Origin of the sequence: Maribacter aquivivus (genome assembly GCF_900142175.1) — a bacterium.
Taxonomy (GTDB): domain Bacteria; phylum Bacteroidota; class Bacteroidia; order Flavobacteriales; family Flavobacteriaceae; genus Maribacter; species Maribacter aquivivus.
Window position 1 is genome coordinate 1,038,084 of sequence record NZ_FQZX01000001.1, and the last position, 230,686, is coordinate 1,268,769.

At 34.4% G+C, this 230,686-nt stretch carries 185 protein-coding genes and 1 tRNA gene (1 of these 186 running past the window's edge); 85 read left to right on the top strand and 101 right to left on the bottom strand.

Going from position 1 to position 230,686, the window contains the following annotated elements; genetic code table 11:
• Positions 1–195: 195 nt before the first annotated feature.
• The 11 genes from BUC31_RS04495 to BUC31_RS04545 form a co-directional block, all read right to left on the bottom strand.
• Positions 196–858 (bottom strand): CPBP family intramembrane glutamic endopeptidase, encoded by a 663-nt coding sequence (locus BUC31_RS04495; protein ID WP_073241641.1) that lies wholly within the window; start codon positions 856–858, stop codon positions 196–198.
• A gap of 111 nt (positions 859–969) precedes the next feature.
• Positions 970–1,809: a LytR/AlgR family response regulator transcription factor gene (locus BUC31_RS04500; RefSeq protein WP_073241643.1), complete on the bottom strand. Its 840-nt coding sequence runs from the start codon at positions 1,807–1,809 to the stop codon at positions 970–972.
• A 60-nt stretch (positions 1,810–1,869) separates the two neighbouring features.
• Positions 1,870–2,595, bottom strand: a complete 726-nt coding sequence (locus tag BUC31_RS04505) for a DUF805 domain-containing protein (protein WP_073241645.1) — start codon at positions 2,593–2,595, stop codon at positions 1,870–1,872.
• A 28-nt stretch (positions 2,596–2,623) separates the two neighbouring features.
• Positions 2,624–3,229 (bottom strand): DMP19 family protein, encoded by a 606-nt coding sequence (locus BUC31_RS04510; protein WP_244534003.1) that lies wholly within the window; start codon positions 3,227–3,229, stop codon positions 2,624–2,626.
• Positions 3,230–3,567: 338 nt separating this feature from the next.
• Complete coding sequence (locus BUC31_RS04515; RefSeq protein WP_073241650.1) at positions 3,568–4,047, bottom strand: hypothetical protein; 480 nt, start codon at positions 4,045–4,047, stop codon at positions 3,568–3,570.
• Positions 4,048–4,237: 190 nt separating this feature from the next.
• Entirely contained in the window at positions 4,238–4,912 is a 675-nt protein-coding gene (locus BUC31_RS04520) for a hypothetical protein (protein ID WP_073241652.1), read from the bottom strand.
• A 387-nt stretch (positions 4,913–5,299) separates the two neighbouring features.
• Positions 5,300–5,908: a hypothetical protein gene (locus BUC31_RS04525; protein ID WP_073241660.1), complete on the bottom strand. Its 609-nt coding sequence runs from the start codon at positions 5,906–5,908 to the stop codon at positions 5,300–5,302.
• 303 nt (positions 5,909–6,211) lie between these two features.
• A complete protein-coding gene (locus BUC31_RS04530) occupies positions 6,212–7,822 on the bottom strand; it encodes an oleate hydratase (RefSeq protein WP_073241662.1) in 1,611 nt (536 codons plus the stop codon).
• 669 nt (positions 7,823–8,491) lie between these two features.
• Positions 8,492–9,325 (bottom strand): EcsC family protein, encoded by an 834-nt coding sequence (locus tag BUC31_RS04535; protein ID WP_073241664.1) that lies wholly within the window; start codon positions 9,323–9,325, stop codon positions 8,492–8,494.
• 22 nt (positions 9,326–9,347) lie between these two features.
• A complete protein-coding gene (locus tag BUC31_RS20265; RefSeq protein WP_170861925.1) occupies positions 9,348–9,515 on the bottom strand; it encodes a hypothetical protein in 168 nt (55 codons plus the stop codon).
• Positions 9,516–9,655: 140 nt separating this feature from the next.
• Positions 9,656–10,126 (bottom strand): SMI1/KNR4 family protein, encoded by a 471-nt coding sequence (locus BUC31_RS04545; RefSeq protein WP_073241667.1) that lies wholly within the window; start codon positions 10,124–10,126, stop codon positions 9,656–9,658.
• Positions 10,127–10,378: 252 nt separating this feature from the next.
• On the opposite strand from BUC31_RS04545, the gene BUC31_RS04550 reads away from it, so the two are divergent.
• A complete protein-coding gene (locus BUC31_RS04550; RefSeq protein WP_073241669.1) occupies positions 10,379–11,434 on the top strand; it encodes an IS110 family RNA-guided transposase in 1,056 nt (351 codons plus the stop codon).
• A 343-nt stretch (positions 11,435–11,777) separates the two neighbouring features.
• On the opposite strand, the gene BUC31_RS04555 is transcribed toward BUC31_RS04550, so the two are convergent.
• From BUC31_RS04555 to BUC31_RS20270, 9 genes are all read right to left on the bottom strand, one after another.
• Positions 11,778–12,365 carry a hypothetical protein gene (locus BUC31_RS04555; RefSeq protein WP_244534004.1) on the bottom strand — a complete coding sequence of 196 codons (588 nt, stop codon included), beginning with the start codon at positions 12,363–12,365 and terminating at the stop codon, positions 11,778–11,780.
• 605 nt (positions 12,366–12,970) lie between these two features.
• Positions 12,971–13,558 (bottom strand): hypothetical protein, encoded by a 588-nt coding sequence (locus BUC31_RS04560; protein ID WP_073241671.1) that lies wholly within the window; start codon positions 13,556–13,558, stop codon positions 12,971–12,973.
• Between the two features lie 155 nt (positions 13,559–13,713).
• A complete protein-coding gene (locus BUC31_RS04565) occupies positions 13,714–15,993 on the bottom strand; it encodes an AAA family ATPase (protein ID WP_073241672.1) in 2,280 nt (759 codons plus the stop codon).
• 83 nt (positions 15,994–16,076) lie between these two features.
• Positions 16,077–18,056 (bottom strand): AAA family ATPase, encoded by a 1,980-nt coding sequence (locus tag BUC31_RS04570; protein ID WP_073241674.1) that lies wholly within the window; start codon positions 18,054–18,056, stop codon positions 16,077–16,079.
• Between the two features lie 384 nt (positions 18,057–18,440).
• Complete coding sequence (locus BUC31_RS04575) at positions 18,441–18,917, bottom strand: methylated-DNA--[protein]-cysteine S-methyltransferase (RefSeq protein ID WP_073241676.1); 477 nt, start codon at positions 18,915–18,917, stop codon at positions 18,441–18,443.
• 16 nt (positions 18,918–18,933) lie between these two features.
• On the bottom strand, positions 18,934–20,058 hold the full coding sequence (locus BUC31_RS04580; RefSeq protein WP_073241677.1) for a CNNM domain-containing protein: 1,125 nt from the start codon (positions 20,056–20,058) through the stop codon (positions 18,934–18,936).
• Between the two features lie 43 nt (positions 20,059–20,101).
• Positions 20,102–21,439 carry a serine hydrolase domain-containing protein gene (locus BUC31_RS04585; RefSeq protein ID WP_073241679.1) on the bottom strand — a complete coding sequence of 446 codons (1,338 nt, stop codon included), beginning with the start codon at positions 21,437–21,439 and terminating at the stop codon, positions 20,102–20,104.
• Positions 21,440–21,460: 21 nt separating this feature from the next.
• On the bottom strand, positions 21,461–22,450 hold the full coding sequence (hemB, locus tag BUC31_RS04590) for a porphobilinogen synthase (RefSeq protein WP_073241681.1): 990 nt from the start codon (positions 22,448–22,450) through the stop codon (positions 21,461–21,463).
• A gap of 19 nt (positions 22,451–22,469) precedes the next feature.
• Positions 22,470–22,619, bottom strand: a complete 150-nt coding sequence (locus tag BUC31_RS20270) for a hypothetical protein (protein WP_170861926.1) — start codon at positions 22,617–22,619, stop codon at positions 22,470–22,472.
• A gap of 516 nt (positions 22,620–23,135) precedes the next feature.
• On the opposite strand from BUC31_RS20270, the gene BUC31_RS04595 reads away from it, so the two are divergent.
• Both BUC31_RS04595 and BUC31_RS04600 read left to right on the top strand, forming a co-directional pair.
• Positions 23,136–24,011, top strand: coding sequence for an ABC transporter ATP-binding protein (locus tag BUC31_RS04595; protein ID WP_073241683.1), 876 nt, complete (start codon positions 23,136–23,138; stop codon positions 24,009–24,011).
• Between the two features lies 1 nt (position 24,012).
• A complete protein-coding gene (locus BUC31_RS04600) occupies positions 24,013–27,615 on the top strand; it encodes an ABC transporter permease/M1 family aminopeptidase (RefSeq protein ID WP_073241685.1) in 3,603 nt (1,200 codons plus the stop codon).
• Positions 27,616–27,733: 118 nt separating this feature from the next.
• Here BUC31_RS04600 and BUC31_RS04605 read toward each other — a convergent pair whose 3' ends face one another.
• The 8 genes from BUC31_RS04605 to hemA all read right to left on the bottom strand — a co-directional run bounded on the left by BUC31_RS04605 (position 27,734) and on the right by hemA (position 35,355).
• Positions 27,734–28,522 (bottom strand): PhzF family phenazine biosynthesis protein, encoded by a 789-nt coding sequence (locus BUC31_RS04605; RefSeq protein ID WP_073241686.1) that lies wholly within the window; start codon positions 28,520–28,522, stop codon positions 27,734–27,736.
• 111 nt (positions 28,523–28,633) lie between these two features.
• On the bottom strand, positions 28,634–29,578 hold the full coding sequence (locus BUC31_RS04610) for a DUF4421 family protein (protein WP_073241688.1): 945 nt from the start codon (positions 29,576–29,578) through the stop codon (positions 28,634–28,636).
• Entirely contained in the window at positions 29,569–30,471 is a 903-nt protein-coding gene (gene hemF, locus BUC31_RS04615) for an oxygen-dependent coproporphyrinogen oxidase (protein WP_073241690.1), read from the bottom strand. Before hemF ends, BUC31_RS04610 begins: the two co-directional genes overlap by 10 nt.
• Positions 30,461–31,003: a GNAT family N-acetyltransferase gene (locus BUC31_RS04620; RefSeq protein WP_073241692.1), complete on the bottom strand. Its 543-nt coding sequence runs from the start codon at positions 31,001–31,003 to the stop codon at positions 30,461–30,463. Before BUC31_RS04620 ends, hemF begins: the two co-directional genes overlap by 11 nt.
• A gap of 49 nt (positions 31,004–31,052) precedes the next feature.
• The gene (hemE, locus tag BUC31_RS04625) at positions 31,053–32,084 is read right to left on the bottom strand and encodes a uroporphyrinogen decarboxylase (protein WP_073241694.1); all 1,032 of its coding nucleotides are present in this window, start codon (positions 32,082–32,084) and stop codon (positions 31,053–31,055) included.
• Positions 32,085–32,121: 37 nt separating this feature from the next.
• On the bottom strand, positions 32,122–32,478 hold the full coding sequence (locus BUC31_RS04630; RefSeq protein ID WP_073241696.1) for a four helix bundle protein: 357 nt from the start codon (positions 32,476–32,478) through the stop codon (positions 32,122–32,124).
• A gap of 43 nt (positions 32,479–32,521) precedes the next feature.
• Positions 32,522–34,102: a hydroxymethylbilane synthase gene (gene hemC, locus BUC31_RS04635; RefSeq protein ID WP_073241698.1), complete on the bottom strand. Its 1,581-nt coding sequence runs from the start codon at positions 34,100–34,102 to the stop codon at positions 32,522–32,524.
• Positions 34,099–35,355 (bottom strand): glutamyl-tRNA reductase, encoded by a 1,257-nt coding sequence (gene hemA / locus BUC31_RS04640; RefSeq protein ID WP_073241700.1) that lies wholly within the window; start codon positions 35,353–35,355, stop codon positions 34,099–34,101. The genes hemC and hemA overlap by 4 nt, the downstream gene beginning before the upstream one ends.
• Positions 35,356–35,547: 192 nt before the next feature.
• On the opposite strand from hemA, the gene BUC31_RS04645 reads away from it, so the two are divergent.
• Complete coding sequence (locus tag BUC31_RS04645) at positions 35,548–36,438, top strand: AraC family transcriptional regulator (protein ID WP_073241702.1); 891 nt, start codon at positions 35,548–35,550, stop codon at positions 36,436–36,438.
• A gap of 4 nt (positions 36,439–36,442) precedes the next feature.
• Here the strand turns inward: BUC31_RS04645 and BUC31_RS04650 are convergent, their stop codons facing one another.
• Together BUC31_RS04650 and BUC31_RS04655 are read right to left on the bottom strand one after the other, a co-directional pair.
• Complete coding sequence (locus tag BUC31_RS04650; protein WP_073241704.1) at positions 36,443–37,285, bottom strand: N-acetylmuramoyl-L-alanine amidase-like domain-containing protein; 843 nt, start codon at positions 37,283–37,285, stop codon at positions 36,443–36,445.
• 9 nt (positions 37,286–37,294) lie between these two features.
• Positions 37,295–38,365: a mechanosensitive ion channel family protein gene (locus BUC31_RS04655; RefSeq protein ID WP_073241706.1), complete on the bottom strand. Its 1,071-nt coding sequence runs from the start codon at positions 38,363–38,365 to the stop codon at positions 37,295–37,297.
• Between the two features lie 177 nt (positions 38,366–38,542).
• Here BUC31_RS04655 and hemH point away from each other — a divergent pair, with 177 nt between their 5' ends.
• The 4 genes from hemH (at position 38,543) to BUC31_RS20275 (ending at position 42,019) form a co-directional block, all read left to right on the top strand.
• A complete protein-coding gene (hemH, locus tag BUC31_RS04660; protein WP_073241707.1) occupies positions 38,543–39,586 on the top strand; it encodes a ferrochelatase in 1,044 nt (347 codons plus the stop codon).
• A 30-nt stretch (positions 39,587–39,616) separates the two neighbouring features.
• The gene (locus BUC31_RS04665) at positions 39,617–40,390 is read left to right on the top strand and encodes a DUF3050 domain-containing protein (protein ID WP_073241709.1); all 774 of its coding nucleotides are present in this window, start codon (positions 39,617–39,619) and stop codon (positions 40,388–40,390) included.
• 42 nt (positions 40,391–40,432) lie between these two features.
• A complete protein-coding gene (locus BUC31_RS04670; protein WP_073241711.1) occupies positions 40,433–41,809 on the top strand; it encodes an MATE family efflux transporter in 1,377 nt (458 codons plus the stop codon).
• Between the two features lie 69 nt (positions 41,810–41,878).
• Positions 41,879–42,019 (top strand): hypothetical protein, encoded by a 141-nt coding sequence (locus tag BUC31_RS20275; protein WP_170861927.1) that lies wholly within the window; start codon positions 41,879–41,881, stop codon positions 42,017–42,019.
• On the opposite strand, the gene BUC31_RS04675 is transcribed toward BUC31_RS20275, so the two are convergent.
• Entirely contained in the window at positions 42,016–43,320 is a 1,305-nt protein-coding gene (locus BUC31_RS04675) for an alpha/beta hydrolase family protein (RefSeq protein ID WP_073241712.1), read from the bottom strand. The genes BUC31_RS20275 and BUC31_RS04675 overlap by 4 nt on opposite strands.
• A 307-nt stretch (positions 43,321–43,627) precedes the next feature.
• Here BUC31_RS04675 and BUC31_RS04680 point away from each other — a divergent pair, with 307 nt between their 5' ends.
• The 3 genes from BUC31_RS04680 (at position 43,628) to BUC31_RS04690 (ending at position 50,644) form a co-directional block, all read left to right on the top strand.
• The gene (locus BUC31_RS04680) at positions 43,628–46,738 is read left to right on the top strand and encodes a WD40/YVTN/BNR-like repeat-containing protein (RefSeq protein ID WP_139251934.1); all 3,111 of its coding nucleotides are present in this window, start codon (positions 43,628–43,630) and stop codon (positions 46,736–46,738) included.
• A gap of 166 nt (positions 46,739–46,904) precedes the next feature.
• Positions 46,905–50,030, top strand: coding sequence for a VPS10 domain-containing protein (locus tag BUC31_RS04685; protein ID WP_073241716.1), 3,126 nt, complete (start codon positions 46,905–46,907; stop codon positions 50,028–50,030).
• 62 nt (positions 50,031–50,092) lie between these two features.
• Positions 50,093–50,644, top strand: a complete 552-nt coding sequence (locus tag BUC31_RS04690) for a CopD family protein (protein ID WP_073241718.1) — start codon at positions 50,093–50,095, stop codon at positions 50,642–50,644.
• Positions 50,645–50,682: 38 nt separating this feature from the next.
• Here BUC31_RS04690 and BUC31_RS04695 read toward each other — a convergent pair whose 3' ends face one another.
• Both BUC31_RS04695 and BUC31_RS04705 read right to left on the bottom strand, forming a co-directional pair.
• Positions 50,683–53,934, bottom strand: a complete 3,252-nt coding sequence (locus BUC31_RS04695) for a ligand-binding sensor domain-containing protein (protein ID WP_073241720.1) — start codon at positions 53,932–53,934, stop codon at positions 50,683–50,685.
• Positions 53,935–54,164: 230 nt separating this feature from the next.
• On the bottom strand, positions 54,165–54,959 hold the full coding sequence (locus BUC31_RS04705; RefSeq protein ID WP_073241724.1) for a transglutaminase domain-containing protein: 795 nt from the start codon (positions 54,957–54,959) through the stop codon (positions 54,165–54,167).
• Positions 54,960–55,153: 194 nt separating this feature from the next.
• On the opposite strand from BUC31_RS04705, the gene BUC31_RS04710 reads away from it, so the two are divergent.
• From BUC31_RS04710 to BUC31_RS04725, 4 genes are read left to right on the top strand one after another with little or no spacing between them, the layout of a single operon-like run.
• Positions 55,154–56,566: a sensor histidine kinase gene (locus tag BUC31_RS04710; protein ID WP_073241726.1), complete on the top strand. Its 1,413-nt coding sequence runs from the start codon at positions 55,154–55,156 to the stop codon at positions 56,564–56,566.
• 18 nt (positions 56,567–56,584) lie between these two features.
• Positions 56,585–57,367, top strand: a complete 783-nt coding sequence (locus BUC31_RS04715; protein ID WP_073241728.1) for an enoyl-CoA hydratase/isomerase family protein — start codon at positions 56,585–56,587, stop codon at positions 57,365–57,367.
• A gap of 17 nt (positions 57,368–57,384) precedes the next feature.
• Positions 57,385–58,938 carry a hypothetical protein gene (locus tag BUC31_RS04720; RefSeq protein ID WP_073241730.1) on the top strand — a complete coding sequence of 518 codons (1,554 nt, stop codon included), beginning with the start codon at positions 57,385–57,387 and terminating at the stop codon, positions 58,936–58,938.
• 49 nt (positions 58,939–58,987) lie between these two features.
• A complete protein-coding gene (locus BUC31_RS04725) occupies positions 58,988–60,061 on the top strand; it encodes a PA0069 family radical SAM protein (protein ID WP_073241732.1) in 1,074 nt (357 codons plus the stop codon).
• Positions 60,062–60,179: 118 nt separating this feature from the next.
• Here BUC31_RS04725 and BUC31_RS04730 read toward each other — a convergent pair whose 3' ends face one another.
• Positions 60,180–60,614, bottom strand: coding sequence for an MDR/zinc-dependent alcohol dehydrogenase-like family protein (locus BUC31_RS04730; protein ID WP_073241733.1), 435 nt, complete (start codon positions 60,612–60,614; stop codon positions 60,180–60,182).
• A gap of 280 nt (positions 60,615–60,894) precedes the next feature.
• Between BUC31_RS04730 and BUC31_RS04735 the strand changes: the two genes are divergently transcribed.
• Positions 60,895–62,295 (top strand): glycosyltransferase family 2 protein, encoded by a 1,401-nt coding sequence (locus BUC31_RS04735; protein ID WP_073241735.1) that lies wholly within the window; start codon positions 60,895–60,897, stop codon positions 62,293–62,295.
• Positions 62,296–62,382: 87 nt separating this feature from the next.
• On the opposite strand, the gene BUC31_RS04740 is transcribed toward BUC31_RS04735, so the two are convergent.
• The 3 genes from BUC31_RS04740 to BUC31_RS04750 all read right to left on the bottom strand — a co-directional run bounded on the left by BUC31_RS04740 (position 62,383) and on the right by BUC31_RS04750 (position 64,289).
• Positions 62,383–63,063 carry an HD domain-containing protein gene (locus BUC31_RS04740; RefSeq protein ID WP_073241736.1) on the bottom strand — a complete coding sequence of 227 codons (681 nt, stop codon included), beginning with the start codon at positions 63,061–63,063 and terminating at the stop codon, positions 62,383–62,385.
• Positions 63,060–63,644: a lysophospholipid acyltransferase family protein gene (locus tag BUC31_RS04745; RefSeq protein WP_317614940.1), complete on the bottom strand. Its 585-nt coding sequence runs from the start codon at positions 63,642–63,644 to the stop codon at positions 63,060–63,062. The genes BUC31_RS04740 and BUC31_RS04745 overlap by 4 nt, the downstream gene beginning before the upstream one ends.
• A gap of 234 nt (positions 63,645–63,878) precedes the next feature.
• Complete coding sequence (locus tag BUC31_RS04750; RefSeq protein WP_027065332.1) at positions 63,879–64,289, bottom strand: BrxA/BrxB family bacilliredoxin; 411 nt, start codon at positions 64,287–64,289, stop codon at positions 63,879–63,881.
• A gap of 130 nt (positions 64,290–64,419) precedes the next feature.
• Between BUC31_RS04750 and BUC31_RS04755 the strand changes: the two genes are divergently transcribed.
• The 4 genes from BUC31_RS04755 (at position 64,420) to BUC31_RS04770 (ending at position 67,933) form a co-directional block, all read left to right on the top strand.
• Positions 64,420–65,160 carry a TerB family tellurite resistance protein gene (locus tag BUC31_RS04755; protein ID WP_073241739.1) on the top strand — a complete coding sequence of 247 codons (741 nt, stop codon included), beginning with the start codon at positions 64,420–64,422 and terminating at the stop codon, positions 65,158–65,160.
• Positions 65,161–65,185: 25 nt separating this feature from the next.
• Positions 65,186–65,770 carry a HupE/UreJ family protein gene (locus tag BUC31_RS04760; protein WP_073241741.1) on the top strand — a complete coding sequence of 195 codons (585 nt, stop codon included), beginning with the start codon at positions 65,186–65,188 and terminating at the stop codon, positions 65,768–65,770.
• 85 nt (positions 65,771–65,855) lie between these two features.
• A complete protein-coding gene (locus BUC31_RS04765; RefSeq protein WP_073241743.1) occupies positions 65,856–66,293 on the top strand; it encodes a deoxycytidylate deaminase in 438 nt (145 codons plus the stop codon).
• A 14-nt stretch (positions 66,294–66,307) separates the two neighbouring features.
• Positions 66,308–67,933 (top strand): S41 family peptidase, encoded by a 1,626-nt coding sequence (locus BUC31_RS04770; RefSeq protein WP_073241745.1) that lies wholly within the window; start codon positions 66,308–66,310, stop codon positions 67,931–67,933.
• Here BUC31_RS04770 and BUC31_RS04775 read toward each other — a convergent pair.
• Both BUC31_RS04775 and BUC31_RS04780 read right to left on the bottom strand, forming a co-directional pair.
• Positions 67,930–68,133 carry a hypothetical protein gene (locus tag BUC31_RS04775; RefSeq protein WP_073241746.1) on the bottom strand — a complete coding sequence of 68 codons (204 nt, stop codon included), beginning with the start codon at positions 68,131–68,133 and terminating at the stop codon, positions 67,930–67,932. The genes BUC31_RS04770 and BUC31_RS04775 overlap by 4 nt on opposite strands.
• Before the next feature lie 36 nt (positions 68,134–68,169).
• Positions 68,170–68,748, bottom strand: a complete 579-nt coding sequence (locus BUC31_RS04780) for a MarC family protein (RefSeq protein WP_073241748.1) — start codon at positions 68,746–68,748, stop codon at positions 68,170–68,172.
• A gap of 115 nt (positions 68,749–68,863) precedes the next feature.
• Here BUC31_RS04780 and BUC31_RS04785 point away from each other — a divergent pair, with 115 nt between their 5' ends.
• Positions 68,864–69,433, top strand: coding sequence for a DUF3109 family protein (locus BUC31_RS04785; RefSeq protein WP_073241750.1), 570 nt, complete (start codon positions 68,864–68,866; stop codon positions 69,431–69,433).
• Here BUC31_RS04785 and BUC31_RS04790 read toward each other — a convergent pair.
• Positions 69,426–71,363, bottom strand: coding sequence for a tetratricopeptide repeat protein (locus tag BUC31_RS04790; RefSeq protein ID WP_244534005.1), 1,938 nt, complete (start codon positions 71,361–71,363; stop codon positions 69,426–69,428). The two genes, BUC31_RS04785 and BUC31_RS04790, sit on opposite strands and share 8 nt — an antisense overlap.
• 53 nt (positions 71,364–71,416) lie before the next feature.
• The gene (locus tag BUC31_RS04795; protein ID WP_073241752.1) at positions 71,417–72,151 is read right to left on the bottom strand and encodes a LytR/AlgR family response regulator transcription factor; all 735 of its coding nucleotides are present in this window, start codon (positions 72,149–72,151) and stop codon (positions 71,417–71,419) included.
• A gap of 308 nt (positions 72,152–72,459) precedes the next feature.
• Here BUC31_RS04795 and BUC31_RS20280 point away from each other — a divergent pair, with 308 nt between their 5' ends.
• Both BUC31_RS20280 and BUC31_RS04800 read left to right on the top strand, forming a co-directional pair.
• Positions 72,460–72,600: a hypothetical protein gene (locus BUC31_RS20280; RefSeq protein ID WP_170861928.1), complete on the top strand. Its 141-nt coding sequence runs from the start codon at positions 72,460–72,462 to the stop codon at positions 72,598–72,600.
• 54 nt (positions 72,601–72,654) lie between these two features.
• On the top strand, positions 72,655–73,179 hold the full coding sequence (locus BUC31_RS04800) for a hypothetical protein (protein ID WP_139251892.1): 525 nt from the start codon (positions 72,655–72,657) through the stop codon (positions 73,177–73,179).
• A 1,008-nt stretch (positions 73,180–74,187) separates the two neighbouring features.
• Here BUC31_RS04800 and BUC31_RS04805 read toward each other — a convergent pair.
• The 3 genes from BUC31_RS04805 to BUC31_RS04815 all read right to left on the bottom strand — a co-directional run bounded on the left by BUC31_RS04805 (position 74,188) and on the right by BUC31_RS04815 (position 77,551).
• On the bottom strand, positions 74,188–75,111 hold the full coding sequence (locus BUC31_RS04805; RefSeq protein WP_073241756.1) for a hydroxypyruvate isomerase family protein: 924 nt from the start codon (positions 75,109–75,111) through the stop codon (positions 74,188–74,190).
• 80 nt (positions 75,112–75,191) lie between these two features.
• Positions 75,192–75,839 carry a gluconate 2-dehydrogenase subunit 3 family protein gene (locus BUC31_RS04810; RefSeq protein WP_073241757.1) on the bottom strand — a complete coding sequence of 216 codons (648 nt, stop codon included), beginning with the start codon at positions 75,837–75,839 and terminating at the stop codon, positions 75,192–75,194.
• Positions 75,839–77,551 (bottom strand): GMC oxidoreductase, encoded by a 1,713-nt coding sequence (locus BUC31_RS04815; RefSeq protein WP_073241759.1) that lies wholly within the window; start codon positions 77,549–77,551, stop codon positions 75,839–75,841. Before BUC31_RS04815 ends, BUC31_RS04810 begins: the two co-directional genes overlap by 1 nt.
• A gap of 172 nt (positions 77,552–77,723) precedes the next feature.
• Here BUC31_RS04815 and BUC31_RS04820 point away from each other — a divergent pair, with 172 nt between their 5' ends.
• The 4 genes from BUC31_RS04820 to BUC31_RS04835 all read left to right on the top strand — a co-directional run bounded on the left by BUC31_RS04820 (position 77,724) and on the right by BUC31_RS04835 (position 81,714).
• A complete protein-coding gene (locus tag BUC31_RS04820) occupies positions 77,724–78,716 on the top strand; it encodes a sugar phosphate isomerase/epimerase family protein (RefSeq protein ID WP_073241760.1) in 993 nt (330 codons plus the stop codon).
• Positions 78,717–78,731: 15 nt separating this feature from the next.
• Positions 78,732–79,175: a DinB family protein gene (locus BUC31_RS04825; protein WP_073241762.1), complete on the top strand. Its 444-nt coding sequence runs from the start codon at positions 78,732–78,734 to the stop codon at positions 79,173–79,175.
• A complete protein-coding gene (locus BUC31_RS04830) occupies positions 79,176–80,405 on the top strand; it encodes a nucleoside permease (protein ID WP_073241764.1) in 1,230 nt (409 codons plus the stop codon).
• Positions 80,406–80,574: 169 nt separating this feature from the next.
• The gene (locus BUC31_RS04835) at positions 80,575–81,714 is read left to right on the top strand and encodes a Gfo/Idh/MocA family protein (RefSeq protein ID WP_073241766.1); all 1,140 of its coding nucleotides are present in this window, start codon (positions 80,575–80,577) and stop codon (positions 81,712–81,714) included.
• Positions 81,715–81,783: 69 nt separating this feature from the next.
• On the opposite strand, the gene BUC31_RS04840 is transcribed toward BUC31_RS04835, so the two are convergent.
• Together BUC31_RS04840 and BUC31_RS04845 are read right to left on the bottom strand one after the other, a co-directional pair.
• On the bottom strand, positions 81,784–82,245 hold the full coding sequence (locus BUC31_RS04840) for an ASCH domain-containing protein (protein ID WP_073241767.1): 462 nt from the start codon (positions 82,243–82,245) through the stop codon (positions 81,784–81,786).
• Positions 82,246–82,309: 64 nt separating this feature from the next.
• Entirely contained in the window at positions 82,310–84,013 is a 1,704-nt protein-coding gene (locus BUC31_RS04845; RefSeq protein WP_139251893.1) for a GMC oxidoreductase, read from the bottom strand.
• A gap of 161 nt (positions 84,014–84,174) precedes the next feature.
• On the opposite strand from BUC31_RS04845, the gene BUC31_RS04850 reads away from it, so the two are divergent.
• From BUC31_RS04850 to nadD, 6 genes are all read left to right on the top strand, one after another.
• Entirely contained in the window at positions 84,175–85,227 is a 1,053-nt protein-coding gene (locus BUC31_RS04850; protein WP_073241770.1) for a sugar phosphate isomerase/epimerase family protein, read from the top strand.
• A 12-nt stretch (positions 85,228–85,239) separates the two neighbouring features.
• The gene (locus tag BUC31_RS04855) at positions 85,240–85,980 is read left to right on the top strand and encodes a 3-keto-disaccharide hydrolase (RefSeq protein ID WP_073241772.1); all 741 of its coding nucleotides are present in this window, start codon (positions 85,240–85,242) and stop codon (positions 85,978–85,980) included.
• Positions 85,981–85,992: 12 nt separating this feature from the next.
• On the top strand, positions 85,993–86,817 hold the full coding sequence (locus BUC31_RS04860; RefSeq protein WP_073243765.1) for a 3-keto-disaccharide hydrolase: 825 nt from the start codon (positions 85,993–85,995) through the stop codon (positions 86,815–86,817).
• Positions 86,818–86,949: 132 nt separating this feature from the next.
• A complete protein-coding gene (locus BUC31_RS04865; protein WP_073241774.1) occupies positions 86,950–87,807 on the top strand; it encodes a YicC/YloC family endoribonuclease in 858 nt (285 codons plus the stop codon).
• Positions 87,808–88,389, top strand: a complete 582-nt coding sequence (gmk, locus tag BUC31_RS04870) for a guanylate kinase (protein ID WP_073241776.1) — start codon at positions 87,808–87,810, stop codon at positions 88,387–88,389.
• A gap of 6 nt (positions 88,390–88,395) precedes the next feature.
• Entirely contained in the window at positions 88,396–88,980 is a 585-nt protein-coding gene (nadD, locus tag BUC31_RS04875; RefSeq protein WP_073241778.1) for a nicotinate (nicotinamide) nucleotide adenylyltransferase, read from the top strand.
• On the opposite strand, the gene BUC31_RS04880 is transcribed toward nadD, so the two are convergent.
• The 4 genes from BUC31_RS04880 to BUC31_RS04895 all read right to left on the bottom strand — a co-directional run bounded on the left by BUC31_RS04880 (position 88,977) and on the right by BUC31_RS04895 (position 93,998).
• Positions 88,977–89,720, bottom strand: coding sequence for a DUF6503 family protein (locus tag BUC31_RS04880; protein ID WP_317614941.1), 744 nt, complete (start codon positions 89,718–89,720; stop codon positions 88,977–88,979). The genes nadD and BUC31_RS04880 overlap by 4 nt on opposite strands.
• 30 nt (positions 89,721–89,750) lie before the next feature.
• Entirely contained in the window at positions 89,751–92,054 is a 2,304-nt protein-coding gene (locus BUC31_RS04885; protein ID WP_073241782.1) for an inorganic phosphate transporter, read from the bottom strand.
• 73 nt (positions 92,055–92,127) lie between these two features.
• Positions 92,128–93,330, bottom strand: coding sequence for a porin (locus tag BUC31_RS04890; RefSeq protein ID WP_073241784.1), 1,203 nt, complete (start codon positions 93,328–93,330; stop codon positions 92,128–92,130).
• A 323-nt stretch (positions 93,331–93,653) separates the two neighbouring features.
• A complete protein-coding gene (locus BUC31_RS04895; RefSeq protein WP_073241786.1) occupies positions 93,654–93,998 on the bottom strand; it encodes a carboxypeptidase-like regulatory domain-containing protein in 345 nt (114 codons plus the stop codon).
• 179 nt (positions 93,999–94,177) lie between these two features.
• Between BUC31_RS04895 and BUC31_RS04900 the strand changes: the two genes are divergently transcribed.
• Positions 94,178–95,521, top strand: a complete 1,344-nt coding sequence (locus BUC31_RS04900; RefSeq protein WP_073241788.1) for a deoxyguanosinetriphosphate triphosphohydrolase — start codon at positions 94,178–94,180, stop codon at positions 95,519–95,521.
• Here BUC31_RS04900 and BUC31_RS04905 read toward each other — a convergent pair.
• Positions 95,518–96,636, bottom strand: a complete 1,119-nt coding sequence (locus tag BUC31_RS04905; RefSeq protein WP_139251935.1) for a DUF3078 domain-containing protein — start codon at positions 96,634–96,636, stop codon at positions 95,518–95,520. The genes BUC31_RS04900 and BUC31_RS04905 overlap by 4 nt on opposite strands.
• A gap of 5 nt (positions 96,637–96,641) precedes the next feature.
• Positions 96,642–98,408: a 1-deoxy-D-xylulose-5-phosphate synthase gene (locus BUC31_RS04910; RefSeq protein ID WP_073241791.1), complete on the bottom strand. Its 1,767-nt coding sequence runs from the start codon at positions 98,406–98,408 to the stop codon at positions 96,642–96,644.
• A gap of 63 nt (positions 98,409–98,471) precedes the next feature.
• Here BUC31_RS04910 and BUC31_RS04915 point away from each other — a divergent pair, with 63 nt between their 5' ends.
• Entirely contained in the window at positions 98,472–98,915 is a 444-nt protein-coding gene (locus BUC31_RS04915) for a nucleoside deaminase (protein WP_073241793.1), read from the top strand.
• A gap of 68 nt (positions 98,916–98,983) precedes the next feature.
• Here the strand turns inward: BUC31_RS04915 and BUC31_RS04920 are convergent, their stop codons facing one another.
• The 6 genes from BUC31_RS04920 to aspS form a co-directional block, all read right to left on the bottom strand.
• Positions 98,984–99,175: a cold-shock protein gene (locus BUC31_RS04920; RefSeq protein ID WP_073241795.1), complete on the bottom strand. Its 192-nt coding sequence runs from the start codon at positions 99,173–99,175 to the stop codon at positions 98,984–98,986.
• A 70-nt stretch (positions 99,176–99,245) separates the two neighbouring features.
• Positions 99,246–99,512, bottom strand: a complete 267-nt coding sequence (locus BUC31_RS04925) for a hypothetical protein (RefSeq protein WP_073241797.1) — start codon at positions 99,510–99,512, stop codon at positions 99,246–99,248.
• Between the two features lie 11 nt (positions 99,513–99,523).
• Positions 99,524–101,308 (bottom strand): chloride channel protein, encoded by a 1,785-nt coding sequence (locus BUC31_RS04930; protein ID WP_073241799.1) that lies wholly within the window; start codon positions 101,306–101,308, stop codon positions 99,524–99,526.
• Positions 101,309–101,343: 35 nt separating this feature from the next.
• Positions 101,344–102,171 (bottom strand): tetratricopeptide repeat protein, encoded by an 828-nt coding sequence (locus BUC31_RS04935; protein WP_073241801.1) that lies wholly within the window; start codon positions 102,169–102,171, stop codon positions 101,344–101,346.
• Positions 102,143–102,691: a hypothetical protein gene (locus BUC31_RS04940; protein ID WP_073241803.1), complete on the bottom strand. Its 549-nt coding sequence runs from the start codon at positions 102,689–102,691 to the stop codon at positions 102,143–102,145. The genes BUC31_RS04935 and BUC31_RS04940 overlap by 29 nt, the downstream gene beginning before the upstream one ends.
• Positions 102,692–102,818: 127 nt before the next feature.
• Positions 102,819–104,576, bottom strand: coding sequence for an aspartate--tRNA ligase (gene aspS, locus BUC31_RS04945; protein ID WP_073241805.1), 1,758 nt, complete (start codon positions 104,574–104,576; stop codon positions 102,819–102,821).
• Positions 104,577–104,834: 258 nt separating this feature from the next.
• On the opposite strand from aspS, the gene BUC31_RS04950 reads away from it, so the two are divergent.
• Complete coding sequence (locus BUC31_RS04950; protein ID WP_073241807.1) at positions 104,835–105,182, top strand: toxin-antitoxin system YwqK family antitoxin; 348 nt, start codon at positions 104,835–104,837, stop codon at positions 105,180–105,182.
• A 79-nt stretch (positions 105,183–105,261) separates the two neighbouring features.
• On the opposite strand, the gene BUC31_RS04955 is transcribed toward BUC31_RS04950, so the two are convergent.
• The 9 genes from BUC31_RS04955 to BUC31_RS04995 form a co-directional block, all read right to left on the bottom strand.
• On the bottom strand, positions 105,262–108,765 hold the full coding sequence (locus BUC31_RS04955) for an efflux RND transporter permease subunit (RefSeq protein WP_073241809.1): 3,504 nt from the start codon (positions 108,763–108,765) through the stop codon (positions 105,262–105,264).
• Positions 108,766–108,771: 6 nt separating this feature from the next.
• The gene (locus BUC31_RS04960; RefSeq protein ID WP_073241811.1) at positions 108,772–109,938 is read right to left on the bottom strand and encodes an efflux RND transporter periplasmic adaptor subunit; all 1,167 of its coding nucleotides are present in this window, start codon (positions 109,936–109,938) and stop codon (positions 108,772–108,774) included.
• 25 nt (positions 109,939–109,963) lie between these two features.
• On the bottom strand, positions 109,964–111,304 hold the full coding sequence (locus BUC31_RS04965) for a TolC family protein (RefSeq protein ID WP_073241812.1): 1,341 nt from the start codon (positions 111,302–111,304) through the stop codon (positions 109,964–109,966).
• Entirely contained in the window at positions 111,305–111,910 is a 606-nt protein-coding gene (locus tag BUC31_RS04970; protein ID WP_073241815.1) for a TetR/AcrR family transcriptional regulator, read from the bottom strand. It lies immediately after the preceding gene.
• A 318-nt stretch (positions 111,911–112,228) separates the two neighbouring features.
• Entirely contained in the window at positions 112,229–113,926 is a 1,698-nt protein-coding gene (locus BUC31_RS04975) for a CRTAC1 family protein (RefSeq protein WP_073241817.1), read from the bottom strand.
• Positions 113,913–115,274 carry a phosphatase PAP2 family protein gene (locus BUC31_RS04980; protein ID WP_084134944.1) on the bottom strand — a complete coding sequence of 454 codons (1,362 nt, stop codon included), beginning with the start codon at positions 115,272–115,274 and terminating at the stop codon, positions 113,913–113,915. Before BUC31_RS04980 ends, BUC31_RS04975 begins: the two co-directional genes overlap by 14 nt.
• A gap of 14 nt (positions 115,275–115,288) precedes the next feature.
• Entirely contained in the window at positions 115,289–118,630 is a 3,342-nt protein-coding gene (locus BUC31_RS04985) for a VCBS repeat-containing protein (protein ID WP_073241819.1), read from the bottom strand.
• Positions 118,631–118,697: 67 nt separating this feature from the next.
• Positions 118,698–120,575, bottom strand: coding sequence for a RagB/SusD family nutrient uptake outer membrane protein (locus tag BUC31_RS04990; protein WP_073241821.1), 1,878 nt, complete (start codon positions 120,573–120,575; stop codon positions 118,698–118,700).
• Positions 120,576–120,584: 9 nt separating this feature from the next.
• On the bottom strand, positions 120,585–123,836 hold the full coding sequence (locus BUC31_RS04995) for a SusC/RagA family TonB-linked outer membrane protein (protein WP_073241823.1): 3,252 nt from the start codon (positions 123,834–123,836) through the stop codon (positions 120,585–120,587).
• A gap of 446 nt (positions 123,837–124,282) precedes the next feature.
• Between BUC31_RS04995 and BUC31_RS05000 the strand changes: the two genes are divergently transcribed.
• Together BUC31_RS05000 and BUC31_RS05005 are read left to right on the top strand one after the other, a co-directional pair.
• A complete protein-coding gene (locus BUC31_RS05000) occupies positions 124,283–125,299 on the top strand; it encodes a GntR family transcriptional regulator (protein WP_073241825.1) in 1,017 nt (338 codons plus the stop codon).
• A gap of 140 nt (positions 125,300–125,439) precedes the next feature.
• Complete coding sequence (locus tag BUC31_RS05005; RefSeq protein WP_073241827.1) at positions 125,440–126,414, top strand: polyprenyl synthetase family protein; 975 nt, start codon at positions 125,440–125,442, stop codon at positions 126,412–126,414.
• Here the strand turns inward: BUC31_RS05005 and BUC31_RS05010 are convergent.
• Positions 126,411–127,553: a lycopene cyclase family protein gene (locus tag BUC31_RS05010; RefSeq protein ID WP_073241829.1), complete on the bottom strand. Its 1,143-nt coding sequence runs from the start codon at positions 127,551–127,553 to the stop codon at positions 126,411–126,413. The two genes, BUC31_RS05005 and BUC31_RS05010, sit on opposite strands and share 4 nt — an antisense overlap.
• Positions 127,554–127,628: 75 nt before the next feature.
• Entirely contained in the window at positions 127,629–129,911 is a 2,283-nt protein-coding gene (locus BUC31_RS05015) for a TonB-dependent receptor (RefSeq protein ID WP_073241830.1), read from the bottom strand.
• A gap of 77 nt (positions 129,912–129,988) precedes the next feature.
• Here BUC31_RS05015 and BUC31_RS05020 point away from each other — a divergent pair, with 77 nt between their 5' ends.
• The 10 genes from BUC31_RS05020 (at position 129,989) to BUC31_RS05065 (ending at position 144,668) form a co-directional block, all read left to right on the top strand.
• Entirely contained in the window at positions 129,989–130,651 is a 663-nt protein-coding gene (locus BUC31_RS05020; protein WP_073241832.1) for a metal-dependent transcriptional regulator, read from the top strand.
• Between the two features lie 26 nt (positions 130,652–130,677).
• A complete protein-coding gene (locus tag BUC31_RS05025; RefSeq protein WP_073241834.1) occupies positions 130,678–131,499 on the top strand; it encodes a ZIP family metal transporter in 822 nt (273 codons plus the stop codon).
• Positions 131,500–131,586: 87 nt separating this feature from the next.
• Complete coding sequence (locus BUC31_RS05030) at positions 131,587–132,027, top strand: hypothetical protein (protein ID WP_073241836.1); 441 nt, start codon at positions 131,587–131,589, stop codon at positions 132,025–132,027.
• A gap of 68 nt (positions 132,028–132,095) precedes the next feature.
• Positions 132,096–132,518 carry a DUF2141 domain-containing protein gene (locus BUC31_RS05035; RefSeq protein ID WP_073241838.1) on the top strand — a complete coding sequence of 141 codons (423 nt, stop codon included), beginning with the start codon at positions 132,096–132,098 and terminating at the stop codon, positions 132,516–132,518.
• 365 nt (positions 132,519–132,883) lie between these two features.
• Positions 132,884–133,927, top strand: coding sequence for an endo alpha-1,4 polygalactosaminidase (locus tag BUC31_RS05040; RefSeq protein ID WP_244534006.1), 1,044 nt, complete (start codon positions 132,884–132,886; stop codon positions 133,925–133,927).
• A gap of 813 nt (positions 133,928–134,740) precedes the next feature.
• Positions 134,741–136,285, top strand: coding sequence for a GT4 family glycosyltransferase PelF (gene pelF / locus BUC31_RS05045; protein WP_073241840.1), 1,545 nt, complete (start codon positions 134,741–134,743; stop codon positions 136,283–136,285).
• A gap of 76 nt (positions 136,286–136,361) precedes the next feature.
• Complete coding sequence (locus BUC31_RS05050) at positions 136,362–137,891, top strand: hypothetical protein (protein WP_244534035.1); 1,530 nt, start codon at positions 136,362–136,364, stop codon at positions 137,889–137,891.
• Complete coding sequence (locus BUC31_RS05055) at positions 137,878–138,693, top strand: endo alpha-1,4 polygalactosaminidase (RefSeq protein WP_073241844.1); 816 nt, start codon at positions 137,878–137,880, stop codon at positions 138,691–138,693. The genes BUC31_RS05050 and BUC31_RS05055 overlap by 14 nt, the downstream gene beginning before the upstream one ends.
• 9 nt (positions 138,694–138,702) lie before the next feature.
• Positions 138,703–140,673 carry a hypothetical protein gene (locus tag BUC31_RS05060; RefSeq protein WP_139251894.1) on the top strand — a complete coding sequence of 657 codons (1,971 nt, stop codon included), beginning with the start codon at positions 138,703–138,705 and terminating at the stop codon, positions 140,671–140,673.
• Positions 140,670–144,668, top strand: coding sequence for a DUF2194 domain-containing protein (locus tag BUC31_RS05065; RefSeq protein WP_073241848.1), 3,999 nt, complete (start codon positions 140,670–140,672; stop codon positions 144,666–144,668). Before BUC31_RS05060 ends, BUC31_RS05065 begins: the two co-directional genes overlap by 4 nt.
• A 147-nt stretch (positions 144,669–144,815) precedes the next feature.
• Here BUC31_RS05065 and BUC31_RS05070 read toward each other — a convergent pair whose 3' ends face one another.
• Positions 144,816–145,214, bottom strand: a complete 399-nt coding sequence (locus tag BUC31_RS05070; protein ID WP_084134945.1) for a TonB-dependent receptor — start codon at positions 145,212–145,214, stop codon at positions 144,816–144,818.
• Between the two features lie 70 nt (positions 145,215–145,284).
• On the opposite strand from BUC31_RS05070, the gene BUC31_RS05075 reads away from it, so the two are divergent.
• On the top strand, positions 145,285–145,671 hold the full coding sequence (locus tag BUC31_RS05075; protein ID WP_073241852.1) for a DUF423 domain-containing protein: 387 nt from the start codon (positions 145,285–145,287) through the stop codon (positions 145,669–145,671).
• Between the two features lies 1 nt (position 145,672).
• Here the strand turns inward: BUC31_RS05075 and BUC31_RS05080 are convergent, their stop codons facing one another.
• The 4 genes from BUC31_RS05080 to BUC31_RS05090 all read right to left on the bottom strand — a co-directional run bounded on the left by BUC31_RS05080 (position 145,673) and on the right by BUC31_RS05090 (position 149,896).
• On the bottom strand, positions 145,673–147,211 hold the full coding sequence (locus BUC31_RS05080) for a peptidase associated/transthyretin-like domain-containing protein (protein ID WP_073241854.1): 1,539 nt from the start codon (positions 147,209–147,211) through the stop codon (positions 145,673–145,675).
• Positions 147,212–147,316: 105 nt separating this feature from the next.
• Positions 147,317–147,460, bottom strand: a complete 144-nt coding sequence (locus BUC31_RS20285) for a hypothetical protein (RefSeq protein ID WP_170861929.1) — start codon at positions 147,458–147,460, stop codon at positions 147,317–147,319.
• A gap of 7 nt (positions 147,461–147,467) precedes the next feature.
• Entirely contained in the window at positions 147,468–149,654 is a 2,187-nt protein-coding gene (gene feoB / locus BUC31_RS05085; RefSeq protein ID WP_073241856.1) for a ferrous iron transport protein B, read from the bottom strand.
• Entirely contained in the window at positions 149,651–149,896 is a 246-nt protein-coding gene (locus BUC31_RS05090; protein WP_073241858.1) for a FeoA family protein, read from the bottom strand. The genes feoB and BUC31_RS05090 overlap by 4 nt, the downstream gene beginning before the upstream one ends.
• A 358-nt stretch (positions 149,897–150,254) precedes the next feature.
• Between BUC31_RS05090 and BUC31_RS05095 the strand changes: the two genes are divergently transcribed.
• Positions 150,255–151,904 carry a hypothetical protein gene (locus BUC31_RS05095; RefSeq protein WP_139251895.1) on the top strand — a complete coding sequence of 550 codons (1,650 nt, stop codon included), beginning with the start codon at positions 150,255–150,257 and terminating at the stop codon, positions 151,902–151,904.
• Positions 151,905–151,956: 52 nt separating this feature from the next.
• Here BUC31_RS05095 and BUC31_RS05100 read toward each other — a convergent pair whose 3' ends face one another.
• Entirely contained in the window at positions 151,957–152,631 is a 675-nt protein-coding gene (locus tag BUC31_RS05100; RefSeq protein ID WP_073241862.1) for an SCO family protein, read from the bottom strand.
• A gap of 162 nt (positions 152,632–152,793) precedes the next feature.
• On the opposite strand from BUC31_RS05100, the gene rseP reads away from it, so the two are divergent.
• From rseP to BUC31_RS05115, 3 genes are all read left to right on the top strand, one after another.
• The gene (rseP, locus tag BUC31_RS05105; protein ID WP_073241864.1) at positions 152,794–154,146 is read left to right on the top strand and encodes an RIP metalloprotease RseP; all 1,353 of its coding nucleotides are present in this window, start codon (positions 152,794–152,796) and stop codon (positions 154,144–154,146) included.
• 80 nt (positions 154,147–154,226) lie between these two features.
• Positions 154,227–154,300, top strand: a tRNA-Asn gene (locus BUC31_RS05110).
• 224 nt (positions 154,301–154,524) lie between these two features.
• On the top strand, positions 154,525–155,748 hold the full coding sequence (locus tag BUC31_RS05115) for a site-specific integrase (RefSeq protein ID WP_073241866.1): 1,224 nt from the start codon (positions 154,525–154,527) through the stop codon (positions 155,746–155,748).
• 115 nt (positions 155,749–155,863) lie between these two features.
• Here BUC31_RS05115 and BUC31_RS05120 read toward each other — a convergent pair whose 3' ends face one another.
• Positions 155,864–157,429, bottom strand: a complete 1,566-nt coding sequence (locus BUC31_RS05120; RefSeq protein WP_073241868.1) for a Fic family protein — start codon at positions 157,427–157,429, stop codon at positions 155,864–155,866.
• A gap of 322 nt (positions 157,430–157,751) precedes the next feature.
• Positions 157,752–158,024, bottom strand: coding sequence for a helix-turn-helix domain-containing protein (locus tag BUC31_RS05125; protein ID WP_073241870.1), 273 nt, complete (start codon positions 158,022–158,024; stop codon positions 157,752–157,754).
• Positions 158,025–158,323: 299 nt separating this feature from the next.
• Here BUC31_RS05125 and BUC31_RS05130 point away from each other — a divergent pair, with 299 nt between their 5' ends.
• From BUC31_RS05130 to BUC31_RS05160, 7 genes are all read left to right on the top strand, one after another.
• Positions 158,324–158,695: a hypothetical protein gene (locus BUC31_RS05130; RefSeq protein ID WP_139251896.1), complete on the top strand. Its 372-nt coding sequence runs from the start codon at positions 158,324–158,326 to the stop codon at positions 158,693–158,695.
• 86 nt (positions 158,696–158,781) lie between these two features.
• Complete coding sequence (locus tag BUC31_RS05135; protein WP_073241874.1) at positions 158,782–159,672, top strand: AAA family ATPase; 891 nt, start codon at positions 158,782–158,784, stop codon at positions 159,670–159,672.
• Positions 159,653–160,630, top strand: a complete 978-nt coding sequence (locus tag BUC31_RS05140; RefSeq protein WP_073241876.1) for a DUF3871 family protein — start codon at positions 159,653–159,655, stop codon at positions 160,628–160,630. The genes BUC31_RS05135 and BUC31_RS05140 overlap by 20 nt, the downstream gene beginning before the upstream one ends.
• A gap of 17 nt (positions 160,631–160,647) precedes the next feature.
• A complete protein-coding gene (locus BUC31_RS05145) occupies positions 160,648–160,899 on the top strand; it encodes a hypothetical protein (protein ID WP_073241878.1) in 252 nt (83 codons plus the stop codon).
• Positions 160,900–161,188: 289 nt separating this feature from the next.
• The gene (locus BUC31_RS05150) at positions 161,189–162,028 is read left to right on the top strand and encodes a hypothetical protein (protein ID WP_073241880.1); all 840 of its coding nucleotides are present in this window, start codon (positions 161,189–161,191) and stop codon (positions 162,026–162,028) included.
• A 332-nt stretch (positions 162,029–162,360) separates the two neighbouring features.
• Entirely contained in the window at positions 162,361–163,371 is a 1,011-nt protein-coding gene (locus BUC31_RS05155) for a pentapeptide repeat-containing protein (protein ID WP_073241881.1), read from the top strand.
• Positions 163,372–166,233, top strand: coding sequence for a type I restriction endonuclease subunit R (locus BUC31_RS05160; RefSeq protein WP_073241883.1), 2,862 nt, complete (start codon positions 163,372–163,374; stop codon positions 166,231–166,233).
• Positions 166,234–166,642: 409 nt separating this feature from the next.
• On the opposite strand, the gene BUC31_RS05165 is transcribed toward BUC31_RS05160, so the two are convergent.
• On the bottom strand, positions 166,643–168,148 hold the full coding sequence (locus tag BUC31_RS05165; protein WP_073241885.1) for an aminotransferase class V-fold PLP-dependent enzyme: 1,506 nt from the start codon (positions 168,146–168,148) through the stop codon (positions 166,643–166,645).
• Between the two features lie 228 nt (positions 168,149–168,376).
• On the opposite strand from BUC31_RS05165, the gene BUC31_RS05170 reads away from it, so the two are divergent.
• From BUC31_RS05170 to BUC31_RS05180, 3 genes are all read left to right on the top strand, one after another.
• Entirely contained in the window at positions 168,377–168,856 is a 480-nt protein-coding gene (locus BUC31_RS05170; protein ID WP_073241886.1) for an acyl-CoA carboxylase biotin carboxyl carrier protein subunit, read from the top strand.
• A gap of 141 nt (positions 168,857–168,997) precedes the next feature.
• On the top strand, positions 168,998–170,470 hold the full coding sequence (gene accC, locus BUC31_RS05175; protein WP_073241888.1) for an acetyl-CoA carboxylase biotin carboxylase subunit: 1,473 nt from the start codon (positions 168,998–169,000) through the stop codon (positions 170,468–170,470).
• Between the two features lie 27 nt (positions 170,471–170,497).
• Positions 170,498–172,039, top strand: coding sequence for an acyl-CoA carboxylase subunit beta (locus BUC31_RS05180; protein ID WP_073241890.1), 1,542 nt, complete (start codon positions 170,498–170,500; stop codon positions 172,037–172,039).
• A gap of 55 nt (positions 172,040–172,094) precedes the next feature.
• On the opposite strand, the gene BUC31_RS05185 is transcribed toward BUC31_RS05180, so the two are convergent.
• Complete coding sequence (locus BUC31_RS05185; RefSeq protein WP_073241891.1) at positions 172,095–173,120, bottom strand: LacI family DNA-binding transcriptional regulator; 1,026 nt, start codon at positions 173,118–173,120, stop codon at positions 172,095–172,097.
• Between the two features lie 195 nt (positions 173,121–173,315).
• Between BUC31_RS05185 and BUC31_RS05190 the strand changes: the two genes are divergently transcribed.
• The 7 genes from BUC31_RS05190 (at position 173,316) to BUC31_RS05220 (ending at position 189,565) form a co-directional block, all read left to right on the top strand.
• Entirely contained in the window at positions 173,316–175,991 is a 2,676-nt protein-coding gene (locus tag BUC31_RS05190) for a TonB-dependent receptor (RefSeq protein WP_073241892.1), read from the top strand.
• Between the two features lie 178 nt (positions 175,992–176,169).
• Positions 176,170–177,483, top strand: a complete 1,314-nt coding sequence (locus BUC31_RS05195) for an amylo-alpha-1,6-glucosidase (RefSeq protein WP_073241893.1) — start codon at positions 176,170–176,172, stop codon at positions 177,481–177,483.
• 118 nt (positions 177,484–177,601) lie between these two features.
• Positions 177,602–179,206 carry a sodium:solute symporter family protein gene (locus BUC31_RS05200; RefSeq protein WP_073241894.1) on the top strand — a complete coding sequence of 535 codons (1,605 nt, stop codon included), beginning with the start codon at positions 177,602–177,604 and terminating at the stop codon, positions 179,204–179,206.
• A gap of 10 nt (positions 179,207–179,216) precedes the next feature.
• Complete coding sequence (locus BUC31_RS05205) at positions 179,217–180,341, top strand: glycerate kinase (RefSeq protein WP_073243771.1); 1,125 nt, start codon at positions 179,217–179,219, stop codon at positions 180,339–180,341.
• A gap of 254 nt (positions 180,342–180,595) precedes the next feature.
• Positions 180,596–186,685, top strand: coding sequence for a T9SS type B sorting domain-containing protein (locus BUC31_RS05210; RefSeq protein ID WP_073241896.1), 6,090 nt, complete (start codon positions 180,596–180,598; stop codon positions 186,683–186,685).
• Between the two features lie 3 nt (positions 186,686–186,688).
• On the top strand, positions 186,689–187,639 hold the full coding sequence (locus BUC31_RS05215; RefSeq protein ID WP_073241898.1) for a PorP/SprF family type IX secretion system membrane protein: 951 nt from the start codon (positions 186,689–186,691) through the stop codon (positions 187,637–187,639).
• Positions 187,640–187,651: 12 nt separating this feature from the next.
• Positions 187,652–189,565: an OmpA family protein gene (locus BUC31_RS05220; protein ID WP_073241900.1), complete on the top strand. Its 1,914-nt coding sequence runs from the start codon at positions 187,652–187,654 to the stop codon at positions 189,563–189,565.
• A gap of 3 nt (positions 189,566–189,568) precedes the next feature.
• Here the strand turns inward: BUC31_RS05220 and BUC31_RS05225 are convergent, their stop codons facing one another.
• The 5 genes from BUC31_RS05225 to BUC31_RS05245 are packed head-to-tail and all read right to left on the bottom strand — an operon-like array spanning position 189,569 to position 198,123.
• A complete protein-coding gene (locus BUC31_RS05225) occupies positions 189,569–191,347 on the bottom strand; it encodes a hypothetical protein (protein WP_073241902.1) in 1,779 nt (592 codons plus the stop codon).
• 9 nt (positions 191,348–191,356) lie between these two features.
• Positions 191,357–192,664 (bottom strand): DUF4249 domain-containing protein, encoded by a 1,308-nt coding sequence (locus BUC31_RS05230; protein WP_073241904.1) that lies wholly within the window; start codon positions 192,662–192,664, stop codon positions 191,357–191,359.
• A 9-nt stretch (positions 192,665–192,673) separates the two neighbouring features.
• On the bottom strand, positions 192,674–193,972 hold the full coding sequence (locus BUC31_RS05235; RefSeq protein WP_073241906.1) for a DUF4249 family protein: 1,299 nt from the start codon (positions 193,970–193,972) through the stop codon (positions 192,674–192,676).
• Positions 193,969–195,261, bottom strand: coding sequence for a DUF4249 domain-containing protein (locus tag BUC31_RS05240; RefSeq protein WP_073241908.1), 1,293 nt, complete (start codon positions 195,259–195,261; stop codon positions 193,969–193,971). The genes BUC31_RS05235 and BUC31_RS05240 overlap by 4 nt, the downstream gene beginning before the upstream one ends.
• Before the next feature lie 12 nt (positions 195,262–195,273).
• Positions 195,274–198,123, bottom strand: coding sequence for a TonB-dependent receptor (locus tag BUC31_RS05245; protein ID WP_084134946.1), 2,850 nt, complete (start codon positions 198,121–198,123; stop codon positions 195,274–195,276).
• Between the two features lie 361 nt (positions 198,124–198,484).
• On the opposite strand from BUC31_RS05245, the gene BUC31_RS05250 reads away from it, so the two are divergent.
• The 6 genes from BUC31_RS05250 to scpA all read left to right on the top strand — a co-directional run bounded on the left by BUC31_RS05250 (position 198,485) and on the right by scpA (position 206,170).
• Positions 198,485–200,749, top strand: coding sequence for a PAS domain S-box protein (locus BUC31_RS05250; protein WP_139251897.1), 2,265 nt, complete (start codon positions 198,485–198,487; stop codon positions 200,747–200,749).
• 11 nt (positions 200,750–200,760) lie between these two features.
• Complete coding sequence (locus BUC31_RS05255; protein ID WP_073241913.1) at positions 200,761–201,177, top strand: response regulator; 417 nt, start codon at positions 200,761–200,763, stop codon at positions 201,175–201,177.
• Between the two features lie 105 nt (positions 201,178–201,282).
• Positions 201,283–201,438 (top strand): YqaE/Pmp3 family membrane protein, encoded by a 156-nt coding sequence (locus tag BUC31_RS05260; RefSeq protein WP_073241915.1) that lies wholly within the window; start codon positions 201,283–201,285, stop codon positions 201,436–201,438.
• A 290-nt stretch (positions 201,439–201,728) separates the two neighbouring features.
• The gene (locus BUC31_RS05265; protein WP_073241917.1) at positions 201,729–202,535 is read left to right on the top strand and encodes a DUF6503 family protein; all 807 of its coding nucleotides are present in this window, start codon (positions 201,729–201,731) and stop codon (positions 202,533–202,535) included.
• A 106-nt stretch (positions 202,536–202,641) separates the two neighbouring features.
• Positions 202,642–204,015 carry a methylmalonyl-CoA mutase subunit beta gene (locus tag BUC31_RS05270; protein WP_073241919.1) on the top strand — a complete coding sequence of 458 codons (1,374 nt, stop codon included), beginning with the start codon at positions 202,642–202,644 and terminating at the stop codon, positions 204,013–204,015.
• The gene (scpA, locus tag BUC31_RS05275; protein WP_073241920.1) at positions 204,008–206,170 is read left to right on the top strand and encodes a methylmalonyl-CoA mutase; all 2,163 of its coding nucleotides are present in this window, start codon (positions 204,008–204,010) and stop codon (positions 206,168–206,170) included. The genes BUC31_RS05270 and scpA overlap by 8 nt, the downstream gene beginning before the upstream one ends.
• A gap of 73 nt (positions 206,171–206,243) precedes the next feature.
• Here scpA and BUC31_RS05280 read toward each other — a convergent pair whose 3' ends face one another.
• Entirely contained in the window at positions 206,244–207,488 is a 1,245-nt protein-coding gene (locus BUC31_RS05280; RefSeq protein ID WP_073241921.1) for an MFS transporter, read from the bottom strand.
• A gap of 238 nt (positions 207,489–207,726) precedes the next feature.
• On the opposite strand from BUC31_RS05280, the gene BUC31_RS05285 reads away from it, so the two are divergent.
• A complete protein-coding gene (locus tag BUC31_RS05285; protein WP_073241922.1) occupies positions 207,727–208,299 on the top strand; it encodes a RidA family protein in 573 nt (190 codons plus the stop codon).
• Positions 208,300–208,612: 313 nt separating this feature from the next.
• Here the strand turns inward: BUC31_RS05285 and BUC31_RS05290 are convergent, their stop codons facing one another.
• Positions 208,613–209,362, bottom strand: a complete 750-nt coding sequence (locus BUC31_RS05290; RefSeq protein WP_073241923.1) for a hypothetical protein — start codon at positions 209,360–209,362, stop codon at positions 208,613–208,615.
• 472 nt (positions 209,363–209,834) lie between these two features.
• Here BUC31_RS05290 and BUC31_RS05295 point away from each other — a divergent pair, with 472 nt between their 5' ends.
• From BUC31_RS05295 to rimK, 6 genes are all read left to right on the top strand, one after another.
• Positions 209,835–211,247 carry an arginine decarboxylase gene (locus tag BUC31_RS05295; protein WP_073241924.1) on the top strand — a complete coding sequence of 471 codons (1,413 nt, stop codon included), beginning with the start codon at positions 209,835–209,837 and terminating at the stop codon, positions 211,245–211,247.
• A gap of 93 nt (positions 211,248–211,340) precedes the next feature.
• Positions 211,341–212,279 (top strand): agmatinase, encoded by a 939-nt coding sequence (speB, locus tag BUC31_RS05300; RefSeq protein ID WP_073241925.1) that lies wholly within the window; start codon positions 211,341–211,343, stop codon positions 212,277–212,279.
• Positions 212,266–213,243 (top strand): deoxyhypusine synthase family protein, encoded by a 978-nt coding sequence (locus BUC31_RS05305; protein WP_073241926.1) that lies wholly within the window; start codon positions 212,266–212,268, stop codon positions 213,241–213,243. Before speB ends, BUC31_RS05305 begins: the two co-directional genes overlap by 14 nt.
• 2 nt (positions 213,244–213,245) lie before the next feature.
• A complete protein-coding gene (locus tag BUC31_RS05310; RefSeq protein ID WP_073241927.1) occupies positions 213,246–213,569 on the top strand; it encodes a hypothetical protein in 324 nt (107 codons plus the stop codon).
• Between the two features lie 116 nt (positions 213,570–213,685).
• Positions 213,686–215,212 (top strand): bifunctional GNAT family N-acetyltransferase/carbon-nitrogen hydrolase family protein, encoded by a 1,527-nt coding sequence (locus BUC31_RS05315; RefSeq protein WP_073241928.1) that lies wholly within the window; start codon positions 213,686–213,688, stop codon positions 215,210–215,212.
• Positions 215,213–215,250: 38 nt separating this feature from the next.
• Complete coding sequence (rimK, locus tag BUC31_RS05320; RefSeq protein WP_396627747.1) at positions 215,251–216,624, top strand: 30S ribosomal protein S6--L-glutamate ligase; 1,374 nt, start codon at positions 215,251–215,253, stop codon at positions 216,622–216,624.
• Between the two features lie 107 nt (positions 216,625–216,731).
• Here rimK and BUC31_RS05325 read toward each other — a convergent pair whose 3' ends face one another.
• Both BUC31_RS05325 and BUC31_RS05330 read right to left on the bottom strand, forming a co-directional pair.
• Positions 216,732–217,154: a hypothetical protein gene (locus BUC31_RS05325; RefSeq protein ID WP_073241930.1), complete on the bottom strand. Its 423-nt coding sequence runs from the start codon at positions 217,152–217,154 to the stop codon at positions 216,732–216,734.
• 145 nt (positions 217,155–217,299) lie between these two features.
• Entirely contained in the window at positions 217,300–218,241 is a 942-nt protein-coding gene (locus BUC31_RS05330) for an NAD-dependent epimerase/dehydratase family protein (RefSeq protein ID WP_073241931.1), read from the bottom strand.
• 63 nt (positions 218,242–218,304) lie between these two features.
• Here BUC31_RS05330 and BUC31_RS05335 point away from each other — a divergent pair, with 63 nt between their 5' ends.
• Positions 218,305–218,805 carry a hypothetical protein gene (locus BUC31_RS05335; protein ID WP_073241932.1) on the top strand — a complete coding sequence of 167 codons (501 nt, stop codon included), beginning with the start codon at positions 218,305–218,307 and terminating at the stop codon, positions 218,803–218,805.
• Between the two features lie 199 nt (positions 218,806–219,004).
• Here BUC31_RS05335 and BUC31_RS05340 read toward each other — a convergent pair whose 3' ends face one another.
• The 4 genes from BUC31_RS05340 to BUC31_RS05355 all read right to left on the bottom strand — a co-directional run bounded on the left by BUC31_RS05340 (position 219,005) and on the right by BUC31_RS05355 (position 223,426).
• Entirely contained in the window at positions 219,005–219,709 is a 705-nt protein-coding gene (locus tag BUC31_RS05340) for a tetratricopeptide repeat protein (RefSeq protein ID WP_073241933.1), read from the bottom strand.
• A gap of 135 nt (positions 219,710–219,844) precedes the next feature.
• A complete protein-coding gene (locus tag BUC31_RS05345) occupies positions 219,845–220,219 on the bottom strand; it encodes a hypothetical protein (protein ID WP_073241934.1) in 375 nt (124 codons plus the stop codon).
• A gap of 125 nt (positions 220,220–220,344) precedes the next feature.
• Complete coding sequence (locus tag BUC31_RS05350) at positions 220,345–221,151, bottom strand: SDR family oxidoreductase (protein WP_084134947.1); 807 nt, start codon at positions 221,149–221,151, stop codon at positions 220,345–220,347.
• Positions 221,144–223,426, bottom strand: a complete 2,283-nt coding sequence (locus BUC31_RS05355; protein ID WP_073241935.1) for a M28 family peptidase — start codon at positions 223,424–223,426, stop codon at positions 221,144–221,146. Before BUC31_RS05355 ends, BUC31_RS05350 begins: the two co-directional genes overlap by 8 nt.
• 120 nt (positions 223,427–223,546) lie before the next feature.
• Here BUC31_RS05355 and BUC31_RS05360 point away from each other — a divergent pair, with 120 nt between their 5' ends.
• Positions 223,547–224,011: a CBS domain-containing protein gene (locus tag BUC31_RS05360; RefSeq protein WP_036151428.1), complete on the top strand. Its 465-nt coding sequence runs from the start codon at positions 223,547–223,549 to the stop codon at positions 224,009–224,011.
• A gap of 89 nt (positions 224,012–224,100) precedes the next feature.
• Here the strand turns inward: BUC31_RS05360 and BUC31_RS05365 are convergent, their stop codons facing one another.
• From BUC31_RS05365 to BUC31_RS05405, 9 genes are all read right to left on the bottom strand, one after another.
• Positions 224,101–224,451: a hypothetical protein gene (locus BUC31_RS05365; protein ID WP_073241936.1), complete on the bottom strand. Its 351-nt coding sequence runs from the start codon at positions 224,449–224,451 to the stop codon at positions 224,101–224,103.
• The gene (locus tag BUC31_RS05370) at positions 224,452–224,943 is read right to left on the bottom strand and encodes a DUF6265 family protein (RefSeq protein WP_073241937.1); all 492 of its coding nucleotides are present in this window, start codon (positions 224,941–224,943) and stop codon (positions 224,452–224,454) included.
• Positions 224,944–224,994: 51 nt separating this feature from the next.
• Positions 224,995–225,375, bottom strand: coding sequence for an SMU1112c/YaeR family gloxylase I-like metalloprotein (gloA2, locus tag BUC31_RS05375; RefSeq protein ID WP_073241938.1), 381 nt, complete (start codon positions 225,373–225,375; stop codon positions 224,995–224,997).
• Positions 225,376–225,489: 114 nt separating this feature from the next.
• A complete protein-coding gene (locus BUC31_RS05380) occupies positions 225,490–225,996 on the bottom strand; it encodes an outer membrane beta-barrel protein (RefSeq protein WP_073241939.1) in 507 nt (168 codons plus the stop codon).
• Positions 225,997–226,229: 233 nt separating this feature from the next.
• The gene (locus BUC31_RS05385; protein WP_073241940.1) at positions 226,230–226,796 is read right to left on the bottom strand and encodes a hypothetical protein; all 567 of its coding nucleotides are present in this window, start codon (positions 226,794–226,796) and stop codon (positions 226,230–226,232) included.
• A gap of 13 nt (positions 226,797–226,809) precedes the next feature.
• Positions 226,810–227,367: a nuclear transport factor 2-like protein gene (locus BUC31_RS05390; protein ID WP_073241941.1), complete on the bottom strand. Its 558-nt coding sequence runs from the start codon at positions 227,365–227,367 to the stop codon at positions 226,810–226,812.
• A 7-nt stretch (positions 227,368–227,374) separates the two neighbouring features.
• Positions 227,375–227,593: a DUF6500 family protein gene (locus BUC31_RS05395; RefSeq protein ID WP_073241942.1), complete on the bottom strand. Its 219-nt coding sequence runs from the start codon at positions 227,591–227,593 to the stop codon at positions 227,375–227,377.
• A 3-nt stretch (positions 227,594–227,596) separates the two neighbouring features.
• Positions 227,597–228,169 (bottom strand): pentapeptide repeat-containing protein, encoded by a 573-nt coding sequence (locus tag BUC31_RS05400; protein ID WP_073241943.1) that lies wholly within the window; start codon positions 228,167–228,169, stop codon positions 227,597–227,599.
• Positions 228,170–228,177: 8 nt separating this feature from the next.
• Positions 228,178–230,686 carry the 3' portion of a WD40/YVTN/BNR-like repeat-containing protein gene (locus BUC31_RS05405; RefSeq protein WP_073241944.1) on the bottom strand. Its footprint extends 647 nt past the window's final position, so 2,509 of the gene's 3,156 nt are visible here — the last part of the coding sequence; its start codon lies beyond the right edge, outside the window; its stop codon occupies positions 228,178–228,180.

The window sequence follows — 230,686 nt, forward strand, 5'->3', positions numbered from 1 at the left end:
AGTCTCAAAAACATCAAACCGACCAACTAGTCTATTTTTTACTGCTAAAATGTGAAGTAAATTATTAAAAATACCGGCGGTAGTCACAGTTGTATCGACAAAATACAAAGTATAAGAAGTTTAATGAGTGTTTTTTGATATTTAAGTATATATAATTAGGCTAATTTATAATGTACCTATTGTTTCCAATTACCATTAAGCCAAGCCGTAGTAAATACAAATTAACGATATGGTGTCAAAAAAACCATGTACGGCAATTACAAACCATAAATCGTATTTGCGTAAGTAGAATATCAGCGCTATGAGCCCTCCAACGGTGCCTGCAACAATTTGTCCGGTTATTCCTTGATAACTATGCATGAAGCCGAAAAAACAAGCTAACAAGACAATATTAAGAACAATACTTAATTTGCTTTCTCCAAAGAATTTTATAAATTGTTTCATGAAATAACCACGAAAGATAATTTCCTCTCCAAACCCAGCAGTAGCCCACACGACTACTACAGCAATCAAGCAAGCGGGAAGATTTCCTTTTAATTCTTTAAAGCTTGAATAATCTATAGGAACTCCTGTGAGTTTTGTGATCGTAGGAACCAATAAAAAGACATAAAAAGTAAAGAGACCTAAAGCAACTAATGGCGCTAGTACAAAGATATTTTTGACTGTAAACTTTTCTCGTTGAAAGCCTAATGCTGAAAATGGTTTCCCATTGTATTCTATATAATTTGATAAGATGATTATTATAGAAATAACAATGTTTTCTATATAACTTAAATTAAGAGGTCCAAACCATATAAAGCAAATGACTGCAACGGTAATTAATGGAATTACTATTTGACGTAAGGTAACTTTGTTCATTATTGTTGGTTTTAAATTCTAAGCGAATTAATGAACAAAAACGCTGAACCCCCTTTTAAATACTTATGTTGTTACTGAATGGTAGTAAATTAATAACTGAATAGTCGGTGTTTATGATTGAAACCAATTCATAAATTCTTTTCGCTTGTACCGACTTATGTTTATTTCTTTAATAGCATCATTTTCAATAGCAGCTTTTAATTGAATACGTAGTTTACCATTTTCAATTTTTTCTATTTCTTCTACAGCATCTTTGTGAACTATAATTTGCCGGTTGGCTCTATAAAATAATTGATTATTTATTTTTTCTTCCAGCTCATTCAATATAAAATCAGTGCTTATTGTTGTGCCATCAGTTTTAACAGCAAATACAACTTTGTTTTCGCTGTAAAAGCATGCAATATTTTCATAAGCGAGCTTTGTAGTTTTTGCACCGCTTTCTATGGTTACCACAGCATCTTTTAAAGATGACTTATATAAATTGTACACGTCTTGGGCATACGACAACCCTATAAGAATAAAACTCAATAGTAAGGTAATCAGTAAACCTATTAATAAATAATAGAACTCAATCTGTCCATCTACGACTAGACTAAAAATAAAATTTACAGGAATATACATGAGTGTAATATATCCTAAGGTTGAAGCCATGAACCATGCTATAGTTGCCATTTCAACTTTTTTAGAGAAATGCTTCTTCTTGTAATATTGAAAATTAACCTCGGTTATGATGCCAATGAGAATGCATAAAACAATAGATGCCAAAAAACCTACAATGGGGAAGCTATAAGAATCACTGCCAGGGAAACTTTCACGCTCTGCTAGATGATTTATGACCAAAGAGAAAATAATCAATACAGTTACTTTCTTAAACCAACGCCATGAAGAACTACTGATAAAAGTTTGCCAGGTCATTTTCAAGGTGTTTTTGGTCGGTGGTTTGGTGCTCATTAATTAGAAGCTCTATTTTTGATAATGGATTTGTGATTTATTACAATGTCAATAACAAGATTATAGCTTTCCAGTTATTTTGAAATACATATTTCCAATTACAGAGAAGAGTACAAGTAGTAACCACCACATACTATTTTTAGTTTTCTTGTCAATGTTTTTATTTCTTCGAACTTCATAAAATGAGTATCCTAAAAATAAAATCAATATTGATCCAGTAATACCTACTAATAATTTGTTTGTAGAGATAAATACGGTAGCCATTAAACCTAGTACTATAAGAATTAATACTCCTTTGTATTTTTCGAATAGCGGTTTTTTGTCAGAATACGTTATAGGTTTAATTTCAGATAATACCTGTTCAAGTTTCTCTGAATTATTTATTTGAGAAGGAACTCCGATAACATCTGTATATGAATTTCCGACTATAGTTAATATGCCTTTAGGATTTTTAATTATAGATTTAATTTCATTTCGAGGAATAGAAATAGTCTGGGTATTGTTTTGTTCTCTTACTATTTCATATTCATTTACAATCAACTTGTAACTTTCAAATAATTCTTTTTGCCTATTAATCCCTTTAAATAATCCAAAAGCTAATGCTCCAACGACTAATGGAATTAAAAACAATAATACATTTACATCGGTTGTTTGACCGTTTGAATTAATATGACTGATAGTTAATCCAGTTCCTGCTGCTAAAATTGCAACTGGTATAGTTTTAATAATCAATGCTTTTTTTATTTCAGCAAATCCATTTTCCTTTATTTGAAATTCGGTATTCATTTTTAATATATTGCTATGTAGGTAGGTTTCATTTTACAACTTCATTTCTATGTTTGTTCGCATACTTATAATATAAAATGCTCATTGGTCCATCTGGATAACTCGAAAAATTTCTACCTAGTTCCATCATAACTTTTTCAGAAGATTCGTTTGAACTTTTAAAAAACCAACTCCCGTCTTTTGGTAGTAATTCTACAGCTTGTTTTATAATGCTTGAAGATTTAAAAGCACCTATTTCTCTTAAAGAAATAATTACTTGTTCATTATACTGCGGAAACCATTCTTGTAAAAAAGTCAATATAGTATCTGACTGACCAGCATTTTCCATATGCATACATAAAAACAAATTAAGTTGTACCTGGCTTAAATCATTGGGGTTTTTATCGTATCGATTTACGAGAATTTCATGCAATACAATTGAAAAGTCACCATCGTCATGTAAAGAAAATAAACTTTCAAAATCTTCGTTTTTTACAATTTCATCACGAATTTTTATTTCTTCAACCATTTCATCGGTCATCCATGATAGTCTAGTTGCATCTTGATTTGTTTTTTCTGTAGTATTAACCTTATTGTTCTTATCGGCACATCCAACTGTGAGGAGTAGAATTAGAAGTGTTCTATATATTCTCATAGTATGTTTAGGTTTCTTGAGACGATTTAGTTTTTTTGTATAGAAGCTTTAAACTCTGGTTTAGAGCACTAGAACTCTTATTGATTATAGGTGTTATTAGTTTTTCTAGCAACATGTTATAGTAAGCACTATTTTTTGGTTTTTGTATTTTCTCAGTTCAAATAAAGATCTTCCTTTCTTTTGGTTTAAGTGCAATGGATCAAATTAATGTTGCTAAAACAAGAGGGATTCCTATTGCGATTCCAAAAAAGCCTACATACTTTTGATTTTAGGACTTTCATAAAGCTAGTATTTTAAATTTATTGAAGATAGGACTCGTAAAAAGTGGTGGCGGTTAATTATTCAAGTTGTGATATTAATTCTTCTATATCTTTATTTATATATTCTCCAACTTTAGTCCGAAACTCACCTTTTTCGTTCACTATTATAACGCCATAACAGGTTTTGTCTTTGGAAAAGGCAAGATTTAAGAAAAAATCATTAGTGTCGGTAAAGTGGTTCTCAGAATCTATTATTTTTTTTGCTTTTAAGCCTTCAGAGTAAACATATATGTTTCTGATATTCTCTAGGTCCATTTTGGAATAAAATTCACTCCACCATTTTAAAGAATTTTTTAAATTTTTATAGTTATCATAATGACAACTGCTTTTTGGTTGCCGGAAATTGACAATTAATAGCCCTTCGGCTTTCCAATTATAATTTTCCTTTATAAAACTTAACTCAACTTCAGTAAGTTTTTTGTTTGTAGAATTCTTATGGTTTTCATTAAAACTTAAAAATCCAACTGATAGTATTAGAAGTATTATTGTTCTTTTCATATGTATTATAATGATTTAGCTAAGCTCAGAGCTGAGATAAAAAAAATTTCCATGTGCGTAAGAAGTCACAGCTTAATTCTTAATTTTTTTTGTAATGTTAAAAGTATAACCTCAAGTATTTAGTGAATTCACAAGAATACACAGACAATTGTTTCATTTAGAAGCCCTTCTTTTTTAAGTAGTGTTTTGATTATTTTATAGTGTATTTTACTAAAATACTTTTTTCTAGAACTCCGGCATTGAATTGAAACGATGCTGTAGAGCCCCCATTTGAACGAGAATATGCGAAATTTTCAATAAAACTAGTAATTACACCGAATTCAGATTTTGATTCTGAAACTTCAATAATCTCTCCTAATTTTCTTCCGCTTAATTCAGCAATTAGACTAGCCCTCTCCTTGGCTTTTATCAATAGTCGAGTGTAAATTTCTCTAATCTTATTTTCTTTGTTTTCATACTTAACTTCAGTTATGTAGAAATCTATTCCTTCTTGTATCATTCTTGCTTTAAATTCTTCTTTTAGTACTGAATCTTTAAGCTTTACCAAGAAGTTAGTTTTATCCGTCAGGTCTTTAGCGAAATTAACTTCAGGGTTATCGTTTAATCTGTAATCATAATTCCATTTTTTAAGAAGTGAAACAATCTGATCTTCTGATTGTTTAAGCTTTTCAGAAAACTCATTCTTAGAATTTGGATTTTCATAGTCATACTCAAATTTAAGTCCACTAGAGATTTGATATTGATATGATATTGGTTTTAAACTTACTGTGTCCTTTACCATTACTTCAATGAATTTCTCTTGAGCAAATGAGGTTCCATAGCCAAATATGGCAAATGTTAATACTAGAATTAAGTTATTTTTCATGGTTTATTATTATAGTGTTTAACAATCGTATAATTACACAATTACATATACACACCCAATATTTAAGAATATATGTAATAATTTATTTTAGTTGTTCACTAATATACCACTAAAGAATAAACTTACAATTAACATTATATTTGCGTAGGGGGAAAACCACAGTCATAAAAATCATATTCATTAGATATAGCTAAAAAATTAAACCAAACGGTATTTTTTTAGATAAAATGAGTTAGATTTTTATTTCATTTTTAGCTTAGTTCTTTAGTAGTAAAAGATGCGACACGTATGAGTAATCATGAACTTTTGCGTTTCTCATTTATTCCATGCGAGTAAAGTTCATTTATGTAAACAAGAAAAAAAGTTCATCTGCTCAACGATTACCCATTATTCATTTTCATTAAGTATTTCTATTGCATTTTTGTAGTAGTAATCTAATTGTTTTTCTTGAGTACTGACTTCTCTAAATAAGGAGTTTAATAAGATTGTATTTTCTTTGAGTAAAACCTTACTGTTGATTTCTCTTGAAGTAATTAAATCTATTATTTTACTTATCGTGAAATCAATAATGGCTTGTTGTTCATATACTTCATATAATATCCGAGATTTCTTTAAAGAAATTCTATTTGTGATTTTGTCAGTTTTAGCAATAGACCATACTATATCGTTTAGAGTGCCTTGAATTATGCCATTAGGTGCTACCTCCCATAGAAAATAGCTGTCATCTACAAAGAGTTTTTCCTCTAAGGAGTCGGTTTTAATAATGTTATTTAGTTTCTCATGTACTTTTTCGTGATAAGGAAGTAAGGAGCTGATAAAATTCTGGTTATCTATTATTTCTTGTTTAAGATTAGCCATCATTTTTTCCGTCTGCACCTTCTCATTGTAATTATTTTTCCATTCACTTATAATTAATGCCAACAAAACACTAAAAATAATTAATGCTGATTCCGTAATTAATTTTATAAATTTTGATTCTTTTTTTTCTCCTGTCATTTCAGAAATGATAATTAAAGCTTAGAAAATTTATGTTTTGAGCTATTGATTGCAACAATCATATATCTGCACAATTTCACATACACTCAAATATCTATAAGTATATGTAATAGTTTATTTTAGTCTAGTCACTAATATACCACTAAAGAATAAATACATAATTGGCTCGTAACTTTCTATCACGGAAAACTACAATTGCTATAATTGTATAAGACTAACTAGACATTAATAAAACTCAGAAGAGAAATCTTCAAACCAACGGTAAAAACACCGTTGATTTGAAGATAGAAAAAGTTTAGGTGGTTAACCTAAAATTGCTTTTGCATTTTTTAAGTTATCCCATATATGGTGTTGACCAAAGTACATTTCAGGAGGCTCAATAGACGGGTCTATTAATTGGTTAATAGCTAATATAGCACCACGAACACTATATTCAGTCGTAAAAACTATACCGTCTGGTATTTCAACAAATTGACCTAGAAGCGCAAAATTTTGAGAGCCTTTAGGTACAACAGGTGGTCTATCACCTTCGGTTCTAGGTAGAAACTGAGAGATGCCGTAGGGTAGCCTACAAGGTACGCAGTAAGATGTTTCAAGAAGTTCGGTTTTTTCGCTCTCGTTTAGATCTCCCCATAAATGCCCTAAAAGCTCTTCTAAAATTTCTTTTCCAGTACATTCGTACATTGGTTTTTTTACAAATTGACCAAGATTATCCTCACCTAATGCGGAAACCCAAATTACACAAGTATCCGCCGCTTGACCGGGGAAAAAAGGTTGACGATAGGTATGTACGTGCAATATCCATGGAGATTGTGTTAGAGGTAAGGGACTTTGTACTCCCATTGGTCGTTCAACTAACCATTGAAATTTTCTTTCAAAAAGGTTTCCTCTAAAAGTTACTGTAAAGTGCATCATTCTAGAAAGTGAAACGTCACGTAAATAACGGTCTGGTCTGCCTAGGTCTGCTTGTTTTGCTACTATGTTTTGCCATAATTCGTAAGCTTCGCCTGGTTTTTCTACCGGTGTTGTAGATACAGGCTCATCATGAGAACCATAAGAGTAGTTTGATACAATTGAGCCGATTGTCAAAAATGCTTTGTCTTCTGGTCTAACCTCTATTGCATCTAAGGTCTTACCTTCTGCATTTCTTAAATGTAGGCGTTCTACCCAACGTTTACCATCATTTTCTTTGAAGTCTACATCAGTAATACTTGTATTATAATGTATTTTAACCCCTTTCTTTGTTATGAGTTTAATAGCAGGTAGTACGAAAGAGTGGTAGTTTGTGTAACGTGTACGTTCTAAAGAGGTCATTTTCTCCATATCAGACATACGGTGGTAGAATAGTTTCATGTAACGTTTCATCTCTATCGCAGAGTGCCATGGCTGAAAAGCAAATAGCGCACGCCACATGTACCAGTAATTACTTTTGAAAAAATCTTCGCTGAAGTAGTCGGTGATTGTAGCGTCTGCTGGAATCTTTGATTCTGGTATCTCTATTAATCTAGCCATTTGAAGTGCTTCTGTAGTACCTAACCCAAGGTCGTGTCCAGAATCTTTCTCACCGTTTGCATGTAGTAGTCTAACCACAGTGTTCATATTGCATTCTGCAGCATTACGTTCATAGTCGTCCAAACAAGACCCAAGTTCGTCATAAGGTATTAATGACCATAATTCTTTGGTGCAGCAATATACTTTGTCTTCGTACATGCGACTTCCGCGCATAAGGTAAACAGGTTTGCCGTCGATCATTTTAACAGATGCATCCATTGACCCTCCAACTAAATCAGTCTCTGGGTTTTTTTCAAAAATGTGAATATTTTCTGGGTTAAAACCGGCTTTCTGAATTAAGTAGACAGCAACTGATAAAGAACTTAATCCTAAGCCGTTTAAATAAATATTAGAATCCTTCATAATTTAAAATTTTGTTGATTAAAGTGTTACTATATTTAAGAGAAGTGGCAGTTTAAATTTCGATTGTTTTGCGACTAATCTTGTAAGAACAAACCCGACCTTAAAGAAATCTGTAGGATTTTCTGAAAAACTCAGAATCAAGCAATTAATTAGATTCCTTGTCGTGTTATTGTACTTTATGTTAAACAAAACTAGTTCTAGTTCAAATAATAAAGTATGACTTTAGTCAGTGTAGTGTGATAAGTTTATATATGTAGAAATTTGCGTGTTTGTTTTAGCAAAACACCAGCCATATATTTTTTACAGCTTAAGTTTTATTTCTACTGAAATAGGTGATTTTAATTATTAATTAGAAAGAATAAAAGAGAGCGTTCTTTACTATTCGGTAAGTATATTTTGTTTGAAAAGAAACGTACAAACTGTGTATTATAAGTTATTAATAGCACTCAGAAGATAAATTGCCTTAAAACAAGAAACCGACCAGGTAGTCGGTCATTTACTGCTGTAATGTGTAGTAAGTCACTGAAAATAGCGACGGAAATTCCAATTGTATCGACAAAGTGCAAAGAGTGTTGAGTTAAATAGGTTTTTTAGGCGCTTAACAAACCAAGTGGTTTGTTTTTGAGTGGGAAGTTCATCTTCCAATTTATTATTATTCTTAGAGCTATTTTAGATTTTTGAATATGCCTTTCTCACAGCATCTTCACCATATTTGCGCTCCAACCTTCTTAGTGTAAAGTGTGAAGTAGCCATTTTCTGAAAATGATTGATAAAAATAAAGTTCATAGAACCGCCACCAAGTGCTCCCGCAATTGGAACTGCTTGTGCCATAAACTTCTCACTAATTAAAACACTAAATCTCGCTGCTATTTGGGAGATGAATTTATTCAAAGCACTAGAACCAAAAACAACAGAACTATTTGCAGCAGTCTTAATAGCCGCTTGTAAACTAGCCGAAGTAAGATTCTTTAAAGTTGATGACAAAGCAGCGCGTGCTACATAATAGCTTGTATCCAAACCATCATCATCTTTTGATTTGCCTCCTATCGCAAATACTTCCATACATTGCATTTGCCCTTCAAGGGAATAAATATCCTCTCCCTGGCTTCTAGCTATATCCATAATACTACGTAAAATATACTTCGTGGTAATGGTCATTTCAGAAGCGAAAATGGCTGTTCCAATGCCCGTAGTGGAACCAAAAAAACCACCAACTGTTCCTGAGCCAATTACTATAGCTTTATACGTAATACTAGAAGGTTCTTTTAACTGTTTGTTTTTTGAAATGGTAAGTAGATTAGCCTTTAATAAGCCCAATAATATTTTTTCTGTAGATTTTTGAAGGATATTTAACGCTTTTTCAGGAATAAATCTAGCTCCTGTTTCTAAAGAGTTTCCAACAATATTAACTCCTTTTATTGCCCAACCTATATTCTCCATTGAAGCTTTACACTTTTTAATGGTTTCAAGATCTTCACTAGAAATGGTATTTTTAACCAGCATATTATTTATCGTTTATTTGAACTTAGGGTATTAACAAGTCAATAGCTCTTACCTCTCCTTCAGGCACGCAAACAGGTCCATTTTCACCTGGTAATTCTATATACCCTTCTTCACAAGGTAGCGAGTCAGTTTCGCAACCTAAGAATACCACTCCAAAAATAACTATCAATAAAATTCTTTTTAATATCATCTTTTATTTGCAGTTTGATAACGCTTAAGCTAAAGCTTTTTGTTTCGCTTCTTTTTTTTTTCAAAGCTAAATCTATAAGATTTAGCGACTTTATAAATATACACAGACCTTTCGGTTTTGCCTTAAAGTTCGCATTACGCTTAGGATTTGTTGTCATCAGTTTTTATTCGGATGAATTGGTCAATCCATTCAGAAAAAGACTCAGCAACTTTAGTAACAGTATCAAAGTCATGGTCAAAAAAGTAAACAGGAACACTTTCCTTTTTTTCTTTTAGGTCCAGCGTTAAGAATCCATAAATACTACCCATACAGTCGGAACCAAATGGAATTATGCCCGTTAAGATTTTAGAAGTCCATTCACTTTTTTTGTCCAGAATTATATTTTCAATACTCCAAAAATTTTGAACATCATTTAAGTCTATTTCATTGTCTACTATAATATTAAGAATATCTGGCGTCCATGGAGTACCGTAGTCCACTAAGAATATTTTAAAATCGTTAGGTAAGTAGATGTTAAATTCACTTTCTAGTTTTGCAACGTCAGATGAAGACACTTTTTTTAAATCATCGTTGGAATCATAATTATCTAAAAAGTCTCTAAATATTTGCATTTTTCAAAATTGATGAGAACGCCTGAGCTATGAAAAGTAAGGGAGTAAACTAGCGTTTACTTTCCGCCATGCACATAGCAAAATCTTTTTGTTTTGTTTTTTCTTTTATTGTTTAAAGCAAAATCCCAAAGATTTTGCGGACATCATAAAAATACACAAACCTTTCGATTAAGCCCGAAGCCCTTATTTTTTATAGCATCGATGAAAAAGCAGCAAGTCGAGTATCTTTAAAGTTCTCTAAAACAATAAGATATGAACACTCAACAAACTGCTTGCCCGAAGTTATACATTGGTATCGATATTCACAAACGAAGTTGGAAAGTACATTGTGCAACAGATCTGTTCGCCGGTAAGTCTTTCAGTATGTCGCCCGACCCAAAGCAATTACATAGTTATGTTTCAAAACATTTCAAGGAGTATGAAGTTACCGTAGCTTATGAAGCTGGTTGTTGCGGTTACCACGCTCATCGTTGTTTTGAGAGTTACGGCTGGCGAAGTCTGGTAGTCAATCCAGCAGACATTCATAGAAAGGGCAAAGAGAAACATACCAAGACCGATAAGATAGATGCGCAGTTGATAGCGAGAGAGTTGAAGGATAACCGATTGCAGAGTATCATAGTGCCGGACAGGAAACGTGAAGAACTTCGTAGTCTGTTCAGACGCAGAAATGACCTTGTAAAGGATTTCAGAAGGATCAAGAGCTATATAAAGATGCAATTGTTGTATTTCGGAATCAGGGAACCTGAAGAGTTCGACAATGACCATTGGAGCCATAAGTACAGAAATTGGTTAGATGATATCATGTTCGAGTACCCAACGGCGAAGGCCACATTAGAGAGTAGAATGCGTTTCTTCCGTTTTGTGGACCAAGAGCTTCGCGATGTGTCCACACAACTAAGAAGGTACTGTAAAGTGAATTATAAGAAGGATTATCTATTACTGAGAAGTATACCTGGTATCGGAGGTATCGTGGCCTGTGGCATATTATGTGAACTAGGGGATTTAAGACGTTTCAACAACATTAAACATTTGGCAGGTTACGTAGGTCTGGCACCAAGTATGTATCAAAGCGGAAACAGTCAAAGGACAATGGGAATGACCCCACGTGCAAACCGCTTATTGAGAAGTTATTTTGTAGAGGCATCTTGGCAAGCGATACGTGCAGACCCCGTAATGCAGGCCTACTATCGTAAACATCAAGGCAAGAACGTAAAAAGTATCATTGTCAAAGTAGCTAGAAAGCTACTGAGTAGAACCTTGGCGGTAATTAAAACAGAAGTTCCATATACCATTGGGGTCATTGAATAATAAGTAGAAAAACTAATAAAATAAAAATCATAACAAAGCTCTAATATAGTAGTGAGAACCGTATCACAAAACAAAACCCGTGACCTGTACTATTTAGGATCACATTTTTAGCAAGTGACCGGTTTTATTATAATTTATAATCATACAGATGCCGGTGACGTTTCAAGTTTCGAACCGATCACACATAGGAGTACGAGCAAGTTATATTAAAAGAAAAAAAGGTGGTTTAAGGCAAAAAAGAAAATATTAATTAACTTTAAGAAACTGGACTAAGGCTTTTCATAGGAGGTTTTGTTGTGTGTAGTTTTATTGCATAATGTTTAGCCGTTACTGCGTGTGTTTTTTAACCTCTTCGTCTTGTCCTTTTATCCGTAAAAATTGTTTTTTCAAATATTTCATATATAATTTCAGTTGTTCCATAACCACTATAATCTAATTCTAAATTCTCATTCTCATAGAAATATTTCATATGCAATGTTGGGGACCCTTTGTGAAAATCTAAAAATAAGTACGATGTAAAATCATAAATTCCTAAATCCGCAAATTCATTTACAATACTTAAATTATGAAGTGTACATTCTCCTTTATTATTTTCATAACCTGACATCTCAAATCTTCGATGTTCTTTATTCATTTTTTCATTATTAGTATGCCTTAATTGACTAATAAGTTTTTCATTAAAAGAAAGTCTACTTCTGATAAAATTGAAAACATCTTTTTTTGATTTTTTCTTTAACATTTCAGCAGTTTCCGATTTGCTTTTAGTTGTTTCGTAAATAACGATTGCTAATTTCAACCATCGTGGTAAATCCTTATTGGGTTGAGTAGATGACTTTATACTATCAGAAGTATTTCCAGTAATGTCTGCAATATCAGAATTAGTATAACCTAATCCTTCTTTCATTTCTTTAAATCTTTGGTGCCAATTCATATTATGAAAATTAATGTAAGCAACAAAGGTAACAATATAATTACAAATAAATAATTTAAAGTAGTTATATGTTTACTTTTATATTTTTTATATATTACACACAACTATTGTATATGTGCACAATTGCACATATTCCCAAATATTGAGGGTTATATGTAATTGTTAATTTGTTAGTCACTAATATACTATTTAAGAATAAACCTACAATTTACATCTTACATTCTATTATGGAAAACCATAATCGCTATAAATTATGTGGAACTAATTTGTAATTAATAGCTCTCAAAAGAGATTTCCCTTAAAATAACAAACCAACCAACCAGTCTGTTTTGTACTGCTAAAATGAGTGGAGAGTTCTGGGAAGTAACGACAGCAATCGCAATTGTATCGACAAAATGCAAAGATTACGAAGGTAGAATGATGTTTTAGGTACTAAACAAACCAAGTGGTTTGTTTTTTGGTTGGGAAAAGTAGCTGTTTTAGAACAAATTTTACTGTTTAAACGGACTCTCATGGTTCAATAACCACTGTTTGCTGTGCTGTTTTATAACCCTTAATGCCAAGTACTAGATGACTTCATAGTTTTAAAAAGGAACAAACATGTACTAGTCTTCAGTGAGAGTTTTAAAGCCTTCCATCACATAGATTAACTTACGTTTATCTTCGTATCCCGGATATTCTTCATCCGTGAACATTGAGGGTAAAAAGCTCTTATATTCTGTATAATTTTCGCCTTGGTATAAACCGAAAGTATAGGTTTGTCCACTACTTATGGCTTTTTTCCATGAGTTCGCTTTTTCTCCTAAGGTCGCTAATTGACTTTGATCTATATTGAATTTTCCTTCACTAACACAGAGATTCAAAAATGCCCAATACTCTGAACTCTTTTTTTTCTGAACACGTATCCTCTTTATTTTAGGGGAAGCCATTGGTTGGGCGGACTCATTAATTCTGTAGCGCCTTACCTTACCGTTATTGAAGTAAACGATATAATCTGATTCTGGTTCTATATGTGGCAGTATGGAGTAGGCGAGGCGAACCACCAATGCGTCTGCATCTTTCAAGCCAAATAACTCAACATACCTGTGTACTTCTTCTGCATTAGATTTAAAGTCAATTTTTGGTATTTCAGGTGCTTGCGAAAATGCTAGAATGGGCAAAAGAATAAAAAGATAGCATTGAAGTTTTCTCATTGTAAAGTTATAAAACTTGGTTATGAACTCATTGTGTTTATTGATTTTGTCTCAAAGAATCTGTTTTTTGAATCTATGAGCCTAGAATAATATTGTCTCAGTTTAAAGAAGAATTTGTTTGTTTTTTACCTCAGTTCTTTGTTGTGTGGAGTGCTTTATTTACATATCTTCTTACAATATTCAACTTGCCCAATATATTTAGTTTCAATATGTTTTACTATTGTTTCACATATTTCAGTGTAATCTTCATCAGTAATTGGTGCTTGTTCGGTTCTCCAACCTCCGTGAGATAGGTCATTGATTAGTGTGTATGATTTAGTGTCGTCTTTAATATTTTCTTTTATATATTCGGCAATACTTTCTCCTGTGATATCAATCTTTTCAAACTTTGTTAGTGTTTCAATTATATGTCTAATTGAGTTTGCAGTCGTATGTGTAGGAATTCCATTTTTTCTGCAAATTTCATAAATATCCATTAAATGATTTATGTAAGGAACAGTTAAGTTATTGTTGAAATCTATGAGTTCTCCTTTTTTCAGAAGTAATTTTTTATCAATAATATTATTTGATGCTAAAACTCGCATAAAATCATTATTGTGTGTCAAGATTAGGAATCTTTCACGTTTCAGCTTATCTATAATTTTTGAAATATCTCTTATAACTCCGCACAAAGTATAAACGTGTGAAAAGTCCATACTTGAAATTGGGTCGTCAATTACAAAGAAAAGTTTTTGATAATCGTCCTCACTTTCAACTTTTAAGTGAGTATCTCCAATAAAGTAAGCGAATGCAACAATATTTTTTTCTCCTTCGCTTAAGATGTTTTTTGCTTGGTCTTTTTCAAGAGTATTTTTGTCGAATATTAATCTGAAATTTTCTTTATCCAAGGAATACTTTCCAGCAAAAAAGTAATTGAGAACTGTTTTTATTGTAGAAGCTACTTTTTCTTTTTTGCTTACTTTTTGTTGTTCTCTCTTTTTCTTTATTTCATCACTCAAAGATTTCCATTCAGTTCTCAATTTTATTACACTTTCAATATTGTTCTTGTGTTCGTCAATCAAATTATTATAAGCACACTTAATAATCTCTTTTCGTGTTGATTTGTTCTCTTCTCCAATCTTATCTTTTTTCTTATTGATAGCTTCAATTTCTTCATTGTTAGAAGATAAAACTCCATTAAAGATCGTTTCTGATTTTTCTAAATTCTGAAGTTGTTCATCAGTTAAATTAATTGATTTATTTATGTTTTTAATTTTTTCTTGAACGTTTTCTATTATAAGTTCAATTTGTTTTTTTAAAATCTCAATATCTAAACTATTCAATTCTACATCTTCACTTGATGGAATGTATTTGGTCTTATATTTATTAAATTCATTTATTCTTTTCGTATTCTGAATTTCAATATTTGTAAGTGTAGTTATATATTCTTCAAGAGTATTTTCGTATTCTTTAAATAGCTTTATTGTATTTGCTTCAACATCATTTAAGTAAGTTGTGTAATTATCTATTAAATTTAAAGCATCTTTTTCCAAAGTTTGTTCGCAAAAAGGACAATCTTTTTTTTCAGAATCGAGTAAACTAATACCTGTTTCAATAAAAACTTGTTTGTCTTTTATTTTGTCTTTAAATTCTTTTGCCAACTCACTTAAACTATATTCTTTAAAACAATTCTCTTTAATTATATTTAGTAAGTTTAAATCTAATTTTAGTTCTTCAATTTGTTTTATATCGTCTAAATTTTCAGGAACAGATTTAATTTTGTTGTAATCTTCAATTAGTTCATCAAATGTTTTTGAGATTGGATATTTGTCTTTTTGTATTCCGTTAAAGATATTTTGAAATTCAAGTATTTTATAATCTCCTAATCTTTTAATATTTTGAATATTACTTACGTTTTCCTCAACATATTTTTCTAACTCAATTTTTATTTGTTCATTTAATTCAGAACCTTCTTTTTCTATTTTGGATAATTTTTCTTCATCTTCTTTTAGGTCAATATTTATTTTCCCAAGTATAAAACCTTCAATTTCACTATCTTTTTCATAACTCAATGCACTTATGTTCTCTTCAACATAATCTTGATTAAATGTATGATAAGTATATTTAGTTTTAGGAATATTTGGAATAACTCCTTTCTTTAATTCAATTTTAAAATCTTCTTGCGTTATCCCTTTTTTGTCAATTATCGAAAAAGAAAAATTACTACTTGATTTTCCAATTGTAATTAATTTGTCTGTAGGACTAATTTCTTTTTCAAGTTGTAGTTCATTCGTGTTTTCAGTAAGTCTAAAAAGTCGACTAATAAATGTCTTTCCACTTCCGTTATTAGCAAAAACACCTATTTTAAGCGAGTTAGAAGAAATTAATCTCGTCAAATTCTCAATTGGTGCAATATTCTGACATTGAATATTTGTATTTATTTTCTCATTTGCCATTCTTTTCTAACGGATTTTTTTTGCATTACACACAACGTATTGTGTATGGTGCGTATACCGAAGGGTATGCACTATGCACCATGTTAGCCAACGTTTATTATTTCTTCCATTAATTTAACCGTATCCATATGTATCATTGGATAGCATTTGGCTGAAATTATAGTAAGCTCTTTTTGAAGATCACCTTCATTACGGAATTTTTGTAACGCTATAAAGGCTTCTTTAAGTTTTACTTCTAGATCATGACCTTGAAAATCGAGATACCATTCTGGAATCATTGCCTTAACTCCACTATAGTATTCAACCTCACGCTTAGCGTCTTTCTGTTCTTGAGGTACATTAAACTTTTCATAATATGTTTCAAAAAACCAGTCTATAGATTTTTGTAATAAGTCTTGATCTGAACCTAAAGTGTATTCATTAAATGAAATGTCTAAACCTATAGAACCCCTAACATTCAGTGCATTCATTTCCATGAACAATATCATTAAATATGCGGGATCATAAACATAATTTTCAATATTATAGCGAGAGTTTTCACCATGAACCAAAATGAATTCAGTAGAATTATTTTTTAAGTCCCAGTCGATAACACCGTAACATGTTGCATTGTCGGATTGCCGAATTGCATCAACAATATCTTTCACCTGCTGACAATTCCCCTTTCCATATCCGTTTGATATAAAATACAATTTAAATGGATATGATTTCTCTAGGTTTAATCTATCGAAGATTGTCTGAAAATAATACCTATCAGTTGGACTTTCTACGAATATTTGCTTATGACTTTTGTAATCGATTGAAAGTGTAGGGATGAATCCCGTTAAAAGTTTAAGCGCATTGTCCTTGTCGATTTTAAACAATTTGGAATCAGGAGTATTTTGCAATTGGTAAATTGATTCTTCAGGGCAAAGCGCTATGGTAGATGGTGAATGTGTAGTGAAAATCACATTAATTCCTAAACCATTTACAAATGTTCCATTTAAAACATCTATTAATAATTTAGACATTTCCGGATGTAAGTTGGCATCAGGTTCATCAAGAACAATCATATCAGGGAATTCAAGATTTTCTTTGTAGAACTCACTTGTAAATAGCTTGATTATTAGTCCGATAATTACTTTTTCTCCTGAAGATAAATGTTGGAATTCAATGCTTTTATCAATAGATGACTTAACCAATTCAATTTTTACGTCTGTATCTATAGAAAATTCTTGACGATTTATTCCTCTAAATTGAAACTCAATTCCATGACGTGTTAAAATTGAATTCATTTTCTCCCAAGGTGCTGGGAATTTTTCAATGAAATCATCATCAGAATCTGAATTATTTTGATCTCCATATTGTTGTTTGTCAAAAAATTGTCTGTTATTTAAATCTCTGCGTTTAGCATAAGTGTAGAATATATATTCTAATTGAGAGCTAAATAGATGAGTGTTATCAAAGAAAAACTCTGGAATTGGAGCCAAATAAAAATCAGCTTCATTTAATTCCGAGATGTCTTTATTCTTGAATTCAGAGACAAATTTGGCAACCAATGTGGTTTTGTGTCTTGATAAATACTGTGGTCGAATAAACCTACTGGCAATTTGTTGAATATTTCGTTGGGAATTAAAAAATTGAGGTTCAAACTCTTTTAACGAATCAGTTAATAGTTTTTCTAATTCGTCTCTCGGCACATCTGTAATCGCCTGAAAAATATCGTTGTTAGGTAGTCTATCAAGCCTAACGTTTTTATCCATCATCAACTTAAAAAAAAGACGAGAGTTAATCCCTTGTGCTAAAAAGTCATCTACAAATGGTTTTAATTTATTTTTCCAACTTTGATTATTAAGAATAGTTAAGTTTCTATTTTCAATTCCTTCTACTTGAATTTTATTAATTCCATCTGGAAGAGTAAATGTTAATAATGGGTCAAGTTTATTCTCAGATTTTAGTTTAATTAGTTCGAGTAATTGGCTTTTTCCACTACCATTTTTACCAGTAATGACTGTGAATTTGTTCAAGTCATCACTCTCTAAATCTTTTAATGATTTATATTCTCCTTGAAGTGTGATTTTCATTGTTTATTATTATGTTGGCTAACGTACGTATAAACGTACCAGGGTACGTTTATTTCTTGTTTTAATGGTTAGCGTACCTAGCTAATATACCACTAAAGAATAAACCTACAATTATCATCTAACTTTCCATTACGGAAAACCATAATCATCATAAATTTCATTGAATTAATTACCCAGAAGTATAACCAATAAGAGAATTACCCTATAAATATCGAACCAACCAAGTAGTCGGTTTTTTACAGTTTAAATGTGTGGAGAGTTCAGGATAGTAACGACAGCAACCGCAATTGTATCGGTAAAATGCAAGGTGTATGATGTATAAAGGGGAATTTTGAAAGGAAACAAACCAAGTAGTTTGTTTTTTAGACGGGTAAAGTAGTTGTTTTAGAACAAACTTTGCTGTTTAAACGGACTCTCATGGTTCAATAACCACTGTTTTCTATGCAATCCGCCAGCGTAGCCTGTAAGTGAACCATCGGTACCAATAACTCTGTGGCAAGGCACCACGATCCACAATGGATTCCGAGCATTTGCAGATGCGGCAGCTCTGGTTGCATTGGGGTCACCCAATAATTTTGCAAGCTCTAAATAAGACTTCGATTTTCCGTAAGGTATGTTTTGCAACTCTACCCAAACCTTCTTTTGAAATGTTGTTCCCTCGGGGTTTAATTTTAAATCGAACTGTGTTCTTGCGCCTTCAAAATATTCGTTTAATTGATAAACGGCATCTTCTAAAGATTCTGGGATAACATCGGTAAGGGGTTCATCAGAATTTAAAACGGTTATAGCGGTAAGGCCGTCAGTGTCGCCCATAATTTTGGCAACGCCTAAGGGTGTATGTATGTAAGCAACATCGTCCATGTTGGTATTTGACTATTTATTCGTCTGGTGACGTTGGCTTTTCGATCACTCCCGTCGCCTGAGCGCGTTTTTCCCAATTTTTACGAGCAAGACTCTGCAAATCGGCAACATTGTCGCTCTCGTCCATTATTTCGAGCCCTAAAAGGGTTTCAATAACATCTTCCATAGTTACAATACCACTTACAGAACCATATTCATCAACAACCAACGCAATTGCTTCACGTTTTTCAATGAATATTTCAAATAAGGTGGGTATTGGCGTACTTCTACGCGTAACTAAAATTTCGCGTTTAATATCTTTCAGTGGAATGTCTCCGTTCTGATCGATCATTTCTTCAAGCACATTATCCTTTAAAACAAAACCGGTAATATTATCCATATTATCAGTATACACAGGAATTCTTGAAAAACGCAATTTTGGATTGTCTGCAAAGAACTCGGCTATTGTTTTTTTCTCAGAAGTAACTTTCATTACCGCTCTTGGCGTCATAATATCTTTTACCAAAACTTCATCGAACTTTAAAAGGTTCTTAATGATAGTAGATTCAGATTTTTCAAAAACCCCTTCTTCATGTGCCATATCTGTCATTGCATGAAAATCTTCGCGACTTAAAACGCTACCGTGGTGTTTGCCACCGCCTACCATTTTGGTAAAAAGGCGTAGCAACCATAACAGCCCCGTATATTTTAAGCCCAAAACCATAATATTCAAAGCTTTGGTAGAGAAATTAGCTAGTTGTTTCCAATATGTTGCACCAATTGTTTTAGGGATGATTTCAGATGCCACTAAAATAAGAATGGTCATAATAGTAGAAACCACACCTACCATTAAATCTTCCGTAAAGGTTATACCTAGTATAGATTTGGTTTCGCTACCATATAATTCGGCATAAGCAACTTTGGCTTGTACACCTACTAAAATTGCACCAACCGTGTGGGCAATTGTATTTATAGTTAAAATGGCAATTAAAGGTTGGTCAACATCTTTTTTAAGTGCTTCTAGTGTTTTTGCATACGCATGACCTTCTTTCATTTTTACATTTATGAAAGTTGGGGTAATGCTCAATAACACTGCTTCTAGTATAGAACACAGAAAAGAGAAGAAAATAGAAATAAACGCGTAAAAAAGTAGTAAGCCCATAGGGTTGTTTTATGAATCTAAGATATTAATAAAAATACTAAGGTTATTGCTGTTTTGAATTATCAAATGCTTGATAAAATAGTTGTTGAATGGATGAACGTATATTAAGATTGTAAATATTGCGATTTTCTCTCGTAGGATACACTCTATTTGAAAGAAAAATATAAACTAATTTGTTTTCTGGATCTGCCCAAACAAAAGTACCGGTAAAACCGCTATGCCCAAAACTGGTAGCGCTAACTTCTGGTGCAGGGTACGCATCAGCAATTTTAAAGGTATTATTTTCTAAATAAGGCTTGTCAAAACCTAAACCTCTTCTGTTATCGTTATTGGGATATTGAACTTTTGAAAATTCTTTAATGGTATTTTCAGCGATGTATTGCTTGCCGGCATAATGGCCGTTTTGCACAAACAGTTGCATAATAATTGCCAGATCATCTGCATTGCCAAACAACCCTGCGTTACCAGAAATTCCGCCTAATAAAGATGCGTTTTCATCATGTACCCAACCTTGGGTTAGCGTATGTCTGTAAATTGTATCTACTTCTGTGGGTACTATTTTATTCTTGAAATTTTTGTGGCTCGGTAGAAAACCAAAGGTTTTCATACCAAGTGGTTTGTAAAATTCTTGTTCCATATAATCTGCATACGGAACACCAGTAATTTGAGTAATGAGCTCAGGAAAAATAAGAAATGTGAGTCCGGAATATTTATATTTTTTCTCTGCAGAAACTTCAGAACGATTTATGATTCGGTACATTTTTCGGTTGAATCTATTTTTTACATAGATACCTTCAAAAGCTTCATTGCTAAATCTGTTATTAGATGTACTGCGGATGAACCTCTTTTTAAACCGACCGTTATTTTTTAAAGTCTCCCTGAGAAAAACAATGTAAGGTTCAAGACCCGCTTGGTGGGCTAAAATCTCGCGAAGCGTAATAGCTGCTTTGCCTTTCTGTCTTCTCCAAGGTTTCCAATAGGTACTAAAAGGTACATCTAAATCTAGCTTGCCTTCATCTACCAATTTCATAATTGCAGGCAGCGGACCTAAAATTTTGGTAACAGATGCTAAATCATAAATATCATTTAATGCAACTGGTTGAATACTATCATAGGTGTGAAAGCCATATGCTTCATGAAAAATAATATTCCCGTCTTTGGCTATTAACACCTGAGCACCTGGGAATGCATTATTTTTTATACCAGTTGTTACAATACTATCTACTTTGTGATTTATATAAAGAGAATCTAACCCATAATGCGCCAATGAAGATTCTTGTAAACTAGAACCAACCGGAAGCAATAATGTTTTGGTTACAGGTTCTTGTGAAGCAAGAATGCCACTTAATAAACCAAAGAGTATAAAAAATAATTTATTCATTCAATTTAATAGAGACTGTATTTATCCTAAGAGTTTTACAACGTCTTTTGCGAAGTAACTGGCGATGATATTTGCACCTGCTCTTTTAATTGCAATTAGCTGTTCCATCATTACCGCATCATGATCTAACCATCCTTTTTCGGCAGCAGCTTTTACCATGGCATATTCGCCAGAAACTTGATAAACGGCAACTGGCACATCAACTTCATTTTTAATTTCACGAACAATATCAAGATAGCAAAGTCCTGGTTTTACCATAACAATATCTGCACCTTCTTCAATGTCCATTTGTGTTTCACGAATAGCTTCAAATCTATTGGCGAAATCCATCTGGTACGTTTTTTTATCCTTAGGTACATTTTTAATATCTACAGGAGCGGAATCTAGCGCATCTCTAAACGGACCGTAAAAAGCACTGGCATATTTAGCGCTATACGCCATAATGCCTGTATTAGTATAACCTTCATCTTCTAAAGCTTCACGAATGCTGAGTATTCTACCATCCATCATATCGCTAGGGGCAACAAAATCTGCACCAGCTTTGGCATGAGATACACTCATTTCTGCTAGAACCTCTACACTTTCATCATTAAGAATCTGTCCGTCAGCAACAATACCGTCATGACCGTAAGAAGAGTAGGGGTCTAAGGCAACATCTGTCATTACCAGCATTTCTGGACATGCATTTTTAACCGTTTTAATGGCTAATTGCATTAATCCGTTTTCATTTAAAGCTTCAGAACCCTGATTATCCTTTAGATTATCAGGTACTTTTACAAATAATAAAACGGAACGTAAGCCCATTTTCCAAAGTTCCTTTACCTCTTTTGTAAGGTTGTCAAGACTTAGGCGGTAATAGTTAGGCATTGAGGCGATTTCCTCTTTAATACCTTTACCTTCTACTACGAAAAGTGGGACTAAAAAATCACTTGGCGAAATTATAGTTTCTCTTACTAAACTACGTATAGCTTCTGAACTTCTAAGTCTTCTATTTCTAATAAGTGGGTACATAATTCTATTTTTTCAATATTTATTCAGATTCCTTACTTTTTCTGATAATACTTTTCAATCGTTCTTTTCGAAGCGCTGCTTCCTTTTTCAATTTGTTCTTCTTCCTATCCATTAGCTTGGCATGCTTTGCTTTGTTCACTGTATTTTTAGCCTTGCCTTTTTTTGCCATACCGGAATATTTAGATTCAAACGCTTTATTGCTTTTTGTCCGCAAAGTCTAGACTTTACTTCATCAAAGCATATGTATCTTGAAGTTATACAAAAATAGGTGAATTTGAATAATTGCTACAGCCGTTGTTGCTTATTTTTATGCGGTAGCGGATAAATGATTCTTGATATAAAAGTTCAATTAATTTTATTACACAAATATACCTGGCGTTTGTAACAACAGGAGTTTTAGAAGGTTTTCAAGATTGTATAAAAGAAGAGCAATGATAGGTTATAGCGGCACTTGGTTTAATTTTTTTTATAAAGTTAAGAGGATGCTATTAAAATGCTCTTTTTCCAATTTATATGACTTTATTTTTTAATTGATTTGAATTGGACTGAGAATAAGAATAATTACCGCTATTTTGTAGGTGAAATTATATGCTATAAATAAATTTCTTACCTCCTGATGTAACTTTTTGAAAATTTTAGACACGTATTAGACATCTGAATACTAACCTTGAAAACCGATTAATATATGCTTTCGATAACAAATTTGAATAAAACGTACCCAAACGGTACAAAAGCCTTAAACAATGTTAACCTAGAAATTGGTACCGGTATGTTCGGCTTACTTGGTCCTAATGGGGCAGGCAAGTCTTCTTTAATGAGAACTATTGCTACCTTACAACAGGCAGATAGTGGTCATATTGAATTTAACGATATCGATGTTTTCGCAGAACCCGATGAGATTAGAAAAGTATTGGGGTATTTACCTCAAGATTTTGGAGTCTACCCAAAAGTATCTGCAGAGATGATGCTAAATCACATCGCAAAAATTAAGGGTATTCAAAGTAAAACGGATCGTAAGGCATATGTAGCCGATTTATTGAATAAAGTAAACCTCTACAAATTCCGTAAGCGTAATCTTGGTGATTACTCCGGTGGTATGAGACAGCGCTTTGGTATAGCGCAAGCATTGATAGGTAACCCTAAACTGATTATTGTAGATGAGCCAACTGCTGGTCTTGATCCATTAGAACGTAACCGTTTTCATAATTTATTAAGTGAACTAGGCGAGGATGCCGTAGTAATATTATCAACACATATTGTAGATGATGTAATTAACTTATGTACAAATATGGCAGTATTTAATGAGGGTAGTGTAGTGGTGCAAGGTCATCCTTTAGAACTCTCTAATACATTAAATAACAAAGTATTTCGTAAAAATATTGCTAAGGAAGAAGTTGAAAAATACCAGTCAGAATATAACGTGTTATCTACTTATTTACGTAGTGGTAACCTATATATAAATGTATATGCAGAAGGCGTGCCAGGCGAAGGGTTTGAAGAAGTTGCCAATAATTTAGAGGACTTCTATTTCTATAGTATTAACCAACCTCAAACTGTTTAATATGAAAGAAATATTCTTATTTGAGCTAAAATATAGGCTTAGACGACCGGTCACTTATATCTACATATTTATCATGTTTCTAATACCTTGCTTACTTGGGGTATTCGCAGAATCTGCTACTGCAGAATTCACCAATAGCCCTAGTGCTATTGTAGGAGTCCTTGGAGGATTGAGTACTATAGCGTTGTTCTTTTATGCCGCTATAATGGGTGTGCCTGTTTATAGGGATGAGGAGCATAAAACAGCACAGACCTATTTTACTTTTCCTGTCTCTGAGAAAAGCTATATACTAGGTCGTTTTTGGGGTAGTTTTACGATTGTCACAATAATGAACATTGCAGCTATGATTGGAGCCATGTTTGGATTTGTATTAGGCGCTTTGTTAGATAGACCAGATTATGGTACCTATACCGATTTTAACTTTTGGTCTTACTTTTTCCCGTTTTTATATCTGCTAGTTTTTAATTCATTTTTTATAGGTAGTCTTTTCTTCTGTTTAATGACATTTTTTAAGAGAATGCCAATTTTATATTTAGGAGGTATTGTAATATTGATTGCTTCCATATTATCGGGGCAGTTACTATCTAGTTTAGATACCGAATGGCTTAGTGTCTATGTTGATCCTTTTGGGGAATCTGCTTATGGATATTTGACCAAATACTGGTCTGTAGACGAGTTAAATACCAACCAATTGGTTTTAACGGGTAAGTTTATGCTAAATCGTTTATTATGGTTGACTTTGGGTATATTAATATTTGTATTTACACTATTTAAATTTTCATATAAAGGATTTTTATCCTCCAAGAAAAAGAAGAATGTAAAAGAAGATAATGATCTTATAGCATCTTCAGAAACAATTAGTGTTGTTCAAGAATTTAGTGAAAAAGCGCAAAGACAAAATCTATGGTCTTTAAGTAAAATAGAATTTTTATCTATCGTTAAAGAACCTGTATTTCTTGTGTTAATTATAATAGGGGTTATAGTAGCTGGGTTTATAACCTATCAAAATAATCAATATAATGGTACGCCGTCATTACCGCTTACTAGGTTTATGGTTGCCTATGTTTCTGGTGGGATAGCTTTGTTTTCCACAATTATTCTAATTATTTATTCTGGTGAAGCAGTGCATCGTACAAGAAGTAATAAGACTTTTGAATTTTATGATGCCCTACCGGTAAGTAATACTACACTATATCTTTCAAAGATTATTTCACTTATTGGTGTTGCCGTTTTGTTGACATTAATTAACATACTGGTTGGTATAATGTATCAGACAGGTAATGGTTATTTTGATTATGAATTAGGTATGTATTTTACCTATAATTTTACATCTCTTTTTCCTTTATATGTTGCTACATTGTTATTGGCATTCTTTATTCATGTGCTAGTAAACAATAAATTTTTGGGTCATTTTATTGTAATTATAATTTATGTGGGTATACCTATTTTGGTGAGTTTAGTGTTGAAAACAAATAACCCACTTTTAGCTTTTGGAGAAACAACACCAGGTTTTATAAGTGATTTAAATGGATTTGGACATTACCTGACTGGTCAATTTTGGTTGAACTTATATTGGGTTCTTTTTACAGGTACATTGGCTGCTATTGGTAGTGTATTCTGGAGTAGAGGTTTTTATTCTTCAGCAAAAGAGCGTTTAAAATTAGCTAAAAGTAGATTTAAGGGTAAAACGATCGCTTATACCTTGTTTTTCTTATTTGCTTTTATTTCTGTAGGTGCTTATAGCTTTTACAATATAAAAGTTCTGAATCATATGGAGGATAGCGATTCTAGTGAGAAGCTTTCTGCTGATGCTGAAAAGGCATATGGTAAGTATATAGATAAGCCCCATATTCAAGTTATCGATTTAAAAGCTGATATAGATATTTATACAGATACACGTGGTGTAGATGCAAAGGGAGTGTTTACAGTTGTTAATCCTTCAGAAGCCCCAATCGATACTGTGTTAATGGAAATTAAGTTTCCTACTTATGATACTAAGATTACGAAGGTGATTTATAATGATCAAGAGTTAAAACCGTTTTTAAGTGATTCATTGTATCATCTATTCATTTACAAATTGCCAGAAGCTTTACAGCCGAAAGACACTGCTAATTTGGTTATTGAAACTAAGGCAAGAACACATGGGTTTGCTATGGATAGGGAAACTGCTGTACTTAATAATGGTTCTTTCTTTAATGATGCTATTTTTCCAAGCTTTCACTATGATATTGCTTTGACAGAAAATGGTGCTCGTGAAAAATATGGTTTAGAGAAATTAGACTTTCTTTTTCCGCCAAGAACAGATAGCATTGCTTTGAAAAAGAATTTATTTAATGAGGATAGCAATTATATGGATTTTGAAGCAACGATTAGCACATCAAAAGGGCAAACAGCTGTTGCGCCAGGTGTATTAGTTGAGACATGGGATCATGAAGATAGAAGCTATTTTAATTACAAAATGGAAGATAAATCTGATTACTTCTTCAATTTTGTTTCTGCAACTTATGATATTGAAAAAGATGTTTGGATTGCCCCTAGTGGAAAGAAAGTTGCTATTGAAGTATATCACTCTCCGAAACACAAGAAAAACTTAGCTTCATTTATAAAAGGGGTTAAAGTTTCGTTAGATTATAATTCTAAAAACTTTTATGAATATCCATATTCAGTAATCAGGATAATTGAGTTTCCGGCGCACACGACATTTGCACAATCTTTTGCGACAACTATACCTTACTCAGAAGATTTTGGCTTCGTAGCAGATTTTTCTAACGAAGGAGATTTTAATTATGCTTTCAGGGTAACAGCTCATGAAATTGCACACCAATGGTGGGGTCATATCGTTACGCCAAGTAAAACAAGAGGGGCAAATATTATTTCTGAAACTTTAGCAGAGTATGTTTCATTAATGGCTTTAAAGCATGAATATGGTGAAAATGGTATAAAAGGATTTTTAAAGCCTTCTTTAGATACCTATTTGTCTAGAAGATCATTCAGTTTTAAGCCAGAACGTTCGTTAATGGATGTTGAAACTGGTCAGCACATTTGGTACCAAAAAGGATCCATGATTATGTATGATTTGCAAGATGTCATTAGTGAAGATGTTATAAATGCCGGACTTAAAACATTCTTGCATGAATACAAATATTTTGAGAAAGGGGTATACCCAACTTCTGAAGATTTGTATAAAGCTATTTATAATGTTACTCCAGATTCTTTGAAATATAAGGTTGATGATGGTTTTAAAGAAATTGTTCTTTATGAAAATCGTGTGATGGATGCTAAAACCAAAAAGCTAGATAATGGCAAATGGGAAACTACATTCACAGTCAACTCTAAGAAAATTTATTATGATGATACGGGTAAAGAGAAATTGATTGATGATAAAAAGAACTTAGTAGATGTAGGTCTCTTTGGAGATGATATCACCGGTGACGATGGTGTTACTATCAAGAACCCGTTTTACTTTGAATTAAAGTGGCTTTCTGCGGGTGATAATACATTTACTGTCGTTACTGATGAAAAACCATTAAAAGCGGGTATTGATCCGTACAATAAATTAATTGATCGTAACTCTGATGATAATTTAGAGTCAGTAGAAGAGTAGTTTTTTCAATTTAGTTAGAAACCTGTTCGTTAATGGCAATTGTCATAAAACGGACAGGTTTTTACTTTTTTAGAATATTGATAAGCCGCTGTATTAGTTAAATAGATTGATACAGAATCTAAATCTCTATTTCGCCAACCAAATAACAAACACCATGTCCAGATATTTTTACTCTATCTCCGTGAAATTCACATTCTAATTCACCACCACGTTCAGATAGTTGTTTTGCCGATAATGTTTTCTTATTCAGTTTCGGTGACCAATATGGTGTTAGTGTAGTATGTGCAGATCCAGTTACTGGATCTTCTGGAATGCCACATTGTGGCGCAAAAAAACGAGATACAAAATCAACATCATTCCCTTTAGATGAAACAATTACTCCTCTACATTCTAATTCATTCAATAAAAAGAAATCTGGGGTAATAGCTTCAATTTCTTCCTGAGTATTATAGATAAGTAAATAGTCAGTTTTACCCTTAAATGTTTCTAAAGGTTGTTTTCCTATTGCTTTTGAAATGTTGAGTTGTTCTGGTACGGGAATTAAATCATCCGTTGGGAAGTCCATGGTTAATAGTCCCTCGTTATTTTTTTGAACTAATAACTCTCCACTTCTTGGAGAAATAAACCGAAGCATATTTTCTGTGAAACCGTAGTAGTTAAAGATAACATAGGCGGTTGCCAGGGTTGCATGACCACATAGGTCAACTTCAATTTCTGGTGTAAACCAACGCAATTCATAATAGTCATTTTTATTGACAGCAAAAGCGGTTTCAGCTAAGTTGTTTTCTGCAGCTATTGTTTGCATTAATTCAGTATCTAACCAGCTGTCAAGAATACAGACTGCTGCCGGATTTCCACCGTACAATTTAGTTGTAAATGCGTCTATTTGATATATTTTCTGTTTCATGGAATATAGATTTACTCGATAATCGAGTTTTAATGCTTCTAGGCTTGCCTATAAAAATACAGTTATTCTAAAACGAATGCATATTGAATCGAGCGATTGCTCTGAGGTACGTTATTCTAATCCGAATTTACGACTTATCTCATCGGCTTTTTGAATCCACTTTTTAGGAGCATCAAATCGGTAGCCTACATAAAACTCAAGAAAGCTTATGGAGTCATCTAAAATGAAATTCTCATCTGAAGTGTGACTCAATAGTTGCGTATTAATATTTACACCACTAAAGAAATTTTCAGAATTATAACCTCCTGTCATTCTAAAAATTAGTTGGGCCAAACCATTAAATGAGGTGTCTCCATCTGTGCTAGAGTAGTTAAAACCTAATCCGCCAGTTGCACCAGCAGAAACGAGATAATTTTCATCGAAAATCCAGTTGTAATAATACCCAGGACCAATAGCAACCTTCAAAGATTTCTCCAATTGATTATCGATAATAGGGTCTTCTAACTTAAACTTTGTGTAGTAGTACGATATGCTAGGAATAAAACTGCCGACACTTTGTTTTTGCCATTCATTCTGAAATCCGATAGCACGAAAAGAAAAATCTGGGTTAAAAATATAACTAGATGTTCCTCCAATCTTAAAGGTTTTTAAATCATCTATGGGTAAGGTTAAATCTGCAGTTCTAACAAAGAATCCTTTTTGCTTATAGATATCTAAGGTCTGCATGTATTGACCAAAAAACGTGCGTATGTTGAAAGTGATTAATTTAGAATCGCCGTTGTCTTTATTCTCAGATAGAAAGTTAGGTGCATAGCCAAAATCAACTTCTAGAAAACGAAATAGAACCGATAACCCTAGATAGCTTTTGTCATTGGGTATAAACTCAGTTTTAGCGCGTGTTATCTTGTCTCTAAGCGTAAAATTATTAGAAGTGGTCTGTAAAGACAACCTCACGGTAACTTTATCAGGAAAGGCTTCTTTGTAGTGCGAGTTTTGTGCAATAGATACTTGCATAAAACATAGCATACTCCAGAATAGAATAAATCTTACACCCATTCCTTCGGTTTCATCAATACGTCAATCAAACGTTCTTCTTCGCTACCCTTTTCCGGTTGATGGTCATAGCGCCATTGCACATGTGGGGGAAGACTCATTAATATACTTTCAATTCTACCGTTTGTTTTTAAACCAAACAAAGTACCCTTGTCATGAACTAGGTTAAACTCTACATATCTTCCTCTTCTAATCTCTTGCCAATCCTTTTGTTCTTTGGTGTATTCAAGATTCTTTCTTTTTATAACGATTGGTACATAGCAACTTAAAAAACTGTTGCCCACCTCTGTGACGAAGTTGTACCAGTCTTGCATATCCATTTCTGGTGTTGCTTTACAATAGTCAAAAAATAACCCCCCCAGTCCACGTGCTTCATTTCTATGGGTATTCCAAAAATACTCGTCGCAGCGTTTTTTATAGGTGTCGTAGAATGTAGGATTATGTTTGTCGCAAGCTGTTTTGCATACTTGGTGAAAATGAACGGCATCTTCGTCAAATAGGTAATAGGGTGTCAAGTCTTGACCACCGCCAAACCATTGATCTACAATTTCGCCGTCTTTACCATACATTTCAAAATAACGCCAATTGGCATGAACCGTTGGTACCATTGGGTTCTTTGGGTGTAATACTAAACTTAATCCGCAGGCAAAAAAATTAGCATCTTCTACTCCAAAATATGCCTTCATACTATCCGGAAGCTCGCCATGTACTCCTGATATATTTACACCACCTTTTTCAAAAACAGCTCCGTTTTCAATTACACGTGTTCGACCGCCACCACCTTCTGGGCGTACCCAAATGTCTTCTTTAAAAGTGGCTGTACCGTCTACTTCTTCTAATTTTGAAGTAATGGTATCTTGAAGTTGTTCTATGTAGTCGTAAAATTTATCTTTCATTCTGTAAAACATAAAGTTCCATATCTAACGGTTCTTCGTTAGGTGGGGTGTGTTCTTTTAATAGTGTCTCTTTCCAAAGATAACCACAATTTTCTGCTACCTTAATGCTGCCAAGATTAGATTTATGTGCAATAATTCTAAGTCGCTGTAAATGCTGCTCGTTAAATCCCCATTCTGAAATTGTTTTAACAGCTTGTGTGGCAAACCCTTTATTGTTGTGGTCGTATGATATGCAATAAGCGATTTCTGCTTCTTTAGCTGCTCGTCTAAGTTCTTTTAAATAAACTAGCCCTATAATTTTTCTATTTTCTGGTTCTTTAAGTGTGAATAAATACTCTTTGCCAGATAGAAAATCTGATACCTTTTCAAGAACGAAAATATTGGATAATGTCGGATTAAGATTTGCAGCAACCGTTTTAGGAAAGTATCTTTTTATGTGGTCTGCATTGGCAGATATAAAATCGCACAAACGCCATGCATCTCTATCTGAAATCGGATTAATTTCGAAATCTGGTAGTTGAAATGAATTCATTATGCGATTATTATATCGGCTACTTTAATTCTTTTTGAGCCTCTTAATTTTAGGCTTGCTTGTATTCTTTTACAGCATCAATAAACGCCTTGGCATTTTCAACAGGAACATTTGGTAGAATACCGTGACCTAAATTAACTACGTAGCTATCTTTGCCAAATTCATTGATCATTTGGTGTACCATCTTCTTAATTTCAGAAGGTGGAGACAATAAGCGAGATGGATCAAAATTACCTTGTAGCGTAATTTTACCACCACTTAAATAACGTGCATTTCTTGCAGAACATGTCCAGTCTACTCCTAATGCCGCAGCACCTGATTTTGCCATATCACCTAAAGCAAACCAACATCCTTTTCCAAAAACAATAACCGGAGCTTCATCTTTTAAAGCATCGATAATTTGTTGAATGTATTGCCATGAGAATTCTTGATAATCGGTTGGCGATAACATGCCGCCCCAAGAATCAAATACTTGTACCGCATCTACACCTGCAGCAACCTTAGCTTTTAAATATGCAATGGTGGTATCTGTAATTTTCTGAAGTAATTCGTGAGCAACAACTGGTTGTGTAAAGCATAACTCTTTAGCTTTATCAAACGTTTTGCTTCCTTGACCTTGCACACAGTAGCATAAAATTGTCCAAGGGGAACCTGCAAAACCGATTAACGGAACTTCATCGTTCAATTTTTCTTTAGTTGCTTTTATGGCTTCCATTACGTAACCTAATGTTTCGTGAACATCTGGTACAATAACGCTGTCTAAATCTTTTTGATTACGAATAGGGTTCGGTAAATACGGACCAAAATTCGGCTTCATCTCCACGTGAATATTCATTGCTTGCGGTATCACCAATATATCACTGAATAATATAGCGGCGTCCATACCATATCTACGAATAGGTTGAACCGTAATTTCTGATGCTAATTCTGGAGTCTGACATCTGGTAAAGAAGTCATATTTTTCTTTGATAGCCATGAATTCAGGTAAATATCTACCTGCTTGACGCATCATCCACACTGGTGGTCTTTCTACCGTTTCACCCTTTAAGGCTTTTAGAAATAAGTCGTTTTTTAAGCTCATATTCTTGTAATAGCTTTTAGCTGCTAGCCCTTGGCTTTTAGCTATTTTTTATTTTACTAATTAGACTATTAATCATTTTAGATTCTATTGAAATCAATTCAAAAATTGACTTCAAGTCTCCGCTATCTAAAAATTTCAATTCTTCTGATATTATTAATTGAGTTTCTACTTCAAAAAGAGAACCTAGTGCAATCTCTAAAAATCGTTTAAATTCAACTTCACTATTTCGGCTGCATCCTTCTGCAATATTTGAAGGAACTGAAACAGCAGCTCTTGAAAGTTGACTTTTAAGTCCGAATTTTTCTTCGCTTGGCAACTTTTGCACTAAACTATAAACATGCTTAACTATGGTGATTCCATTTTTCCATATTTCAAGCTTTTTAAAGTCTCTCATAATTTATTAAAAAAGCCAAAGTCTAGAAGCCAACAGCTAAAAGCTAATCTAGATAGTCACTGTTCACCAGTTCAATAACACTTTCTACAGTAGGTATTTTGGCAACTTTAACTTCTTTGAAATGTTCTCTTGCTACTTTTGCAGTGGTTTCACCAATACAATATGCTACTCTGTCTGTAGAATTCTCTTTTAAATAGCTTTCTACGTTCGACGGACTAAAAAACATAATCCCTTTTGCGCTTGCAGGTATTGCTTTACCAGAAAGTTTGGTTCTGTAAGCTTCTATCGCGTTTACCTCAATATTGTTTTCTTCTAAAATACTTGGTAGTTCTTCTAAACTTAGATTGCCATGAAAATAAGTGACTTCAGTACCATCTATAAATTCTACTAAATGCTTCGCTAAATCTTTTGCATTATTTTCATAATGTGTTACTTTACCGAAAGTATTTTTAATTAATCTACGTGTTTTTCTTCCAACACAATAGATGTTTTCAAAATCTAATTCAGCAACATCTCTACTTGCTAATACTGCTTCTACCGCATTTTTACTGGTGAAAACAACATTTTTATGTGGCTGTTTCAAGATAATAGGAGAAATACGATTCGGATTAATTTTTATAAAATCATCTGAATCGGCATTAACCGATATGTTTAATAGTAACTGTTGTGGCGGAGTCAATTTCTTGGTAGAAAATATATTGACATCTAAGCCGGCATTTGCCAGTTCGGTCATTAATCGTTTACCTCCTCTGGCTAAAATACTTTTAGCACAGTCGATACCTAAATTTTGATGCTTACCAAGTGGCGCGGTTAATTCTGCTTCCAGTTTTTTACTTCCGTCAACATTTAATAGAACACCTTTTAGGGTAACAATATTTTCTTTGTTGATATATGATAATGCTCCTATTGGTGCACTACAACCACCTTCTAATTCTCTGAGAAATTCTCTTTCAAGAGTAACACAGGTATCCGTTTCTTCGTGATTTAGTTGTGCGCAGGCCTCAAGAACTTCTTCATCACCTTCCATGGCAACTACCATAATAGCGCCTTGTGCAGGGGCTGGTAACATCCAGGTAAGTCCGATTGTGTTTTCTGGTTCCAAACCGATACGTTCTAGACCTACAGCGGCGAAAATTGCACCGTTCCAATCATTTTCGTACAGTTTTTCTAAGCGTCTATTTACATTTCCTCTTAAATCAACAACCGTATGTGTTGGGTATCTATTTAACCATTGCGCTTGTCTGCGTAAGCTACCAGTGGCAATAACGGCATCACGAGAACCTAAAAATTCCTCATTATCATTAAATGCCATAATGTCCATGTAATTACCGCGTTTTAAAACTGCAGCTTTTACAATACCCTCTGGCAAGGCAGTAGGTACATCTTTCATAGAATGTACGGCAATATCAATATCACCATTGATCATGGCAACATCTAATGTTTTGGTAAACACTCCCGTAATTCCTAATTCATATAAGGGTTTATCTAAAATTAAGTCTCCCGTAGATTTTACAGGAACTAATTTTACTTTATGACCTAATGCTTGAAGTTGACTTTTAACGGTTTTCGCTTGCCATAGCGCTAATTCGCTATCGCGTGTTCCTAATCGTATTACTTTACTCATTGTTCGTCCAATTCTAATTGAAATACTTTTTGGATAAATTCTAAACTTGAATTGGAATCTACCGAGTCATCTTTAAGATGATTTGCAAATTGCTTGGTTATTTTTTGAATGATACGATTTGTAACCACATCTGCTTGGTGCGAATTAAAATCGACCGTTTTTTTGGATTGGTAGTCAAGCTCCTCATCCTTTATAGTCTTCAATTTCTTTTTTAAAGCTTTAATAACAGGAGCAAATTTTCTAGTTTCTAACCATTGGTTAAAATCATTCTTAACTTCTTCGTTTATTGCTTCTGCCTCAGGAATAAATTGTTTTCTACGCTCTAAAGTTTCATCGGTCATTTGAGATAAATGATCTAAATGAATTACCGTAACATTTTCCATATCTGAAATAGAATCATCAACGTTCTTTGGAACGGAAAGGTCTAATATCAGTAATGGTTTGTTTGTATAGATTAATTCTTTGGTAATGGTAGGTTTTTGTGCACCTGTTGCAACTACCAAAATATCTGAAGTTCTTATTTCTGATTGTAAATCGCCATAATCTTTCACCTTAAGGTTGAACTTGCCTGCAATTTGCTCAGCTTTATCTTTAGTTCTATTGATTAGGGTGATATGCGGATTTTTAGTGTGCTTTATTAAATTCTCACACGTGTTACGACCAATTTTCCCAGTTCCGAATAAAAGAATATTCTTGTCGGTAACATTTTCAACATTACGCATAATGTATTGTACAGATGCGAATGCTACAGATGTTGCGCCAGATGAAATTTCAGTTTCATTCTTAATACGCTTGCTTGCTTGTATTATGCTATTGCAAAGTCTTTCGATAAACGGATTGGCAATACCCAATTCTTTTGAACGCTTAAAACTTTGTTTTAGTTGACTGATGATTTCAAAATCGCCAAGTATTTGACTATCTAATCCTGTACCTACTCGGAACAGGTGATTAATAGCTTCTTTATTTTTATACACATATGCCACCTCTTGAAAAGCCTCAACGGTTCCGTTAGAGTGGTCGCATAATAATTTTATTAGTTGAAATGGATGTTGCGCAAAGCCATGTAACTCTGTACGGTTACATGTTGATGTTGCCAATAACCCATCAATGCCCTGTTCTTTAGCTTGTGTTAAAAGTGACTTTACAGCCACTTCGTCTAAACTAAATTTACCACGAGCCTCAGCATCAGCCTTTTTGTAGTTAAGACCAATGGTATAAAAAGAGTTATGTTTAGAAATGTGATAGTCTTTCATAAAGCGGATACAAAAATATGGGCATCCACTCAATAAAAACAACGCTAGCGGTACAATTAATGTCGCCTGCCGAATTTTTAGTCAAAATATGATAAATATCAGTTTATTAGCTATAATTTTATGATGGTTTCAACGAATAAGGACTATTTTATTTAGATGCTTTCTAAATAGATATAAAATATATTTAAGAAAATGGAGGTAAAAAGTAACGCTCAAGGGTCATACGATGAAGTTTTAATTGAAGACGGATTTTACGTACTCAAATTTCAGAATGAAGAAGATACTGAGTTGCAGTACACCCGTGAAATCAATAAACGATTTATACAGATTCATTTTTGTTTAAAGGGTAGTGGTAGCTATAATTTTAATCAAGGTAATTATAGTTTAGATGTCAAAGAAGAGAATTCTTTGTTGCTGTATAACACACAGTTAGACTTGCCTTTGAATTTAAGTCTTAGTCCAAAATCATCACTGGTTTCTGTGGTAATGACCTTGCGAAAGTTTCATTCTTTATTCACTGCAGAGGCAGATTATATTCCGTTTTTAAGTTCAGATAATAAAGAAAAGAAGTACTATTCTCAAGAACCATTTTCACCTTCGATAGCAGTTATTTTGAGTCAGATCGTGAACTATAATCTACATCCTTCTATAAAATCACTCTACGTAAAAGGTAAAATTTATGAATTAATAGCTTTATACTTTAATAGAAGCCCCAATGCAGATATTGAACAATGCCCGTATTTAGCAGATGAGGAAAATGTAAAGAAGATTAAAAAAGCCAAAGAAATTATTTTGGCTAATATGGCAGAGCCACCTACATTGGCTGAGTTATCAAGTGAAATTGGTTTAAGTTTAAAACGACTAAAAGAGGGTTTCAAGCAAATTTATGGTGATTCTGTCTATAGTTTCTTATTTGATCATAAGATGGAGTATGCTAAGCGTCTTTTAGAAACCGGTCAGTATAATGTCAATGAAATCGGACTCAAAGTAGGGTATAGTACCTCTAGTCACTTCATAGCTGCCTTTAAGAAGAAGTATAATACCACACCTAAAAAATACTTATTGGCCTTAGCGGGTAGTTAGAACGTTATAATGGTCTTGCAACCATAATACCTGTGTTGCTTTTTATGCCTTTTAGGTAATCTGCCAACGGTAACTTAGATACTTCAACTTGCATTGATCCGGTGGATGCATGTAATAAATGAATTCTACCATCTTTTTCGCGCGTAGCAATTCCGGTATGGGTAACATCTAATCCGTTTATAGAAGTAGCAAGTGCTATAATGTCTCCAGATTGAATAAGATGCTCATTCTTGGCAATTTCGCCTTGTGTCAATACACAAATAGCCTGACTGTTTAAATACTTTTCAGAAGCTTTAATTTTTGAGTAATTAATGTCATCTGCCAAAAATGGATACAAATCTCTATGGGTACTCATGAAATTGATGTCTTTGATAATTTCTGCACCACCAATTTCACCGGTAATATCCTTTAAAAGTCCTTTCTCGGCATTGTTCGCAATCCATTCAGAAAAGTAATGTAAACGAGAAGCGTAGCCATCTAGTTCGCCATCTTTATATCTAATAACTTCTAAGTTATTGATGAAAGCATCAAAAGTATCCTCCTCTTTTCTTAGCAGCTTTGAGAACGCCAGTACATTTTCTACAAAGGTTGTGCAATCTAAACCCTGAAGGTTTACTACAAGAGTTTCGGTATCACCAATTTCCAACGTTTTGGCTACATATGGCGTTTTCATGAAAGTTTTACCAACATTAACCATGGTTTCTCCGAAGTTGTCCTGAAACATTCCGTCGATTTCCGCTAGCTTATTTTCAACAGCTGCTTTGTCTTTTGGTGAGCAGGTTATCTGTTGAGAGAAGCTGACTGATACACTTCCGTATAAAAAAAGGAATAGAAATATATGTTTCATAAAGCTAAATTATGAATTGTTATTCTCTTCTGTAGACTTTTCTAGTAAAACCCTATTCCTAGCAATACTTTCAGGGTAGTTCTGCTGTAAAAATGTAATCAGTTTTTCGCGAACAAGTACGCGTAAATCCCAAGCGGTAGGGGAATCTTTTGCGCTCATTAGGGCTCTTATTTCAACACAGTTTTGCTTACTCTCTGTTACTTGTAGTACGTTTACTTCTTTGTCCCAAAGGTCTGTGTTTTCTAGAATTTTGGTCAACTCTTCCCGAAGCGCATCAAAAGACACATTGTAATCTGTATATAAAAAGACAGTACCCAAAATATCCGATGACGTTTTGGTCCAGTTTTGAAATGGTTTTTCAATGAAATAAGGTGTTGGTACAATCAGTCTTCTTTTGTCCCAAATCTTCACTACCACGTAGGTAAGTGTTATTTCTTCAATTCTGCCCCATTCTCCTTCAACAATAACTACATCATCTATTTTAATAGGTTGCGCAATGGCAATTTGAATACCTGCCAAAACGGTACCAATCATTTTTTGTGCAGAGAAACCAATGATAATACCAGCTACACCTGCAGATGCAAAAATACTTACACCTAGCTCTCGTATACTTTCAAAACTCATTAAAACTGCACCAATCGCCAATAAAATAATGGTAAACATGAAAATGCGTTCCAATATATTGAACTGGGTATATATTTTTCGTGCTTTTAAATTGTTTTCTACATGCACATCATAATTACTAACGATAATTTTTTTGATGATTTTTAAAAGATTCAACATTAGCCAAGTAACTGAGAAAATAAATAGAATGGTACTTGTTTTTTTAAAGAAGTATTGGTGTTCGGTAAGATTTAATATGGTGCGTAAAGCTTCTGAACGAATAAGTATTGAGTTGAAAATGAAAAAGATAGGCCAGCTCAGTTTTCTAAAAGTGCCTTCCGGCAATAAGTATTTAGGGTCTCTGCCAAATTTTCTAAGAAAGTAGGATATGAGCCAATAAGCAAATAGGATGGCTATGAAGGAAACTAAAAAGAGATAAAGTTCACTTCTGGGGACGGTATCAAAAAAAGTATTCATTGTAAAAAGTGTTATAGTTTTTGACGATTTACAACTTACTAAAATTAAACAGCACTAAAAATTAATTGGCGAGTTATTAGATTGCTTTATAAGAGTATAGAAAAACTATTGCCGAAAATTAAAATTTCATCGATTTGCATGTGTTATTTTTGCAATCGAATAACAAACACATACGCTATGAAAGGAGTATTATTGGTCAATTTGGGTTCTCCAGAAAGTCCTACCGCAAAAGATGTTAAGCCCTATTTAGATGAATTTTTAATGGATGAGCGTGTAATTGACGCTCCTAAATGGTTAAGAACTATTCTAGTAAGAGGAATAATTTTGCAGACTAGACCAAAAAAATCTGCTGAGGCGTATGCTAAAATATGGTGGGAAGAAGGTTCTCCGTTAGTGGTTATATCTGAACGATTTTCCAATAAATTAAAAACACAGACCGAAATGCCAGTGGCTTTAGGTATGCGTTATGGTACCATGTCTATTAAAAAGGCCATGCAAGAATTGAAAGATAAAGGTGTAGATGATGTGCTTTTAGTCCCGTTATATCCACATTATGCGATGTCTAGTTTTGAGACAGTAGTTGTAAAAGTGTTAGAAGAGCAAAAAGCTGGCTTTCCTGAAATGAAAATTACAACGCTACCTGCTTTTTATAAGCACCCTGAGTTTATTAAAGCGCTTTCAGAAAGTATAAAAGACGGACTAGAAGGTTTTGACTACGATCATATTTTGTTTTCATACCACGGTATTCCTGAGCGTCATATTCGTAAAAGTGATCCTACTAGCTTTCATTGTAAAATAGATGGCACTTGTTGTAACGTAAATTCTGTTGCGCATAATACGTGTTACAGACACCAAGTTTATGACACTACCGAAATGGTAAAAGCGTATTTGGGATTAAAAGAAGAGCAAGTGAGTTCTTCGTTTCAATCGCGTTTAGCTGGTGACCCATGGTTAAAGCCGTATACCGATTATGAATTTGAGCGCTTAGCTAAAGAAGGCAAGAAAAAGCTAGCCGTAATTACACCTGCATTTGTAAGTGATTGTTTAGAAACATTGGAAGAAATTGCAATGGAAGGTAAAGAGCAGTTTATGGAAGCTGGTGGTGTAGAATACAAGCATATTCCATGTATGAATGACAATGACACTTGGGTGAAGGTAATGGCGAAGTGGGTTAACGATTGGCATGCTACAGATAAATTAGATGTTGTGCCAAGCACCTAATAAAATTAAAATTCTAAGAAAATCACTGCTATGAAAATCGAAGAAATAGAAATTATATTACAACCGTTAAGAGAAAAATTAAGAAATCATGCGCTTTATTCGGAGTTGAGATCAGTATCTGATATTCAAATATTCATGGAGAACCATGTGTTTGCCGTATGGGACTTTATGTCGCTTTTAAAGGCATTGCAGATTAACTTGACCTGTACTTTATTGCCGTGGAAACCGGTAATCAATACAAATACCGCTCGGTTTATTAATGAGATAGTTTTGGAAGAAGAAACTGATGTTAATGAGCTTGGAGTTTTAAAGAGTCATTACGAAATGTATTTGGACGCTATGGTTGAAGTAGGTGCAGATACTACTAGAATATCAACTTTTCTCAATAGCATTAATGAGTTGGATAGTGTTTTGAGTACAATTCAAAATTCTGATTTAAACGCTGCCGTTAAATCTTTTTTGAGCTTCACTTTTGAAACGATTAATACGCAACAACCACATAAAATTGCCGCTGCATTTACTTTTGGTAGAGAAGATTTAATACCGGATATGTTCTTGAGAATTGTTGAACAGGCCGGGGAAGATGCATACCCTAAACTGGAATACTATTTAAGAAGACATATTGAGTTGGATGGTGATGAACACGGTCCACTTTCTCTAAAAATGATTCAAGAATTATGCGGAGATGATGCTGTAAAATGGCATGATGTTCTAGAATGTTCTGAAAAAGCATTGCAACAGCGCATAGCCTTATGGGACCATATTGCAAAAGCAATTCAGCAAAATAAAGAGATTACAGTTTAAACATTATCATCTAAGATGGTATATTAATTTAAAACCGCACTAATGGCAAACGTTTCCGCAGAACAACTGGGCACGGAATCAATTTCTAGTTTGCTCATAAAACAAGCACTACCTGCTAGTATAGGCATACTGGTCATGTCGTTAAACGTTCTGGTTGATTCCATTTTTGTGGGCAATTGGATTGGTTCTATTGCCATTGCCGCAATAAATGTAGTACTGCCTATTTCCTTTTTTATTGGTGCTTTGGGTATGGCAATCGGTATTGGCGGTGCAAGTATTATTTCGCGTGCTTTAGGTGCTGATAATAAAGAAAAGGCGCTACGAACATTTGGTAATCAAATTTCGTTTACCATACTGATTACTGTAATTATGGTGGCAGTAGGGCTAACTTTCGTAGATACCCTAATACCTGCTTTTGGGGGTAAAGGCTCTATTTTTGAGCTTGCTAAAATCTACTACGTTATTGTTTTGTACGGTGTGCCATTTTTGGCACTTAATATGATGGGCAATACTGTAATTAGAGCAGAAGGCAAGCCTAAGTTTGCCATGATAGCAATGATTATTCCGTCCATAGGAAATCTTGTATTAGATTATCTATTTATTAATGTATTAGACTACGGAATGGAAGGTGCCGCTTGGGCAACTACAATCAGTTATTTTCTTTGTTTTAGTTATATACTTTACTTTTTTCTCTCTAAAAATTCAGAATTAAAACTTAACGCGCAGTATTTCAGTATAGACTTTTCAATTCTAAAGGAAATAAGTTCACTTGGGGTTGTAACCCTATCTAGGCAGGCAGTAGTAAGTATCATTTATTTGCTGATGAACAATATACTCTTTGACTTAGGAGGAGAGGCTATGGTAGCTGTTTACGCTATAATAGGTAGAATGTTGATGTTTGCTCTTTTCCCCGTATTCGGTGTAACACAAGGCTTTTTGCCTATTGCAGGTTTTAATTACGGAGCTGGAAAATACGAAAGGGTAAAAGAGTCTATTTACACAGCCATAAAATTTGCAGCCATATTAGCGACTGTAGTTTTCACGGGACTCATGATTTTTCCGGCAGATATTGCAGGACTCTTTTTAAGTGATAAACCAAATATGAGTTCGCTAGAACTTACTACGAATGCATTTGTTATGGAAAATACACCATCTGCCATGCGCTGGGTGTTTGCGGCTACGCCGATTATTGCACTTCAGCTTATTGGTGCCGCTTATTTTCAGGCAATAGGAAAAGCGGTACCAGCATTATTATTAACCTTATGCCGTCAAGGCTTTTTCTTTATTCCCTTAATCTTAATATTACCCAATTACCTTGGTGAACTAGGTGTTTGGATCTCTTTTCCTATTGCAGATGTGCTTGCAACTATTGTTACTGGGTATTACTTGAGAAAAGAGATTAATAAAAATTTGGTTTAATCTTTCTAAAGACCAAACCTTAGAAAACATTTTCCGTAAGTAGCTTTAGAAACACTAAAGAATACTGTTATGAATTTTATTTTATCACAATTAATTGCCGTTGCCATATTTCTATTAGCATGGAAACTTAAAGAATTGATAAACAATCAAAATACTTATGTAAAGCTGCTTAAGGAAAATGCTATTAAAGTCTCAAAAGTTAAATACTAGTTGGCTGGTGTAGCATGTAACAATTCCATACCTGTAGATGATCTTGGTTTAAAACCTGTCCAGTCTTTTTCATTTGAATTTTCTTGTACATCTAAAAATTGAGCGTTGTCTTGGCTTTTAAGATGCTTGCCTATAAATGCTGTTACAAAGTGCTGATTTATATTGTTTATTTTACGTTGATCCCATGAAGGTTCTGCGTATCTATAATACTCATCAATATGTAAACCTGGTGCTAATGCTTCTGCCGGCGGTGGGTTTGGTGCAACGTTATGTCTTGCATTTTTATAAGTTAATAGATAGCGATCTGCATTTACGGCACCTTCGTAAATTGCTTTAATGCCTTTTTCATACCCTGAGATATCATCTTGGCTTCCGGCAACAAAGAAAGTGGGAGTTTTTAATCCTTTTAATCCTTCTGCATCCCAAACACCACGTTCCATTCCCCATGGGGCAAAGGCAACTATTGCTTTAATTCTAGAATCAGCCATCTTTTCGTATTCTGCATTACCTGCCGTGTTTACCGATATGGCAGAACTACCACCGGTCATACCTGTAAAAAATTGACCTAAACCTGCGCTATATCCTGCTCCACCAACATTTAAAACTCCGTAGCCTCCCATAGAATATCCTATAATGGCGGTATTGTTAGCATCTACTAACCCCTCAATTATATTCTTAGAACCTTTAGCTCCTAATTTTTCCATTTCATTGATTACAAAACGAATATCTTTTGGTCTGTTCAAAAGTGTACTTTGAAACGCGTTGGCATCTTTGAATGTAGAATCTGTATGATCAATTGCTGCGACAATATATCCTTTAGAGGCTAAATTCTCTGTCAGGTATGTCATTAAAAAGCGTGACCCCACATAGCCATGAGATACTACGACTAAAGGAAATTTATTTCCTTTCAATGCTTTGGCATCTCTGTAGGTTCTTCCTTTAAAAGTAAAAGGTGTTAACGGTCTTAACGAATCTCCTCTGGTGCCCATTACCTCGTCATAAACTACAGTTTTTGCATCAGCACCTATACTTGCAGGATACCAAACCTCAATAGTAATTGGTCTGTCATAACTTGGGTCTTTACCTTCTTTTGAGTTTAAAATATCAACTTGGTTAGGGTTCACTAGGTTTACCGTTTGTACGCCAACTTTATATTTGCCTCTAGCGCTTAATTCAGGTGCATCGGGCATTTGGTCTCCGTATAAAAAGTCTTGGGTTTGGGCATTTGTTGAGGTAATAGCCAATCCGTTAAAAAGAATGGCAATTAGCGATGCCGAAAATAATAGCGTTCTAAATTTCATAATTGTTAGTTTGTTGGCTTAAATATATGAATACTTTAAATAATTAGCGCTTTCTGTTTAATATGTTGAATAAGTATTTTTCCAAAGGATGATTCTCTTGCCTGTTCTTTTATAGATAGAAATATCAATCGCTACTGAGAATTAAATATTGAAATACATAACTGATTCTCAATTTGATAATTATGCTTGTTTAGAAATGCTAATAAAATCTTAAAATCAACATTTGCATAACTATTTGTTTAATTTTAGTGAAGACTAATATCAAACTATCAAAATGAAAAAGCACCTTACCAATGCTAGCATTCTTATGCTGGCACTTTTACTATTGCCCCTATCCTTGCTATCTCAAAGAAGGAACAAATCTCAAATTAATACACCAACTTATCCGGAAGAATTGTATTCTAGTTTAGAGTATAGGTCCATTGGTCCGTATCGTGGTGGTCGATCTGCCGCAGTAACTGGTGTGCCAGGCGAGCCTAATCTATTTTACTTCGGTGCTGCAGGTGGTGGAGTTTGGAAAACATTAGATGGAGGACGTTCTTGGGATAATATTTCCGATGGATATTTCGGTGGAAGTATTGGTGCTATTGAGGTAGCTAAAAGTGATCCAAATGTTATTTACGTAGGCGGTGGCGAAAAGACCTTAAGAGGAAATGTCTCGTCTGGTTACGGAGTTTGGAAAACAGAAGACGGTGGTAAAACATGGGCTTCTGCAGGTTTAAAAAAGAGTAGACATGTACCAAGACTTCGCGTACATCCTACAGATTACAATACCGTTTATGCAGCTGTGTTAGGTGATATTTATAAGCCTACAAAAGAACGTGGTATTTATAAAAGTACAGATGGTGGTAAAAATTGGAAGCAAGTTCTTTTTGTAAATGAACAAGCTGGTGCGGTCGATTTGACTTTTGACCCTAATAATCCAAGAATTTTATATGCATCTACATGGCATGCACAACGTACACCGTATAGTTTAATTAGTGGTGGCGATGGTTCTGCATTATGGAAAAGTATGGACAGTGGAGAAACCTGGAAGGAAATTTCTAAGAACGAAGGCTTTCCAAAAGATACCTTAGGTATTATTGGTGTAGCTGTTTCCCCAAAAAATTCAGAGAAAGTTTGGGCAATCGTTGAGAATAAAGAAAAGGGTGGTTTATATCGCTCTGAAGATGGTGGTAAAACATGGTCTGTTGTAAATGAAGAACGTAAAATTCGTCAACGTGCTTGGTATTATACTAGAGTTTATGCAGATACACAAGATGAGGATGTTGTTTATGTGTTAAACGTAAATTACCATAAGTCTACTGATGGTGGTAAGTCATTCAATACTTTTAATGCACCACATGGGGATCATCATGATTTATGGATATCTCCTGAAGACTCTCAACGTATGATTATTGGTGATGATGGTGGTGCCCAGATTTCTTATGATGGTGGCGAAACTTGGAGTACGTATTACAATCAGCCTACGGCACAATTTTATAGGGTTACAACAGATAATTCTTTTCCATATAGAATTTATGTTGCACAACAGGACAACTCAACTTTACGTATAGACCATAGAAGTGATGGGAGTGTAATTGATGAAAGTAACTGGGAGGAAACTGCTGGTGGAGAATCTGCATGGATAGCTGTAGACCCAAAAGATAATGATATTGTTTACGGTGGTAGTTATGATGGTTTCTTAACTCGTGTTAATCATAAAAAGAAAACGGTAAGAGGTATCAATGTTTGGCCAGACAATCCAATGGGTGCTGGTGCAGAAGCAATGAAGTATCGTTTTCAATGGAATTTCCCTATTCTATTCAGTAGACATAATCCTAATAAATTATACACCTTTTCTAACTATGTGCATGTTACAGAAAATGAAGGTCAAAGCTGGGAAGTTTTAAGTGGTGATTTAACCAGGAACGATCCAACAAAATTGGGTTCTAGTGGTGGACCAATAACTCAAGATAATACGAGTGTAGAATACTACTGTACCATCTTTGCAGCGAATGAAAGTCCTTTGAAAGAAGGTCTTCTTTGGGTAGGTAGTGATGACGGATTAATTCATGTTTCAAAAGATTCTGGTGCAACTTGGGAGAATGTTACTCCGCCAAATATGCCAGAGTGGAATATGATTAATAGTATTGATCCTTCTAATTTTGATGAGGGTACATGCTATGTAGCCGCTACTAGATATAAGCTGGGCGATTTTCAGCCATACCTATATAAAACAACGGATTACGGTAAATCGTGGACAAAAATAACGAACGGTATTCCTTCAGAACATTTTACAAGAGTTGTTCGTGAAGACCCAAAGAAGAAAGGTTTATTATACGCAGGTACAGAAACGGGCATGTATGTTTCTTTTAATGACGGTGCTAATTGGGCTCCTTTTCAAATGAATTTACCAATTGTACCTATTACCGATTTAACCATTAAAGATGATAATTTAATTGTGGCTACTCAAGGGCGTAGCCTGTGGATTATTGATGATTTAACGGTGCTACATCAATTAGATGAAAGTAAGAAGAATTCAAATACCATATTGTTTAAGCCTAAAGATTCTTACCGTACTAAGGGTAGAGTATCTAAAAAACCTTCAAAAACTGCGGGAGAAAATTTAGAGAACGGTGTAATCGCACATTTTCTAATGAAAAACTATACAGAGAAAGATACGGTTCAGCTGACTTATACGAGTATGGCTGGTGATACTTTGGCAAATTATAGTACTGCTGCTAAGAAAAAAGACAAAAAACTAGAGGTAAAGAAAGGTGGTAATACATTTGTTTGGGATACTCGCGGTAAAGGAGCTGAGAAACTAGAAGGAATGATTTTCTGGTGGGCTAATTTTGACGGTGCTAAAGCGGTACCTGGTGATTATAAAGTCCATTTGAATGTGAATGGAACTAATAGTAGTGAAACATTTACCATTTTACCAGATCCAAGAGCAGAAAGTTCGGTAGCTCAAATGCAAGAGCAGTTCAATTTTATTACAGATATCAACACTACCATTGAAAACGCACATCAATCTATAAAGAAAATTAGAAATGTTACTAAGCAACTGAATTCATTTACTGAGCAGTATAAAGATGACGACAGAACTAAAGATTTGGTAGAAAAGGCAAAAGCCATGAAAGACAAACTTGGCGAAGTAGAAAAAGCTTTGTACCAAACTCAAAATAGAAGTGGTCAAGATCCTTTGAACTTCCCAATTAAATTGACTAACAAATTGGGTCATTTGAATAGCTTGGTTTCCATTGGTGATTTTCCTCCAACAGAGCAAGATGTTGCTGTTAAGAACGAATTGACAACTAAAATCAATAAAGAACTTGAAATTTTTAATAACGTAATCTCATCAGAGCTTCAAGAATTTAATAAAGGTTTCAACGAACTTAAATTGAATTACTTGTTCATTGATGAAAGTAAATAAAATAAAGTTTTGTCATATCGAGTGAATCTTTGAAATATGAAAAATTGTATCGAGAAACCTTTTATCTACCAAGGGTTCTCTATACAATTTTTCTTTTCGTTTTATTCAAATTAGAACCACTCGAACTGACATTGTAAAAACCAAAACAACATCCAAACAAACTATCATGAAAAAACAACTACTCTTGTTTATGGCGGTACTTACAACCACCATAACTTTTGCGCAGACAGCCAATGATTATTTTAAACCTTTAAAATTTAGAAATATTGGTCCTTTTAGAGGTGGGCGTTCGGTAACTGCTACGGGAGTTATTGGTGATCCCATGACGTATTATATGGGCACGACCGGTGGCGGAGTTTGGAAAACAGAATCTGCAGGACAACGTTGGGAGAATATTTCTGATGGCTTTTTTGAATTAGGGTCTGTTGGTGCGGTTTCCGTATCGGTATCTAACCCAAACATCGTTTATGTAGGTATGGGTGAACACGCTCCACGTGGGGTAATGACATCTTACGGAGACGGAGTATATAAATCTACTGATGCCGGTAAAACATGGAAGAAAATGGGTCTTGAAAAAACCCAGCATATTTCACGAATTATCATCCATCCTACAAATCCTGATATCGTTTATGTGGCTGCGCAAGGTGCACTTTTTGAAGGTAATTCCGAACGTGGAATATATAAAACTACAGATGGAGGTAAAACGTGGACAAATACCTTATTCGTAAACAATCTTACGGGTGCATCAGAACTTTCTATGGATGCGAATTATCCTGAAATTATGTACGCTGCCATGTGGGAGCATCAACGTAAACCGAATATGGTGGTTAGTGGTGGTGTTGGTAGTGGATTATACAAATCTACTGATGCAGGAGATACTTGGAAGAAAATTCATGAAGGTCTACCTGAAGAAAAAGGAAAAATGGCAATCGCTGTGAGTCCGTCGAATTCTAATAAAGTTTATGCACTCATTGAAAGTGATTCAGATGCCGATAAAGGCGGGTTATTCGTTTCTAACGATGCAGGTGAGTCTTGGTCAATGGTAAGTGGAGATAATAGATTGGTACAGCGTGCTTGGTACTATATAGAGGTTTTTGTGGATCCTAATGATGAAGATACCGTGTATGTATTAAGTGCACCGGCATTACGTTCTGAAGATGGTGGTAAAACATGGGAAAATGTTGAGGTTGCCCATGGAGATACACATGATTTATGGATCAACCCTAGCAATTCTAAGAATATGGTTTTGGCAGATGATGGTGGTGCTTCTGTTTCTTTTGATTACGGAAAAACATGGTCTACACAAAGCAATATGCCTACTGCTCAGTTTTATAGAATTAGTGTAGATAATTTGTTTCCTTATAATATTTATGGCGGTCAGCAAGATAACAGGTCAGTTAAAATTGCTAGCCTTTCTGCTGGTAGTGGTAGTATTACCACGAGAGATTGGACAGATTCTGCAGGTGGAGAAAGTGCTTTTTTAGCATTTGATCCAGATAACCCTAGGTATGTAATGGGTGGGCAGTATTTAGGTACTGTTGAAGTTATGGATATGGAGTCCAAAGCTGCAACGCAGATTATGCAAGCACCTATTCAATATTTAGGTCGTGAGGCGCGAGACATGAAATACTTGTTTAATTGGAACGCTCCTATTATTGCTTCTACTCATGAACTCGGGACTTTTTATCATGGGGCCCAATTTGTGTTTAGAACTAGGGATATGGGTGAAACTTGGGATAAAATATCTCCAGATTTAACAAGAGATATCGATGCAAAACAAGGTAACGGTGGTGGACCATATACTAACGAGGCTGTAGGTGCTGAGAATTATGGTACGCTGGCTTACATATTAGAATCTCCGCATGAAAAAGGATACATCTGGACAGGTAGTGATGACGGATTGGTGTATTTGACTAAAAATGGAGGGGAGACATGGGAAAATGTAACGCCTAAAGGATTAAAAGAATGTTTGATCAATGCAATTGAGGTTTCTCCGCATGATCCTGCTACTGCTTACATTGCAACAACAAGATATAAGTTTAATGATTACACACCTGGTTTCTACAAAACAACCGATTACGGTAAAACTTGGACTGCTATCAACTCCGGTATTCCTTACGGTGCTTTTACGCGCGTAGTTCGCGAAGATGAGTTTAAGAAAGACTTGCTATATGCTGGTACTGAGAAAGGAATCTATGCATCTTGGAATGGTGGCAAATCTTGGGAGCCTTTTCAATTGAATTTACCTAAAACGCCAATTACAGATTTAAAAATGCACAAAGGCGATATGGTAGTTGCTACTTCTGGTCGTTCGTTCTGGATTCTTGATGATATTGTTGCTCTTGGGCAGTATCAACCTTCAAAAACGGGACTTCAGATTTTGAAACCTAAAGATGCCTACAATGGTTCTTGGGGGAGCCCATTGAGTGGTAATTCTGATAAATTTACCGGTAGCGATACTTTTGAAGGTATTAATCCTGCTAACGGAGTAGTGCTATATTACGAGCTACCTAAATTGAAAGATAGTACTGCAATTGCTTTAGAAATTTTAGATGCTAAAGGGAAGGTGATTAGAACAATTAGTTCAGAAAAAGATCCTACATACAAACCACATAATGGAGGTGGTGCGCCACCAGCACCAGTATTAAGTAGAAAAGAAGGCTTGAACCGCTTTGTTTGGGATATGAAAAATGCCATAATGCCGGGTATACCAGGCGTGTATATTGAAGCAGGTTTTAGCGGACATAAAGTATCTCCTGGTACGTATACTTTTAAACTAAAGGTTGATGGGCAAACAGTTTCTACTACAGGTACAATTAATGAAGTGCCTACATATGAAACAAAACCTGGTCAGTACAAAGAATATGATGCTTTTATGACGACTGCTGAAGAAGAATTGACCGAAATGCACAACATGATTAATCAACTATATGCTGCTCAAAACGATTTAGCTGAAGTCTTGAAAAAGGTAACCGATCCTACGGCGAAAGCTGCTGGTGAAAAGCTATTGGCAGAAATGAAAGCATGGGATGGTGATATGGTACAACGTAAATCTCAGGCTTATGACGATGTTGAAAATTTCCCGAATAAGTTTTCTGCAGAATATATATTTATGATCAACCAGACCAATAGCAGTATTCCAAGACTGAACAGGTCTAGTAAAGAGCGTAAAGCCGAATTAGACGCACAATGGACTGGTTTAAAGGCTAGAGGTAATCAGTTTATAAATGCTGCCATTCCTGCATATAACAAGTTGCTTTGGAATGCTGGAATTGGAGCCGTAAGATTATAACATAGAATCTATTCGCTTTTGCTAACTTTGATCTTGATTCAAGAGTTTTAACTGTGAGTATTATGAGCGAATATTACAATTATATAAAATCCCTGCATCTTATCTTCGTAATAACGTGGTTTGCAGGGCTTTTTTATATACCTAGGCTGTTCATTTATCATATAGAAGCCAATCAAAAACCTTCTCCTGAAAAGGAAATTCTTTCAAAGCAATTAAAGTTAATGACCAAACGATTGTGGTATATCATCACATGGCCCTCTTCAATATTGGCAACTTTCTTTGCGATTTGGTTACTTATTATTTACCCAGGTTGGTTATCACAACCTTGGATGCACGTAAAACTAGGTTTCGTGTTGTTGTTGATCCTTTATCATTTAAAGAACCATCAAATTTTCAAAAAGTTTCAAAGAGATGAAATAAACTATACGTCTAACTACATGCGTATGTGGAACGAAGGCGCAACCCTTATTCTATTTGCTATCGTTTTCTTGGTGATACTAAAACATACCTTTAACTGGATATTTGGCGTTATAGGGATTGTAGTTTTAGGCATACTTTTAATGTTAGGGATAAAGTTGTATAAGAGAATTCGGAATAAAAATTCCGAAGCATAATTGCCTGAGAGATAAAGTTTAATTCTAGTTTTTAGAATTTAAGATATTAATGATTTTCTAGCATTTTGTGCTGCAATTTTAGCTTTTGGAAGCACTAGCTTAAAAGTAGCTCCTTTTCCTTCTCCCTCTGATTCTGCTATAATGGTACCACCATGAGAATTGGCAATTTGTTTTACCATATAAAGGCCCAGACCCGTACCTTTTACATTATCGTGAAATCGTTCAAAAGGGGTAAAAAGTTTTTTTAGGGCTCCCTCATTCATTCCTGATCCATTATCAATGACCATAAAGCTGTTCGTGTCACCATTATCTTCATACGTGACTATTATCTTTGGATTTTCTTGGTTGCCCATATACTTAATGGCATTGTCTAAGAAATTACCAAAAACTTGAATTATTCTATTACGATCGCCAAAAATATCGGGCATATTTTCAGTAATTGAAAGCTCTATATTGAGCTGTTTCAATTTACCCTTAATTAAATTTCTTGATAAGTCTAATAGTTCATTGGTTTTTAGCAACTCATTTTTGTTGTCTATTTTACCAAGTCTGGCAATTTCTGTAATATCAGAAATTAATTCGTTCATGTTGTTGCAAGAAACATCAATAAGGCTCAAGTATTCAGCTAGACCTGGGTGGTCTTCTAGAGATACTTCTAATGGTATAAGACTTGCGAGTCCTTTGATATTACCTAAAGGACTTTTTAAATCATGGGAAACGGCATACGTAAATCGTTGAATTTCCTCATTTTTAGATGCTAAGTTATCTGCAGCTTCTACTAGTTTGTTTTTTTGAAATTGTAATTCTTTGGTACGTTCATCAACCTTCAACTCTAGTCTTCGTTGATTTTTTCGAATATTTAGTAGCTTAACATGTTGCGCGATATAAAACAGTAATAAAACCAGCGCAACCATTAATGTTTTGAACCACCAAGTTTGCCAATAGGGTGGGGTGACGGTAATATGGAGGTCTATTTCGTTATCAACCCAAACTCCGTCAGAATTGGTCGATTTTATTTTCAGGATATATTCTCCAGGATTTAAGTTTGTGTATGTTGCTGTAGGATTATTACCGACATAATTCCAGTCTTTTTCAAAACCTTCAAGATAAAAAGCATAATTTACACTTTCAGGATGCCTAAACGTTAGAGCCTTAAAATCTATATTTATTACAGATTGATTGTAATTAAAGGTTAGAGAGTCTACTTGACTAATGTCTCTTTCTAATATACCAAAATCATCATTTGGTAAAACTGGTTGATTGAAAAGTTTTAATCCAGAGACAAATAGGGTAAGTGTGTCCTTTCGTTTTTCTACATCACTTGCAGTAAAAATATTAAAGCCGTTAATACCTCCAAATATATACTCTCCTTTTTTTGTGGTAATTGATGAACTTGCGATAAATTCTTTAGACTGAAGACCATCGCCTACATCATAATTAATTGTTTCTCCGGTATTGGTATCATATCTTATGATACCATCTTCGGTGCTTAACCATAAGTGGCCTTTTTGGTCATCTATGATACCTTTAATGGCATCGTTTTTTAAACCATCACTTTTCGCGATTACTAAAAATGAATTGGTTTCTGGGTTGTATTTGTTAAGTCCACCTTGCGTACCCACCCAAATGGTATCTTCGTTATCTTGAATGATGACATTGATAAAATTGTTACTTATTGAATTTTTGGTATGATAATGATCAGATGACCATTCATCACCTTTTTCTGTCAATTTAAACAAACCAGTGTTTAATGTTCCAATCCATATATTACCTTGGTTATCTTCAAAAATCTGATATATAGAGTTGATTATACTACCATCAATTTCTGATTTGAGTGTTATATCTTGGTGAGTTTTTGTTTTGGGATCATACACTTGTACACCTGAAAAGTAGTTTACTATCCAAATTCTTTCTTTTTTATCTTTTAAAAGATCAATTATTATATTGGATTTTAAAAATGAATTCTTTGAAGTTAGTACACTGGTTTTTTTTGTATTTGTATTGAGAACGGCTATACCATTTGTCCATGTTCCCGCCCATATTTCGTCATCTTTCGTCTGTAATATTGAAAGAACTACATTACTGGCAAATGTTTTCTTACTTAGTGAATAGTTTTCAAATATATCTAAAGAACGGTCCCAGTAATCAATTCCTCCGCCATCTGTGCCAATCCAAAGATTACCTTTGTCGTCTTCGGTAAAGCAATTCACTAATTTGTTACTTAGCGATTTAGGGTTGAATGGGTCAGAATTTATATGTTTAAATTTATAGTATTCTTTATCATAAATATTTAACCCGCTTTTGTAAGGGGCTATCCACATTGTGCCATCTCGTGTACATAACAATGCCCATATAGAATTACCAGAAATGGAATTGGGTCTTGTTACACTGTACTCAATATGTCTTATAAAATCTAGATTTTCATTGTAAACATGTAAACCGTTATTTTCTGTACCTATCCACAATTCATTATCTATATTTTTTTCTAAAGAGCGTATTCCAAAACCTGGGCTGACCTCTTTTTCTTTGGTGATACTAATTGAATTTTCTGCTATGTCCAATTTAAATAGTGAGCCACTTCCCGAGCCTATTAATAAACTATTTTCTGATGAATTTATGCCAGTGATAATCGCCTCTGTCTGTAATATTTCACTAATAATCTCCATCTCATAATTTAGTATCAGAGTATTATATGTAAAAACAACAAGAATGCGGTTATCATCTAAAACATTAATTTTAACCACTTTATTAAGTCGAGGGTTATCAATATTTATATATTCATTGGGTGGAGCAAAATGGTTTACTTTTCCAGTTTCTAACTCATATCTATATAGACCAATAGACTCAGATCCTAACCATAAAATTTCTCCATGTTTAGCAATGGTCTCAAATACAACATCTTTAATCGATTGACCTTCATTAATAAACGGGTAAGGAGTTATAATATTTAAACTACGATTATAAAGGCTTAGCCCTTCATTTGTGCCGATAATTATATTTTGATCATCTTCATGCAACGCCGTAATATATTCATGTTTGAGTCCGGTTATGCCATCTAAACTTTTGGTGTAAATTTCAAAATCTTTTCCATCATATCTGTTTAGTCCATTTCTAGTTCCTATCCAAATAAAGCCAAAAGTATCTTCTAAGAGTACGGTTGCACTACTTTGAGACATGCCTTCTTGAATATGCTGAAAGTTAAGCGATTCTGAGTATTGAGATTGTACTAAAATAGGGGTGCAAAGGGCAATGAATATGGTGAATAAAGTTAATAGTGACTTATATAGCATGCCTAAATTTTATAAGAAAGGTAAATTACAACATAGTATTAACGTAATTAAAAGTAAGAAATTACTTTCAATTATTATTTTTTATGAAATTTTATCTCTTATTTCAAAAAGAATTGATTCTAGAAATGAGTTTAAAAATTATACCTAAGTGATATATGATTTAATTTGATCAATCTATAATGGATTAATCCGCTATGTTATAAGTTACTCGGACTTAATTCATTTCCTTATTAGGTATCCGATGATATCTGTTCCACTTTTACAAGTTGTTCTGTGGGATATACGAGCGGACCAAATTGATTGAAAATAGCAACATCGGCAGCATCACGACCAAAACCAAGAATAACATACCCACCAGGCGAATTTATTTGTGTTGCATCAAATGTATACCATCGATCTCCAACATAAGCTTCAAACCAAGCATGCATATCCATAGGTTCTAAGTCATAAAGATACCCCACAACTATACGCGCAGGAATGCTTAAACTGCGGCACAAGGCAATACCCAAATGAGCAAAATCTCGACAAACACCAAACCTTCTAATATTAACCTGACTTGCAGATAATGGTTGATTATTGCTTCCTGGTAAATAGCTAATATTGTCACGTAACCAATTGGTAATGGCAGAAACTTGATTATAACCGTATAAATGACCATTAGTTATACTTGAACTCATTTCATAAAAGCAATCAGATTCGCAGTATCTGCTTGGTAATAGGTAACTAAGAACAGCGTCTGGTAAATTCTGTATATCTACAAATGATGCGCCAAAATCCTGGTCTATAAAATTTGAGGTTACAATTTCTGAAGAAGTAGATATTAAGAACTGCCCTGGTTGAGCAATTAATCGTTGACATAGATTACCGTAGTTGTCGGTAAACTCAGTAACTGGAATACTCGGGGTAATTTTATATTCCTCTCTCTCTACCCATTGTTGGTTGCCACTGCGTGGTCTCAACATAAGAATAAATGGCGTTGGTTCAGAAATCTCGAACTTTATATTGCAACTGGTACGTAAACGCATATATCTGAATACTTTAATTATGGCGCCTTGACGAACCTAGTATTGAAGATAACAATTAAAGTAACACCTTATACTTCTTGCCACAAAACCTTAAAAGCATATTTGATATTTTTGGTGCGATATTTGCTAACTTTAGACGAAATAGTAGAATCTTGTTAACGAGAGTATCTTTACGGTCACGCATTTTCCTTTCCATGATATTTTTGGTGCTTATTGCATCGGTTTTGATTGCGGGTGTTACGGTGTATCAATATCGTGAGCAATCTAAAGATTACCATGAGAATAGAATGGAGCGTAAAGAGGAGCAAATACGCCAAAGTATTGACCTTGCCATTCAGAAAACGACCTATCCGGTTACTACCGAAAATCTAGACCTTATTTTTAAAAATGAAATTTATGAAATTGCAGTGGTGCAAAACATGAATTTTAATATCTATAGTTTAGATGGGGAACTAATAAAAAGTTCACGTCCAAAATTTGCCAATGATTCTATTTCAATGTGCTTGGATTCTGAGGTGTTGAACAAATTGGAGATTAGTCCAAATAAACATTATATACGCGAAAACGCTTTGGCAGGAGATAAATACAAAGCTTCTTTCTCTTATATCGCGGATCAAAAATTTAAACCCATAGGTATTCTTAATCTACCTTATTTTGAAGATAATTCATTCAACGATTATGAGTTAAAAGAGTTTTTATTTCGACTATCTGGTGTGTATTTATTGATGTTGCTCATGGCAATTGCTTTTGCATTTTTTATATCGAAGTATATTACTCGATCGTTAGAGACCATTTCTACCATGATGGGGAATACAAACTTGAACAAACAGAACAAGAAAATTTATATAGACAACCCAGGGGAAGAGATTGAAAAGTTAATTGCTGCGTATAATGCTATGATTGATGAGCTTGGTCAAAGTGCTGTAAAATTAGCACGTAGCGAGCGTGAACAGGCATGGCGCGAAATGGCAAAACAAGTGGCGCATGAAATCAAAAACCCGCTAACACCTATGCGATTAACCGTACAGAGTTTTGAGCGTAAATTTGATCCGAACGACCCTCAGATTCATGAAAAATTAAAGGAGTATTCAAATACCCTAATTCAGCAAATAGATACCATGAGTAGTATAGCATCTGCTTTCTCAAATTTTGCCGAAATGCCTGCGCAACAGAATGAAACTTTAAATGTGGTCAAAATTGTAAAATTGGCGATAGATATTTTCAATGAAGATTATATACATTTCATAGCAGATGAAGAAGAAATTATAGCGAAATTAGACCGTACACAGTTAATACGTGTAGTAACTAATTTGGTTAAAAATGCCATACAAGCAGTGCCAGACGTAGCATCGCCTAGAGTTTTGGTCAGCGTAGCATCAGAAGGTGATATGGTTAAAATTTCTGTGGCAGATAATGGACATGGAATTGAAAAGGATAACGAAGAAAAAATATTTGAACCTAAGTTTACTACTAAAACTAGTGGTATGGGATTAGGTTTAGGAATGGTAAAGAACATCGTGGAAACTTACAAGGGATCTATCACTTTCACCTCTCATTTAGGTAAGGGTACAGTCTTCTGTGTAAAGTTTCCGAAAGAGAATACATAAATCAACAAATCAACAACTATGTCATACAATACAATTCTTATAGATAGAGAAGAGACAACGGCAATTGTGACGATTAATCGTCCAAATAAATTAAATGCTTTAAATAAAGAAACCATTGGTGATTTACACGAAGCTTTTAAAGATTTACAAAAAGATAAAAGCGTTAAAGCTATCATCTTAACCGGTAGTGGAGAAAAGGCCTTCGTAGCAGGTGCAGATATTTCTGAGTTTTCTGATTTCAGTGAAAAGGAAGGAAAGAAGTTAGCAGCGAAAGGTCAGAAACAATTATTTGATTTTGTTGAGAAATTAGATACACCCGTTATTGCAGCAGTAAATGGATTTGCTCTTGGTGGCGGATTAGAATTGGCAATGGCATGTCATTTTAGAGTTGCAAGTGATAATGCGAAGATGGGATTACCAGAAGTTTCTTTAGGTGTTATACCTGGTTATGGTGGTACACAACGTTTGCCGCAATTAGTGGGTAAAGGTAGAGCTATGGAAATGATTATGACCGCAGGTATGATTACTGCAGAACAAGCACATGCTTACGGCTTGGTAAACCATGTAACTACGCAAGAAGAATTGTTGCCTTTATGCCATAAAATTATATCAAGAATAACCAATAACTCATCTGTAGCCATTGCTCATGCAATAAAAGCAGTAAATGCTGGTTTTAAGAATACTGTAAATGGTTATGAGCAGGAAATTGAAGCCTTTGGTGCTTGCTTCGGTACAGATGATTTTGCCGAAGGTACCACTGCATTTTTAGAAAAAAGAAAGGCAAATTTTCCAGGTTCATGACATAAACCAAACTGGTTATGTTTAAACGTAGCGCATTCTTATTCTTGTTCCTCATTAATGTAGTTAGTTCTTTTGCTCAAGAAGAACTTGTATCATATACTATTGGCGAAAAATTTCATGATAAATATAGATACTCTAACATGCTTGCTATCGCAGATGATGGCAACGAGGGTACTGTTGTGGTACGTGCCTATTATACAGGTATTATACTAAGACCAAAAGGGTATTTTATTGAACATTATAATAAAGATTTAGAACTAGTATCTGAATATAATTATAAGTTGAAAGATGCCAATTTTATAGATGCTTACGTGCGTAACGGTCAAGTATACTTGTTGTTTTTAGAGTATAGCTATAGAAATAAGAGTTACCAATATGAAGTACATAGAAGTCCGTTTTCACAATTTCAGTTTACAAAAGAAACAATTTTATCTATTGCATCTGACCCGGTTGAGCAACCTTTAGATCGAAATTTCTATAATCGAAATTTTTCGTCTGGGTTTACAACATCTATTTTATTTAACGATGATAAATCGGCTTTCGCCATAACTACACATTATAAGAAAAGAAAGGTTGATCAGCATACAATTCATGTGTTCAATGCAAATTTGAACAAGTTAATGGAGCATGATTTTTCTGATGAGGTAGAAGAAAAGAATTATGCATTTGAAAATATCGTCTTCTCAAAAGATTTACAGAATGTGTATTTGGTAGGTAAGGCATACTTTAAAAAGAAACGTTTTAATGCTACTGAACGTAAGTTTCAATATGAAATGGTTCGAATTTCGAACAGCAGCAGAAGTGTACAGTCCTTTTATACTCCGGGTAAATTTCCTGAATCTTTGAAGCCTATTTTTAGAGGCGATGAATTGCTTTGTATCGGTTTTTATGCGGATAGAAAAGATAATCGTTATAACGGAATTTCTTATTTCAATTTAGATCCGAAATCTTTAGAAATGAAGTCTGAAAAGTTTAATCAATTTTCTGAACAGTTTATGATGGATAAGTTTGGACGTGAAGATGATAAGGCGATAAAAGATTTAGTGTTCAAAGGAATGGATATCACAAAAGAGGGGAACATTCTATTTAATGCTGAAGAATATTTTACAAGTAATAGCGTACAGTCTAACTCTAGCGGTGGGCGAGTTATGGTTACTAGATATCACCATAATGATATTATCAGTGCAAAGTTAAGCGCAACCGGAGATTTGGTTTGGGCTAGAAATATAAATAAAACAGAGGTTACACAGGGCGATGGTGCTTATGCATCATATAGCTCATATACCAAAAACAATACTACATACTTTTTCATAAGTACTTCTTCAGAGAATCCGCAACAACTGAGTGATGATCGTATAATGTTTAAACAAGGTTTAAGTAGAAACAGAAATGTATTTTTAATTCGCTTGGATGAAAACGGACATATGAAATACAGTAAGGTTATTGATGATACTGAGGCTCGCTTGCCGTTAATGGTATCTGTACCATATATTGATCACCATAAAGATGAATTAAGGTTCTACGCTAAAAGAGGTTCAAAAAAGCAATTGGTTCAAGTGGGTGTTAAATAATTATTATATTAGGATTTATTCCATATTTTTGGATTAAATCCTAATTTTAATGAATTCTAATTCTTCGGTTAAGGGAAGAGGTGCTCAGAAAAACACCAACAACAAATTCTCTGCGTATAGTTACGAAACACGAGACGATTTTCTCGAATTCTGCAGAGTAGAAGGTGAAATTGCTGATAGAAATAAGACCCAATACATTCCTGTTTTTCCAAAAACAATAGTGAATAAAGTTACTAGTCCAGATGTGGGTATGAGTTATTCTATGAATATGTATCAAGGCTGCGAGCATGGTTGTATTTACTGCTATGCCAGAAATGCACATGAGTTTTGGGGCTATAGTGCGGGATTGGATTTTGAGCGAAAAATTATGGTAAAACACGATGCGCCCAAACTGTTAGAAGCTAAATTAAGAAGTAAAAGCTGGAAACCAAGTACCATTGTGCTTTCTGGTAATACAGATTGCTATCAACCTGCAGAACAAGAATTTCAAATAACGCGTAAGTGCTTAGAGATTTTTTTAAAATATAGGCATCCGGTGGGTATCATAACCAAGAACGCTTTGATTTTGCGTGATTTAGATATTCTAAAAGAACTGAATGAATACGGATTAGTAGGAGTAAACATTTCCGTCACTTCTTTATCCGAAGAAACAAGAAGAATATTAGAACCTAGAACTACCACTATTAAGAAACGATTGGAAGCTATACAAGTGTTGTCTGAACATGGAATACCGGTAAATGCAATGTTGGCGCCAATTATACCGGGTATCAATAGCCATGAAATTTTGAGTTTGGCAAAGGCGGTGTCAGAGCATGGTGCACTATCTATGGCATTTACCGTAGTTCGGTTGAACGGATCAATAGGTGAAATATTTACAGATTGGATCCGCAAAACACTGCCCGATAAAGCAGAGAAGGTATTACATCAAATTCAAGAATGCCATGGCGGTAGATTAAACGACAGCAGGTTTGGTTTAAGAAGTAGGGGTGATGGTATAATAGCCACGCAAATTCATGATATGGTGCGTTTGGCTAAGCGTAAATATTTTGAAGGCAAAACATTCCCAAAACTAAATACTACTCTGCATGAATCTTATAAGGATGGACAATTAAAATTATTTTGATATCTCATTGAGGGTTTAATTCTCTAAGACTTACTCGCCGGTAACGTTCGGGCGAGCCTTGAAATTAAAGATATATGTGCAGAAGCACACCTTTGTACCCTTGGGTCGAGGTTGTTTGTTATTCCATTTTTCTGGGGTGTATTGATTGCCCAACGAGTTTCCAGTTGCCATCAATTTTCTCTAGAATCCGCATTTCGTAAGTGTAATTGGTGACGCCATCAGTAGTGGTAGATTCCTCGTCATGAGTAACCCAAGCGTTATTGCCAATTACATTCATTTTATAATTAGAATTTTTAGATGTCCCGCCTTTACCAACCAAATGTTCAGGTGGATTGATCATCATTGCTGGTGGTACATCCATACTATTCCCATCTGCCATAGAAACAAAAATTCTACTATAGGGTTGAATGGACCAGCAAGAAGCATGTGCTTCAACATCACCTGAGCGCCATGATGAAGATTCTCTCTCTAAAAGTGAAATAATTGCCTCTTCATCAGTTTGTGCGTAGCTAAAAGTCATGGAGAAAAGTAGAACTAGAAAAACGTATTTCATGAGAAATTTATTTGAGTTATTTAAATATAGGTTAAATATGACTATTTCTTAAATGATTGATTTAACTATATGAAAACGAGGTAAATATTGTAAATAAGTCAAAAATTTAAGGTTTTAAATTAGCAGATGAATTTTAAAAAGCGTGCAATAGTTATAGTTAAAAAATTTCTTTAGAAAGTTTTGTTAAAATAAAATCCAAAAGATACTTCTTAGCGTAGATAGGGAGAAGAAATAAATACGAGCACTATTTCTGAAAACCAAGAATACTACCAAAAAAGAAATGAAAACATTAAAAAACAATACCGAAAAAACTGAAAAGAAGCCTTTCTTTTCAAGAATTAAACATCTAATTGAAAATGCCAATGCATGGGGTATTTTTGTAATGGGTAGCACATTCGTGCTAATGTTTGGTTCAGCTTACCTAGCGTACATATTACAAAACGACTTTACTCAATTACACTTAGAGAGAAGAAGCACCATGATCGGATTTATTTTTATGATTGTAGCAGCTGCTTTTTTTGTGTTTAAACTGAGTTTCTTTATTTACACTTTTATAAGGTTTTTAAAATATAAGGCAATACCATCTGTTTCTGATGAAGAATTACCAACAGTTACGGTTATTGTACCAGCATATAATGAAGGTAAACAAGTATGGGCAACGTTAAAGAGTTTAGCTGAAAGCGATTACCCTGAAGAAAAAATTCAATTATTGGCTATCGATGATGGTAGTAAAGATGATACTTGGAACTGGATGCTTGAAGCCAAGAAAGAATTAGGTGATAGAGTTTCTATTTGTCAACAGCCAAAGAACATGGGTAAACGTCACGCATTGTACAGAGGTTTTAATGAAGGTACAGGTGAGATATTTGTAACCGTTGATAGTGATTCAATAGTAGATAAAGACACATTAAGAAATTTAGTTAGTCCGTTCATCATTGATGAAAACTGTGGTGCTGTTGCAGGTAACATTCGTGTATTAAATAATGACAAGATTCTACCTAAGATGCTAGACGTAAGTTTTGCGCTTAGTTTTGAGTTTGTACGTTCTTCTGAAAGCACATTAAATTCTGTTTTATGTACTCCAGGTGCTTTAGCAGCTTATAGAGCTACTGCGGTTTTCGCTTGTTTAGATGAGTGGATCAATCAAACGTTTATGGGGCAAGCTTCAGATATTGGTGAAGATAGAGCTATGACGAATATGATTTTAAAGCAAGGTTTTCATGTTTTATTCCAAAGAAATGCACTTGCTTATACTAATGTTCCTGAAAAATATAAAGGACTTTACAAAATGTTCATTAGATGGGGTAGAAGTAATGTACGTGAAAATATTCAAATGTCTAAATACGTATTTACTAACTTTAGAAAAGGTCCAAAAACAGGTGCAAGATTATTATTCTTCAGCCAATTTTCAAGAATCGTATTATGCTATCCATTTGTACTGTTTATGCTGGTATTTGTAGTTACACACCCATTATTATTCTTAAGTTCTACTTTTGTAAGTATATTGGTTTTATCAACGTTTCCAGTATTGTTCTATGCTAAAAGATATTCTTTGTCTGAGTCTGTTTGGGCATATTCATACAGCGTGCTTTTCACGTTCGGTCTTTTCTGGATTACACCTTACGCTATTGTAACAGCAAGTAGAAGTGGTTGGTTAACTAGAGAGTTGCCACAGAAATAGTAGAAAATATATAGAATGCAAAAAGGGTCTCAATGTAAATTGAGACCCTTTTTTAATGGTTTGATGTTGTTGAATTGTTCCGTAAACTTAACTTAAATTTTTTAAAGGATTCCATTCTTGATAAAACTGCTCTAAAAAATCAATCATATATTGGTGTCTTTCTTCAGCCAATCGCTTGCCTGTTTCTGTGTTCATTTTATCTTTTAGCAATAAGAGCTTTTCATAAAAATGATTCAAAGTAGGTGCTTCAGACTTTTTATACTCTTCTTTGCTCATTTCTAAATTAGGCGATATACTAGGGTCATAAAGTGCCCTATTTTTAAAGCCACCATAATTAAATGCACGGGCAATACCAATAGCACCTATGGCATCTAAACGGTCGGCATCTTGGACCACTTTAAGCTCTTTTGAGGTAAATAGTTTCTTCTTCAACTTACCATCGGTTAAACTGGCTTTAAACGAGCTGTATTTGATGATGTTGGTAACATGATTGATTGTTCTTTTTGGTACACCTAGACTTAACAAAAAATCTTCTGCCATTTTTGGGCCTAAGGCTTCATTACCATCATTAAATTTAGCATCTGCAATATCATGAAGTAGTGCACCAAGACTAACGACTAGCAGGTTTACATCATCTTCGTCTTTAGCAATCAACATGCTGTTATTAAATACACGTTGAATATGAAACCAATCATGTCCCCCTTCGGCATTTTTTAAAGTTTCTTTGACAAAGGTTATGGTTTTTTCTACAATTTCTGAATTGGTCATTTAAAAGAATTTATCCCGCTAACTACGGATGCTTCTATTTGTTGAATCAGTTCGTCTAAGTTGCCAGTATTCTCTAAAGGTTTTTGAACCTCTAATTGAACCTTGGCACCTAATCCCATTGGAAATTGTCCGAAGCGAACCAATTTCCATGAATTATTGATACTAATGGGCACAACCAATGCAGACGGAGCTTTTTTAAGAAGCATTTTAAGTCCCATAGGTTTAAATGGTTTTGGGTGTCCGTCTCTACTTCTTGTTCCTTCCGGAAAAATAACGGCACTTCTTTTATGTTCTTCAATATAGGTACCCAGTTTGCCTATTTCCATTATCGCTGATTTTCCATCGTTTCTGTCAATTAAAACAGAACCCCCATGAACGAGGTTAAATGATACACTCGGTATGCCTTTTCCTAATTCTTTCTTACTAACAAATTTTGGGTGGTGTTTACGCATATACCAAATAAGCGGTGGTATATCGTACATACTTTGATGATTGGTTACAATTATTAATGGTCTGTCTGTTGGTAAATCAAAGTTATTTGTAAAGCGGTAAGTTGTACCTAAAATGTTGGTGCTACGCATTAAAAAAAAGTTCAGTTTACTAACAGATGGTTTTAATCCGTTGTATCCAAATATCTTAAACCCGATCCATTGAATGGGATGAAAAATAAGGAGGCATAGCCCAAATGCGACGAAAAAAAAGGGGGTTATAATATAAGAAAGCAACTTCTGCATACTACAAAAATAAAAAACCGCTCTATTAGAGCGGTTTTTTAATCCTATTATTTTGTAAGAAAATAGCTTAAGCTATAAAATCTAGCAAAACTCGTCGTAAGCTTGTGCTAAATTCTGAGCAATCATTTCAGCTGGTCTACCTTCAATATGGTGACGTTCGATCATATGAACCAACTCGCCATTTTTGAATAAGGCCATAGAAGGAGAAGAAGGAGGGAAAGGAACCATAAGGTTTCTTGCCGCATCAACAGCTTCTTTATCTACACCAGCAAATACAGTTACTGCAAAATCTGGTTTTTTATCGTTCTGCAAGCTCATTTTAGCTGCAGGTCTTGCATTTGCTGCTGCACAACCACAAACAGAATTTACAACTACTAAAGTTGTTCCTTCTTTATTGATGGCATTTGCTACTGCATCTGCTGTATATAATTCTTCAAATCCGGCAGAGGCCAGATCATCTCTCATTGGTTTTACTAATTCTGCAGGGTACATATTGTTATTATTTTAATTAAACTATTACAAAGATAATCAATTAGTCGCAGCAGTGCTTCAGACCTTAACTTTTCATTAGTCTAACTTTCTATTCGTAATAATTTATCTTTGGCAAAATTGAGAATACGAAATGATTAAATGGTTGGGAGCTTTAGTAGGCTTTTTTTTGAGAGGTTTATCTGGAGCGGTTTTAGGCTTTTTTGCTGGTAGTATTATAGACAGCTTTTTTGGTTCAAGTAAAGGTAGTGCACGTAGTGTGTTTGAAGATTATACACGACCAAATGTAACTGCAGCAGATTTTGAGCTGAACTTACTGTCGTTATGTTCACTTGTTATTAAGGCAGACGGACAAGTGAGCCAGTCAGAAATGGATTATGTACGTCAGTATTTTGTTAGCACCTATGGCAAAGACAAGGCGAATGCCATTTTTAGAAGTTTCAATGAAATAAATAAGAAAGGACAAATATCTGCGCAAAACGTTTGTACGTTTCTGGCACAACGAACCCGTTATGAAGTTCGTTTGCAGTTATTGCACTTTTTATTCGGTATTGCTCAGGCAGATGGTAGCATCAGTAATCCCGAAATTCAAAAAATTAGAGAAATAGCTGGTTACCTGAGAGTTTCTCTTAATGAATTTGAAAGTATAAAAGCCATGTTCGTGAAATCGGCGAACAATTCTTATAAAATTTTAGATATTGAGAAATCTGCAACAGATGCTGAGGTAAAGAAGGCCTATAGAGAAATGGCTAAAAAATATCATCCAGACAGGGTGAATACGAAAGATGAAGCTATTAAAAAAGGTGCTGAAGAGAAGTTTAAGCAGGTACAGGCCGCTTATGAGACCATACAAAAAGAGCGTGGGTTAAATTAGATGGGAATTATTTTAATATAGTAGCATGCAAGAATTTTGGTTTTATATAGAATTAGGTCTTCATCATGTTTTGGATGTAAATGCATATGATCACATATTGTTTCTAACTGCACTGGCGCTTCCTTTTACGTTTAAAAGCTGGAAGAATGTTTTGCTTTTAGCAACCGTTTTTACCTTTACGCATTGCTTAGCATTAGTATTCTCTGTTTACGAGATTTTGGTAATAGAAGCAAGTTGGATAGAGTTTTTGATACCTGTTACCATTCTCGCAACTGCTATTTTTAATTTAGTAGATAACAAGGCTCAAATGGATGAAAGAACTATTTGGTTTCATGTTTTAGCTACCGGTTTTTTCGGGTTAATACACGGATTCGGATTCTCCAATTATTTTAAAATGATGATTATGGGTGAAGACGATAAATTAGCACCTTTATTAGGTTTCGCTGGTGGAATTGAATTGTCTCAAGTAGTTATTGTTCTATTGGTATTGATTTTGGCTTATATGGTTCAAAGCATTTTAAAAGTTAAGCAAAGCTTGTTTATTATGGTAGGTAGCATTGTCATTATTCTGGTTATGCTACCGTTGTTATATGAAACATTTCCTTTTTAGATTGTTAAAGTTTACCTTAAGATATTGTTGGTACTGATCAAAGCAGGTACCTTAGAGTTAAGTGCTTATATAAAGCGTGCTGTAAATGAAGAAAGAAAAACAATTAAAGTATGATAGGGCCTATTTAAGAATGGCTAAAGAATGGGGTATGCTTTCTTCATGTAAGCGTAAACAGGTAGGTGCCATCATCGTAAAAGATAGAATGATTATTTCTGACGGATACAACGGTACACCAACCGGATTCGAAAATTATTGCGAAGATGAAGAGGGGTACACGAAATGGTATGTTTTACATGCCGAGGCCAATGCTATTTTAAAAGTAGCTGGTTCTACCCAATCTTGCCAAGGTGCTACTTTATACATTACGTTATCTCCTTGTAGAGAATGTAGTAAGTTAATTCATCAGTCTGGCATTAAACGTGTAGTGTATCAAGTAGGATACAAAGATGATTCGGGATTACAATTTTTAGCAAAAGCAGGGGTTGAATTACAACATATGCCAGAAATAAATGTTACTATCTAACGTTTACACTAATGATGAATAAAAAATACAGTGCTCTATTTCCTTTAATTATCGCTATTGCGCTTGCATTAGGTTTTTTTATAGGCGGAAAACTGAATTTTAATGACTCTCCAGAACGTCTCTTTTCTACAAATTCTAAGAAAGACAAACTCAACAGACTTATAGATTACATTGATTATGAGTATGTAGATGATGTTAATACAGATAGCATTGTTGATATTACTGTCAATAGTATTCTTGAAAAACTTGATCCACATTCTGTTTACATTTCAGAAAAAGAAATGTCTGGTGTAACCGAGAACATGAAGGGCGATTTTGTTGGCATCGGTATTAACTTTTACTCTTATAACGATACAATTGCGGTTATAAAAACTGTTAAAGACGGCCCTAGTTTTGTAAAAGGAATTTTACCAGGTGATCGTATTATAATGGCAGATAACGATACGCTATATGGTAAAGACTTCCCTAGTGAAGTTATTGTAGAGAAATTAAAAGGAAAAGAAGGTACTTCTATTAACCTTACCGTATTTAGAAAAGCAGAAAATAGAACGTTCAATGTAAAGGTGGTGCGTGGTATTGTTCCTTTAAAAAGTGTCGATGCCTTTTATATGCTTAATAAAGATATTGGTTATATAAAAGTAAATCGCTTTGCAGAGTCTACTTATAAAGAGTTTAAAGATGCTCTGGTACGATTACAAAAACGTGGTGCTAAAAAGCTAGTGCTTGATTTGCGTGATAACCCTGGCGGTTATTTAGGCATGGCAGAAGAAATGGCAGATGAGTTTCTAGAAGATGGTAAACTTATATTGTTCACTAAAAATAAAAAAGGAAAAATCAATAAGAGCTTTGCAACCGATGAAGGAAGTTTTGAAGATAAACCTATTTATGTTTTAATAAACGAAAGATCTGCCTCAGCTAGTGAAATTGTAGCGGGTGCATTGCAAGACAATGATGTTGGTACTATTGTAGGTCGTAGATCTTTTGGTAAAGGTTTGGTACAGCGAGAAATGGCCTTAGGTGATGGCTCGGCAGTTAGACTTACCGTTTCTAGGTATTACACTCCTACTGGAAGAAGTATTCAAAAAACTTATGCCAACGGAACTAAAGATTACTACCAACGTTTTACAGATAGATTCCATAGCGGTGAAATGATTTCTGTAGATAGTATTAAAGTGGCAGATTCGTTAAAGTTTATAACCCCGAAAGGAAAAGTGGTTTATGGCGGTGGTGGTATCATTCCTGATGTTTTTGTACCGATCGGAAGCAATGAGGAAGAAGCTGTTGAGAGTATGGATAATTTAGGCTTCTTGTCCTTTTTTGTATTTGAACATTTAGATGAGGATAGAGAAAGGTATGCTCAATATTCCCAAGAAGAATTTGTAAACGATTTTAAAGTTGACGATATTCTTTTCGAAAGATTTGTGCAGTATTCCGTAGATAGAAATCTTAGAATGAACTTCTATGATTATGAGCAGAGTATCAAACGATTTTTGAAAGCTAATATCGCAGAACAATTATTCAACACTAATATACATGCCAAGATTAAAGCAGATGAAGATCTTATGCTTCAGAAGGTACTAGAATTAGATGGCGGTGGAATTCAGCAACAAGATACTGGCGAGATTAAAGCCAATAATTAATCCTTATTTATTTTATCTTGAATCTTTCTGCTGGTAACAAATACCAAAAGAAGTACAATGGCACATAATGACGCCATAATTCCAATTAATGCTATCGTACTATTTTTCTCAAAAGGGTCTGTAAAATTGACTAAAGTTACATTGTAGGCTATAAGCGCTACTGCAATTACTATAAAAATTATGGATAACGTCTTGCTCATAAACTTGTTTTTATAAAAGTACAACCTTCTTACGGTCTAGAAAAGCTCATTAATATTAGCTGCGAATAATTTAACAGCAATTGCCATAAGAATTACCCCAAATACCTTTCTAATAACATTAACTCCGTTTTTACCGAGCATTTTTTCGATTTTCACAGATGATTTAAGTACAATGAAAACGAAGACAATGTTCACGACAATAGCTATAATAATATTTTCTACATAGTACTCTGCTCTTAATGAAAGTAGGGAGGTAAGCGTACCTGCGCCAGCAATTAATGGGAAGGCAATAGGTACAATAGAAGCACTTTCTGGTTCATCATCCTTGTATAATTGAATACCTAATATCATTTCAATAGCTAAAAAGAAAATGATGAATGCACCGGCAACGGCAAATGAATTTACATCAATACCAATAAGATTTAATATTTCTTCTCCAAGAAACAGAAAAGCCACCATAATAATAGCAGCAACAACAGATGCTTTTTCTGACTGAATATGGCCTACTTTTTTTCTAAGCCCAATAATAATAGGAATACTACCCAAAATATCAATAACAGCAAATAGTACCATACTTGCGGTTGCAATCTCTCTTAAATCAAAATGAAACTCCATTCTTCAAATTTTTTGCAAATTTACGTTTATAAATATGCACTTAGATGTTTATTCTTGAAATTTTCTAAGACCATTACTTTTTAAAAAATGTATCTTGCGCCCTTTAAATTAGATCATGTTTCAATTAGGGAAAACCATAGTATCTGAAGAGATTATAGAAAACGATTTTGTTTGCAACCTTAGCGCGTGTAAAGGTGGTTGCTGTGTGGATGGCGAAGCTGGTGCACCAGTTGAAGATTCAGAAACTGAAATTATGGTCGATATCTATGCTAAGGTTAAACCATTTTTAAGACCCGAAGGTGTTGCTGTTATTGAAGAACAAGGTGCTTTTGTTAAGGGTGAAGATGGTGAATGGGAAACTCCATTAGTAAATGGAAGTGAATGTGCTTACGTTATTTTCGACGATAAGAAAATTGCTAAGTGTGGTATAGAAGAGGCTTACAACCAAGGCAAAATTAAATGGAAAAAACCTGTGTCTTGTCATTTGTACCCAATTAGAGTACGTGAGTATACTGAACTAACTGCCGTTAACTATCATAAATGGCAAATTTGTGATCCAGCATGCGCTTTGGGTGATGAGTTAAAAGTGCCCGTTTATAAGTTCGTTAAAGAAGCTTTAATCAGAAAATTTGGTGAACCTTGGTATAACGAATTAGAAGAAGTTGCTAAAGACCATCTTAAATAGTAGGTATATATATTACTATTTGTGTTCCCATAGGGTTGGTGTCATCGTCAAACTTATCAATGATATCTACATGAAAAAAGTTTTCATAATCACGTGAAAAATTTGCTAATCGTTCTTTGGTAATATCAATACCTACGGACTTTCTTTTGAGAACCTTACTGTCCTTTATTTTTTCTGCTGCATCTCTACCTACTCCATTGTCGGTAATGATTATTTCAATAAAACCGTTTTTACCCTTTTTTATTTCTAAGTCTATATTCTTTGCTCCATCTTTTGAAGATAAACCATGCCACAAGGCATTTTCTAAAAAAGGTTGTAGTATAAGCGATGGTATTTTTATATTATGAGTATTTATATTGTCTTTGATGTGAATATTAAAGTTAATTTCATTAGAAAATCTTATGTTTTCAATATTCATATACAGCGCTACTGTTTCTAGTTCATCTGCCAATGAGATTTCTCGTTGGGACGACGCTTCAAGTATTTTTCGTACTAGTTTGGAGAATTTATTTAGATAATGTACAGCATTCTTTTTTTCGTTATTAATGATGTATAATTTAATTGAGTTTAGTGAATTGAATAAAAAATGAGGATTCATTTGACTACGCAACATGCTTTGCTCTAATGTCAGTAGTTTTTTCTCTGCGTTTAATTGACTTTGACGGTATAGAATATACAAAATACCAACAAGTAGAATTAAAAAGATGCCAATGATAATCAGCATGGTTCTATTTTTCTTTAGCTTTAAGCGTACTGTTTCGTTTTCTTTGGCTAGCCGGTCTAACTGGTTGGCTCTCTTTTGAGATTCGTATCGTAAAATCATGTCATTTACGTACCGTAGATTAAGAGAGTTGGTAATGTGTTCTTCGTATTTTCTAGATTCTTTAAAATAACTCATACCTTTCTGGTAATCATCTCGCTTAATCCAAAGTTCAGATAAGAATTTATTCGCTTCGGCTATTTCTGCATTAAATTCGTTAGATGTTGCTAAGCTTAAACCAGATTCTAAATTAGTTTCTGCCGCGTTATAATCACCATAACGTATCAATGACCATCCTAGGTTTATATAAATAGTGGTTATGATTTTTTGGTCTCCAATAGAAATGGCTTTTAATAGATTGTTTTCTAAAATTGAAATCGCTTCTTCAATTTTACCCATATGTACATACACGTGGGCTATACTATAATTACCTATTATTTTTCCGCGATTAGAATCTATTATCTCATTGTAAACAAGTGCTTTTCTAAAGTTTTTTAAAGCAGGTTCAAGCTCTCCTTGATATTCATAACACTCGCCTAAGTTTTGATGGCTAGTGGCAAGCCCTTGTTTATCGTCCAATTCTTTTTGAATGATCATCGACCTTTCATATTTCTCAATGGCCAGATCATATTGTTCTAGCATTTGATATATTCCACCAATACTATTTAAAGATACTGTGATACTTCTTTTTATGCCATTATTTGGTTCGGCGACATTTTCAGCCAATTCTAATGCTTCTTGGCTGCTATCTAACGCAGACTTTATAGCATCAGTTCGCCTGTAAACTGTACTGAGCATGTTTAAACTGTTTACCCTAAGTTCTATGTTATCTGCTTTAACAGATGCTTCTAATGCACTTTGGTAAAGTTCTATTGCTTTTGGGTAAATTGATAAGTCACGATAGAGATTTCCTAATTGGTTTAAAGCGTATGCTTCACCTAAAAGATACTTGTTAGTTGTAGCTCTATTTTCTATATAACGTAACGCAGTACTGTCATTGCTATAAGTTGCTAAGACTGAATGTATTTCTTGACATTCTTTCGGAGTTTTAGATAATAGACTGTCTACTACTTCTTTTAAATTTTGGGGTATATCTTGAGAATAACTATGCTGTTGTGGTACTAAAGTATACAGAAGGAAAAATAGAAATTTGAACTTGAATTTATACACTGTAGAATTTAAATATAAGCTTAAGATTTGTTATTGAACTTTTGATTGTAATGCTACAGCATATCTAAAAAATCAGATTTTTTTTGTCTTGATACAGGTATTTTATGATTAGACTTTAAAACCACGTAACCATCAGTCTTTAAAAATTCCTTTATTTTATTTAGATTGATGATATACGAATTGTGAATTCTAAAAAAAGAATCTGCCGGAAGCAACTCGTTTACTTCCTTTAGTTTTTTGGTGAGTACTATTTTTTGACCGTCTGTTAAAAATATGGTGCTGTAATTACCGTCAGATTCGGCATATAGAATCTCATCACTCTCCAAAAATAATAATTTACCGTCTGTATTTAATGTAATACGTTTATGTATGGACCTAGAGTTATAATTTAAAAGTGCCATTTCTAGTTTTTCAACAGAAAAATTCTTGTTATTAAATTTTTTGATCTTGATAATGGTTTCTTCTAAATCATCAGTATCTATTGGTTTTAATAGATAGTCTAAAGCCTGACTTTTGATAGCTTTTAAGGCATATTGATTATAGGCGGTGGTGATTACTACAGGAAAATTCTTGTTAGTTAGTTTTTTAATGAACTGAAAGCCATCCATAGTGGGCATTTCGATGTCTAAAAAAAGACAATCGGGAGTATTTTTTTCTAAGTATGAAAGTGCTTCATTCGGATTCGTAAATGAGGCGATAACATTGATTTCATCGCTGAAATTGGTAAGCTCCCACGTTAGGCTTTGCAGGGCTTTAATTTCATCATCAACTATTACAGCTTGTAACATAAAAGATCGAGTATCAAGTTAGAAAGTTATGAAAAATTACGGGTTTGTTGGGCTTTCATAACCGAATTTGTATCAATGGATGGTATTTTAGTGTAATCGGTATATTAAAGTAGTAATGGGGTAAATACATTTCAAACCCTTGCTTTTAGAGGGAAAAAGACTACAAATAGCCCTTTTTGTTAATTATGCTAGAATTTCGTTTTCCGATTATACATAAAAAGAGACAGGTTATACAATATAGACCTACGCTTTTTTAGCTTAAAATTATCTTTAGCAAAGAAGTTCAGTATGTTATAAATCAAATTGACATGAAAAAGTGCGGTTTAATGTTAGCATTATTTATTGTGGTCTTAATGATCGCTTCGCAATTTATGCAAGATGAAGATGGGCTAAATGAAAACATGACTGTTGTTATGGAGGTTCAAAAACGAAATATTGACAGACCATGACTATAACTATTTCTTACAATTATGTTTAAGATTATACAGTTTATAGCTAAATATTTGAAAATATTTTTTTTCGGAATAATACCTTTTCTTTTGCTTTCAGGAGGATCTAAAGGTGATTTGGAAAGTGTTAAAGTTGAAAAAGGTACATGTAGTTTTAATATTGAAAGTGAATTAAGTTTTCATTTAAATGGTAAAGCAACCTTTTCGAAGAAAATTGAGCAAGACAAACTTGGTAATACAATAGACAATTTGTTGTTGAGTTTTACTACAGTTATTGGTGGGGAGAAACAAACTTTAGAGTTTATTATAGCTTCCAGAACAAAAGTGAATCATGGTATACCTGTAGGTGTATATAAAGTAAAGAATTTAGATCGTTTATTAAATAAGTTTGACGGTGTTTACGGTTTTGCCGATTTTGGTGGTATTAGTGAGCTACCTTTTTTTATTAGATCAGGTGATGTTACTATCATCGAAAGTTTTTCTAACAATGTCAATGGCAAGTTAGAAGTACAATTAGAAAATGCAAATGGAGAATCTTTGAATGTGCAAGGTTCTTTTAATGCAGATATAAAACTTTAAAATTTAGTACGGTTCTTTATAAGGTAGTGTATGTTATCTTATATCTAATGTTTGAGCGCCAAAATAAGTATAACTACGATTCGTCGTATGATTACGTTCTAAGAAAAGGTTTCGGGGGAACTACCTTTATTAGGCTTGGTGGGCATTTTTCATAATAGAAGCATTAGTGGGACCGTACATTTTTTAAATTATTAGCCAATTCACTTATCTATTTTAATCTTCATTTTTTAGTAGTAATGGTTATTCATATTACAACTTTTTCTAATTTACAGTGTATAATATTTGTACTTTTCTATTGGTTTTATAGAAAGTGAGATTATTTTATCCGAGGTGTTTTATCATACGGATATACTATCAAATATAGGGGCAATACTACCAAAGGAAATGGAGATAGAATTTCAAGAGTTGTAGTGTTATTAATCATATGAAGATTACCAAATATTCGAATCTTACTATAATTTTTGATTAAGAAAATAAAAAAGACCCCGTTTAAGGGGTCTTTTTTATATACGGCTAAGCCGAGGTTAAGTAAGGGGAATCTTATTTATCTTTATTGATATATGGCTTCATTACAGTCGTAAATAACAACGCTGCAGCGTATATCATTAATAACGTGATGTAGTTTTCCATAGCTTAAGTATTACGTTGTAAGTTATATACGTACCAAAATCCTTTTTGGATTATGGAAAATGAATAGTATCATTAAAAAGACTATGATAGGCTAGTTTAATGGTACTTTTAAAATTGAACCACTTATATCGTAGTCTCATTTGAAATAACTCAAATGAATTTGACTTTATCTTTTTATAGATATAAAAGGATATTTTTGATGCCAAAAGCAAACCGGCATAGACGAGTAATGTGTGTAGGTATTGGGACATATACAAAAGAACGAATAAGTAAGTAAATTCTTACATTATGAAAATGCATTTCATCGAAAAAGTGATAACTATTCGATGAAATGCATTTCTTGTTCTCTTATGATTGTGTTTAATGTTGATTTTAAACTTAAAGAAAATTGTCTACTTTCTTATAAGCTTCTATAACGGCCAGTTCACCTTCTTTTCCATCCCTTGAGTTTCCGTGTTCCATCCCTAGAACTCCGGTAAAGCCTTGTTCGTGTATCCATTTAAACACATTATGGTAATTGATTTCACCAGTAGTTGGTTCATTTCTACCAGGATTATCACCAATTTGGATATAAGCTATTTCAGACCAAGAGGCTTCCATATTCGGAATTAGGTTTCCTTCTTGAATTTGTTGGTGATAGATATCAAATAAAATTTTACATGAAGGTGAATTAACCGCTCTACATATTTCAAATGCTTGAGGAGCGTCGGTCAAAAATAGGCCAGGGTGATTTCTGAAATTCAATGGCTCTAAAACCATGGTAATATTATGTGGTTCTAATAGGGCAGATGCTTGTCTAAGGCTTTCTACAACATTGGCAGTTTGATAGCCTATTCTTAGTTTTAGGTCTACATGACCTGGTACTACGGTCATCCATTTTGCATTTACTCGTTTGGCTACTTCAATTGAGCTTTTTATATCATTTAGAAACTCTTCTCTTTTAGTTAAATCTCCAGATGCTAGATTCGGCGTTTTCCAATGAATTTCATGGGCGACAAAAACTCCCATTTCAATACCACGTTTTTTCATAGTTGCCGCCATTTTTTCTTGTTGCTCAATGGGGCGCTTGCGCATCTCATTATCTTCAAAAGCAGTATAACCTTGATCCGCCATAAAGTTCAATTGGTCAATAGGGTCATCTCCGGCAAGGTGTTTAAACATACCTAAGTGGGGCGCATATTTTAAATTGTATTTATGCGCTGCTTTATTGTTGGTTAATGTATTGGCAAATGATACGGTACTTGCTACGGAAAGTGCGCCTGTAGTTAGTGCAGATTTTTGAATGAAGCTTCTTCTTTTCATGAGTAGTGTATTTAAATGAAAATAGCCAAGAGCGATAATAAATCATGCTCTTGGCTATTAAATATTAGAATATTATTTGGTTATAAGGACCACGCCTTACCGCCTGTAAGCTCTTGTAGGTCACCACAAGGTACATATTCTCCAGGTACCGGTAAATAAGCTAAAACTTCTTCACCTACATATTCAGAAGCTTTATAGCCCCAAATAGTCATACCTCTTAAGTTATTGGCAAAAGCAAACCTTGAAACTTCGTCATCTAACTCAGCAGTACCGCCTTCGGTAATGGCTTTTGTATAACTGTTAATGGTTTTTAGCATTTCTGCTTGTTGATCTTTGTTGTATTTTAAAGAGCTTGCTAAAACTGGTTCTAAATCTTCAGCAGTTAAATCTTCAGCTTTTTCTTTACCAGAATCGGCCAAGGCTTTATCAATAAATTTGTTCATAGACATTTTAAAGAAATCTTGTTGTTCCTTTTCCATCACATCTTTTGCAAACCTGTCGATAAAAATATCAACTTGTACTTCTGTAGCAGAAGGAGTATCTGTTTTTGGTAAAATAAGATTTACCAATTTTGAAAGTACAGACCCTTCATTTTGAGCTAAAAATTCAGGTGTCCAAGTAAGTGCAGGCTCACTTTTACAGCTTTGAACAATTGATAATAAAGTTGGGGTGGCCACCATATATCCAAGTGACATACCCATATTTTTTAATACGCGTCTTCTATCCATTATATGTTTCCTTTTTTAAGTTCTTTAACTGCATGGGCTGCAGCTCTAGCCGTAAAGGCCATGTAAGTTAGTGATGGGTTTACACAACTAGCAGAGGTCATAAACGAGCCATCTGTTACATAAACATTAGATACATCATGTAATTGGTTGTTTCCATTTAGAACAGATGTTTTTCTATCTCTTCCCATACGGGCAGTTCCCATTTCATGAATACCTAAACCTAAAGCACTCTCATTATCATATCCTTTTACGTCTCTAAGTCCGGCTTTTTCTAACATATCAACAGCCGACTCTAAAATGTCTTTACGCATTTTAAGTTCGTTTTCTTGAAGCTCTGCATCAAAAGTAACCGTTGGTAGACCCCAATCGTCTAATTTGTCGTAGTCTAATGTAAATCTGTTGTTTTCATATGGTAGTACTTCTCCAAAGCCCATCATACCAAACGTCCATCCGCCTGGTTTTAAAACAGCATCTTTTAATTCTTTACCGTGAGATAGTTCGGCGATAGATTCTTCCCAGTTACCTCTAGAGGCACCACCTTGGTATCCAAATCCTCTTATGTAATCTTTTCTATCAGAGTCACCACCTAAGTTTCTAAATCTTGGGATGTAGATTCCACTAGGTTTTCTTCCTTTATAGTATTTATCTTCAAATCCGTCAAACTTACCTGAAGCTCCTACTTGAAGTTGGTGGTCCATTATGTTACGGCCCAATTGATCAGATTCATTACCCATACCATTAGGGAAGGTTTCAGATTTAGATTGCATTAATATAGATGTAGATGCAATTGCAGATGCACATAAGAATATAACTTTCGCCTTAAATTCAAAAGTTTCTTTTGTATTTGCATCAATTACCTTTACACCGGTAGCTTTCTTTGTCTTTGGGTCATAAATTACTTCATGCACAATAGAATCTGGTCTAAGTGTCATATTACCTGTAGCTTCTGCTGCTGGTAATGTAGAAGATAAACTACTAAAGTATGCTCCAAAAGGACACCCTCTTATACATCTATTTCTAAATTGACATTTGCTTCTTCCGTCAAATTGCTTGGTGCCTGTAATGTGTGCTGTTCTACCAGCAGTTACTACACGACCATCAAAATTTTCAGCTACTTTTTCTCTGAATTCTTGCTCTACACAATTCAGATCCATCATTGGTAAAAATTTACCATCAGGTAATTGCTCTAAACCTAAGTTTTCACCACTTACACCAATATACTCCTCAACCTTATCGTACCAAGGTGCAATATCTTTATAACGTACAGGCCAATCTACGGCAATGTTATCTTTCTTATTTGCTCCAAAATCAATATCACTTAAACGATAACTTTGACGACCCCATTGCAGAGAACGACCACCTAGGTGATAGCCTCTCATCCAATCAAATCTCTTTGTTTCGTTGTATGGGTGTTTTAAGTCATTTACAAACCACATATTACTTGCTTGGTTTGTAGTGTAACCTGTTCTATTTTGCTTTGGTTGTTGCTCTATAATTTCTTTTGTCGGTTCACCCGCATTCGGGAAATCCCAAGGGTTCTTATTAGCGGTTTCATAGTCATCAATATGTTTGACCATTCTTCCACGTTCTAAAACTAGGGTTTTAAGGCCTGCCTCGCATAGTTCTTTTGCGGCCCAACCACCACTTATTCCAGTACCTACGACAATTGCATCGTAAGACTCTTGTTCTTCGTTATAATAAAATTTGCTCATAAAAGTTGTTTAATCTCTAAATTTATTAAATATAAAATTAATTCTATACATTTAAAGTCCATTATTCTTGCGAAATTCGCTATTACTAACGTTAAGTTAGAATAATGTATCAGTTCATAATTTTAACGTCAACTGTTAGGGTTATATTTCAAACAACAACAAACTACCAAAAATGAAAAGAAAAAGTTTTATTCGAATGGCCTCTATTGTAGGTATTGGAATCTCGTTATTAGGAACTTACGCGTGTAAGGAAACTAAAAAAGAAAAAGTGGAAAATTCTGAAGTCGTAGCAAAAGACAGTAATGTTGAGCCTTTTTTTAAATTATCTCTAGCACAATGGTCAATGCATAAAATGATCAGAGAAGATGGTGTTGATCCATATACTTTTGCTGAAAAAGCTAAAAATTGGGGATTTACAGGATTAGAATATGTAAGTCAGCTATATAATCCTGAATTAGAAGAAGCAGGTTATTCTGAGGAGGCTATGGCAAATTTTGTGGCAAAATCTAATGCAGAGGCTGAGAAATACGGAATGAAGAACGTGTTGATCATGATCGATGGTCAAGGTAATTTAGCGGTTAATGACGAAGCTGAAAGAAACGAGACGGTAGAGAAGCATAAAAAATGGGTAGATGCGGCAGCAGCTATGGGTTGCCATGCTATTAGAGTTAACCTTAATGGTAGTAGCGTGCCAGAAGAATGGATCAAGAATTCTGTTGACGGACTTACCAAATTAGCGACTTATGCAAAAACTAAGAATATTAATGTATTGGTAGAGAATCATGGCGGATTATCATCTAACGGAGAGTTGCATGCTCAGGTGATGAAAACTGTAAATATGGATAACTGTGGAAGCTTACCTGATTTTGGGAATTTCTGTATAGAGCGTAAGCCTGATAGTTGGGATTGCTTAAAGGAGTATGATAAATACAAAGGTGTTAAAGAATTAATGCCATATGCCAAGGCAGTAAGTGCAAAATCTAACAATTTTGATGCTGACGGATATGATACTGGTATCGACTATGTACAAATGCTAAAAATTGTAAAAGAAGAAGGATATACCGGGTTTATTGGAGTAGAATACGAAGGTTCTGAAATTAGTGAAGAAGCAGGTATAATTGCTACTAGAGATCTTTTGTTGAAAGCAGCAAAAGAAATAGAATAATCAAGAGTATGATTTATGGAGACTTTTTTTAATGAAATATTCGATTATAATTTTCACTGCAACAAGAAACTTATAGAACAGTGTTTGGCACTAAATGCAGTACCGCCAGAAACCATGCGTCTATTTAGCCATATATTAAATGCGCATCATCTTTGGAACGCGAGAGTTTTAAATAAACCTAGTGAATACGAAGTTTGGCAAGAACATGATGTAAAAAACTGGGCAGATATTCATTATGAAAATCAACGTAGTTCGTTCGAGATAGTCACTAATGCAGATAATTTTGATAAGCGTATAGATTATGAGAATACCGAAGGGCGATTGTTTACCAATACCTTGCAGGATATTCTTTTTCATATCATCAATCATTCTACAAGTCATAGAGGGCAAATTGCTGTAGATTTTAGAAATAATGATGAAAAACCTATAAGCTCAGATTATGTTTATTACAAAAGATAAATGAAAAATAAAGTCAGAGCGCAGCTTTGCTTCATGATGTTTTTAGAATTTTTTATTTGGGGTGCATGGTTCGTAACTCTAGGTACATTTTTAGGAAATAATTTAAAAGCAACAGACGGTGAAATAGCATTGGCATTTTCAACACAATCATGGGGAGCTATCATTGCTCCCTTTGTTATTGGGATTATAGCCGACAGATATTTTAATGCTGAGAAAATCTTAGGGATTTTACATCTTCTAGGCGCAGTTCTTATGTATTTTATGTACCAAAGTAGTGTCTTCGATGATTTCTATATTTTGGTATTAGCATATATGATTTTATATATGCCAACCTTAGCATTGGTTAATTCGGTTTCTTTTAATCAAATGAAAAATCCGGCCAAGGAGTTTTCTATGGTTAGGGTATTTGGAACTGCAGGTTGGATTATTGCCGGACTCTCTATCAGCTACGTTTTTAGCTGGGATCAAGGTGAAAATATTGGGCAGGGTTTATTGAAAAATACTTTTTTAATGACTGCAATTGCTTCATTAGTTTTAGGAGTATTCAGTTTTACTTTACCTAAAACACCACCTAAAGCAGCTAGTTCAGAAAAACTAGGATTGAAAGAAATTTTAGGTTTAGATTCTTTGAGTTTATTTAAGGATAAGAATTTTTTAATATTCTTTGTTTCTTCGGTATTAATATGTATTCCTTTGGCCTTCTATTATCAAAATGCAAATCCTTTTCTAGTAGAAATTGGCATGGATAACCCTACGGGTAAAATGACATTGGGTCAAATATCTGAAATTGCCTTTATGTTATTGTTGCCCTATTTCTTTACTAAGTTCGGATTTAAGAAAACTATTTTAGTGGCTATGGTAGCTTGGGTAGTGCGTTATTTATTATTTGCGTTTGGGGATGTTGAAGAACTTGGTTTCATGTTGATAGTAGGTATTGCGCTACATGGAATATGTTATGATTTTTTCTTTGTATCAGGGCAAATCTATACCGATAGTAAAGCAGGTGAAAAGTTCAAAAGCTCAGCACAAGGTCTTATAACTTTAGCAACCTATGGTGTGGGTATGTTAATAGGGTTTTGGGTCGCTGGAAAAATATCAACAGCTTATCTATTAGAAGACGGTAAGCACATTTGGGAAACCATTTGGATGTATCCGGCTGGTTTTGCATTGGCTGTATTTATTTTGTTCGCCATTTTCTTTAAAACCGAGAAAATAGAATATCAGTCTTAGATAAATTCTTTAATTTAAACGCCTGAAAATTGTTTCTTACCCAGTGGTGCAGTTATTTTTAATGCCTCAATTCGGTAAGCAGTTTTCGAATTGGAACAACAATGTAAATCTGAAGGGATTTTAAACAATACTATTTTCAATAAAAACAACAACAAAAACAACAACAAAAATGCCAAAGAAAATACGATTAGGAATACTAGGTGGAGGAGGAGATTCGCTGATAGGTGTGTTACATAGAGTAGCCTCTTTTATCAATGATAATTATCAAATTACGGGAGCTGTTTTTAATCCTGATTTTGATGCTAGCATGGCTTTTGCCAAGGAGATAGATGTGCCTTTAAATAGAATTTATAAGGATTTTGATACTTTAATAGAAGAAGAATTAAAACTACCAGAAGATGAACGTATTCAAGTATGTTCTGTACTAACACCTAATTTTTTGCATTACCCAATGGCTAAAAAGTTGTTGGATAATGGTTTCCACGTTATTTGTGAAAAACCGATGACCACTACTTTAGATGAAGCAAAAGATTTGCAGAAATCTCATGAAAAAGCGGGTACTGTTTTCGCTTTAACGCATACTTATACAGGTTACCCAATGGTACGCCAAATGCGCGAAATGATCAAATCTGGAGCTTTAGGTAAAATTCATAAAGTTGATGCAGTTTACTATCAAGGTTGGATCAATACTATTATTCATGATAAAGAGAAAAGATCTTCTGTTTGGAGATTAGACCCTAAGAAAGCTGGTATAAGCTCATGTATGGGAGATATAGGTGTTCATGCCTTTAATCTTGTAGAGTATACTACAGGTCTTAAGATTAATGAACTACTGTGCGACTTTAATTATCTTTATGAAGATAACCAGATGGATGTTGATGGTACCGTTCTTATACGTATGGGAGATCATGTTAAAGGAGTAATTAGAGGTAGCCAAGTAGCTACTGGTGAAGAAAACGGACTTGCCATTTCAATCTACGGAGAGAAAGGTGCTTTTCGTTGGGAGCAAGAACGCCCTAACTTTTTATATAAATTAAGTGATACTGAGCCAACGCAAATATATAAGCCAGGTCATGCTTATAATTCAGAGCTGTCTTTAGACGGAACCAAATTGCCAGCTGGTCACCCAGAAGGTATTTTTGATTCTATGGCTAACATTTATAAAGGTGTGGCAAAAGCAATTAGAGGTCAAGAGTATAACGATGGTGAATTCCCAACTATGACAGATGGTGTTCGTGGTATGAATTTTATTGAAGCAACCGTAGATTCTCATAAAAGCGGAAATACTTGGGTAGCTTTAGAAAACTAAAGTAAGTATTAAGTATAAAAAAGAGCCGCAATTTGCGGCTCTTTTTGTTTTATAAACTTTAAATGATAATTAAGAATTTACCACTTTAAAATGTTGGCACACGACAATCATACTTTCTCTTGGTTCTCTTTTGAATTCTTGTAATTCTCTAGTAAAAAAATCCCAATGATACTTTTTCCAACTGTCTAATGATTTGTCTCCATTTGCTTCTAATTGAGCATAAGTCGAATCAATACTAAAATACGGTTTAATAGAAACGGCGGTGGTAGCAACAATACATTGTGCTTCACCACTCCAATTTGTGACTACAATATAATCTCCTATTTTGGGTAAAGGTTCATTACGGTTTTGTAAACCTAGTAAAGAATGTGAAATTGCCTTTTTAGCTCCGCTCTGTATTAATCTAGCGTTTTCATTGGCATCTTGTTCATTGTCGCCAAAATAGATCGTTTTAGGTGTCTCGTGAAAGACATCTTCGAGATGATTTTTTAAATAATCACCCCACATATTTCTGGCTGAAGCATTTTCCATAAGTTGTTATTTTCTTTAAGCTATAGGATTTAATAAACGTTATAGTTGGTAATTAATTTTAATGTCAAGCAAATTTACCTGCTTTTAATTGTTCGGCTGCATGATTTGCTGCTCTTGCCGTAAAAGCCATATAGGTTAATGACGGATTTACACAGCTAGATGATGACATAAACGCACCATCTGTCACATACACATTCGGTACTAAATGTACTTGATTATTTTTATTTATAATTGAAGTCTTTGCACTGTGCCCCATTCTTGCACCGCCCATTTCATGAATACCTAAGCCTGGTCCGCTAGGTTCATCATAAGAAGAAACATCTTTAAAGCCGGCTTCTTTGAACATTGTTACAATTTCTTTTTTGATGTCTTCGCGCATTTTATACTCGTTCTCTTTAAATTCAACATCAAAAGCCAATTGCGGTAAACCCCATTTGTCTTTTTCGGTAGGGCTAAGAGTAACTCGGTTATCGTCATATGGTAAGAACTCGCCAAACCCCGTTACACCTATCGTCCAGCTACCTGGTTTTAGTACAGATTCTTTTAGCTCTTTTCCGTAACCTAGTTCACCAATTTCCTTAGACCAATCTCCTCTACTTGCAGTACCTTGGTAACCGAAGCCACGTAAATATCCTTCACGTTTTGTTTTCTTGTTCAAGTTTACAAAACGAGGTATATAGAATCCGTTTGCACGTCTGCCTTTATAATACTTGTCTAAGTAACCATCAACTTTAGCAGTTGCTCCAAGTTTGTAATGGTGGTCCATAATACCTCTTCCTAATGCATCAGAATCATTACCCAATCCGTTAGGGAAACGCTCAGATTTAGATTGTAATAAAATACCCACTGATGCCATGGCCGATGCGCATAAAAAAATCACCTTTGCCTTAAATTCTATTTTCTCATTGGTTTCAGCATCAATAATTCTTACACCTGTTGCTTTTTTTGTGGTATCATCATAGATGATTTCATGTACAATCGAATTTGGTCTTAAAGTCATATTGCCGGTACGTTCAGCAGCCGGTAAGGTAGATGAGTTACTGCTGAAATAACCGCCAAATGGGCATCCTCGCCAGCAACGGTCTCTATTTTGGCATGTACCGCGACCTTCAAAAGTTGCATTAGGGTCTGTAATGTGTGCTGTTCTACCAATAGTTACCAATCTACCATCATCAAACTTATTGGCAGTTGTTTTTTTAAAATCCTCCTCAACACAATTCAATTTCATAGCGGGTTGAAATATGCCATCAGGCAATACTTCTAAACCTAATTTTTCGCCACTTACCCCAATATATTTTTCAACTTTATCGTACCAAGGTGAAATATCTTTATATCTAACAGGCCAGTCTACACCAACCCCATCTTTTTTATTCGCTTCAAAATCAATATCGCTCCAGCGGTAACTTTGTCGTCCCCAAGTAAGTGATCTACCACCAACTTGATATCCACGTATCCAATCAAAACGTTTTGTTTCTACATATGGGTGGTCAAGATCGTTCACAAAAAAGTGCTTTGAATCCTCTGTCGGAGCCCAGTTTACACGTTTTTGTACGTGATATTTTTTCTCATCCTCCTTAGATAATTTACCTTTTAAAGGATAATCCCATGGGTCATCGTTCATCGTAGGATAATCTACTACATGCTTTACCATTGGACCGCGTTCCAAAACAAGTGTTTTTAAGCCGTTCTCTGTTAATTCCTTAGCAGCCCAGCCACCACTTATTCCTGTTCCAACAACAATTGCGTCGAATATTTCATCTTGATTCATGCTTGAAATTTTATCTTTTTCTGATGGTAATCCCTATATTTATAGCAAATCTCCAAAGTATTGAGAAGAACCTGATACAATTCTTAAATATAAGATTTTTTGAGAGATGTGACAGCTCAAATTCAACAACAAATTCAAACAACAACAGATAGTATATTTTTATGAAAACAATCAAAGGACCAGCCGTATTCTTGGCACAGTTTGTAGACAGTAAAGCTCCATTTAATTCCTTGGACGGAATGTGTAAATGGGCTGCTGATCTAGGATATAAAGGAATTCAAATTCCGACGTGGGAAACTTTTTTAATTGATTTGGATAAAGCAGCTGAAAGTCAGACATACTGCGACGAGCTAAAAGCCAAAGTAAACTCTTACGGACTAGAAATTACGGAACTTTCTACTCACCTACAAGGGCAATTGGTTGCTGTAAACCCAGCATATGATTTAATGTTCGATTCTTTTGCTCCTAAAAATGTTCATGGAAATCCAAAAGCAAGAACAGAATGGGCAATAGAAACTGTAAAGAAAGCAGCAACTGCTAGTAGAAGATTAGGGTTAAATGCACACGCAACTTTTTCTGGTTCATTATTATGGCACACTATGCACCCTTGGCCACAAAGACCAGCTGGTTTAGTGGAAATGGGTTTTGAAGAATTAGCAAAGAGATGGACACCGATTTTAAATCATTTTGATAAAGAAGGTGTTGATGTATGTTATGAAATTCACCCTGGTGAAGATTTACATGATGGAGATACTTTTGAGCGTTTTCTAGAAGCTACTGGTAATCATAAAAGAGTAAATATACTTTATGATCCAAGCCATTTTGTATTGCAACAGTTAGACTATATCACGTACATAGATCATTATCATGAGTTTATAAAATCTTTTCACGTGAAGGATTCTGAGTTTAATCCTACAGGTAAAAAAGGTGCTTTTGGTGGTTATAATGATTGGGGCGATAGAGCCGGTAGATACCGTTCATTAGGTGATGGTCAAATAGATTTCAAAACCATATTTTCTAAACTAACACAATACGGTTGCGATGTTTGGGCGGTTATGGAATGGGAATGTTGTATTAAGAGTCCGGAGCAAGGTGCTCGCGAAGGAGCAAAATTCATTTCTGACCATATTATTGAAGCGACTGAAAAGACTTTTGATGATTTTGCAGGTGCTGAAATTGACAAGGATATGTTGAAGAAAATGTTAGGACTTTAAAATAGAGCACAAATGAAGAAAGTTATAGCTAGTGTAGCTTGTTTATTGGTATTCGTTGCATGTAAACAAGAGAAAAAAGAAACAACGCAAACCGCCGTTGTTGAAGAAGTAGCGGTTGTTGAAAATGATTGGGAAGTCTTATTCGATGGTTCATCATTAGATCAATGGAAAGAGTTTAAAACTGACGGAGTAAGTGATGCTTGGAAGATTGAAGGTGACGCTTTAGTTTATACGCCTCCTGTTGAAGGTGAAGAGTCTACAAACCATGACCTTGTAACAAGACAAGAATATACCAATTTTGTATTGAGCTTAGATTGGAAAATATCTGAAGCTGGTAACAGTGGTGTGTTTTGGGGTGTAAGTGAAGATGAAAAATTTGGAACAGGCTATCAAACTGGTCCAGAGATTCAAATTTTAGATAATGAAAAACACCCAGATGCTAAAGCAGGTACAACGCATCAAGCTGGTGCTTTGTATGATATGGTTTCACCAGCTACAGATGTTACTAATCCTGTTGGGGAGTGGAACACTATGGTAATTACTGTAGATCACAATGCACATATAGGTAGTGTTACTTTAAACGGTACTGTAATGGTAACTTTCCCTGTAGCTAACGAAGAATGGGATGCTATGGTTGCAAAATCTAAATTTGCTGGTTGGGACGGATTCGGAAAATATACTACAGGTAAAATCGGATTACAAGACCACAGTAACATAGTCGCTTTTAGAAACATAAAAATTAAACAACTTTAATTGCATTCAGGTATGAAAAATAGATACTCATTAGTACTGTTAGCTGCTTCTTTGGGAGTAATATCTTGTCAAGAAAAAGTAACGGTAGATGCTGATAGTCGCATTAAAGCGGTGAAAGATAGTGTAATCGTTTATGAAGAATACATGGGCGAAGAACCAACTACCCCTGAGGGTACTGAGTTTTATGAGCCTAAAGTTGCTGTTGTTAAACCTGCAACTACTAATTCTGCCCCAAGTGATGCCATTGTACTTTTTAATGGTGCGGGCTTAGAGAATTGGATCAGTACAAATGATAGTACAGCTGCCAAATGGCATTTGAATAAAGATGGGAGTATGACGGTAAATGACAAAACCGGAAACATACAGACCAAGCAGAATTTTGGTGACGTTCAGTTGCATATTGAATGGAAATCTCCACTGCCAGTGCAGAGAGATAATCAGAATAGAGCAAATAGCGGTGTATTTCTAAATGGAATATATGAAGTTCAAATTTTGGATCAAAATGATAATCCAACGTATGTAAATGGTCAAGTTGGATCTATTTACAAACAGCATGTGCCTTTAGCTATGGCTTCTGTACCAACGGGTGATTGGAATACATATGATATTATTTACCATGCGCCAGTATTTAATGTTGATGGCGGAAAAATAAAATCAGGTGATATTACTGTAATCCATAACGGAATTTTGGTTCAAGATCATGTGGAGCTTAAAGGTACGACCCCTTATATAGGCTGGCCTAAAAACCCAGCTCATGGTAAAGGACCATTAATGTTGCAAGATCACGGCGACGATAGTCGTGTTAGCTTTAGAAATATTTGGGTTAGAGAACTTTAATATTTTATCAGTTAGAATTTAAGGAGTAAACAAGATATTTTTCTGTTTGCTCCTTTATTAATTACGTAAGGTGAGATGATTATCGTTGAAATTTTCATTTACCTTACCTTTGTCTTAATCTAAAATGTATTTATGATTCAATCAATGACCGGCTTTGGAAAGCATGTAGTTCAATTACCTAATAAAAAGATTACGGTAGAAATAAAATCGCTTAATAGTAAGAGCATTGATTTAAATGCACGTATGCCTTCTAGTTATCGCGAAAAGGAATTAGAACTAAGAAAATTGGTCGCTAATTCATTGCTTCGTGGTAAAGTAGATTTTAATTTGTATGTAGAGCTTACTGGTGATACTACTTCAACTCAAGTAAACGAAGTTGCTGTAAAACAATATATGAATCAGTTAAAAAACATTGCCGATGGCGATGATTTAAGATTGTTAGAAATGGCATTGCGTTTTCCTGATGCTATGAAGACCGATAAGGAAGATATAGATGAATCTGAATATGAGGCTATCAAAGAAGCATTACAAGGTGCTTTGGTAGAAATCAATGAGTTTAGATCTGAAGAGGGTAGTGTATTAGAAAAAGATTTTCTTGACAGAATAACATCGTTGAAGAATTTGTTAGATGAGGTTATAAGCATTGATCCTGATAGACAAGCTACTATTCGTGAACGCCTAGAAAAAGCGGTACAAGATTTAAAAGCAGATGTAGATGAAAACAGATTTGAGCAAGAACTTATTTACTATTTAGAGAAATATGATATTACTGAAGAAAAGGTGCGCTTAGCAAATCATTTAGATTACTTCAGTAAAACATTACAGTCAGACGATAGTAATGGTAAAAAATTAGGCTTTATTTCTCAAGAAATTGGTCGTGAGATTAATACGATCGGTTCTAAAGCAAACTTTGCGCCAATGCAACAAATTGTTGTGCAAATGAAAGATGAGTTAGAAAAGATTAAAGAACAAATGTTAAACGTATTATAGATGAAAGGTGGTAAGCTAATCATTTTTTCTGCACCATCAGGAAGTGGGAAAACAACCATTGTACGCCATTTATTGGCACAACCAGAATTAAATTTGGCTTTTTCTGTATCTGCAACTTCACGACCAAGAAGAGGTAAAGAGAAGAATAAAGAACATTATTATTTCATGTCGGTTTCTGAATTTAAAAATCATATCAAGAATGATGATTTTTTAGAGTGGGAAGAAGTTTACCGAGATAATTTTTACGGTACTTTAAAAAGTGAAGTTGAAAGACTTTGGGCAGAAGGCAAGAATGTCATTTTTGATATTGACGTAGTTGGTGGTTTAAGAATTAAAAAGAAGTTTCCTGATCAGACCTTGGCTGTTTTTGTAAAGCCACCAAGTGTTGATGAACTTAAAATTAGACTTAAAAAGCGAAGTACCGAAAGCGAAGACAAAATAAACATGCGTATCGCCAAGGCTTCTGTAGAATTGGCAACAGCACCACAGTTCGATAAGATTATTAAGAATTATGATCTTGATGTTGCATTACAAGAGGCTATAGATTTGGTTGCCGATTTCGTTTCAGAGGATAAAGAATAAGTACGTATGAAAAAGGTAGGATTATACTTTGGTACCTTTAACCCTATTCACATTGGTCATTTGGTCATAGCGAACCATATGGTAGAGTTTTCAGACTTAGATGAGGTTTGGTTTGTAGTAACGCCTCAAAGTCCGTTTAAGACCAAGAAAACGCTTCTAGACAATCACCAAAGATTTGAAATGGTGTATGAAGCTACTAAAGAATATTCGAAGTTAAAGCCAAGTAATATAGAGTTCAATCTTCCACAACCAAATTACACGATAAATACGCTTGTTCATTTAGGGGAGAAATACCCGCAAGGATATGATTTCTCTTTGATAATGGGGGAGGATAACTTAAAAGGACTTCATAAATGGAAGAACTATGAAGCCATCTTAGACCTTCATCATTTGTATGTATATCCAAGAATATCTGAAGGAGTAATAGAGCATCAATTTAAGGAGCATGAAAAGATTCATCGTGTAAATGCCCCTATCATGGAAATCTCTTCCACTTTTATCAGAAGAGAGCATAAAAATGGTAAAAATATCAAGCCTTTATTGCCGCCAGAAGTGTGGAAGTATATGGATGAAATGAATTTTTATCGCTAGTCTATAGTATTCGCTTTGCGAAGATTATCTGTAGCTAAAAATACATCGCCTTTGTTGTAATACCACTTACGTACTTTAGGTATCTTAATTCCGTTTACGGTTATCATCTCAGAAAGTAGAATGTATTCTCCGTCATTTTTACTTTCATCATGAAAGAACTGATAAACCTCCATCGCATAGGTCTTAGGATCGAAATAGAAATACCAGGTATCATTACCTACTTCTTTTTCATAGGTAGCTTTTAATACTAAATATTCTTTTCCTTTAAATGTCTTTTTGATCACCTTGTCAGCTATCAATGTCCCTGGGTCTTTTAATTTCATAGGAAGCCCATATAGATACGTATAGTAGTTCTTCATCATTTTTGCACGATCACAACTAATGTTCATGCTATCTTTTATCTTCGGATAAATAGACGTACTGCCATTTAATTTTAAGGTACACTCACCATTATCTAATTCAGATTCAACCGTATAATTGTCTTTAGTAACGGTAGTTTTGAAATAATTGTCAGGTAATTTCATTTCAACGACCGTAGTACGCGGGCTACCCTTAGGGTTTTCCATTTCTATAAGCATTTTACCTTTGAAGGTAGCCCAATTGTCTTCTGGGTCATGAAATGCTATGGCTTTTTCAAGAAGTTGTTGACCGCTAATTTCTTGTGCAAAAACAAAAGTATTAGCTAATAGTGCTAAGAATAAAAAAAAGTACCTCATCATCATTTTAATTTGTGATGACAAGGTACTTATTATTTAAGATTTTAAAAACAGTTACTGTTTTTTAGGCTGATCTATTGTAGCTGGTGTTATTGAACCATCGTGTTCATTATGGTATTGCTGCAATAAGTTCATTGTAGAAGTTATTAAATCTTTTGTTTCTAAAAGCAAAGAAAAGTAAAGGGTTGTGTTTTTAGGACTAGACTCTTCTGTTCTTGTTCTTGCTATCTGTGTCTGAATTTTATCAGAAACCATTGTGAATAAATCTTCTTTCTGATCTAAAACTAAACCTATTTGTTCGAAAGATTGATTAGCAAATGCTGTTTGCGTCTGATTTAAAATTTCTTCTAACTTTAAATCAATTTGTTTCAGCTCTTTTATTTGGTTGTATTTTAACTTTTTGTGATTGTTATGTACATGCTTATGGCTAACCTTACCAATGTACTCCAGTGATTGAGCAATATCAGTTAAGTATCCAAGAGCATTAATGTAGAAGTTACTGGCACCAACACTATTTTCATCTAAATTTTTAATAAAGTAAAAGATATGGTCGCGTAGATCATCAATCTCATTTGAAAGTTTCTCGCCTTGTTTTTTATTCTTTTTTAATAAATTAACATCTTGTTTAGCAAGACCATTAATTGAGTTTGTGTAAATTTTATTTGTTCTTTTAAGAACATTTGAAATGTTTTGAGCACTTTCAATAATTACACCTTGTATAGAGCTACTTTCAGCTCTGTTTAAAGAATCTTCAGCACGTAATTCTTTTGCCTTTTTATTGTGTGAAATATAGTTTCTAGTAAGTAGTAATATCGCAAGAAGTAAAAGTATTGCTATCGCCGCACCTTTACCAAAACTAATTAAAGACAATATAACTCCAGATGCTATAAAGGCAATTATTGCTGTACCGAACCAGCCGCCAATAACATTTAGTACTCCTGCAACTCTATACACTGCGCTTTCAGCACCCCAAGCCCTATCAGCTAAAGATGTACCCATTGCAACCATAAAAGTTACATACGTAGTTGATAATGGTAATTTATATGATGTAGCAATAGATATTAAAATACCTGCAACCATAAGGTTTACTGCAGCACGAACCATGTCAAAGGCAGGTAGTTCATGAACCTTATTTTGAGACAAAGCAATTACAGGTTTATTAAATTGATTGTCAATTTTATCTTGAAGAGATTTTGGTGTAATTGTGGTAATTAACTCAGAAGCTGATATTGCAAACCGTACTAAGCCTCTTGAAAGAAAGTTAGGTTGAAACCTTTCTTTGGTATCTTCTTGACTTGATAAATCTAAAGACGTTTTTACTACTCTTTTAGCCTTGCTTGAAAACCAAAGCGTAAGAACCATTATCATACCCGCTATAAATAATAACAATGTAGGTGTAGGTACTTTTTTTGCTAAGATACCCATGCTAAATTCTGATGCAGCTACACCAGATGCCATCCATGCTTCATATGATTGCCATGCAGCAATTGGTACTCCAATAAAATTAACCAAATCATTACCTGCAAAGGCTAGGGCCAACGCAAACGTACCTACTCCGATGATTAATCTATAGATATTTATTTTAGCAAATTTCATTAATAGAAAAGATACTCCTGACCAAACTATAAAGTTTAGAAGTACTAAGATGGCTACTTTTGTTTCTAATAATTCTTTAATTGTAATACCACCAATTATATCAAAGCTTTCGCCCGCAAAAGTTGTTCCGCCTATACCTTTCATTAGTATGAAATAGGTTATAGATGATAAAGCAAATCCCCCAAAAAGAGCTCCTACCCATGTTGGTTTTTGCTCAAATTTATATGATAAAAGTAATCTCGAAACCCATTGAACCAAAGCACCAATAGAAAATGCTACGACTACAGAGAGTAATATTCCAAATATAATTTGAATGGCTTTATCGTTATTGATGTAATTGAATACATCAGTAAAACTTCCATTATCTGCTCCAATTTTAATTAACGACATGGCTACAGCTGCACCTAAAAGCTCAAAAACTATTGAAACAGTTGTCGATGTTGGCATACCAAGGGTATTAAAGAAATCTAGCAGTAATATGTCAGTGATCATAACTGCCATAAAAATGAACATGATCTCATCAAAATAAAATTCACTTGGATTAAAAATTCCTTTTCTCGCAACCTCCATCATACCGCTAGAAAAAAGTGCTCCTGCAGCGATACCAAAACTGGCAACGATCATTATTGTTTTAAATGAAATGGCTTTTGAACCAATTGCTGAATTTAAAAAATTCACAGCATCATTACTTACACCCACAACAAGATCTGCTACAGCCAAAATGGCAAGTGCGATAAGCATTAAAAAATAAATATTGTCCATATTTTATTACTCTAAGAATTTGCAAATATCATTATCGAAAACTGCGGTAATGTTACGTAAAGGTTATTATTTGTTAAAAATGAATATCTACTTGTAATCTATACATTAATCCATCCAGACCAGCATCTTCAGAAAGGTAGCTTAAGTCTGTTTGTACTTTTAATTTATGACCAACTATGTATTTTGAAAGTCCCATTGTGTATTGTGATTGCGGATTTCTACTTATTATTTCTTGATCAAGTTTAATATTTGTGAAACGACCAGAAACCTCCCAGTTATTTTTAAATAAATATCCTGTTTGCAGATTTATTCCATCTCCTACTTGTACTTCATCACCGGTAAGTGAACCATCTGAATTTATAGCAATAGCGTTATTGGCAGTTCTATGAGCATATTCACCCATAAATGAAAAACCTTTGTATTTGAACAAGGTATCTATAAACAACGTATTAATATCAGTTTCGAAAAAACCAGTGTCAGTAACCATATAGGATCCTTGATTACTTCTTGTTTTTACTGCATTTTGATTGCTGTCAAAAGTAGCGGCAATCATTAATTTTGGTGTTTGTTCTCTCTTCTGATCACTTCCTTTATACTCACCTTTACTTAAAAATTTTCCAAAAGGTAATAATTCTAAACGAGTCGTATATTGGTGACCACCTAAATTACCTGTTGTTATGTTTCTTCCTTCTCCTTGAGAGAGTGCAAAAATTTCCCTTACCAAAAATTTATCTGATAAATAGATATGGTGCCTTAACTGAAAACCCATGTCCCTGTCAATGGTAAACGTACTATTTAACAACGAGCGGTCTACCTGCATTAAGTTACCAGATGAAATTACACGTTCTATATTTCCTGGTAACTTGGTTTGCCCAAACCATAGCACAAAATTTTGATAAAAATTCCACTTTACTACGGCATCCAAAATATATCGTGGTGCGTTACTAGTAAATTCTGAAGCACCTGAAATATCTCGGTTCGAAAGTCCGAGCTCTATTTTATATATTAATTTAGGGGAATAGGCAAAGCCATCAAACTTAAGTCTTGCCCTTCTTACTAGAAAATTTTGTTCGGGGTTGGTTAAGCTACCATCAATTGCATCCCAATTGCTTGTTGCAAGTATTTGCATTCTGGCACCTACCTTCATAGTCCAGGAGCTGTCTTTTCCAACTAGGTTTAATAAGCCTTTACCAAATGAGGGAGCGTTTGTTTCTTGGCTTAAAGCACCAAATGAAAAGATTAAAAATAGGCATACCAAAGGGAAGCTGATTTTCATCAAGTTATTAGTTTTTGTCGACTGCAAAAGTCTTGAATGTAAGTTAAATTAATGTATACTTAATATTAATTTTTAATATAATTGGTTAATACTGATTACTAGGTAGATATTTTTTGTGTGAATTTTTACAACAAAAAAAAGCCACCTTAGAAAAGGTAGCTTTAAGATTTCAAAACTTAGTCGACAAAAACTAATAGTGAGAGAAATCTGATTGTCTAATGATGCTGACAAAAATCACAATTATTCATTGTTTAAATGTCATGCTAACATTAAGTAATGTTTAATTTTTTTAAGTGTAATTATAAATTGAAAAGTATGCTTAGCTATTTAGAAGCTGTTAAGCTTGCCATGTCTATGGTTTTAGCTTTTAGACTAGCTTGTATGACACTTGTTTTTCCAATAGCAACAATAATAGGAAGCTCAATAGTTTCATAGCCTACAAATCTAACAACTATGTTATATGAACCTGGAGTAAGGTTATCAAACTCAAAATTTCCTCTAAAGTTGGTACGCGTGGTTAATTCGGTATTTTCGATAGAAACAGTAGCCATTAATAAAGGCTCGTTAAATTGTTCGCCATCTAAAATATTTCCTTGAATAGCACTTGTTTCTTGCCCAAAAGTAAAAGAGCAAACCATTATAGTAAAAATGTAAATTAGATGTTTCATGTAAGCTTTTAATTTCTTCTACAAAGAAACTATAGCTAGGTTAAGTTAATGTTAGGTGCGGATTATTAAAGTATGTATTAATTGTTAACATATCGTTTTGTAAAATGCTAAAATTGATTTTAGGGGCTCTACAATGAGATATCAAAAATGTATCTTGCAGGCTTTAAAAACGGATTAACATGAATTGGGAGCAATTACTTTCTTTACGAAGACAAGGCGATAAAAATAAACGTTTGCGAAATGAACAAGATGAAACCCGTTTGGGATTTGATGTTGATTATGATCGTATCATATTTTCATCGGCTTTTAGAAGTCTTCAAGATAAGACCCAGGTTATACCGCTTTCAAAAACCGATTTCGTACATACTAGATTAACCCATAGTCTTGAGGTTTCTGTTGTGGGTAGAAGTTTAGGTAGATTGGCAGGAAAAAAAATTATAGAGAAACACCCATATTTAAAAGAAGTACACGGCTATCAATTCAATGATTTTGGTGGTATTGTCGCGGCAGCAGCTTTGGCACATGATATTGGTAATCCACCTTTTGGGCACAGTGGTGAAAAAGCAATCGGTGAATATTTTAAAACAGGAAACGGATTCAAATTTAAGGACCTGCTTTCTGAAGTTGAATACCAAGATATTATTGATTTTGAAGGTAATGCAAACGGATTTCGATTAATGACACAAGATAGGGCAGGGGTTTCTGGCGGTCTTCGTCTTAGTTATGCTACGTTGGGTGCGTTCATGAAATACCCGAAAGAATCGTTACCTAAAAAACCAAGCAACCACATTTGTGATAAGAAATTTGGATTTTTTCAGAGTGAAAAGCACATTTTTGACGAAGTAGCACAAGATTTAGGATTGCCAACAAGAAGTAATAACGGTACTATTTCTTATGATAGGCATCCATTGACATTTTTGGTAGAAGCTGCAGATGACATTTGTTACACTATTATAGATTTTGAAGACGGCATTAACCTAGGTCTTATTTCTGAAGATTATGCCTTGGAATACCTAATAAAACTAGTTAAAGACACCATAAATACCAAGAAGTATAATTCTTTGGAGTATATGGAAGATAGACTTAGTTACTTGCGGGCTTTAGCCATTAATACGCTAATACAAGATGCTGTTTCTATATTTGTTGAGAATGAAGAAAGCATCTTAAATGGCACTTTTGAAGTCTCTTTATTAGATAAAAGCGGATTTAAAGCCCAAATCGAAGATATCATTAGCCTAAGTGTTCAGAAAATATATCAATCTCAAGAAGTCGTTGAAAAAGAGATAGCCGGCTATACCATTATTTCTGATATTTTAGATGTTTACATTGATGCTTTGATTGGTAAAAAGAATAACAAAGCTTCTAATTACCACAAACTTATTTTAAGAACCTTACCAGGGTTTTATCAAGAAACAAATACATCGCTTTATCAAATTGTATTGAATACATGTTGTTACGTTGCAAGTCTATCTGATAGTGCTGCAGTGCATATTCACAATAAGATTAAAGGAAAAACGCTTTAGAAGCCGTAAAGAATACCTACGCCCAGTACTTGTTTGAACTGTATTTTTGGAACACCAGGGTTTATGATGGTACCGTTATCGTTTTTGACAATATCAAAAAGAATATCGTCATCATAAATCATTTGTGTACCTAAACTTGTACTTATAAATTTATTCACCTTCATGTTAATGGTAAGTTCCCAATCAACATCAATATTTCCAAAACTTTTTATATAATCAGAATAAAGATTAAGCCTGCTTTTTAATTCTATATTATCTGCAACGGTATAATTGAAATTGTTGGTAATAAGTATACCAATCTCCAATAAATGATTCTCGCCAGGTGTAATTACATTACCATCTGCATCTAAAATGGCTTCTTGAACACCAAACGATCCATTGTCAGCTAAATCTTGATCTAGTACAAAGGTTGATTTTTGAGTTAATGGAGATAGGTAAAGGTTGAATTTTTCATCTTTACTGATATACGATGTACCCGCACCAAATAGTAAATAACCAGGTGCCATAAATCTTGAAATAGGTGTATCTCTATCAGGGTATTTGTAACCGTTAGAGAATTGTGTATTAAAGTTTAATTGTACGGAATAGAACCATCTACTATCATTATCTTTCTTAAAACCTAAGTTAGAACTTAAACGAATTACATCTTCCGTTTTTCTAAGTTTTTGGCCTTCTTGAGCATTTAATCCGTAACGTAATTCTAGATTATTATCCCATTGAAAATTGCTAAACTTATATTTTCGTGCAAATTTTAAAAATCCCAAACCACTAATAGCATTATCACCACCCGCATTCCAATTTACAAAGGCAACTTCACTAATATTGATACCAAAGCTATTTTCTGTTTCCCAAAATGACGGTACTCTAAATCGTTGAAAACCTTTTTGCAGGGTTTTTGTTTTTTTGAAGTCAATTTTGGGTATTTGTAGGTTTACGTCTTTTCTAGGGGAATAAATTTTATCTACCGTTCTACGAATTACAATAGTATCTACTGCGACACTGTCTACAGTAACACTATCTACAATAATAGGTGCCGGTATGGTATCTTGACCAAAAGAAAATGACATTACCAAAAGAAGTAACGGAAGTAAAAATTTAAGCGATTTTGAAGCCATTATTTTCATAGAAATTGTTGTACATATTGTTTTACGGACATCTTATCTATCCCTGCTTTTATATACAGTTTTTCGGTAGCACCGTGTGTAATAAAGGCATCAGGAATGCCAAATATCTTAATTATTTTATGGATTCCAATATTATTTGCAAATTCTAACAAACCACTTCCAAATCCGCCAGTAGCAGCACCATCTTCAATTGTAATAATATGCTCGAATTTCTGTAAGATTTCTTTTAATAAGGTTGAGTCTAAAGGTTTTATGAACGGGAAGTTATAATGGGCGATTGCAGGGTTGTTATCCAATTCATTTATCAGTTCAGATACCATATTGCCAATGGGTCCTGTGCTTAGAATAGCAATTTTACTTCCTTCTTTTAAAAGTTGTGCTTCTCCGATATTGAGTTTTTTCATCGGTACTTGCCAATTCACTTCATTTCCACGACCACGCGGATATCTTATAGCAATAGGATGGTCTAAACCCAACTGAGCCGTGTACATGATGTTTCTGAGCTCAATTTCATTTAATGGAGAACAGATAATCAGGTTAGGAATACACTGTAAATATGAAATATCAAATACACCATGATGCGTTGGTCCGTCTTCACCAACCAAACCTGCGCGGTCTAAACAGAAAATAACAGGTAGGTTTTGTATAGCTACATCGTGTATAACCTGGTCATAAGCACGTTGTAGAAAAGTAGAGTATATATTACAGAATACAACTAAACCATCAGTTGCCATACCTGCAGCCATAGTTACCGCATGTTGTTCGGCAATACCAACATCGAAAGCTCTGTCTGGAATGACCTCCATCATAAATTTTAAAGAACTACCAGTTGGCATTGCAGGAGTAATCCCTACTATTTTTTCATTTTTCAATGCAAGTTCTACTAAAGTTTTACCGAATACATCTTGAAACTTAGGTGGTTCAACGGTATTGGTTTTCTTTTGTAGCTCACCTGTTTGTTTGTCAAATTTACCGGGTGCGTGGTAGGTGACTTGATTCTCTTCTGCCTTTTGTAACCCTTTTCCTTTTGTGGTGATTACGTGTAATAATTTAGGACCTTTTATATTCTTTAAACGTTCTAATTCTTTTACTAAAGTAGGTAGGTCATGACCATCTATAGGGCCAGTGTAATTAAAATTTAAGCACTCGAATATATTTTCTTCTTTTGCAGTACCTGTTTTTACGTTGGTAAGGTATTTTTTTAATGCACCTACGCTTGGGTCTATACCCATAGCATTGTCATTAAGCACAACAAGAATATTTGCATTGGTTACACCGGCATGGTTTAACCCTTCAAATGCCATACCGCTGGCTATAGATGCATCGCCAATAACTGCAATGTGTTGTCGTTGTATTTTTCCTTGTAATTGTGCGGCCAAAGCCATACCTAGCAAAGCTGAAATAGAAGTAGAGCTATGCCCTGTTCCAAAAGCGTCATACTCGCTCTCTTGCATTTTTGGGAACCCACTAATTCCACCAAATTGTCTATTGGTGTCAAAAACCTCTTTTCTACCGGTCAGTATTTTATGCCCGTATGCTTGGTGGCCTACATCCCATATTAACTTGTCTATGGGTGTATTGAAAACATAATGTAATGCTATGGTCAATTCTACAACACCTAAACTAGCACCTAAATGCCCTTCTTTGACAGATACAATATCAATTATGAACTCACGTAGTTCAACAGCCAGTTGCTCTAAATCCTTTACTGATAAAGTTTTTAGATCGTTAGGTGATTTGATATGTTCTAGAATTGATTTCAAATTGCATCTATAATGGTCACAAAAATACTTTTTTAAAAATGAAACTATCGTATTTTTGAGGTTATGGTTTTACCTTACGATGATACTTATTTTATGAAAAAGGCACTTCAAGAAGCAGAATATGCATTTGAAGCTGGTGAAGTGCCTGTGGGTGCTGTAATTGTAGTGCAAGACAGGATCATTGCAAGAGCACATAATTTGACCGAAAAATTGAATGACGTTACGGCACATGCCGAAATGCAAGCGATAACCTCTGCAGCTAATTTTTTAGGAGGTAAGTATTTGAAAGATTGTACGTTGTATGTAACCTTAGAACCTTGCCAAATGTGTGCCGGTGCGTTGTATTGGAGCCAAATTGGGAAGATTGTCTATGGCGCTACAGATGAGCAGCGCGGTTGCGGGGTTATGGGAACAACTCTTCACCCTAAAACTAAAATATCAGGTGGTATTCTTGCAGATGAAGCGACTAGTTTATTGCTTCAGTTTTTTGCGAAGAAAAGAAAATAGAATTTTGAGTATAAATGAAAAACCACGCAAGAGCGTGGTTATCTAAATTTTTTAGAAAAAGAATATTGTTAAAGTACCTGCACTTGTCCGGCAACAGTACCTTTTCTTCCTTGTTCCTCTTCATAACTCACTTTGTCACCTTCTCTAAGTTCAATGCCGTGTAAAGAGGTGGCGTGAACAAATATATCTTTTCCAGTTTCTTCATTGGTTATAAATCCATAACCCTTAGATTCATTGTAAAATTTGACGGTACCAATCATTATATTGAAATTTTAATGTTAACATTCTAATTTACAATATTTTAGGATTCATTGGTAGAGAATGGTACTATTAATTTTTCGGAGTGTCTTGATTATCAGTCTTTCTAGGTGCTTTACCTTGCATTTTTCGTACATTTTCATCGGTAAGCATGTAATCATTAAATTTTTTACCCTTGCTCTCTTTTATTAGAAAAAGTGGCATGGCAATTAAAAATAGCAATAAGGTACCTGAACCTATATACCTATGTGATAGTGCTTCTTCACCTGCACCTAAAGTAAATCCGTAGATAATTAGTCCAATTGAAATCAATACTATGGCAATAATTACATATTTCATGTCTTTCTCTTTTACTTAGTAAATTTTATAAGTTCTCTTCTGTAAGCAGTTAATAGTTTTGATTTGGAAACAAATCCCATATATTTTCCATTCTTTACTACAGGTAAGTTCCATGCGCCACTATCCTGAAATTTTTGCATAACAATTTGCATGCTGTCCAACCCATAATAAATATGATCGGGTGCTTTATGGGTAAATGTTTCCACTTTTGTAGTGTTGTATAATTTGGTGTCGAACATGAACTCCCTAATATCATCTAATAAAATAATACCTAAAAACATGTGATTTACATCTACTACAGGAAAAATATTTCGTGTTGATTTGGCAACGGAATCATGTAGCATTTCACCCAAGGTCATATCTGGGTGTACTATTTTGAAGTTGGTTTCTATCACCATATCAATGTTCATGATGGTAAGCACTGCATGATCTTTATTGTGCGTCAGTAAATCACCACTTTCAGCCAATTCTCTCGTGTAAATAGTATAATCTACGGTGTTTTTTGTGATGATGTATGATATAGAAGCGGTAATCATTAGTGGAACAAAAAGTGCGTAACCACCTGTTATTTCTGCAATAAGGAAAATTGCGGTCAACGGTGCATGTTGCACACCCGCAATAAGACCCGCCATACCAATAAGGGTAAAGTTACTTTCGGATACTGAAAATCCTAATCCGGAATTGTTGATTAATTTTGCGACTACGTTACCTAATGCACTACCCATTACCATTGTTGGTATGAAAATACCACCAGCGCCACCGGCGGCTAAAGTAGTGGTCATCGCAACCGCTTTGAAAATTGTAATGCCGATCAAAAGTGCTATTACTACCCAAATATTGCCGATATAAGCATCAAAGGGCGTTTTACCCAAAGCTTTAATATGGTCACCTATTAAAAGGTCGTTGATAAAGGAAAAACCTTCACCATACAATGGGGGAATCGTATATAACATTATACCTATTGCAAGACCGCCAACGAGTAATCGGTATTTAGGACTTTTTAAGGGCTTAAAAAGGTTGATAATACCAAAGTACATTTTAGTAAAGTAAATAGACGCTACAGCTGTGCCTACTCCTAAAAGAATATAAAATAAGGTATCTTTAACTTCAAATGGTTCTGTAATCGTGAAATTGAATAGATTCTCGTTTCCCATAAAAAAGTAGGAGGTAAGCACACCACTGATCGATGCCAATAATAATGGTAACATGGATATCATGGTCAGGTCTAAACTAAATACCTCTACCGCAAAAATGATGGCGGCAATTGGCGATTGAAATATAGACGATATTGCACCTGCCGAGGCACAAGCAATTAGTAAAGAGCGCGTTTTAGAATTGATATGAAAAAGCTTTCCTAAATTAGAGCTTAATGCGGCACCTGTTGCCACTGCCGGACCTAATAACCCCACGGATCCACCAAAACCTACGGTTAATGGTGCAATAATAAGTTGGGTGTACATCTGTTTGGCATCAATATTTGCCTTGTTTCTTGATAAGGAAAACAAAATAGAAGAAACGGCATGCTTTAATTTCTCTTTATGAATGTATTTTACATAAAGATATACCAAGGTAAGACCTATAATAGGCAGAATGAAATACAGCTGATTACTTGAGAAAATAATCCCTTTTTCAAGAGATGCCTCAATAAAATAAGTGATGTTTTTTAAGGTAACAGATGCCAAACCAGCCAAAAGACCAACAATTACACTTAAGATGTAAATGAAGGTTTTTTGAGAGATATGTTTATATCTCCATTTGTAAATGCTTTTTAAAATGTTATTCCTTTGGATGGGCATGGTTGAGCCAAATCAATGATAGGGGGCAAAGGTATTTAATTACTTGCTATGATTTTGGATTTAAGTTCTTCTAAATCTTCAAGATAAATTTGACGTAGGGTTTCTACGTATGCTCTATTGTTATAATAGCCATTATTAAAATCTACAATGGCATCATTAATCATATTCAAAGCCGCTTTTTTATCTCCTTCGTTCAGAAAAATCTTCGCCTTATAATATTTGGCATCTGCAGAATTGGTGAAGTATTGAATTAATTTGTCAAAATTCTCATTTGCTTTTTCAATGTTACCAGCTTCATAATACGCAATACCTCTATATAGAAAAGCTTCAAGTTCTACCCAATCTTCACCAGAATCTTCTGTTTCTTTAGTAATGTGTTTATCCCAAAAAGCAATAGAGTTGTCATAGTCTTTTGCTCCTAAATAAGCAATGCCTCGCCAAAAATCTACACTATGCCCTTGTGGATAATCTAAATATGGAGTTAACGAATCTGATGCGTTAAAATCTGCAATGGCTTTTTCATAATCTCTGTAAAACCATAGGTATAAGTAGCCGCGCCATGGTATTCTTTGTTCAGGATTTAATGCTACTGCCTTATTGTATTGGGGCAACCATTTATGTGGTAATCCACGTTTAAGGTCAGCTACTGAAAGTTCATAAACCCCAGGTTCATATGTTGGGTCTATAACTACAGCTTCAGCAATACCGTTTTGAAAAGCAACTGAGCCTTGATGATAAAATATAGCATCTTTATATCTTTCTTCAGCCAAGATTTGAACATCATTTTCATTAGCATTATCTGCACAAGAAATTAATAAGGCAAGCACAATACAACTAAGGAATAATTTCGACCACTTTTCCATTTTCTATTCGATAAGATATATACATATAATAATTGCCAGGATCTTCTCGAAATTCAAGAGTATTCCAATTTTCTGGCATTGCGGTAAAAGTTAAAAGGGAATCTACCATTTCTGAATTCAATTCTTTTTCCTCTAAATCTAGATTCATTTGAACAACATCAAACCAGCCGGGGTTTCCATCACAATTCACTAAAAAGCGAAAGTTTAAATAACCTGAATCGGTAAACGAATCGCCAGAATAGTTGTTTGCTAGGTTTATTCTAAATTGCCTTTTGTTATTTTTATAAGCATCTAAGCCAGCACCATTGTAGGTGCGGTAAATTTTACCATCATTACATAACGTATATACATCATTCAATAGCGCCTTTTCTTGATCGATGTACCCTATGTAGTTTTTATAAGGTTGGTCAGTAGTATCGAAATCTTTTTTAAACTTAAAGTAAAAGTACCCAGCCAGACCACCAATTATTAGAACTATGCCCAATAAACTATACAATACTATTTTAACCCATTTTTTCACAAAGTGAATTTAACAAAAAATATCTTACTCAGTGTGATGGTTAAATTGTAAGATGTCTAATTGAAATGGAGAGCAAACAAAAAAATCCCGCACTAGGCGGGATTTTTACTTTTATATCAAATAGATTTTATTTCAAATCTATATCCAACTTCAAACTCAATTCTTTCAATTGTGCATTATCAATTGGGGCGGGAGCATCAATCATAACATCACGTCCACTGTTATTTTTAGGGAATGCAATAAAATCTCTGATAGTTTCTTGTCCGCCTAAAATAGCTACAAGTCTATCAAGACCAAATGCTAATCCGCCATGTGGTGGTGCACCGTATTGGAAAGCATCCATTAGAAAACCAAATTGTGCCTTTGCCTCTTCTGGTGTAAATCCTAAATGCTTGAACATTGTTGCTTGCATATCTTTATCGTGAATACGAATAGATCCACCGCCTATTTCGTTTCCGTTTAATACAAGGTCATAAGCGTTTGCACGTACTGCACCTGGATCAGTATCTAATAATTCTAACTGACCTGGTTTTGGCGATGTAAATGGGTGGTGCATTGCATGGTAATGACCAGTTTCTTCATCAAGCTCCAATAATGGGAAATCAACAACCCATAATGGTGCGAATTCATTTGGTTTTCTTAAACCTAATCTAGTTGCCATTTCCATTCTCAAGGCACTTAACTGTGTTCTTGTTTTATTAGCATCACCAGAAAGTACGCAGATTAGGTCACCTGGTTTAGCACCAGTTGCTGCAGCCCATTTTGCTAAATCGTCTTGGTCGTAAAATTTATCTACGGTAGATTTAAAGCTTCCGTCTTCATTACATTTTACGTAAACCATTCCGTTAGCTCCAATTTGCGGACGCTTAACCCAGTTTACTAAAGCATCTAATTCTTTTCTAGTATATGATGCAGCATCTGGTACGGCAATACCTACTACTAACTCTGCAGAGTTAAAAACTCCGAATTCTTTATGCTGGGCAACGCTATTTAATTCAGCGAATTCCATCCCAAAACGAATATCTGGCTTATCATTACCATATTTAGCCATGGCATCATCATAAGTCATTCTAGGGAATGAATCGATCTCTACACCATTGACTTCTTTTAAAAGGTACTTCGTTAAGTTTTCAAAGACATTTAAAATATCTTCTTGTTCTACGAATGCCATTTCACAATCTATCTGTGTAAACTCCGGTTGTCTATCGGCACGTAAATCTTCATCTCTAAAACACTTTACAATCTGAAAGTATTTGTCCATACCACCAACCATAAGCAACTGCTTAAAAGTTTGTGGTGATTGTGGTAAGGCATAAAATTGCCCTTCGTTCATACGGCTAGGTACAACGAAATCTCTAGCACCTTCTGGTGTAGATTTTATTAAATACGGAGTCTCCACTTCTATAAAGCCTTCGCTAGATAAAAACTTACGGACTTCCATAGTTACCTTACTTCTAAAAATAAGGTTGTTTTTTACAGGGTTTCTACGGATGTCTAAATACCTATATTTCATACGAAGATCTTCACCACCATCGGTTTCGTTCTCGATTGTGAAAGGCGGTGTTTTAGATTCATTCAGAATAGTAAGTTCAGAAACCAAAACTTCTATATTACCAGTAGGGATATTAGCGTTTTTAGAAGTTCTTTCAATAACCTCACCTTTTATTTGAATAACAAACTCTCTACCCAAATTTCTTGCCTGCTCTAATAGCTCTGCATTTGTGCGGTCTTCATCAAGTACTAGTTGTGTAATACCATAGCGATCCCTTAAATCTACCCAAACTACGAAACCTTTGTCTCTAGTTTTTGCTACCCAACCAGATAGTGTAACCGTTTGGCCAATATGTGATTCTCTTAATTCCCCGCAGGAATGGCTTCTATACATAGTACTTGCTTTAATGAATTGGCAAATTTAAGAAGTCTATTTCATTATAGATCTATTTAACTGGTAGCTTTTACACGATGACCAGTTTAGCCAATGTTAAACATGAATTGTTTTTAAAATACTGTAAAATAGGACGTTGCAATCCCAATGTAAAGTTAATGTAAACTAAAAGTTACCAAAACATTGATTAATTGAGAAATAAATGTATATTTGTAACGTTAGTGTTAAGGAAGAAATTAATTTAAAAAAATATATCCCATGAAAAAAATCTTAATTATAGCTGTAATGGCATTGTCTTTCGGAGCTTACGCTCAAGTTGATCCTACTTTTGAAAAAGATGGTGATAAAGTAAAAGCAACATATTTTCATGCTAACGGAGAAAAATCTCAAGAAGGTTACTTTTTAAATGAAAAGTTAGAAGGTGAATGGAAAATGTTCAATGAAAAAGGAGAGAAGATTGCAATGGGTAACTATGATAATGGTGTAAGAACCGGTAAGTGGTTATTCTGGGAAGGTGATGTAACGAGTGAAGTAAACTTTGATAATAACAGAATTGCTAGTGTAAATAAAGCTAGTAAAAAAGATCCTGTTGTAACGAATAAGTAATCTCAATCAAATACAACAACAATAAGAAAAGCCCCGTATCAAATGATACGGGGCTTTTCTTATTTCAACTTTTTGTAGCTTAAGCTACATGTTCTAATTGTTTATTTTCTTCATTACTATTGCCGCCGAAACTGCTGAACTTTATTTTTATACGGTATACTATGTTGAATAGTACTGGCACAATAATTAAGGTCAAGAATGTTGCAACGATTAAGCCGAAGATAACTGTCCAAGCTAATGGTCCCCAGAATATAACATTATCACCACCAATATAAATGTGTGGATTAAATTCTGAGAATAGCGCAAAGAAATCGATGTTGAGTCCGATTGCTAACGGAATCAATCCTAATACGGTTGTAATGGCAGTTAATATTACCGGGCGTAATCTTGCTTTACCACCAACGATCATAGAATCTGTTGCATCTTCAATTGTCAATAAATCACTGTCTTCCATACCTAATCTCAACTTTTTACGATCGACTAGAATTTGGGTGTAATCAAGGAGTACCACTCCGTTATTCACCACAATACCTGCAAGTGAGATAATACCCATCATTGTCATCATAATAACGAAGGACCATCCGGTGATCATCAATCCTCCAAAAACACCGATGAAGCTTAAGAAAATAGCAATCATAATAATCAACGGTTTAGAAATACCACCAAATTGGAAGATTAGAATAAGCATGATCAATCCTAGACCAGAGAAAAAGGCACCTACTAAGAAAGCTTGTTGCTTCGCTTGTTCTTCTAATTGACCTGTATAATCAATTTTAACGGTAGCGGGAGTTCCATTAAAACTTCCCATCTCATTTTGAATTTCGGCAACAATAGCACCGGCATCAGTAAAGCCAGGTTTTAATCCGGAATAAATAGTTACTACTCGTTTACCATCACGGTGTTTAATAGCACTATAACCAGATGTGTTCTTCTCGGTTGCAACAGCAGAAATCGGAATCTCTTTAATCTGCCCATTAGAAGGATCTCTAAAAATGATATTCTGATTGAATAGCGCACTTTTGTTGTATCTCAAGTCTTCATTAAATCTAATATTGATGTCATAATCTTCGCCATCTTCTTTATAAACACCTGCCTTCTCACCAAAAATAGAGCGTCTTAACTGGTTACCAACTTGACCTACGGCAACACCAAGCTCACCTGCTTTCTCACGATCTACAATTACTTGCATTGCTGGTTTGCCTTTATTTACATCTATCTTTAATTCTTCAATACCTGCAATGTTTTTGGTATTGATGAAGTTTTTAACATCTTCAGCGGTATTGATCAGCTCATCATAATCATTACCTTCAAGCTCAATGTTAATAGGGAAACCAGCTGGTGGTCCATTAGCATCTTTCTCTACGGATATGGCAACACCAGGATAAATGCCCTGTAATGCTGCTTGCACACGACCACGAATATCTTCGGTATTTAAACCATTACGATATTTATATTCACTAAAGTTTACGGTTACCTTTCCTTTATGAGGCATTTCTGCAGATGATCCACCATCTGTAAGTGGGTTACCGGCACCTTCACCAACTACGGATACAGCTGATGACATCATAAAATTCTCACCCTTTTCATTTTTGTACATATCGTCATCCATGATAGCGTACACCTGATTTTCTACCTCTTTGGTAATCTCATTGGTTTTCTCAATAGATGTTCCTTCAGGGTATTCTACATACACATAGATTTCATTTGGTTTGTTATCTGGGAAGAACTCGATTTTAGTTCTACCGCTACCTACAGACATTCCAAATAACATGAATACACCAATCAACATTAAAAAAGTTATACCAAAATACCAATATACGTTGCTACCTCTAAGCGCATGCTTTAAACGACGCTCATACCAATTTTCAAAGCGAGCCATAGTTCTTTTTTGAAATCTGATTGCTGAACCTTTAATGATGTATTTGTATGCCCAGAACATGATGGCAGTAAGTATAAGTACAGATCCCAAGCCGCGCATAGCGCCACCGAAAATTAGTATTAACGCTCCAAGCCCACCTAGAATAACACTCATTCTAATTAATTGCTTTAAGGTCAATTCTTTTTCATCAGTGCTCATAAATTTAGAGACCAACATAGAGTTCATGAATATGGCTACGAATAATGACGAGCCCAACACAACAGAAAGTGTAATAGGGAAGTAAATCATAAATTGACCGAAAATACCTGGCCAAAGACCTAACGGTACAAAGGCAGCAACAGTTGTCGCTGTTGATATGATAATAGGGTATGCAATTTCACCAATACCTTTTTTAGCAGCTTCTGTTCTTGACAAACCTTCATCCATTAATCGGTATACATTTTCAACTACTACAATACCGTTATCCACCAACATGCCAAGACCCATAATCATTCCGAAAAGAATCATAGTATTAAGTGTGTACCCAAGCCATGACAGTATTACAAAAGACATGAACATGGACATAGGTATAGCGAAACCAACAAATAATGCATTTCTAAATCCTAAGAAGAACATTAGAACGGTTACTACGAGTATAATACCGAAGATGATGTTGTTTACTAAGTCATCTACTTGATTTAATGTACGTGTAGAGGAATCATTGGCAATAGAAATATTTAAATCTGGCGGAAAGTATTCAGCTGTTTCTTTCTTTACCAATTCCTTTATTTTATCTGAAGCGGAAATGGAGTTTCTACCAGCTCTTTTTTTCACATCTAGCATTACTACATTTTTCCCGAATTCACGAGCATATGTAGTTTTGTCTTTTGCTTGAAAGTTAATGGTAGCAATATCTTTAAGGTATACTGCACCATTCTCAGATTTTACTACGAAGTTGTTCAATTCTTTAGGGTCTTCTACTTCCCCTAAAATACGAATGGTACGTCTTTGTCCTACGGTTTTTAAGTTACCGGCAGACATCGTCATATTACCATTGCTAATAGCACTAATTACATCTTGAAAGCTAATTTTAGCAGCCATCATTTTGTAAATGTCCACACCAACTTCAACTTCTAGGTCTTGTGCACCACGTATATCTGCTTGTTTAATTTCTGGTAAGTCTTCTACTTCATCTTGTAAATATTCAGCAAACTCTTTCAACTTTTCTACAGGGTAATCCCCGGTAAAGTTGATATTCATAATTGGCACTTCTTCTGAAAAATTTAGGTCAAACACATTCGGTTCTACCTTTGCACCGTTAAAAGTAGGCCAGTCTTCACTCGCTTTTTCACTGTCTACTTCATCTTTTACTTTTTGCTTTGCCTGTTCAACAGTAATCTCTTCATCAAACTCTATGGTCAAAATAGCGTAATCTTCTTGAGAAGTTGAGGTGACTTCTACAACGTTACTTATATTCTTTAACCGATCTTCTAAAGGGTCTGTAATCAGTTTTTCAATATCTTCAGCGGTATTACCTGGGTAAGGTGTACTAATGTAGATTTTGGTCTCTATAATTTCAGGAAAATCTTCTCTAGGCATCGCCATATAAGCGCTGAATCCTAACCAAAGAAAAATGGCAATCATCACATAAATAACCGAAGGGTTATCAATGGCCCAAGACGATAAACCGAATTCCTTATCGGCGTTCTTTTGTACTTTGCTCATCGATCTTTATTTTTTGATTTTAACTTTTTGACCATCTTTTACACTTCTAGCACCTTCTTTGATAATTTGGTTGCCATCTGCTAAACCAGATAATACTTCAATATTTGCACCTTGTGTTTTACCAGTGATGATTACACTTCTTTTTACTAACGCCTCACCATCTGCATTTGGCTCTTCTGCAACGAATACATACTGCTCACCATCTGCATTTTCTGAAATTATACTAGTTGGTATTAATATGGCATCTTCACTAGTATAGTCATTGATAGCTACTTTAGCAGAAAGATTTGGTTTAATCTTACCTTCTTTATTTGGTACAGGTATTTCTACCTCAAAAGATCTATTAGAAGGATTGATAAAATTGCCTGTCTGTCTAATTTTAGTAATGATGCTATCTCCTAATACTGGAAAATAAACCAAAGCCTCTTTACCTTTTGCGACACTTCCTAAATATGATTCTGGCACTTCTACCTCAATATACATATCAGATAGGTTTACAATACGAAATACCTCTGAACCTTGCCCTGGAGCAACAACAGTGCCTTGATCTTTAATTACATTATCAATAATACCTGAAAAAGGTGCTCTTATGGTAGATTTTCCCAATTGGCTTTGCGTTTGAGAGAGCATATTTTCTGCTGCTTCATAATTGGTTTTAGCCTGTAAAAATTGAATTTCTGAACCTATGTTCTGATTCCATAAACGCTCTTGACGCTCAAAAGTCGTTTTTGCCAAAACAGCTTGAGATTTCAATTGACTTACTTGGCTAGACATACCGCCATCGTCAATAGTCGCTAATACCTGACCTCTAGAAACTTTGTCACCTTCTTTAACATATACTCTTTGTAACGTACCTGCCATTTCTGGGTAGATCAATACATTTTGCTTGGTAGAAACATCGCCCTGTAATTCTAGGTAGTGGTTAAACAGCTCTTTTTTTGCTGTTAATGTATTTACCAATGGTAACTTCTCTTCATTACCTAAAACTGCTATTGCAGAATCTAAAGATTTCAGTTGTGCATCAATTAGTTTTTGTTGTGATGTAATATCATTTTTTTTAGCTCTTATTGCCTCTAGATCTTGCTGTGCTATAATATCTGCTACCGATTGCTCACCTCCGCCGCATGAGTATATGCCAATGGTCGCAATTAATAAAACTAGTATTTTCTTCATGATTGTATTTTTAGTGATTGATTATTTAGTCTTTTGTATTTAAAATGGTTTCTAGTTCGGTCTTGTTATTAATTACCTCTACCATTGATTGCAAGTACTCTTGTTGGGTAGTATATAATTGTGTTTGTGCCTGTCTCAGTTCAAAACTTGTTGCAAGACCTTCTTTATATTTGATTTGGTTTTTGTTTTCAATACGTTCAGATAGTGTTAGGTTTTGCTTTGCAGTTTCGTAATTATCTATTGCCAGCGTATAATTATTTTTAGCATTCTCTAACTGTAATCTAATTTGTTGTTCGGCTTCTGTTAATTGTGTTTTCGATTTTTCTAAAGCAATTTTTGCGCGTTGGGTGCTGGCACTTCTTTTAAATGAACTGAAAATGGGAATATTTAGGTCAAAACCTAAAATAGAAGAATCGAACCATTGTTGATCTCCGCTGAAAAAATCGAAGCTTTCTGAGTAAGCCGAACTACCATAGTTAACGTAAGCATTCAAAGTTGGCAGTGCACGACTTCTTGCTAGTTTCCATTCAAAAAAGCGTTGTTCGTTTAAATTTTCGGCAAGCTTGTAATCTACATTATCATTAATATTGAAGTCGATCCCAAGTATACCTAAGTCCATTTTTGACATGGTAAGATCTTCTAGGTTTTCTTTCAATTGTGTTGGTGCATTTAGATCTAGACCCATACTTACATTCAACATTTGTAATGTAATGTCCTTTAATCTAAGAGCATTTTGCAATTGATTCTCTATGGATGATAAGGTGATTTGAAGTTGGTCAACACTTTCTTCTTCTCCTAGTCCGTTTTCAAATAGCTTAGAAGTTTCAAAGAGATTTTTTTCAAGTGTGGTTTTATTTTTTTCTAGGATTTCTATACTTTCTTCTGCTAAAAGTACATTGCCGTAAGCTTCAACTACTTGTTTTCTAACGTCTAGTTCTGTTTTCTCTTTGTTGTTTGCACTATAGCTTAAAAATGCTTTTGTTGCTTGTACACCAACAATATAAGAACCATCAAAAATTTGCTGTGTCAACGTAGCTGTTGCAGTTGCTGATTGTGGTTGAGAGAAAACTACGGGTATAAATTCACCCGCCGCACCACCTACCAATTCTGCTGGTAATAATGTAACAGGTTGTTTTAACTGATTAGAATATCCAAGAGATCCGTTTATTTGAGGAAGTCCGCCTGCTATAGTTTCCCATTTTTGCTTTTGGGCATCTATAATATCCCTATTCGCATTAATCGCTGAATAGTTGTTTTCTAATGCAAATTGAATCGCTTCTTCCAATGTAAACGAATTGGTTTGCTCTTGTGAATATCCTAAACTAATACTTAGAATAGTGATTAAGATTACTAATTGATTTCGCATTTATTCTTGATTTGAATTGATGATGTTATTTAATATGGTTTTTCCTTTTGGTGTAACAATCCCTCTAATGTGGTATTCTAAAAAAGAGTCCATTAATTTTCCTATCGGAAATTGTTCTAACGGAAACATGTTTTGGTCCTTAATACTATTAAGACCGGTAAAATATATTCGAGCAACAAACTCCGGATTTATATTATCTCTAAACAAGCCTTGTTTTAAACCACCTTCAACATTCAATAATATGCACTTATGCATTTTATCGAATTGCATTAGCTTGAGATTCTTATGAATTTTTGGATAGTATTTCATTAATTGGTACTGTGGAGAGCTCTTTTCATCATTTAAATGAGACATTACATACTTTTTAATCTCATACAATTCTTCAATAGCGTTTTTCTCCATCGCTATAATTAAGTCAATACCATTGCTTAAATCACAGAACTTATTCATTACGCAATCTTCTACTAACGAAGTCTTATTACTATACTCGCTGTAAATGGTTTTTTTAGACATGCCAATTTCATTGGCAATATCGTCCATGGTAATACTCTTAAAACCACGTTCTAAGAAAAGCTGTGAAGCTGTATCCCTAATTTTTTCTTTCATAATGGCTGCAAATATACATCAGGAAACTTTAGAAACTAAAAAAGTTTCCAAAGTTTTACAATTTTTTAATGTTGTGTGGTTATTCAACCAATTTTTGAGAGGCTGGTAACTAGCTATATAGCTGCAGTTAATTTTACAAAAGCTATGTTTTGTTCAAAAGTTAGTTTAGGTTGCGTTGAATATTCTAAATAAATGGCAAGTAAGAGTGTTTCAAATTGCCTTCATTTGAAAAGTTGAAGTATTGCTTGCTGGTGCTAATTTGAAGTAGATATTCTAAAGTAAATAGATTGTTATATCCTTCTAAACAGTGAAATAATTTTATTGCCTTTTCTTTTTAGCTACAAAATAGACAACAACAAGTAGTAGTGAAGTACCAAGTATGTACCAAATAGTAGAAGTTTCTTTTTTCGGTTGATTTATTTCAACAATTTCTAGTTGTTGATTTGCCTTTATATTGGTTAGTATTTGAGTGTTACCGCCTGTCCAGTTGACAATTACCGAATCTACAGCAGTATTTTGTCCCAAACCAAAGTGTGCTATCACCGAGTTTTGTGATAAATGACTAGATCCACCACCATCAATTTCTCTTATAATTCTTTTTCCATTAGCAACTACAGTTACGCGAGAGCCAATACCATTTACTTCAGAGTCCAAACCTTTAAGAGCAATTTTTAGCCAATTACCCTTTACCAAATCATTTCTGAAAAGTCGAGTGGTAGATGCTATTGGATAATTTAATATAGGTTGTTGATTTACAACTAATAAATCCATATCACCATCATTATCCATGTCAAATATTACTGATCCTCTACCTATTCCGTAATCATTAATGGCTAATTCCCTTCCTTTTTCAGTAAAGGTATTGTCGTTATTTTCAAAATAGAAATTGCCCATAGGTGTGCAGTTCGGATTCAGGTCTCCGTTAGAAACAAATAAATCTAAATCTTCATCATGGTCAAAATCCGCAAAATTTGCACCCCAACTTATGGCTAGATTGTAAGTACCTAATTCTTTTGCCTTATCAACAAATGGTTTACCTATGCCTTGGTTCTCCATCAGCATATTGAACTTGATGTTGGTAATGTAGTAATCCATCCACCCATCACCATTATAATCGCCAACAGCTGCGCCCATGGCGTTAATTTTTAAGTCCATTCCAGTTTGCTTGCTGGCATCATCAAAATGTTCATCGGGGTACTCGTTACGGTATAGAAAATTAGGTACTGCTTTATACCCAAAATCTTGATTAACCAATAGGTCTTGGTCTTGGTCATTATCATAATCAGTGAAAACCCCACCAAAACCAAAACCTTTATGCCCTAAACCATATTCATCATACACGTTTTCGAAGCTTTTACCTCTTTTGTTTTCAAGTAAATAACTTCTGGCTGTTTGGTTTGCGCTAACAATAGTAGCATCTTTTATAATACCCAGTTTACCTGTAAATTCTTGAAAATAATTACCCACAAATAAATCAGGATATCCATCTGCATTAAAATCACCAAAACTAGGTCCTGTACTGAAAGAGTTTAAGTCCTCTAAGCCGTATTCATTAGTGACATCTTTAAAGGTAGCATCTCCATTATTTAAGAAGAGTAAATTTTTAGCTCTTGGTATGATACTTTTACCATCGGTTGTAGTAATGGTTGTGATGAATAAATCTCTATATCCATCTTTATTAATATCTGCACTTACAACACCTTGGGTAACATAGTTATTGGTAATTACTAAACCAGAATTATCAAAAATATCTTTGAAAGTACCGTCACCATTGTTAAGATAAAGGCGATCATGTTTTATACCACTCGTTATATATAAATCTTCAAATCCGTCATTATTGACATCAAAGACAGTAACACCACCACCAAATGTGCCTTCATAGACTTCATATTGGTGGTCAATACCTGCAGCTTCTGAGACATCAGTAAAAGTTTGTTGCGAATAGCTCATTATTCCGAATATTAGAAAGAATATGCTACTGCTTATTTTAATGAGTGCTGAATTATTTTTCATCATTGTTCTTCCATTCTAGGGCGTAAATATTTTTGGCGATTTCCACCCCTTTTTCTAATCCTACTTCGTTGTCTAATTGCGTGTGTATGCCACCATAAAATCTAGAATCTGCTGTTTCTAGTGCGGCATCCCAAAAGGTGTTGAATGACCGTATTACAAAATAAGTTTCTTTGAGTTCATCGCGCTCCCTGCCTTCATGTGCCCTATCTGTAAAAGTAAATTCTTTTCCGAAATTGTGTTCTAAAACCGCAGCCGCGGCAGCTGCTTGTATGGCATGTCCTGACGGAAAAGATGGAAAAGGTGGATCAGGCCAAAAAGACTCCCATTCTTCATCAATATATTTTGGTATAAAGGTATTTGGGCGTTCTGTAAAAAACTGATATTTCCATTTCCAACAATTCACGAAAGCATCTGATACTGCCATGCCTACTTGAGCATAGATTTTGGCACTTTCAATAAGTGATATGTCGTGACCTTCTATTGCCAAGGTGGCAAAATAATAAGAGTGCCCGGGCGGAGTAAAACTCACGTCTGGATCATCTCCCCACCAAATAGCAGCTTCTTTTTCTAACTGTGTCAGTTCTAAATCTTTCAGATATACATTTTCAAACTGCTTGTAATAAGGAGAACCAACAGTTGTGTCATACGGAATCATCTTTGGGTCTTCAAGTTCCTTATTACTGGACGCAAAAGTTCTATTTTCTCCCCAATGTGGGTGTAAAGGGTGATGGCTGAAAGATTGAGCGAATAATGGAGGTTTCCAAGAACCTGGACGTTCTGGGTGTATCATGGTTTTGTCAAAATTGTTCAAATACCCTCTATGCCCACCATCTGTTTTTGACCATTCAAAAATAGTTTGTGCAATAGATTTGCCAAACGCAACAGAACGTGAAACGGTTTCTTCATTTACACCATCTTGAAATTGAGTAAAGATCACTTGTTCAAGAGAATCTATTTTTTGAATGTTTTCTTCGGATGTTTGAACATATATATTCTTTAAAATTTCTGATTGCCCAGCATTTAATGCTAGTACCCAATTATATTCTTTTGAATCATCTGCAATAGGCAGCTTATCTAAACCCTCTAATTGCCCACTCATTGATTTATAATCAGAAAAACCCGGTACTATAGCTTCATACATTGTAATACCTGTATACCCAAAGGCCCTAGATGCAAATGTGGGAGAATTTGATGGGGTATACCTTGTAATGAACAAGGTCATATTTGCCCATTCTAAGGCAACTTCTTTATCACTCATTTTTGGCTGCTCGTTTGTAGTACATGCCATTGTAAGCAAGAGTAGCAGTATGGTAGAAATTTTTATAAGTGTTTTATTTGTGGTGCTTGTCATCGTTAATTTATGAGCTATTTTAAAAGTTTATAGGTTTCAGTAGATGCGCCGTAACTGGTTAATATAAGTTTATCATTTATCAATACTGAATGGGTATTACTTCCTTTTATAGATAGACCAGATTTGGTTTGAGGCAAGTATTTAAAAGTACCGTCACCGACACCTAAAAGTACTGTGCCATAATTGGCATCAAACTTTCCTATTCTTAGCTTATAATAATCATTGTTGCCTAAAAGTAACAAATCAGTAATACCATCATTGTTGAGATCTGAGCTTATGATTTCTGAAATAGGGGAGTATTGAGCTTCAATTGGCAGTGAAATGTTTTGATATATGTCACTATTAGTGCTCATTAAAACTGTAGTTTTTTGATGTGTAATCGTTAATTTCTTCGCCTTCTGTAATTCACTTGGTTTGAAAATATCGTTTACAGTTGCATTAGCATATTTTTCATAGCTATTATATTGTTGTCTTTTGCCTGAAAGTTGACCTAGTAACTCATCTCTTGTTATATAGGGGTAACTAGTACCATCTGTATAAAAATTTAAAATAGGATCTACAGAGCCGTTTTTGTCAAAATCTGAATAATACAATTCAGCGGGTGTATCATTACTCACTTTAAATTGAGTATTGGTACCAATATTACCCGCAATAATATCTGGTTTACCATCATTATTAAGATCAGTTATATGTAGGCTCGTCCATAATCCAGATAAAGGCTCCTCAATAAACTGTTCAGATTCATTAATTAATTTACCATTTTTATTCAGGAAGATAGAAATAGGCATCCATTCACCAACAACTATTAAATCTTCTATTTGGTCACCATCTATGTCTGCCCAAACAGCATCAGTGGTCATACCTAAGGTTTTCAATGAAGGCTGAATATCATTGGTCTTGTCGGTGAAATTGCCTTTGCCATCATTTATTAGAATATAGCTTCTAGATGATTCAGGAAAATGACCTGGCATAACAGAGCCACCAATAAAAATATCTAAAAATGTATCGTTATTCACATCTGAGAAAGCAACTGAACCCGTATTAGTCTGCATGCTTGGTAGTGCATTTGTTGACTTTGTAAAATTTCCTTTTCCGTCTCCTAAATACAGTCGGTCTTGTAATAAAGGATCATTCTGGGCAAAATCATGGTAACCACCACTGGCAGCATATATGTCTAAATTACCATCATTATCTACATCAGAAAGTGCGATATCTGAATCGGACTGTTCTTTGTCTACATTAAAACTAGTATTTATCTTTTGAGTAAATTTCTTATTCTTAGTTTGTATGAATATGGATGTTGGTTGCCCAATGCCACCACCAATTACAATATCTTCAAAACCATCATTATTAATATCACCCTTAGCCATTGGTGGACCATCATGCGATAATTGTTTCAATAAAAGCGACTGCCTTTTAAAGTCATTTACTGATGATGATTGGTGCTGGTATGTAATAACATTTGCAATCTTTGAAAATAAGACTTCTGTCCTGTCTTTTACTAAAGCTGATTTTTTCGCATTGCTTTCTTCAAGTACTAATAATTGATTTGTTGAAATTTGTGTAAGAGTTTCTGTTTTGCCAGAATTCCAGCTAATTACTAGAGAGTCTATGGTAGTGTTATCAGCTAATCCAAAATGTAAAATGGGCGAAACAGTTGAAAGGTAACCTTGAGTTGGCATTTGTTCAACTACTTGTATTTTTCCATGATTGAAAATACTTACTTTAGAACCAATGCCATTTGTATTTTTATCAGCGCCTTTTAGTTTTATACTTAAATAATTGTTGGTTTCATTTGGCGAATCGTTTCGGTAAATAAAAGCGGATTTGTTAATGTTATTTACCACTAGATCCAAATCACCATCATTATCCAAATCGGTATATATAGCTCCGTTGCTATTTGCAGGTTGATCCGTACCCGCTACTTTAGTATTGTCAGTGAATTTTAAGCCGTCTTTATTGCTGAAATAGAAGTTTGTTAAGTTAGATGCGGGCATTTCTTTTATCAGTTCAAGAACATCTTGTCTTTGTAACCTGCCTTTAGATTGTACATAACTATCCATGTAGTTGATGAAGTCTAAATTGGTGTAGTCCCTAAAATATCCGTTAGAGATAAACAAATCTTTAAATCCGTCATTATCAAAATCTGCAAATATGGGAGCCCAGCTCCAATCTGTATTCGAAATACCAGATAGCTGTCCAATCTCGCTAAAGGTGTCATCACCATTGTTTAATTGCAGCATGTTACGCATATACTGATGGTGAAATCCGCTTCTAATATTTAAATCGAATTTTTCATAATTATCTGGCGATAACAGTAGCTTTTGGCGTTTGTTATCTTTTGGTAACATATCTAATGTGAAAATATCTTGTAGACCGTCATTGTTAATATCTGTCACATTATTTCCCATAGAAAAGTGACTTGTATGACCCATTTGTGATCCTAATTGGTCTGTAAATGTTCCATTTTGATTGTTGATATATAAATAATCTGGTACAGTGTAATCATTGGAAATGTAAAAATCTTGCCATCCGTCGTTATTGATGTCACTTATGGCAATACCTAATCCGTAAGTTAAAGCAGAACCGCTAATGCCTGCTTTTTCAGTAATGTCGTAAAATTTATTATTTCTTTGTTCAAATAGGCGAGTGCCTTGAAACGGGTCGTCTTTTTTTAAAAATTCTTTTGTGCTGACTTCATTTAGTACTGGAAGTGATTTCGGATTATGATTTAGTAAAAGCATATCTAAGTCGCCGTCTTTATCATAATCAAAGAAATAACCTTGATTGCTGAATGCTGCACTTGCCAATCCATATTCTTCAGCTTGTTCTTTGAAAATAGGAATGTTATTAGCGTTGTTACCTTGATTGATAAAAAGCTGATTTTTACGCTTAGCATCTGGCAAAGCGCCTGAATAACATAGGTATAGGTCTAATTTTCCGTCACCATTTACATCTACAGAGGTAATCCCGGTTTTCCAAGGTCCAGGTCTGCCTTCAACTTTAGATATTGAGGTAATATCTTTAAAAGTAAAATCATCTTCATTTATGTAGAATTTGTTCTCACCCATGTTAGAGGTGAAATATAAATCTTGTAATCCGTCATTATTAAAGTCTCCTGTAGCTACGCCACCACCATTATATAAGTATTCATATACTAATACATTAGCATTTAGCCCTTCTTTTAAAGTGTTCTGAAAAGTAACATTTGTTTCATTTTCAGATAAGAGTGTAAATAAAGTTGGTTTTTCAACGGTATCAATTGTTGATGTTACCTCATCTTTATTAGCCTTTTCTTTGCAGCTTTGAAGAAGTATACATGCGACAAATAGATAGAGAGTTAGATTTTTTATCATTTGCTTAAAAGTAAAAGATCTATCCCAAAAGGGGATAGATCTTTAATTTAACTCAATTTAAACTAAACTAATAACCTGGATTCTGAATCAATAGGTTATTTCTGTTGATTTCATCTCTACTAATAGGCATGAAATACATTTTGTCATCCCAAGTTCTGGTTTCGTTATCATTATTATCCACAACGGTATATGTATAATCATATACTGTTGGGTCATATTGATAAGGTGCTCTTGGTGTAGCGCCTGCTTTTAATGCTGCAGTTACTTTCATTACTTTAATACCTCTACCTAATGTTTGGTCAGCGATCATCCATCTTCTTGCATCATGATATCTATGCTCTTCATAAGCTAGCTCAACCCTTCTTTCGTTGATATAGTCTTCTAAAAGTTCAGTACCTGATGATTCAATTGCCGGCATACCTGCTCTAAAACGAATCTTGTTCAGCCAATTTCTAGCTTCACCTTCATCACCTAGTGCAATAGATGCTTCTACATAGTTTAATATTACTTCAGTATAACGAATAAACGGCCATGGTACAACCTGTGCACTTGATTGATTGTCTACTAATGATGGATCTGAATCGATAAATTTACGAACGTAATATCCAGTTCTACTTCCATTCCAGTTCTCGATAGGTGAATCACGCATATCTACACCAGCAATAATTCCGCCACTACCATCTGCATAGGTACCTGTTTGAATTTCATCATAAGGATCAATAGCAGCCACATCATCTGGTCTTGGTTTCCATGGTGCACCATCATAAAGAACAGTTGCAGCCAATCTTGGATCTCTATTTTCATACGGAGCAGCAGCGTGCTCAGGATTGCTCCAATCAAAATCAGAACCGTCCATCATTTGGTAATCATCTACCAATTGTTGTATAGGCGTATTACCGGCCCAGTTATGGTATCCGTTTGGACCATTGTTAATCCCTTGGTGAATACCACCTAAAGGCCAGTTACTTTCAGCCGTAAATAAAGGTGAATGTGTTCTTTCAAATAAAAGTTCAGATCTTGCAGCAGCATCACCAACAGCACTACCACCTCCCATAGCAATGGAGATATAAGTCTGTTCAGCTTCTTCTGCAGATGCAGGCGCTGCTAAATCTAATTTGTAACCAGTTGTAGCATCTAATACTGCCTTGGCTGCAGTTTTAGCGGCTGTCCATCTAGCATCTCTATCACCAGAAGTGTAAGCAACTAATTCTAGATTTGAATATCCACCTAGTACTGATGATTTTGCACTGGCAGTTGGTCCGTCTCTTAAATCACTAGCTGCATAAGTAAGTATTCTAGATTTTAAACCCATAGCACTTAACATTGATGCTCTACCAGGAGTTACATCTTTACCGTCTAATAATGATATTGCTTTATCTAAATCATCAGTAACGAAAGTTACGTTCTCTGCGTATGTACCTCTAGCTATTGTATAGTCGTCATCAAGACCATAAGGAGCATCTATTAATGGTGCCCCACCATAAAAGCGCATTAGTTGATGGTAATAATAAGCTCTTAAAAAATGAGATTCACCTAGTAATCTATCTTTTAGTGCTTGGTCCTCAAACCCTGCATTTGGTAATTCTTGTATTGCGATATTCGCTTTGCGAATAGCTAAATACAACTCATTCCATTGCGGAATGATATTAACGTTCCCCGTTCCTGACGGTGAAAGTGAACCTTCTGTAATTACATTTACACCTCTACCAGAGTGCGTAAACATTGCTTCGTCTGTTAATGAAGCTAAACCTTCTTCCTCAAATCCTCCATAGCCTAGAGATGAGTAAACATTAAATACAAAAGCTTCTGATAAAGCTCCATCTGCCCAAGTGGCATCTGCTGAAATGGCATCTAATGGTGAGGTTTCTAAAAAATCTTCATTACACGAAATAGGTACTAACGCGAGCGTTAGTAAGCCTAAGAGTACTAATTTTCTTTTTTTCATGATTTTTTTTTAAAATGTTAAACTAAAACCTGTGTTAATAATTGACTGTTGTGGGTAGAACTGACCACTATTACTAGTCGATTCAGGGTCGTAGATATCTTGAGCTGCCCATGTAGCCAAGTTAAGGCCGCTCATGTATACCTTAAATTTAGAAAGCCCGAACTGACTGATCATTTCTGAAGGGAAATTATATGCCAATTGAACGTTCTTAAGTCTTAAATAATCTTTGCTAAAAAGGTTATATGTGTTATTTCCATAATCACCACCGGTATAATACGTATCTCCACGACTTGCTAGCCTTGGGTGAACGCTACTTGGGTTATCTGGACTCCATCTATTATCGTAGCTATACTTTAAGAAGTTACCAATATCACCAGATTCTGTTTGAATGAATAATTTGGCACCTGTTGCACCTTGTAATAATAGTGAAAGGTCAAAATTCTTATATGAAGCATTGAAGGTAACACCAAAGTTGAAATTAGGGTTGATGCTATTTGTTAGTCTTACTTGATCTAAATCATTGATAGCACCATCACCATTAACATCTTTAAATTTCATGTCACCTGGCTCTAGTTGAGGTTTAACAGCGCTATAGTCTAATGTATTTGCACTAACGGCAGCTTCATCTATGAATACTCCGTCTGACTCATAAACTAAGTACGAACCAATTGGTTTTCCTTCTTGTAATTGATAATCTGGAGCTCCAGGTATTTCATCTAAGAACTCAACACTGTTTTGGGCGTAACCACCGTTTACACCAACATCCCACTTAAACCCATCAACACTACCGCCGAAATAGTTTAAAGCAAATTCAAAACCTTCATTATTTACCTTACCAGCATTAACTGGAGGTAATAAATCTGAAATACCAGAAGAACCTGGTGTAGAACCTGTTTTCTGAATTAGAATTTGATCACGTTTGTTTAAAAAGTATTCAAGAGTAAAACTCAATTTGCCATCTAAAACTATACCATCTAAACCAATGTTATAATTTTTAGCACGCTCCCAAGTAAAGCTAGGGTTAGCCAATAAGTTTTCGAACAATGTAGTTTGTACTTGACCATTTATAGGATACTGTCCGAATTCATAAATAGACTGATATGCATATTCCTGTAATTCGTCATCTGTAATCTCGCCATCACCATTAGAGTCAAAAGAAACTTGATCATTACCCATTTCTCCGTAAGAAGCTCTAAGTTTTAAGTAACTGATTGAATCTACATTAAACCAATCTTCATTATTAATGTTCCAACCAAGTAATAAACCTGGAAAGAACCCAAAACGATCATCACCTGGGAAGATGTAAGAACCATCAACTCTCCAAATAAATTCTGCTAAATATTTTTCCTTGTAGTTATACTGAGCACGCCCATAATATCCTAAACGAGTACGGTTATATCCATAACCATCTGTTTCTTGTGCAATTTCACCACCAACTCCAAGTTGATCAACTGCCGTAGAAAGATAGTTTCTTCTAAATGCCGAGAAAAACTCACCTTGAAAATTTTCACGTGTAATACCTGCTAAAATACCAATGTTATGATCCTCTCCAATTGTTTTATCATAAGTCAATATACCAGTAAGGTTGGTGTTTAGTACATTATTAGATGATTGTAGTAATCTTGCATCTGTAAAATTAGAACGAATAGATCCGCTTAGTTCAGGAGTTCCTGTGGCAATATAATTTGCACGGTCTAATGAATAAAGTGTCCACGGTGTTTGCCATAATTTTCTACGTAACTGACTTTGATCTACACCTGCCGTTAAATTTAATTTAAGACCTTCTACCCATGGGTTCGTAATATCAACCGAACCTGTAAATTGTAAGAAATCTGTTGGTTGCTTGTCATAACCAGTAGCATTGGTCGTAACCACAACTGGTTGTTGTCCATTTTCAATATCTGGTCCTGGTAATCCGTTTGGCCATATTGCAGGTTCGTTTGGTCTACCTCTCATTAACATTCTAAAAATAGCACCTGCACCTTCAGTAGGGAAAGTTCTATCTTCCTTTCTGTATGCCATGCTCAACTTTGTAGAAATGTAGTCGTTAATTCTAGCATCGGTATTTAATCTAAAATTATATTGCTGATACCTGTTCGCTGAATTCTTGTATATAGCGCCTTGGTCAGAATACCCTAAAGAAGCATAGTATTTTAAATCTTCATTACCACCACTTATAGATAGATTGTGTCTCTGTTGTTCTGCCCAATCTTTAAAAGTTGCACCGAACCAATCTGTGTCTGGGTATAACCATGGGTCTGCACTAGTTCTATAATTATTAATTGTCTCTGGACTAAAAGCTGCATTTACAGTTTCTGCAGGACTACTGCCAGGTATTGTATAGCTGCCAGAAGTTTGAAATGCAGTGTTTGCTGTACCCCATTGCGATGCTGGTATGTTACTATTGTAAATTGCCAGTTCGTTCATTATGGTTTGGTACTCTACAGCACTAGCCATTTCTGGAGTTCTTGTCGGTCTTGTAAGTCCAAAATCGGCTTTATAGTTTATTTGCATTTTGCCAACTTTACCAGTTTTGGTAGTAACTATAATTGCACCGTTTGCAGCTCTTGCACCATAAATTGCAGCTGAAGCATCTTTAAGAACAGAAATGTTTGCAATGTCATCTGCATTGATACGACCTATACCGCCATCTCTATCTGGTATACCGTCAATTACAATTAGTGGTTGGTTGTTACCCAAGGTGTTTGTACCACGGATGCTAATAGTAGATTCGTCATTACCAGGCTCACCACTGGTTTGTACGATTACTACCCCAGGTAGTCTACCTGCCAATGAGTTAGATACACTTATTGCGGGCGAACTTTCTAGAACAGGACCTTGTACGGCAGTAACTGCACCAGTTACGGTTGCCTTTTTTTGTGTACCATAACCAACGACAACTACTTCGTCTAAGTTGGCAACGTCTTCTTCTAAAGAAACGTTGATGGTGCTTTTGTTATTTACGGGTACTACTACAGCTTTAAAGCCAATGTAGCTAAATCGTAAACTGGTACTGCCATCATCTACGGTAATCGTAAAGTTACCATCAAAATCTGCTTGTACTCCTGTTGTTGGGTTATTGGCATCAATGACAGATACACCAGGTAAAGGCATGTTGTCTGAGGCTGATGTAATAGTACCTGAAACAGTTGTTTGTGCGTGGAGACTGGTTAAGAGAAATCCACTAAAAAATAAAATCATCGTTAAGCCTACATGATTTCGAATCATGGAAAACTTAGGAAAGTTTTTTTGATAATTCATAAAGTTAGTTGTTACAGTTGTTAGTTATTGTTGTTGACAGTGGAATCATAATCTCATGGGAGCATTTTGAGATAAAAAGACTATGATACACTATGCTACTATAGACAAATATATAAATTAATGTTAATTTAATAAATTTTGCTATGTTATTTTTTGAATATGATATTTGAAATGTAAAATATTGACAATTTATCAGTGTTAACATTTCGTTAGGATTCCCTATTTATAGGGGATTTTCTTTGGAGTTGAGATTTTTTAATCAAAAAAAATATTTTTAAAAAAGTTTCATGTGAACGTTTTACTTCTATTTTTAATGATTGTTAATCGTAGATTTTTTGTTAATTCTCCTCTGCTGAATTACGGTTCAATAGTGAAACTAAAAATGGTAGAACTTTGATATATTTTATTAAATTGTATATTGACGGCTCTTAATTTGATTATAATTTATGCCGGTTATTAGTAAAATTTTAAACCTAACCCACAATAATAACCTTACAAAACACGAGCAATTGGTTCAAGGAGTTATTGAATCAATTGAAGGAGGAGAATTGACCGTCGGTGACCGCTTACCCTCTATAAATATTATGGTTGAGGAAATTGGTTATGCTCGAAAAACTATTTTTAAAGCATACGAAGAACTTAAAAATAGAGGCTTAATTGAGTCTAGGCAATTAAAAGGGTATTTTGTAATTAGCCAAGCAACAAACATTACTAAAAGAATGGCGTTGTTGTTGTTTGCTTTTCAGAGTTATCAAGAAGAATTCTATAAAACCTTTCGAAAAGAGATGGGTAAGCGATTTCAAATCGATGTTTTTTTTCACCATAATAATCCTACTGTTTTTGAAACCATTATGACCAATATAAATGGTAAATATGGAATGTATGTCGTTGCGCCTATTCAAAATCAAAAGACTGCTCAGTTACTGCAGAATATTGAACCTAAGAAATTGCTACTAGTAGATCGTTATTTAAATTTGGGAAAGTCCTTTTCCTATATTACTCAAGAATTTGAAGATGTTATTTATACTTCTTTAGTACAATTGCTTCCTGAAATAAAAAAATATAATAAGATTATACTTTATTTTAATGAAGAGAGCGATTATTCACCACTAACAATTAAAAAAGCTTTTGAGAAATTTTTAAATGAGTTTTCAATCGTTGGTGTAGTTAAAGAAAACTATACTATTGGTTCTGCAACTAAGGGTAATCTTTATTTTGCATTAGGCGATACTATTCTATGGCATATTTTACGTGATTCTGTACGTAAAAAATTAGTGATCGGAGAAGATATCGGTATACTTTCACAGAATGATAATGTTTCAAAAGAGATTGTTTTTGGTGGTATTACTACCATTTCTACAGATTTTAATGAAATGGCCAAGGCAGCAGCTAGGCACATAAAAAATGAAAGTGTTACTCAGGTAATTATGCCATCTAAGTTAATTAAACGCGCTTCTTTATAACATAATCTTGTTCCAATTTAATGCTGAGGGTAAAATCTTAGTTTTCTTGGATATAATAGGGTTTAGAGATTTGTTCCTTCTAGTGTAAAAAGGGTGTGTTTCAATCTTATTTGTTCTATTTTTGAAAAAAATTGCGGGGAATGCATACTATTACTGAATATAGAGAAGAGTTTATTGCGTATTTGGACTCAATGAAAATTACAAAGGAACCTAGAAACCTTTATGAGCCCATTACCTATATTCTTGGTTTAGGCGGAAAGCGCTTAAGACCAGTTTTAGTATTAATGACCGCTGAGATTTTTAAAGGTGATTTTAAAAAAGCTTTAGATGCCGCAGTAGCTATTGAGGTTTTTCACAATTTTTCTTTAGTGCATGATGATATTATGGATGATGCCCCTGTTCGTAGAGGGCAAACCACCGTTCATGAAAAATGGGATATAAATACTGGTATTCTATCTGGTGATGCAATGCTAATTATGGCGTATCAGCTTTTTGAAAACTATGAGCCTAATGTATTTAGAGATCTTGCTAAATTGTTTAGTAAAACAGCATTAGAAGTTTGCGAGGGTCAACAATACGATGTCGATTTTGAAACAAGAGACGATGTAATGTTGCCTGAATATTTAAAAATGATTGAGTACAAAACTGCTGTTCTTGTTGCTGCAGCTCTTAAAATGGGAGCTATTGTTGCGGGTGCTTCAGATACTGCACAAGAACAAATGTATAATTTTGGATTAAATCTTGGTATTGCCTTTCAATTGCAAGATGATTATTTAGATGTATTCGGTGATCCAGAAACGTTCGGAAAACAAGTAGGTGGCGATATTATTGAGAATAAGAAAACGTATTTATATCTAAAAGCATTGAATTCTGGTTCTGAAATAATGAAGCAAGAATTGGAGCATTTATACTCTATTCAGCCAAAAGAATCAGAATCTAAGGTTAAGGCCGTACGCTCAATTTTTAAAAAAACAGAAGCAGATAGGGCTACTAAAGTTGCTATTTCAGACTACACGGCAAAAGCATTTGAAGTATTGGATGAAATGGAGATAGAGCAGGAAAACAAAGATTTGTTAAAACAATTCGGCGAAAACCTTATGAATAGAACGGTTTAAAATAGCCTTCTAAATAGCGCTTTTATAAATGGAGCTTTCGGGCAAGAATTTATATAAATGATATCTTCTTTTAAACTTGTTTTTTCATCAAGAAATTTAAATACCATTTGTGGTTTTAAAGATTTAAAAATAGATTCGAAAATGGCATGTCCGTTGCCATTATTATGATGTAAAACATCTAAAAAGAGCATATCATAAAACCAGAATTTATTTTTTAATTTCATTTTCTGAAGTGGCTTCCCTTGTTTTATAAGTTCAATTAATTTAGGAATCTTATTTGTAGTACTCATTAAAGTATAGCCTGTGCTTGGTTTTGCCCATCCGCCTGCGGTACCTATATATCTAACTCTCCTAGTGTGGTGTTCTCTAAAATCATAAGCGGTCATTGGTATGCTACCTGCTTCCTTTTCAATAATCTCATAAGTTTTACATTGAAAACGGTCTACTATATACTCTTTTATAGCGGCTTCATATTCGGCTTTTGGTAATAATTGTTCTGAGAACAATGTGTATTCAATTAACGCGGTGTTATTTGAATAAGGTAGTACATACATGAAACGAGTATTTCCTTTTTGTGGGATGGAAAAATCCATGTAAGTAACTTCATTGGCATTGAAAATGGGCTTTTCGGTTTTAATCACCCAGCCCACAAAATGTTGCTGCAATACCGGATATTTTTTTTGCCCCGTTGCCATTTTATAGTCAAAAAGACTATTGAATATGAACTTGCCAGAATACGTGTTATTCGTAGTTTTTACGGTAACCTCAGTGGCTGACTCATTTAAGTAAACCATACTTTCTTGAACAAAAGTGATATGAGATGATTCTTTTATACGACCTAAGTAATATTTGTAAAAATCAATACTCCTAATCATTTTATAGGAATACGGATTAATATCTGTTCTTTTAAGTACATCTTCTCCTTGAAAGTGAATAGAACTCCATCTTTTATGGATAATAGCTTCAAACTGACCATCGCCTTCTTCCCAAAAACACCATGTTCTATCATTACTATTTTTTGGGTCTTTGTCAAGAAGTAATATCCTCTTATCATCAAAAAACGAATCATTAAGCATGGCATCAGCCAGTAATAAACCAGATGCGCCTGCACCAATAATGATATAATCGTATTCGTTCATGAATTTTTAAAACTTTGCTCAGGGTATTAAATACTGAGAATCCCAAAAATACGAAATAGCAGTTGGCTTTTGTGCTTAATTCAATGTGTAACGTAATCCGAAAAATGTACGTATGCCTTGGTTGGGTCCGTATACGTAGGAAGGGTCAAAAGTTAACCCATTTGGGTTATTTGGTGTAGCCACAGCGTTGCCATTAGTATCAAAAGTAACTTCTTTGTCAAATGGGTCATTTGCACGTGCTATTATAAATGGATTTCCTCTATTAGGAGTCCAATCTAATAAGTTTTTAACTCCGCCATAAAATTCAAAATTCTTTAAACCATCATACGTAAATTGAATGTTTTGAATACTCCATACTGGTGAAAAATCACTTCTAGGATCGCTTTCGCCTAAGGTTGGTAAACGCATTGGTCCATATAAATTACCGGTGTAGTCAATGTTTAGGTTCCAGGTACGTATATCATAGCCAACACTCCAGTTTGCAGAATAACTTTCTGTAAGAATTTGTCTTTCTTTTACACCGTCTTCTGTATTACTTACATTTTGTATGGTACCACCTAGCATGAATTTTAAACCGTTGTAAAATGAAACATCTACATTGGCGCTCACTCCTTTTGAAATAGAGGTGCCGTTTAAATTATCATATATAATCTGATTTGGGTTTGTATCGTAATCAGGGATAATCACATTCTGAAAATTGGTATAAAATACAGAGGCGTCTAGACTAACAAAAGTGCCATTATCACCATAAATTTTCTTCAAGTAATTTAGGTTTACATTAAATGAACGCTCTGGTTTTAATTCTTCGGCAATAATAACATCTCGTGAGCCCGTTAATGCAGCATGATCTTCTGTAAATAGATTTACAACCCTAAAACCTGTGCCAGCGTTTAATCTAATAATATCATTGTCAGTGAATTTAAAACGATACGCACCTCGCGGAGTAAAAATGTTACCGTGGCGGTCATCATAATCATAACGACCACCTAACAGTAAAGAATGCTTTTTGTTGAATGCTATTTCATCTTGTACAAAAATACTCGGTATTAAAACTTCGTCTGGCTGGTTAGCATTACCATTGGCATTTAAGGTAGCTGGTGTGTTGTCATCATAGTAATTATAACGTAATGCCGTACCTGTTAAAAGGCTATGTTTACCTATAGTTTTATCCCAAGTTAATTGTGTAAAACCTATGCGTTGATCGGCTAGGTAAGGTACATTGCCGTAAACAGAATTTTGTTTGTGATCGTTATATGAAAATGAAAGCATTAGTTGCTCTTCTACCGGTAATTGATATTTACCTAAAACTTCCCATCTACGGGTGTAAATACTTTCTCCATAAATTTCATCTCCACCTCTAAATTCAGGACTCCATTGCATTTCGCCACCCCATCTATCTTCGTAAAAAAAGCGTCCGGCTAGTGAAAGAATTCGTGAGTTTTTTCTAACGAAATTCCATTTTTGAAAAACTGAAATTCGGTCTTGTAACGTTAAATCGGTAAAATTATCTCCGTTATTATCTATAGGGTTATCAAACTTGAAATAGTTTACTCCTAAGAGTACATTGGTCTTTTTGCCAATATTAAATTTAGTACCTACATCAAGGTTAAATTCTCCCCATGAGGTGACAAAACTATCCGCGAAAAAATCTGGTGCAGATAGGTTATTTTTTGTGATGATATTTATGAGTCCGCCAACAGCTTCACTTCCGTAAAGTGTAGAAGCGGGACCTTTTACAACTTCAATTTGTTCAATTAACGAGTTTGGAATCCCAGATAGCCCATATACGGTTCCTAGACCGCTAACAATTGGCATACCGTCAATAAGAACCAAGGTGTACGGACCTTCTAAGCCATTAATATGAATATCACCTGTATTACATACATTACAATTTATTTGTGGTCTAACACCGTTTACATTTTGCAAAGCTTCAAAAATACTTGCCGTGGGGTTTTTCTTGAAAAAAGTAGGTTTGTATACTTCTACGGGCACCGGACTCTCTAATCTGCTAACAGGCTTTAATGTTCCTGTAACAACCATTTCATCTAAAGATTCCGTAGAAGGTGATAAGCTGATATTAACAATTTGATTTTCGCCTTCGACAATTGTAATTGTTTGGTAAAATCTCTCAAAGCCAATGGTAGAAGCTATTAGTGTGTATTTTCCGGAGGGAATATTCTTTAAAGTGTATTGCCCATTTTCATTTGAAGCAGTACCTACTTCGGTTCCCTTTAAATAAATATTTACATAGGCTTCTGAACCGTCTTTTGATGAAACAGTGCCAGATATAGTAGAATTTTGCGCACTTATGATACCGAAAGATAAAATAGAGCAGGCAAAAAATATTATTTTAATCATCTAAATTAAATTTTAGACAAAACTAAAAAATTGTTTTTACGTATAAAAATGTATTTTTGTGTTTATATTGTTTTAACATGACATTATCTGAAGAAGATTACATAAAAGCTATTTATCATTTAAGTGAGTTCAATAGTAAGTCTGTTGCTACCAATGCAATAGCCGAGCAGATGAAAACGAAGCCGTCATCAGTTACTGACATGATTAAAAAGCTGGCTGAAAAGTCTTTGGTGAATTATAAAAAGTACCAAGGGGTATCACTTTCTGAGAAAGGAAGGCTTGTAGCACTCTCTATAATTCGAAAACATCGTTTATGGGAAGTGTTTTTGGTAGACAAATTAAATTTTTCTTGGGATGAGGTACACGTAGTTGCCGAACAATTAGAACATATAAAGAGCGATGCTTTAATAGATAAATTAGATGCCCATTTAGGTTTTCCAAAAGTGGATCCGCACGGAGACCCAATACCTAATAAAGACGGAGTTTTTACCAAATCTGTAAAGAAATTAATAAGCGAATTACCTGTTGGTAGTCAAGGGGTGTGTGTTGGAGTCAATGATTCTTCGGCGGCTTTTTTAAAGTTTTTGGATAAGAATAAAATTGCCTTGGGCGATACTTTTAAAATATTGGAAATTGAGGAGTTTGATGGTTCCGTTACTATTTCTACACGGTCAGGCTCTATCAGGATATCCAAACAAATAGCAACGAATTTATTTTTAGAGATAGTAGATGAAGAGTAGTATTTAACTGATTAATTTTTGAAATTATGGATGAAATTATAGCGTATTTTGAATCGATAGACCCAGTGTTGGCTGCGTTTTATGCGACATTATTTACTTGGGGACTAACTGCGGCCGGTGCTGCATTGGTTTTTCTATTTAAAACTATGAATCGTGCTGTTTTAGATGGTATGTTAGGTTTTACTGGTGGCGTTATGGTTGCGGCAAGTTTTTGGAGCTTATTGGCGCCTGGTATAGAAATGAGTCCTGGTGAAGGATTCGTAAAAGTGATACCTGCAGCAATTGGTTTCTTTCTAGGAGCTATGTTCATTTTTGGATTGGATAAAATTTTACCTCATTTACATATCAATTTTAAGGAAAGTGAAGCAGAAGGGGTGAAGACGCCTTGGCACAGAACTACTTTGTTAACCTTGGCAATAACACTGCATAATATACCAGAAGGTTTAGCTGTAGGGGTTCTTTTTGGTGGTGTAGCTGCTGGGTTTGAAGGCGCTTCTATTGGTGGTGCCGTTGCGTTGGCACTTGGTATAGGTTTGCAAAATTTCCCAGAAGGTTTTGCTGTTGCTATGCCATTGCGTAGACATGGTTTAAGTAGAACCAAGAGTTTTATGTTTGGTCAGGCATCTGCAATTGTAGAACCAATTGCTGCTGTATTAGGTGCATGGGCAGTCATGACTTTTCAACCTATTTTACCTTATGCGCTTTCATTTGCTGCTGGTGCAATGATCTTTGTTGTGGTGGAAGAAGTGATACCAGAAACGCAGCAAGATAAATACACCGATATTGCCACAATGGGCTTCATTGGCGGATTCATAATTATGATGACATTAGATGTTGGTTTAGGGTAAGATCAAAGTGTTTTTGTGATGTAATAATTTAATGCCAATTTTAGCGTTTAAGGCAATAGTATTGTTAACTTGATACTTTAAAATTTTATGCATTCTTCTAAGAAAAATTGGATCTGGACAATTACGTTGATCGTAACGATTATTTGTTGTGCAGCCGTTTTAATACTTCATGTTAAAAACTGGGTAACTAGTGATGCTAATACACTTGGTCTACGCTCGGGTTTTTATAATATTGAAATTCCTTTAAATGAATTAGATAGTGTGGTGTTCGTAGAAAGAATTCCACCAATGCAGCGTTTACATGGTTTTTCTGCATTAGAGAAGGAGAAGGGGATCTTTAGGGAGTTTAAAGATTCTTTGACTGATAAAAAGGTGCATGTGTTTGTAGATAATATTAATCAGAATAAAGTAAAGTTGGTTTATAAAGATTCGAGTTATGTATACTTTAACCTAAAAGATTCCGTTGAAACTGTTCAATTATTTCAGAAACTTAGTTCTAATACAGGAGCTTTAAGTGAACCCAATTAGAACAGCGAAAATTAAGATTTATAACATCGTTGAAATATTAAAACCTTTTTTGATTTTAAATAGCACCCATGATTAAAAAGAATCTATTCGTATTATTGATTATATCATTAATGTCTACCGGTCTTTTCGCACAACATAATCTTAGTTTAAATATTGACGGAGTTGCCTCTGAAAAAGGAAATATTTGTTTTGCTGTTTATAATGATGAAGGTTCTTTTTTAAAATTCGATAAAGTCTACAAATCTGGATCGGAGAAAGCTGTGAAAGGCAAAACAGCTTTTTATATCACAGATTTACCCGAAGGTGATTATGCAATTGCCATTTTTCATGATGCAAATGGAAATAAAAATTTAGACACTAACATGCTAGGTATTCCTAAAGAGCAAATTGCTTTTTCTAAAGGGAAAATGAAAATGTTCGGTCCCCCAAAATATAAAGAATGCGTGTTTACCGTGAATTCTAATATGGAGATGAATATTAGATTAAATTAAAGCTATTTCTCTGGTAAAAGTGAAGTTGATTTTTAGTGGTGGCTAGTTAATTACCCTTGAACCAGAAAAAGTAAATTTATATATAGTGTTTAAGGTTTTAAGAAACACTATAACAATTGTAAATCTCTAGAATTGAGTAGGCATTCTATTTGGGTTTAGTCTCAATTTTTATTTGACTTTTATTGCTTTTGAACGATTTTAACAGGGGTCAATGGCACGTTTTAAAAGAGTGCATATTTTGTAAGTGGTTGATATTTAACTTTTTTACAGGAAAATAAATTGCCTTAATCATTTATCTTTGTAAATTAAATCAACCAGCCAACACTTCAATTTTATTTCTAATTTTAAGTGGAAAAAAGATGCAAATGCAATTTTTAAAATATAGCCTAATAGTTATTTTTTGCTTGTTAGGTTGCGGGGACAAGGAAGAATTGCCAAATACATTAATGGATTTTGAACCTATTGAGAATGACGAGGTTGATTCTATGGATACTGAAGAGGTGGATTCTATTGATAGCATAGATTATCGCGATGAAATGCGGTCATTTGTCATTAAAATGAGTGATTATGCTAAGTCTGCAATACCTGGTTTTGTGGTTATACCTCAGAATGGTATTGAGCTGATTACTGAGAAAAACAATCCCAATGGCGAAATTTTCAAGGATTATCTACAAGCTACCGATGCAAATGGACAGGAAAATCTTTTTTACGGTTATAATGGTGATGATATTGAGACCAATACAGAAGTAACCAATTATTTGGTCGACTATTTAAAAGTAGCCCAAGCTAATGGCAATCAAATTTTTACTATTGATTATTGTAGTTCAAACGATAACATTGAGAATTCGATTGATAAAAACCAAAATTTAAACTTCATTTCATTTGCAGCAACAGATAGAAACCTAAGGGTTATTCCAGAATTATCAGAGAAACAATTACAATCAACAAAAGATATAAATGTACTAGAGGATGCCCATAATTTTCTTTTTTTGGTCAATTACAGTAATTATGAAACCAAAGAAAATTTAATCAATGAAGTAGAGCTGACGGATTATGATATAATATTCATGGATATGTTTTTTAATGATGGTACCACATTCGACAGATCTATGATAGAAAGGCTAAAGTTAAGGACTAATGGAACCAAAAGAATGGTCATTTGTTATATGTCTATAGGGGAGGCAGAAAATTATAGATATTATTGGGATGCATCTTGGGAAACTAAAACACCTGTTTGGTTGGACGAAGAAAACCCTAATTGGCCCGGTAACTACAAGGTAAAATACTGGAATCCGGAATGGCAAAGGATTATTTATGGTACTGAAGAATCCTATTTGGATAACATTATACGTTTAAATTTTAACGGTATCTATTTAGATATTGTTGACGCGTTCGAATATTATGAGTAGCATTCGTATTATTTCCAAATTCCTACCCTTTTAGATAGCTTTTATGACCTGTACCCTTATCCAATAGAATTAATTTAGTTTTAAAATTTATATATTTCATTGCTACCCTTTGCTTTATTCTAGCAAGTAATATCCAATATTTCACATAAACAAGAGGGCATTATATCGGCTAAATTTCTTGAAATGCACTTTCCTTGGGGTGTAAATCAATGCTTAGCTTTTATATAGTTAAATAGAAGGGTAATTATGAAGTAGCTACGCTGGTTTAGGGAATAGACACAACAATTATTTTTTGTGTTTGAGAGTATAAAGTACAACTACAAACAGCTGTAAATATTCATATTCAAGGCTTATATCTAATATAGGCAATACAATAATCTTTTATTCTAATATAGCGTGTAATATTAGCTTATGCTTGAATATATTATTGAAATCATCCATAAGTTTTATAAATGAAAGAACATTGGTACTACCTGAATTCTGTACTTTTTTAAAAACTTCTATCCTTTTTTAACAAATGCCCCTTACTACTGATCTAGGTCATTTAGTGTTAAAATCTTGAGATTTAAATTTAGTCATTCAAGAAATACTTCACTATGGAATATAGACTACTAGAATTAAATAATCAGTGTTTGAATTGTGTTATAAATCTACAATCTACTTCTAGCCCACCGTTGATAGTATCAATTCTGCTATTACCAGTAATCCACTACCCCCTTTTTTTCTCTTAAAATATTAATTGTGTGATATTTATATCACACAATACCAAGCTAAATACTAACATTAGAAAATCACATTTATACCATTTTATTCATGATTAAAAAAGATCCAAAACAAATACTTTTAATATGTGAGGGCACTTATCCTTTTAATACCGGGGGTGTTTCTACTTGGGCAAATGACCTATGTTCTAGAATCAATAATGCCGAGTTTGTAGTATATTCTATAAACTCAGTAGTTGAGAATACTTCTAAATATTCTTTTTCGAATCAAATAAAAAAAATCATACAAGTACCCATGTGGTCCCCAGAGGAACCATTAGATTGTGTGGATTATGGGATTGATTACCTTGATATTTTAGAAGGTAAGGAAAGAACTACCCCAGACGTTATCAATTTTAAGTTCAAAGAGAGTTTTAGGATATTTCTCAATGAAATGTATGCAGAGAAGCGTTCCATTTCTGTTTTAGATAAATCTTTCTATGAAATGTGGTCATTTTTTCAAGAATATGACTACAAAACAGCCATGGGAAGCAGTATAATCTGGGATACTTTTTGTGCTACAATAACGGAAGTGTTGCCAAAAGACGAACTGAATAGGGTAACCTTAGAGGATATGACTACGGGGTTAAGGTGGATTTATAGATTCTTAATTCCTATGGCAATTAAAGTACCTAAGGTAGATATTAGCCATGTTACTATAGCTGGGGTAGCTATAATCCCCGCTTTGGCCCTTAAATATAAATATGGCACCCCAATATTGGTTACGGAGCATGGTGTTTTTATTAGGGAAAGATTACTTTCTATAAGTACGGGTAATTATTCCTTTTTCTTAAAAAAATTATTGATTAATTTTTCGGAGTGCGTTACCAAACTTGCCTATTTTCATGCAACAAAAATAACTACGGTAAGTAATTTCAATATGCCGTGGGAGGCTTATTACGGAGCAGATATCAAAAAAACTTCGGTAATCTACAACGGTGTAGACCATCGTAAATTTAAACCCTTGCCAAAACCAAAACATTTAGAGAATACGCCTACGGTAGTTGCGGCGGCACGTATTTTTGAATTAAAGGATATACTTACTATGGTAAGAACCTGTAATGAAGTTCAAAAAAAAGTACCTAACGTTCAATTTCTTGTTTATGGCAATAAGGATGCCGTACCAGAATACACTAGGGAATGTGAATCGTTGATTAAAGATTTGGGCTTAGGTCAAAACTTTTTTTTAAACGGTTTTCATAATACGCCCCATGAACTTTATGCAGAGGGAGATATATCTATTTTAACATCAATATCTGAGGGATTCCCTTTTACGGTAATAGAGTCAATGAGTTGTGGAATACCTGTGGTAGCTACTGATGTAGGTGGCGTTTCAGAGGCATTGGATGAAAATTGTGGTGCACTATGTAAGCCTAAAGACCATATTCAGTTGGCCCGACAAGTGATTATTTTATTACAGGATAGGGAGCTTAGATTATTAAAAGGTAAAAATGCTAGAAAAAAGGTATGTGAAAATTTCACTTTGGAAAAGTTTGTTCAAGCTTTTGAAGATACGTATGATTCCCTCTCACAAAAGCGTGTAAGACTAATCAAATTAGAGCCGTCTGGTATAATTCCAATTCAATCTGTAGGTTAATATGTTGGTCAAAAATAAAAATATCCCATCTTTAATCAATAAGGTAATAGACAAAATAGGCAATCCAGTCAGTAAAATGGTTGTGTTGGCTACATTGGAATCATTTGGTATAAGAAATATCGATGTTCATCATGATTATTGCTTACCCACTTTGTCTGCTTTAGCAGATTATATTTATAGTGATTTGAAAAGCAGAGATCAAGATTCACTTTTAAATATAAATGAGCGAAACCCTAGAAAGGTAGCAGTTTCTATACCTGTTTCAGACTATCAATGGGTAAAAGCAGGACTTTTTGCAAAGTACTATCCGCTAGGAATATTCCATTTAATGCCCGTTTTTATTCAGGTTGCTACCATCATTATTTATGGATATTCACTTTGGGCCTATATGGGGTTTAATACCATACAATCTACAGCAGTGGTTTTAGGAGTAATTTTGGGTATTGTATTATCTGGTGGTTATGTTCAAATCATGGGAAGACAGGCCTCTTTCTATTGGAACCATAAGGAATATTACAAGGCCAAGGTTGTTTCTGACCGTCTTATGATGTATGGTATCAAAGGTATGCTTTTTACATTCTTGATAATGTTTTTAATAAACGGCCTTACTAAACCTTACCCTCATGCTTTTGTATTGATTACTGTTATATACGCTTTTTTGATTGGTACTTTATTGTTGGCAATAGCACCTTTTTATGCTATTGGGCAGCGTTGGGTCATTTCTGTCGTAATTGCCATCTGCTCGGTCTTTGCCTTGTTTCTGCATCTTAAAACAGAGATGCATGTGTACTTTTCCCAATGGATGGGTATCCTATTGTCTATAATGCTCTCAAAAATCTACCTCAGATTTTTTTTTAAATCAAAAATTAAGAAAATAACAGAAAACAAAGTGGAGCCTGATAAAATGATGGTAATCTATAAGAATTATCCTTATTTCTTTTATGGCATTTTTATCTATGCGTTTATTTTTATGGATAGAATAGTTGCATGGTCTGCCAATATGGAACTTAGTTCTGAATTTCCATTTCTTTATGAAAAAAGTTACGAGATTGGGATGGATCTGGCCATTATCATTTTTTTTATGCTCGCTGGAGTTATGGAATATGCTATAGCTTCATTTACCAAGTTTATGGATATAAAACAAAAAACCGTTTTGTTATCTAAAAAAAATGTTTTCGGTAAAAAAATGTTTAAAATCTATAGACACCATATTGGCTTACTCTTAATAACGGCTATCACTGCGGGTATTTTTTTGTTCTTTTTTGTAAGCAGACCATGGGGGTATTTAGCCAGTTTTGGTGAAACCATAGACGTGATAAGTACTAGGGTGTGTATAATGGGAAGTGTTGGTTATTTTTTTCTCTCTTGGGGCATGCTCAATGCACTGTATCTTTTTACTTTAAATAGGCCTAAAGAGGTTTTAAAAGCTCTTATTATATCGTCATTCATAAATTTTATTGTAGGCTTTTTTATGAGTAGATGGATAGCATTTGAGTATAGTGTGGTAGGTATGTTAATAGGCTCTTTTTTATTTATGATACTTACTACTAGGTATATAAAGCAATATTTTAATCACTTAGATTTTCATTATTATGCATCTTATTAGTCTTTACTTATTATTTCTTCCATTTACGAATAACTGGACTTACAGTAAAACTATAGGTGTAGGCGGAGGAAATTTTATCGTATGTTATGGTAAGTTAGATGCTAATTCAGTTAAAGGATATGACCTCGTAATTTTAGAACCGGGTCATTATGAAGCTCATGATATTGAGATCTTTAAAGCTCATAATAATAGAGTAGCAGCTTACATTAGTCTAACAGAAGTAAACAAAAACTCCAGATATTTTAAAGCCCTTTCACAATTTACCATGGGTAATAATGAATATTGGGAAAGTTGTTATATAGATATACGAGATAAGAATGCAAAAAAAGTAGTGCTCAACATCGTCGATGATATCTTGGATAAAGGTTTTAATGCCTTGTTTTTGGACAATCTTGACAATGTTTCACAATGGGGTGCTTTAAAAGGGTTTGAATTGGATTTGGTTTCCCTGATTATGGATATTCATATCATGAACAAGCATATTTATCTAATTCAAAATTCTGGCTTCTTTCTAAATGATTACCTACAAAATATCACTAATGCCATATTGGTAGAGTCCCTCTTCAGTTCTTATGATTTTGATACCAGTTCATATGCATGGCGAGATGATTATTCCAAAAATATAATGTTAGACCGTATCAATGAAACCCGTTCTAAAACTTCTAAAAAAATATATGTTCTAGAATATGCAGAAGCACCACATATGAAATCGCAACTGAGTAAAAAATTAGATAGCCTCAAATTAGAGTATTACATAGGGTATATAGAATTGCAGCAATTGGTCACACTAAATAGCAAATAAAAAATGTTTATGAATACGGTATTGTTGGGTCCTTTTAGAATCATGTTAGTGTTACTTTTTGTCGTTTTGATTTATCAAATGATGGTAAGGCACGAACTAAAGCGTTACAATTTAGACTATGTAATGTCACGTGGGATAATTGCCGGTAGTGCAGTAATGACAACCTTATTTTTTCTAATTATGGGAAAAGTATATGATCGGTTCTCAATTTTTATCTTTTTCTTGATTTTTATTATTGGATTATATATTCATGTGTTCCCTGTATGTAATTTGAAGACCATGTTAGCGATAAAAAAGAAAACGCTATTTAGTATCATAAATAGGGTTAATAAAACAAATTTCAATAGTATTTCATTTTTTTCTGCCTTGTTGAAATCTATTAAACCTAAACTATTCAATTACCCCTTGTTTGCCGCAGTTTTTGTTTCTTTCGTTTGTCTATTCTCAAGGTATCAATTTCTAAGTAATGACCTATACGTTCTCTCAAATGTATGGTTAAATAAGCTTGAATTGGTAAAGTTGATTAACGAAAACCAATGGTTCGGGTCAGACCTTATTATGCCGGGTGAACAAGCACTTATAAATCTATATGCCAAAACTATTAATATCAGTGAGGAAATGGCCTTACACTCATTTGGTCTTCTAGAGGTTTTTGGTCTATCGATGGTTTTATTTTGGTTCGTTGGTAAACTGTCGCGTTCAACATTTTATATTCCTTTTATATCCTTGTTGTTTTTTGGTTTTTTTTATGGCGTACTACCCATGAACATTAATCTTTTACTAGAAAATAATCCAGTACACCTCGCATTATTTTTCGCATTTCCATCTATGTTGTTTACGTTATATCCAAAATTACTGACCGAGAACAAAAAACGATTTTTTTTGTATTTATGCCTTGTTTACTCCTCCATTGCTATTATTAACCTTTTTGTGTTTATTTGGTTAATTCCTATTTTTTTGGTTTTTGCCGGCATCGTACGTGAAAAACAAAAGGTAATTCATTGGGTCTTAAGTGCCACTGCATTTAGCCTAGTTGGTTTAGTTGTTTTGGCAATTTATTTTATCAGATGTTATACCATTAAAAGGCCTTTTGTAAGTTTTTTTAAAGAAAATCTAATTCGTACGGATATGTATTCCTATTTTCCGCAGTTAGATATTCCCCTAGAATCCTTACTTAAAATATATTCTAGCTTGGGTATTCTTTTAATGCTGCTTATAATTCCTATCTATATTATAAAAGGTAAGCAGTGGAGACCGGTATTGGTCATTTTACTTTTGTTTAATGCGTTCATAAACTTAAGGTTCATACCTAGTAATTGGATAGATATGGATATGTTTTATCAAGCATTGACTCCAATGATTATTATTTGTATTGGTATGGGATTAGGGGTCTTAAATTTTTTTTTAGGGTATATCTGGTCTTATTCAAAACGCTTTAAGTATGGCACAATATTAATTGCCAGTACGTTTTTATTGGTCATTGCGCTACAAAATAAAGTATTTGCTTTAGAAGGTTTAAAAGAAAAAGAGCCCTTAAAGGATGTTATAATTTCGGTATACGATGAACTGTCTAAAGAATATTTGCCTTTTACCTATGCCGTTGTAAATAGCAATTATGCCGTACAAATAAGTAAAAGCAATCATAGGTATATGGAATATGATTTTTTTGTAACCGATTATTTACAAAAAGACGCACATTACCATAAAGTAAAAGATGATTTGGCATATTTAAAAAAACACCCTGAAGTAGTTTTGCCCAATACTATTTTCGTTTTTGTAGCTCAGGTACCATTACATAAAGAGTCTTCATCTTTAGATACCCCAACGAAATATGTGAAAGCTATTAAGAATAGTATCGAAATATTAAAAAGTAGGGGTAGAAAGGTAGAAATATTTCATGAAGCAGATAATTTAAAGGTTTTTAAAATAACCAATGAGGACAAGGCCTCAAAAATAGTTGAACTTATTTTTACATTATGAAAAAAGGGCCAATTTACGTTTTACTTATTTTATTATTTTTTGTCATAGTTGGTTGCCAAAAAGACTTATATCGTTTCACGACGCAATTCAAAGACCCTAAAATCAGTAAAGGTTCACCTGTAGTTCTGTTAATTACGGATGCAAACCTACATGGTAATGTATTGGAATCAGAAAATTTAAAAAAGACCTTGGATTATACTAAAATTCCACATAGTACTGCAAGAGTGAGTCAATTTAACTTGAATCCTATTATAGATGAATCTGTAAGGGTAGTCTCTGTTTATGAAACAATGAATATTAATGACAGGGGTATAGATTCTTTATATGCGTATGTAGCAAAAGGCGGTACTTTGCAGATAACAAAGGCATTAAGTGATCCTAGAATGTTTTTTTTAATGGGTATTAGGCCAGAAACAGATCCAAAAAAAAATATTATAGCAAAAGGTTTTCATTTGAATAGGTCCCTATTTCCCAATAAGTTAGGTTTTTCCTATTCTTTTAAAGATCCTTTTTTGGGGTATGACGGAGATAATTTTAAAAACGAGGCGGTTACCATAGTCTCCGCAATGAATGATTCTAATTATCCTGTAGTACTAAAACATAAAGTAGGAAATGGTAATGTGGTACTTTTAAATTTAGATTTCACACTTCAAAAAAATATGAGAGGACTTCTTTTTTCCACCCTTCTGTATGGTTTAGAAGGTATTCCTTATCCCGTTGCTAATGTGTCCACCATTTTTTTGGACGATTTTCCTTCCCCTATGTACAACATACTTAAGGAGCCCATAAAGTCTGAAATGAATTTGACCATGGCGGATTATGTAAAGGATGTTTGGTGGCCCGACATGAAAAAACTAGCTAAAAGACATGATATTAAATATACAGCCTATCTGACGTTTGACTATAATAACAATACAACCCCACCTTTTGTCTTTAAAGAGTGGGATGCTACTAGAACTTTGACTAAAAAAGAGGGTAATCAAAGTAGTAGCGCATGGATTACAAAAAACATAATTAGCAGCGGCCATGAATTAGGTTTTCACGGGTATAACCATGTATCACTATTGGAGCAAGAATGGAAAAATCCGGTATTTATATCAACTGCCTTGAAATCTGCTTTAAAAAAGTGGAATATATTGGATTTTCAGAATATGCCTATTTCCTATGTACCTCCTAGTAATTATATAGATAGTATGGGGATGCAAAGATTAGTTGAGACAATGCCAAGTTTACGTTTTATGCAAAGCACCTATTTAGGCCATTTTGAAGAGGGTGGAAATAGGGAGTTTGATCCAGAACCATGGAATAAACATTTTTTTGATTATCCAAGAATAAGTAGTGGTTTTAATATAGAACCAGAAAAAGAATGGGCTATAGAATCTATGTATATCTATACTGGAATATGGACACACTTTATACATCCGGATGATATTTATCAAATACCCGATGGGTCAAATAAAGAAACTAGTGCCGATTTTGATTACCGGAATAAATATAGGTTGAACTGGTATTCTGCAAATGGAAAAAAGGGAATGTTAGATACCTTTGAGGATTACTTGGTAGCTTTTAAGAAAAACCACCCTTTTACAAGATTTTTTAACGCCACACAATCCTCATATATTACAAGTAATTGGAGATATGGGCGGTTCAACCATATGTATGATAATGGTATTTATGAAGTAGAAAGTTTTGCACATGAAAATGGTAAGGGACCATATTATTGGTTCATTTACGTTGACAATGAACATATAGAGGATGCTGATTTAATATTCTCAAATAAAAATATTAGGAATAGGAAACTACCCATATTGAATGGTTTCCTTTATACCATAGAAACACCTGCACCTTATCTATTTGTTAAGGATTTTGAAAAGCGGTTATCGGCAGATAAAGAAAGTGCGCTTTTTAATAAAGTCTTACAGAAAAGGGACACCTATTATGTATTGAGGAAGTCACTAGTACCATTGGAAAACCAACTTAAAAAATTGGTAAGTAATGATAATATACCTGAAGCCATAGAATTAATCGAAAATTATTTAAGCGCAAACGGGCAGGCAAATAAGACTTTGTTAAAAAAGTATGCAACCTATATGAGTTGGCAAAACAAAGGAAATGCTTTTTGGGATAAATACAATCTCTATTTTCTAAAAAGCCAAGACAGCTTATTATCCGATTTATCAAATGAATTAAGTAAAATCGTGTATTATCCTACCAACGAGGTAAGACAACTTTGGTTAGAAAGACAATTAAAATTTAATACTAAGAATAGTTCAGTTCTCAATGAATATTATGATGATTTCAATACACCAGAAAATATACTAATGATAAAGTATGTGTTAAGGCGATTATGTGTATTGGAACCTTCATTAAAAAACGAAAAAAGATATATTAGGCTTTTATTACAAACAAATGCTCAGGAACTGATGAGTAAATTACATACAGTAACCCCCTGCAGTTTAAACGATAAGGCATTGGCAACAGATATTGCGTGGACCTATGCTAACCGACTATTATTTGATAAAGCCTTGCAATGGCAAAGTTGTAGCGAAAATATAAATCAGGCAACGATTGATTATTGGCGTTTACATACAAAGGATCTTATAAAATTTAAAACACAAGATTATAACTATTACCTGAGTTTGCTAATAGCAAATGACACTAAAAAGGCCGCTCAAGAGTTACGGGGAAAAGCCCCTTGCCAAGAAGGTTTAAAGGAATATGCAGATAAAATCACAAAGCTTTTTGGTGATCTGGGTGACTATACTAATGCATTGGCCTGGTCGGTATGTGCAGAGAATATTTCTGTAATAGATAAAATGAATTGGTATTTTGAAGTTGGTCAAATGGATATCTTAAAAGATTTTTTCAAGAAATACATTAGGGATTACCCTGCTGATTTTGAAGCCAGTAACTATATGACCACCTTGTTATTATACAATGGTGAGGTAAAAGAAGCGGCAAAAATTACAATCGGCGTTCCGATGCATGAAAGGGATGTGAAAATGTTGGCTGTATTAAATAATGAGGTAAAACAAATGGATTTACAACCTCAACTCGAATTTTATAGGGTATTTCAGGGGCTTTTGAGCCCATCTTTAGTCATAGACATTCAAAAAAAGGAAAGAAAACAACAGGGGAGTAGTTTAGGTGTGGAATACTTTAGTATAAATAATAAACTAGACCCCACTTTATCTTCTTTTGGTCTTTACTACGATTATTTTAATAAAAAAGGAAATAGACATCGTTTTATGCTTACCCAATCAGCTATGTTGCCTATTGAGATGGAAACGTTCCTGCCAGACAATATGGAAAGGCAGTTATTTGGGGTAGATTATAGATTCGATTTACAACCTAATAATGATAAAAATTATTATTTCCACGGAAGGATTGAAAAGGACGATACCAGTACCTTTTATTTTCAGGCTGGTATTGGTTTTAACAAAAACAAGGGCAAGAAATTTACGGCCTTGCAGTTAGAGATTTTTCCCGTAAGGTCAGGTCCTGGGCATGTACTTAAGATTTATAGATTTATGTTCAATGCTTATAAGGAAATTCCATTAGGAAACCGTTTTTTACAGATTCTAGCATTAGAGTCTAATTATTATACAGATGGTGAATATGACGCTACTATACTTGCCAATTTAAGGTATGATATTTTTAAAGAGAGCAAATTTCAATTTGGACCATTACTTGAAGGAGCTTTGGGTAGAGGCTCTATTGATCGTCGTTTAGGATATCCTTATTGGTTGGCAAAAAAGAGAATCTATGGAGGTGGAGGGGCACAATTAACTCTTGGGAATGATAAAACTAGGTTTAAGCTACTAACGGATTTTGGAATTTTTGCGGAAAATGAACAGCCCAATTTTGAAAGGTATACCGGTAACTTATCATATCGTTTGGCAGATTATACCACACTTAATAGCTCTTTTGAAGTGTATACCATTAAAAACTTTTATTCAAATGTTTTCCGTATGGGAATTCAATATAAGTTTTAATAATCTTTTTTAAGATGTAAACTATAAAAGTACTACTAATCAAAATCTGTAAGAATATTACAGATTATTCAAGCGTTACATTTTTTAAAAACTAATAGTATAATTATATATCCAATTAAAATTTAAATTGGTTTAAACTGATAATTTTTAGTACGTATTAAATAGAATAACCCCATTTGAAGCTTGGGTTCCGTAACCCGCAGCATCTGCGCCAGAGAGAATAACTATTTTCTTCACGTTGTAACTGTCTATCAGTTCGTTTACAGAATGAAACGAATTTCCAATTACTTGATTATTTAAAACGTATAAAGGTTCTTGATTTCCGCCAGAATCGAACGAGTTTGTCGTTTTATTTAAAATGGGAACATTATTTTGTAGCACTACTCCTGGCTTTTGTCTTATGCGTTGCAGTAGTGAAACATTAGCTCTATTCTTTTCTCTTAGTTCAGTATCTAATGATGATTTGTCTTTGGTGGTACTTTTCGCAGGACCGCAACTACACAATAGTAGTACTGCTATTATGCAAAGAGATAGATAGGTTTTCATTTTTCTTGGATAATGGTTTCTGTAATTTATGAATTAAAAGGAGATGACAGTATCTTTGAATTAAAAAGATATGGTTTTAGTTGCGCAATTGATAGGGGCGTTGTTGGGTTTATTAACAGTTGTTTTTGGTGCTTTTGGTGCACATTTACTAAAGAAAACCTTTACTGCAGAACAATTGAACAGTTTTGAAACGGGAGTGAAATATCAAATGTATCATGCGCTTTTAATATTGATGCTGAGCTTTAACCTTAATCTAGAAACAGGGCTTGAGAAAGCTATTATCTATTGTCTAATTATTGGAACCATCCTATTTTCTTTTAGTATTTACGGATTATGCATTTCTGCATCTAAAGGAAATAAAATCAAAATCTTGGGTCCCATAACCCCGCTTGGCGGACTCTTTTTAGTAGTAGGCTGGGGGTTATTATTCTACAGTTTTATTAAAAATTTAATTTAATTTACTCTGCAGATATAGCTGTAAATTCTTTGATTGCTGTATTTGGTTCCATAATAGCATACCCTTCCCAGAAAGTTGGGTCGTATTTAGGCATATAAGTAGGTGATATGGTGTTGTTTTCCGTAAAACCATCATAAGTAGCCTGAGTAATATTTTCGGACTCAAATACAATCATTTCATTCTTTTCTACACTGATAATTACAAAATCCATATTTCCAGATAATTCATTCTGCTTATTTCTACCTTTTACAATTTTATTTTTTTCAATAATTTTCAGTGGTCTTCTTACACCAACCCTCATACCATTTTCAGATTCGTAGTAGCGTACACCATAAAAGCCATCTTTACCCTTGTTGTAAATTATTTTCCCCTTAGATAGGTAATTGTTAGTTGAAATGCCCAGTAGACTAAATTTACTCGTAGGTTTAACATTAGAATAATCCACTTGTATTACTGCAAAATCATCTGCATTTACATATAAAGTACCTTCATAGTCTGCTGACCCATCTGGTTTAAAAGAAATTACATATACTGGGTTATCCCCTAAAAAGGTAAACTCTTGAAGCGTATAATCGTATTTTCTTTGCTTATCAATAAAATTAAGTTTGGAATCTTCTTGTGTTGGTAAACCACTAAATATTTTGGCTAGTTGGTCTCTTTTCCAATTACCATAATTTTTTTGCTGCTCTTCTTTACTTTTCTTTTTCTCTTCAAGCTCTTTATTCACAGCTGCTACATCGGTAGAATCCACATCTTCTTCAAAAAGAGTGCTTACTTCATCAGAATCAATTTTGAATGACAATAGACCAGATTTAATCTTAAAATAAGATCCAGGTGTTACATTTTCTTTTAAAATATTATTGAATCTTTCTTCGATTTTATCATAGTCAAATTCTGTGCTTTTGTCATATAACTTAGAGGCTTTCAATAAATTAAACTTTTGAAGTTCTTCGTCATGATTGCCATATAAATCTCCTACGATTTCAGAATAAAAACTATCATTTTTTGGAACAGTGTAGATGATACTATCAATAAATTTTTGGTTCAATACATCTATAGAAGATTTTTTAACCTTAAAATCACTTTGCGTCCAACGGTCAAAATTCGATGTTCGGTGAAAAAGTCTTTTTTTCGAAAGATCATTAGAATAATTCTTTTCTAGATTATCCTCAACGAAATCCATGATTTCATCGGCAGTATAATTCTTGTTAGAGACAATAACTTCTCTTAACTCTATAGCTTTAGGTACAAGTGCAATTTTGGTTGTAGTGAATTCAGAAATGGGTTTAGACAAGGTCTCGTAACCCATAATAGATATAATAAGGGAATCATATTCTTTTATGACATCACCAAATACTAAATTAAAACTACCCTCTTCATTAGAAATGGCCCACTTATCTTTTAATTGCACTGAGGCGAATGGTATGGGTTGTTGGCTAACACTGTCAATAACAGTTGCAGTTAAGCTTTGTGCCTTGGCATTAAATAGGTTGAAAATTAGAAATGCGAAAAAAGCTAGAAGAGGTAATTTAGTATTCATAGGTTCGATTATTCTTACGCAATCTAGACGAACCAAAGTAAGTAACGTTACAATTTTAGAAACTGTTATGAACGTTTTAAATAAATTTTAACAAAAATCTAAACACTAATGACAGCCACAACCATCTTGCCCGCAAGCCTTTGAACTCTCTTTTTTGCTAGACCAAATAGATTTTGGAATAAAAAATTTACTAACTATATAACCAACAGAAATAGCTAAAGTAATGTAAACTAAAATGTGTTGTATCATGTGTTTTTTATTTTAATAATTGATAAGCTATTAAAGCTACAATATAAGCAAATAGGCTCATAAATACTAGCTGACCCGCTGGCCATTTCCAAGAATTCGTTTCTCTTTTTACTACAGCAAGTGTACTCATACATTGCATTGCAAATGCATAAAATAGAAGTAAGGACACACCAGAGGCCAAATTAAATAGTGGTTTTTGAGTTCTAGGGTTTACTTCTGCAGCCATTCTGTTTTTTATGGTTTCTTCTTCATCATTACCTACGCTGTAAATAGTTGCCAATGTGCCAACAAAAACTTCTCTAGCTGCAAAGGAGGTGATGACGGCAATACCAATTTTCCAGTCATAACCTAAAGGTCTTACAATTGGTTCTATAGCTTTACCCATATGACCCATATAAGAATGCTCTAATTTATACCCTGCTATTTCTTGTGCTAATGCGCGTTCTTCAAGTTCCTTTTGTTGGCTTGAAGCGTTAGGGGCATTTATATCTAAACCATCTTGATGGGTCTCAAAATAAATTTCACTACTAGTGCTGAAGCCTTCTTGTTCCACGCGGTTGGTTACAATGGTCTCTGCATTTTTAAATTCATCAGAAGATCCGTTAGAACCTAAAAACCATAGTATAATTGAAATTGCCAAGATTATTTTACCTGCCCCGAAAACAAAACTTTTAGTCTTTTCAAGAACGGTATAGCCAACGTTTTTAAGCAATGGTAATTTGTAATTCGGCATTTCTACCACAAAGAAAGATTTGCTTTTTATTTTAAGTATTTTGTTTAAGATTACTGCCGATAAAATAGCAGCTCCAAAACCCATTAAGTACAATGACATTAAGGTTAGTGCTTTATAACTCAAACCTAGAAAACTACCTTCGGGTATTACCAAAGCTATAATAATCAGGTATACCGGTAAGCGTGCTGAGCACGTGGTAAACGGAGTTACCAATATGGTAATTAGTCTTTCCTTCCAGTTTTCAATGGTTCTGGTGGCCATTACTGCAGGTATTGCGCAAGCGGTACCCGATATTAATGGAACAACACTTTTACCGCTTAAACCAAACGGACGCATTATCCTATCCATTAAAAATACAACCCTACTCATGTAGCCTGTTTCTTCTAACAAGGCTATAAAAAGAAACAAGAAAGCTATCTGCGGAATGAATATAACAATACCACCAATACCAGCTAAAATGCCTTCTGCAATCAGATTTGTAAAAACCCCAGGTGGCAATGTATTTTTTACCCATTCTGTAGCGGACGCAAAGAATCCGTCAATTAAATCCATCGGGTATTCGCTCCACCCATAAATCGCCTGAAATATGGTTAACAGTATTAGAAAAAATATTAGATAGCCAAAAATTTTATGGGTTAATACTTTGTCTAAAGTTGCTCTAAAACCCTTAGCGGCATTAACGTCAACTTTATAGGTTTCTTTTAAGATACCATTTATAAATTGGTATCTTAAAATGGTCTCTTTTTGCTGTAGACGTTTTAATTCAGATTTAGATTTAGTGGCAAATGAAGAGGCATCTTTAAATAGCGTCTTTTCAAGAGGCATAAAATTGACATCTTGTGTAATTACCAACCATAATTTGTACACGTCTTCTTTTGGGAATGCGGTAGCAAGTTTTTCAAAATATTCTGGTGCAATTACAGAAATATCTACATTTTGCGTTTTTGGTAAATTCTTGTGATCGGCTATTAACTCTCTAAGTTTGTCGATACCCGTTTCTTTACGGGTACTTACTAATGCAATTTTTGAGTTTAATTTCTTTTCTAATAATTCAATATCAATAGTAATACCCTTGCGAGACATACGGTCTGCCATGTTAATGACTAGTATGGTGGGTATTTTTAAATCTTTTATTTGTGTAAAAAGTAGCAGGTTTCTTTTTAGGTTCTCTACATCAGAAACTACAATGGCGACATCTGGGTGATCTTTATCGTTTTTATTAAGAAGTAACTCGACCGCAACACTTTCATCTAACGAAGTAGTGTTTAAACTATACGTTCCTGGTAAATCTAAAATATGGGCTTTTACACCTCGGGGAAGTTTACAGATTCCTTCTTTTTTCTCAACCGTTATACCTGGGTAGTTACCTACTTTTTGGTTTAACCCGGTAAGTTGATTAAAAACCGAAGTTTTACCAGTGTTCGGGTTCCCAATAAGGGCTACATTGATTTGTTTGCTCATATAACCGTATTATCTTCAATAATATCAAGTGCTATATGCAAAGCCATTTCTCTTCTAATGGCAATATGTGATCCGTTAACATTGATATAGATAGGGTCGTTTAATGGAGCTACTTGCACTAATTCTACAACGTTGCCAGGTAAACAACCTAGTTCTAGCAGTTTTATAGGTAGTAGGTTTTCAGTGAATTCTTTTATAATTCCCTTTTGACCTCTTTTTAAATGTGCGACTGTAGTTTCCAATCTTTATTTAGATTCATTATAAGTAAGGCAAAAGTAATGGAAATAATATTATTACCTATACTTTTTAGCATAATTAACGGCTAATGCTTGGGCTAATCAATGGTTTTGTAAACCGATGTCGTTACAGATTAAAATCTGTGAAATATTATCTTAACTATACCGTTGAATATGTGTATTTTATTAACATATTAATTTTATATGATTGATTTAATGAGATATTCGGAATTGCCTTTTCTTTCTACAGATCAATGCTTCTAGAAAAAAGCGCAACATTTTGTAATTATAAAAATAACAATGCAATTATCTTAAAAGACCAGAAAAGAGTAATCAACTTAATTAAATACATAAATAACCAATTATGAAAAAACCATTATTAGTGCTATTCCTTTTTGGAACGATGTCCATTTTTGGGCAATCAACCAAAAGCAAGAATATTAAAGTGGCAATTCCTAGTTATGCAAAAAAACCTGTTCCCCAGAATGTAAATACGTATATGGGGGCATTTGCAAACTCAAAGAATGCTGCTTTACCTTTTACTGAAGAAGCCTTTAAAAATGCTTTGAAATTTCAAGATTTCACAAAATTAACAGATGAGAACGGAACGCCAGATTTTCTATTTGCGTTGAACGGATTGTCGATAAAAGATTTAAACTTAACAATATCTCGAAGTAAGGCAAATGAAACCTACAGTGTCTCTATTGTGCCTAAAGCAGATGCTGCAATAGGGATATTGACCATGTTAAATGGTGAAAGTGTGCATTACAATCGTATTGCGGTTCTTCCAAAGGCAGATTCACAAGGAACAATTATTCCTGTAGTTCTTGATTTTACGTTCGAAGAAGAAGAGAAATATTTAACTTTTGCTAATGATGAACAGGCAAAAGGTACACCCTATTTGGTTGAAGAATATTTAAGAGTAAACCTTGGTGATAATTTTTTGACTGAAACATTGGCGCCTGTACTTTATGAGGATTATGATATTAGAGCGAATACAGAATTTGAAAAATTCTATTTTATAAAAGATAAGAAGACAGAAGGTCTAGAAGATGAAACAAAAGCCAAGGTTGCGGACTTTGAAGAAATGTCTACTACTTTTACCAACTTGGAGCAATTAAGAGCAGGTAAAGAACAATTACATTCTTATAAAACGTATTGGGAAGAAAAATTAGCTGCCTATGATTTGTCAAGTAAGACAGGTAAAAAAGCAGGCTGGGGATTAATCATGAACCTATATAACGTTGCTTTGATGCAAGAAGATTTTGAAGCTGCATCTAAGTATATGGAAATGGCTTTAGAGACCGAAGAAAAGAAATGGATAACGAGAGGGAAGAAAAATGCATTTGATAAACATTACGCAAGTTATGTTTTAAATTATGATAAAGATTCTGGAGAGCGTATCTATTCTGAAGGGTATACCGTTGATCCAATCTTAGCAAAAATTGCCAAAAAAGAAGCTATTCAAGGCAATAATGTAGATAAGGCAGTAGGGTATGTAATTAAAGATGATGGTGAAAAGATGGAAGGTAAAATTTCCATGCGTTTTTCACCTCAAGAACAAGAAGGCGGTAATATTATGGATGTTAGTGGAGACACTACTGCAAAAAGAGTAACAGTTACTTATGTAAATGCAAAAGGTAAAACCAAAAACGCTTCTTTGAAGTGTAAAGAGGTGTCTGAAATCGTAATTGAAGACAGAGTGTTTGAGCCCGTTAATCCTAAAAAAGGCTTTATCAAATCTACAGAAGCCGGCTTGTCCGGTTTTAATTTGAATAGTACAATTTTTATGCAACGCGTTTTCGTTGGTACAGGTATAAAACTATTTAAAGATTTAACAGATACAGATACCTATTATTTTAGCATTGATGGCGTTAAAAAGGCAGAAACAGCTAGTGCAGAATTTTTTGCTAGTTGTCCCGCACTTGCAGGACGTATTGAAGGTGGTGAGTTTTCAACATCTGAAGAAGATCAGATAAAGATTGCAAAAGCTTATTCTAACGAGTGTAAATAAGTTGGTATAGTTATAATTATAAAGTCCCCTGTACAATGTGTATGGGGGACTTTTACTTTTTATGAGATTCTTGAAGCACTTTAATATCTTCCATCAATTTTTCAATATCCTCCTTTTTTGTTCCATCATAGAAACCCCGAATTCTCTTTTTCTCATCTACTAAAATAAAGTTTTCGGTATGGATCATATCAAATGGTCCGCCATCACCATCAGTCTTTACGGCTAAATACGATTTACGGGCAAGGTCATAGATTTGTTTCTTATCGCCTGTAACTAAATTCCAATTGCTATCATCGACCCCTTTTTCCAAGGCATATTTTTTTAATTGGGCAACAGAATCAATTTCTGGTGTTACCGAGTGCGATAATAACATTACATCAGAATCTTTACCAAGCGATTGTTGAAGATCTACCATGTTTTTGGTCATGATCGGGCAAATGGTAGGGCAAGTGGTAAAGAAGAAATCTGCTACGTAAATTTTACCTTCGTAATTATCTTGGGTAATCGTTTCGCCATTTTGGTTCGTTAAAGAGAAATCGGCGATAGTGTGGTATTTTCTAACATGCTGTATCTCTTCAGCTACCAATTCGGCATTTACCATCGCAGGTGAATAGACCGGTAATAGCTTTACGGGTTGTAAGGCATTGTAAAAAAGATACATGATAACTGCAGAAATAGGTATCAGTACCAGACCAAATAATTTGAATTTAGCGAAAAAAGAACGCATAAGAATTTTTAACAAAGGTACGCTAGGACTATTTATTTTTCAAGCCAATTCACCCTGTCAGCTGATAAATTATTCATAAAATACCACTCCCTCAGAGTGTTTCTTTTTTTTAGCGGTTGTAAAAATGTACTTTTGTGCGATTTTAATTTTCAGGAAAAAAGAATGAGCCCTATTATAATAAAGACAATACAATTTTTTTTAAGCCTTTCTATACTTATAGTACTACACGAGTTAGGACATTTTATACCAGCAAAATATTTTAAAACAAGAGTAGAGAAATTCTACTTATTCTTTGATGTGAAGTTTTCGCTTTTCAAAAAGAAAATAGGGGAGACCGAATATGGTATTGGTTGGTTGCCTTTAGGCGGATATGTAAAAATATCTGGAATGATAGATGAAAGCATGGATAAAGAAGCCATGGCAGAAGAACCGAAAGAGTGGGAGTTTAGAAGCAAACCGGCTTGGCAGCGATTAATTATAATGTTAGGTGGTGTTACGGTTAATTTCATTTTAGCAGTAATTATTTTTATTGGTTTGGCGTATGCTTATGGAGAAAAGTATATTGCGAATGACAGTTTAAAAGACGGAGTTTGGATTACTGATACTACTTTGGGTGATGCTCTTGGTATAGAAACAGGTGATAAGGTTCTTGCTGTTGATGGTAAAGATATTAAGTCTTTAAGTAGTATTATGCCAGAAGTAGTTTATGGCGAAAAGATAACCTTAGAACGTAATGGTACTAAAATTGAAAAAGATATTCCGGTAGATTTTATCGAAACCATATCTAATAATAAGGAAAATGCTAGGTTTATTAATTATAGAATACCATTTATAATAAGAGAAATTCCTGAAGATTCTCAAAATAAGGATAGTGGATTTAAGGCTGGTGATGCAGTTGTTGATATTGCAGGTAAGACCGTAGAATTTCAAGATCAAGTTATACCTGTGCTTGCTGCCAATAAAGGAAAAAGTGTTCCTGTTGTAGTAATTCGTGATGGGAATAAAGTTACGCTGAATGCAAAAGTTTCTGAAGAAGGTAAGTTTGGGGTTTATGCCGGATTAGGTTCTATGGAGGAATATCAGGAGAAAGGTTATTTTAAAGTAGAAACATTGAACTACACTTTCGTAGAATCAATCCCAGCCGGATGGAACAAAGGTGTTAAGACCCTTACAGACTATATCAAGGGAATGAAGAAGATTTTCAACCCTGATACAGGTGCTTATAAAGAGGTTGGTGGTTTTGCTGCCATTGGTGGTATGTTTCCAGATACTTGGAACTGGCATCAGTTTTGGGCTACAACTGCGTTTATCTCGATTATTCTAGCATTTATGAATATACTGCCTATTCCTGCATTAGATGGCGGGCACGTTATGTTTTTGCTCTATGAAATAGTTACAGGAAGAAAGCCAAGCGATAAGTTTTTAGAGTATGCTCAAGTAACAGGATTCTTTATTTTAATAGCTCTTTTACTGTTTGCAAATGGTAATGATGTTTATAAATTGATATTTAAATAAAAAAACTTTTTAAATTATTTGGCGAGTTTCAAAAAACTACTATATTTGCACCCGCTTTAGGAAACTAAAACGGGTTATTTTCCTCCTTAGCTCAGTTGGTTAGAGCATCTGACTGTTAATCAGAGGGTCCTTGGTTCGAGTCCAAGAGGGGGAGCAAAAAGCGAAATCCAATCTATTTATTTAGGTTGGATTTTTTGTTTTTACGTAGTATTTGCAAGGCTTAACTGCATTATGAGTAATAACAGTACTTTCCAATTATAAGTCAACTTGTCAAGTTATTTGCCGAAATAAGGGACCCAATTCGAGACCCATGTAATATTTCGAGGGACCCACTTTCTGAATTGTACGCCAATTGTTTAACATTAAAACCAATTGGTAATGAAAAATCAAAGCTTATCCATCCTGTTCGTTATTAAACTGAACAAAAAGAACAAAAAGGGGATGTGTCCTCTGAATGTTAGAATCACCTATTTAAAGAAACGAAAAGAAGCTTCTTCAGGTATAATGGTCAATCCATTACTGTGGGATTCCAAGCAACAGAGTAGTGCCTCTAGAGCTACTTCAGGTGAGCAAATTAACCAGCAGTTAGAAGTACAAGTAGCGGCAATTAGAAAGGCTTATTTGAAACTTCAATTAGGGAATGACGACTTTACAGTAGAGAATATATGGGATATGTTTTTAGGTAAGGTTGAAAAGAAGAATGAATATGTGATATCTTATTTTGAGAAGTTTTTAGTTAAGAAGTCCAAGCTAATAGGTAAAGACCTTAAAATGTCTACTTGGAAGAAGTCAGAATATGTTTGTGCTGACGTAGCAGCATTTATTAATTCTAAGTATCAGAAAAATGATTTCCCTTTAATTAAGCTAGACCAAACATTTTTAGATGATTTTGAATACTACCTTAAAACGGTAAAGAATCAGAAACAAGTAACAATAAACAAGTCGATACAAAGGTTCAGAAAACCTATTAAGATAGCCGTAGCTGAAGGATATCTTGTAAGTGACCCATTTGTAATGCATAAGCCTGGTCGGGTTAGAAAGGAAGTAATATTCCTTACAGAAGATGAATTGCAACTACTTGAAGAGTATAAATTCACACAGCCTAGACTACAATTGGTCAAAGATCTTTTCATCTTTTGTTGTTATACGGGATTAGCATACCACGAAATGGCAAACCTAAAAAGGGAACATATCATAAAGGGTTTTGACGGAAATGAATGGATAAAAATAAGGAGAGAGAAGACAAATAAACAAATATCAATACCATTGCTACCTAGGGCTAAAGTTATCATGATTAAGTATAACGAGATGAATGATTATGTACTTCCAAGGTTTAGTAATCAAAAGATTAATTCTTACCTAAAAGAAATTGCGGGGATAGTAGGCATCAATAAATCAATTACTCACCATATTGCTCGAAAGACTTTTGCGTCAACTGTACTGCTTTATAACGATGTTCCAATGGAGATTGTTAGTGAGTTGTTAGGGCATTCAAGTATGAAAATTACTCAAGAGTATTATGGAATGATTGTTCAGAAGAGGGTTGGTGAGGAGATGGAGAGGGTTTCAAGAAAATTGGAGCAACGGCCAGGTTATGAGTAGGTGCGTGGGTTAGCACTTAATATTGCAAGTATAATCCAAGTCGGAATATCCTAAATAATTTTCAGAGTAGGCGATAAAAAATAATTACTCATAGCCACTGTTGGGCTTTCGTTTCTTATTTTTTTGAATCAACTAATTTTGCTTCTGGCATTCCTTTTAGACTTAAATCGACTAGGTCAGAAATGAATTTAGCGAAGGGTTGAATATTACCTTTAACACTTGCTTCCTCTAATGCGCTCATATAATCATTCCTTCTTTCAACAGGGATTACAGTCCACGGATAATTTCCTGAAGCCAACATAGTATTCATTAAAAATCTTGCCATTCTTCCATTACCATCTGAATATGGGTGAATATATACAAAAAAGAAGTGACCCAATATTACTCTTGTTCCTGCATGATCTTCATTGATTAACAACTCAAATAATGCTGGCATTGCATCTCTCACAGCCTCCTTGCTCATTGGAACATGCCTTGAATTTGAAATATAAATAGGTCTATTTCTATAACCTGCTAAATCTGATGGCTTGCATAATCCAGATAAAACACTTGGAGAGAATAATTTTTGGTACCAAGTTGGATGATCCTTGTCTACTACTTTGCCTGCATTGGTACCATTTAGTATTTTTTCAATTGATGATTTAACTTCTTTGGATGCATCAAAATAGCCTTTTGCTGCCATTGCACTTTCAAGTTCTTTATGACCTTCATTTTCTAAAACATCCCACTCTCCGGTACTTACAAGTTCAATTAATTCCTCAGAAACTTTATATCTTTCAATAGATAAAGAATGATAAGCATCGGTTTTGTATATTTCATCAATTGAATTTAAATATTCATTAATTTTAATTGGCTGGTCTGGTCCAGTAGGGAATTGCTCAACAATAGTTTCTCTGTATTTGGCCCACTTTAGTTTTATTCTATTAACATGTGGAGAACTCTTTAAGTCAGAAAGATTTACCACACATTTTTCTTCAAATGGATCAATTTCTCTAACATCATGATCTAATGCTTTCATTGTGCTAACAATTTCATCAGCAATTTTATCAATCCCAATATTTCGAAATGCGCCAGCTAACCTTCCAGCTGGCCTAGTATGAGCACCATCAAGCAAAGGACCTAGTATTTGAGAAGCATCTTTTATCATTAGTAGTGCTGCTCTGACATCATTTGAATTAGAGGTGAACATAATAGGCTGAATATTGATTAATGATGATTCTAAATTGTAAACTCTGACATCATTTTTTTTATCTAAATTTTCTTTAGGTGGAACGTCTCCTTTTAACTCTAGAAGTTCAGTGTTGTAAAGAAGAGGAATAACTTTGTTTGGTCCGTTTGGGGATTTCGTGATAAGTTGTTCTGGAATAATTGTGTTTCCAACGTGTAATAAGAGTGATTGCTCAGGTGAAAGACAATACTTTCCTTTGTATTTATCTTCTAAATACCTAGAACAAAAGTTCCAATAAGATGTAAACCATGATGTAGACTCTCCTGGTTTGTCATTTGGATTAGTGAAAATGTACCATCCTTTCGATACTTCTTGTAAGAATCCATTTTTAGTTAATCTTTCTCTATGGGTTCTATTAATTTCAGAAGATTTAATAGCAACAATATTTTCATCTTGTTGAAGTTTCCGTAATTCTTTTAATGATGTTGCTAGTTTTTCTCCTGGTGTTGACATTTTTAAATCTTTATAAATGTATTTCTTTTCTAATATTTAATCTATGTAAATTATTCTATTAAATTTAGTGTTTATTAGCCTACTGTGTCGGACATTTGTTAGCCTAATATGTCGGACACTTACTAGCCTACTGTGTCGGACATTTGTTAGCCTAATATGTCGGACATTTGTTAGCCTACTGTGCAAACATAATATTTATAAGGGTTAAAAGCAATACATTATCACTATTAAGGTATTTAATTAAATAATTTAGAATAATAAATATTTGTTTTTTAAGTATTTTAATCAGAAGTTGTAGAAGTATATTTTGAGTTGGTTTTGCTTATTTATTCAAAATATCTAGAATTTCACTCCTTTTGTAATATACCCTATTTCCCATCCTGTAAGAAACTAATATTCCATGTTTTGTCCATTGGTGTAATGTAGGAAACGAAATTTTGAAATACTCAACTACCTCCTGTCTTGTCATAAGCTCAGTAGGCTCATTTGGCTGGTAACATTCTTTAATATTTTTTAATTCTTCCTCAATTTGTAAAAGTTTATCTAATACTAATTCCATTGCTTTTGGTAAATCTTCAAATCTCAAGTTGCTCATAATAATATTTTTTAAAAATTAATTTTTTAACTTTTTTTTCAAAAAGCCATACACTTGATAAAGTACAAATCACCCCCCTACCCAATTATAAAAAGGGTTGCTAGGGTACTACTGGAAACGGATTAATTCTTCAAGACCCAAACTAAATAAGCTACTTATCTTTCAAGGGAGCTAACTTAACTTTTTGAGAATCACTTCACCTAACTAAGACTGCACTCGCTTCGCTCGTGGAATAAAACTTATTTACCCTTGTTAAGTTCTGGGATAATAATATTCTTATCCTAGAATTAAAATATTAAATGATGACGAAGTATAAGCAGATTCAGAACCCTGAAACGGGAGAAACAGAATTTCAGTTCAATGCCACTTTATTGAAAATTGGTAAGAGCGTATTAGAAAATGCTAATGAGAAACTTTTTAAAGTAGTAACGTTAAAGTTCAACTTGCCTGATGGCGAAGAAGTAGAGAGAACAGCCATTTGTTATCAATCTAACTATCAATATGGAGTAGAAGAAGGTAAAGACTACTTATGTAATCTTAGTTATGATAAAGAAGCTAATCCTCAAATTAGAATGTCACATTTGACAAATGCAGATAGGGCTACAGCATCGGACTTTGCGGGCTTATTGCAGGTTTCTAGTCAACTAATCGATGATGAAGCTGTAATATAATATTAAGCTTAATTTATTATCCACAGAGGACTTATACAAGTAACGTATAGGTCCTTTCTAATTTACTAACATTTTAAACAACACTTATGAAAATACGAATATCCGAAAGGAAAAAAGCTAAGATTAAGCTTGCCCTACAAGGTAGTGCCGGTAGTGGTAAAACCTATTCTTCATTGCTTATAGCAAAAGGTCTTATAGGAGGTGACCTGTCAAAAACAGCTATCATAGATACAGAAAATGGGTCTGCTGACTTATATGCTCACTTGGGTAATTACAATGTCGTTTCTATGAAACCTCCCTATTCACCAGAAAGGTACATAGAAGCCATAGAGCTTTGCGAAAATGCGGGTATGGAGGTTATCATAATAGATAGTATATCTCATTGCTGGGACTTCTTATTAGATGTGCATAGCAACATGCTTGGTAATAGTTTTACCAATTGGGGCAAGGTAACACCTAGACAAAATGCTTTTGTTAATAAGATGCTACGTTCAAATGCCCATATCATTTCTACGATGAGAGTGAAGCAGGACTATGTGCTAAACAATAAGAATGGCAAAATGGTCCCAGAGAAGGTAGGTTTAAAGGCTATACAACGCAATGACCTTGATTATGAATTTACAATTGTTTTTGATATTGATGCTGCACATAATGCTAAGGCATCAAAAGATAGGACTGGGCTATTTATTGATAAGCCAGAATTCTTAATTAATACTAGTACTGGGAAGAAGATAATCCGATGGTGCAATGAAGGGTCCGGGTCAGAATTAACAAAGGCTAAGCTTGAAATTGAGAGCTGTAAGAATATTACAGACTTGAAGGGGCTCTATTCCAAGTATTCTAGAATTAGAGAGCATGTTAAGCCCTTAGTGATTGTAAGGAAAGCAATACTGGAAAATTTAGAGCATCAAGTAATTCCACACAACCAAATAATTCAACAAACTAAAATTCAAGAAAATGGAATTGATAACAATTAATAATAGTATTGAAAAACAGGTAATATTAGAAAAGGATGTTACCGTATCACAAGGAAATTTTATAGAGGCTAATACAGAGTGTGTGAGCTTGAGTCACCTTAAAAATGAGTGCATTATACCAAATTATTCGGACTCAGAAAGTACCATAGCGCACTCCGAATTTATTGATGCTACAAACGAGGTAGTTCATGCAAATTTTCCAGAAACTAGTGTCTTAGAACCCAATATAAGGATTTCACATATAATTAAAGGAAGAGTCCCAACAGCTATACGCAAGTCCGTTAAAGAGCTTAGCCCTAAGGAGAAGACTATATATTACCAACGTTGCGCGTTCATGATAGAAGTGCCTAGTTTGTCAGAAAATGTAAATAATAATAAACTCTCACTCACTATTGGAGGTGTAAGAGCATTAAATCAAGAGAATCTCTACAGTAAAAGGAGCTTAGAAAAGTTTAAGGTATTCATTGGGTTCAAAAATCAAGTTTGTACTAATTTGTGCATAAGTACAGACGGATTAAATACAGATATCAGAGTTAGTAGTGTAGCAGAATTAAAAGATAAGATTAACGAACTAATCCAACAATTTGATAAAGATAGGTTCTTGGGCAACATGGAGCGTATGAGCAAGTTTAGCCTTAATGAGTTACAGTTTGGACACACCATAGGAAAAATGCGAATGTACACCCATCTAAATAGGGAGGAAAAACTTGACAAGTTGGCACTTCTTATGAATGATAATCAAATTGGAACAGTAGTAAAAAACTACTATCATGACCCAAATTTCTCTAGAAGTCGAAATGGGGATATTAATCTTTGGGATTTCTACAATTTAATGACGGATGCCAACAAGTCAAGTTATATTGATTTAAATCTAGAGCGTAATGCCAACGCATTTGAGTTCGTAACAGGCATGGCTAATTCATTGCAGAATCAGACTTATAATTGGTTTTTAAATTAAAAGGTTTTGAATGAAATATGAGTGGACAAGACTTATCAGAATTACTCCAATACAGTTCTCCTGAGTGGTTGTATGTTGTGACCTGGAACAATGTGCTGAAACAGTTAATAGTTCCCTTTAGAGTGGCTGTAATGAGTCCAGTTGGGCATTTAACTATAGGACAAGTTGTGTATGTAGAAGAAGTGAAAATCACATTGAACCTAATTACTGTTTTCATTGTTGAGGGCAATGCTTATTACTACCATCACTTTGACATCTTGATTGACTAATAACTTAGTCAGAGGAGTTATGCTGTATTTTGGATAAACAAGCTTTTGAGACGGTATCTCCTATATCAAAAAACCCCTGAAAATGCGAAGTGCTTTGATTGAAAAAGGGGAGGGAAAGATTGGTGATAATTTCACCAGCTTTTTCTCTTACTTATCCGATATGTCCTCTTTTAGAATATTTATTTTAATCATAAGGTTTATCTACATAATTATAAATAGCTATAATGTGATAATCGTTTCGTTATTCATATTTACTTTTATAATTTTCGTCAACTTAAAATAGATAAAATTGGGTTTAGTAAATAAGGTAAAAGAATTAGATAACTTCTTAAACGAAAGACACCTTGAAACGGAATTTACTAAAGATAAATTTGAGTATAACGGTATTGACTTTGATGGAAAATCCATCAGTACTGACAGTTATACTATAACACATAAAGTAAATGATACAACGGAAGAAGTATTTGAAGCTGAAATGGTATTTGATGAATATCAAATTGGGGCATTTAAAAGATTGCTTTATGATTTGAAAGATTCCTTTGTTAAAGAATACTCTACCACTTATATCTCACTTATTGAAAAAATAGCATTTGGAAATGCATTTAAAGATCATATCAATAAAAAGTTAGAAACTTTTAGAAACCATAAAATAGGCAGGAACTATGCTGGCTTATTATCTGAATTTATCAATGATTTATCGATTAGGTACATTGAGCATGATGATGCAAAAGAAAAAAAAGTAAAATCATTTGAATTTAAGAAGAAGTATCTCCACCGGAATACGTTATCAAAGATTTATACAATTCTGATTGATAATAATTTAATAGGTGCTGAAACTAAAGAATTTGAATTCAAGAATATTTTTCGAAATGAAGAAGTTGAAATTCCAATACGTTGGATAGGGAATACTTCTGAATTGAAATATTTTATTAACCTTATCAATAGAGAAGATCTTGGTTTTGTTGACCGGGAAGATTTTAAATGGAGAATTGCTGTTAATTGCTTTATAAAAGTTAGCAGTAATTCCTTAAAGAAAATTACTTACAAGGATTTAAGAACCTACAAGGCGACAGATAAATCAAAACAAAAACTAGATAAAATTTTAGTTTCTAAAATAGTGACTATTTGATTTACTACGCTTGTACTACGTCATAATATTTATTCTTAACAATTTTAAACATAGTAGTCATTATTATAATATAAATTATGTTTAGTTGTACAACTAGCGTACTACGCTTACCTATTCTTACTTAATATACTCTAACTTCTAGAACTACATTGCACTCAAAATAATCTGAATTACCCTGATATTCTGATCTAGTAATTGATCATGTAGATAGAAGGATTTTAGATTGTTAGAATTAATACAAAAAGTATTATGAGTTATAATGACGATAGTGCAAATACACAATTATTGATTCTAATTTCAACGTTGAAGTGCTTTTAAATACCTGCGGACCGATGACCAATGATGATGGTAAGGTTTTGCATAACACCGTATTTGAGTTCATCAATTGCCATTTCTATGGAGATTTAGTAGCAGAAGAGTCTACATTAGATTGCAAAGTAAAATTCCGCAATTGTCATTTTCACGGTGATGTAAATTTCCGTAACACTACTTTCAAGGATTTAGCAGACTTCTGGAAATGTACCTTTCATAAGCCTATTACATTTTACAAAACAGATTTCTACAGTACAGTTGTTTTTTCAGCATCCACATTTAAAGAGAACGTACTGTTTACATACACTTTGATTGATAAGCTTATGATTTTACGTGGTACAAACCCAGAAAAAGGTTTTGATTTATCATTAGCCATCATCGCAGGTCAAATAAGCGTTTATGATTTTAAAATGGATGACTACAAGTCATTTGGAAAAATCTATAAAGAGACAAATAAAGCGATAGACGAAAACAAAAGCCTTGAATATAGTGATGCGTATGAGACAATATATGATGCAGCTGTTACCATTGGACATAAGATACCTATTGAAAATAAGAGGGAAACATACCGAATTTTAAAAAGTCAGCTAGAGTCACATAAAAATTTTATTGATGCTGTTCCTTATAGAGTGATGGAAAACAAGACACTTTTAAAAGAGTCTTGGAAAAAGCTAGTAAATGGTCATACATTCAGCAGACCTATATCAAATATCATAGTGTTATCACTTAATGCAATATCCAACTGGTTTGGTCAATCCTATATATTAGGATTTATATTCACAGCAAGCATCGGAGGTTTGTTTTTTACTTGGATGCTTTCGTATATAGGACATTTTGAGCTGACTACAGATGTCACTGAGTGGCAATGGCAGTATTATGTACAATACTTGAATCCTACACATAGAGCTGACTTTATGAAAGCCGTAGATGAAAACCCTAGTCAAGGTTTTTATATTTTAGATTTCGTAGGACGAATTTTTATAGGATATGGTATCTATCAAATCATACAGGCTTTTAGGAAATATAAATAGATGACAACACAACCAGAACAAATATTAGAGAATAACCTAGTTGCACAGCTAGTCGCATTAGGCTACAAAAAGGTTGAGATAGTTGATGAGGTCTCTATGTTGTCTAATTTGAAAGTGCAATTAGAGAAGCACAACAAAGTCACATTGTCTGAGCAAGATTTTAAGCAAATACTTAATTATATAAATAAAGGGTCAATTTTTGACCGTGCAAAAATATTACGTGACCGTGTACCCTATGTAAACGATAAAGGTGAGAACAGGACTATAGAACTCATCAACCAGATACACTGGTGTAGAAACCAATATCAGGTCACACAGCAAGTCACCATAGAAGGTAAATACAAAAACCGTTATGATGTTACAATTCTAATTAATGGTTTACCGCTAGTACAAATTGAGCTAAAACGTAGAGGTTTAGAACTCAAAGAAGCATTTAACCAGATTAACCGCTACGAGCGTCACAGTTTTGGAGCTGGAGCTGGTTTATTTCAGTTTATACAGTTGTTTGTAATTAGTAACGGAGTCAATACCAAGTACTACGCAAACAGTCCTATTAAAGCTCGTTCCTTCAAGCAAACCTTTTACTGGACAGATACCAAAAATAAGCTCATCACGCAGCTTTCAGACTTTTCAGGAATATTCTTAGAGCCGTGTCACGTATCAAAAATGATTTGTAAATACGTTGTGATGAACGAATCTGGACGTTACTTAATGGTATTACGTCCGTACCAGTTCTATGCAGTAGAAGCCATCATTGATACCGTAAAAACAACAACTAAAAACGGTTACATCTGGCATACTACGGGTTCAGGTAAAACATTAACCTCGTTCAAGACCAGTCAAATACTTACACAGATGCCACAAGTACATAAAGTGGTTTTTGTAGTAGATAGGAAAGATTTAGATTATCAGACAACGAAAGAATTTAATAGCTTCAGTAAAGGCAGCATTGACGGTACAAATGATACCTCAACGCTAGTAAAACAGTTAACTGGAGATGCAAAGCTAATAGTAACCACGATTCAAAAACTTAACACAGCAGTGACAAAGTCACGTTATATTAAGAAAATGGACTCGCTAAAAGATAAACGAGTAATTTTCATTTTTGATGAGTGCCACCGTTCACAGTTCGGAAAGACACACGAAGCAATTAAAACATTTTTTGAGAATAGCCAGATGTTTGGTTTTACAGGAACACCAATTTTTGAAGATAATGCTGGTAAAAATGAATACGGTAAACGTACAACTGCAATGCTATTTAATAAGGATTTGCATAAGTATGTCATTACCGATGCGATACGTGACGAGAACGTATTAAAATTCTCAGTGGAGTATATTCAGACATTTAAAAAGAAAGATGGTATTCAGGATATCGATGTGGAAGCAATTAACGAGAAGGAGGTAATGGAAGCACCGGAGCGTCTAGATGCTATTACTAACTATATTGTAGCAAATCATAACAGGAAAACTCATAGCCGTGAGTTTACAGCGATTTTTTGTGTGAGTAATGTGGACACCTTAATCAAGTATTACAATCTGTTTCAGCAGAAAAAGGAAGCAAGAGAGCATAATTTACGTATAGCGACCATTTTCTCGTACAACGCAAATGAAGACGATAAGGAAGCCGTAGGCGACACGTGGACAGATGATGAGTTTGCTATGGCAGCAGAACCAGCAGCAAGCTACGGAACAGCTGAGAAAAACCAGCACACCAGAGAACATCTAGAAGGTTTCATTGGTGACTACAACAAAATGTTTGCGACAAATTACAGTACTAAGGACTCGCAGTCATTTTACAATTACTACAATGACATCGCAAAGCGAGTAAAACATAAGCAAGTAGATATTTTGTTGGTGGTCAATATGTTTTTAACTGGATTTGATAGCAAGTCGTTAAATACCATATACGTTGATAAGAACTTACGTTATCACGGTCTAATTCAAGCCTATTCCAGAACAAACAGAATCTTAAACGAATTAAAATCTCAAGGTAACATTGTAGCTTTTAGAAATCTAAAAGAACGCACTGATGAGGCGATAAGCCTATTCTCAAATATCAATGCAAAGGACGAAATCATAATGCAACCGTACGAAGAGTACGTTGAGAAAATAAATGCAGCATTTATTGTATTACTACAAATAGCACCTACGGTTAACACTGTAAACAATCTGAAGGACGAAGAGGAAGAGCTAGCTTTTGCTAAAGCGTTTAGAGAGTTAATGCGACTTAAAAATATTCTCAGCACATTTACAGAGTTTACATTTGATGACCTCAGCGTAAACGAACAAACTTTTGAAGATTACAAAAGCAAGTATCTAGATTTATACGATAAAGTAAAAAGTCACGATGCAAAAGAAAAGGTATCGATACTTCAGGATATAGATTTTGAGCTGGAGTTGATACACCGTGACGAAATTAATGTTGCATACATTTTGAAATTACTGGCAAAACTGAAGGATGCAACTCCAGAAGATAAAGTAAAGCAAGAGAAAGCTATTTACGATATCATTGCTGGAGATACAAGATTACGTAGTAAGCGAGAATTGATTGAGAAGTTTATAAGTCAGCATTTACCACTAATCGAAGATTCAGAGGATATTGGTGATGAATTTGCAAACTTCATCAATATAGAAAAGATGAGAGCCATAAAAGACCTCAGCGATAAAGAAGACCTAGATGCTATAAAACTGGAGAAAGTAATAGGTGATTACCTATTCACAGAGAAGAAGCCTTTAAGAGACGATATCGTAGATTTAATGAATGAAAGACCTAGTCTAAAAGAACGAAAAATAAAGTCTGAGAGAGTGACTAGTAAAATTTTAAAATTTATTGAGACATTTATTAGCGGCATATCAAATTAATAATAAAAAAAGGCATACAATTCGGATACCCATTAAGTTGACAAGTTGGCAAAAGATTGGATATAAAGAAGTTACCTTCCTTGGTTCGAGCCCAAGAGGGGGAGCAAAAAGCGAAATCCAATCTATTTATTTAGGTTGGATTTTTTGTTTTTAGTTAATATTGACAGTGCTTCACCGGGTTTTAGTCTGAAATCTTATAATCAGGGTAAGATTGAATACGTCAAAACACTTTCCAATATTAGGTACACTCTTTGGGACTCCAATTATAATAATAACTAATTATTTAAATCAGTTGTTTCTTATGATTATTAAAAGAAGGTAATAATCATAAGTTATAGCGTCTTGAAATAAAGAAGGCTACTTATAATTAAGTAGCCTTCTTTATTATATAAAAAGTGTTTTGATTGAACTACATGGTAAACCAATCTGTTACTTCTTTAATAATCTTCTGATCACCACTATTTTTATAATCAAATTCATTGCTTTTTGGGTTGTAGACGTAATCTTCACCCCATTCTTTAAAGTTTTGGGCAACTTGATTCACTGCGTCACATATATAGGCTAATTCTTTATTCGTAGTGATTGGGTGTAGCGATAAGCGAACCCAACCTGGTTTGTCTGTCAAATTACTATTCTCAATATCTTTGGTCATAGTAGTAGACGTGTTGGTATCCATGCTAAATAAGTAATGGCAATAGGTACTTGCACATGACCAGCCTCCTCTAACTTGAATGCCAAATCTGTCATTTAGTAACCGAACTACTAAGTTGTAATGTGCGCCTTTTATTCCAAAGGAAATAACACCTATACGTTTTGCATTATTTTCCCCTAAGATAAACAATCCATCAATTTGGCTAAAAGCTGTAAAACATTGCGCTAATAATTCTTCTTCGCGTTTTTCAATGTTGGTAGTTCCCATTTTTTCTTTAAGACGTATAACAAGCGCTGTACGCATTACTTGAAGAAAACCTGGAGTTCCACCATCTTCTTTAGTTTCTATGTCTGTATGGTAGCTGTATGCGCCCCATGGGTTGGTCCATTTTACATTTCCACCGCCGGGTACATCTGGGCAATCTGTTTTGTAAAGATTTTTATTAAAAACTAAAACGCCACATGTACCAGGACCTCCTAAAAATTTATGTGGCGAAAATAGAACGGCATCTAAGTATGCTTCTGGATCTTTAGGGTGCATATCTATTTCTACGTATGGCGCAGAAGCAGCAAAGTCTATAATGCAAATCCCTTTATTTTGGTGCATTACTTTTGCTAGTTCATGGTATCTAGAAATTATTCCGGTAACATTGGAACAGGCTGTAAAAGCTCCTATTTTTTGTGGTCTATCTACGTATTTTTCAACCTCAGTTCTTAATTTTTCAGGACAAATAAGGTTATTTTCATCGCAAGGTACAATCACTACATCTGCAATAGTTTCCATCCAAGGGACTTGGTTAGAATGGTGTTCCATGTGAGAAATAAAAACAACGGGGCGTTCGTTCTCCGGTAACTTTATATTGTTTTTTACAGCGTCTGGCCATCGAAGTCCCATAATACGTTGTAATCTTGAGAGTACCCCTGTCATGCCTGTGCCAGCGGTAACCAATACATCGTTCTCATTTGCATTTACATGCTTTTTAATTATTTCTCTGGCATGTCTGTAAGCATAGGTAGAGGCTTTTCCTGTTTCGCTTGAAAATGAATGCGTATTGGCAATCATTGGACCTATTTTATTTCTCATGGTATCTTCAATGGGTCCATATAACCTACCACTAGCGATCCAGTCTGCGTATAGCAGATTTTGAGTACCATAAACCGTCTCAAATACCGCATTTTCGCCTACTACGTGAGATTTAAATTTGGCGAAATGGAGTTCAAGAGAAGATTGCTTTGCACCTTTTGTAGAGTTGGCTGTAGTCATAATAAAAGTATTTAAATGAAAACTGAGGCGAAAGATACTAAGGGCAGTACAATTACCTTAGTTAAGTCAGTATTTTTTTTGCCTTTCTTAAGTGTGAAAATATGCTGGTTGCGAACTGCATAATAATATAAATCAATAAAGAGATAGACATTTTTTAAAGGTAAAAATCATCGCCAAACTTTTTCAATATCTTTGGTACACACTGTAAGTTGTTTTATAATATAAAATATGTCAAATTATTTAATTACCGTAAACGAAGAAGAACTACAATTTAATAGTAGCGATGTTGATACTTTAGATAGCATTAAAGTGAATGCAAAAAATCTTCATGTTTTAGATAATAATAGTGCTTTTGAGGTGGAGGTTGTCCATTCAGATTTTTTGAATAAGATGATGTCATTGTCCATTAATGGAAACATATATGATATTAAGTTAGAAGATGAATACGATCAACAGGTTAAAAAAATGGGATTGTTAGCAGTAACAACTCAAAAACTGAATGAGGTAAAAGCACCAATGCCAGGTTTAATTGTTGATGTAATGGTTGAGGTAGGTCAAGAGATTGTAGAAGGTACTCCTTTATTAGTCTTGTCGGCAATGAAGATGGAAAATATTATTCTTGCGCAAGGTGAGGGAATTATTAAGTCAATTGAAGTTAAAAAAGACGACGCTGTAGAAAAGGGGCAAGTGATTATTGAAATGGAGTAGAAACCTAACATGATAAATGTTATAGCTTATATAATAAATTACCTAGACCGGCCTTACGAGTTTCTCATAAGAGAAAATTTCAAATTTCGTGGAAACCCTCTAATTAGTTAAATCTCGATTATCGAGTAAATTAAGTTTTTAATGAAGAAAATATTAATAGCCAACCGCGGTGAGATAGCTTTACGAATAATGAAAACTGCCCAAAAAATGGGTATAAAAACTGTTGCTGTTTACTCAGATGTTGACCGTCATTCTCCACATGTTAAGTTTGCTGATGAAGCTGTTTTGTTAGGACCTGCGCCATCATCAGAATCTTATCTAGTGATGGAGAAAATTATTAATGCGGCAAAAGTAACTGGAGCAGAAGGCATTCACCCAGGTTACGGATTCTTAAGTGAAAATTCAGTTTTTGCTCAAATGGTTGAAGATAATGGCATTACTTTCATTGGTCCTAAACCTCATGCTATTAAGGTGATGGGTAATAAGTTAGCCGCCAAAGAAGCAGTTCGTGATTATGATATTCCTATGGTACCTGGTATTGAAGAAGCTATAACCGATGTTAAATTAGCTGAAAAGGTAGCTAAGCAAATAGGTTTCCCTATTTTAATAAAAGCTTCTGCAGGTGGTGGTGGTAAGGGAATGCGTGTTGTTGAAAACTTGAAAGATTTACCAGAACAAATGCAACGAGCTATCGGCGAAGCGCAAGCTGCTTTTGGTGATGGTTCTGTTTTTATAGAAAAGTATGTGGGTTCACCTAGGCATATCGAAATTCAGATACTAGCCGATACGCAAGGTAATATTGTTCATTTATTTGAACGTGAATGTAGTGTGCAAAGAAGACATCAAAAAGTAGTTGAAGAAGCACCTTCGGCAGTGCTTACCCCAGAAATTAGAAAAGCCATGGGTGAAGCTGCAATCAAAGTAGCAAAAGCATGTGATTATGTAGGAGCAGGTACGGTGGAGTTCCTGCTTGACGAAAAAAAGAATTTTTACTTCTTGGAAATGAATACAAGGTTGCAAGTAGAGCATCCAGTTTCTGAGTTGATATCTGGTATTGATTTAGTAGAGCAACAAATAAAAGTAGCCCGTGGCGAAAAGTTGGCTTTTACCCAAGAAGATTTGAAAATAACAGGTCATGCGCTTGAAGTTCGTGTGTATGCCGAAGACCCGTTAGCTAATTTTATGCCGAGTATTGGTACGTTGTCTACCTACAAAACTCCGGTAGGTGAGGGTATTCGTGTTGACGATGGTTTTGAAGAAGGTATGGAGGTTCCTATTTATTATGACCCCATGATTTCTAAGTTGATTACCTATGGAAAAAATAGGGAAGAAGCCATACAATTAATGATAAAAGCAATTAATGACTATAAAGTTGAAGGTGTTGCAACAACCTTATCTTTTGGCAAATTTGTATGTGAGCATGAAGCTTTTACATCAGGAAATTTCGATACACATTTTGTTAAAAACTACTATTCTCCAGAACTTTTAGAAAAGCAGTATGCTGAAGAAAGAAGAATAGCAGCATTGGTAGCCTTAAAGTTGTATTTAGAAAATGATAAAACCTTGAAAATTCCGACTAAGGTTTCTTCAAATTGGAAGAAGAGTAGAGCTTAGAATTGCAAATTGATTTGAAAAATTAGAATGAAAGATAATAAACAAATACTGGCAGAAAAACTTGCATTGGCTAATTTAGGTGGTGGTCAAGTACGTATTGATAAGCAGCACGCCAAAGGAAAGTTAACTGCTCGTGAACGTATTCATTTTTTGTTGGATGAGGGCTCATTTGAAGAAATGGGTGCTTTGGTTACGCACCGTACTAAAGATTTTGGTATGGAAAAACAAGTTTTCTATGGGGACGGAGTGGTAACTGGTTATGGTACTATTAATGGGAGACAGGTTTGTGTTTTTGCCCAAGATTTTACGGTTTTTGGTGGTGCACTTTCTGAAACCCATGCTGAAAAAATCTGTAAAATAATGGATATGGCTATGAAAATAGGCGTGCCTATGATTGGTTTAAATGATAGTGGGGGAGCTCGAATTCAAGAAGGGGTACGTTCATTAGGTGGATATGCCGATATTTTTCATAAAAACGTAATGGCATCTGGGGTAATTCCTCAGATTTCTGCCATAATGGGTCCATGTGCGGGTGGTGCAGTTTATTCGCCAGCAATAACCGATTTTACCTTAATGGTAGAGAACTCTAGTTATATGTTTGTTACAGGACCTAATGTGGTTAAAACGGTGACAAATGAAGAGGTAACATCAGAAGAATTGGGTGGCGCCTTAACACATGCTACAAAATCTGGAGTAACACACTTAACCGCTGCGAATGATATTCAATGTATCAATCAGATTAAGCAGATGATTAGTTATATGCCTCAAAATTGCGAAGATAAACCAGCAGATATTCCATTTAAGCTGGCTAATGAGGTGCGCGATGTATTAGAAGATATCGTTCCTGAGAATGCAAATCAGCCTTACGATATGCGTCATGTAATCAACGGAATTATTGATCAAGACACGTTCTTTGAAATTCATGAAGCATATGCCGATAACATTGTTGTAGGCTTTGCAAGATTAGGTGGTAAAAGTATTGGTATTGTTGCCAATCAGCCTATTAGTTTGGCGGGTGTATTAGATGTTGATAGTTCAAAAAAAGCAGCACGTTTTACTCGGTTTTGCGATTGTTTCAATATTCCTCTTTTAGTATTGGTAGATGTCCCAGGATTTTTACCGGGTACAGATCAAGAATGGAACGGTATCATAACCAACGGTGCAAAATTACTGTATGCCTTAAGTGAAGCAACGGTGCCTAAAGTAACTGTAATTACTAGAAAAGCATACGGTGGTGCGTATGATGTAATGAACTCTAAACATATTGGTGCCGATTTAAATTATGCTTGGCCAGGTGCAGAAATTGCAGTGATGGGAGCAAAAGGAGCTAGTGAAATTATTTTTAAGAAAGAAATAAGTGCAGCGGATGATCCTGTGGCGAAATTGGCTGAAAAAGAAGCGGAATATGCAGAATTGTTTGCAAACCCATATAGTGCTGCGCAAAGAGGATTTATAGATGAAGTTATTCTACCAAAAGACACTAGAAGAAAATTGATAAAAGCTTATACTATGCTAGAGAATAAAGTAGCTTCTTTACCAAAGAAGAAGCATGGTAATATTCCGTTGTAGTAGTTTAATTTTTTAACAAAATGATATTTATATATTTTAGGAACTCAATGTAATTTTAAACCATTAAAGAAGAATCCCTAACGATAAGGCTGGTTTTGATCTCAACTGTTTTTGTCATTACATCATTTGTCGGGTTTTCAAGTTCTTGAATTAAGAAACGGACTGCAGTTCTTCCTATTTTATCACCAGGTTGATCCACTGTTGTTAGTGCGGGACTAACGATGGTGGAGTTAATAGAGTTGCTAAAACCTACTACAGCTATTTCTTCAGGTATTTTTACTTTGAACTTATGTAGTGCCTTTATGGCGCCTATGGCAGCATTATCGGTTATGGCAAATATAGCATCAGGGCGTTTCTTCATGCTTAAAAGAATATTGGTCAATCGTCTTCCGTTTCCTAAAGAAATATCTTCGGTACTTAAAATAAGTTTATTGCGAACAGGAATGCCGTATTGCTTTAAGGCTCTTAAATAACCGGCATACCTTTTTTCAGAATTATAAGAATTCTCCGTTTCCTTAATAATGGCAATACGCTGTTTACCCAGTTCAATTAAATGCTCAACGGCATTAAATGCAGCTTCCTCTTCATTGATTACAACTTGTGTACAAGGTATTTTGCTAGAAACTTTATCGAAGAGGACTATAGGTATACGATTTAATATTTTTAATATCTCTTCAACATTGGTTGTTTTTCTTGCCAATGACATTAATACCCCGTCGACACCAAATTGTGTCATGGTATTTAGCATTTCTACTTGTTTAGCCTCGTTATTGTTAGATTCTGAAATAATAACACGATATCCGCGTAGCTCGGCTTCTTCCAAAATTCCCTTTAAAATGGTTGAAGTAAATAAATGAGATATGTTGGGTACGATTACTCCAAGTATATGAGTTTCACGTGAGCGAAAGCCTCTCGCAAATAAATTGGGTACATAATTCATTTGCTTAGCAAGCTTTTTAACCCGCTCTTTAGTGCCCTGGCTAATATCGGGGTGATCATTAAGAGCCCTAGAAACTGTGGAAATCGACAGACTCAATTCTTTAGATAACTCTTTTAATGTGGTATTTCTCTTTTTACTCATAATTGAAAATCAGTGAATTATGATGATTTTATAAGAAATACAATACTACAAAATAAATTGCAAACGTTTGTGCAAACGTTTGCATAGAAAATTCGTTAATATTTGGTTAATAGAATGCTATATTCATATAATTTGGTCTCATAATCAACGATTTGATAATTTAAATCGACTCAACTTAAAAAAAACTCAAACATTATGAAGAAAATTATTTTTGCGGTAATCGGACTTCTTATCAGTGCAAGCTCCTTTGCACAGACCGATATTTCAGGAACCGTAACAGACAGTTCAGGAGAGCCAATTCCCGGTGCTAACATTTTAATTACAGGTAGTACATCGGGTACAACATCAGATTTTGATGGTAATTTTACTTTTTCAACAGACCTTACCGGTGCTCAAATATTACGTGTATCATATATAGGTTTTACATCTGTTGACAAATCATTAGATTTAAACGGTACAGCACAAACTGTAAATGTTGTGCTACAAGAAGGTGGTCAGCAACTTGATGAAGTTGTTCTAACGGCTTCTAGTACATTTCGTTCTCAAAAACAGGCACCTCTATCTATTAGCTCTGTTAAAATGAAAGAAATTACTAAGCTTTCTGCTAATAGTCAGGCAGATATTCTTAGAAGTGTACCTGGTATTACCGCTGAAGGTGGTGGTGGTGAAACGGCAAGTAACATATTCGTTAGAGGTTTACCTTCTGGTGGTCAGTATGTTTTTAACCCTTTACAGTATGACGGTATGCCTTTGATTAGTTCTTTCGGACTAAACTCTTCTGCGCATGATGTCTATGCAAGACCAGATATAGGTTTTAAAGGTGTTGAATTTGTTCGTGGTGGTGCAGCTGTATTATATGGTGCAGGTTCTGTTGCTGGTATTATCAACTACACAAGTAAAACGGGTGATACGAACCCTGGTAATATTATTAATATTGAAGTTGCCAACCAAGGTAGAATTAAAACAGATTTTTATTCTGGTGGTCAGCTAGGTGGTGAAGATTCTAATACATATTATGCTTTTACAGGTTTTGTACGTCATGATAGAGGTCCTATAGATGTAGGTTTACCAACTAAAGGTGTTCAATTTAGAGGTAACATCAAAAAGAAGTTCGATAATGGTTTTTTTACTTTAAGCGGACAGTTTATTGACGATAAGGCACAATTTTATCTTCCTATTCCATTAAGTGGTGGTAGTAGAGAGCGTATAAACGGTAATGATGGTAACCCAGTTGAACAGTTGTTATCTGGTGACTTAGCGAATACTTCATTCAATACTCCTGGTGGAACATATAATAGTCCGATTGCAGATGGTGTTGCAACTACAGGTGGTTACATTATGGGTGATTTCAATTACAGATTTGAAGATGATCTTAAATTGACTTCTAAGATTAAATATGCCAACTACAAGCATAATTTCGCATTATATGTTGGTGGTAACGGTGCAAATGGAAATCCTATTACTTTAGATAATTATGTAGAAAGTATAGCTCCTGGTAACTTAGGGTATACTGCTGCTTACCAAAGTGGATCGGGTTCTCAAATTAATGGTAATGACCTAGTAATCGATAATTTACATGTGGATCGTTTACGCCCAATGACAGATTACTCTGGTGAGATTAACCTTACAAAATCTATTGAGACGGCAAACGGTGGTAACCATAACATTACTGTTGGTTCTTATATAGCTCGTACAGAGGCTGAAGATGTTAACTATCAATATAGAGTATTGACAGAATTCAACAATAACCCACAATTGGTAAACTTAAATTATACCGATGCTGGTGGCGATAATGTAGTGTATTCTCAAGGCGGACTTTATAACCGTATTGGTCAGACAGCTAATAACTTTCTTTCTCAAAATAGATTGGCATTATATGTTACCGATGAGATGATTTTAAACAAATGGCGTTTTGATGTTGGTTTCAGATGGGAACATACAGATGGTATCAACAGTCGTGGTGGTATTATGAGCGAAACAGTTTACACTACTCCAGATATTACATCAGAACTTAGTGATGTACAAACTGCAGATGGTTCTTTCTTAAGAACAGAAGTAAATGCAAGTGCTTGGGCATTGTCTTTAGCTGGTTTGTATGAGTTAACTGAAACAACCAACCTTTATGCTAACTTCTCTAAAGGATATTTCTTTCCACAATTAAGAGGTTTTGCTCCAGTACCTGGTATTTCTGAAAGTCCTTACGATGCTGAAAATATTATTCAATTTGAAGCTGGTGCCAAATTCGGTAACGAGAAATTCTCAGGATCTGTTGCAGGGTACTATGTAGGTCTTAAAGATCGTGTATCTATTCGCCAAGCAATTGTAGGTGGTCAATTAATAGATGAAACAAGAGCAGAGCAAAATACAAGAACAATAGGTCTTGAAGCTACCGGAGATTATTCTATTGCACAATACTTAAATCTTCGTGGTAATGTAACATATCAAGATCATGAGATTACAAAGAATACCGATTTCGATTTAGTAAATGGTACTTCTACAGAAGCTAATGTTGGTAACGAATTGGCAAGACAGCCAAACTTATTAGGTGGCTTAGGGTTGTACTATGATAACGCTGCTTTTGATGCAAATTTCGGATTCAACTATACGGGAGCAAAGTTTACAGATGACACCAATAATATAGAATTAGATGCCATAACAATTGGCAGACTAGGTGCAGGTTATACATTCTCAAAAGAAGATAACAACCAGTCTGTTCGTTTAGGGGTGTCAGTTTTTAACCTATTCGATAGTGATGGTATCACAGAAGGTAATCCTAGAGCTGGTTCAGCTGGTCAAACAGAATCTCAATTTTTTGTTGGTAGACCAATTTTACCTAGAAGATTGTTCGTTACAGCGACCTTCAATTTCTAGAAAGAAAGTTTTGTTAGTTTAAGTTTAATTGATAAACACATTGGTAGTTGCAGAATTGCCAATGTGTTTTTTTACTCGATTATCGAGATTTAAATGCTCAGACGCTTGCGTCGAAATATTAATTACGTTTTCAATTCAATGCCTCGCGGGCTTGACCCGAGGTTATTTACTAGATATTATGAAGGAAGAATTATATAAAAAAGCAATTGCAGTATTAGATGCAAATTTTCAAGAAGGTGGTTTTACTATACCTAGTGCAGGTTTATATCCTTTTCAATGGAAATGGGATTCTGGCTTCATCGCCATTGGTTTTGCCCATTACGATGTTGAAAAGGCAAAAACTGAAATGAGAACTTTGCTAGATGCACAATGGGAAAACGGTTTTATACCTCATATCGTTTTTCATACAGAGAACGATTCTTACTTTCCTGGGGCAGATTTTCATCAATCTGAATTGCATCCCTTGTCCTCCAAAAAATATAGGTCTACAGGTATGACCCAGCCGCCGGTAACCGGTTTTGTGCTACAAGAAATGTATCGTATCGCAGAAGATAAGCAAGATATGCTCAACTTTATCAAAGAAGAAATTGATAAGGTATATGAAAATCATGCTTACTTCTATTCAAATAGAGATCCACAAGATGAAGGTTTGGTGTACATCTATCACAACTGGGAATCTGGTACAGATAATTCTCCTGTTTGGGATGATATTTGGAAAACGATGAATCCGCCAGAATATACTTTTGTTCGAAAAGATACTACACATGTTGATGCTTCTCAGCGCCCGACTAAAAGAGAATATGATCACTATTTACATATCATAGATATTGCCAAGCAAAACAATTATGATGATGCTAAAATAGCGGAGCTTTCACCATTTTTGGTTCAAGATCCTTTGTTCAATGCCATGTTAATTAAATCTAATCAGGCATTAGTTGATATGTATATTATGATCGGTGGAAATGAAGAGAAAATTAAGACCATTTTAAAATGGCAATCGAAAAGTATTGAAAGCTTCAATAATAAATTATTTGATGCTGAATTAGGTGCTTATGTGCATTACGATTTAAGAAATGAAAAACCTATTAGGCATATAACGTCTTCATCTTTTTCGCCATTATTCGCAAATATTCCTTCTCAAGAAAGAGCTGAGGTCTTAGTGAAAACAATGATGAATAAATTTGGAGGAGAGGATAAATACCTATGTGCTTCTTTTGATCCTACAAATGATCGATTTAATCCTAAAAAATATTGGAGAGGTCCCGTTTGGATCAATATGAATTGGATGCTCTTTTTAGGACTTAAGAATTATGGTTTTACCGATGTTGCTGCACGTATGAAGCAAGATAGCATTGAGCTTATAGAGAAATATGGCTTCTATGAATATTTTGATTGTAGAAAAGATACTGGTGAAGAGAATACCCCTGGTTATGGAGGCAACAATTTTTCATGGAGTGCTGCTTTGTTTATTGATATGGTGAATACACCATAGTGTTATAAAATGATTTAAAGGTTTAAAAATGAACTACATTGATTATTTTTTAGTCGGATTTTACATAATGGGTATTTTAGGAGTAGGTCTCTTGATCAAAAAAAATAAAAACTAGGATATGAATTACGTTGATTACATTATTATTGTCGTTTACCTAGTTGGATTTTTAGGTTTGGGCTTCATGTTTAAAGATAATAATACGGGTGGAGATTACTTCTTAGGTGGTCGTAAAACATCATGGTTGCCGTTAAGTTTGTCTGCAATGGCTACCCAATTATCTGCTATCAGTTTTATATCGGCTCCTGCTTTTGTTGGTCTCAAAGAAGGTGGTGGTATGCAATGGCTTACCTATGAATTAGGTGTACCCTTGGCTATGGCCTTTTTGTTAATTGCAGTATTGCCAACGTTATATAAATCAGGTATAGTTAGTGTTTATGAATATTTAGAAACACGATTCGATGCTTCTTCTCGATTATTGATAAGTTTTGTTTTTCAAATAAGTAGATCGGTAGCTACTGGGGTTATGGTGTATACTATGGCATTAATTCTACAAGCTACTATCGGATTAGAGTTTTGGATTTCAATTTTAATTATTGGTCTTATAACTATGGTTTATTCTTTTCAAGGCGGAATGAAAGCGGTTATATGGGGAGATGTTATTCAAATGAGTATCCTGTTTATAGGTATAATCATTTGTCTTTATTTTGGATTTAGTGAGCTTGGCGGAGTAGATAATTTTCTTACTCATGTAGATACCGATAGAATTACTGCTGTAGATTTTAATAAATGGGGTTTCAATAATGCCGATGGAAATGATGAATTTGGGTTTTGGCCCATGGTCATTGGTGGCTTTTTTCTTTACGCTTCTTATTACGGTACAGATCAAACTCAGTCGCAACGATTGTTGTCTTCTAGTAGCATGTCTAACCTTAAAAAACTAATGATGGCAAACGGACTCCTTCGTTTTCCGTTTACGTTAACCTATTGTATTATGGGTCTTGTGTTGGGTACATTATTAATGCAAGATGTAACTTTTCAAGAACAAATGGAAACTGTCTATCAAGCTAATATTGGTTCTTTAGCAGGTAAAAAGGCAGATTTAATGGTGCCGGTTTTTATTATTAAATATTTACCTAATGGTGTTATTGGTATATTGATTGTTGCTATAATGTCAGCAGCAATGTCAACCTTAAGTTCAACGGTAAATTCATTATCAGCCGTAACCATGGAAGATTTTGTAAAAAGATTCAACCCTAACATGCCCGATAAAAAATACATGACGTATTCAAAATTGTTGTCCATTTTTTGGGGTCTGGTATGTTTGTTCTTTGCATTTTTTGCGGGTAATATAGAAGGCACGGTCATAGAAGTAATTAATAAGATAAGTTCTGTCTTCTACGGTCCTATTTTAGCAGCTTTCATTTTAGCGATTCTTACTAAGAGAACACATGCGCTTGGTGCCAATATTGGTATTGTAGTAGGGGTGCTGTTCAATATTTATTTATGGTTATATGTGCCACAAATATTTTGGTTCTGGTGGAACGCGCTTGGTTGTTTAGTAACTATATTGGTTGCTTTGGCAGTGAGCTATACTGTCAAAAGGCAAGTTAACGAAGGCTTAGAGGTAACGTATTATTCTGGTAAGAAAGAGGTAGCAATATTACTTGGTTACTTTGTGCTAATTGTACTGTTCAGTATTTCATTACCTAATATTTTGAATTAGAACTATGGCAATGAAATTTGTAATAGCTCCAGACAAGTTTAAAGGTTCTTTAACAGGATTCGAGTTTTGCGATGCGGTAGAAGAGGGTATAAAAATGGTTTTTAAAGATGCCGAAATCATAAAGAAACCCTTAGCTGATGGTGGGGATGGTACTATGGAAGTTGCTAAGCATTATATAAAAGGAGAAGCTGTTACGGTTACTGTAAACGACCCTCTTTTTAGACCTATTAATGCTTCTTATTTATATTCTGATGAAACTAAAATAGCCTATATAGAGATGGCAGAAGCATCAGGATTAAAATTGCTGAATGTTGATGAGTTTAATTGTATGGAAACCACCACATCTGGTACTGGGGAATTAATTTATGATGCATTAGAGAAAGGTGCCACTGAAATAATTTTAGGTATTGGTGGTAGCGCCACAAATGATGGTGGTATGGGCATGGCAAATGCTTTGGGGTATCGTTTTTTAGATGATAACGGTCAAGAATTAATTCCTATCGGAAAAAATCTTTCAAAGGTCAAATCAATAGATGATTCCAATAAAAATAATAGACTTGATTCGGTAAAGGTTAAAGTTGCTTGCGATGTAACCAATCCGTTTTATGGGTTACAAGGTGCAGCCTATATTTATGGGGCACAAAAAGGTGCCTCTGAAAATGAGATTATATATCTAAATCAAGGTTTGTGCAACTTTGCAGAAATTATTAAAAATCGTTATAAAATCGATTTACAGAAAGTAAGTGGTGCCGGTGCAGCTGGCGGTGTTGGTGGTGGTGCCCTTGTTTTTCTGAATGGCGAATTAATTTCAGGAAATAATTTAATAAAGGAACTTGCAGATTTTAATAACGCAATCAAAGGAGCAGATTGGATTATTACTGGTGAAGGTCAGTTAGATGAGCAAACGCTGTCCGGAAAAACTATAGATGGTGTAGTAACATCTGCCAAAATGAATAAAATACCTGTTGCCGCACTTTGCGGATCGGTTAGTATAAGCGTGGCACAACAACAAAAATTTGGTTTAGCTTACGTTGCATCGATTGTAAGAGGTATTTCTACTTTGAAAGAAGCTATGGAACACAGTAAGGACAATCTTGTAAATGCCGCTTTTAACTTTGCAAGTTTGATTAAATAAGCCATCTAAAAAAAACACCTTTTAAGGTCAAAATTGGTATAGATAAAAAATAAAAGTAATCTGTTAAAACCAGTAATTAGCACTACAAATTAATAGTCTAATTCATAGTTTCCACAATTTTAACTTTCTATACCTTTCTTTTCGGTGTATTGACAACAATTTGTTTAAGGGGCAGTAGGCTACAGTTATCTTTAGTTTAAGTAAGAATTAATATCCATTAAAACTATAATAGTATTGATGGATTTTTTTAGCCAATGACTAAACCTACAACCACTTATTTAATTCAATATACTGCTTGGAAAAAAGTGTTCACGTTTTTCCTTTTAGTACTGGTGAATAGCGTATTATTCTCTCAGAAAACTACGGGCTGGGATGAAATAGGATCAACAAACATTTATGAATCATATAGTTCTGATAATTTAGTTAGAGTAGAGTGTAGAGTCACTGGCGGAGTTTCTATTTCAGGTGAAGATACTATGGGGTGTATTTCTGATAATACCTACGGTAATCCAGATCCAGTTATTTTTGGAGAAACTTCTTTAGGAATATCCATTAATCCGCTCTTTTCAGGAAGCATCGAGTTTCATTTCTTTGATGCGGTAACTGGAGATGAGGTATTTATTACTAATCCATATCTAAATGTTGATAAAGTTGGAACATTTGGAGCACTACCTTTGCCTTTTTTGACCGGTACAAATACTGGAGTTTTCACTTCTACAAATGGTACATGGACAAATATTGGTAAGAATGGCGATATTTTTGTGTCTACAAATACAGAATTTAAGATAGACGCTGATGCTCTTTTAAGCTTTAACGGAGGTGAGTGTGGTAATAATTCATTTGATGGTACTGGTGGCGGTACTATGAAAATGGATGATGCAGTTAAATCTATTAATATGGATGTTTCTGTATCGGGATTACTTTCACTTTTTCAAGAAGATGTTGAGTTTGTAATATCCAATCTAATTATAGCTGAACCAGAAATAGAAGTAACAAAGACTGTTTTAAACAGTTTTAGCTCTCCTGTTGTAACAGGTGATGCTGTAGATTATACTATTGAAGTGGAGAACACAGGTAATGTGAAAGTTACCAATGTTGCTTTGACAGATACGTTCAAAGATGCTAGCGGAAATACAATTACACTAAGTAATGCTCCATCATTTTCATCCGCAACAATGAGTTCTTTAGAAGGTACGCTTTTAGCTGGTGAAGTGGCAACATATTCTGCAAGCCATATTCTAACTGCTAATGAGATTGCTGAAGGCGGAGTAATAAATCAGGTAAGTGTATTAGCAGATAGTCCATACGGTCCGGGAGACACTGATGATCTGTCCGATGATGGAGATGATACAGATGGTAATTTACTTGACGATACTACAGATAGTTTTTTTCCTATTCCCTTAGAGAATACCGAAACGGTAGAAAAGAATAATTCCGTTGATATTTTAGTGACCAATAATGATGATTTTGGTGGTAATGGTCCTAACTCTGGTAGTATATTTATTGTAAGTACACCAACAAACGGTAGTGTATCATTGAATAATAATGGGACAGCGACAAATCCGGTAGATGATTACTTTACTTATACACCTGATACTGATTACACGGGGACTGATTCTTTTATATATGGAATAACGGATTCTAAAGGTTATACACAGCATGCAACTGTTACGATAACGGTGTATGCTTGTCCAAATGCAGGAATTGATGGAACGTTAAATATCTGTCAAGGAGATAGCTTTACAAACGCAGACCTTTTTGCACAACTATCAGGTTCTCCTGATGCTGGCGGAACATGGTTTGATAATGGCGATGGAACTCATACGTACACAGTAGCTGCAATAGCACCATGTATAGCGGACGATGAAAGTATCGTAACCGTAACCGAGCAAGCGCAACCAAATGCAGGAATCGATGGAACCTTGAATATTTGTGCCGGAGCTACATTCACAAATGCAGACCTTTTCGCACAGTTAACCGGAAATCCAGATACTGGTGGAACTTGGGCAGATAATGGCGATGGAACTCACACGTACACAGTAGCTGCAATAGCACCATGTACAGCGGATGATGAAAGTATTGTAACCGTAACCGAGCAAGCACAACCGAATGCAGGAATTGATGGAACGTTGAATATATGTGTCGGAGATAGTTTTGATAATAATGATCTGTTCGCACAGTTGACCGGAAATCCAGACACTGGCGGAACATGGTTTGATAATGGCGATGGAACTCATACATATACAGTAGCTGCAATAACACCATGTACAACGGACGATGAAAGTATTGTAACGGTAACCCAACAAGCACAACCCAATGCCGGTGTTGATGGAACATTGAATATTTGTTCTGGAGATAGTTTTGACAATAATGATCTGTTCGCACAATTAACCGGTTCACCAGATACAGGTGGAACATGGGTTGATAATGGAAATGGCACACATACCTATACTGTAGCTGCAACTGCACCATGTACAATAGACGATGAAAGTATTGTAACGGTAACCCAACAAGCACAACCCAATGCCGGTGTTGATGGAGTATTGAATATCTGTCAAGGGGATACATTTGATAATAATGATCTGTTCGCACAATTAACCGGTTCACCGGATACAGGAGGAACATGGGTTGATAATGGAAATGGCACACATACTTATACTGTAGCGGCAACAGCACCATGTACTACAGATGATGAAAGTATCGTAACGGTAACCCAACAAGCGCAACCAAATGCAGGAATTGATGGAACTTTAAATATCTGTCAGGGGGATACTTTTGACAATAATGATTTGTTCTCACAATTGACCGGTTCTCCAGATTCGGGCGGAACATGGGTTGATAATGGAAATGGAACGCACACCTATACCGTAGCTGCAATAGCACCATGTGCAACGGACGATGAAAGTATTGTAACGGTAACCCAACAAGCGCAACCAAATGCAGGAATCGATGCAACGTTGAATATTTGTGTAGGCGATAGTTTTGACAATAATGATCTGTTCGCACAATTAACCGGTTCACCGGATACAGGTGGAACATGGGTTGATAATGGAAATGGCACACATACTTATACAGTAGATGCAACAGCGCCTTGTACAACGGACGATGAAAGTATTGTAACAGTAACCCAACAAGCGCAACCAAATGCAGGAATTGATGGAACGTTGAATATCTGTCAAGGAGCTACTTTTGATAATGATGATTTATTTGCCCAATTAACAGGCAGTCCAGATACAGGTGGAACATGGGCAGATAATGGCGATGGAACTCATACGTACACAGTAGCTGCAACTGCACCATGTACAACGGACGATGAAAGTATCGTAACCGTAACCGAGCAAGCGCAACCAAATGCAGGAATTGACGGAACATTAAATATATGCGAAGGAGATACTATTACCAATGCAGACCTTTTTGCACAACTATCAGGTTCTCCTGATGCTGGCGGAACATGGTTTGATAATGGCGATGGCACATATAAGTATACGGTATCGGCAATTTCACCATGTACTTTAGACGATGAAAGTATTGTAACGGTAACCCAACAAGCACAACCCAATGCCGGTTTTGATGGAACATTGAATATCTGTCAAGGGGATACATTTGATAATAATGATCTGTTCGCCCAATTAACAGGAAATCCAGATACTGGTGGAACATGGGTTGATAATGGAAATGGCACACATACTTATACGGTAACTGCAACAGCACCATGTACTACAGATGATGAAAGTATCGTAACCGTATCCGAGCAAGCACAACCGAATGCGGGTATCGACGGAACGTTGAATATCTGTGCCGGAGCTACATTCGATAATGATGATTTATTCGCACAACTAACAGGAAATCCAGATTCTGGTGGAACTTGGGTTGATAATGGCGATGGAACACATTCGTACACAGTTACTGCAACTGCACCATGTGCTTTAGACGATGAAAGTATCGTAACCATAACCCAACAAGCACAACCAAATGCAGGAATTGATGGAACTTTAAATATCTGTCAGGGGGATACTTTTGACAATAATGATTTATTCGCACAATTAACAGGTTCACCAGATACAGGCGGCTCATGGACGGACAATGGCGACGGAACACATACATATACGGTATCGGCAATATCACCTTGTACAGTAGATGACGAAAGTATCGTAACCGTAAACCAGCAAGCACAACCGAATGCGGGTATCGACGGCTCATTGAATATTTGCACCGGAGATACATTCGATAATGATGATTTATTCGCACAACTAACAGGAAATCCAGATACTGGTGGAACTTGGGTTGATAATGGCGATGGAACACATTCGTACACAGTTACTGCAGCTGCACCATGTACAACAGACGATGAAAGTATCGTAACCGTAACCGAGCAGGCACAACCAAATGCCGGAGGCGATGGAACATTGAATATCTGTCAAGGAGCAACTTTTGACAATGATGATCTATTTGGTCAGCTTACAGGTAATCCAGAAACAGGCGGAACATGGGCAGATAATGGAAATGGAACACATTCGTACACAGTTACTGCAGCTGCACCATGTACAACAGACGATGAAAGTATCGTAACCGTAACCGAGCAGGCACAACCAAATGCCGGAGGCGATGGAACATTGAATATCTGTCAAGGAGCAACTTTTGACAATGATGATCTATTTGGTCAGCTTACAGGTAATCCAGAAACAGGCGGAACATGGGCAGATAATGGAAATGGCACACATACTTATACGGTAGCAGCAATTGCGCCATGTACTATAGATGATGAAAGTACAGTAACCGTAACCGAGCAAGCGCAACCCAATGCGGGAATCGACGGAACATTGAATATATGTTCTGGAGATAGTTTTGACAATAATGATCTGTTCGCACAATTAACCGGTTCACCAGATACAGGTGGAACATGGGTTGATAATGGAAATGGCACACATACTTATACTGTAGCTGCAACTGCACCGTGTACAACAGATGATGAAAGTATCGTTACCGTAACAGAGCAAGCGCAACCCAATGCAGGAATTGACGGAACATTAAATATTTGCGAAGGTGATACTATTACCAATGCAGACCTTTTTGCACAACTATCAGGTTCTCCTGATGCTGGCGGAACATGGGCTGATAATGGGAATGACACGTTCTCTTATACAGTTTCGGGGATTGCACCTTGTGCGACTAATGACACTAGTATTGTCACTGTAGAATTTAATCAGACAGATGCTGATGGCAACGGAATCATAGATTGTAAAGAAACCATTATAGTGCTACCTATTATCACCATAGATGATGTTACAGTAGATAATATCGTTAATGAAACCGAAGCCCAGAATCCGGTTTCTATAACCGGAACAGTTTCGGGTGATTTTATAACGGGAGACATCGTTACTTTAATCATAAATGCCAATGATTACACCGGTCCTGTTAATGAAAATGGTTTTTTTGAAATATCGGTGCCTGGCACAGACTTAGAAGCAGATGTGGATAGTACTATTATTGCTTCGGTAACTACGCTAACTATTGAAGGAAACACAGGGTCAGCTTCTGATCAACATACTTACATTGTTGATACTGAACCGCCTCTAGTAGATAGTTTTGAAACTATGGATACGTTTCCAATTTTACTTGGTTTGGGGAGTCCTAATGAAATATTGAATATAACTGTTGAGGTAGGTGATACGGGCATAATTTTAGAATATATAATCAATACTGATATCAATGGAATATGGGAAATACATACCGATGTAGATGTACCAGAAAATAATTCTTTTCCTATAATTGATTCTGAAATAACATTATTTATAACAGCAGTTGATTTGGCTGGTAATGAAGGTAATGGTGAAGTGATTATCATTTTCGATAATGAAATCTTAAACAATGATAGTGATAATGATGGTTTGCCAGATGATGAAGAACTTTCTTTAGGTACAGATCCAAATAACCCCGATACGGATGGAGACGGAATCATGGACGGACAAGAAGTTGTAGATGAAACCAATCCGTTAGATCCATGTGATTCCATTGGAGGTACGCCGCCATCAGGAAGCGGATGTGATCTTTATGTGGAACTAGATTTAGTGAAACCTGGTGATATCATGAATGGTGGTTTTGAAATTATTAACATTGAACGGTTCCCTGAGAACATTGTAAAAATTTATAATAGATACGGAGTATTGGTTTGGGAGGTTGAAGGTTATGAAAATGATACCAAAGCATTTACAGGCATATCCGAAGGAAGAATAACGATTAATCAGAATGAAAAATTACCGTCTGGTACATATTACTATGATATTTATTATACCGACAAAGGAGAACAAAAAATGTTAACGGGTTACCTATACCTAATTCGATAAAGAATGAAGAAAATAACAAACATATTCTTTTTGAGTTTTATCGTAATGCTATGCGGTCAACAAATGGTATTAGGGCAGCAAGATGCGCAGTACACCCAATACATGTACAACACTTTTTCGGTGAACCCTGCTTATGCTGGATCTCGTGATGCCTTAAGTATTTCTGCATTGCACAGATCGCAATGGGTGGGTAGAGATGGAGCTCCAAATACACAAACTTTAAGTGTTCACGGGCCAACTTCGAATAAAGTAGGACTAGGTTTATCAATAGTGCATGATGAAATAGGGAACAATACCAACCAGAATACATATTTAGATGCTGCTTTTTCATATACTGTAGAAACTTCTGAAACAGATAAGTTGTCCTTTGGGGTAAAAGCTGGCGGACATTTATTAAATCTAGATTTTAACAACCTTCGAAATTACAGTGCAGGTGGTGTAGCCATAACCGATGCGGATCTATATAAAAAGTTTACGCCCAATTTTGGAGCGGGAATTTATTATCATAACGATAAGTTTTACACTGGTTTATCCATCCCCAACTTCTTGCAAACGGAGCATTTTGACAGTTCTGATGGCAACGAGAGCTTGGTCTCGGTAGATAGGGTTACTTGGTACTTAATTTCTGGTTATGTTTTTGACATGTCGCCATCATTAAAATTTAAACCGGCATTTTTATTAAAAGCAACATCTGGCGCACCTTTACAAGCAGATATATCGGCTAATTTTTTATTGAACGATAAATTTTCAATGGGTGCTGCTTACAGATGGGATGCTGCTTTAAGTGCATTGTTCGGATTTCAAATGACTCCTGAATTTATGCTAGGCTTGGCATATGATAGTGATATCTCTGAATTGGGTGGCACGAAATATAATAACGGCTCTTTCGAGGTGTTTCTTAGGTATGAGTTTTTGAAGAAAGATAAAATTGATTTAACCCCTAGATTCTTTTAAATATAAATAGCAATGAACTTTAAATCGTCTACGGTTTTTGTAATACTTCTTTTTATTTCTGCACTGTGTTCTGCACAGAAAGGGAACAAAAAAGCTGTAGCCGATAATTTTGAACATTATGCGTACATGGGCGATGGTTCAACGTATGAAGAATTGAGTAAAAAAGGAATGTCTGATGAAGATATTTGTAAAAACCTTGGTAATGAAGCTTATTTAAGGGCAAAGTATGATGAGGCTAGTTATTGGTATGCAAAGCTGTTAGAACTGAATAGTTCAACTACAGAACCAGACTATATGTATAGATATGCACAATCTTTAAAATCGATTAAAAATTATAAAGATTCTGAGATTTGGATGAAAAAATTCAAGAAGGCTAAAAAGAATGATGTGCGTGCTCAGAACTACAATAAAGATGAAGGTTATTTTGATGAATTAATGACTGCATCAAATGAATATACTATTGAAAACTTAGCTTCCGTAAATTCTAAAGAATCAGATTTTGCACCATCATTCTACAAAGAATTTTTAGTTTTCTCCACTGGCAGGGATTTAGAAACTACTGATCGTAGTTCTACTCCGTATTTAAATCTTTATAAAACAATACGTCCAGAGAAAGAACAATATAGTACGGCAACTGCATTTCCTAAAGAGTTGAAATCTGTCGCAAATGAATCTTCGACCACTTTTTCAAAAGATGGGAATACCATGTATTTTACACGAAATAATTATAAAAAGGGTTCTTTTACTAGAGATAAGAATGGTATTAGTAGGTTAAAAATTTACAGAAGTACGTTTACAGATGGAAAATGGGGAACTATCGAAGATCTACCTTTTAATAGCGACTTTTATTCCGTAGCGCATCCTACATTAAATAAGGAGGGAACAAAACTGTATTTTTCATCAGATATGCCTGGTACATTAGGTGCATCAGATATTTTTATGGTAGCTATTCATCCGGATGGTAGTTTTGGAACACCAGAGAATTTGGGGTCTAAAATCAATACCGAAAGTAAAGAGACTTTTCCGTTTATATCAGCATCTGGCGTACTGTATTTTGCATCTGACGGACACCCAGGTTTAGGTGGGTTGGATATGTTTTCAATCGACTTAAAAAATGAAGGTGCAGTTAAGAATTTGGGTAATCCGATCAATAGCCTTAACGATGACTTTTCAATGATTTTCGATGAAGAAACCAATTCAGGTTTTTTCGCTTCTAACCGGAGCGGAGGTGTTGGTAGCGATGATATTTATGCGCTGAAAACGATAGACTGTATGGTGACTATAAACGGTACCGCGGTAGATAAGGACACGGAGGAGCCTTTACCATTTGTTACTGTGAACGGTAAGAACACCTCAGGAGGTAATATAGGTGAGGCGATAACAGATGCCGAGGGTAACTATAGTATAGAAATTCCATGTCAAGAAAGTCAATATTCAATTGTTGCCAATCTTGACGGTTATGAAGAGGGTTCTATTTTTATGTTTACCACTCCCGATGAAAAGAATATAACAGATGCCCGTGTGGTATTGGAAGAGAGTAGTAAGGTTGCTGTAATTGGAGCAGATTTGGTAAAGGTTTTAAAGCTGGCTCCCATCTATTTTGATTTAAACAGTTCATACCTTCGTGATGATGCCTTTGAGAATTTAGATAAGGTAGTGGCTTACATGATCAAAAGACCTGAAGTAAAAGTGGAAATTGGGTCGCATACAGATAGTAGAGAAGAGGATGGTTACAACCTTTGGCTCTCTGATCGTAGAGCAAAAAGAACGGTTGCCTATATAATATCTGCAGGAATAGATGAAAGCAGAATAACAGGTAAAGGCTACGGAGAAACTGCACTAATTAATAAATGCGCAAACGGAGTCATTTGTTCTGATCGTGACCATCAATTAAACAGACGTTCAGAGTTTATATTGATAGAGTAAATCTTAATTAATATTCTTCGCTACTACTTCTATTTCTTTCACTACATGTAGCGGTTTACCGTAAGAAGTAAATCCGTTTAAAATAACCTCGTAAGTTCCTTCTACATCTGAAGTAAAAAATTCAAATTGATAATCGCTAGCTTCAATATTTAAAAGTGGGTTCCAGTATAATAATCTTCTGTAGTCTGGTATTCTATTGAACGAAGTGTCTTCTGTTTGATAGGTTTGTACAAAGTAATTCTTTTTGGCGACAGGTTTGGTAAATGGTAATACTAGGCTATTTTTAGCAGTATAAGTATCCAGAAAATCTTCATCAAAAGTTTCAATGGAAATGATACCTTGATATTCCTTTTGACCTAAGCGAAATTGATCTCTTGTCAAACTAATTTTTTCAATTTTACGGGCATCAAATGTTCTTATTTGCTCATGATGCGGTATGTAGACACCGTCAATTAAAACTATTGCGGGGAAAGCGTTGTATTCTTCGTCATAAGACTTAAAATCTTGTCCAATTCTAATGTAAGCTTCACTTGAATTTGCTTTTCTAAATCCAGCAAACTTTACCACTTCTACTAACGTCTCTTCAAGGGTAGGAAATCTTGTGTATTCATCAAGAATGATAACTTCTGGAATACCGCCGTTAAAAATATCTATTGGATTACTTTGTAAAATAGAATCTGGTTTGGCACTAAAGAATTGGTTTTCTATCTGGTTTAATACGCTTCTATTCGTTATATATTCCGCTTGTTCCTTTGATAACTTAAAATTTGAGAAAGATAAGTCTGTTAGGTCAATAGAACCAGGTGTTCCTTTTTCTATAGTATACGTTTGGCTTTGGTCTTCAACCTGTATTACTATCATTGGGTTTTTACGGTCTTTACGTATATAAGAATAGAAATTTCCGTTTTGGTCGGTTTTCGAAAACTTTAATAAAGATTCCTTCCCGGGTATGGAAATAACTACAGGGAGATTTTCGACTGGTATACCAGTCTCATTACTTTTTACGGTTCCATAAAGTAGTTCTCCACGTTGTTCCGGTAAAAAGATGCTATCGCCAATTGTTTGTTTAATCTCTTTGTTAGCATTAAAATATGCATTGCCATATGTAACGGAATTAAGAGAAGATGGGATGTCTATTTCTTCCTTTCTTTTTACTTTGATACTATAAAAACCGTGACCTAATGTCCCCTTATAATTTTTAATGCTAAGATTTACTTTTTCCCTAGGTTGATATGTAGATCTGTTAGTTCTGATTGTAATTGTTGATGAGTCTGAAACCGAAATAGCATCAGTTGAAATTGACGAGATAGCATCAGATTTATTTTCTAGAAGGGTAGACTGGTCTACCAAATACGGGTTAATGATAACAATATCATCTTTAAAAACTTGAGATAAACCTGCGTTTTTCATCCATTGGGTATAACCTAAAAGCTTGTACCTGCCCGATGGTATATCTGTAGACACAAAGAAATCACCATAGCCATGTCCTTTGCTCAACTTTACTTTATGTTCAAAAACAAAGTCCCTGGCTTCATTTACTAGTGCTACATACCCAATTGTACTTATTTTAGTAGGGTTATTGGTTTGTGCATTAAAGCAGTGAATTGAATAATACAAGTATTCGCCAGACAGTACCAATGGTCCGTTATGATCTACATATGCCTTCTCTTGAGGCACTTTTTTTAAATTCAAAAGGTCGCTACCATCTTTGATTACATATTGGGCGTGACCAAGATTGGCTATTAAAATGATTATTGCGGCAAGTATTTGTGTTGTTTTCATAAGTGCTATTTAATCTACCCAAAAATCAGGTTTTATATTATTTCCTAAAACTGTACAGTCTCCACATATTGTTGGAACAAAAATAAATGGACCAACGCAAATTGGGTTCGCATTGGGTACAAGGTTTTCTACATAATCGGAATAGTAAGTCACCGTTCCTATATCAATTCTTTCCAGTAATCCTTGGGGACAGGGATCCATGGGATTATTAAACAATTTAGCAGTCTTAAATCCGCAATTAAATGCATACGGTGGTGTTTCTTCCGGAAAAAAATTTTCGTAATTTAAGAAGATGCGCTGTTCTGTAACTCCAACTGCTTCTACATAACCATAAACATTTTCAACATTACCGTCTTTACGATGTACGTTTGCGTAAATGGCTCCTGGTTGTACTTGAGAAAATACATTATCTGATTGAGAAAATGCTTGGAGGGTTTTAAAAAAAGAATGTGCATTTGCAGATTGTACTTGCTGTTGTACTAAAATGCTATATCGTTGGGCTATTATGAAATTATCTTTAGTGATAAACCGTATATTATGTTTAGAAACATTGCCTTGGGTAATGCCTGCAATACTGATTAAATCTATAGTGTTGGAAGAAACGGTATTGTAACAAATTCGGTCTTCAACTGTTTTTTCTACCACTTCTAAACTATAATCTACTGTATCGTCAATACCATCGTAATCTGTTAGTTCAAATTCGAAATTTTGCCAATTGGGAGCAACAATTTTATAGGTTTCATCATAGGTATATTTAAAGTATTCCGCTGCACCTTCTAGGGATTCACTGTCTACATAAATAGCTATGCCTTCTTCTCCATTGTCATTTTCAGCTTTTTCGGCATATAAATTAGTTATCGTAGAAGTACCTAATACGGTTATAGGGTCAGATATATACCCTGTACCATTATTTGTATTGATATCTAAAGTATAGTTGGCATCCATTTCCATTGCGAATGGAGTATTGGATAGATAAATGCCATCTTCATCTTCAGTGAATGAATATACTTCTCCATTTTCCTTGAGTAAGGACACTGTAGCGCCAGTTTCCATTTTAATGCTATCTACAGGTCTGCTCCCTAATGGTAAATATGGACTGTAAATAGTATCTGTTTCTAAGTCTAAACGAACTTCACTCCTGCTTAAATAGACTTTTTGAGTAATGACTTCGTTGGTGAAAACTGCTTCTACTACTAATGCAGCTTCTGCTTCATTTTCATTTAGTGTTGCTATTTCAATTTCTTCCACACAGGCGCCAAAAGTTAGAACAACTAAGAGGGTCAATTTGCGATAATGTGAAAAACTATTTTTAAACATTTGTAATTATTATTCTGTCCAAAAATCTGGTTCAATATTGCTGCCTAGTGCCGTACAATCACCGCAAACCTTTGGTACAAAGATGTGTGGTCCACCACAGTCTACATCATTAACATTAGGCTTCACATAACTTATTAAATCAAGATCTATCTGTTGTATGACCGATTGCGGACAAGGATTAGGTCCTCTTGGACCACTAAAACAAAAAGAAACATGAGACTCTGGTGCGGTCAATTCCCTACAATTAAAAGGGTATGGTGGTAATTCTTCGTTCGGGTAAAAATCGGTGTAATTGAAAAAGAGCCTGTCTTTAGAAACGGATACCACATCAAAAAAACCGATTACGGTACCCTGAGTACCATCGTCTGATGAAAGGTTGCCCTCTAAAAAACCAGGTTGTATTTGAGAAAAAATATTCCCGGTTTGACTGAAGTTATTCAGTTGATCATAAAAACTAAATGACGCCGCGTTAGAAACCAATTGCACAACCTCAATACTATATCTGTGACTTATGATAAAATTTTCTTGGTCAATGAAGCGCACCATAAACTTTTTAATATTGTCACCTAAGTTACCCTGTTGAGCTTGTATGATAGTATTAGAAAGGTTGTTGCCATAACATACTTGCTGCTCTTCTTCTCTTTCTATAATTTCTAAGTCATAGGTAACCAATGGTAGCGCACAGGGCTCGTAATTAGTAAGCTTAAAAGCTTCAGGAGACCAATTTGGAGCTATTATTTTATAGGTTTCATCATAAGTGTATCTTAAGTTTTGAACGGTACCTGATTCTACGGTGTTATCTACGAATATGCCAATACCTTGTGCTCCAGATTCACTTGTCGTTTTTTCTGCGTAAAGATTTGAGATGGCTGATAAACCTTCAATTTGCATGTTGGTCGAGGAGTACCTTTTTCCATCTGATGTTATAATATTTAATTGATATGCATTGCCCATTTCTGCAGCAAATTCATTTTCGGATTCGTAAATACCAGGACTGGTTTCATTGAAAGAATAGGTAGTTCCATTATTGTTCTCAATGGAAACAGTGGCGTTAGATTCATAACGAACCAAATCTCTGTTAATATCACGTATAGGTGTGTATGGGTTGTAGATGGAATCAATTCCTAGGTCAACCAAAGTATCCATTCTACTTAAGGTTACCCTATGGTTTTTTAATTCATTGGTCAGAGTTGCCTCTACAATTAAAATTTTTTGCACATTTTCATTTGACGCTATGCCAAGGTCAACCTCTTCAATACAACTAATGAAGAATAATAAAGTCAATATTATAAAAAGATTATTTTTCATTTTTCAATCCAAAAGTTAGGAATTACATTATCACCAAATTTTCTACAATCAATACAGCCCAAGGGTTTTACTAAAAATGGAGCACGAGATAATTCTCCATTATCGTCAGGTTCCAAAAAATTTTCATTGTCGCCAATATACCCTATTTGACCTGCTATTATTCCTTCTATTAGAGGTGAATTTGATCCTCGGTCAACTATAATTTTTCCGTCAATTACAGTTGAGTGAAAGCCGTCAGGATAGAGTGCTGGTTCACGAATAACATCGCAAGAAATAATATAAGGGGGCAAAGGCTCATTAGGATAAAAATCTTCATAGTTAAAAAATATTCTTTTTTCACTATATGAGCTCAGTTCAAAGTAGCCAAATACAATTGCATTTTCAGAATTCTTAGCGCTTACATTTGATTCTAACATACCGGTCTGGACATTGCTGAAAATGCTTTCTGAACTTGAAAAATCTTCTAATGAACTAAAGAATGATGCAGCATTGATGTCATGATGATACTGTTTAACTAGAATACTGTACCGATGTGATATGGCATAATTATCACTACCGATAAATCTAACTTCAAAATTCTCTAAATCATTTGTAGTTAAATTACTGGTTGAAGTAATTATTAAATTATTGGATTTATTGGTGCCAAAGCAGATATCAGCTGGTTCATTCCTTGAAGTTACTGTAACTTCCCAACCATCGTCATCTTCACAAAAGAAATCATAATCAACTTGATCCCAAATAAACGGATTGTAATCCGGTGGGATTATTTTATAGGTCTCTTCATATTCATATCTAAAATAATTTGCTGAAGAAGAATTATTTGAATTACTCACCGTAATTGAAATTCCGTCATTTTCAGAATTATTAAACTTACGTTGCGTCTTAAGTTCTGTTAATTCAATTCTAGAAGGTAAAGTAGTTTTATTTGAATGATAAATAACATTATCAGCGGTTGTAATCTGTAGCATGTATGCTCTACCCTGTTCTAAACTAATAGCTGCTATTGTACTGTAGTTTCCAGGTTCATTTTCAATGAAATCTATAGACCCTCCCAAATCATCAATTATATTCACTTGTGCCCCAATTTCTGGAGTTGGTTCAATTTCATCAAATGAGAAAGTTCTTGTCAATAGAATGGTTTGCGGTTTATTTTCATCTGTTATTCTGGCATCGACAACTAATGCTCCATCTAAAACTTCTGTGATGTTTTCAGGTTCGAATTCTTCAACACAACCACTTATTTGTAGTGATGTATAAATTATGAAAACCCATTTTAGTTCTTTTTTCATTTTAAGCAATTTTTAAAACTTAAAATTATAGGTGATAGAGGGTATAGGAATAGAGAAAATTGAACTCTGTAATGCCTTGACTTCACCATCATCTGTCACGAAAAACACCGAATACGGATTGTTTCTACCTAATACATTGTAAACAGATATAGTAACAAAACTATGCGCTAACTTATTCTTCTTATGATTTCCTTCAATATTAAGACCTAGATCTAAACGGTAGAAATCTGGTATTCTAAATTCATTTCTATCACTAAAAGCAACAAAATCTGCATTATTAAATCTAAATGTACCTACAGGGTAGGTAATAGGTCTACCTGTTTGGTAAACGAAGTTTGCAGAAATACTATATCGTTTTGTGAAACGGTAATTGGTAATGACACTTACATCATGGGGCTTATCGAAATTGGAAGGGAAGAACTCACCGTTATTTATGCGTTCTTCACTGAATTCACTGTCAAATCGATATAAAGACCTGGAATAAGTATAACTAAGCCATCCGTTTAAATTACCGCTTTTCTTCTTTAACAGAAATTCTACGCCGTATGCCTTTCCATCACCCTGTAATATCTGTGTTTCTACATTTTCATTTAAGAAGAGGTTGGCGCCAGTTTTAAAATCAAGTACATTTTCCATCTTCTTGTAATACCCTTCAATACTTAATTCATACTCGTTTTCTTTAAAGTTTTTATAAAACCCTAAAGAAGCTTGGTAACCCTTTTGTGCTTCAATGTTTAGATCAGATAGTTTCCAAGTATCTATGGGTGAAACGGTGGTATTGTTAGAAAGCGTATGTAAAAATTGGTACGAATTATTAAGACTTGCCTTCACCGAAAAATCAGGAGTAAATAAATATCTAGCGGAAACCCTAGCTTCTGGTCCACCATAGGTTTTTATATTTTCATTACTTGAATAGGTTATGGTATCTTGAACCGTAGACTCGTTCTTTGGCATGCCTTCTTCATAGGTTCTTTGTGTAGCTTCGCCTAAGGAAGCAAAGAATGCATAGCGTACGCCTAAATTGACCGAAAGCTTATCGTTTAAAGTAATTTCATCACCAATAAAGATAGCTCCTTCAACAGCTTGTTCTTCGTCTATTAGTAATGTACTAATATCAGAGTCTTCGCCGTCAGGTTTTATGCTTCCAGGATTGACAGAGTAATATTTTGCAGATGCTCCATAATCAAGTGTATGCATATCATTTAACGAGGTACGTATCTTGTATTTTAATTCAGTTTCGTTGATGCTATAATCTAAATTGAAATCTGTATTGGTTTCTCCGTCAAAATCAATTCCAAAGCCATAATTGCTATTATCAACAATTAAAGCGCTATTGGTCTTTTCGTTCATTCTATGATCCCAACGTACGGAAAATAGACGGTTATCATAATTATATAATGAATCTGAGGTAATGCTAAAAGCATCTCTACTGTAATAAGCAGTAGCTTTTACCTCATTTTTCTCATTTATTTTATTGTGATACTTTAGAATACCGTCAAAAAAAGAGGCATTACTATTACTTAAAGCTTCGTCATCTAAGGATCTTAAAATCCAATCTGCATAAGCACCTCTACCACCAACAACAAGCGAAGATTTTTCTTTTTCTAGCGGAATTTCTAATGCTAAGTTTGCTGTAACAGGTCCAATTGACCCTTCGCCTGAAAATTTTTCAACATTTCCATTTTTAGTTCTTATATCAAAAACCGAGGATATTCTTCCACCAAACTCAACGGGTATAGCTCCTTTATAAATGTCTACACCTTTTGTTGTAAACGGATTCAGTGCTTGAAAGATTCCGAAAAAGTGCTGTGGATTGTAAATAACAGCATCGTCTAACAAAACTAAATTTTGGTCTGTTTTACCACCACGAACATTTAAGCCCATTGCACCTTCACCAGCAGATGAAATACCTGGTAATGCCTTGGCAACAGATAAAATATCGCGTTCTCCTAATACTAACGGAATGTTTTTAGATTCCTCAGAATCTATTTGTTCACTTCCTGTAATAGATTCTTCAACATTTTTAAATGCATCTGCTTCTACAACAACTTCGTCTAATTGTTGTAGGCCCTCCTCCATCAATAAATCTAAACTACCATTATTGAACATGATTACTTCGCGGTCTGTAGCTGCAATACCCATGGCACGTAAACTTAGCTCATTATATCCTGCAGGTAATTCTAGTTTATAGTTCCCAGTGACATCGGTTACGGTAATTTGGTTGGTTCCTTTTACACGTATTGCCAAATCCTGAATTGGATCTCCAGTTTTAGAATTTATAGCCTTGCCGCTAAGAAGGTATGTTTCTTGTAGATTATTAGGATCACTTTTGCCTACTTTGGCAATATTATATTCTTGTTTATTTTGGTTTGTGGTGTTGTAAAAAGTGGGTGGTGGAATATTTGTTTTTTGTTCAATGACGACATTTTCTTGCTCTGTTTCTTCTAGTCCAAAGAAGCTATTTGGTAATTCATCATAAACAATGGTATTTTCTAACAGAACTATTCGATTGCTAGTTTTTTCGATATAAAAATTTAATGAAGTGTTTTCGAAAATTGATTGTAAAGCACTATTGATATTTTCATTGTCAAAGGTTTTAGTAATAATAACTCCGCTAATCCATGATTCAATGAAAAAGAACTCAAAATCTGTTTGTTTTTCAATATCAATAAGTACCTCTTCTAACGGTATTGCCGCATATTGACCATTAATTGTTGGCAATTCTTGAGAATAGGTATTTGAAATTCCAATGATAAACAAAAGGAATAATAAAAGATTATTATGAAGTTTAATTGTATTTGAGAACGAAATATTTGCAATAATTGATAGCAATAGACAATTATCTTTTTGTTGTGAGGTCATGGTGGTTGGTTGGATTTCTACAAGGTATGAAAAAGAATAATATAACAAAATGTGATTTTTAGAATAATTACACCGATTATTTAAATAATTAAAAATAAGAAGTTGATTTTTTACGAATATGATGACCTATGTCTAAGTCATTTGTTAAAAGCATTTTATAATTTAAACATCGGTAATAATTATTTAACTAATTCTCATGGCGTAGACTTTCAAAATTAGTAATGGCAGCAATATTTTTATAGATTACTTTTTTACTCGTCATACTCTCATTTCATTATATATCAGTATTTTATTACTATTTTTAACTTAATTACTTGTTAAAATTAAAAAATTGAGTCAATACCCTAATAATACCCAGCTTTTGGAAAAGCATCACCAAATATTTATTGAACAAACTCCAACAGCAATAGCTATGTTAGATACCAACATGGTCTATTTAGCAGCGTCCAAGCAATGGGTTCAAGATTTTAAACTAGAAAAAGAAACTATAATTGGAAGGTCTCATTATGATATTTTCCCAGAAATAGGTGATGATTGGAAAGCTAAGCATCAACAATGTTTACAAGGTGCAATAGATATATGTGATGAAGCACCTTTTTATCGTAAAGATGGGTCCATTCAATGGATTTATTGGGATGTAAGACCATGGTATAATGCTGAAGGAGAAATTGGCGGACTCTTAATGCATACTGGTGATATTACAGAGCAGAAAGAGAAAGAGTTAAAGGAAAAAAAATTCAATACCATATTAAGAGATACCAGCGAAATTGCACGAATAGGTACGTGGGAAATTGATCTTGTACAAGAAAAAGTAATCTGGAGTAGTATGGTGTATGAAATTCATGAGGTTCCTCTGGATTACGAGCCGACAATCGCTTCTGGATTGGATTTCTTTGAAGATGAAGAAAGTCGTAATCGTGTTTTAAAGTCACTAAAAGAAGCTCAAGAAATAGGTACTCCCGTTAATTTAAATCTAAATCTAAAGACAGCTAAGGGTAATTATAGATGGGTCAAAGTTATTGGAAAAGTCGAACAGATTAATGGCGAATCCACGAAAATTTATGGTATAACTCAAGATATAACGTCTTCAAAAAATTCAGAACAGCTCTTAAATGTTGCATATGCAGAGTTGGAAGCTATTTTCAATTCAAATTCTATGGCAGTTATTACTACGGATAAAGACGGAGTAATTAATCGTTTTAATAGTGGTGCTGAAAAATTACTTGGTTATTCTGCAAAGGAAATGATTGGGATTAATAAACCGGAAATTTATCTATTTGAAGAAGAATTGAATGTCTTTAAAAAAGACATGGAACTTGAATTTAAGGGAGATTCTAGTGATGCTAATTTTAACTATCGAAACGAGAAAATTTATAATACCAGACAATGGACCTTTAAAAGAAAAGACGAAACAACTTTCTCAGGGCTAAAATCTTTAACAGCCATTCAAAATAAAGATGGATTTAATGACGGTTTTATAGCAGTTATCACAGATATCTCTAAAATCAAGGAGGTTAAAGATGAATTGCGTAAAAAGAATGAGTTATTGAATTTTGCTGAGCAGATTACGATGATGGGGAACTGGAAGTGGAATGTAATAACAAACGAAGTAAAATGGTCCACTAATCTTTATTCGATTTTTGATTTTGACAGTGAACAATCCGATCTTAATTATGATACTTATTTCAATTTTGTTCATCCAGACGATAAAGAAATGGTTAGTAAACATGTGGAAACAGCAATTGAATTTAAGAAGTTTGAAAACCTCTTGCATCGTATTATGCTAAAAGATGGTACTGTGAAGACCATTAAGCTTATGAGCGAGATCTTTACGAACCATAAAGGTGAAGTTGTTGAACTATTCGGTACATGTCAAGACGTTACCGAATCTAAAAAAGAGGAGCAAAAGCTAATCAAAGCTAAAGAAGCACTAGAAATTGTTGCACAAAAATTATCATATCAAAACAAGCAACTCGCAGATTTTACGCATATTACTTCACATAATTTGAGAGCTCCCGTTGCTAATTTAAACTCGTTAATGGAAATTTATAAGCTTTCAGATGATGATAAAGAACGTCTAGATATATTCAGTAAATTCGATACCGTAATAGATCGCCTTACACTAACATTGAATACATTGATAGAGGCATTAAAAACCAAAATCAGTGATGCTCAAGAAGAATTGGAAAGTGTAGATTTAAATGATATTTTTGAAGATACGACGCAAATATTAAGTGGTTCAATTCTAACTTCAGGTGCTGTTATAAAAGGAGATTTTACAGAACTGTCAACTATTACCTATAATAGAATATATATGGATAGCATTTTCCTGAATTTAATTGGGAATGCCATAAAATATAGGGCAAAAGACAGGGTGCCAGAAATAATAGTAAAATCTAAGATTAAGAATGGTAGAAATATCATTACATTTAAAGACAACGGCTTGGGTATTGATCTTGAAAGACACGGTCATAAATTATTTGGACTTAATAAGGTTTTTCACAGACACCCAGATGCAAAAGGTGTTGGTTTATTTTTAACAAAAACTCAAGTAGAAGCTATGGGTGGTACTATTACCGCCACAAGTGAAGTCAATGTTGGCACAACTTTTACAATAATATTTTAATTAAGTTTACTATGAATAATGTTTTAAAAACATGTATTGTTGATGATGATTCAATTTACCGTTTTACAATGGTAAAAACACTAGAATCAACGAAACTGCCTATGGAAATCATGGCATTTTCAGATGGTGAAGAGGCAATAGATTTTATGCTTGATAATCTTGATCAAGATTCTGTTTTTCCTGATGTTATTTTCTTAGATATTGATATGCCGGTTATGGACGGATTTCAGTTCATGGAAGAATACATAAAAATTAAACCTAGAGTAGGTAAGAAAATCACTATTTATATGGTATCCTCTTCATTGGATCCTGTAGATATAGAAAGGGCAAAGAAAATAAGTGCAATTTCAGATTACATTGTTAAACCAATTGGTTTAAATAGATTAAAAGCCATTATTGAAGATTTGTTAGAAGATCGAAAAGATTAAATCATAAAGAGGTGAGTTATTGTTTTTAGGTTATTATACTATTGAATCGAGTTAAGCTAAACAGTTTAACCCTAGTATTTTTGACTAAACCTAAAAATTTAAAAAATGTCTTTACTCACAATAATTCTAAATATTTTATTACCACCATTAGCTGTTTTTCTTAAACATGGTATTGGTACAACATTGTTAGTTAGTATACTATTGACTATGTTGGCTTGGTTGCCAGGGGTAATTCATGCTTTTGTTGTAAATCAAGAATAGCTCTTAACAAATATTATCTTGTCTTTTACTCGTTTTAGTAAGACAAGTAAACCGCACTAAACGTTAATATAAGATGATGGTTAGTGCGGTTTCTTTTTATAGCTAAACTTCTATATTTGAAAATCAGTTTCTTATTAACATTAATTATGACAGCCAAACTACTTAGCAATTCTTTTATATAATAACTTTGGCGCGTTAGGTATAACTATCTCATTCGACTGTTATTTATTAAAAATCAATAAGTGTTTTATAGATATTTATCATCCATTTTTAATTTTATCATTTATAATATGAATAAATTTTTAAGTATTGTTTTCGGAGTTGTTTTTTTATCGATTGTTGGTTGTAAAGATGTTGATAAACGTGGCAATAGTGAAGGGAAAAGTGAGCAAGCTACGCAAGAGTTAGATAAGGAAAGCGCAGATGCAATAGTACAAAATGCTATCAAAGCGCATGGCGGAAGTCTATATGATAGTGCTAATTATGAATTTGTATTTAGAGATAAATTATACATGTTTAATAATGCTGACGGATCTGCTTATCGGCTTAATTTTAAAGATAGTCTAGGCAATAGAATTGAAGATAATTTTAAAAATGGTTCATTTAGTAGAACTATTAATGACAAAATAGTTGATCTCTCTGAAAAGGATATTTCAATACATAGTAATGCTTTAAATTCGGTTATCTATTTTGCTACATTACCACATAAACTAAAAGATAAGGCAGTACATAAAGAAAATGTTGGTGAAACTGTTATTAAGGGTGAAGATTATGATGTTATAAGGGTCACTTTCGGTAAAGAAGGTGGTGGTAAAGACCACGACGATATTTTTATGTATTGGGTAAATAAAAAATCGAACTACATAAATTATCTAGCATACAGCTATAGCACAAATGACGGTGGTGTACGTTTTAGAAGTGCTTATAACCCGAGAACTATTGATGGTATTCGTTTTCAAGATTACATAAATTGGGAAGCTCCTATTGGTACTCCTTTAAAAGAACTTCCTGCCCTTTTCGAAAAAGATGAGTTGAAAGAGTTATCTAGAATAGAAACAGAAGATGTTCGTAACTTAAATGCAGAACATATAGAATAGGGTCATTCTAGAACACAATTTACTTATCGTATCTTTGAAAGACTGTGTTTGATTCTTTTTCAACGCACATTAAACAAACTTGTTTTTTAATTAAACTCCGTCTTGTATGAAGGGTAAGACCTTATTTGAAAATTTCAATCCCGTTTCTGAAAAAGAATGGAAACAGAAAATTCAATATGATTTAAAGGGGAAAGATTATAACGAAGAAGTGGTATGGAATTCTCCTGAAGGTATTAAAGTAAAACCTTTTTACCATGCAGAAGATTTAGAGCACATAACAGTTACCTCTTCTCATATTACTTCTTGGAATATTGGACAGGCAATCTACTCAGGTAATGCCATAATGGCTAATGAAAAGGCACTGAAATATATAGCAAAAGGAGCTGAAGCTATTCGGTTTGTTATTCCTACTGATGTAGTAGATGGGGCTACTCTTTTGAACAATATTGACTTAAATGCTGTCAATGTCTATTTTGATATGCAATTTTTGTCTAAAGATTACATTACTAAAACGCTAGATAAGGTTACTGATTCTAAAAAGATTCATTTTCAAATTGATCCTATTGGTCATTTGGCAAAATCAGGGAACTGGTATGAATCTATGCCTTCAGATATTAATCTAGTTAATGATCTGGCAGCACTTAATATTGACAATTTATTGAGTGTAGATGTATCTCTTTACCAAAATGCTGGTGCAGATATGGTGCAACAATTGGCAGATGCCTTATCTCATGCCAATGAATATTTAAATATTTTACAAGAGCGCGGAAATCTCGCTAAACTTAAGAGCGTAGATTTTAAGGTAGCTGTAGGGGGTAATTATTTCTTTGAAATTGCGAAGATAAAAGCGTTGCGTAATCTTTGGAACGTTCTTGCCCAAGCATATGATATTGCTGTTCCATGTCACATTATTACACAGCCTTCTAGACGAAATAAAACAATTTACGATTATAATGTAAACTTGCTTAGAACTACTACCGAATGCATGTCTGCGGTACTAGGCGGGTCTGATGCTGTATTTAATTTAAATTATAATTCAGAATATAAAAAAGATAATGACTTTGCAGAACGTATAGCTTTTAATCAGCTTATTTTATTGAAAGAAGAAAGCTATTTTGATAAAGTGGAAAATCCGGCAGAAGGCAGTTATTATATTGAAACCATAAGCGCGCAATTAGCTGAGAAAGCATTGATTTTGTTTAAGGCAATTGAAAAGGATGGCGGATTCTTAAAACAACTAAAAAATCATACGATTCAGAATAGAATTGCTGATAGTGCTCAAAAGCAACAAGAGAAATTCAATACTAAGAAAACAGTTTTGGTAGGTTCTAATGCGTATCAAAATGAGAATGATAAAATGGCGCAGGAAATAGAACTGTATCCGTTCGTAAAAAAGAATCCTCGAAAAACATTGATTACTCCGATTATCGAAAAACGATTGGCAGAAGAACTAGAGCAAAACCGTTTATCTCATGAGTAGAAAAGATTTGCAACATATTCAATTGAATGATTCGGTATTACCTGATAATATTCAGAAGAATGGTACTTTAGAAACAGAAGAATCAACATTTACTACGGCAGAAACAATTTCATTAAAAAAGAAATATGCTAAAGAGGATATAGCTGATATAGAGCATTTAAATTTTGCTGCAGGTATACCACCATTTCTACGTGGACCATATTCCACCATGTATGTATTGCGCCCATGGACTATTAGACAGTATGCTGGGTTTTCAACTGCTAAAGAAAGTAATGAGTTTTATAGAAAGAATTTAAAAGCAGGTCAGAAGGGATTATCGGTCGCCTTTGATTTACCTACCCACAGAGGTTATGATAGTGATCATGAAAGAGTAGTGGGCGATGTAGGTAAAGCAGGTGTTGCCATAGATAGTGTTGAAGATATGAAAATACTCTTTGATGGTATTCCCCTAAACGAAATGTCTGTTTCTATGACCATGAATGGTGCGGTATTGCCAATAATGGCATTTTATATCGTGGCAGCAGAAGAACAAGGTGTTTCGTTAGATAAGTTAGCAGGTACTATACAGAATGATATTCTTAAGGAATTTATGGTGCGGAACACCTATATCTACCCGCCGAAACCATCTATGCAATTAGTTGCAGATATATTTGAGTACACCAGTAAATACATGCCTAAATTTAATAGTATTAGTATTTCTGGGTATCATATGCACGAAGCTGGAGCCCCGGCACATTTAGAGTTGGCGTATACACTTTCTGACGGATTAGAATATATTAGAACAGGAATAAAAGCGGGATTACAGATTGATGATTTTGCACCGCGACTTTCCTTTTTCTGGGGAATAGGCATGAATCACTTTATGGAGATTGCTAAAATGCGGGCAGCAAGAATGCTTTGGGCAAAAGTGGTGAAAGAATTTAATCCGAAGAACGAAAAATCGTTAATGCTAAGAACGCATTGCCAAACTAGTGGTTGGAGTCTTACGGAGCAAGATCCATTTAACAATGTAGCAAGAACGACTATAGAAGCCTCTGCCGCTGTTTTTGGCGGTACGCAAAGCCTACATACAAATGCTTTAGATGAGGCAATAGCGTTGCCTACAGATTTCTCTGCGCGTATTGCTAGAGAAACTCAGATATATCTTCAACAAGAAACGAATATTACCAAGACCGTAGACCCATGGGCAGGTAGTTATTATGTAGAGAAACTTACGGATGAGTTGGTGCATAAGGCTTGGGAATTAATGGAAGAGGTTGAGAATCTTGGTGGTATGACCAAGGCGATTGAAACTGGTTTTCCTAAAACTAGAATTGAAGAAGCTGCCGCTAGAAAACAGGCTCGAATAGATAGTCAGCAAGATGTAATTGTGGGCGTCAATAAATATCAATTGACAGAAGAAGATGAACTTCAAATTTTAGAAGTTGATAATAAAGAAGTTCGTAGACAGCAATTACAGCGATTAGATGAAATAAAGAAAAGTAGAAATACAGCTGTGGTTCATGAAAAATTGAAAGCACTGACCATAGCGGCTAAAAGTAAACTTGAAGATGGCGATTCGCAAGAAAATTTATTAGCTTTAGCTGTAGATGCCGCAAGAGAAAGAGCCACTTTAGGCGAAATAAGTAGTGCTCTTGAAGAAGCATTTGGTAGACATAAGGCAATTATAAATTCATTTACAGGTGTGTATTCAAGAGAAATTAAAGATGATTCAAGTTTTAAAAGAGCACAAGAACTAGCTGATCAATTTGCAGAAAAAGATGGTCGTAGACCACGTATTATGGTCGCCAAAATGGGGCAAGATGGTCATGATCGTGGAGCAAAAGTTGTGGCTACAGGGTATGCCGATTTAGGATTTGATGTAGATATAGGTCCGCTTTTTCAAACTCCGAAAGAAACGGCTAAGCAGGCGGTAGAAAATGATGTGCACATATTAGGAATTTCATCGCTCGCTGGCGGACATAAAACTTTAGTGCCAGAGGTGGTAAAGGAGCTTAAAAGCTATGGTCGCGAAGATATTATGGTTATTGTTGGCGGTGTAATACCTAAACAAGATTATGATTTTCTAAAAGAAGCTGGTGCTACTGCCGTATTTGGACCAGGTACCAAAATTAGTGATGCAGCTATACAATTGTTAGAATTACTTTTAGAGTAAAAACTGATATTAAATCAAATAAAAAATGCCGAGCAATTCAATTGCTCGGCATTTTTTATATTAATCGTAGTAGTTACGCAGTGGCAACCTCTACATTACTTTCTTTATTCTTTAACCAGAAGTATAGAATGGTAAATAGAACTATTAAGATAGCAGGAAACAAAACCATGGTGCCTAAAGTTTCTTGACCTGAAATCAACTCTAATTCATCACCTGTAAATCCTTGTGCTTCAGCCGTTGCTCTGTCAGCATCGATCCATCCACCAATAATAGGTTGAAAGATAGAAGATGAGAACATACCTATTGCACCTATGATAGACATGCCCAAAGCACCTGTTTTAGGAGTTTTTGTTGCGGCTAATCCAATCATGTTTGGCCAGAAGTAAGCAACACCAAGTGCAAATATTACAGCAGCAACATAAGCCATAGCTCCTGTTTGTGTGCTAAATAAATAGATACCTAAAGTTGCTAAAATCGCAGAACCTAATAGAACTCCCGTTTGGTTAAATTTTGCAACCATGCTTCCTCCAAAGAAACGTGCTACAGCCATTAACCCTGCAGTTAAGGCTAAAATTAAAGTTGGCTCAGCTCCACTTTTAGAAAGAATAAGACCAACCCATTGGTTTGGTCCAAATTCTGAAATTGCAGTAAGTGCCATACATATTCCTATAAATAAGAATAGGGGAGTAAACATTCCTTTTAAGTTTCCGCTAATAGTAGCAGCTTCTTCAATTTTTGCTTTAGGCCAAGTTTGACCATAAAACAAAAATGCATAAATAACAGCTGGTATTAATAACAACCATACTTGGCTTTGACCAATGATACCGAAATCTGTCATAAAACCAGATAGCAAGCTACCTACAGCTATACCGCCAGGAAACCACATGTGAAACCTATTTAGCATCGTACTCATTCTATTACCTTTATACGCATCTGCAATCATTGGGTTACAAGCAGCTTCTGTACACCCATTACCAAGACCTATTAATAAGTTTGCTATTAAAAGCCCCATATAACTACCTGAAAAAATCAAGAGTAAAATACCAACGGCATGTGCGAAAAATGCAAATTGCATAATTACTTTTCCTCCTACTTTATGATAAATTAAGCCACCGATTACCATTGCAATTGGGAAACCTAAAAACCACATAGAGGTTATTAGTCCAGCTTGACTGGCGCTTAATTCTAATTCGGTTTTTAATTGGTCTAGTATACCTGCTGCAATAGCAAAAGAGAATGCCGTGGTAATTAATGCGAAACAGCTGGCATAAAAGAGCCTATTTGCATTTACTTTAGAAGTTGAGTTAGAACTGTCCATATTTAAATTGATTTAGTTGTTGTTTTGCATAATTTGCTAAACTAATAAAAATGAAATAATATCGGTGCTTTTTTAGTAAAATGATACCTTAAGTACGACAGAAAGCACAAAAAATAGTATTTACATAATTTTTACTGTTTTTTATGCAATACATTTTATATCGATTTTAGGGGTATTGTGTTGATAATGAAGTATTAGGTAACTTGTAGTCTAAATAATCACCTTTAATTTGAAAAATATGAAATACTGTGTTTTAATGCTTTTAGCCACTTTTGTACTGAGTTGTGGAGATATAGATAGGGCTGTGAGTGAAGAAAATGAAACCACGAGTGCTAAAGTGGATACTAATTACAACCCAGAAGCTGTTTTAGATAGTTTAGGGATTGTATTACGCGATCAAGGTACACCAGTTGCAAATTATGTGCATGCGGTAAGAACAGGCAATCTGATGTTTTTAGCGGGTAAGGGTCCAAAACAGGCTAATGGTGAAAATATTATTGGAAAATTAGGCGATAGCTTAACTATAGATCAAGGTTATCAAGCTGCTCGTGAGGTTGGTATTAATCAGTTGTCGGTTTTAAAAGCTGAACTTGGTGATCTTAATAAAGTGAAAAGAATTGTTAGTGTGCATGGTATGGTTAATGCCTCACCAGATTTTAAAGATCACTCTAAAGTAATTAATGGCTATTCAGATTTAATTGTTGCTGTTTTTGGGGATAAAGGAAAACATGCACGCGCTGCCGTAGGAATGGGTTCTTTACCTGGTAATATGGCAGTTGAGGTTGAGATGGTTGTTGAGGTTTATGAATAAACTTTTTTTCTGGTATACAGTGATGACTAATGTATCTAAGTACAACTGACCTTTGCTAATCTAATTCTTGTTCTCACTAAAAATAAATACTACCAAAAAGGCTACAATTAAACAAATTGCGAAAAACCCGAAAAGATTAATATAGTTAGACATAAGTAGGAATTTTCAGCTAAACTATAAAAAGTATAACAGGGCTATAGTGTTCTTTTGGTATTTTCGATGAATGGTAGCGTTTTTATAGTTCTATATTGATTACCTATTAATACACACCTTTATTAGTGGGTGTTTTGGGGAATGAAAACCTGTTTTTTGGTTATAACCCCATCACTATTCTTTTGCTCCAAATCTCATACATAGGTTCTCCTTTGCTGTTTTTACCTGTATGGTGCCAGTCATCACCTTCAAGTTTGTAATTAAATTCTAATTGTGCACCAACTCTAGAATTGTCTTTAGAGAAGAATTCTATTTGTTCTTTATATATCCCATTTTCGGCTGAGTAGGTACCGCCGCCAGTTCCTGAAAATTTAAAAGACTCTGTATCGTAGGCTATCCACTGAAAGGTATTGTCCATTAAAAGTTTTAAGGTTTTTCTTGTGTTTTCTTCACCTCTTCTTTTTTGACCGGTATCTGGTCCTCTAGTTGCAAAAAGCCAAGCACCATCTAAATCTTGAGTTGCAGGAAAAATAGGTGCTAAAGTTAGCTGTTGAAACCAATTCATTTTAAGCTTCTCGCCATCCATCTCAATAGGAATAGAAAGTTGCCTTAGGGCATCATTTTCGAAGTCAGAATTAAATTCTAAAAGAACCACTAAAAGGGTGTTCGATGATGTGTTTTCAATTTGAATAAATCCTCCTACAGTTTTTATGAATTTTGCAGGTTCAATTTCATATTCATTATAAATAAAAAAGTCATCATTTATCTTCACTTGATGCACGGTTTTTAAGCCATTATTTTCAATAGTATCTGTGTAAATTCCGGGTGGAATTTGACCATAAATCACCAAGTTGATGGCAAAGAACAAAAAAACAGAAATGTATTTACTTTTTGTATGGATTTTTTTCATTTTTTCATTTTTTAAACGTGTATTTTAAAGTATTAAAAATAAGATAGTTATAGATTTTTTGGATGAAAATTTTAAAAAATATGTCGCTGGTCGTAAAAAAAATAAAAAACCTTGTTTTTTCAATTTTTTTGATTTCATTTGTCCTGTTCTAATACACTGCTTTGTGTAGTAGAGATTTCAAGCTTTTAGCTGAACATTATGTATCGTTTTTCTATGTTCGGGTTTGAGGGAAATTGGAAGTGTTTCCCACAAATGGCTTATCAGATAGGTTGCCGATTAATTAAGCAAACTTCCAACACATTTTCTGCAATTATGCAAAGTCAGCATGATTACTTTTTTATACCTACTACTCAGAAGCAAATTCTAGTGTGATTTCTCACCTAATAAAGTTACGTTTTCTTAACTTTAAGTCTATAGACTAGTTGCTATATTTATCATAATCATATTTTATCATTATTTAATATTCAATTTCATGAATACCAAATACATTGATCTTATAGATCAAACTTACTATTTTCCACAAGAAGAGTTTAATTTAGATGGCGAACACCTACAGTTTCACGGCATACCTTTAAACGAGCTTGTTGAGCAATACGGTAGCCCATTAAAATTCACCTATTTACCGAAGATTTCTGAGAATATTCTGAGAGCCAAAAACTGGTTTGCAAATGCCATAGAGAAGAATAACTATAAAGGTAAATATCATTATTGTTATTGTACTAAAAGTTCGCATTTTCAACATGTAATGCATGAAGCGCTTAAGAACGAGATTCATATGGAAACCTCTTCTGCTTTTGATATCAATATTATAGAAAAGCTTAAGAAAGATGGTAAATTAACTGATCAAACGTATGTAATCTGTAATGGATTCAAGCGCGAAAAATACATTGATAATATTGCTCGTTTAATCAATAACGGTCACCAAAACTGTGTGCCTATTATCGATAATTACGAAGAAATAGATTTATTATCAGATGCTATTAACGATACTTTTAAAGTAGGTATTCGTATAGCATCAGAAGAAGAGCCAAAATTCGAGTTCTATACTTCTCGTTTAGGTATTGGCTACAAAAACATTGTTCCGTTTTATGAAAACCAAATAAAAGATAATGATAAGGTAGAGCTGAAGATGCTTCACTTTTTTATCAATACCGGTATTCGTGACAATGCGTATTATTGGAACGAGCTTGTAAAATGCTTAAAAGTATATGTTCGTTTAAAGAAAATGTGCCCATCATTAGATAGTTTGAACATTGGTGGCGGTTTTCCAATTAAAAACTCATTGGCTTTCGAGTACGATTACCAATACATGATTAATGAGATTTTAAACCAGATCAATATAACTTGTTCAGAGGCAGATGTTCCAGTGCCTCACATTTTTACTGAATTCGGTAGTTTCACCGTAGGTGAAAGTGGTGGTGCCATTTATGAGATTTTATACCAGAAGCAGCAGAACGATCGTGAGAAATGGAATATGATAGATTCATCTTTCATAACCACATTACCGGATACTTGGGCAATCAATAAAAGATTTATCATGTTGCCTATTAATCGTTGGAACGATGAATATGAGCGTGTATTGTTAGGCGGATTGACTTGTGATAGCGATGATTACTATAATAGCGAGCAAAATATGAACGCTATTTATTTACCAAAATATAAGAGAGAGAAACCATTGTATATCGGCTTTTTTAACACAGGTGCTTATCAAGAGTCTATTGGCGGGTATGGCGGTTTACAACACTGTTTAATTCCGCAACCAAAGCATATATTGATTGATAAAGATGAAAACGGTAATTTTACTTATAAGCAATTTAGAGCTCAGCAAAAGGCAGAAGACCTACTAGATATTTTAGGATATGATGTTACCGCTGAAGATGAATAAAAATTGTTTGATAACAACGACTGATAGTTACAGAAATACGTATATAAAATTGAAAATAGTACTAAAAAACCATTTAATAATAGCTAAAATATCATGAGTACATCTAAGAATTATGCCGGTATTTCCGATGAATTCGCACAACTAGAAAAATCCAAAATTATCTTGATACCTGTTCCTTATGACGGAACCAGTACTTGGGGTAAAGGAGCGGACAAAGGTCCTGAAGCTTTTTTAGAAGCTTCAGAAAACATGGAATTGTATGACATTGAAACTGATTCTGAGGTTTATAAACAAGGTATTCATTTAACCGATCCTATAACTGAGAACAGTTCGCCAGAGGCTATGGTCAATGAAGTTCATGCTGTTACTAAAGACTTTATTAAACGTAACAAGTTTGTAACACTTTTTGGGGGTGAACATTCAATTTCAATTGGCTCTATACGCGCCTTTAATGAATGTTTTGATAACTTAACGGTATTGCAAATAGATGCACATGCAGATTTAAGAGAATCATATGAAGGTACTAAGTATAACCATGCTTGTGCTGTTTATGAGGCAAGCCAGACTACCAATTTAGTTCAGGTAGGTATTCGTTCTATGGATGTTATTGAAAAGACCGTAATGGATGAGGAAAAAACATTTTTCGCCCATGATATGGTTGCTGATGAATATTGGACAGATAAGGTGGTTGAAGCTATGACAGAGAACGTATTTATTACGTTTGATCTAGATGCTTTTGATCCTTCTATTATGCCTTCTACAGGTACTCCGGAACCAGGCGGATTACTTTGGTATGAAACCATGGAATTCTTAAAGCAGGTTTTTGAAGAAAAGAATGTGGTAGGTTTTGATATTGTAGAACTTTGTCCAAATAAGAATGATAAATCGTCAGATTTTTTGGCGGCAAAATTATATTACAAAATGCTCAGCTATAAATTTGCAGGGCAAGATTTCAATCAAGAGTATGATAATACTTTTGATATAGATTATAAAGCTAACACAATTTCAAAATTTGAAAATGACGAAGAATAAAGGTGCTATCACCAATTTTATAGAAAAATACTACCTACACTTTAATGCCGCTGCATTGGTTGATGCTGCAAAAGGTTATGAAGAGCAATTAGAAAATGGAGCCAAAATGTTGGTGTCATTGGCTGGGGCTATGTCTACGGCTGAACTAGGTAAAATTTTTGCAGAGGTTATTCGTCAAGATAAGGTGCAGATCATTTCTTGTACAGGCGCAAACCTTGAGGAGGATATCATGAACTTGGTAGCACATTCTCATTACAAACGTGTGCCTAACTATAGAGATTTGACTCCGCAGGACGAGTGGGATCTGTTAGAGAAAGGATTAAACCGAGTTACAGATACTTGTATTCCAGAAGAAGAAGCATTTAGAAGATTACAAGAGCATATTTTCAAAATTTGGAAAGATGCCGATGATAAGGGAGAGCGTTTTCTACCGCATGAGTTCATGTATAAAATGTTACTTTCTGGTGTGCTTGAGGAATATTATGAGATAGACCTTAAAGACTCTTGGATGTACGCTGCTGCAGAAAAGAACCTACCTATCATTTGCCCAGGATGGGAAGATAGTACTATGGGTAACATTTTTGCTAGTTATGTAATGAAAGGCGAGTTGAAAGCTAGTACTATGAAATCTGGTATCGAATACATGACTTTCTTGGCAGATTGGTATACTGCAAATTCGCAAAACGGAATCGGATTCTTCCAAATTGGTGGTGGTATCGCAGGTGATTTTCCAATTTGTGTAGTACCAATGTTGTATCAAGATATGGAGCGTACAGATACACCGTTTTGGAGCTATTTCTGCCAAATAAGTGATAGTACTACAAGCTATGGTTCTTACTCAGGTGCAGTGCCTAACGAGAAGATAACTTGGGGTAAATTAGATATTAATACACCAAAATATATAATTGAGAGTGATGCGACAATTGTTGCGCCGTTAATTTTTGCTTACCTATTAGACATGTAATTATGGACAAGAACGCACATTTAAACAGAGTCATTGTTGACTTTAAAAAATTGACACCAGAGGTTCTTAAACTTTTGGTAGAAAGATATCCAGATGGATATGACGACCGTAATATTATCTCCTTTAGAAATGCACAAGGAGAACGTATAGAGGCTGTTGAGGTTTTAACTGAAGACACCAAATATTTGGTAAAAATCAGTGCCAAGCTTGAGTATACTATGGAAAATTATGATGTGGATGATTATGAAGATTTTGATGACGATGATCCAACAGCGGTAGTAGAGCCAGATCCTGAAGATATGGTTGATGGTACAGATGAAGACTAGACTTTCTAGTGCAGTATTAAGATTACACTTTAAAATTCCGGTTTGCTTCAAGTAAACCGGAAAAATAAATCACACATAAAAATTAAACTAAATATCGTTGTGCTTACAACAGATAAATGAAAATTGACGAAATTGAAAATATTGAATTAAAGTTTTTAGATCTTGATGATTATCAAGAATTAAAAACTGCTATGATTTCTGCTTACGCCAACATGCCTGGGTCATATTGGAAAGAGGAGCACATAAAATCTTTAATCGATAAATTTCCTGAAGGTCAGGTAGTCATAAAAATTAATGGTCAATTGGCAGGTGTAGCTTTGTCTATTGTTGTTGACTATGATTCATTTGATGACACCCATACTTATGAGCAAATTACGGGTAAGTACAGTTTTGACACTCATGATGATGAAGGCGATGTACTTTATGGTATAGAGGTATTTATTAAACCAAGCTTTAGAGGCTTACGCTTAGGTCGTCGATTATATGATTATAGAAAAGAACTTTGTGAGAAATTGAACTTAAAGAGTATTGTATTTGGTGGTCGTATGCCTAATTACCATGCGTATGCAGCAGATTTGTCTCCTAAAGAATATATAGACAAGGTTCGTCGTAAAGAAATTCAAGATCCAGTTTTAAATTTTCAAATTAGTAATGATTTTCATCCTGCCAAGGTAATGAAAGGGTATTTAGATGGTGATAAAGCTTCCCAAGACTTTGCTATTCTTATGGAGTGGGATAATATCTATTATCAAAAACCTAATAAAAAGGCGGCTACCAAAAAATCAATAGTTAGATTAGGGTTGATACAATGGCAAATGCGCCCTTACAAAGACTTAGAGGAACTTTTACAACAAGCGGAATTTTTTATAGATTCTGTTTCTGGATATAGGTCCGATTTTGCACTATTTCCAGAATTTTTTAATGCACCCTTAATGGCAGGTAACAATCATATGTCTACGGCAAGTGCTATTAGAGAGCTGGCTAAACATACCCAAGCTATAGTGCAGAAATTTTCTGAATTTTCCATTTCTTACAACATCAACATTATCTCTGGTAGTATGCCTGAAATGATAGATGGACGCCTGTATAATGTAGGTTATTTATGTAGACGAGATGGTAGTATGGAGCGTTATGAAAAGCTACACGTTACCCCAGATGAAGCCAAGGTTTGGGGAATGCAAGGAGGTACGCAGCTAAAGACTTTTGATACGGATTGTGGTAAAATAGGGGTTTTGATTTGTTATGATTCTGAATTTCCTGAATTAAGTAGAATATTAGCAGATGATGGCATGGATATTTTGTTTGTACCTTTCTTGACCGATACCCAAAACGGATATTCTAGAGTACGTCATTGTGCTCAGGCTCGTGCAATAGAAAATGAATGTTATGTGGCTATTGCAGGTAGTGTAGGTAACTTGCCAAATGTTGAGAATATGGATATTCAATTTGCCCAGTCGATGGTATTTACACCATGTGATTTCTCTTTTCCAACCAATGGTATTAAGGCGGAAGCTACTCCAAATACAGAAATGATTTTAATCGCAGATGTGGATATTGACCTATTGCGAGAGCTTAATCAATTTGGTGCGGTACGCAATTTAAAGGATAGAAGAACAGATTTATTTGAGTTAAAAAAGAAATAATAAAACTCCGTTATTATAACAGGAGGTAAAAAACAACAATATTGGATAATTTACAGATTATAGGTAGTGAAGAGTGGTGTGTGTTTAATGATTTGGGTATACCTGCAATTAAAGCAAGAGTAGATTCAGGTGCGAAAACATCTTCCATACAAGCTACCAATATAAAAATGGTATCAAAAGGTGGACAAGAATGGGTGAAATTTGAGGTAAGTCCACTACAAGAAAACCGCAGTATTGCCATTGAATGTCAAGCAAGATTGGTTGCTCGCCGTATGGTAAAAAGTTCATCAGGTATATCTGAAGAACGTTTGGTAATCAAAACTCCAGTTACTATTGGTCAAGATACTTTTGAAATTGAACTTACTCTTGCAAATAGAGATACGATGGAGTTTCGTATGCTATTGGGTAGAGAAGCTTTAAATGAACGTTTTATTGTTAACCCTGCTTTAAATTATCAGCTACAAGATTTTAAGGATAGTGATGTAAATAAGTTATATGCTCCTTACTACAAGGAGAAAACAGGATTGAAAATTGCACTTCTTGCAAGTAATCCTAATTTGTATAGTAATAAAAGAATCATGGAAGCCGCTGAGGCTAGAGGGCATGAAATACATTTCTTGAATGTAGAACAAGCTTATATGAAGCTCGATGCGCATTCTCCTGAAATTAGATATCGCGGTGGAATTATTTTAAAGGATTATGATGCGGTTATTCCACGTATTAAACCTTCAGTTACTTTTTACGGTTGTGCGTTAATTCGTCAATTCAACAATTTGGGAGTGTATTGTCAGAATTCATCAGAAGCAATTACACAGTCTAGAGATAAGCTGTTTGCCTCTCAATTGTTTTCTAATCATGATATTCATATTCCTATAACAGGATTTGCAAAATCACCGATGGATACCAAAGATTTGATTAAAATGGTTAATGGGGCTCCGTTAATTATTAAGCTTCTTGAAAGTACACAAGGTAAAGGTGTTGTTCTGGCAGAAACCAATAAGGCTGCTGAAAGTGTTATTAATGCCTTTAAAAGTGTTAATACCAATATATTGGTACAAGAGTTTATCAAAGAAGCAAACGGGCAGGATATTCGTTGTTTTGTAGTCAACGGTAGAGTAGTGGCTAGTATGCAACGCCAAGCCCAAAAAGGAGAATTTAGAGCTAATATTCACCAAGGTGGTATTGCTTCTATAATTAAAATTACTGCAGACGAAAAGAAACTGGCTTTAAAAGCAGCCAAAGTATTAAACCTTGCAGTTGCCGGTGTAGATATTATTCGTTCTAACAAAGGACCTTTATTGTTGGAGGTTAACTCTTCACCTGGGTTAGAAGGTATAGAAAATGCTACAGGTAAAGATATTGCCAATGCCATGATTGTGGCAATTGAAAAGCGATTGAAATTTGCTAATTAACTTCTGATTGACGATTTATAAAATCAAAAAAGAGGTTACCTGAAAAGGTAACCTCTTTTATTTTTATTAGTTGAACCTTGAAAGTGGTTCAGGTATAATGTATTGGATTATCCCATAAACATCAAACTCGATATAATAGCCCAAACACCAAGACCAATAGCTGCTATACCAAATTTGCCTTGTAATGGGGCAAGTTTAGCTCTTAACTCTTCTCCTTTTTTCATGGCTTCTGCATTTTTAGATAAAAGCATTTCTTGAATCATGCCATAACCTAGTAAGAAGCCTAATACTGCAGTAACTACACTAACTGCAATCCAGGTAATCCACCAAATTGGAAAACTACCAAGCATACCAAGGTTTAGTACTGCGCTAATGATACCCCAGATACCCCAGATACAGAAAATTAGACCGATCCAACCTTGATAAGGTGTGATTTTGTCTAATAGCTCTTTTGCATTTGGTTTTTTTGATAAAAGCAATGATGGAACTGCTAGAATTCCAAGAATAATCAATGTAAGTCCGTAAATCATAATTTTAAATTTTAGGTTGGTTTCCTGTGAATAACGGTAGATTATACTATAAAGTATAAAATTGAATAATAAGAATGCCTAAAATGCGTTACAGTTTTTTTTAAAACGAGGTAATGTTTCATTTTTTAACGGACTTAATTTTCAACTACTTCTTTAAATTTTCTAACATTACTTGCGTTGTTTTTTTAAGGTCGAATTCAGCATTCCAGCCCCAATCGTTTTGTGCAGTGGTATCATCAATACTACTTGGCCATGAATTTGCAATCTCTTGTCTAAAATCTGGTTCGTAAGTAATTTTAAACTTTGGTAGAACAGCCTTAATATTTTCTGCCATTTCTTTTGGTGTAAAACTCATTGCCGCCAAATTATAGGCAGAACGTTCTTTAATGTTCTCTTCTGGTGCTTCCATTATCTGTAAAGTGGCACGTATGGCATCGTCCATGAACATCATAGGTAATTTTGTGTCCTCTTCAAGAAAGCAGTTATATGAGCCTTCCGTAAGTGCTTTATGGTAAATTTCTACAGCATAATCTGTTGTTCCGCCACCTGGCATAGTTTTCCAACTAATAAGTCCCGGGTAACGAATGCTTCTCACATCCACATTAAACTTATTAAAATAATATTCGCACCAACGCTCTCCACTTTGCTTGCTTATGCCATAAACGGTACTAGGCTCCATAATGGTATTTTGAGGAGTATCTTCTTTTGGAGTATTTGGACCAAAAACAGCAATACTGGATGGCCAGAAAATCTTTTCTATTTTTTTATCTTTTGCTAAATTCAATACATTGAATAGCGTATTCATATTTAGGTTCCATGCACGCATGGGGAATTTTTCTGCAGTAGCACTCAACATTGCCGCCATTAAGTAGACTTCAGAAATGCCGTAATAGGCAATTACCTCTTCTAAGGCATCATAATTGGTGGCATCTAAAATTTCAAACGGTCCAGATTGCATTAATTCATCGTTACCTTCTCTAATATCACTGGCAATAATATGTTCACCACCGTGTTTTTCTCTTAGTGTTAAGGTTAGTTCTGTTCCTATTTGACCACAGGCCCCAATAATCAATATGTATTTTGACATTAAAATTTGCGTTAAATGAATTTGAGATAAAGATACCTTTTCTTAAAATTTGTACATTCGCTTATGTCCAAAATTATCTTTTTTTTAATAATCGTTACACTGGTTACTTCTTGTAAAGATGCAGTACAAGATAAATCAACTATCCGCGAAGTCCGTTGGGAAGAAACAACAGATAGCTTGCCTACTAAAATTCGTGTAGATGCTAAAGCTCAGACTATTTTAAAGGACTGGCTAGAGTATAATGCCTTAGAAAAGAGTTTTGATAAAATCTATACTTCTGAAAATATTGAAGATTTTCAGTTTTTGGTAGATGAATTAGTAGAGAATCAAAAACTAATGGAAGAGGGCGAGTATCCAGAAAAATTCAATATTCCACAAATAAAAGGCAGGCAGAAATTATTTAAAACCTATGTCTTAAAAACTAAGGGTGATTTGGAGTATATGCAAAACCCGAAGGAATCTATGAAACAAATGATAACTGCTTTTAATGATTTAAGAAATCAGTTTAATGTAGTAGTCAATAATACTTTGCCAGATGAATTACTTAAAAATGAAGAGAATTAGTTTAGTTAGATGCGTTGATTAATGCACAAATGAAGGTTTTTGAGTTTTAAGAATTTTAAAGGATGTTGAACGGCATATGAAAGAGGTACATTATTTATAACTGTACCAAATGATTTGCTCTTAAAAGAGCTTAATAATAAATCAACAAAAAAGGCGAATCTGTAAGATTCGCCTTTTTTGTTTCAATAACATTTCATGATTACTTTTTGTCTTCAGGAGCTTCTTTTCTAGAAGTCAAGGCTTGTTTGCTTAAACTAGCCAAGTTGAAATTAGGGTCAATTGCCAATGCCTCGTCTAAAGTAGCAATTGCTTGATCAATATTATTTTTATCCATACCATATAGTATAAGTGCTTTTACATGAATAAATGCAGCTTTTAAAGGAACTTCATAAGGTTGTTGGCGCTCATAAAATGCATATGTCATGTCATCTGTAGCATTTTTAATACCATATTCAACATGCTTCATTGCACCAACGTTATCGCCAGTTTGTACTTTTAAATCTGCCAATTCATAGGCAAGGTATGCATTTGGCTCTCTTGCATTTAATGCTTCAAACTGCTCTAAGGCTCTTTTTGGCTGATTCAATGCTTTTAATGAAACCGCTTTTACTTGAATTGCTAAATTAGAATCAGAATCTACTTTCTCTATTCCGATAATGTTTAGTGCCTGTAAATGTTGATTGTCATTTGCATAAATATATGCAAGTGTATCATTGCGTTGTTGAGATGGAGATAAGATATTTAAGTGTGTCAATGCATTGATTACACCATCAACATCACCTTGTAAACGCATTTGGTCATAAAATGCTTCGTAATGCTTTAATAATTCTGATTTAGTTTGTGAATATCCATAACTACCTGAGAATAATATTGCAGCTACTACTATTAAAACTGATTTTTTCATTTTTCTTGTTCTTTTTAAAGTGCGCTAAACTATTAAAATAATCTGTATGATCCTGTTAAGGAAAGGTTTAAATGTTAGAAATGAAAAAAGCGCCCTACAAGGCGCCTTTTTAAAACTTTACTAGTTTTTAAACTCTTAAGCTATTTCTAATCTGTTATTAGATTTTTTAAAAGAATTTAAAAGCTGTGTATAAAAGCCAATACTCTTATTGTCTTTTTCAACACATGAAATTAGAAACTTGCACAAGTTGTTAAATAACAAGTTTGTGTAAAACGTTGGTAAATAGGTATTTACCGTTTTTGGATCATATAGACTATCGTCTTCTATAACCTCCATTTTAATTCTATGGCGATGATAGTCTATGGTTACATTTGTTGCATTATAGTATTTTTTCAATAATGCAATATGTAGTTCTTCGTACTTTTTAGAACCGTTTGGGTTCTTGCAACTTAGGGAGATGAGCTTCTCTAATTCAACTAAAACCCTCTCCCGTAATTTATCTTTCTTCATAATATTATGGTTTTATATTGTTATACAAAGGTATGTCATACGTCGATAAGTAGTTGAAAACCAACAATATATTAACGCTGTTTTTAGGTATTTGTTGTGAAAGGGAAGCTAAGTGTGGTGAAGGGTTAGTTTATAGATGTAAGAAAGTTATAGTTATTAATAAGAAAAATACTACAAAATGATATTAATTTTTGATTTTTGCCAGTAGCAGAGTATTTTGGCGCTGGTATGCCTCTTTTAGCTGCTTGTAGCGTATAATATTCTTTTTTCGTTGGATGCTCAGGGTAAACAGCATTCAATACATCATTATAATGGTCGCATTCAATAACCCTTTTTATAATACCTATACAGTCATCTAAATGAATTAGGTTAACAGGTGCGTTACCACCACTAAGGTTTTCTCTACCGGATAACATTGTAACAGGGTGTCTATTTGGTCCAATTAATCCGCCAAATCTAATGATTGTTGTATTTAACTCTTTATCCTTTTTTAAAAGGTCTTCGCATTGTACTAATTGTATGCCAGATTCAGTGGTGGGTTCAGGTGCTGTTTTCTCGGTAACTGTACCTTCTGTATCACCATAAACTGCCGTGCTACTTGCAAATATGATATTTTTTACTGCCGATTTTTTAATAGCCTCATGCAGTAAGGTAATCTTTGCGATATAACTTTCTTTAGGACCTTTTCCTCTTAATTTCGGTGGAATATTTATAACAAGTACTGAAACCGAATTAAGAAATGCATCGATATCACCATTGATGTTATTTTCCGATAAAGCTATTTTAAACGGAGTGATGCCTTTCTCCCTTAAGATTGATAATTTCTCGTCAGAAGTAGAAGTTCCATTAACTGTATAGCCGCTAGAAATTAAACTTTCAGCTAAAGGCAATCCAAGCCATCCACAACCAATTACACCTATTTTCTTAATCAAATTTTACTTTTTGTATGGTTAGTATAGCATCGTTCAGTACAAATGGCATTGGTATTTGATTTTCTTTTCGCTTCGGTATCGAGAACAATCCATTTTCAAGCAAATCATTAGAAGCTTCATAAACTGTAAGTTCCAATTCTTGATTCTGCGGGACTTCTAGTATAATATCCGTATAATTTTTATCGCTTATATAATGGGTAATCAGCCTGCCGCTATTTCTATTTTTAAGAAAATGCTCAGAAAGTTCTATGCCGTTTACATCTGCCTTTACTATATCTACATCATTTATAAAAACTTCCAGCCGGTTTATAGGTCGATTAGGAGTAATACATAAATTAACTGTACGAATGTTATTTGCAATAGTGTCTAGTTGTACCTCAATAGTTGGTTTTGGTACATTCTTTAACGGAGCTTCATTTGTAAACGTAAAATTAGAACCGTATTTGCTGCTTATGGTTTTTTTAGAAAGAAGACTGTCTGCTACTTTTTTGGTGATGTATTGCGAAGTCCAGTCAGATGGTCGATGTTCGTAAGTTGCCCACTTTGCTTTATTCTCGTCGGTATCTAAAACATACAACAAACTAGTTGGTTTTGGTCTGTTGTTGGTAAAACCAGAATCCATATGTGCAGATGCCATAAAGCCAGCAAATAATAGGAAACTTAGAAATGCCAAAGCACCTTTTTTTCTGTATTTGGTAATTAATGGCAGTAATAAAAAGAATATTAATGTTGTCAATAGGGTAGTGGCAACAAGCATTTTAAGACCTAAGCCAACCGGGAACATTTTTACGAACGGTGCGAATATGAATATTGCAGGAATACCCAGAAATACCAATAAAAATGCATTCGGATTCTTTTGATTGATATGCACATAAAAGGCAACCAAAAAGCTATATACTGGTATAATAAAAAATGCAGCACCTTTTAAATACACAGCCACAAGACCGCAAATGATCATCCATATAATAAATGGAGCGACTAGTAAATTAGCTGTTTTAATCACCTTAAATTTATAGTAGGCATAAAAACAAGTGCCTAATGAAAATAGGGTGAAAGCAAATATATAGGCATGACCGTTATAGGTGAAACCATGTAGCATATCACTATAGGCTGGGTAAAGCCATTTTAAAAACTGCCAACTGAAGAACCCTACAACTCCATTAACGATCAAGGTGAAAAGCACGGGAATAAATCCTTTTAAAATATCTTTTCCATTCAGCACTTTTTTTCTGAATCCAGAGATTAATAGGATTATGAAAAAGATAATGGCAATGACTAGCATGGGTATGATCCAAGTAAATGGATGTGACACCATTTTAAAGAAGGGCACATTGAAATATACATTATCATCAAGGCTTTTTAAGTTGGTGATATCAGCATTGCTGAAATAGGTTAATAAAGGCATAAGGTAGCTACCTTGGTGAGCCAACGTATTTCTGTCTAATCTTTCATAATTATCTATTTGCGTGTGATAATCGAAATGGTCATCAATGAACGCAAAGTTGAAACCTTCTACATCCCCATCTTCTCTAAATACGGTTAGATCAGTGTCATTAGGTAACATTTTGTAAATACTATAGGCAAGTGAATTCGCTACAGGAAACTCAGGATTTGCTGTGATAAATTCAGAAATTAATTTGCTATTTCCCCTGTTGGTCTCCATCAACATATAACTTGGTCCGCCGCTACCACGAGCTTCAAAATTTAAAACCAAGCCAACATCTTTCAACCATTCATGTTTATCTACAAATAAATCGGCACCGTTAAGTCCTAACTCTTCAGCATCAGATATGAGAATTATAATGTCGTTTTTAGGTGTGTTATTAGTTTTTAAATAAGCCCGTACGCCTTCTAAAATTGTAGCGACACCACTACCTGCATCACTAGCACCTAATGATGAATGTGGGTTGCTATCATAATGACTTAATAATAATAGAGCTTTACCAGATTCACTCCCTTTAATACGCGCCAATACATTTTCGGCTTTACTTAAATTACCCCAATCGCCAGCGGTATAGCCTTCTTGTAAAGAAGTTTCTAAGCCTAATTTTTGAAGTTCTTTGGTAATATAATTGCGAACGGTAGTGTGTGCAGGAAACCCAACGCCATGCGGTTCTTTGGATATTTCTTTTACATGTAGCAAGGCTCTATCTGTAGAAAACTCAGTTTCTACGACCGTTTCGCCCTCATTATATTGTGGTAGTAGTACTCTAAAACTCCAATAAGTGGCAAGGATAATAAGAAGTAAAGTTAATACGGTTGGTGTTTTTCTCATGATTATGATATTCTTTTAAAAAGTCCTAAAATATTGAGTATAAATAGGTATACATCGAATATTATTAGTAAAATACGTTTTATTTGTTATCTTTAGTAATCAACCTCTAAATAAACTATCATGGGAATCAAAAGCTTTCAAGGTGTTCGAAAAGTATTTAAAAAGGAATTTGAAGCCCCAATACTGGTCGCTGATTATATGACTACTAAGTTAATCACTTTTTCGCCAGATGATTCAATTTTAGCTGTAATGGAGAAATTTGCCAAACATCATATCTCTGGTGGACCAGTTTTAGATAATAACGGATTTCTAGTAGGTATCATCTCTGAAGCCGATTGTATGAAACAGATTTCTGAAAGTCGCTATTTTAATCAGCCAATTTTAGATAAGAGTGTAGAGAATTTTATGACGAAGTCAGTAGAAACGATTCCTCATGATATTTCAATTTTTGATGCAGCTGGTATTTTTGCACAACACAATAGAAGAAGACTGCCAGTAATGAAAAACGGAATATTGGTAGGTCAAATAAGTAGAAAAGATATTGTTGTGGCCGCACTTAAATTAAGTGGTCATAATTGGAAATAGATGTTATTAAGTAAGAAGTAAGAAGTTAACTTATAAAAAAGTCTCCTTTTAGGAGACTTTTTTATAAGTGTTTAACAACCAACAACCAACTATTCCCTCTTTACAATCATATAAAAATCATTGTCTAATGGTAGGTAGCCTAAATCATATAGAAAGTAATATGTAGTACCTTTTTTTGTGGTGTATAGATTGGTGATAAAGTCAAAATCGAAACCCTTATCTATTAACCGCATACGCGTAGTTTTCGTTTTACCGTCTTTTAATTTATAACTATCAAGAATTCGGTAGTTTTTGCGAAGCTTATTATTGATGTTTCTAATAAGGTTTTTGCTGTCTGGGTTTACTTTATTGTTATATGTATTGCGGCAATAATCATTACAGAACTTTTTGTCGACTCTGCCCATGACTTCTTTTCCACATTCTAAACATTCCTTTTTCATCTATTGCCTGTGGTAATTAAAGGTGACTTCGTTCGATGATCCGTCTTCTTCACCAACCTCAACATACATGTTTATTTCTTTGTCAGATATGCGTTCAATAGTAAAATCATCAAAGTAATATTTACTCCCTTCTATTTTTACTAGCTTAAAATCTATGTTTTCATCCTTTTCTTCCCAACCGCTTAAATTAGTATCGAAGTGTTTAAGTTGTAGAATTAGCGTACCATCAATTTCAATAAGATGACCAAATTCATAAAAACTTACTTCCCCTTTGTCAAGTAATCGAAAAGAGAACATCATTGAACCATCTGCAGGCGGAGACCATATTTCCTCAGCAATTCCGCCAAAGGCTTCTCCTTTCCAATGTCCCGCAAGCCATTCTATATTGTTCAATGTTGCAGCCGGACTCATCATTCCTTCTTCAAAAGAAACTGTATTTTGTGCTTGTAGCAAACACATTGAGGAAAGTAAGAAAAGTAGAAGTAATTTCATGATCTAGTATTTGCAACAAGATACAAATTATACGTTTACAAACGGCTTCGCTTATTTCTCATAAAACTCTATGGGCAAGTCATCTGGGTCTGCAATGAAAGTAAATCGCTTGTTGGTAAATTCATCGATACGAATTGGTTCTGCAATTACATCGTATTTTTTGCAATGAGCAATTATCTTTTCTAAATTATCTACTTCAAATGCTACATGTCTTAATCCGCAAGACTCTGGTCTAGACGGTCTTTTTGGCGGATTTGGAAAAGAGAACAATTCAATGATATACTCACCTTTTAATGCCAAATCTAATTTGTAAGATTGTCGCTCTTCTCGATATACCTCTCGAATAATCTCTAAGTTTAAAACTTCAGTATAAAACTCTTTAGAAACCTCGTAGTTGGAGCAGATGATAGCGGTATGGTGTACTTTGTTCATTGGGTTTAATTTAAAACTTTTTTTCTAAAAGTATGTTGGCTATCAAATTTGTAAAACAAAAAAGGGTGGTTTACATATTTGTAAGCCACCCTTATATTATTGTAAAAAATATTCTTATAACTTATAAGTGATTCCGATTCTACCTCCACTTACAACGTTTCCACCACCAACTTGAAGGTTGATTGCAAAGTTGTCATCGAAGAAATAACGACCACCAACTTGTAAACCTATACCGAAATTATCACTGTCATAATCATTGAAAGTATTTCCGTTAAATTTAGTAGACCAGCTATAGTAAGATAAATTAGCACCTGCATACAAATCCCACTGACTTGGAATTTCAAATACTTCATTAAAGTGATAATTACCATTTCCTGTTATACCGAAGATATTGTGTTTAAACTCATTAATTCCGTTATTGTCGGAATAAGTTTGATAAGATAATTCGCCGCCCACAGAGATATTCGGTGCTACTCCATATTCTAAACCTGCGTAAATAGGAGTTCCCCATCCTGAAAAGCCAAATCCTGCATTTGCTTGTAATGCTCCTTCTTCTAAAGGTGATTGTGCGTACGTAAAGCCAATAGTAAATAAGGCTATTAATAAAGTGATTTTTTTCATGGTTAATGTTTTGACTAATAGTAAGTTAATAAATGTTGTTTTGATATTTAAGTGTAAATATGTGCGAAAGATAATTAATTATTATAAATGTTAATATTTATTAATTGTCTAATTATGTAAGTATAGGAATAAGCAAGAAAGTAGATTGCTATAACTTGCTCAATTATTAATTTCAGTCATTAAATCCAATCTCTTAAAACTATTTGAAAAATTGAAATATTGGTTTTGTGCTTTTAATTAATCAATTTTAAGTTTGAGCTATACTTTTTCCAAAGTTGGAAGAATCCAATAAGTAAGCCGATAATACCACCAAGATAACTGAAATTATGAACTGTTCCTGCTCTTAAAAATGCATATGGGTTGTTCATTTTTTGGAGCGAATTATCAATGATTTCTCCATAGCTAGGAAAATTAATGACTTCATAATATCTTTCTGGTTGCCATTGAATATAAGAAATAAAATATCCTATTATACCAAATGTAATAGCAATAATGCAAACTGTTCCTAATGCCTTAAATCTATCTTTTATTGTAAGAATATCATTCCATATCCATACTGTGCCTAGAATAATCCCAATAATTAGACCCATCCACCAAGTAGAATTCCAACCTACTATACCTGCCCCTAATCTTGCTGGTTGTGTAAAGTATTCAGGTAGATGATGTTGAATAAATTTAAAAAGGGTAAAGTACTCACTTGATATGGTATAAGTAATTTGATTGTGTATAATTCCATACAACCCAGAAATAACAATCGTTGAAACGATAAAGAGAAATAAATAAATAATTTTTTTTATCATCCTTAAACTCTAACTATTCCCGACCCTCATATAATTCAATTGCTCTCACATAATTAATTGCACCTTTCCTAGTCATATCATTCACAAAACCATCTAGGTTTGGGTGATTTACTTTTATCCAATTGACTAAAGAATCTTTCTCTTGATTCCATTCTTGCCAATTTACGCCAATGTAATCTAGCTCTTCAAGTTTTGTAATTTTACCTGATGCAAAAGAGACCTTAACATTTAATTTTAAAGGATTGTTTTTTAAAAACTCATTACGAATATTCTTTTGACTGATAGTTGCAATTACATTATCGTTTTCTTCAGTTAAATCAATTACTTCATATGATGGTTCAAAAATGGAATCCCATTTATAGAATTCATAAAAACTATCCTTGTCAAAAGGCGTTATAAAGTCTCCGGAAACTATGGTAATACTATCATGTATCACCCTTTTTAATTTATTGAAGTCGCCAGAGTCAAAAGCTTTGTAATATCTATTGACAGTCTTTTTGTGACTTAACTTTTTATTATCACAACTAGTTAGTACAACTATTAAGAATAGGATAAGAAATGCGTTTTTCATCTATGTTTCAGTTAATGGCCTTTACCATCTCTTTAATTTTTAGTGCTTTTTCAAAATGATCCAGTTTATGTTCTATAATCCACCATTGTGCAACTTCCATTAAAAGTTCTGGGTTGTCGTTCTTGTTTTTGAAAAAGGCATAGAATGAAAGTCCTACATTTTCCCCTTTTGCAGCAATTTTGGCATCACAGACTTCAATGATTTTTGATATTATTTCTTTGTTCATTTTTTATTCTAAAATCTTCAATTTGTATTTATGTAATAACCCTTCGAGCATATCTCTAGAAAAGATAGCGCCTTTGATTGTGTTGTTATCAGGGTCTATACTAAAATTTGTTGCGGTGCTAAAGTCTGCTTTTTGCAGATTAGTTCTCCCAAAAACGGTTCTTTCTAGGTTGCATTCATCAAATTTTGATTTACTTAAATCGCAATCTCCAAAATCAGCTTCTTCAAGTTTACAAGACGTAAATACTTGACTTGCTAACTTTAATTCTGTGAAGATTGCAAAACTTAAATTACAATCAAAAAAAGACAAATCCATCAAAAAGGCATTGCAGGTATTAAATGCTAGCCCGATAAGTTTACAGTGCGAAAATTTCACTTCTTTGAAAGTGGTATTTACAATATTGGCATTACTCAAATTACAATCTATAAACTCGCACTCTAAAAAAATTTGGTTGTCTAGATAACCTTTCGAAAAATCACATCCTTCAAAAATGCAATTTTCATATTCTGCTCTAGCTAATCTGGTAGCAGTGTAATTTCCCCCTTTAAAGGTTTTGTCTAGTATTAAGTTCTGCACAACCTGTTTTAGTTTTGTTTTTCAGATAGTATGATTGCCGGAATTTCTAAGCTTTGAAACAAAGCATTATAGGACTTCATTTCTGTATTTATGATTGCATCATGCTCTATTTTAAATGTATTCCACATTGCTAGTAGATCTTTTAATCTCTCTTTTGCACCAGCGGTAACCTTTGGTTCTGCAGTATCGATATAACCTCTTAGATTCAGTAATTGTGAATTCAGTTTATTTTCAAAATTAATCACATCTTGAAAGGTTTTCTGGTTAGGCTGAATTAGATTTTCTTGCCAATTTGTAATGCGTTTAGTCAAAGAATCGCCCTGTGTTAAAAGAGCTTCTGCTTTCGTGTTATCTACAAGTAATTTACCATATTGTTTTAATTGCGATTTAGCCGATTGCATATCGTTTACCGCATTGTGTATTTCTACGACAGTTGCTTCTATGGTTGTCATCATGTTTTGCTGCTTGGCATAATCTGCCATGCTAGCTTTCACTTTTGGGTGTGGTAAAATAGTTGCGGTAGTTTTTGTAGTTTGATCACCTAGAGTCAGTCTTAAAATGTAGTCTCCCGGACCAACAGTTGAACCGTTTAACCCTCCTAGTACAAAAACCTTGTCCACAGCAGGTAAAAGCTCTCTTTTAAAATCCCAAGTAAAACGGTTATATCCTTTTTTTGAAGCTAGAATAGCTGGCTTTGCCGGACCGCCTGGCCAAGATTTGAATTTCTTATCTTTTTGGTTGGTTATGGTTCTAATTACCTTACCATCTTTCAGTACTTCCAATTTTAATTCTGTACTGTCTTGTGTTTCGCTTAAATAATAATCGAAAGTTACTCCGCTTTTTGGATTGCTGCCCAAACCAGGAACTGGTTTTTCACTAGAACCTCCAACAAACAAATACGTGTCTTTTGGTTTAAAAATGTTTAGCTCTTGTTTTGGGGTAGTGCTATTCTGTATAGCAGCTAAGTCATCTAAAATCCAAAATGCACGACCAGCCGTTGCAGCAACCAAATCATTATCTTGAATAACTAAATCATTAATTGGAGTCAAGGGTAAATTTAATTGCAATGGCTGCCAATGCAAGCCATCATCTAAGGAAACAAATAAGTCAGTCTCTGTACCTGCGTAAAGTAGTCCTTTAATTTTTTTGTCTGCACGTACAACTCTAGTAAATGTATTATCGCCTGTTATGCCATTGGTGATTTTTGTCCAAGTGGTTCCGTAATCCGTTGTTTTGTAGATGTAGTTGGCAAAATCCATCGATTTGTAGCGCATTAGAACAATATATGCTGTCGCTGGGTCATGAGGAGAGACTTCAATACTGTTAATGATACCATCCTTGGCACCAGTGGGTGTAACATTCACCCAGTTTGCGCCACCGTCTTTTGTAACATGAACTAGTCCATCATCACTACCAGACCAAATAACACCCTCTTCATGTGGAGATTCTGTCAAGTAAGTTAGGGTGTTATATATTTCACCACCAGCAGCTTCATTTGTAAACGGACCACCGCCAAGACCGTGTTTGTCTTTTTCATCTCTTGTTAGATCCGGACTTATAACCGACCAGCTTTGACCTTCATCTGTTGATTTGAAAACAACATTACCACCATGATAAATTGTTTTTCTGTCATGTGGCGATGTAATAATCGGGGCATTCCAATTATAACGGTACTTTGCATTTTCTGGTGATATGCTCAAACCTAATTCAGGGTATTCTTTAATAGGTTTAGATTCTTTGGTATTTGCATCCCACTTATCAATATTACCTTGGTACGTTCCACCATATATTAATTCAGGATTATCTGGATCAAAGGCTAAAAATGCACTTTCGCCACCAGCAACGGCATACCAATCTTTCCAGTCGATACCACGATCATTTGTTCTAGAGGCAATCGCTACGGTAGAGTTATCTTGTTGACCACCGTATACATTATAGGGTACTAGATTATCTGTAATAACCCTGTAAAATTGTGCTGTGTTTTGATTCTCTTGAGTACTCCAACTTTTTCCGCCGTTGTTAGAAACATTTGATCCTCCATCATTAGAGTTAATCATACGTTGATTATTCAATGGGTCTATCCATAAATCGTGATTATCGCCATGTGGTGTTGGTAGGGAAGAAAATGATTTACCACCATCTATTGACTTGGTTACGGGTGCATTTAATACGTAAACAATATCTTCGTTTTGGGTGTCGGCAAAAATCTCCATGTAATACCAAGAACGTGTAATGTTAATGCGGTCTTTATTTATTAAAGTCCATTTTTTACCAGCATCATCAGAGCGGTATACGCCGCCTTTTTCTCCTTCAGCTTCTATTACAGCAAATACACGCTCTGGGTTAGCTCTGGAAACAGAAATACCTGTTTTACCCATTTCTTTAGGTAACCCTTCTTTTAACTGTTCCCAAGTTTCACCACTATCTGTCGATTTGTAAATACCTGAGTTCTTACCACCAGATTCCATCGTCCAAGGAAAACGTCTGTGTTGCCACATAGCTGCATATAAAATGGTA

Coding starts and splice junctions, on each gene's coding strand:
- BUC31_RS04525 (WP_073241660.1), bottom strand. CDS start 5,908: ATGACAGGAGAAAAAAAAGAATCAAAATTTATAAAATTAATTACGGAA.
- BUC31_RS05315 (WP_073241928.1), top strand. CDS start 213,686: ATGAAAATTGACGAAATTGAAAATATTGAATTAAAGTTTTTAGATCTT.
- BUC31_RS04840 (WP_073241767.1), bottom strand. CDS start 82,245: ATGGAAAATGCTTCAGCCAGAAATATGTGGGGTGATTATTTAAAAAAT.
- BUC31_RS04725 (WP_073241732.1), top strand. CDS start 58,988: ATGAATTCTAATTCTTCGGTTAAGGGAAGAGGTGCTCAGAAAAACACC.
- BUC31_RS04850 (WP_073241770.1), top strand. CDS start 84,175: ATGAAAACAATCAAAGGACCAGCCGTATTCTTGGCACAGTTTGTAGAC.
- BUC31_RS04595 (WP_073241683.1), top strand. CDS start 23,136: ATGCTTTCGATAACAAATTTGAATAAAACGTACCCAAACGGTACAAAA.
- BUC31_RS05130 (WP_139251896.1), top strand. CDS start 158,324: ATGATGACGAAGTATAAGCAGATTCAGAACCCTGAAACGGGAGAAACA.
- BUC31_RS04895 (WP_073241786.1), bottom strand. CDS start 93,998: ATGAAACATCTAATTTACATTTTTACTATAATGGTTTGCTCTTTTACT.
- BUC31_RS04710 (WP_073241726.1), top strand. CDS start 55,154: ATGATATTTTTGGTGCTTATTGCATCGGTTTTGATTGCGGGTGTTACG.
- BUC31_RS05210 (WP_073241896.1), top strand. CDS start 180,596: ATGACTAAACCTACAACCACTTATTTAATTCAATATACTGCTTGGAAA.
- BUC31_RS20285 (WP_170861929.1), bottom strand. CDS start 147,460: ATGATACAACACATTTTAGTTTACATTACTTTAGCTATTTCTGTTGGT.
- BUC31_RS04535 (WP_073241664.1), bottom strand. CDS start 9,325: ATGCTGGTTAAAAATACCATTTCTAGTGAAGATCTTGAAACCATTAAA.
- BUC31_RS04550 (WP_073241669.1), top strand. CDS start 10,379: ATGAACACTCAACAAACTGCTTGCCCGAAGTTATACATTGGTATCGAT.
- BUC31_RS05135 (WP_073241874.1), top strand. CDS start 158,782: ATGAAAATACGAATATCCGAAAGGAAAAAAGCTAAGATTAAGCTTGCC.
- BUC31_RS04885 (WP_073241782.1), bottom strand. CDS start 92,054: ATGGACAATATTTATTTTTTAATGCTTATCGCACTTGCCATTTTGGCT.
- BUC31_RS05305 (WP_073241926.1), top strand. CDS start 212,266: ATGACGAAGAATAAAGGTGCTATCACCAATTTTATAGAAAAATACTAC.
- BUC31_RS05145 (WP_073241878.1), top strand. CDS start 160,648: ATGAGTGGACAAGACTTATCAGAATTACTCCAATACAGTTCTCCTGAG.
- BUC31_RS05100 (WP_073241862.1), bottom strand. CDS start 152,631: ATGCGTTCTTTTTTCGCTAAATTCAAATTATTTGGTCTGGTACTGATA.
- BUC31_RS04985 (WP_073241819.1), bottom strand. CDS start 118,630: ATGATAAAAAATCTAACTCTCTATCTATTTGTCGCATGTATACTTCTT.
- BUC31_RS04795 (WP_073241752.1), bottom strand. CDS start 72,151: ATGTTACAAGCTGTAATAGTTGATGATGAAATTAAAGCCCTGCAAAGC.
- BUC31_RS04630 (WP_073241696.1), bottom strand. CDS start 32,478: ATGAGAGACTTTAAAAAGCTTGAAATATGGAAAAATGGAATCACCATA.
- BUC31_RS04645 (WP_073241702.1), top strand. CDS start 35,548: ATGGAGGTAAAAAGTAACGCTCAAGGGTCATACGATGAAGTTTTAATT.
- BUC31_RS04600 (WP_073241685.1), top strand. CDS start 24,013: ATGAAAGAAATATTCTTATTTGAGCTAAAATATAGGCTTAGACGACCG.
- speB (WP_073241925.1), top strand. CDS start 211,341: ATGAGTACATCTAAGAATTATGCCGGTATTTCCGATGAATTCGCACAA.
- BUC31_RS04530 (WP_073241662.1), bottom strand. CDS start 7,822: ATGAAGGATTCTAATATTTATTTAAACGGCTTAGGATTAAGTTCTTTA.
- nadD (WP_073241778.1), top strand. CDS start 88,396: ATGAAAAAGGTAGGATTATACTTTGGTACCTTTAACCCTATTCACATT.
- BUC31_RS05355 (WP_073241935.1), bottom strand. CDS start 223,426: ATGAGAAAAACACCAACCGTATTAACTTTACTTCTTATTATCCTTGCC.
- BUC31_RS05280 (WP_073241921.1), bottom strand. CDS start 207,488: ATGGACAGTTCTAACTCAACTTCTAAAGTAAATGCAAATAGGCTCTTT.
- BUC31_RS20275 (WP_170861927.1), top strand. CDS start 41,879: ATGAATTTTATTTTATCACAATTAATTGCCGTTGCCATATTTCTATTA.
- BUC31_RS04810 (WP_073241757.1), bottom strand. CDS start 75,839: ATGGATAGAAGACGCGTATTAAAAAATATGGGTATGTCACTTGGATAT.
- BUC31_RS04815 (WP_073241759.1), bottom strand. CDS start 77,551: ATGAGCAAATTTTATTATAACGAAGAACAAGAGTCTTACGATGCAATT.
- BUC31_RS05035 (WP_073241838.1), top strand. CDS start 132,096: ATGATTAAAAAGAATCTATTCGTATTATTGATTATATCATTAATGTCT.
- BUC31_RS04830 (WP_073241764.1), top strand. CDS start 79,176: ATGAAAAATAAAGTCAGAGCGCAGCTTTGCTTCATGATGTTTTTAGAA.
- BUC31_RS04735 (WP_073241735.1), top strand. CDS start 60,895: ATGAAAACATTAAAAAACAATACCGAAAAAACTGAAAAGAAGCCTTTC.
- BUC31_RS05120 (WP_073241868.1), bottom strand. CDS start 157,429: ATGTCAACACCAGGAGAAAAACTAGCAACATCATTAAAAGAATTACGG.
- BUC31_RS04825 (WP_073241762.1), top strand. CDS start 78,732: ATGGAGACTTTTTTTAATGAAATATTCGATTATAATTTTCACTGCAAC.
- BUC31_RS04730 (WP_073241733.1), bottom strand. CDS start 60,614: ATGAAATACGTTTTTCTAGTTCTACTTTTCTCCATGACTTTTAGCTAC.
- BUC31_RS04655 (WP_073241706.1), bottom strand. CDS start 38,365: ATGAATACTTTTTTTGATACCGTCCCCAGAAGTGAACTTTATCTCTTT.
- BUC31_RS05225 (WP_073241902.1), bottom strand. CDS start 191,347: ATGAAAACAACACAAATACTTGCCGCAATAATCATTTTAATAGCCAAT.
- BUC31_RS04520 (WP_073241652.1), bottom strand. CDS start 4,912: ATGAAAAATAACTTAATTCTAGTATTAACATTTGCCATATTTGGCTAT.
- BUC31_RS05325 (WP_073241930.1), bottom strand. CDS start 217,154: ATGATTTACGGACTTACATTGATTATTCTTGGAATTCTAGCAGTTCCA.
- BUC31_RS05290 (WP_073241923.1), bottom strand. CDS start 209,362: ATGAAAAAAATCCATACAAAAAGTAAATACATTTCTGTTTTTTTGTTC.
- BUC31_RS05065 (WP_073241848.1), top strand. CDS start 140,670: ATGAAAAAAGGGCCAATTTACGTTTTACTTATTTTATTATTTTTTGTC.
- BUC31_RS05385 (WP_073241940.1), bottom strand. CDS start 226,796: ATGATAAAAAAAATTATTTATTTATTTCTCTTTATCGTTTCAACGATT.
- BUC31_RS05200 (WP_073241894.1), top strand. CDS start 177,602: ATGAATTACGTTGATTACATTATTATTGTCGTTTACCTAGTTGGATTT.
- BUC31_RS05055 (WP_073241844.1), top strand. CDS start 137,878: ATGCATCTTATTAGTCTTTACTTATTATTTCTTCCATTTACGAATAAC.
- BUC31_RS04960 (WP_073241811.1), bottom strand. CDS start 109,938: ATGAAGAAAATACTAGTTTTATTAATTGCGACCATTGGCATATACTCA.
- BUC31_RS05080 (WP_073241854.1), bottom strand. CDS start 147,211: ATGAATACTAAATTACCTCTTCTAGCTTTTTTCGCATTTCTAATTTTC.
- BUC31_RS05005 (WP_073241827.1), top strand. CDS start 125,440: ATGCATACTATTACTGAATATAGAGAAGAGTTTATTGCGTATTTGGAC.
- BUC31_RS05185 (WP_073241891.1), bottom strand. CDS start 173,120: ATGAGTAAAAAGAGAAATACCACATTAAAAGAGTTATCTAAAGAATTG.
- BUC31_RS05230 (WP_073241904.1), bottom strand. CDS start 192,664: ATGTTTAAAAATAGTTTTTCACATTATCGCAAATTGACCCTCTTAGTT.
- BUC31_RS05260 (WP_073241915.1), top strand. CDS start 201,283: ATGTCTTTACTCACAATAATTCTAAATATTTTATTACCACCATTAGCT.
- BUC31_RS04720 (WP_073241730.1), top strand. CDS start 57,385: ATGTTTAAACGTAGCGCATTCTTATTCTTGTTCCTCATTAATGTAGTT.
- BUC31_RS04495 (WP_073241641.1), bottom strand. CDS start 858: ATGAACAAAGTTACCTTACGTCAAATAGTAATTCCATTAATTACCGTT.
- hemC (WP_073241698.1), bottom strand. CDS start 34,102: ATGAGTAAAGTAATACGATTAGGAACACGCGATAGCGAATTAGCGCTA.
- BUC31_RS04975 (WP_073241817.1), bottom strand. CDS start 113,926: ATGATGAAAAATAATTCAGCACTCATTAAAATAAGCAGTAGCATATTC.
- BUC31_RS05205 (WP_073243771.1), top strand. CDS start 179,217: ATGAAATTTGTAATAGCTCCAGACAAGTTTAAAGGTTCTTTAACAGGA.
- BUC31_RS05155 (WP_073241881.1), top strand. CDS start 162,361: ATGACCAATGATGATGGTAAGGTTTTGCATAACACCGTATTTGAGTTC.
- BUC31_RS05365 (WP_073241936.1), bottom strand. CDS start 224,451: ATGAAAAAGGAATGTTTAGAATGTGGAAAAGAAGTCATGGGCAGAGTC.
- BUC31_RS04505 (WP_073241645.1), bottom strand. CDS start 2,595: ATGAATACCGAATTTCAAATAAAGGAAAATGGATTTGCTGAAATAAAA.
- BUC31_RS04500 (WP_073241643.1), bottom strand. CDS start 1,809: ATGAGCACCAAACCACCGACCAAAAACACCTTGAAAATGACCTGGCAA.
- BUC31_RS05395 (WP_073241942.1), bottom strand. CDS start 227,593: ATGAACAAAGAAATAATATCAAAAATCATTGAAGTCTGTGATGCCAAA.
- BUC31_RS04950 (WP_073241807.1), top strand. CDS start 104,835: ATGAAAAAAATCTTAATTATAGCTGTAATGGCATTGTCTTTCGGAGCT.
- BUC31_RS04750 (WP_027065332.1), bottom strand. CDS start 64,289: ATGTACCCTGCAGAATTAGTAAAACCAATGAGAGATGATCTGGCCTCT.
- BUC31_RS05170 (WP_073241886.1), top strand. CDS start 168,377: ATGTCAAATTATTTAATTACCGTAAACGAAGAAGAACTACAATTTAAT.
- BUC31_RS04715 (WP_073241728.1), top strand. CDS start 56,585: ATGTCATACAATACAATTCTTATAGATAGAGAAGAGACAACGGCAATT.
- hemF (WP_073241690.1), bottom strand. CDS start 30,471: ATGAAAGATAAATTTTACGACTACATAGAACAACTTCAAGATACCATT.
- BUC31_RS04860 (WP_073243765.1), top strand. CDS start 85,993: ATGAAAAATAGATACTCATTAGTACTGTTAGCTGCTTCTTTGGGAGTA.
- BUC31_RS04965 (WP_073241812.1), bottom strand. CDS start 111,304: ATGCGAAATCAATTAGTAATCTTAATCACTATTCTAAGTATTAGTTTA.
- gloA2 (WP_073241938.1), bottom strand. CDS start 225,375: ATGAACAAAGTACACCATACCGCTATCATCTGCTCCAACTACGAGGTT.
- gmk (WP_073241776.1), top strand. CDS start 87,808: ATGAAAGGTGGTAAGCTAATCATTTTTTCTGCACCATCAGGAAGTGGG.
- BUC31_RS05030 (WP_073241836.1), top strand. CDS start 131,587: ATGCATTCTTCTAAGAAAAATTGGATCTGGACAATTACGTTGATCGTA.
- BUC31_RS04805 (WP_073241756.1), bottom strand. CDS start 75,111: ATGAAAAGAAGAAGCTTCATTCAAAAATCTGCACTAACTACAGGCGCA.
- aspS (WP_073241805.1), bottom strand. CDS start 104,576: ATGTATAGAAGCCATTCCTGCGGGGAATTAAGAGAATCACATATTGGC.
- BUC31_RS04690 (WP_073241718.1), top strand. CDS start 50,093: ATGAGCGAATATTACAATTATATAAAATCCCTGCATCTTATCTTCGTA.
- BUC31_RS20270 (WP_170861926.1), bottom strand. CDS start 22,619: ATGGCAAAAAAAGGCAAGGCTAAAAATACAGTGAACAAAGCAAAGCAT.
- BUC31_RS04745 (WP_317614940.1), bottom strand. CDS start 63,644: ATGCGTAGCACCAACATTTTAGGTACAACTTACCGCTTTACAAATAAC.
- BUC31_RS04835 (WP_073241766.1), top strand. CDS start 80,575: ATGCCAAAGAAAATACGATTAGGAATACTAGGTGGAGGAGGAGATTCG.
- BUC31_RS05380 (WP_073241939.1), bottom strand. CDS start 225,996: ATGAAAAAAATCACTTTATTAATAGCCTTATTTACTATTGGCTTTACG.
- BUC31_RS04970 (WP_073241815.1), bottom strand. CDS start 111,910: ATGAAAGAAAAAATTAGGGATACAGCTTCACAGCTTTTCTTAGAACGT.
- BUC31_RS04545 (WP_073241667.1), bottom strand. CDS start 10,126: ATGCAAATATTTAGAGACTTTTTAGATAATTATGATTCCAACGATGAT.
- BUC31_RS04780 (WP_073241748.1), bottom strand. CDS start 68,748: ATGGAGTTTCATTTTGATTTAAGAGAGATTGCAACCGCAAGTATGGTA.
- BUC31_RS05195 (WP_073241893.1), top strand. CDS start 176,170: ATGAAGGAAGAATTATATAAAAAAGCAATTGCAGTATTAGATGCAAAT.
- BUC31_RS05360 (WP_036151428.1), top strand. CDS start 223,547: ATGGGAATCAAAAGCTTTCAAGGTGTTCGAAAAGTATTTAAAAAGGAA.
- BUC31_RS05190 (WP_073241892.1), top strand. CDS start 173,316: ATGAAGAAAATTATTTTTGCGGTAATCGGACTTCTTATCAGTGCAAGC.
- BUC31_RS04675 (WP_073241712.1), bottom strand. CDS start 43,320: ATGAAATTTAGAACGCTATTATTTTCGGCATCGCTAATTGCCATTCTT.
- BUC31_RS04915 (WP_073241793.1), top strand. CDS start 98,472: ATGGTTTTACCTTACGATGATACTTATTTTATGAAAAAGGCACTTCAA.
- BUC31_RS05025 (WP_073241834.1), top strand. CDS start 130,678: ATGGATGAAATTATAGCGTATTTTGAATCGATAGACCCAGTGTTGGCT.
- BUC31_RS04510 (WP_244534003.1), bottom strand. CDS start 3,229: ATGAGAATATATAGAACACTTCTAATTCTACTCCTCACAGTTGGATGT.
- BUC31_RS04740 (WP_073241736.1), bottom strand. CDS start 63,063: ATGACCAATTCAGAAATTGTAGAAAAAACCATAACCTTTGTCAAAGAA.
- BUC31_RS05015 (WP_073241830.1), bottom strand. CDS start 129,911: ATGATTAAAATAATATTTTTTGCCTGCTCTATTTTATCTTTCGGTATC.
- BUC31_RS04980 (WP_084134944.1), bottom strand. CDS start 115,274: ATGACAAGCACCACAAATAAAACACTTATAAAAATTTCTACCATACTG.
- BUC31_RS04555 (WP_244534004.1), bottom strand. CDS start 12,365: ATGAATTGGCACCAAAGATTTAAAGAAATGAAAGAAGGATTAGGTTAT.
- scpA (WP_073241920.1), top strand. CDS start 204,008: ATGAGTAGAAAAGATTTGCAACATATTCAATTGAATGATTCGGTATTA.
- BUC31_RS05220 (WP_073241900.1), top strand. CDS start 187,652: ATGAACTTTAAATCGTCTACGGTTTTTGTAATACTTCTTTTTATTTCT.
- BUC31_RS04680 (WP_139251934.1), top strand. CDS start 43,628: ATGCTGGCACTTTTACTATTGCCCCTATCCTTGCTATCTCAAAGAAGG.
- BUC31_RS20280 (WP_170861928.1), top strand. CDS start 72,460: ATGAAAAAGTGCGGTTTAATGTTAGCATTATTTATTGTGGTCTTAATG.
- BUC31_RS05115 (WP_073241866.1), top strand. CDS start 154,525: ATGAAAAATCAAAGCTTATCCATCCTGTTCGTTATTAAACTGAACAAA.
- BUC31_RS05255 (WP_073241913.1), top strand. CDS start 200,761: ATGAATAATGTTTTAAAAACATGTATTGTTGATGATGATTCAATTTAC.
- BUC31_RS04620 (WP_073241692.1), bottom strand. CDS start 31,003: ATGAATTCATTTCAACTACCAGATTTCGAAATTAATCCGATTTCAGAT.
- BUC31_RS04695 (WP_073241720.1), bottom strand. CDS start 53,934: ATGCTATATAAGTCACTATTAACTTTATTCACCATATTCATTGCCCTT.
- BUC31_RS04935 (WP_073241801.1), bottom strand. CDS start 102,171: ATGGAAAAGTGGTCGAAATTATTCCTTAGTTGTATTGTGCTTGCCTTA.
- BUC31_RS04755 (WP_073241739.1), top strand. CDS start 64,420: ATGATTAAATGGTTGGGAGCTTTAGTAGGCTTTTTTTTGAGAGGTTTA.
- rseP (WP_073241864.1), top strand. CDS start 152,794: ATGAGCCCTATTATAATAAAGACAATACAATTTTTTTTAAGCCTTTCT.
- BUC31_RS04925 (WP_073241797.1), bottom strand. CDS start 99,512: ATGAAATATGTAATTATTGCCATAGTATTGATTTCAATTGGACTAATT.
- BUC31_RS04665 (WP_073241709.1), top strand. CDS start 39,617: ATGAAAATCGAAGAAATAGAAATTATATTACAACCGTTAAGAGAAAAA.
- hemH (WP_073241707.1), top strand. CDS start 38,543: ATGAAAGGAGTATTATTGGTCAATTTGGGTTCTCCAGAAAGTCCTACC.
- BUC31_RS05340 (WP_073241933.1), bottom strand. CDS start 219,709: ATGAAAAAATCAGTTTTAATAGTAGTAGCTGCAATATTATTCTCAGGT.
- BUC31_RS05000 (WP_073241825.1), top strand. CDS start 124,283: ATGCCGGTTATTAGTAAAATTTTAAACCTAACCCACAATAATAACCTT.
- BUC31_RS04765 (WP_073241743.1), top strand. CDS start 65,856: ATGAAGAAAGAAAAACAATTAAAGTATGATAGGGCCTATTTAAGAATG.
- BUC31_RS04705 (WP_073241724.1), bottom strand. CDS start 54,959: ATGCGTTTACGTACCAGTTGCAATATAAAGTTCGAGATTTCTGAACCA.
- BUC31_RS04920 (WP_073241795.1), bottom strand. CDS start 99,175: ATGATTGGTACCGTCAAATTTTACAATGAATCTAAGGGTTATGGATTT.
- BUC31_RS05160 (WP_073241883.1), top strand. CDS start 163,372: ATGACAACACAACCAGAACAAATATTAGAGAATAACCTAGTTGCACAG.
- BUC31_RS05140 (WP_073241876.1), top strand. CDS start 159,653: ATGGAATTGATAACAATTAATAATAGTATTGAAAAACAGGTAATATTA.
- BUC31_RS04900 (WP_073241788.1), top strand. CDS start 94,178: ATGAATTGGGAGCAATTACTTTCTTTACGAAGACAAGGCGATAAAAAT.
- BUC31_RS04570 (WP_073241674.1), bottom strand. CDS start 18,056: ATGAAAATCACACTTCAAGGAGAATATAAATCATTAAAAGATTTAGAG.
- BUC31_RS04995 (WP_073241823.1), bottom strand. CDS start 123,836: ATGAATTATCAAAAAAACTTTCCTAAGTTTTCCATGATTCGAAATCAT.
- BUC31_RS04685 (WP_073241716.1), top strand. CDS start 46,905: ATGAAAAAACAACTACTCTTGTTTATGGCGGTACTTACAACCACCATA.
- BUC31_RS05050 (WP_244534035.1), top strand. CDS start 136,362: ATGGTTGTGTTGGCTACATTGGAATCATTTGGTATAAGAAATATCGAT.
- BUC31_RS05240 (WP_073241908.1), bottom strand. CDS start 195,261: ATGAAAAAAGAACTAAAATGGGTTTTCATAATTTATACATCACTACAA.
- pelF (WP_073241840.1), top strand. CDS start 134,741: ATGATTAAAAAAGATCCAAAACAAATACTTTTAATATGTGAGGGCACT.
- BUC31_RS04565 (WP_073241672.1), bottom strand. CDS start 15,993: ATGGCAAATGAGAAAATAAATACAAATATTCAATGTCAGAATATTGCA.
- BUC31_RS05215 (WP_073241898.1), top strand. CDS start 186,689: ATGAAGAAAATAACAAACATATTCTTTTTGAGTTTTATCGTAATGCTA.
- BUC31_RS04955 (WP_073241809.1), bottom strand. CDS start 108,765: ATGAGCAAAGTACAAAAGAACGCCGATAAGGAATTCGGTTTATCGTCT.
- BUC31_RS04610 (WP_073241688.1), bottom strand. CDS start 29,578: ATGGGTGTAAGATTTATTCTATTCTGGAGTATGCTATGTTTTATGCAA.
- BUC31_RS05265 (WP_073241917.1), top strand. CDS start 201,729: ATGAATAAATTTTTAAGTATTGTTTTCGGAGTTGTTTTTTTATCGATT.
- BUC31_RS04670 (WP_073241711.1), top strand. CDS start 40,433: ATGGCAAACGTTTCCGCAGAACAACTGGGCACGGAATCAATTTCTAGT.
- BUC31_RS05070 (WP_084134945.1), bottom strand. CDS start 145,214: ATGAAAACCTATCTATCTCTTTGCATAATAGCAGTACTACTATTGTGT.
- BUC31_RS05285 (WP_073241922.1), top strand. CDS start 207,727: ATGAAATACTGTGTTTTAATGCTTTTAGCCACTTTTGTACTGAGTTGT.
- BUC31_RS04575 (WP_073241676.1), bottom strand. CDS start 18,917: ATGGACGATGTTGCTTACATACATACACCCTTAGGCGTTGCCAAAATT.
- accC (WP_073241888.1), top strand. CDS start 168,998: ATGAAGAAAATATTAATAGCCAACCGCGGTGAGATAGCTTTACGAATA.
- BUC31_RS05295 (WP_073241924.1), top strand. CDS start 209,835: ATGAATACCAAATACATTGATCTTATAGATCAAACTTACTATTTTCCA.
- BUC31_RS04585 (WP_073241679.1), bottom strand. CDS start 21,439: ATGAATAAATTATTTTTTATACTCTTTGGTTTATTAAGTGGCATTCTT.
- BUC31_RS04865 (WP_073241774.1), top strand. CDS start 86,950: ATGATTCAATCAATGACCGGCTTTGGAAAGCATGTAGTTCAATTACCT.
- feoB (WP_073241856.1), bottom strand. CDS start 149,654: ATGAGCAAACAAATCAATGTAGCCCTTATTGGGAACCCGAACACTGGT.
- BUC31_RS05270 (WP_073241919.1), top strand. CDS start 202,642: ATGAAGGGTAAGACCTTATTTGAAAATTTCAATCCCGTTTCTGAAAAA.
- BUC31_RS04845 (WP_139251893.1), bottom strand. CDS start 84,013: ATGAATCAAGATGAAATATTCGACGCAATTGTTGTTGGAACAGGAATA.
- BUC31_RS04605 (WP_073241686.1), bottom strand. CDS start 28,522: ATGAAACAGAAAATATATCAAATAGACGCATTTACAACTAAATTGTAC.
- BUC31_RS05095 (WP_139251895.1), top strand. CDS start 150,255: ATGAAAAAACCATTATTAGTGCTATTCCTTTTTGGAACGATGTCCATT.
- BUC31_RS05335 (WP_073241932.1), top strand. CDS start 218,305: ATGTCCAAAATTATCTTTTTTTTAATAATCGTTACACTGGTTACTTCT.
- BUC31_RS05165 (WP_073241885.1), bottom strand. CDS start 168,148: ATGACTACAGCCAACTCTACAAAAGGTGCAAAGCAATCTTCTCTTGAA.
- BUC31_RS05390 (WP_073241941.1), bottom strand. CDS start 227,367: ATGAAAAACGCATTTCTTATCCTATTCTTAATAGTTGTACTAACTAGT.
- BUC31_RS04820 (WP_073241760.1), top strand. CDS start 77,724: ATGAAAAGAAAAAGTTTTATTCGAATGGCCTCTATTGTAGGTATTGGA.
- BUC31_RS04905 (WP_139251935.1), bottom strand. CDS start 96,636: ATGGCTTCAAAATCGCTTAAATTTTTACTTCCGTTACTTCTTTTGGTA.
- hemA (WP_073241700.1), bottom strand. CDS start 35,355: ATGAAAGACTATCACATTTCTAAACATAACTCTTTTTATACCATTGGT.
- BUC31_RS05040 (WP_244534006.1), top strand. CDS start 132,884: ATGCAATTTTTAAAATATAGCCTAATAGTTATTTTTTGCTTGTTAGGT.
- BUC31_RS04760 (WP_073241741.1), top strand. CDS start 65,186: ATGCAAGAATTTTGGTTTTATATAGAATTAGGTCTTCATCATGTTTTG.
- BUC31_RS20265 (WP_170861925.1), bottom strand. CDS start 9,515: ATGATATTAAAAAGAATTTTATTGATAGTTATTTTTGGAGTGGTATTC.
- hemE (WP_073241694.1), bottom strand. CDS start 32,084: ATGAGCTTAAAAAACGACTTATTTCTAAAAGCCTTAAAGGGTGAAACG.
- BUC31_RS04770 (WP_073241745.1), top strand. CDS start 66,308: ATGAATAAAAAATACAGTGCTCTATTTCCTTTAATTATCGCTATTGCG.
- BUC31_RS05060 (WP_139251894.1), top strand. CDS start 138,703: ATGAATACGGTATTGTTGGGTCCTTTTAGAATCATGTTAGTGTTACTT.
- BUC31_RS04930 (WP_073241799.1), bottom strand. CDS start 101,308: ATGCCCATCCAAAGGAATAACATTTTAAAAAGCATTTACAAATGGAGA.
- BUC31_RS05125 (WP_073241870.1), bottom strand. CDS start 158,024: ATGAGCAACTTGAGATTTGAAGATTTACCAAAAGCAATGGAATTAGTA.
- BUC31_RS05330 (WP_073241931.1), bottom strand. CDS start 218,241: ATGTCAAAATACATATTGATTATTGGGGCCTGTGGTCAAATAGGAACA.
- hemB (WP_073241681.1), bottom strand. CDS start 22,450: ATGTACCCACTTATTAGAAATAGAAGACTTAGAAGTTCAGAAGCTATA.
- BUC31_RS05180 (WP_073241890.1), top strand. CDS start 170,498: ATGAAAGATAATAAACAAATACTGGCAGAAAAACTTGCATTGGCTAAT.
- BUC31_RS04560 (WP_073241671.1), bottom strand. CDS start 13,558: ATGAGAAAACTTCAATGCTATCTTTTTATTCTTTTGCCCATTCTAGCA.
- BUC31_RS05310 (WP_073241927.1), top strand. CDS start 213,246: ATGGACAAGAACGCACATTTAAACAGAGTCATTGTTGACTTTAAAAAA.
- BUC31_RS04855 (WP_073241772.1), top strand. CDS start 85,240: ATGAAGAAAGTTATAGCTAGTGTAGCTTGTTTATTGGTATTCGTTGCA.
- BUC31_RS04785 (WP_073241750.1), top strand. CDS start 68,864: ATGTTTCAATTAGGGAAAACCATAGTATCTGAAGAGATTATAGAAAAC.
- BUC31_RS04515 (WP_073241650.1), bottom strand. CDS start 4,047: ATGAAAAGAACAATAATACTTCTAATACTATCAGTTGGATTTTTAAGT.
- BUC31_RS05020 (WP_073241832.1), top strand. CDS start 129,989: ATGACATTATCTGAAGAAGATTACATAAAAGCTATTTATCATTTAAGT.
- BUC31_RS05370 (WP_073241937.1), bottom strand. CDS start 224,943: ATGAAATTACTTCTACTTTTCTTACTTTCCTCAATGTGTTTGCTACAA.
- BUC31_RS04580 (WP_073241677.1), bottom strand. CDS start 20,058: ATGGGCTTACTACTTTTTTACGCGTTTATTTCTATTTTCTTCTCTTTT.
- BUC31_RS04650 (WP_073241704.1), bottom strand. CDS start 37,285: ATGAAACATATATTTCTATTCCTTTTTTTATACGGAAGTGTATCAGTC.
- BUC31_RS04890 (WP_073241784.1), bottom strand. CDS start 93,330: ATGAAAATCAGCTTCCCTTTGGTATGCCTATTTTTAATCTTTTCATTT.
- BUC31_RS05010 (WP_073241829.1), bottom strand. CDS start 127,553: ATGAACGAATACGATTATATCATTATTGGTGCAGGCGCATCTGGTTTA.
- BUC31_RS04775 (WP_073241746.1), bottom strand. CDS start 68,133: ATGAGCAAGACGTTATCCATAATTTTTATAGTAATTGCAGTAGCGCTT.
- BUC31_RS05245 (WP_084134946.1), bottom strand. CDS start 198,123: ATGACCTCACAACAAAAAGATAATTGTCTATTGCTATCAATTATTGCA.
- BUC31_RS05345 (WP_073241934.1), bottom strand. CDS start 220,219: ATGAAGAAAGATAAATTACGGGAGAGGGTTTTAGTTGAATTAGAGAAG.
- BUC31_RS04990 (WP_073241821.1), bottom strand. CDS start 120,575: ATGAAAAAAAGAAAATTAGTACTCTTAGGCTTACTAACGCTCGCGTTA.
- BUC31_RS05235 (WP_073241906.1), bottom strand. CDS start 193,972: ATGAAAAATAATCTTTTTATAATATTGACTTTATTATTCTTCATTAGT.
- BUC31_RS05075 (WP_073241852.1), top strand. CDS start 145,285: ATGGTTTTAGTTGCGCAATTGATAGGGGCGTTGTTGGGTTTATTAACA.